General features: G+C 49.3%; 228 protein-coding genes and 4 tRNA genes (2 of these 232 cut by a window edge). 117 read left to right on the top strand and 115 right to left on the bottom strand.

Going from position 1 to position 230,686, the window contains the following annotated elements:
- Positions 1 to 998, top strand: partial view of a Na/Pi cotransporter family protein gene (locus tag H6624_16415; protein ID MCB9085931.1) — the 3' portion only. Its footprint begins 685 nt before the window's first position; 998 of the gene's 1,683 nt are visible here — the last part of the coding sequence; its start codon lies off the left edge, out of view; it ends in the stop codon at positions 996 to 998.
- 45 nt (positions 999 to 1,043) lie between these two features.
- On the opposite strand, the gene H6624_16410 is transcribed toward H6624_16415, so the two are convergent.
- Both H6624_16410 and H6624_16405 read right to left on the bottom strand, forming a co-directional pair.
- Entirely contained in the window at positions 1,044 to 2,165 is a 1,122-nt protein-coding gene (locus tag H6624_16410; protein MCB9085930.1) for a DUF2817 domain-containing protein, read from the bottom strand.
- Between the two features lie 29 nt (positions 2,166 to 2,194).
- A complete protein-coding gene (locus H6624_16405; protein MCB9085929.1) occupies positions 2,195 to 3,796 on the bottom strand; it encodes an ABC transporter substrate-binding protein in 1,602 nt (533 codons plus the stop codon).
- A 305-nt stretch (positions 3,797 to 4,101) separates the two neighbouring features.
- Between H6624_16405 and H6624_16400 the strand changes: the two genes are divergently transcribed.
- Positions 4,102 to 4,533, top strand: a complete 432-nt coding sequence (locus H6624_16400) for a hypothetical protein (protein MCB9085928.1) — start codon at positions 4,102 to 4,104, stop codon at positions 4,531 to 4,533.
- A 241-nt stretch (positions 4,534 to 4,774) separates the two neighbouring features.
- Positions 4,775 to 5,149: a hypothetical protein gene (locus H6624_16395; GenBank protein MCB9085927.1), complete on the top strand. Its 375-nt coding sequence runs from the start codon at positions 4,775 to 4,777 to the stop codon at positions 5,147 to 5,149.
- Between the two features lie 89 nt (positions 5,150 to 5,238).
- On the opposite strand, the gene H6624_16390 is transcribed toward H6624_16395, so the two are convergent.
- A complete protein-coding gene (locus H6624_16390; GenBank protein ID MCB9085926.1) occupies positions 5,239 to 6,078 on the bottom strand; it encodes a DUF4423 domain-containing protein in 840 nt (279 codons plus the stop codon).
- Between the two features lie 142 nt (positions 6,079 to 6,220).
- On the opposite strand from H6624_16390, the gene H6624_16385 reads away from it, so the two are divergent.
- Together H6624_16385 and H6624_16380 are read left to right on the top strand one after the other, a co-directional pair.
- Positions 6,221 to 7,024, top strand: a complete 804-nt coding sequence (locus tag H6624_16385) for a hypothetical protein (GenBank protein ID MCB9085925.1) — start codon at positions 6,221 to 6,223, stop codon at positions 7,022 to 7,024.
- Positions 7,009 to 7,506 carry a hypothetical protein gene (locus H6624_16380; GenBank protein MCB9085924.1) on the top strand — a complete coding sequence of 166 codons (498 nt, stop codon included), beginning with the start codon at positions 7,009 to 7,011 and terminating at the stop codon, positions 7,504 to 7,506. Before H6624_16385 ends, H6624_16380 begins: the two co-directional genes overlap by 16 nt.
- Before the next feature lie 28 nt (positions 7,507 to 7,534).
- Here the strand turns inward: H6624_16380 and H6624_16375 are convergent, their stop codons facing one another.
- Positions 7,535 to 8,389 carry a hypothetical protein gene (locus tag H6624_16375; protein ID MCB9085923.1) on the bottom strand — a complete coding sequence of 285 codons (855 nt, stop codon included), beginning with the start codon at positions 8,387 to 8,389 and terminating at the stop codon, positions 7,535 to 7,537.
- A gap of 206 nt (positions 8,390 to 8,595) precedes the next feature.
- Between H6624_16375 and H6624_16370 the strand changes: the two genes are divergently transcribed.
- The 4 genes from H6624_16370 (at position 8,596) to H6624_16355 (ending at position 13,453) form a co-directional block, all read left to right on the top strand.
- The gene (locus H6624_16370) at positions 8,596 to 9,465 is read left to right on the top strand and encodes a class I SAM-dependent methyltransferase (protein MCB9085922.1); all 870 of its coding nucleotides are present in this window, start codon (positions 8,596 to 8,598) and stop codon (positions 9,463 to 9,465) included.
- Positions 9,466 to 9,584: 119 nt separating this feature from the next.
- Positions 9,585 to 11,471: a hypothetical protein gene (locus tag H6624_16365; protein MCB9085921.1), complete on the top strand. Its 1,887-nt coding sequence runs from the start codon at positions 9,585 to 9,587 to the stop codon at positions 11,469 to 11,471.
- Positions 11,472 to 11,529: 58 nt separating this feature from the next.
- Complete coding sequence (locus H6624_16360) at positions 11,530 to 12,066, top strand: hypothetical protein (protein ID MCB9085920.1); 537 nt, start codon at positions 11,530 to 11,532, stop codon at positions 12,064 to 12,066.
- Positions 12,067 to 12,133: 67 nt separating this feature from the next.
- Positions 12,134 to 13,453, top strand: coding sequence for a DUF1501 domain-containing protein (locus H6624_16355; protein ID MCB9085919.1), 1,320 nt, complete (start codon positions 12,134 to 12,136; stop codon positions 13,451 to 13,453).
- Positions 13,454 to 13,498: 45 nt separating this feature from the next.
- Here the strand turns inward: H6624_16355 and H6624_16350 are convergent, their stop codons facing one another.
- From H6624_16350 to H6624_16325, 6 genes are all read right to left on the bottom strand, one after another.
- The gene (locus H6624_16350) at positions 13,499 to 13,993 is read right to left on the bottom strand and encodes a hypothetical protein (GenBank protein MCB9085918.1); all 495 of its coding nucleotides are present in this window, start codon (positions 13,991 to 13,993) and stop codon (positions 13,499 to 13,501) included.
- A 263-nt stretch (positions 13,994 to 14,256) separates the two neighbouring features.
- Positions 14,257 to 14,332: transfer RNA gene (locus tag H6624_16345), tRNA-Glu, on the bottom strand.
- A 38-nt stretch (positions 14,333 to 14,370) separates the two neighbouring features.
- A tRNA-Lys gene (locus tag H6624_16340) sits at positions 14,371 to 14,446 on the bottom strand.
- A gap of 228 nt (positions 14,447 to 14,674) precedes the next feature.
- On the bottom strand, positions 14,675 to 15,970 hold the full coding sequence (locus tag H6624_16335; protein MCB9085917.1) for an adenylosuccinate synthase: 1,296 nt from the start codon (positions 15,968 to 15,970) through the stop codon (positions 14,675 to 14,677).
- A gap of 141 nt (positions 15,971 to 16,111) precedes the next feature.
- The gene (locus H6624_16330) at positions 16,112 to 17,083 is read right to left on the bottom strand and encodes a phosphoglycerate dehydrogenase (GenBank protein ID MCB9085916.1); all 972 of its coding nucleotides are present in this window, start codon (positions 17,081 to 17,083) and stop codon (positions 16,112 to 16,114) included.
- An 11-nt stretch (positions 17,084 to 17,094) separates the two neighbouring features.
- Positions 17,095 to 18,273 carry an alanine--glyoxylate aminotransferase family protein gene (locus tag H6624_16325; GenBank protein ID MCB9085915.1) on the bottom strand — a complete coding sequence of 393 codons (1,179 nt, stop codon included), beginning with the start codon at positions 18,271 to 18,273 and terminating at the stop codon, positions 17,095 to 17,097.
- A gap of 102 nt (positions 18,274 to 18,375) precedes the next feature.
- On the opposite strand from H6624_16325, the gene H6624_16320 reads away from it, so the two are divergent.
- From H6624_16320 to H6624_16310, 3 genes are all read left to right on the top strand, one after another.
- Positions 18,376 to 18,963, top strand: a complete 588-nt coding sequence (locus tag H6624_16320) for a hypothetical protein (GenBank protein ID MCB9085914.1) — start codon at positions 18,376 to 18,378, stop codon at positions 18,961 to 18,963.
- Positions 18,963 to 19,973, top strand: a complete 1,011-nt coding sequence (gene holA, locus H6624_16315) for a DNA polymerase III subunit delta (protein ID MCB9085913.1) — start codon at positions 18,963 to 18,965, stop codon at positions 19,971 to 19,973. Before H6624_16320 ends, holA begins: the two co-directional genes overlap by 1 nt.
- 142 nt (positions 19,974 to 20,115) lie before the next feature.
- Complete coding sequence (locus H6624_16310) at positions 20,116 to 20,490, top strand: PilZ domain-containing protein (protein ID MCB9085912.1); 375 nt, start codon at positions 20,116 to 20,118, stop codon at positions 20,488 to 20,490.
- 15 nt (positions 20,491 to 20,505) lie between these two features.
- Here H6624_16310 and rpsT read toward each other — a convergent pair whose 3' ends face one another.
- On the bottom strand, positions 20,506 to 20,778 hold the full coding sequence (rpsT, locus tag H6624_16305; protein ID MCB9085911.1) for a 30S ribosomal protein S20: 273 nt from the start codon (positions 20,776 to 20,778) through the stop codon (positions 20,506 to 20,508).
- A 121-nt stretch (positions 20,779 to 20,899) separates the two neighbouring features.
- On the opposite strand from rpsT, the gene murJ reads away from it, so the two are divergent.
- Positions 20,900 to 22,519 (top strand): murein biosynthesis integral membrane protein MurJ, encoded by a 1,620-nt coding sequence (murJ, locus tag H6624_16300; GenBank protein MCB9085910.1) that lies wholly within the window; start codon positions 20,900 to 20,902, stop codon positions 22,517 to 22,519.
- Positions 22,520 to 22,616: 97 nt separating this feature from the next.
- Positions 22,617 to 23,036 carry a hypothetical protein gene (locus H6624_16295; GenBank protein ID MCB9085909.1) on the top strand — a complete coding sequence of 140 codons (420 nt, stop codon included), beginning with the start codon at positions 22,617 to 22,619 and terminating at the stop codon, positions 23,034 to 23,036.
- Between the two features lie 51 nt (positions 23,037 to 23,087).
- Here the strand turns inward: H6624_16295 and H6624_16290 are convergent, their stop codons facing one another.
- Entirely contained in the window at positions 23,088 to 23,456 is a 369-nt protein-coding gene (locus H6624_16290; protein ID MCB9085908.1) for a hypothetical protein, read from the bottom strand.
- A 204-nt stretch (positions 23,457 to 23,660) separates the two neighbouring features.
- Complete coding sequence (gene mazG, locus H6624_16285; protein ID MCB9085907.1) at positions 23,661 to 24,470, bottom strand: nucleoside triphosphate pyrophosphohydrolase; 810 nt, start codon at positions 24,468 to 24,470, stop codon at positions 23,661 to 23,663.
- A gap of 139 nt (positions 24,471 to 24,609) precedes the next feature.
- On the opposite strand from mazG, the gene H6624_16280 reads away from it, so the two are divergent.
- The 7 genes from H6624_16280 to H6624_16250 all read left to right on the top strand — a co-directional run bounded on the left by H6624_16280 (position 24,610) and on the right by H6624_16250 (position 33,314).
- Entirely contained in the window at positions 24,610 to 27,042 is a 2,433-nt protein-coding gene (locus H6624_16280; protein ID MCB9085906.1) for an HDIG domain-containing protein, read from the top strand.
- Positions 27,039 to 27,482, top strand: coding sequence for an rRNA maturation RNase YbeY (gene ybeY, locus H6624_16275; protein MCB9085905.1), 444 nt, complete (start codon positions 27,039 to 27,041; stop codon positions 27,480 to 27,482). The genes H6624_16280 and ybeY overlap by 4 nt, the downstream gene beginning before the upstream one ends.
- 145 nt (positions 27,483 to 27,627) lie before the next feature.
- A complete protein-coding gene (prfB, locus tag H6624_16270; protein MCB9085904.1) occupies positions 27,628 to 28,680 on the top strand; it encodes a peptide chain release factor 2 in 1,053 nt (350 codons plus the stop codon).
- Positions 28,680 to 29,906 carry an ABC transporter permease gene (locus H6624_16265; protein MCB9085903.1) on the top strand — a complete coding sequence of 409 codons (1,227 nt, stop codon included), beginning with the start codon at positions 28,680 to 28,682 and terminating at the stop codon, positions 29,904 to 29,906. Before prfB ends, H6624_16265 begins: the two co-directional genes overlap by 1 nt.
- Positions 29,899 to 30,579 carry an ABC transporter ATP-binding protein gene (locus H6624_16260; protein MCB9085902.1) on the top strand — a complete coding sequence of 227 codons (681 nt, stop codon included), beginning with the start codon at positions 29,899 to 29,901 and terminating at the stop codon, positions 30,577 to 30,579. The genes H6624_16265 and H6624_16260 overlap by 8 nt, the downstream gene beginning before the upstream one ends.
- A 126-nt stretch (positions 30,580 to 30,705) precedes the next feature.
- Entirely contained in the window at positions 30,706 to 31,119 is a 414-nt protein-coding gene (locus H6624_16255; GenBank protein ID MCB9085901.1) for a hypothetical protein, read from the top strand.
- Complete coding sequence (locus H6624_16250; protein ID MCB9085900.1) at positions 31,116 to 33,314, top strand: hypothetical protein; 2,199 nt, start codon at positions 31,116 to 31,118, stop codon at positions 33,312 to 33,314. Before H6624_16255 ends, H6624_16250 begins: the two co-directional genes overlap by 4 nt.
- Positions 33,315 to 33,322: 8 nt before the next feature.
- On the opposite strand, the gene H6624_16245 is transcribed toward H6624_16250, so the two are convergent.
- Positions 33,323 to 34,024 carry a hypothetical protein gene (locus H6624_16245; GenBank protein ID MCB9085899.1) on the bottom strand — a complete coding sequence of 234 codons (702 nt, stop codon included), beginning with the start codon at positions 34,022 to 34,024 and terminating at the stop codon, positions 33,323 to 33,325.
- A 237-nt stretch (positions 34,025 to 34,261) separates the two neighbouring features.
- Here H6624_16245 and bamA point away from each other — a divergent pair, with 237 nt between their 5' ends.
- The 11 genes from bamA (at position 34,262) to H6624_16190 (ending at position 46,005) form a co-directional block, all read left to right on the top strand.
- The gene (bamA, locus tag H6624_16240; GenBank protein MCB9085898.1) at positions 34,262 to 36,631 is read left to right on the top strand and encodes an outer membrane protein assembly factor BamA; all 2,370 of its coding nucleotides are present in this window, start codon (positions 34,262 to 34,264) and stop codon (positions 36,629 to 36,631) included.
- 62 nt (positions 36,632 to 36,693) lie between these two features.
- A complete protein-coding gene (locus H6624_16235; GenBank protein MCB9085897.1) occupies positions 36,694 to 37,218 on the top strand; it encodes an OmpH family outer membrane protein in 525 nt (174 codons plus the stop codon).
- Positions 37,219 to 37,279: 61 nt separating this feature from the next.
- Complete coding sequence (fabZ, locus tag H6624_16230; protein ID MCB9085896.1) at positions 37,280 to 37,741, top strand: 3-hydroxyacyl-ACP dehydratase FabZ; 462 nt, start codon at positions 37,280 to 37,282, stop codon at positions 37,739 to 37,741.
- A gap of 19 nt (positions 37,742 to 37,760) precedes the next feature.
- Entirely contained in the window at positions 37,761 to 38,543 is a 783-nt protein-coding gene (lpxA, locus tag H6624_16225; protein ID MCB9085895.1) for an acyl-ACP--UDP-N-acetylglucosamine O-acyltransferase, read from the top strand.
- On the top strand, positions 38,540 to 39,502 hold the full coding sequence (locus H6624_16220; protein MCB9085894.1) for a Gfo/Idh/MocA family oxidoreductase: 963 nt from the start codon (positions 38,540 to 38,542) through the stop codon (positions 39,500 to 39,502). The genes lpxA and H6624_16220 overlap by 4 nt, the downstream gene beginning before the upstream one ends.
- Positions 39,499 to 40,647 (top strand): lipid-A-disaccharide synthase, encoded by a 1,149-nt coding sequence (lpxB, locus tag H6624_16215; GenBank protein ID MCB9085893.1) that lies wholly within the window; start codon positions 39,499 to 39,501, stop codon positions 40,645 to 40,647. The genes H6624_16220 and lpxB overlap by 4 nt, the downstream gene beginning before the upstream one ends.
- A 12-nt stretch (positions 40,648 to 40,659) precedes the next feature.
- The gene (lpxK, locus tag H6624_16210; protein MCB9085892.1) at positions 40,660 to 41,664 is read left to right on the top strand and encodes a tetraacyldisaccharide 4'-kinase; all 1,005 of its coding nucleotides are present in this window, start codon (positions 40,660 to 40,662) and stop codon (positions 41,662 to 41,664) included.
- The gene (locus H6624_16205) at positions 41,639 to 42,511 is read left to right on the top strand and encodes a lysophospholipid acyltransferase family protein (GenBank protein MCB9085891.1); all 873 of its coding nucleotides are present in this window, start codon (positions 41,639 to 41,641) and stop codon (positions 42,509 to 42,511) included. Before lpxK ends, H6624_16205 begins: the two co-directional genes overlap by 26 nt.
- A gap of 83 nt (positions 42,512 to 42,594) precedes the next feature.
- Positions 42,595 to 43,719, top strand: a complete 1,125-nt coding sequence (locus H6624_16200) for a DUF3108 domain-containing protein (GenBank protein ID MCB9085890.1) — start codon at positions 42,595 to 42,597, stop codon at positions 43,717 to 43,719.
- Between the two features lie 181 nt (positions 43,720 to 43,900).
- Positions 43,901 to 44,962 (top strand): glycosyltransferase family 9 protein, encoded by a 1,062-nt coding sequence (locus tag H6624_16195; protein MCB9085889.1) that lies wholly within the window; start codon positions 43,901 to 43,903, stop codon positions 44,960 to 44,962.
- Complete coding sequence (locus H6624_16190) at positions 44,896 to 46,005, top strand: glycosyltransferase family 9 protein (GenBank protein MCB9085888.1); 1,110 nt, start codon at positions 44,896 to 44,898, stop codon at positions 46,003 to 46,005. The genes H6624_16195 and H6624_16190 overlap by 67 nt, the downstream gene beginning before the upstream one ends.
- Before the next feature lie 78 nt (positions 46,006 to 46,083).
- Here H6624_16190 and H6624_16185 read toward each other — a convergent pair whose 3' ends face one another.
- From H6624_16185 to H6624_16175, 3 genes are all read right to left on the bottom strand, one after another.
- A complete protein-coding gene (locus H6624_16185) occupies positions 46,084 to 46,917 on the bottom strand; it encodes a flagellin FliC (GenBank protein MCB9085887.1) in 834 nt (277 codons plus the stop codon).
- A gap of 316 nt (positions 46,918 to 47,233) precedes the next feature.
- The gene (locus H6624_16180; GenBank protein MCB9085886.1) at positions 47,234 to 48,646 is read right to left on the bottom strand and encodes a sigma-54-dependent Fis family transcriptional regulator; all 1,413 of its coding nucleotides are present in this window, start codon (positions 48,644 to 48,646) and stop codon (positions 47,234 to 47,236) included.
- Positions 48,646 to 50,559 (bottom strand): CHASE2 domain-containing protein, encoded by a 1,914-nt coding sequence (locus H6624_16175; protein ID MCB9085885.1) that lies wholly within the window; start codon positions 50,557 to 50,559, stop codon positions 48,646 to 48,648. The genes H6624_16180 and H6624_16175 overlap by 1 nt, the downstream gene beginning before the upstream one ends.
- Before the next feature lie 72 nt (positions 50,560 to 50,631).
- Between H6624_16175 and H6624_16170 the strand changes: the two genes are divergently transcribed.
- The 7 genes from H6624_16170 (at position 50,632) to H6624_16140 (ending at position 59,789) form a co-directional block, all read left to right on the top strand.
- On the top strand, positions 50,632 to 51,603 hold the full coding sequence (locus H6624_16170) for a bifunctional riboflavin kinase/FAD synthetase (protein MCB9085884.1): 972 nt from the start codon (positions 50,632 to 50,634) through the stop codon (positions 51,601 to 51,603).
- Entirely contained in the window at positions 51,558 to 52,448 is an 891-nt protein-coding gene (locus tag H6624_16165; protein ID MCB9085883.1) for a hypothetical protein, read from the top strand. The genes H6624_16170 and H6624_16165 overlap by 46 nt, the downstream gene beginning before the upstream one ends.
- A 104-nt stretch (positions 52,449 to 52,552) precedes the next feature.
- Positions 52,553 to 54,268, top strand: a complete 1,716-nt coding sequence (gene pilB / locus H6624_16160; protein ID MCB9085882.1) for a type IV-A pilus assembly ATPase PilB — start codon at positions 52,553 to 52,555, stop codon at positions 54,266 to 54,268.
- Positions 54,265 to 55,332, top strand: a complete 1,068-nt coding sequence (locus H6624_16155; GenBank protein ID MCB9085881.1) for a type IV pilus twitching motility protein PilT — start codon at positions 54,265 to 54,267, stop codon at positions 55,330 to 55,332. Before pilB ends, H6624_16155 begins: the two co-directional genes overlap by 4 nt.
- Before the next feature lie 32 nt (positions 55,333 to 55,364).
- Complete coding sequence (locus H6624_16150) at positions 55,365 to 56,582, top strand: type II secretion system F family protein (GenBank protein ID MCB9085880.1); 1,218 nt, start codon at positions 55,365 to 55,367, stop codon at positions 56,580 to 56,582.
- Position 56,583: 1 nt separating this feature from the next.
- Positions 56,584 to 58,269, top strand: a complete 1,686-nt coding sequence (locus H6624_16145) for a PAS domain-containing protein (protein MCB9085879.1) — start codon at positions 56,584 to 56,586, stop codon at positions 58,267 to 58,269.
- A 107-nt stretch (positions 58,270 to 58,376) separates the two neighbouring features.
- A complete protein-coding gene (locus H6624_16140; GenBank protein MCB9085878.1) occupies positions 58,377 to 59,789 on the top strand; it encodes a sigma-54-dependent Fis family transcriptional regulator in 1,413 nt (470 codons plus the stop codon).
- A 93-nt stretch (positions 59,790 to 59,882) separates the two neighbouring features.
- Here H6624_16140 and H6624_16135 read toward each other — a convergent pair whose 3' ends face one another.
- A complete protein-coding gene (locus tag H6624_16135; protein MCB9085877.1) occupies positions 59,883 to 60,689 on the bottom strand; it encodes a hypothetical protein in 807 nt (268 codons plus the stop codon).
- A gap of 232 nt (positions 60,690 to 60,921) precedes the next feature.
- Here H6624_16135 and H6624_16130 point away from each other — a divergent pair.
- Positions 60,922 to 60,998, top strand: a tRNA-Arg gene (locus tag H6624_16130).
- A 127-nt stretch (positions 60,999 to 61,125) separates the two neighbouring features.
- Here H6624_16130 and H6624_16125 read toward each other — a convergent pair.
- The 9 genes from H6624_16125 to H6624_16085 all read right to left on the bottom strand — a co-directional run bounded on the left by H6624_16125 (position 61,126) and on the right by H6624_16085 (position 75,693).
- The gene (locus H6624_16125; protein MCB9085876.1) at positions 61,126 to 61,623 is read right to left on the bottom strand and encodes a hypothetical protein; all 498 of its coding nucleotides are present in this window, start codon (positions 61,621 to 61,623) and stop codon (positions 61,126 to 61,128) included.
- A 38-nt stretch (positions 61,624 to 61,661) separates the two neighbouring features.
- Entirely contained in the window at positions 61,662 to 62,186 is a 525-nt protein-coding gene (locus tag H6624_16120) for a thioredoxin family protein (protein ID MCB9085875.1), read from the bottom strand.
- 116 nt (positions 62,187 to 62,302) lie between these two features.
- Positions 62,303 to 63,373, bottom strand: coding sequence for a hypothetical protein (locus tag H6624_16115; protein ID MCB9085874.1), 1,071 nt, complete (start codon positions 63,371 to 63,373; stop codon positions 62,303 to 62,305).
- Between the two features lie 55 nt (positions 63,374 to 63,428).
- A complete protein-coding gene (locus tag H6624_16110; protein MCB9085873.1) occupies positions 63,429 to 65,483 on the bottom strand; it encodes a cation:proton antiporter in 2,055 nt (684 codons plus the stop codon).
- Positions 65,484 to 65,606: 123 nt separating this feature from the next.
- The gene (locus H6624_16105) at positions 65,607 to 67,910 is read right to left on the bottom strand and encodes a hypothetical protein (GenBank protein ID MCB9085872.1); all 2,304 of its coding nucleotides are present in this window, start codon (positions 67,908 to 67,910) and stop codon (positions 65,607 to 65,609) included.
- Positions 67,846 to 72,762 (bottom strand): hypothetical protein, encoded by a 4,917-nt coding sequence (locus H6624_16100; GenBank protein ID MCB9085871.1) that lies wholly within the window; start codon positions 72,760 to 72,762, stop codon positions 67,846 to 67,848. The genes H6624_16105 and H6624_16100 overlap by 65 nt, the downstream gene beginning before the upstream one ends.
- Positions 72,762 to 74,153: a hypothetical protein gene (locus tag H6624_16095; protein MCB9085870.1), complete on the bottom strand. Its 1,392-nt coding sequence runs from the start codon at positions 74,151 to 74,153 to the stop codon at positions 72,762 to 72,764. Before H6624_16095 ends, H6624_16100 begins: the two co-directional genes overlap by 1 nt.
- Positions 74,150 to 74,773 (bottom strand): DUF1175 family protein, encoded by a 624-nt coding sequence (locus tag H6624_16090; GenBank protein MCB9085869.1) that lies wholly within the window; start codon positions 74,771 to 74,773, stop codon positions 74,150 to 74,152. The genes H6624_16095 and H6624_16090 overlap by 4 nt, the downstream gene beginning before the upstream one ends.
- Positions 74,770 to 75,693 carry a DUF2135 domain-containing protein gene (locus H6624_16085; protein ID MCB9085868.1) on the bottom strand — a complete coding sequence of 308 codons (924 nt, stop codon included), beginning with the start codon at positions 75,691 to 75,693 and terminating at the stop codon, positions 74,770 to 74,772. Before H6624_16085 ends, H6624_16090 begins: the two co-directional genes overlap by 4 nt.
- A 161-nt stretch (positions 75,694 to 75,854) precedes the next feature.
- Between H6624_16085 and H6624_16080 the strand changes: the two genes are divergently transcribed.
- Both H6624_16080 and H6624_16075 read left to right on the top strand, forming a co-directional pair.
- Positions 75,855 to 76,694: a class II glutamine amidotransferase gene (locus H6624_16080; protein MCB9085867.1), complete on the top strand. Its 840-nt coding sequence runs from the start codon at positions 75,855 to 75,857 to the stop codon at positions 76,692 to 76,694.
- An 89-nt stretch (positions 76,695 to 76,783) separates the two neighbouring features.
- On the top strand, positions 76,784 to 78,568 hold the full coding sequence (locus H6624_16075) for a hypothetical protein (GenBank protein MCB9085866.1): 1,785 nt from the start codon (positions 76,784 to 76,786) through the stop codon (positions 78,566 to 78,568).
- 58 nt (positions 78,569 to 78,626) lie between these two features.
- Here H6624_16075 and H6624_16070 read toward each other — a convergent pair whose 3' ends face one another.
- The 3 genes from H6624_16070 to H6624_16060 are packed head-to-tail and all read right to left on the bottom strand — an operon-like array spanning position 78,627 to position 82,934.
- Positions 78,627 to 79,193 (bottom strand): hypothetical protein, encoded by a 567-nt coding sequence (locus H6624_16070; protein ID MCB9085865.1) that lies wholly within the window; start codon positions 79,191 to 79,193, stop codon positions 78,627 to 78,629.
- Complete coding sequence (locus tag H6624_16065) at positions 79,190 to 82,114, bottom strand: PD40 domain-containing protein (protein MCB9085864.1); 2,925 nt, start codon at positions 82,112 to 82,114, stop codon at positions 79,190 to 79,192. The genes H6624_16070 and H6624_16065 overlap by 4 nt, the downstream gene beginning before the upstream one ends.
- 46 nt (positions 82,115 to 82,160) lie before the next feature.
- Positions 82,161 to 82,934: an acyltransferase family protein gene (locus tag H6624_16060; protein ID MCB9085863.1), complete on the bottom strand. Its 774-nt coding sequence runs from the start codon at positions 82,932 to 82,934 to the stop codon at positions 82,161 to 82,163.
- A gap of 184 nt (positions 82,935 to 83,118) precedes the next feature.
- On the opposite strand from H6624_16060, the gene H6624_16055 reads away from it, so the two are divergent.
- From H6624_16055 to H6624_16020, 8 genes are all read left to right on the top strand, one after another.
- Positions 83,119 to 83,673, top strand: a complete 555-nt coding sequence (locus H6624_16055) for an RNA polymerase sigma factor (protein MCB9085862.1) — start codon at positions 83,119 to 83,121, stop codon at positions 83,671 to 83,673.
- Positions 83,670 to 84,026: a hypothetical protein gene (locus H6624_16050; protein MCB9085861.1), complete on the top strand. Its 357-nt coding sequence runs from the start codon at positions 83,670 to 83,672 to the stop codon at positions 84,024 to 84,026. Before H6624_16055 ends, H6624_16050 begins: the two co-directional genes overlap by 4 nt.
- Positions 84,026 to 84,190: a hypothetical protein gene (locus H6624_16045; GenBank protein ID MCB9085860.1), complete on the top strand. Its 165-nt coding sequence runs from the start codon at positions 84,026 to 84,028 to the stop codon at positions 84,188 to 84,190. Before H6624_16050 ends, H6624_16045 begins: the two co-directional genes overlap by 1 nt.
- The gene (locus tag H6624_16040) at positions 84,177 to 84,653 is read left to right on the top strand and encodes a DUF3106 domain-containing protein (GenBank protein MCB9085859.1); all 477 of its coding nucleotides are present in this window, start codon (positions 84,177 to 84,179) and stop codon (positions 84,651 to 84,653) included. The genes H6624_16045 and H6624_16040 overlap by 14 nt, the downstream gene beginning before the upstream one ends.
- Entirely contained in the window at positions 84,650 to 85,576 is a 927-nt protein-coding gene (locus H6624_16035) for a hypothetical protein (GenBank protein ID MCB9085858.1), read from the top strand. The genes H6624_16040 and H6624_16035 overlap by 4 nt, the downstream gene beginning before the upstream one ends.
- 110 nt (positions 85,577 to 85,686) lie before the next feature.
- Positions 85,687 to 86,025, top strand: coding sequence for a hypothetical protein (locus tag H6624_16030; protein MCB9085857.1), 339 nt, complete (start codon positions 85,687 to 85,689; stop codon positions 86,023 to 86,025).
- 366 nt (positions 86,026 to 86,391) lie between these two features.
- On the top strand, positions 86,392 to 89,058 hold the full coding sequence (locus H6624_16025; protein MCB9085856.1) for a hypothetical protein: 2,667 nt from the start codon (positions 86,392 to 86,394) through the stop codon (positions 89,056 to 89,058).
- A gap of 2 nt (positions 89,059 to 89,060) precedes the next feature.
- Positions 89,061 to 89,522 carry a hypothetical protein gene (locus tag H6624_16020; GenBank protein ID MCB9085855.1) on the top strand — a complete coding sequence of 154 codons (462 nt, stop codon included), beginning with the start codon at positions 89,061 to 89,063 and terminating at the stop codon, positions 89,520 to 89,522.
- Positions 89,523 to 89,536: 14 nt separating this feature from the next.
- Here the strand turns inward: H6624_16020 and H6624_16015 are convergent, their stop codons facing one another.
- Positions 89,537 to 89,782 carry a hypothetical protein gene (locus tag H6624_16015; protein ID MCB9085854.1) on the bottom strand — a complete coding sequence of 82 codons (246 nt, stop codon included), beginning with the start codon at positions 89,780 to 89,782 and terminating at the stop codon, positions 89,537 to 89,539.
- Positions 89,783 to 90,025: 243 nt separating this feature from the next.
- Between H6624_16015 and H6624_16010 the strand changes: the two genes are divergently transcribed.
- Positions 90,026 to 92,092: a hypothetical protein gene (locus tag H6624_16010; GenBank protein MCB9085853.1), complete on the top strand. Its 2,067-nt coding sequence runs from the start codon at positions 90,026 to 90,028 to the stop codon at positions 92,090 to 92,092.
- Positions 92,093 to 92,168: 76 nt separating this feature from the next.
- Here H6624_16010 and H6624_16005 read toward each other — a convergent pair whose 3' ends face one another.
- A complete protein-coding gene (locus H6624_16005; GenBank protein MCB9085852.1) occupies positions 92,169 to 92,441 on the bottom strand; it encodes a hypothetical protein in 273 nt (90 codons plus the stop codon).
- Positions 92,442 to 92,548: 107 nt separating this feature from the next.
- Here H6624_16005 and H6624_16000 point away from each other — a divergent pair, with 107 nt between their 5' ends.
- The 10 genes from H6624_16000 (at position 92,549) to H6624_15955 (ending at position 102,945) form a co-directional block, all read left to right on the top strand.
- Entirely contained in the window at positions 92,549 to 93,841 is a 1,293-nt protein-coding gene (locus H6624_16000) for a DUF814 domain-containing protein (GenBank protein MCB9085851.1), read from the top strand.
- A gap of 108 nt (positions 93,842 to 93,949) precedes the next feature.
- The gene (locus H6624_15995; GenBank protein MCB9085850.1) at positions 93,950 to 94,897 is read left to right on the top strand and encodes an ATP-binding cassette domain-containing protein; all 948 of its coding nucleotides are present in this window, start codon (positions 93,950 to 93,952) and stop codon (positions 94,895 to 94,897) included.
- Positions 94,894 to 95,655, top strand: coding sequence for an ABC transporter permease subunit (locus tag H6624_15990; GenBank protein MCB9085849.1), 762 nt, complete (start codon positions 94,894 to 94,896; stop codon positions 95,653 to 95,655). Before H6624_15995 ends, H6624_15990 begins: the two co-directional genes overlap by 4 nt.
- A 5-nt stretch (positions 95,656 to 95,660) precedes the next feature.
- Positions 95,661 to 97,244 carry a GldG family protein gene (locus H6624_15985; protein MCB9085848.1) on the top strand — a complete coding sequence of 528 codons (1,584 nt, stop codon included), beginning with the start codon at positions 95,661 to 95,663 and terminating at the stop codon, positions 97,242 to 97,244.
- Positions 97,241 to 98,692 (top strand): DUF4340 domain-containing protein, encoded by a 1,452-nt coding sequence (locus H6624_15980; GenBank protein ID MCB9085847.1) that lies wholly within the window; start codon positions 97,241 to 97,243, stop codon positions 98,690 to 98,692. The genes H6624_15985 and H6624_15980 overlap by 4 nt, the downstream gene beginning before the upstream one ends.
- Entirely contained in the window at positions 98,689 to 99,675 is a 987-nt protein-coding gene (locus tag H6624_15975) for a galactokinase (GenBank protein ID MCB9085846.1), read from the top strand. The genes H6624_15980 and H6624_15975 overlap by 4 nt, the downstream gene beginning before the upstream one ends.
- 95 nt (positions 99,676 to 99,770) lie before the next feature.
- On the top strand, positions 99,771 to 100,583 hold the full coding sequence (locus H6624_15970) for a DUF429 domain-containing protein (protein ID MCB9085845.1): 813 nt from the start codon (positions 99,771 to 99,773) through the stop codon (positions 100,581 to 100,583).
- A 62-nt stretch (positions 100,584 to 100,645) separates the two neighbouring features.
- On the top strand, positions 100,646 to 101,599 hold the full coding sequence (locus H6624_15965) for a hypothetical protein (protein ID MCB9085844.1): 954 nt from the start codon (positions 100,646 to 100,648) through the stop codon (positions 101,597 to 101,599).
- 22 nt (positions 101,600 to 101,621) lie between these two features.
- Complete coding sequence (locus H6624_15960) at positions 101,622 to 102,380, top strand: hypothetical protein (GenBank protein ID MCB9085843.1); 759 nt, start codon at positions 101,622 to 101,624, stop codon at positions 102,378 to 102,380.
- Complete coding sequence (locus tag H6624_15955; protein MCB9085842.1) at positions 102,361 to 102,945, top strand: hypothetical protein; 585 nt, start codon at positions 102,361 to 102,363, stop codon at positions 102,943 to 102,945. Before H6624_15960 ends, H6624_15955 begins: the two co-directional genes overlap by 20 nt.
- Positions 102,946 to 103,260: 315 nt before the next feature.
- On the opposite strand, the gene H6624_15950 is transcribed toward H6624_15955, so the two are convergent.
- From H6624_15950 to H6624_15935, 4 genes are read right to left on the bottom strand one after another with little or no spacing between them, the layout of a single operon-like run.
- Positions 103,261 to 104,550: a DUF1704 domain-containing protein gene (locus H6624_15950; GenBank protein MCB9085841.1), complete on the bottom strand. Its 1,290-nt coding sequence runs from the start codon at positions 104,548 to 104,550 to the stop codon at positions 103,261 to 103,263.
- A gap of 47 nt (positions 104,551 to 104,597) precedes the next feature.
- Positions 104,598 to 105,392: a DUF4097 family beta strand repeat protein gene (locus tag H6624_15945; GenBank protein MCB9085840.1), complete on the bottom strand. Its 795-nt coding sequence runs from the start codon at positions 105,390 to 105,392 to the stop codon at positions 104,598 to 104,600.
- Positions 105,389 to 106,570, bottom strand: a complete 1,182-nt coding sequence (locus tag H6624_15940; GenBank protein ID MCB9085839.1) for a radical SAM protein — start codon at positions 106,568 to 106,570, stop codon at positions 105,389 to 105,391. The genes H6624_15945 and H6624_15940 overlap by 4 nt, the downstream gene beginning before the upstream one ends.
- Positions 106,558 to 107,370 (bottom strand): hypothetical protein, encoded by an 813-nt coding sequence (locus H6624_15935; GenBank protein ID MCB9085838.1) that lies wholly within the window; start codon positions 107,368 to 107,370, stop codon positions 106,558 to 106,560. The genes H6624_15940 and H6624_15935 overlap by 13 nt, the downstream gene beginning before the upstream one ends.
- A gap of 67 nt (positions 107,371 to 107,437) precedes the next feature.
- Between H6624_15935 and H6624_15930 the strand changes: the two genes are divergently transcribed.
- A complete protein-coding gene (locus H6624_15930; GenBank protein MCB9085837.1) occupies positions 107,438 to 108,520 on the top strand; it encodes a hypothetical protein in 1,083 nt (360 codons plus the stop codon).
- Between the two features lie 5 nt (positions 108,521 to 108,525).
- Here H6624_15930 and H6624_15925 read toward each other — a convergent pair whose 3' ends face one another.
- The 3 genes from H6624_15925 to H6624_15915 form a co-directional block, all read right to left on the bottom strand.
- On the bottom strand, positions 108,526 to 109,443 hold the full coding sequence (locus H6624_15925) for an AgmX/PglI C-terminal domain-containing protein (protein ID MCB9085836.1): 918 nt from the start codon (positions 109,441 to 109,443) through the stop codon (positions 108,526 to 108,528).
- A 65-nt stretch (positions 109,444 to 109,508) separates the two neighbouring features.
- Positions 109,509 to 109,880: a preprotein translocase subunit SecG gene (gene secG / locus H6624_15920; protein ID MCB9085835.1), complete on the bottom strand. Its 372-nt coding sequence runs from the start codon at positions 109,878 to 109,880 to the stop codon at positions 109,509 to 109,511.
- 86 nt (positions 109,881 to 109,966) lie between these two features.
- Entirely contained in the window at positions 109,967 to 110,926 is a 960-nt protein-coding gene (locus tag H6624_15915; protein ID MCB9085834.1) for a response regulator, read from the bottom strand.
- Between the two features lie 148 nt (positions 110,927 to 111,074).
- Here H6624_15915 and tmk point away from each other — a divergent pair, with 148 nt between their 5' ends.
- From tmk to H6624_15885, 6 genes are all read left to right on the top strand, one after another.
- Positions 111,075 to 111,722 carry a dTMP kinase gene (gene tmk, locus H6624_15910; GenBank protein MCB9085833.1) on the top strand — a complete coding sequence of 216 codons (648 nt, stop codon included), beginning with the start codon at positions 111,075 to 111,077 and terminating at the stop codon, positions 111,720 to 111,722.
- Entirely contained in the window at positions 111,698 to 112,663 is a 966-nt protein-coding gene (locus H6624_15905) for an AAA family ATPase (GenBank protein MCB9085832.1), read from the top strand. Before tmk ends, H6624_15905 begins: the two co-directional genes overlap by 25 nt.
- Positions 112,664 to 112,675: 12 nt before the next feature.
- Positions 112,676 to 113,452 carry a TatD family hydrolase gene (locus tag H6624_15900; GenBank protein ID MCB9085831.1) on the top strand — a complete coding sequence of 259 codons (777 nt, stop codon included), beginning with the start codon at positions 112,676 to 112,678 and terminating at the stop codon, positions 113,450 to 113,452.
- Positions 113,453 to 113,544: 92 nt separating this feature from the next.
- Positions 113,545 to 114,576 (top strand): type I glyceraldehyde-3-phosphate dehydrogenase, encoded by a 1,032-nt coding sequence (gene gap / locus H6624_15895; GenBank protein MCB9085830.1) that lies wholly within the window; start codon positions 113,545 to 113,547, stop codon positions 114,574 to 114,576.
- 17 nt (positions 114,577 to 114,593) lie between these two features.
- Entirely contained in the window at positions 114,594 to 115,796 is a 1,203-nt protein-coding gene (locus tag H6624_15890; protein MCB9085829.1) for a phosphoglycerate kinase, read from the top strand.
- 29 nt (positions 115,797 to 115,825) lie between these two features.
- Complete coding sequence (locus H6624_15885; protein MCB9085828.1) at positions 115,826 to 116,590, top strand: triose-phosphate isomerase; 765 nt, start codon at positions 115,826 to 115,828, stop codon at positions 116,588 to 116,590.
- Positions 116,591 to 116,614: 24 nt separating this feature from the next.
- On the opposite strand, the gene H6624_15880 is transcribed toward H6624_15885, so the two are convergent.
- The gene (locus H6624_15880) at positions 116,615 to 117,607 is read right to left on the bottom strand and encodes a sterol desaturase family protein (protein MCB9085827.1); all 993 of its coding nucleotides are present in this window, start codon (positions 117,605 to 117,607) and stop codon (positions 116,615 to 116,617) included.
- A 261-nt stretch (positions 117,608 to 117,868) separates the two neighbouring features.
- Between H6624_15880 and H6624_15875 the strand changes: the two genes are divergently transcribed.
- From H6624_15875 to H6624_15860, 4 genes are all read left to right on the top strand, one after another.
- Entirely contained in the window at positions 117,869 to 119,521 is a 1,653-nt protein-coding gene (locus tag H6624_15875) for a hypothetical protein (protein MCB9085826.1), read from the top strand.
- A 106-nt stretch (positions 119,522 to 119,627) separates the two neighbouring features.
- Entirely contained in the window at positions 119,628 to 120,176 is a 549-nt protein-coding gene (locus H6624_15870; GenBank protein ID MCB9085825.1) for a hypothetical protein, read from the top strand.
- 161 nt (positions 120,177 to 120,337) lie between these two features.
- Positions 120,338 to 120,577 carry a hypothetical protein gene (locus H6624_15865; GenBank protein ID MCB9085824.1) on the top strand — a complete coding sequence of 80 codons (240 nt, stop codon included), beginning with the start codon at positions 120,338 to 120,340 and terminating at the stop codon, positions 120,575 to 120,577.
- A 122-nt stretch (positions 120,578 to 120,699) separates the two neighbouring features.
- Positions 120,700 to 121,743 (top strand): Fic family protein, encoded by a 1,044-nt coding sequence (locus H6624_15860; GenBank protein ID MCB9085823.1) that lies wholly within the window; start codon positions 120,700 to 120,702, stop codon positions 121,741 to 121,743.
- Positions 121,744 to 121,746: 3 nt separating this feature from the next.
- Here H6624_15860 and H6624_15855 read toward each other — a convergent pair whose 3' ends face one another.
- Complete coding sequence (locus H6624_15855; GenBank protein ID MCB9085822.1) at positions 121,747 to 122,604, bottom strand: hypothetical protein; 858 nt, start codon at positions 122,602 to 122,604, stop codon at positions 121,747 to 121,749.
- Between the two features lie 436 nt (positions 122,605 to 123,040).
- Here H6624_15855 and H6624_15850 point away from each other — a divergent pair, with 436 nt between their 5' ends.
- Genes H6624_15850 through H6624_15835 form a run of 4 tightly spaced genes read left to right on the top strand, consistent with a single transcriptional unit; the run spans position 123,041 to position 125,831 of the window.
- Positions 123,041 to 123,268: a hypothetical protein gene (locus H6624_15850; protein MCB9085821.1), complete on the top strand. Its 228-nt coding sequence runs from the start codon at positions 123,041 to 123,043 to the stop codon at positions 123,266 to 123,268.
- 6 nt (positions 123,269 to 123,274) lie between these two features.
- Positions 123,275 to 124,066 (top strand): hypothetical protein, encoded by a 792-nt coding sequence (locus H6624_15845; protein MCB9085820.1) that lies wholly within the window; start codon positions 123,275 to 123,277, stop codon positions 124,064 to 124,066.
- Positions 124,063 to 124,590: a hypothetical protein gene (locus tag H6624_15840; protein ID MCB9085819.1), complete on the top strand. Its 528-nt coding sequence runs from the start codon at positions 124,063 to 124,065 to the stop codon at positions 124,588 to 124,590. Before H6624_15845 ends, H6624_15840 begins: the two co-directional genes overlap by 4 nt.
- A 38-nt stretch (positions 124,591 to 124,628) precedes the next feature.
- The gene (locus H6624_15835) at positions 124,629 to 125,831 is read left to right on the top strand and encodes a threonine ammonia-lyase (protein MCB9085818.1); all 1,203 of its coding nucleotides are present in this window, start codon (positions 124,629 to 124,631) and stop codon (positions 125,829 to 125,831) included.
- Here the strand turns inward: H6624_15835 and H6624_15830 are convergent.
- Genes H6624_15830 through H6624_15815 form a run of 4 tightly spaced genes read right to left on the bottom strand, consistent with a single transcriptional unit; the run spans position 125,828 to position 130,471 of the window.
- Complete coding sequence (locus H6624_15830; GenBank protein MCB9085817.1) at positions 125,828 to 127,156, bottom strand: hypothetical protein; 1,329 nt, start codon at positions 127,154 to 127,156, stop codon at positions 125,828 to 125,830. The genes H6624_15835 and H6624_15830 overlap by 4 nt on opposite strands.
- Positions 127,157 to 127,159: 3 nt before the next feature.
- Positions 127,160 to 127,543, bottom strand: coding sequence for a hypothetical protein (locus H6624_15825; protein MCB9085816.1), 384 nt, complete (start codon positions 127,541 to 127,543; stop codon positions 127,160 to 127,162).
- A gap of 41 nt (positions 127,544 to 127,584) precedes the next feature.
- Positions 127,585 to 129,072, bottom strand: coding sequence for a hydantoinase B/oxoprolinase family protein (locus tag H6624_15820; protein ID MCB9085815.1), 1,488 nt, complete (start codon positions 129,070 to 129,072; stop codon positions 127,585 to 127,587).
- 1 nt (position 129,073) lies between these two features.
- On the bottom strand, positions 129,074 to 130,471 hold the full coding sequence (locus tag H6624_15815; GenBank protein MCB9085814.1) for a hypothetical protein: 1,398 nt from the start codon (positions 130,469 to 130,471) through the stop codon (positions 129,074 to 129,076).
- A 67-nt stretch (positions 130,472 to 130,538) separates the two neighbouring features.
- On the opposite strand from H6624_15815, the gene H6624_15810 reads away from it, so the two are divergent.
- The 9 genes from H6624_15810 (at position 130,539) to H6624_15770 (ending at position 138,689) form a co-directional block, all read left to right on the top strand.
- Positions 130,539 to 131,675 carry a histidinol-phosphate transaminase gene (locus tag H6624_15810; GenBank protein ID MCB9085813.1) on the top strand — a complete coding sequence of 379 codons (1,137 nt, stop codon included), beginning with the start codon at positions 130,539 to 130,541 and terminating at the stop codon, positions 131,673 to 131,675.
- Positions 131,676 to 131,707: 32 nt separating this feature from the next.
- Positions 131,708 to 132,394 carry a (d)CMP kinase gene (gene cmk, locus H6624_15805; GenBank protein MCB9085812.1) on the top strand — a complete coding sequence of 229 codons (687 nt, stop codon included), beginning with the start codon at positions 131,708 to 131,710 and terminating at the stop codon, positions 132,392 to 132,394.
- A 223-nt stretch (positions 132,395 to 132,617) separates the two neighbouring features.
- Positions 132,618 to 134,462 carry a 30S ribosomal protein S1 gene (locus tag H6624_15800; protein MCB9085811.1) on the top strand — a complete coding sequence of 615 codons (1,845 nt, stop codon included), beginning with the start codon at positions 132,618 to 132,620 and terminating at the stop codon, positions 134,460 to 134,462.
- Between the two features lie 151 nt (positions 134,463 to 134,613).
- Positions 134,614 to 135,531: a signal peptide peptidase SppA gene (gene sppA, locus H6624_15795; GenBank protein ID MCB9085810.1), complete on the top strand. Its 918-nt coding sequence runs from the start codon at positions 134,614 to 134,616 to the stop codon at positions 135,529 to 135,531.
- A gap of 12 nt (positions 135,532 to 135,543) precedes the next feature.
- Positions 135,544 to 136,143 (top strand): HIT domain-containing protein, encoded by a 600-nt coding sequence (locus H6624_15790; protein MCB9085809.1) that lies wholly within the window; start codon positions 135,544 to 135,546, stop codon positions 136,141 to 136,143.
- Between the two features lie 4 nt (positions 136,144 to 136,147).
- Positions 136,148 to 136,564 carry a methylmalonyl-CoA epimerase gene (gene mce, locus H6624_15785; GenBank protein MCB9085808.1) on the top strand — a complete coding sequence of 139 codons (417 nt, stop codon included), beginning with the start codon at positions 136,148 to 136,150 and terminating at the stop codon, positions 136,562 to 136,564.
- Positions 136,565 to 136,587: 23 nt separating this feature from the next.
- Complete coding sequence (locus H6624_15780) at positions 136,588 to 137,349, top strand: rhomboid family intramembrane serine protease (protein MCB9085807.1); 762 nt, start codon at positions 136,588 to 136,590, stop codon at positions 137,347 to 137,349.
- 38 nt (positions 137,350 to 137,387) lie between these two features.
- Positions 137,388 to 137,633 carry a hypothetical protein gene (locus H6624_15775; GenBank protein MCB9085806.1) on the top strand — a complete coding sequence of 82 codons (246 nt, stop codon included), beginning with the start codon at positions 137,388 to 137,390 and terminating at the stop codon, positions 137,631 to 137,633.
- A gap of 6 nt (positions 137,634 to 137,639) precedes the next feature.
- On the top strand, positions 137,640 to 138,689 hold the full coding sequence (locus tag H6624_15770; GenBank protein MCB9085805.1) for an SGNH/GDSL hydrolase family protein: 1,050 nt from the start codon (positions 137,640 to 137,642) through the stop codon (positions 138,687 to 138,689).
- Between the two features lie 42 nt (positions 138,690 to 138,731).
- On the opposite strand, the gene H6624_15765 is transcribed toward H6624_15770, so the two are convergent.
- On the bottom strand, positions 138,732 to 139,961 hold the full coding sequence (locus H6624_15765) for a hypothetical protein (protein ID MCB9085804.1): 1,230 nt from the start codon (positions 139,959 to 139,961) through the stop codon (positions 138,732 to 138,734).
- A 157-nt stretch (positions 139,962 to 140,118) separates the two neighbouring features.
- The gene (locus H6624_15760) at positions 140,119 to 141,195 is read right to left on the bottom strand and encodes a L,D-transpeptidase family protein (protein ID MCB9085803.1); all 1,077 of its coding nucleotides are present in this window, start codon (positions 141,193 to 141,195) and stop codon (positions 140,119 to 140,121) included.
- 212 nt (positions 141,196 to 141,407) lie between these two features.
- On the opposite strand from H6624_15760, the gene H6624_15755 reads away from it, so the two are divergent.
- From H6624_15755 to H6624_15745, 3 genes are all read left to right on the top strand, one after another.
- Positions 141,408 to 141,908, top strand: coding sequence for a flagellar basal body-associated FliL family protein (locus H6624_15755; GenBank protein MCB9085802.1), 501 nt, complete (start codon positions 141,408 to 141,410; stop codon positions 141,906 to 141,908).
- A 100-nt stretch (positions 141,909 to 142,008) separates the two neighbouring features.
- Positions 142,009 to 143,379: an insulinase family protein gene (locus H6624_15750; protein ID MCB9085801.1), complete on the top strand. Its 1,371-nt coding sequence runs from the start codon at positions 142,009 to 142,011 to the stop codon at positions 143,377 to 143,379.
- Positions 143,380 to 143,381: 2 nt separating this feature from the next.
- Positions 143,382 to 144,770, top strand: coding sequence for an insulinase family protein (locus H6624_15745; GenBank protein ID MCB9085800.1), 1,389 nt, complete (start codon positions 143,382 to 143,384; stop codon positions 144,768 to 144,770).
- Positions 144,771 to 144,774: 4 nt separating this feature from the next.
- Here the strand turns inward: H6624_15745 and H6624_15740 are convergent, their stop codons facing one another.
- Complete coding sequence (locus H6624_15740) at positions 144,775 to 145,104, bottom strand: hypothetical protein (protein MCB9085799.1); 330 nt, start codon at positions 145,102 to 145,104, stop codon at positions 144,775 to 144,777.
- A 191-nt stretch (positions 145,105 to 145,295) separates the two neighbouring features.
- On the opposite strand from H6624_15740, the gene H6624_15735 reads away from it, so the two are divergent.
- Positions 145,296 to 145,847: a hypothetical protein gene (locus tag H6624_15735; GenBank protein ID MCB9085798.1), complete on the top strand. Its 552-nt coding sequence runs from the start codon at positions 145,296 to 145,298 to the stop codon at positions 145,845 to 145,847.
- Positions 145,848 to 145,855: 8 nt separating this feature from the next.
- On the opposite strand, the gene H6624_15730 is transcribed toward H6624_15735, so the two are convergent.
- The 3 genes from H6624_15730 to H6624_15720 all read right to left on the bottom strand — a co-directional run bounded on the left by H6624_15730 (position 145,856) and on the right by H6624_15720 (position 149,351).
- Entirely contained in the window at positions 145,856 to 146,605 is a 750-nt protein-coding gene (locus H6624_15730; protein ID MCB9085797.1) for a hypothetical protein, read from the bottom strand.
- 20 nt (positions 146,606 to 146,625) lie between these two features.
- On the bottom strand, positions 146,626 to 147,360 hold the full coding sequence (locus tag H6624_15725) for an LPXTG cell wall anchor domain-containing protein (GenBank protein MCB9085796.1): 735 nt from the start codon (positions 147,358 to 147,360) through the stop codon (positions 146,626 to 146,628).
- Between the two features lie 218 nt (positions 147,361 to 147,578).
- On the bottom strand, positions 147,579 to 149,351 hold the full coding sequence (locus H6624_15720) for a S8 family serine peptidase (protein ID MCB9085795.1): 1,773 nt from the start codon (positions 149,349 to 149,351) through the stop codon (positions 147,579 to 147,581).
- A 369-nt stretch (positions 149,352 to 149,720) separates the two neighbouring features.
- On the opposite strand from H6624_15720, the gene H6624_15715 reads away from it, so the two are divergent.
- Both H6624_15715 and H6624_15710 read left to right on the top strand, forming a co-directional pair.
- Entirely contained in the window at positions 149,721 to 150,623 is a 903-nt protein-coding gene (locus H6624_15715; protein MCB9085794.1) for a LysR family transcriptional regulator, read from the top strand.
- 23 nt (positions 150,624 to 150,646) lie between these two features.
- Positions 150,647 to 151,267: an L-threonylcarbamoyladenylate synthase gene (locus tag H6624_15710; protein MCB9085793.1), complete on the top strand. Its 621-nt coding sequence runs from the start codon at positions 150,647 to 150,649 to the stop codon at positions 151,265 to 151,267.
- 159 nt (positions 151,268 to 151,426) lie between these two features.
- On the opposite strand, the gene H6624_15705 is transcribed toward H6624_15710, so the two are convergent.
- The 5 genes from H6624_15705 to nrdR are packed head-to-tail and all read right to left on the bottom strand — an operon-like array spanning position 151,427 to position 154,350.
- Entirely contained in the window at positions 151,427 to 152,272 is an 846-nt protein-coding gene (locus H6624_15705) for a kinase/pyrophosphorylase (GenBank protein MCB9085792.1), read from the bottom strand.
- Entirely contained in the window at positions 152,269 to 152,928 is a 660-nt protein-coding gene (locus H6624_15700) for a hypothetical protein (protein MCB9085791.1), read from the bottom strand. Before H6624_15700 ends, H6624_15705 begins: the two co-directional genes overlap by 4 nt.
- Before the next feature lie 45 nt (positions 152,929 to 152,973).
- Positions 152,974 to 153,447, bottom strand: a complete 474-nt coding sequence (locus tag H6624_15695) for a hypothetical protein (protein ID MCB9085790.1) — start codon at positions 153,445 to 153,447, stop codon at positions 152,974 to 152,976.
- A 31-nt stretch (positions 153,448 to 153,478) separates the two neighbouring features.
- Positions 153,479 to 153,898: a transcription antitermination factor NusB gene (nusB, locus tag H6624_15690; protein MCB9085789.1), complete on the bottom strand. Its 420-nt coding sequence runs from the start codon at positions 153,896 to 153,898 to the stop codon at positions 153,479 to 153,481.
- Complete coding sequence (gene nrdR, locus H6624_15685; GenBank protein MCB9085788.1) at positions 153,895 to 154,350, bottom strand: transcriptional repressor NrdR; 456 nt, start codon at positions 154,348 to 154,350, stop codon at positions 153,895 to 153,897. The genes nusB and nrdR overlap by 4 nt, the downstream gene beginning before the upstream one ends.
- Before the next feature lie 162 nt (positions 154,351 to 154,512).
- Here nrdR and H6624_15680 point away from each other — a divergent pair, with 162 nt between their 5' ends.
- The 3 genes from H6624_15680 (at position 154,513) to H6624_15670 (ending at position 157,617) form a co-directional block, all read left to right on the top strand.
- On the top strand, positions 154,513 to 155,193 hold the full coding sequence (locus H6624_15680; protein ID MCB9085787.1) for a hypothetical protein: 681 nt from the start codon (positions 154,513 to 154,515) through the stop codon (positions 155,191 to 155,193).
- A 9-nt stretch (positions 155,194 to 155,202) separates the two neighbouring features.
- Positions 155,203 to 156,435, top strand: a complete 1,233-nt coding sequence (locus tag H6624_15675; GenBank protein MCB9085786.1) for an RsmB/NOP family class I SAM-dependent RNA methyltransferase — start codon at positions 155,203 to 155,205, stop codon at positions 156,433 to 156,435.
- 567 nt (positions 156,436 to 157,002) lie between these two features.
- Positions 157,003 to 157,617, top strand: coding sequence for a hypothetical protein (locus tag H6624_15670; GenBank protein MCB9085785.1), 615 nt, complete (start codon positions 157,003 to 157,005; stop codon positions 157,615 to 157,617).
- A gap of 21 nt (positions 157,618 to 157,638) precedes the next feature.
- On the opposite strand, the gene H6624_15665 is transcribed toward H6624_15670, so the two are convergent.
- On the bottom strand, positions 157,639 to 158,994 hold the full coding sequence (locus H6624_15665) for a dihydroorotase (protein MCB9085784.1): 1,356 nt from the start codon (positions 158,992 to 158,994) through the stop codon (positions 157,639 to 157,641).
- Between the two features lie 148 nt (positions 158,995 to 159,142).
- On the opposite strand from H6624_15665, the gene H6624_15660 reads away from it, so the two are divergent.
- Both H6624_15660 and H6624_15655 read left to right on the top strand, forming a co-directional pair.
- Positions 159,143 to 160,402 (top strand): hypothetical protein, encoded by a 1,260-nt coding sequence (locus H6624_15660; GenBank protein MCB9085783.1) that lies wholly within the window; start codon positions 159,143 to 159,145, stop codon positions 160,400 to 160,402.
- 64 nt (positions 160,403 to 160,466) lie between these two features.
- Complete coding sequence (locus H6624_15655; GenBank protein MCB9085782.1) at positions 160,467 to 161,252, top strand: HEAT repeat domain-containing protein; 786 nt, start codon at positions 160,467 to 160,469, stop codon at positions 161,250 to 161,252.
- A 1-nt stretch (position 161,253) separates the two neighbouring features.
- Here the strand turns inward: H6624_15655 and H6624_15650 are convergent, their stop codons facing one another.
- Both H6624_15650 and H6624_15645 read right to left on the bottom strand, forming a co-directional pair.
- Positions 161,254 to 161,694 carry a hypothetical protein gene (locus tag H6624_15650; protein ID MCB9085781.1) on the bottom strand — a complete coding sequence of 147 codons (441 nt, stop codon included), beginning with the start codon at positions 161,692 to 161,694 and terminating at the stop codon, positions 161,254 to 161,256.
- Between the two features lie 40 nt (positions 161,695 to 161,734).
- Positions 161,735 to 163,342: a hypothetical protein gene (locus H6624_15645; GenBank protein ID MCB9085780.1), complete on the bottom strand. Its 1,608-nt coding sequence runs from the start codon at positions 163,340 to 163,342 to the stop codon at positions 161,735 to 161,737.
- A gap of 308 nt (positions 163,343 to 163,650) precedes the next feature.
- On the opposite strand from H6624_15645, the gene H6624_15640 reads away from it, so the two are divergent.
- Positions 163,651 to 163,727: transfer RNA gene (locus H6624_15640), tRNA-Met, on the top strand.
- On the opposite strand, the gene H6624_15635 is transcribed toward H6624_15640, so the two are convergent.
- The 30 genes from H6624_15635 to H6624_15490 form a co-directional block, all read right to left on the bottom strand.
- Positions 163,706 to 165,445: a recombinase family protein gene (locus H6624_15635; protein ID MCB9085779.1), complete on the bottom strand. Its 1,740-nt coding sequence runs from the start codon at positions 165,443 to 165,445 to the stop codon at positions 163,706 to 163,708. The genes H6624_15640 and H6624_15635 overlap by 22 nt on opposite strands.
- Entirely contained in the window at positions 165,438 to 165,668 is a 231-nt protein-coding gene (locus H6624_15630) for a hypothetical protein (GenBank protein ID MCB9085778.1), read from the bottom strand. The genes H6624_15635 and H6624_15630 overlap by 8 nt, the downstream gene beginning before the upstream one ends.
- Complete coding sequence (locus H6624_15625) at positions 165,652 to 166,065, bottom strand: hypothetical protein (GenBank protein ID MCB9085777.1); 414 nt, start codon at positions 166,063 to 166,065, stop codon at positions 165,652 to 165,654. Before H6624_15625 ends, H6624_15630 begins: the two co-directional genes overlap by 17 nt.
- Before the next feature lie 88 nt (positions 166,066 to 166,153).
- A complete protein-coding gene (locus tag H6624_15620; protein MCB9085776.1) occupies positions 166,154 to 166,516 on the bottom strand; it encodes a hypothetical protein in 363 nt (120 codons plus the stop codon).
- Positions 166,509 to 166,901, bottom strand: a complete 393-nt coding sequence (locus tag H6624_15615) for a hypothetical protein (protein ID MCB9085775.1) — start codon at positions 166,899 to 166,901, stop codon at positions 166,509 to 166,511. The genes H6624_15620 and H6624_15615 overlap by 8 nt, the downstream gene beginning before the upstream one ends.
- A 190-nt stretch (positions 166,902 to 167,091) precedes the next feature.
- On the bottom strand, positions 167,092 to 167,838 hold the full coding sequence (locus H6624_15610; GenBank protein MCB9085774.1) for a replication-relaxation family protein: 747 nt from the start codon (positions 167,836 to 167,838) through the stop codon (positions 167,092 to 167,094).
- 4 nt (positions 167,839 to 167,842) lie between these two features.
- Positions 167,843 to 169,345: a hypothetical protein gene (locus tag H6624_15605; protein ID MCB9085773.1), complete on the bottom strand. Its 1,503-nt coding sequence runs from the start codon at positions 169,343 to 169,345 to the stop codon at positions 167,843 to 167,845.
- Positions 169,342 to 170,277 (bottom strand): TrbI/VirB10 family protein, encoded by a 936-nt coding sequence (locus H6624_15600; GenBank protein MCB9085772.1) that lies wholly within the window; start codon positions 170,275 to 170,277, stop codon positions 169,342 to 169,344. The genes H6624_15605 and H6624_15600 overlap by 4 nt, the downstream gene beginning before the upstream one ends.
- Positions 170,277 to 171,026: a hypothetical protein gene (locus H6624_15595; GenBank protein ID MCB9085771.1), complete on the bottom strand. Its 750-nt coding sequence runs from the start codon at positions 171,024 to 171,026 to the stop codon at positions 170,277 to 170,279. Before H6624_15595 ends, H6624_15600 begins: the two co-directional genes overlap by 1 nt.
- Positions 171,013 to 171,609 carry a hypothetical protein gene (locus H6624_15590; protein MCB9085770.1) on the bottom strand — a complete coding sequence of 199 codons (597 nt, stop codon included), beginning with the start codon at positions 171,607 to 171,609 and terminating at the stop codon, positions 171,013 to 171,015. Before H6624_15590 ends, H6624_15595 begins: the two co-directional genes overlap by 14 nt.
- A complete protein-coding gene (locus tag H6624_15585; protein ID MCB9085769.1) occupies positions 171,581 to 172,573 on the bottom strand; it encodes a hypothetical protein in 993 nt (330 codons plus the stop codon). Before H6624_15585 ends, H6624_15590 begins: the two co-directional genes overlap by 29 nt.
- Positions 172,573 to 173,259: a hypothetical protein gene (locus H6624_15580; GenBank protein MCB9085768.1), complete on the bottom strand. Its 687-nt coding sequence runs from the start codon at positions 173,257 to 173,259 to the stop codon at positions 172,573 to 172,575. Before H6624_15580 ends, H6624_15585 begins: the two co-directional genes overlap by 1 nt.
- Before the next feature lie 14 nt (positions 173,260 to 173,273).
- Positions 173,274 to 175,706, bottom strand: coding sequence for a TraC family protein (locus H6624_15575; protein ID MCB9085767.1), 2,433 nt, complete (start codon positions 175,704 to 175,706; stop codon positions 173,274 to 173,276).
- A complete protein-coding gene (locus H6624_15570) occupies positions 175,693 to 176,001 on the bottom strand; it encodes a hypothetical protein (GenBank protein ID MCB9085766.1) in 309 nt (102 codons plus the stop codon). The genes H6624_15575 and H6624_15570 overlap by 14 nt, the downstream gene beginning before the upstream one ends.
- A gap of 1 nt (position 176,002) precedes the next feature.
- Positions 176,003 to 176,332, bottom strand: a complete 330-nt coding sequence (locus tag H6624_15565) for a hypothetical protein (protein MCB9085765.1) — start codon at positions 176,330 to 176,332, stop codon at positions 176,003 to 176,005.
- Positions 176,333 to 176,339: 7 nt separating this feature from the next.
- A complete protein-coding gene (locus H6624_15560; GenBank protein MCB9085764.1) occupies positions 176,340 to 176,681 on the bottom strand; it encodes a hypothetical protein in 342 nt (113 codons plus the stop codon).
- A 64-nt stretch (positions 176,682 to 176,745) separates the two neighbouring features.
- Positions 176,746 to 177,060, bottom strand: a complete 315-nt coding sequence (locus tag H6624_15555) for a hypothetical protein (protein ID MCB9085763.1) — start codon at positions 177,058 to 177,060, stop codon at positions 176,746 to 176,748.
- A gap of 35 nt (positions 177,061 to 177,095) precedes the next feature.
- The gene (locus H6624_15550; protein ID MCB9085762.1) at positions 177,096 to 177,239 is read right to left on the bottom strand and encodes a hypothetical protein; all 144 of its coding nucleotides are present in this window, start codon (positions 177,237 to 177,239) and stop codon (positions 177,096 to 177,098) included.
- A gap of 1 nt (position 177,240) precedes the next feature.
- Entirely contained in the window at positions 177,241 to 177,474 is a 234-nt protein-coding gene (locus H6624_15545) for a hypothetical protein (protein ID MCB9085761.1), read from the bottom strand.
- A gap of 226 nt (positions 177,475 to 177,700) precedes the next feature.
- Positions 177,701 to 179,329, bottom strand: coding sequence for a hypothetical protein (locus H6624_15540; protein MCB9085760.1), 1,629 nt, complete (start codon positions 179,327 to 179,329; stop codon positions 177,701 to 177,703).
- Positions 179,330 to 179,332: 3 nt separating this feature from the next.
- Complete coding sequence (locus H6624_15535; GenBank protein ID MCB9085759.1) at positions 179,333 to 180,289, bottom strand: YcaO-like family protein; 957 nt, start codon at positions 180,287 to 180,289, stop codon at positions 179,333 to 179,335.
- Positions 180,268 to 181,812: a hypothetical protein gene (locus tag H6624_15530; GenBank protein MCB9085758.1), complete on the bottom strand. Its 1,545-nt coding sequence runs from the start codon at positions 181,810 to 181,812 to the stop codon at positions 180,268 to 180,270. Before H6624_15530 ends, H6624_15535 begins: the two co-directional genes overlap by 22 nt.
- A complete protein-coding gene (locus H6624_15525) occupies positions 181,800 to 182,072 on the bottom strand; it encodes a hypothetical protein (protein MCB9085757.1) in 273 nt (90 codons plus the stop codon). The genes H6624_15530 and H6624_15525 overlap by 13 nt, the downstream gene beginning before the upstream one ends.
- Positions 182,065 to 182,217 carry a hypothetical protein gene (locus H6624_15520; protein MCB9085756.1) on the bottom strand — a complete coding sequence of 51 codons (153 nt, stop codon included), beginning with the start codon at positions 182,215 to 182,217 and terminating at the stop codon, positions 182,065 to 182,067. Before H6624_15520 ends, H6624_15525 begins: the two co-directional genes overlap by 8 nt.
- A gap of 104 nt (positions 182,218 to 182,321) precedes the next feature.
- Positions 182,322 to 183,884: an IS66 family transposase gene (locus H6624_15515; GenBank protein MCB9085755.1), complete on the bottom strand. Its 1,563-nt coding sequence runs from the start codon at positions 183,882 to 183,884 to the stop codon at positions 182,322 to 182,324.
- Positions 183,856 to 184,293: an IS66 family insertion sequence element accessory protein TnpB gene (gene tnpB / locus H6624_15510; protein ID MCB9085754.1), complete on the bottom strand. Its 438-nt coding sequence runs from the start codon at positions 184,291 to 184,293 to the stop codon at positions 183,856 to 183,858. Before tnpB ends, H6624_15515 begins: the two co-directional genes overlap by 29 nt.
- On the bottom strand, positions 184,283 to 184,756 hold the full coding sequence (locus H6624_15505; GenBank protein MCB9085753.1) for a hypothetical protein: 474 nt from the start codon (positions 184,754 to 184,756) through the stop codon (positions 184,283 to 184,285). Before H6624_15505 ends, tnpB begins: the two co-directional genes overlap by 11 nt.
- 44 nt (positions 184,757 to 184,800) lie before the next feature.
- Positions 184,801 to 186,063, bottom strand: a complete 1,263-nt coding sequence (locus H6624_15500; protein MCB9085752.1) for a sigma-54-dependent Fis family transcriptional regulator — start codon at positions 186,061 to 186,063, stop codon at positions 184,801 to 184,803.
- 384 nt (positions 186,064 to 186,447) lie between these two features.
- The gene (locus tag H6624_15495) at positions 186,448 to 186,705 is read right to left on the bottom strand and encodes a helix-turn-helix transcriptional regulator (GenBank protein MCB9085751.1); all 258 of its coding nucleotides are present in this window, start codon (positions 186,703 to 186,705) and stop codon (positions 186,448 to 186,450) included.
- 33 nt (positions 186,706 to 186,738) lie between these two features.
- A complete protein-coding gene (locus H6624_15490) occupies positions 186,739 to 187,185 on the bottom strand; it encodes a hypothetical protein (protein MCB9085750.1) in 447 nt (148 codons plus the stop codon).
- A 372-nt stretch (positions 187,186 to 187,557) separates the two neighbouring features.
- On the opposite strand from H6624_15490, the gene H6624_15485 reads away from it, so the two are divergent.
- The 4 genes from H6624_15485 (at position 187,558) to H6624_15470 (ending at position 191,795) form a co-directional block, all read left to right on the top strand.
- The gene (locus H6624_15485) at positions 187,558 to 189,294 is read left to right on the top strand and encodes a hypothetical protein (GenBank protein ID MCB9085749.1); all 1,737 of its coding nucleotides are present in this window, start codon (positions 187,558 to 187,560) and stop codon (positions 189,292 to 189,294) included.
- Between the two features lie 472 nt (positions 189,295 to 189,766).
- Positions 189,767 to 190,441, top strand: a complete 675-nt coding sequence (locus H6624_15480) for a helix-turn-helix domain-containing protein (GenBank protein MCB9085748.1) — start codon at positions 189,767 to 189,769, stop codon at positions 190,439 to 190,441.
- Positions 190,442 to 190,819, top strand: a complete 378-nt coding sequence (locus tag H6624_15475) for a four helix bundle protein (protein ID MCB9085747.1) — start codon at positions 190,442 to 190,444, stop codon at positions 190,817 to 190,819.
- A complete protein-coding gene (locus H6624_15470) occupies positions 190,770 to 191,795 on the top strand; it encodes a hypothetical protein (protein ID MCB9085746.1) in 1,026 nt (341 codons plus the stop codon). The genes H6624_15475 and H6624_15470 overlap by 50 nt, the downstream gene beginning before the upstream one ends.
- A gap of 313 nt (positions 191,796 to 192,108) precedes the next feature.
- On the opposite strand, the gene H6624_15465 is transcribed toward H6624_15470, so the two are convergent.
- From H6624_15465 to H6624_15440, 6 genes are all read right to left on the bottom strand, one after another.
- The gene (locus tag H6624_15465; protein ID MCB9085745.1) at positions 192,109 to 192,420 is read right to left on the bottom strand and encodes a helix-turn-helix transcriptional regulator; all 312 of its coding nucleotides are present in this window, start codon (positions 192,418 to 192,420) and stop codon (positions 192,109 to 192,111) included.
- A gap of 32 nt (positions 192,421 to 192,452) precedes the next feature.
- Positions 192,453 to 192,755, bottom strand: a complete 303-nt coding sequence (locus tag H6624_15460) for an XRE family transcriptional regulator (GenBank protein ID MCB9085744.1) — start codon at positions 192,753 to 192,755, stop codon at positions 192,453 to 192,455.
- A 3-nt stretch (positions 192,756 to 192,758) separates the two neighbouring features.
- The gene (locus H6624_15455) at positions 192,759 to 193,049 is read right to left on the bottom strand and encodes a hypothetical protein (protein MCB9085743.1); all 291 of its coding nucleotides are present in this window, start codon (positions 193,047 to 193,049) and stop codon (positions 192,759 to 192,761) included.
- Positions 193,050 to 193,175: 126 nt separating this feature from the next.
- Entirely contained in the window at positions 193,176 to 193,373 is a 198-nt protein-coding gene (locus tag H6624_15450) for a hypothetical protein (protein ID MCB9085742.1), read from the bottom strand.
- 331 nt (positions 193,374 to 193,704) lie between these two features.
- Complete coding sequence (locus tag H6624_15445) at positions 193,705 to 194,883, bottom strand: transposase (GenBank protein MCB9085741.1); 1,179 nt, start codon at positions 194,881 to 194,883, stop codon at positions 193,705 to 193,707.
- 182 nt (positions 194,884 to 195,065) lie between these two features.
- Entirely contained in the window at positions 195,066 to 195,617 is a 552-nt protein-coding gene (locus H6624_15440) for a hypothetical protein (protein ID MCB9085740.1), read from the bottom strand.
- A gap of 202 nt (positions 195,618 to 195,819) precedes the next feature.
- On the opposite strand from H6624_15440, the gene H6624_15435 reads away from it, so the two are divergent.
- Both H6624_15435 and H6624_15430 read left to right on the top strand, forming a co-directional pair.
- Complete coding sequence (locus tag H6624_15435) at positions 195,820 to 196,122, top strand: helix-turn-helix transcriptional regulator (GenBank protein ID MCB9085739.1); 303 nt, start codon at positions 195,820 to 195,822, stop codon at positions 196,120 to 196,122.
- Between the two features lie 59 nt (positions 196,123 to 196,181).
- Positions 196,182 to 196,784 carry a hypothetical protein gene (locus H6624_15430; GenBank protein ID MCB9085738.1) on the top strand — a complete coding sequence of 201 codons (603 nt, stop codon included), beginning with the start codon at positions 196,182 to 196,184 and terminating at the stop codon, positions 196,782 to 196,784.
- Between the two features lie 244 nt (positions 196,785 to 197,028).
- On the opposite strand, the gene H6624_15425 is transcribed toward H6624_15430, so the two are convergent.
- Positions 197,029 to 197,886: a hypothetical protein gene (locus H6624_15425; protein ID MCB9085737.1), complete on the bottom strand. Its 858-nt coding sequence runs from the start codon at positions 197,884 to 197,886 to the stop codon at positions 197,029 to 197,031.
- Between the two features lie 446 nt (positions 197,887 to 198,332).
- On the opposite strand from H6624_15425, the gene H6624_15420 reads away from it, so the two are divergent.
- Positions 198,333 to 198,920 (top strand): hypothetical protein, encoded by a 588-nt coding sequence (locus H6624_15420; protein ID MCB9085736.1) that lies wholly within the window; start codon positions 198,333 to 198,335, stop codon positions 198,918 to 198,920.
- A 2-nt stretch (positions 198,921 to 198,922) separates the two neighbouring features.
- Here H6624_15420 and H6624_15415 read toward each other — a convergent pair whose 3' ends face one another.
- The 7 genes from H6624_15415 to H6624_15385 all read right to left on the bottom strand — a co-directional run bounded on the left by H6624_15415 (position 198,923) and on the right by H6624_15385 (position 205,719).
- Positions 198,923 to 199,657, bottom strand: coding sequence for a hypothetical protein (locus H6624_15415; protein ID MCB9085735.1), 735 nt, complete (start codon positions 199,655 to 199,657; stop codon positions 198,923 to 198,925).
- A 186-nt stretch (positions 199,658 to 199,843) separates the two neighbouring features.
- Entirely contained in the window at positions 199,844 to 200,938 is a 1,095-nt protein-coding gene (locus H6624_15410) for a metallophosphoesterase (protein ID MCB9085734.1), read from the bottom strand.
- A gap of 410 nt (positions 200,939 to 201,348) precedes the next feature.
- Positions 201,349 to 202,737, bottom strand: a complete 1,389-nt coding sequence (locus tag H6624_15405) for an alkaline phosphatase family protein (GenBank protein MCB9085733.1) — start codon at positions 202,735 to 202,737, stop codon at positions 201,349 to 201,351.
- A gap of 82 nt (positions 202,738 to 202,819) precedes the next feature.
- A complete protein-coding gene (locus H6624_15400) occupies positions 202,820 to 203,251 on the bottom strand; it encodes a hypothetical protein (protein ID MCB9085732.1) in 432 nt (143 codons plus the stop codon).
- Positions 203,252 to 203,398: 147 nt separating this feature from the next.
- Positions 203,399 to 203,842, bottom strand: a complete 444-nt coding sequence (locus H6624_15395) for a hypothetical protein (GenBank protein ID MCB9085731.1) — start codon at positions 203,840 to 203,842, stop codon at positions 203,399 to 203,401.
- A gap of 48 nt (positions 203,843 to 203,890) precedes the next feature.
- Entirely contained in the window at positions 203,891 to 204,784 is an 894-nt protein-coding gene (locus H6624_15390) for a hypothetical protein (protein ID MCB9085730.1), read from the bottom strand.
- Entirely contained in the window at positions 204,784 to 205,719 is a 936-nt protein-coding gene (locus tag H6624_15385; protein ID MCB9085729.1) for a DUF2608 domain-containing protein, read from the bottom strand. The genes H6624_15390 and H6624_15385 overlap by 1 nt, the downstream gene beginning before the upstream one ends.
- Positions 205,720 to 205,994: 275 nt before the next feature.
- Here H6624_15385 and H6624_15380 point away from each other — a divergent pair, with 275 nt between their 5' ends.
- Complete coding sequence (locus tag H6624_15380) at positions 205,995 to 206,387, top strand: ribonucleotide reductase subunit alpha (GenBank protein ID MCB9085728.1); 393 nt, start codon at positions 205,995 to 205,997, stop codon at positions 206,385 to 206,387.
- Here the strand turns inward: H6624_15380 and H6624_15375 are convergent, their stop codons facing one another.
- Positions 206,388 to 206,840 (bottom strand): hypothetical protein, encoded by a 453-nt coding sequence (locus tag H6624_15375; protein ID MCB9085727.1) that lies wholly within the window; start codon positions 206,838 to 206,840, stop codon positions 206,388 to 206,390. It abuts the gene before it with no gap.
- Positions 206,841 to 206,892: 52 nt separating this feature from the next.
- Entirely contained in the window at positions 206,893 to 207,279 is a 387-nt protein-coding gene (locus H6624_15370) for a hypothetical protein (GenBank protein ID MCB9085726.1), read from the bottom strand.
- Between the two features lie 125 nt (positions 207,280 to 207,404).
- On the opposite strand from H6624_15370, the gene H6624_15365 reads away from it, so the two are divergent.
- The 4 genes from H6624_15365 to H6624_15350 all read left to right on the top strand — a co-directional run bounded on the left by H6624_15365 (position 207,405) and on the right by H6624_15350 (position 211,848).
- The gene (locus tag H6624_15365) at positions 207,405 to 208,199 is read left to right on the top strand and encodes a M48 family metallopeptidase (protein ID MCB9085725.1); all 795 of its coding nucleotides are present in this window, start codon (positions 207,405 to 207,407) and stop codon (positions 208,197 to 208,199) included.
- A 151-nt stretch (positions 208,200 to 208,350) separates the two neighbouring features.
- Positions 208,351 to 208,968 carry a hypothetical protein gene (locus H6624_15360; protein MCB9085724.1) on the top strand — a complete coding sequence of 206 codons (618 nt, stop codon included), beginning with the start codon at positions 208,351 to 208,353 and terminating at the stop codon, positions 208,966 to 208,968.
- A 133-nt stretch (positions 208,969 to 209,101) separates the two neighbouring features.
- Positions 209,102 to 211,087: a bifunctional aldolase/short-chain dehydrogenase gene (locus H6624_15355; GenBank protein ID MCB9085723.1), complete on the top strand. Its 1,986-nt coding sequence runs from the start codon at positions 209,102 to 209,104 to the stop codon at positions 211,085 to 211,087.
- A gap of 164 nt (positions 211,088 to 211,251) precedes the next feature.
- Positions 211,252 to 211,848 (top strand): hypothetical protein, encoded by a 597-nt coding sequence (locus H6624_15350; protein MCB9085722.1) that lies wholly within the window; start codon positions 211,252 to 211,254, stop codon positions 211,846 to 211,848.
- Here the strand turns inward: H6624_15350 and H6624_15345 are convergent.
- The gene (locus H6624_15345; GenBank protein MCB9085721.1) at positions 211,845 to 212,189 is read right to left on the bottom strand and encodes a hypothetical protein; all 345 of its coding nucleotides are present in this window, start codon (positions 212,187 to 212,189) and stop codon (positions 211,845 to 211,847) included. The genes H6624_15350 and H6624_15345 overlap by 4 nt on opposite strands.
- Before the next feature lie 118 nt (positions 212,190 to 212,307).
- Between H6624_15345 and H6624_15340 the strand changes: the two genes are divergently transcribed.
- Entirely contained in the window at positions 212,308 to 213,627 is a 1,320-nt protein-coding gene (locus H6624_15340; protein MCB9085720.1) for an Hsp70 family protein, read from the top strand.
- Here the strand turns inward: H6624_15340 and H6624_15335 are convergent.
- The 5 genes from H6624_15335 to H6624_15315 form a co-directional block, all read right to left on the bottom strand.
- Complete coding sequence (locus H6624_15335) at positions 213,590 to 214,174, bottom strand: hypothetical protein (GenBank protein ID MCB9085719.1); 585 nt, start codon at positions 214,172 to 214,174, stop codon at positions 213,590 to 213,592. The two genes, H6624_15340 and H6624_15335, sit on opposite strands and share 38 nt — an antisense overlap.
- An 8-nt stretch (positions 214,175 to 214,182) precedes the next feature.
- On the bottom strand, positions 214,183 to 215,037 hold the full coding sequence (locus tag H6624_15330) for an NHL repeat-containing protein (GenBank protein MCB9085718.1): 855 nt from the start codon (positions 215,035 to 215,037) through the stop codon (positions 214,183 to 214,185).
- Between the two features lie 12 nt (positions 215,038 to 215,049).
- A complete protein-coding gene (locus H6624_15325; GenBank protein ID MCB9085717.1) occupies positions 215,050 to 215,628 on the bottom strand; it encodes a hypothetical protein in 579 nt (192 codons plus the stop codon).
- A complete protein-coding gene (locus H6624_15320; protein MCB9085716.1) occupies positions 215,625 to 217,286 on the bottom strand; it encodes a fibronectin type III domain-containing protein in 1,662 nt (553 codons plus the stop codon). The genes H6624_15325 and H6624_15320 overlap by 4 nt, the downstream gene beginning before the upstream one ends.
- A gap of 78 nt (positions 217,287 to 217,364) precedes the next feature.
- On the bottom strand, positions 217,365 to 218,009 hold the full coding sequence (locus H6624_15315; GenBank protein MCB9085715.1) for a histidine phosphatase family protein: 645 nt from the start codon (positions 218,007 to 218,009) through the stop codon (positions 217,365 to 217,367).
- Between the two features lie 119 nt (positions 218,010 to 218,128).
- Between H6624_15315 and H6624_15310 the strand changes: the two genes are divergently transcribed.
- Genes H6624_15310 through H6624_15300 form a run of 3 tightly spaced genes read left to right on the top strand, consistent with a single transcriptional unit; the run spans position 218,129 to position 220,651 of the window.
- Positions 218,129 to 219,547, top strand: a complete 1,419-nt coding sequence (locus tag H6624_15310; protein ID MCB9085714.1) for a hypothetical protein — start codon at positions 218,129 to 218,131, stop codon at positions 219,545 to 219,547.
- A 58-nt stretch (positions 219,548 to 219,605) separates the two neighbouring features.
- On the top strand, positions 219,606 to 219,989 hold the full coding sequence (locus tag H6624_15305; GenBank protein MCB9085713.1) for a hypothetical protein: 384 nt from the start codon (positions 219,606 to 219,608) through the stop codon (positions 219,987 to 219,989).
- Positions 219,986 to 220,651 (top strand): hypothetical protein, encoded by a 666-nt coding sequence (locus H6624_15300; GenBank protein ID MCB9085712.1) that lies wholly within the window; start codon positions 219,986 to 219,988, stop codon positions 220,649 to 220,651. Before H6624_15305 ends, H6624_15300 begins: the two co-directional genes overlap by 4 nt.
- Here the strand turns inward: H6624_15300 and H6624_15295 are convergent.
- Complete coding sequence (locus H6624_15295) at positions 220,581 to 222,164, bottom strand: radical SAM protein (GenBank protein ID MCB9085711.1); 1,584 nt, start codon at positions 222,162 to 222,164, stop codon at positions 220,581 to 220,583. The genes H6624_15300 and H6624_15295 overlap by 71 nt on opposite strands.
- Entirely contained in the window at positions 222,161 to 223,732 is a 1,572-nt protein-coding gene (locus tag H6624_15290) for a radical SAM protein (GenBank protein MCB9085710.1), read from the bottom strand. The genes H6624_15295 and H6624_15290 overlap by 4 nt, the downstream gene beginning before the upstream one ends.
- A 128-nt stretch (positions 223,733 to 223,860) precedes the next feature.
- Here H6624_15290 and H6624_15285 point away from each other — a divergent pair, with 128 nt between their 5' ends.
- The 4 genes from H6624_15285 to H6624_15270 all read left to right on the top strand — a co-directional run bounded on the left by H6624_15285 (position 223,861) and on the right by H6624_15270 (position 228,545).
- Complete coding sequence (locus tag H6624_15285) at positions 223,861 to 225,129, top strand: hypothetical protein (protein MCB9085709.1); 1,269 nt, start codon at positions 223,861 to 223,863, stop codon at positions 225,127 to 225,129.
- Between the two features lie 43 nt (positions 225,130 to 225,172).
- Positions 225,173 to 226,138: a cation transporter gene (locus H6624_15280; GenBank protein MCB9085708.1), complete on the top strand. Its 966-nt coding sequence runs from the start codon at positions 225,173 to 225,175 to the stop codon at positions 226,136 to 226,138.
- Between the two features lie 152 nt (positions 226,139 to 226,290).
- Positions 226,291 to 227,223 (top strand): hypothetical protein, encoded by a 933-nt coding sequence (locus H6624_15275; protein ID MCB9085707.1) that lies wholly within the window; start codon positions 226,291 to 226,293, stop codon positions 227,221 to 227,223.
- 182 nt (positions 227,224 to 227,405) lie between these two features.
- Positions 227,406 to 228,545 carry a hypothetical protein gene (locus H6624_15270; protein MCB9085706.1) on the top strand — a complete coding sequence of 380 codons (1,140 nt, stop codon included), beginning with the start codon at positions 227,406 to 227,408 and terminating at the stop codon, positions 228,543 to 228,545.
- A gap of 25 nt (positions 228,546 to 228,570) precedes the next feature.
- On the opposite strand, the gene H6624_15265 is transcribed toward H6624_15270, so the two are convergent.
- Together H6624_15265 and H6624_15260 are read right to left on the bottom strand one after the other, a co-directional pair.
- Entirely contained in the window at positions 228,571 to 230,016 is a 1,446-nt protein-coding gene (locus tag H6624_15265) for a radical SAM protein (protein ID MCB9085705.1), read from the bottom strand.
- Positions 230,017 to 230,024: 8 nt separating this feature from the next.
- A protein-coding gene (locus tag H6624_15260) for a radical SAM protein (GenBank protein MCB9085704.1) crosses the window boundary here: on the bottom strand, positions 230,025 to 230,686 show its 3' portion. Its footprint extends 292 nt past the window's final position; 662 of the gene's 954 nt are visible here — the last part of the coding sequence; the start codon falls outside the window, past its right edge; it ends in the stop codon at positions 230,025 to 230,027.

Genomic DNA, 230,686 nt, shown 5'->3' with positions numbered 1-230,686 from the left:
TTACGGCTCTCCTCGCTAGTATTGGGGCCAACACCAACGCTCGCAGAGCTGGAGCTGCCCATGCCGTGTTTAATCTGTTGGGTGTCTTGATCTTGACCTCGGTGTTTTGGATCTACAAGGACTTCATTGAGATGATCATCGGTGGGGTTGCTGATTTTACCGATGCTGAAGGGCAAAAGCCCTATGTGGCTGCTCACATCGCGGCCGGCCATACGGTATTTAACGTAGCTAACGTTATATTGTTTTTACCTTTGATGAAGTATTTGGAGCTGGTGGTGAGAAAGCTGGTTCCAGACAAAGCCTACAAGGAGCAGAAGAAGCTGGAGTTTTTTGGTGATGCGTCCACCACGTCTCCGGCCCTGGCGATTGGCCTTGCGCGCGCGGAATTGATTAAGATGGCGGAGTTGGTGACAAAGCTCTTTGATATCACCAAGACCTTTTTAAACTCTCCCCAGGAGTTGACGGAGCTGATTCAGAAAATTAACAAGTTTGAGCATATCACTGACAAGATGCATATGGAGATCACCGTCTTCATGGGAAAGGTGATGGAATCACAAATGACCGGTGAGGAGAGTAATCGGGTAAAGGCAATTCTTAGGATGGCTGAGGAGCTAGAGAGTATTGCTGACTACTGCCAGTCGATAATGAAATATGCCCAACGCTCCTTTCGACAGGGATTTGTCTTTGATCAACCAACCAAGGACGAAATCGAGGCCCTTTCCAATAAGGCCTCCGAGCTTTACCAACACGTTGCGGATCGCATTGTTCGCTATGAGCATGTCAATATTGATAGGCTCCGGCCTGAATGGAATGAATTCAACGAATTAGTGGAAAAGATCAAAGAGACCCATGTGGAGAGGGTGGCTGAGGGTAAGTTCCTGCCAGTGGCCTCTCTCACTCTTAGCGATATTGTGGTTTCATTTCGTCGGATCAAAAACCATACAGTCAATCTGGCCGAGGCCTACCAGGGCGGCAAGCAGTTGACGCCCACAGTTTGATGAGTGGAGGTCTAATGGCGCCGACACTTGTGCAGCAATCGTCCCCTATTCCTCTTGCTTGACGGCAGGAAGCCCTTCAGTGACCAATTGTTTGTACATGCAATTCAATAGATTTCTGGATCGGATCAATAGGCTGTCCTGCCAGGGTGGGTCGTTGGGATAGAAGAATTCCAAGAGTTGAGCCTTGATATTGCGTTTTGTTTCATCGTCACTATTTGGATTCCGTCTCAGCCAGGCATCGAGCATAAGGGCGTTGGAGATGGACTTGTTGTCTTTGGTTCCCATTTCGATGACGAATCCCATTCTTCGGCAGTGAGCGAGCCACCTATCGAGCTGAGCTAGGAGGAGGCCTTCGTAGCGGGGAATCTGACCACCGATAAAGCCCTTGGCCGTCTGCTCCAATTTGCCATCAAGCAGGTTGTTAACCAGTTGGTACCTGGGCGAATCCACCTCGTGCAGGCAAACGTAAAAGTCGTAGCCGTACTCTCCGAGTCCAGTGTGCCAGTCGATGTAAAGGACGTCCTCACAGCGACCAAGCTCCTTTTTCACAATAGTCTCAAGAGTTTCCGCTGACCATTCTCGGTGATGTCCCCCGTACATCACTCCGACGGGATCCTTGTATTGGCCCTTCATAAATCCATCGACCAGAACCTGCCAGGTGATGTCTTTGGCCTTGTCCTCCAATTTCGCTGTCATCACTTCCATTTTCAGCTCATCCAGTCCATCAGGGCACAGGAGTGGGCGAAGATCATCGTAGATCGGGTTTTTGGGGAGTGGCCCCGAGAATTCCCGGAAGTTGCGGTTGAGATCCACGTTGTTCTCAGTTGTGCGGCTTAAATGAGCAAAGCCATAGGGGTTAATGGCATGAACGAAGTAAAGACCAGTATCTGGGGCCAGCGATTTGAAATCAAACTGATCCAGCCAATTGATAAAGGCGGTTCGGCCGGCTGGGCATTCCAATCCATGGGTGCCGGAGATACAAAACAGAGCCTTTTTTGGGTGAATGGGACCGAAGCGAACTAGATCAGTGAATAGGTCTTCCCCGGTTGGGCCCTTAGCATTAGGGTTAAGAAAGCTCTGAACAATCCCGCCCCTTTTCAGGCAAAAATCGACAAAGCTCCTGCGAGCATCCCCGTAGTTGGTGCTAAAAAGTAATTCGGAATTCATGAATACTACCCCGGTTCATACGTAAAAAATCAGAACTCGATCCTGGCGTCGTCAAAGATGTCATAGCCATAGCTCGAAAACTTGTAGCCTTTCAATTTTTGGCTAATCACCCGAGTGTAGTTGCCATGGGCGATCGGAATCCAAGGGGCCTGGTCAATAAATATCCCAATGGCCTCTTGATACATCTTCTGTCGCTCAGCTTGATCATTGGTAGATCTGGCTTTTTCCAGTAGTGCCTGAAAACTCTTGTCACACCATTGAGAGACATTAAATCGGGTGTTACAGGAAAGATTGTTGCCTAACATGATATCGGGATCACCCAAATCTGACATCCATCCAAGCATAACCATGTGATGCTCACCTTTTTCGGACTTCTCCAAGTAGGTCCCCCAATCGTAGCTGACAAGGCGAACGCTGATGTTCAGCTTGGCAAGATCAGCCTGAATCATTTCTCCTAGCTTTTTCCCGTTTGGGATGTAAGGGCGATCAATGGGCAGAGTCCACAGTTCGGTACTGAAGCCATTGGGAAAACCGGCCTCTTTGAGAAGCTGTTTAGCCTTGGCCAAATCATAGCTGTAGCGATTGTCATAGACTTTGTGAGCCCAAGAAACCGCCGACAAAGGTGTGTCAGCAAGCTTCGCATTGTCGTGATAAATGGCTTTGATGTAGGCTTCACGATTAAGGGCATAGTTGAGAGCCTGCCTGACTTTAACATTATCAAAAGGACGCTTTTTTATGTTGAGTCCAACATAGCCCACATTCACGCCGGGACGTTTGACAACTTGTAGCTGGGGTTCGTCCTTTAAATATTTCAATGTTTCCACCGGCGGATTAAAGGCAATGTGGCATGAGCCCACACGCATCATTTGCATCCGCACGTTGCCTTCAGGAACGATTTCAAAGACGAACTGGTCAAATTTAGGCTTGCCCAAAAAGTACTGTGGATTGGCGGTCAGACGAATCCGTTGGTCGGGGACGTAGGACTTAAAGATCATGGGGCCTGTGCCGACGGGCTTTTGATCATAATCCACTTTTTTGTCCGCGGCGGCCAGGTGATCAGCGTACTCCTTGGACGTGATTCCCATGGGGATTGCGCTGAGCAAGGGAAGTAGTGGTGCAAAGGGCTTGTTAAGAATGAACTTTACTTCTAAGTCACTGACCTTAACCACATCCTCGATCACCTTATCCAGACCATTGCTCTGAAACATCAGGTATTTGCCATCTCCGACCAAGTGGAAGGGGTGATCTTTTTTAAGTTGGCGCAAAAAAGAAAATACGACATCGTCAGCATTTAACTTGCGCGTCGGCTTAAAATATTCAGTGGTGTGAAAGCTCACGTTCTTCCGCAACCTAAACTGAATGACCTTGCCATCATCCGACACCGTCCAGGACTCCGCCAAGTCAGGTTCGACCTTTCCATCATCGACGGAGAGGCGAACAAGCCTGTTGTAAATGTCTTTGTTAAGGTGGTGAGTCGTGGCATCGATGGATAAGGCGGGGTTGAAGGTCTGAGGTGATCCTTCGGCACAGTAGACGATTGTTGAGGCCTTTCCTGCCCAGGCATACCTGCCGCCTAAGGCTGAGGCAACCAACAGAACAATAGAAAAGAGCCTAAATACACATTGAGCCAAAAGACACCCCCATATTTTGGTTTGCAATCAACCATACCGGGGGGGGTGCGGGGCTGCAAACCTTTAGGTGGCTGGTGCATGGCGCAGGTGTATTTTTGTCACTTCCTATGAGCCTCTTAACGGATTCTTTTCAGTGAAGTTTTCAAAGTGGCGGGAATGTTAAGTCAGGAATCAGAATAGTATTAGAAATACGATGGTCGTAAGTTGATGGATGGTGATCAAAACAACTAATTTGGCTGAAGTTGATCGAAAAGTTAAAAGGGCCTCGCCCATTCAGGGGCCCACATCGAGCAAAGGGGAACAAAATGAAAGCACTCATTCTAGTTATGTCCATATTGGCTGGACTATCGGTTGCACAGGCCAATATTGACTGCAGCAATGCCGACCAGAGCATTCAGTATGAAATGGTTGGTTACAATCGCGGCATTCCGCCACGTCACGGTGATACCTTATCAACCGAGAGAATCTTTTTGGACGGTACTTTGATTTCTGAAAACATCCAATATGAAGGATTGAATCCACAGCGTGGACCGGTTGTCGCTGAGTTCGACTACAATTCAAAGGTGGAGCTTGAAAATAGCAGCTCCCGTATGGGTTTTAGGCAGGTGTATGTCATTAAGCTGACTCTTTCGAATCGTGATTACAGTACAGGCCTGGTAGGCGACGACGCAGGAACTCTTGCTGCTGATATCACGGATTATGTATTGTGCAGGGATATCTTTCTTGCGGTTCCTTGATCTCAGCGTGTGATTTCCACGAGGGGTTTTAGGAGTTTTTACAAATTACGAATTCAACCCATAAAGGGAGGCGCTTAGTTCGAAGCGCCTTTTTTTTGTGATTGCCGGAACCTGTATCGCTTTTCGAATTCTGGGTGAGAAATCTGCGATTTTTGTAATTTGAAATTAATTGCTGAACTGCGATGGAGGCGGATAGGACGATTTCACGTCAATTCACTCATTTTTAATTAGGAGAAGGACGATGAAATCATTGGTACTTGTTTTGGCGATTGCCATTTGCACACTTTCTGTCATCGAACAAGCTCAGGCTCGTGGCGGAGACGGCAGTGCTATTATTGAACTCACTCGCGAGCTTCAGCGTTGTTATGCCGAGAATGCGGAGCTGCAGGTTGCCGTTTCCCGCTGTGATTCCACACCCACTCCCCCTCCTGCTGTTGAGGTTTGGACTTGCAAGCTAGTGCGCAATTCCTTTGGTACCACCTACTATGGCGACACTCGGCGCACAGAGGGTGAAGCCCGGCGCTCTGCCTATGACAAGTGTGTGCGCAGTGAATCTTTTGAGAGCAGCTGCAGTGAAAGAGAGTCTAAGACAACCTGTACCCGAGATTACCGTTAATTCCTTAAGACCCTATAATGCCTCATCTCTCCGATGCTCACGTTGCGGGCAGGCGGCCTTTAGATTGGGAAGGCTCCTGCCCAATTTTCTTAGCTCCAAGGGAAAAGGTCGACCGAGAGCTGGTGGATATTCTCCTGGCCGTCGTCCTCGATGACGATAGATTCGGACAATTTGAGAAAATCAACCAGGGCGAGACGAATCTTTTCGATTGATTTATTGGAGCAAGTGAAGACGTAGGTCAGGGAGTTCTTTTCACTTGGTTTGAGGCGGCGAATTCTCTGTTGGGCATTGGATTTTGCCAATTCGTGGTAAACTTCCCAAATTAATGAATCCTTTTTTAGAACCAGATGTTCCGATTTGGAGATAATCATTTTGTCTTTAAGTTCAATGAGTCGGGCTTCCAGAAGAAATGTGATCAGGCCATTCCACTTGTCCTCGCTAATGGCAAGGGCCTGACGAACCTGGTCCGGCTGAATTTGGAACCTGGGAATAGTGAAGTACATGTGGGTGAGTTGGGCAAAAGGGTCGAGAAAGTACTGCAACAGAGCATTTGGCTCTTTGGTATCGACTTCTGAAATTGGGGTTCTCAACTGGTCTTCGGCCCTTAGGGCCTTTTGGCGGATCTTTTCTAATTGTAGCTTGAGCTCCTGCTTTCGTTCTTTCAAATGGGAGCGCTGATAGGCGTGGAGAGTCCGAAGATACTCAGATTCAAGGTTTTGAAAATTGAGAAAACGCAGAGCCAGATAGAGTTGGTCCTCATTGAGGTCTGCATCGCCGCGAAAGACTTTTGAGAGATAAGGACCTTGAACCTGGATGCCGGCAGAGAGCGCATTGAGGTTGTAGGTCTTTCCCAGGCTGCGCTTGAGAAACTGTTGGCGAGCCTTGAGGGCTTCGCGATAGTCTTTGTAGGCGAAATATGGCTTTTCCAATAGTATGGCTATCTATTTAATTATTCGTGTCTTTATCGGAAATTATAATCAAAAATTAAGAAAAAAGTGTGATTTAATTAATATTTAATTGCCCATATTGACGCAATGAGCAATAAGGTACAAAGAATCTTGGAGAATTCAAGTGTTGGTTCAAATCAAAAACCTAGCATGGGCAACGGGACTTGCCCTGGGGCTAACCAGCCCAGCTTGGGCGGGGTCTCGGACGATCAAGGTCGTGGACGATGTTCCATCTCAGCTCACCACAGCAAAGTTGCAGCAGCTTCAAGGCGGTTGGAGTGGGGGGGGAGGCGGAACCAGTGTTCGCTGGAACGGGCGACGTCTGTTCTTGGACCTTCTCATGTTCAATCAGAGAGGACTTCGTTATAAGTCCTTTCTTCCTGACTATGGCGGTGATCCTTACAATCTCGCGAACCTTGTTTTGAATGAGTGGACTCAGACGGAGTTCAGTGTGGGGAGCATCCAGGCCCAGGCTGCTTTCTCCAGTGTAGAATGGTACTACACCAACGAGCTTCCTAGAGAAGTTACGGAAGGCTACGACAAATACTATATTCCGGACACTTTGCGGGTTGAGGAGTTGGATCCCAAGTTGGTTGCCTACTACAGGGGTAAGCCGCATAAATTTCAGGTTCACATTGTTGAACAAGACTTTTTGTCTTTGGATCTCATCAGCCAGGTGGCCCTGGTTCTCCATGAGACACTTCGTCATGTGCAAATCGGATTCGGGGTGGAAAAGGAAGATTATTTCACTGAGATGAACTTACAAAAGGCCACGGCCATTTATTTATTTTGCCGTCCATCCATTCGTTGGGGAAGTTACCTATTATTCTTGATGTCTCCAAAAGCCCATCTGCTTGAACAATTTCACGGACCCGAGCAAGCCTTTTTTGAAAAACATTGTCAGGAGCCAAAATGGTTCGCCAATTGATTTTTGTTTTTATTCTATTTGGTTTGTCCTTTCCAGTTCAGGCAGGACCTCCCAGTGATGAAGCCGTCAACCAGTGGGTGCTCTTGGCTTTAAATGCCAGTGTGGAAGCCCTTAGCCAAAGGGACGGGGTTCACTTCTGCACTCATGATATTACCGGAACTGGAGCTGAGCCCACGGCCTGGGGAAAGAGCAAAGACTTAGCCCATGGTCGTCTCGTCGCCCTATGTATTAAACGTCGTTGTGGACAGATTCAGGGCGAGGTCAACAGTCGTATCGATCAAATGCGCACGTCCGATCCGGACTCAGTGCGGGAGCTCCTAGAGTCTCTGGGAACCCCACCTGATCAGGTGGAAGCACTTATGCAAGTACTCGCTGGCGGAAGCTATGGTCCCCAGAAATCCAACTGCGAAATGAGCCAACTGGCCCGCATCCTGGCCTATGACAGCTGCGCGCTCAAACTCCATGCCTGCGGAAAAGAGTGAGGGTGTCTGAAAATACAAAAGGCTGTCCCTACTGGCGCCGTCTTCGTTGAATTCGCTTTTCAATGAGTACAAACTGCAGGCCAAAGCTGGCCCAGGCACCTGGTGCCTGATACCAGCGAAAGACATCCTTATAGATCTGTTGGCGGTCAAACTTTCCAGCAAAGGGGCGGGTGACAATTTCAGCATGAAGGCAAAACATACGAAAGAAGTTGGTCAGCTCTTCTGGGTTCTTGGTTTGAATTCTCAAGGCTTGAGAGTCCAACAATTTGTAGCCAAATACGGAAGCTCTCTTTTGAATTCTCTCGGCTCCGTTGCGCAAGCCTCCGGACCTCTTTTGTAGCTCGGCCAATCGTTGGTACATGTCTCGCAGGTGGGGGACGCTGGGGTTGAATTCCAGCATTTCATCACGGGCATCGATGACTAAGATCCTTCCTCGGTCTTCCAGGTGATCCAGCAATCCCTCCAGGAGAACACCGTGATGGCGGACGTGTTGGGCGACAAGATTAAGGCGAATGAGATTAAATTTTTTATTGCCCACAACTGACGCGATGTCGCGTAGGTACTGTTTGGCCTTAGTTTTTCCCTGAAACAAATAGCTAAGAGAGAGACCCACCTCTTCTCCTTCATAGCCCGGGAAATCACTGTGGTGAGAAACTATGGGTTTACCAAATCCCCAAGAAACATCGAGAAACTGGCCTTTGGATTGGGACAGCTTGGAGTGGTTGAAGACATTGATTTCATGGGGAAAGGAGATGGCATCCTGTACTTGAAGGTTTCTCGTCCAAATGGCTTCGTTGCTGAAGGCCGCAAGCATAGTCATCAACTGACTTGGCGAAAGTTCGGAATCAATCTGCAGATAGTTAGGTTGTGGAGAATGACTCATGTGGAGAGCTTAGTGAATGGGCCCAATCTTGTCACTGTGACACTTTTTTTCTGCCCTAGAAATAGTTGAAGCTTCAGTGAGGGAACCGTGATCGGCCTGTAAATAGTTGAAATAAATTGATAAAACCGATCTTTTTCAAATTTCTCTACAGAAATTTGAAGTCCACTGACCATTTGAACCTCCTGTGCCCAAATCGGAGGTTTCAAATGAGTCCAATTTCTAATCACCCCTTAGCCAAGAAAACAGTCATTCACCCACCATTTTCTCTCTACTCGGGAATTCAAGCCCACTTTGAATCTCAGAGGACCACCCGCATTTGGGACGAACTGCTTGGAATTCAAGCAGAAGTCACCAAAAACGAGGATCTCAAGTTCTTTTTCAACTCTCAGGCCTTCAAGTCTGCAAAGAAAGTCTTAGATTTTGGCTGTGGGCCCGGTGATCTCATTCGCACCTTGCTCGCCTATTTCCCTGATAAACAATACACTGGAGTGGATCTCTCTTCGGATTATATTGAGTTTGCTGCGCAGAGATTTTCAGAAGCAGAAAATGTCGAGTTTATCTGTGACGACATCTTTAGTTACTCTAAGGGATCCTATGATGTCGTGATTCTTCGACTTGTCGTTCAACACATTAAAGACAACAGAAAGCTCCTAGATAAACTAAAGAGGATACTCAATCCCGGGGGAAGCGTCGTTGTTATCGACACTATGGATTCCATGAAGTGCTTCTCGCACCCTGTCTTGGAACTGTCGAAGATGTACAAGGCTCTTCAGAGTAAGCAAAAGGGCGAGCGAGGTAGCCGCAATGCCATTTGTGAGATTGAGAGCTATTGCGGTGAGTTGGGCTATCGACTGCGATCCTCCTATGAGATGCCGGTGACAGCGATCAGCGAGGAGGAAATCAAGCGGATGTCTAAAATGTTCATGTTTGCGAGCGAAATTGTTAGTCGCAAGTTTGCCGTGAACGTCAATCAATTTGAATTGTTTCGTCAGCTTGCCCACTGGCAGCAACAACCTGGAGCCTATGCCCAGATTGGCATGAAATACTTGGAGCTGACATTTTTAAGAACATCATGAGAGCGGCTCCAGCCTGAACTAAAGCCTAGAGACAAAAAGGTTTGCTCTGAAAGGTACCCAATGGCCCCGGTTTACCTTAGGATTTCATGAAGTCTAGAGTCCGGGGGTAGGGAGTTCACTTGGCAATTGGCATAAGGGCCTGTCTGGGTTGGATGGCCATCTTTTCGCTTGTTTCTGTTTCTGCCTACGGGAGTGACAATAGACTGAGTCGAACGGCCTGGGTGGAGAAGGTATATCGGACCCTCTTGGGAGGTGAAGAGATCCGCCCGGGTGATGAGCTGGAAAAGCTGAGTCAGAAGTCAGAAGACCAGATCATTGAGTATTTGATGAAGGATCCGCGCTTCGTAGAGACAGTCCTGGATTTTAATCTGTACTTTCTCGGCCTGAAATCAGACCCAGTCGTCAGTCAATACAGAGGTAAGGGTAAGGAACGTACTGTAACGTATTCCCCCCATATTTATTATTCCTCACAGGCTATACAGTCAGTTCGCAATCTCATGAAAAATGGCGACTATCTCGCCCTATTCGACTACGACGTCCCCTATTATGTGGGGCCGATGAAAAAGATAGCGGAAAGACCGACCAAGGATGGTTCCACGGAGAAAGTACCTCCCGAGGAAGTTAAGGATTATAGAAGGAGAGTGAAGGCAAATTTAGTTGCGCAACTTGACGGCATCATCGCGGAGATCAAAGAGAAGGGCGATGATATTGATAAAGTGAAAGTCTGCCAGGAGCTGATTCACCTCAAGGATCTTCAGGTTCTAACGTTAGGCATCCCATCTTACTTATCACATGCTCTTCCATTGTTTGGCTTTGATACCTGTTATCAAAACCACAAGGCGGAGCACATTCTGGGAATTGCCAAGATGTACAGGTATAAGGCTGAACTGATCTATGATCAGCTGGACGCCCTCGATGAGGATAGCTACCAGGTTAGGACACTCTTGGATCTCAAAGCCTTCGATTTCGGAAAATTCAGGGACGCTAAGGGGCCGCTTACAGCCCCGATGTGGAGGAATCTTCCGGTTTCAGTTACTAACATGAGCTGGGGTCGTAGCGCCTATTTTCTCTCAACCTATTACTGTGATGATCTAGTCCCGGTTGAAGTCACCATCAAGGATTGGGACAAAGACAATAGGCACGGTTTCCTGCAAAAGTGTATGAATTGTCATTACAAGCTGAATCCGATTTCGGGTTTTTTTCGCTACTACGGCAAATTTGGTGTGAAGGCTCCCTATAGCACCAAGCATGTGACTCCATTTAAGTCTAATAAGGAAGAGTACTATGAAAATGTGATCGTATTTGACGACCGAGCGAGAAAGCCCCTGAGAAATCAGGAAGCAATATGGACGAGGAGCGACGGTTCTCTGAATGTTGGAGTCGCTCGCTCGCATCTATACCCCAAAATAAACGACAAAGGCGAAAGCCTCGAAGATCTTTTTAGGATCATGAAGCAATCTCCTGAGGTTCGTAATTGCCTAGTTAAAAAGATGGCCAAGTACTTTGTTGGTTCAGAACAGCAGTTTGATCAAGGGTACCTGACTGACCTAAGAGTGAGGTTTGATCAACAGGCGAAAACAAATTCATCCGAGGCCTTCAGGAGCACAGTAAAGGCTCTTTTGAAGTCCAATACGTTTCGGCAAGGTCAACTCGATTCCAACACATGCTATGATTTGGCCTCTGGAGAAATGAGGGGAGATCGCCCTCCTTGCGAAGTCGCCGAGATTCTTGAGCAGAACTGTGCGCAATGTCACTCTTCAACAAAGAGTCAGCAAAAGTTGGATATTACCAAATGGATCAAAATAGGAGATGGATTTGGGTTCCCTCATCTTGACCAAGCGGGAAATCAACTCAGTCACTATGATTCAATGAAGAGGTTTGAAAAGGAGATGTTCACTCTGAGACCAAATTATCAGTTGATGCATCGGGAAGAGTATTTGTCCTCTTACGATAGGGAAAAGGTGTTTGTGTGGGTGCAAAATTCTCTAGCCAAGGCCGCGCATTAGTTTTTTTAGCGCTGAGTTTAGTGTTTATCATACCGATGGTCTGTGGCCCGGTGGCCCGGTGGCCAGGGCAGCCACTCCGTCAGGAGAATTCATTGGCTACGAGGCCTACGCAAACCGGATTCAGAGTCGAATTTGGAATCCCGATGGGCCGCAGTTTACAGTTGCGCTGCTCATTGGGAAGCTTGAGTATCTGTTCGGGGGATATCAGGGATTTGGCGTTCAGAACTCCTACCGAAATGGTAAACCAAGTCCTCAGTCGTTTTTGGTTTACCATCTGGCTGCGAGAAAGATAGCCAACAAGGTTTCCTCTACCTGCCTAAAAAAGACGGACGGCTCCAGTTCTAGTGATTTTCGTGTCGAGTTTGCCGCTTTAGTTCAGACGTTTTGTCGCGATGCGATTGGGGGCAATCAGTTAAATGAAAAATTAAGATCTTACTGGGACTTTTTTATGGACTCGGCAGCTGGTGATGAGGAATTTGCAAGGTGGGCGGCCCACATTAGTTCCATAAGAAAAGATGGACGACCATCGATTCAAATTGTTGAAGATATGACATTCACTGTTTTAATGAATTCACACTTTCTATTGAGGCGATAATACTGTGGGACACGATGAATCTCGGCGAAGATTTGTAAAGCATTTGGGGCTTCTAGGCGGCGCATGGGTGTTTCCGATCTTTTCCTGGCCCGGGCAGGCCTATGGAAAAAACAAGGAGTTTAAGTCTCACTTTTTTCTGCAAGTTTTCTTTGAGGGTGGCTGGGATTCATCTTACTTATTTGACGCCCGATCACTCAAAATGACTCAGGAAAATTTGATTCAGAACTATGTGAATGAAGAGCCGTTTGTCTGGGAGGCGGCTGGTGGTCGGCGGACCCTGGCCTCACCCTTGGTTCGCCCGTTAAAAAAATTTCGCCGTGATTTGACCATCATCAAGGGAGTTAACACTTTGCCAAATTTTGATGGTCATCCTCACAATCTCAGATACTACTTCTCTGGTAAGCCCTTGAGCTCTGGATGCTTCTTGGAGGGTCTTGGTAAAAGGGTTCAAGGTTATCCCTTGGATTATGTGCAAATCGGAAAACCGGTGGGAGTTGCCAGCCTTGGGAATAAGGGGTTGAATGTCGACCCCTCGGAGATTGGAGTGTTGCACGATGCGGTCGGCTTGGTGCCTGAGAGTCTGGATGGCCCCAGCGCCCAATATCTAAGAAATCAATATGCTGCCAACGCTGGGGAGGCCAGTGAATTCCAAAGGGGACAGCGGGATCTGTTGGCGGCTCTTGACGGGCAGGAGAGCTTGGTAAGAGCCATGAAAAAAGTGAACTTGGCTGCCGACAATATTGACATTAGGCAGAGAGGACTGGGTGTGGTTAAGAGCTATTTTCAGGCTGGAGTCTGCCAGGGAGCAATCATCATTTATGGCAGAGACAGGTTTGATCTTGACTCCCACTCAGATGTGCTAGCAAAGGGTCAGCCCGCACAATACAAGAAGCTGGTCGCAGAGATCGATGAGATTCTGAGTTACTTGAAGAGAACGGCCTTTGACAATAGAAAAAGCATGTTGGACGTGACCACGGTTTCTTTTGGATCTGAATTTGGCCGGAGCATGAAGGTCAGTGGAGCGCGGGTCGACTCATCTGGGACAAATCACAATACCTTTAACAACATGATCTTGCTAGCCGGTCGCGGGATTAAAGGGGGTCAGATCGTTGGCGAAACTGACTATCATTCGGGGAGTGAGGTGTTATCTCCAGCCCATCTTGGCAGGGACCCCGATAAGGTGAAGGTCATGGGAAAGCCTTACGACTTTACTGCCCAAAGAGTGATTGACCGACCTCTAGAGGTCTATAAGAGTGGTGACTACATCACCATGGCCTCCATTCTTAATACCATCTACCATCTGCTGGATGTCGATAAAAAACGATATTGGGCACTTCCCGACGACCGTAAGGCCATTGCACCGATTTTAAAATCAGTGCTCAGTTAAGACTGGAGTACCAACTCTCAGGCTTGAAAGTCTTAGGTCCCCTAATTACTCGTCAATCTCAGCCACCCAGCCGGACCTGTAGCAATTGGAGTTAATGCAAAAGGTTTCAGAGATCTTGCCTCGCCAAAAACTGATGCCACCGAATTGGTGACAGTCACTGTTTTTGCAAATCACTTCGCCGCCCGGGCCATAGGAGGCTGCGATATCCCAGCCATGGGTCAGGCAGCTATCACTTTTGCAGGTGACGATATCGATCAGCACCATTCCATTGTCGTTTTGGACGGACTTCCAGCCCTTCGTAAAACAACCGCCCACTTTACACTCAACTGAAAAAGTGGAATTGCGATTGTCTGCGCTCTCCCAGCCAACATTCATGCAGTCACCATCGGTACAAGTGCAGGTGAGCTGGTAGTCGGTGCTGGGCTCAGTCGTCATCCAGCCAAACCTGAAGCAGTCGTTTTTTATGCATCGGGTTTCCAATGTTTTGGCAAAGACAGAGCCAGCAGAAAGAACAACGGCAAAAAGGATGAGAACTTTCACAATACCCCCTAGGAATTTGAGTCCAGGTTGATCATTGCAATTGGTCTGTGCTCGAGGCAAGCGTCTGGAGAAAATTGCTGGCGTCTTTTTGAAGCTCAGCGCAACAAGTACGTGAAATCTCCTCGGGCATTGAGCCCTCGTCGATTGGCAAACTGAGCCTAAGCGCCTTTGGCGCTCTCAGTTTGCTGGGAGTCTCACCCTACGGGTTCTCCTCCCTCCGGGAACGCCAAATAAAAAAACCACCTTGCGGTGGTGTTTTTATTTGGCGTTCCCTACGGGAGTCGAACCCGTGTCTTGTCCGTGAAAGGGACATGTCCTAGGCCTCTAGACGAAGGGAACCCTAGAATTGGCTGCTCATGCGAAATCAGTGTCAAAAGTGGTGACCCGCGATGGACTCGAACCATCGACCCTCTCATTAAAAGTGAGATGCTCTACCGACTGAGCTAGCGGATCACATAACAGTTCTTTTCGAACAGTTACACTTACTTACTCAAGTGCCTGAGGGTCCACATATTTCAGGGTTTTAGGCCTTCATGTCAACACGCTTTTTTAAGATTTTCCCCTGTCCAGGGCCGTAAGCAGCGAAAATTGCTCAAATCTTCAGCGAAGCCCCACCAGGAAGGGACTTTGCCTGAGCAGATTTTCCATATTGGATTGATCGGTCAATTTGGCTGACCCCTGTCATTGAAACAGGGGCTTAATCCAAAGAGTCTGGTCTCGTCCCGGGCCTATTGAGACGACATCGATTGGGGTTGCCAGCTCATTCGTAATGAAGTCCACGTAGGCTTGAGCGTTGCGGGGCAGATCACGCATAAACTTAACAGCCGTGATTTCTTCTTTCCACCCGGAAAGTTCCTCATAGATGGGATTACAGCGAGCCAAATCACCTGGAGTCACTGGGAATTCAGTGATTTTCTCCCCATCCAGCTCATAGGCCGTGCAGACTTGGATTTTGTCAAAGCCGCTCAGTACGTCGATCTTCATTAAGGCAATATTGGTGATCCCGTTGATGCGGATGGCATAGCGAAGGGCAACGAGATCGAGCCATCCACAGCGGCGCTTGCGGCCCGTGGTGGCGCCAAACTCCCGGCCCTTTTCCCTCATCCGTTCGCCCACTTCGTCATCACACTCGGTTGGGAAGGGACCGCTACCCACGCGAGTGGTGTAACCTTTGGTAATCCCTACGACTTTACTGACCAGGCCGGGGCCAATGCCCGAGCCCACGCAGGCCGATCCGGCCAGGGTTGAGGAGCTAGTCACAAAGGGGTAGGTCCCATGATGCAGATCCAACAAGGTTCCCTGTGCGCCCTCGAATAAGACCTTCTTGCCGGACTTAAGAGCCTTGTGAATAACCAAGGAGGTGTCCCGACAACGATAGGGCTCCAATTCCTTGGCCAGTTGGCTGATCTCAGCAATCAAATCGTCCAAGTTTATGGGGGCGACACCGTAGAACTTCTCAAGCAGAAAATTCTTTTCCTTGAGTGCGGTTTCCAGTTTGGCCTTCAGTGTGTCCGGCTGAAAAAGGTCCCCAAACAACAAGGCCTTACGGCCGGCGCGATCCTCATAGGCTGGGCCAATCCCTTTACCAGTGGTACCAATTTTTTCATGGCCTGCGGCGACCTCGCGAGCGGCGTCCAGCTGTCGGTGGTAGGTCATGAGGACAGTGGCCGAGTCCGAGATCATCAGTTGACTTGAATCCTGCAAGAGACCGTTTGCCTTCAAAGCGCAGATTTCTTCCCACAAGGTGGCAACATCAAGCACCACACCTGAGGCAATGATGCATTTGGTTTTAGTGTGTAGAACTCCAGAGGGAACGAGGTGAAGAACTGTCTTTTGTCCGTCAACAATGAGGGTGTGGCCAGCATTGGCTCCACCTTGGTAGCGCACGACAAAATCCGCTTCAGCGGAAAAAACGTCCACAACTTTGCCTTTACCCTCGTCACCCCACTGAGAACCCACAACTATGATGCCTGCCATCTTGTCTCCTTATCGCCAATTCCAGGTCGTTTCAGGCCAACGCAGGATCATACCGGGCTAGGTCCATTTATCAATCATAAAGACCGGGAGGTGGGTCAATACGGCTATAAATGCGTCGCGCAAAAAGGGTGGGGAGGGAAGTCAACGGGGTAGTGGCTGATACCAGGGAAAGGGGGGTGGTAAGGAGTCTGAAAATTCACCTGTGGAGTGAAAATCAATCACCTTTTTTACAGCCACAGCCGAGGCTCGCTGGAATGCCTGCTCCGTGTAGGCACCGACATGGCAACTCATAACCACATTGGCCATATTGAGCATTTTTGAAGTATGAACGACGGGTTCTCTCTCAAACACATCCAGGCAGGCTCCACGCAGTTGCTTTAACTCCAAGGCTTCGACCAACTCTGTTTCGGCGACCACAGGCCCCCGCGAGGTGTTGACCAGGATGGCGTCGGGATTCATGTGGGGAAGGGTTTGGTGGTTGATGAGGTAGTGGGTTTCTTTGGTGTAGGGCACATGAAGGGTGAGAACGTCAGAGGAGGTCAGGATCTCCATCAGGCCCATGCGCTCAACCCCCAGTCTGGAGAATGTCTCATCGCTAACGTATGGATCAAGAGCAGCTACCTCCATACCAAAAGCCTTAGCCACTTGCGCGACCCGGGAACCAATGCGTCCGAGCCCAACGATCCCGAGGTGCTGACCACAAAGTTCTTCGCCCCAACTGAGATCGTCCTTCCACTTGGCGGATTTGATTGCGGGTTTCATTTCGTTCAGTCGACGAAATAGAGTCAGTATGAGACCAAACGTTAACTCCACTACGCTGGTGACATTGGCCTCAGGCGTAAACAACACTCGGATGTCACGAGTCTCACATGCCGACAGATCAATATGGTCAAAGCCGCTTGTGGCTGTCACTATGAGGCGCAGACGAGGGGCCTGGGCAATCAACTCAGGTGTGATTTTTGTTCGGCTGCGGATCAAGAGATACTCAGTTTCCGCCAACTGCTCCGCCAAGGGACTAAAGGTCGAAGTTACTTCTACCTGGCCTGGAAATGCAGCTCGTAAGGCTGCCAAGGCATTGCCAGTAAATGTGTCGGCGACTAAAACCTTTGCCATCGTTAAGACCCCTATCTCGTTTCCTGAAGAAGTCGACGGGTGAGATCAACTGCTGCCGTAATATTGGCGTCAGTCGCCTTCTTCCATCCGCACTCCTGAAGGGCCAAACCCAGGGCCTGAGCAAGAAACAATTGGTCCCCGTCCGTGATGTGACCCAAGTGCCCAATACGGAAGATCTTTCCCTTTAGGTGATCTTGGCCGCCACCAATAAACAAGTTGTACTTGTTGAGCAAAACCTTGTTGAGTCCCTTGTCTTGAATGGCCGCAGGAATATTAATGGCCGTGACGGATGAGGATGGGGCTTTGGCGTAAACTTCCATGCCGTAGCACTTGGTGCAGATTTCCCGGGTGGCGTGGGCTAGAGTTTCACAGCGCCGAATCTTTTTGATTCTTTCATCCTCGGCAAAATTTTCTTTGAGGGCGGAATGAAGGCCACGGATCAGGCTCACGGCTGAGCTAAAGCGGGTTTCATTTTTGCTATTGGCTTCCAATTCAGCGGCCAAATCAAAATAAAACTTTGGTGTTGTGCATTTATTGGCGGCCTTCCACGCGCGCTCAGAAAGCGCAATAAAGGAGAGGCCGGCTGGCAGCATAAAGGCCTTTTGCGATCCCGACACAACCACGTCCAAATCCCATTCGTCCATAGGCAAGGGCATAGCTCCCATAGCAGTCATGGCATCAATCACAAACAGGCAGTCGTGAGCATATTGCCGAATGGTGCCGGCCATCTCCTGGATGGGATGGGCCACAGCCGTGCTGGTCTCGCAGGCCTGACAAAAGACCGCCTTTACCCGAGGGTGTTTTTTGAGTTCTCCCTCAAGCTGGCTGAGTGAAACCGCTTCACCCCATGGGACTTCGAGTACATAGCACTTGACGCCATAAGCCTGCCCCATCTTCCACCATCGCTCGCCAAACTTTCCCGACACCACGAACAGGGCTTCATCGGCTGGAGAAAGGATGTTCACCAGCGCCGCCTCCATGGCTCCGCTGCCGGCGGCACTCAACATCATGACCGGCTGACGAGTTTGAAACACGTGCTGAAGAAGATCCAAGGACTCACGTAAAATTATCCGAAAAGCCTCACTGCGGTGGTGAATCATGGTTTCGGACAATGCTTGCCGGACGCCTTCTGAAAGGGGAACTGGGCCGGGGGCAAAGAGCCGGTAGGGATGTTCAGGGTGGTTGGCCATCTGATTGGAATCCTTGTGAAAATTTGCTCAGAAATAACGCATTCGACCGCTGTTCGCAATAGGCATTTGATTCTTGAATTGGGGCTCCAGACTGGTTACCTTGTGGCTGTGAATCTCTCTAAACGCCTGGTTTTTCTCAGCTTGGCCTTCATTTTCGCCCTGATTGGTTCAGGTTGTGGCTATCATTTGGGATTCCGACCGCGAAAGTTACCTGGTGGCTATGATCAGGTGTCGATTCCAGTATTTAAAAATCAAACCTCTGAAGTGGGAATTGAAAGCTATTTTACCAATGAAATGATCCGCCAGTTGGCCCGCAGCGGGGTGGCTCGAGTGGTGGGTAAGAATGAATCTCCGGTCACCCTTGAGGGCATTGTTGAAGACATTGTCTTTGAGCGAAGTGCCAAGGCTACGCAAAATGAAATCATTCACTTGCCTTTGGGGGCGGTTTTGACCACTGAGTATCGTGTTTTGGTGACCACTCGTGTTCGCCTGCGGCGGAATTCGGATAACAAGGTCTTGTGGGAAAGTGTTTTTCAAAACGAGAGAGCCTATTTTGCACCCCAGTTGGGTTCAGCAGGCTTGAATTCAGCAAATGCGCTTTACAATCAGAGCGCCCGTCATCAAAATATTGCAAAAATGGCAGTGGACATGATGGTCGAGGCTCATGACCGATTAACCGAGAGTTTTTAATGGCAGCAAGTGTGGCGTGGGACTTAAGAAAACTGCAGAAGTACTTGGACAAAAAGGTTCCAGGACCTTTGTATTTGGTATTTGGTGATGAGCCCTATTTGGTGGATGAGGCAGTCAAATTACTGAAGACCAAGGCTTTACCTGATGGCGTGGACGACTTCAGTTCCGATCAGTTTCATTACCCGGAAACATCGCCTTCGCATGTTAAAGATGCTGTTGAAACTTTGACTATGATGAGCCCCCGTCGGGTTGTGGTTTACAAGATTGGCAAGGGCCTCAAGGACAAGGAATGGGAAGAGCTTGTTCCGGTGATGGAAGATCCAGTCCCCACGACCACCTTTATTTTGGTCGCAGAAAAGGCCGACAAGCGCAAAAAGTATTTTCGCAAGATCAAGGATGCCGGTGTCATTGTAGAGCTCAAGAGGCCCTTTGATAACCAGGTTGCCTCGTGGATTGAGTACATTGCTTACCGCCATGAGGTTGAGCTTGGCCGTGGAGTGGCTGCCCTGTTGCAGCAGTTTGTGGGCAGTAATCTTGGAGAAATCAACAACGAGATGCTCAAGCTCCGCCAGTACCTGGGTGATGAAAACCGGCCGGTGAGTGAAGAGGATGTGATGCGACTGGTGAGTCGCTCGCGAATCGATAGTATCTTTGATTTGGCTAATGCCATTGGTCGCCGCGACCGGGCTCATGCTCTGGTGTGTTTGGCCAATTTGCTGGAACACGGACAAAATGAAGTGGGGGCATTGAGCTTAATCACTCGCCATATTCGCATTCTCCATACCATTCGTGAGGGCATGGCGGCAGGATTGGCGGGTGCACGCCTTAGCAGCCAGGCAGGAGTCCCCCAGTTCTTTCTGCAGGAGTACGTCAACCAATCGCGGGCTTGGTCGCCTGATAAGATCAACCGCGCCTTACAGGCTTTGCACGAGACAGATAGGGCTCTCAAGTCATCTCCCATCTCAAGCCACATCTGGTTGGAGAATTTCATTATTCGCACCTGCTCTTAGGGTAATCGCCACCGACGGAAGTCGAGTCTAAGAAATCGCTGTCCCAAAACGTTTCACTCGCTCATGTCTTGGCTTTTATTTGCCGATCCAGAGAAGGGTCTTTTCTAGGTGTAGTGGACTAGATTGAAGTCGAGGTTAATCCATGGCTGACCAGGCCGGAAAAACAAATGAAGAGCTTTCTGGGATTCGCCGCCGGCGGGTTCCTCGCCGGGTATTTGAAGCTCGTATCGGCCTATTGATTGGGGGCAGGTATTCCATTGGCCGTAGCTTTGAGATCGGCGAGGGGGGCATGCTCATCACTTGTGAGCACAAGCTTTCGGCCGAGCAGAGGTTGGTCATCACCTTTCGCATTCCAGGTGCGGGACAAACCGTAGTGCGCGGAATTGTTCGCTACTGCCAGCCCAACGGGACTCGCTATGGTGTTGAGTTTTTAAATTTGGATTTCAATATGAAGAGGGCGATTAGGACATTTGTGGCTTCTAAGACAGCCGACGAGGCTATCTTAAAAGCCGTCTAATCATCGTCAGGTGAATTACTTTCCAGCAACCAACTGGTGAACGTTCTTGGACAAGCGGCTGATCTTGCGAGAAGCGGCCTTTGCTTTCAAGATTCCTTTTTGAGCAGCTTTTCCTGCCTTAGAGGTGTAGGCCACCAGCAGTTTTTGAGCGGCATCAGCATCCTTGGCGCTCAGAGCTTTTCTTAGGTTCTTTTCAAAAGTACGAACCGCGGACTTTGCGCGGGAATTCACAGCCGTTTTTTTCTTGGCTTGGCGAGCACGTTTTGCTGCCGACTTATGGTTTGCCAACTTGTAACCTCCAATGATTAACTCAAAGTATCGGAATGACCGAAGGACCGGGAATACCATAAGCCGGGGCGGAGCGCAAGTCTTACGCAGGTGGGGGAGAATCTCGGGGTAGGCTCAGTAATTGGAAAAAACGCAGCAAAAACAATCAGTTGTAAGATCAGCCGCAGCCATGTCCTTGGGAACCCTCTCGAGCCGGGTGCTAGGGGTTGTCCGTGATGTCCTCCTGGCGGCTTTTTTTTCGCGTACGGTGACTGACGCCTTTGTGGTGGCCTTTCGCCTGCCCAACATGTTCCGGCGACTATTGGGCGAAGGTTCCCTCTCGGTCAGTTTTATTCCCATTTATATCGAAAGGCGCACTCCTCAACAGGGGCAGGGGGAAGAGGCTGCCCTCAAGTCCGCCCAGGATCTGGCCAGTGGAATTCTCACTCTTTTAGTTATTGTAGCGGGAGTTCTGTCGGCGTTAGGTGTGATTTTCATGAAGGAGCTTATGGCTCTTTTGGTAGGAGGTGATGGTTTTCTGGCCGTGGACGGAAAGCTGGAAATCACCATCTATTTGGGGCGGATCATGTTTGGCTATCTGTTCCTGGTAACTCTTTATGCCTATTACATGGCTATTGCCAATGCCTGGAAGAAGTTCCTCGTTCCGGCGATGGCTCCGGCCTTGTTTAATTTGGTGTTTATTCTCTTCGCTTTGGTTCCCGATGGACTGTTGGGTTTTGAGCCGGGTGAGTATCTTGCTTGGGGTGTTTTGGTTGGTGGTGTGGTGCAAATGGCCCTAGTTGGACACCTGCTCTGGAAGATGGGGATTTTGCCCAGGCTGCGTTGGCGCCCTTGGTCCGTAGGTGGGGTGAAAAGAGTTTTGGTCAATATGGTACCTGGAGTTGTCGGCCTGGGGGTGCTGCAACTCATGAGCCTGGTAAATGTCAATCTGGCCAGTCGCCTGCCGGAAGGCTCCCACTCCTACATTTACTGGGGTGATCGCATATTGGAATTGCCCCAATCGCTGATTGCGGTCAGTTTGGGTGCCGCCCTTTTGCCCACCCTCTCCCAATTGCATGCAGAAAAAAAGCTAGACGAAATGCTAAACACGGCTCGGGAACACCTCCAGCTCTTGTTGTTTTTAACTTTGCCTAGTGCGGTTGGCTTGTTCTTGATTGCCCAGACCTTGTCCGAGGCTTTGTTCATGAGAGGTCAGTTTTTGCGTTCAGACGCGGTGATCACGGCAAATATCATTCAAATCTACGCTTTGTTGCTCATGGCTTCGAGCTTTAGCCGTGTTTTAGTTCCCAGCTTTTACGCGCGCAAGAATACCTGGCTCCCGGCAACAGTGTCGGCCGTCACTTTGGTTTTTCATGTATTCGTGGCCCTTTGGAGTACGGACCGCTATGGGCTGTTGGGTTTGGTCGGGGCGACAACTCTGTCAGGTTTTTTCAATGTGATGGTCTTGTCCCTTTGCTACCGCGCGATGATAGGACCGCTGGGTGTTAAAGATATCATAAGTGTGGGTTGGCGATGGCTTCCCGGTCTTGCCGCTATGGCTGTTTGGGTGTGGGTGGTGCAGGACTTGTTGTTGGCCGTCTGGCCAGAGGGGCGAAGTTTGACTCGTGCAGTGATCCTGATCGCAACTGTTCTGCCAGCAGTGTTTTTGTATTTGGGCATTAGCGCCAAAATGAAAGTGTCGGAAGCCGAAAAAGTCATTGGCCTTCTGCGGCGCAGATTTCGGCGACCAACACAACCTTAACAGTGCCTGCCAGGTAACAATTTCAAATATCGTTTTCTTTTGTCCAAATGGAGTCTAGCCGTTAGGTCTTCCCCTGTTTTCAGCAAAGGGGGAGATTATGAAAACAGTTGTAGCCGCTATGGCTCTCGTTCTTTCAGCCAGCGCAATGGCATTTAGTCATTCAGTTACAGATACCAACCGTGAATACGTCATGAAACAAGTGACGGCCCAGGGAGTTCAGGGAGTAAACCTGACCCTCGAAGTTGAAGTATTGGTCGATGACTGTAACCAGCGCTCGATGGATGCGGATTTCACATTTGTCGGGGGCAACGGTAACGGCTGGTACGATAAGTATTTTGCCGATGGATACGTGATGACGACGGAGATGTTCTGTCCGATTCCAAATCCCTACAAAGCGGTTGTGAGCTCCAAGCCATTTTTTGTAAAGGCCTTTAGCAACCGTAACCTTGATCGGGAAGTGAACATTACTGTGGTCATCCCAAAAGGTTATGTCTTAAAGTCGACTGTTGTGAAGTAAGTGCTAAGATCGTTTTGGGTCTGGTCATGGCCAGACCCAAATATCTGAGAATCACTGGGTGCCGGGAGTGCCACCAGTAGGTAGGTAGCCAGGTGAAAGGCGACCATTGCCGCCACCACCGCCGCCAGGGGTGCCTCCGCCGGGAGGAAAAACCGGTACGGGTACGGCAAAAATATTGGTTCCTTCATTTGCCATCACATCGCCGCTGCCGTCGCCAGTACTGCCAGGTGACTGGTTGTAGCGTTCGGCGTAGTTAGAAATGGAACCACTGCCTTTTTTCTTCTTCTTTTTTCCATCAGTAGAGACGAACTCAGTACGTTGTCCGGACTGTTGGCTGTAAGCTTCCAGTGAACAGACGACGAGGCTCATACAGGAAATTACAAGGACACCAAAAATCAGGTGGTCAAATGCTCTTTTCATATCCCCCTCCGCACAAGAACTAAAAGAGCAAGGACTAGGCCAATTAAGGGAATGTGTCAAAAAGGTGAAAATCTCACTTTGATACGTCTAATACCTAGAAAAACGGCTAAAATCCTCAATAAATCCGCGAGTCTCAAAACTGTATACCAACTTGAATCAAAAAGTTATGGTGACCAGACTCTTGACATCTGAACAAGTGCGCTCTCAGTCAGGTTCGTCGGCCTTGAGATGCTCTTTTGCCCTGATCCAGTACTCTTCCATCTGTTCGCTATCGAGCTGCGCGAAGTCCTTTCCATCTTGCCGACAGAACTCCTGCATTTGAACAAATCGTTTTTCAAAGCGGGCGTTCGTGGTTCTAAGCACTTGCTCACTCTCGGTGTTGAGGTGACGGCTCAGTTGAGCAAGGCTAAAAAACAAATCTCCCAATTCATGTTCGATTTCAGCGGAGTTCCGAGTTGCCAAGGCCTCTTTAAGTTCTGCAATTTCCTCTTCTACCTTGGCGAGAACATCCTCCGGCCGGTCCCAATCGAAATGCCACTTCTTGGTTTTTTCACCAATCTTGTGAGCTCCGATCAAGGCGGGTAGGCCAGCAGGTAGATTAAAGCGAATGAAGTCATCCTCATTCCCTTTTTCTTTTGCTTTAATCTTGCCCCAATTATCCAATACCTCGTCGCTATCCTTTACTTTGACATCAGCAAAAACGTGGGGGTGGCGGCGGACCATCTTCTCACCAATACCGGCAATGACATCGGCCATGTCAAATCGACCCTCTTGGCGGGCTATTTCCGCATGGAGGACAACTTGCAGGAGTAGGTCACCCAACTCCTCGCAAATCTCCTGGTTGTCGTCCCGGTCTATGGCCTCGGCCAGCTCATGGGCCTCTTCAATGGCGAAGCGGGTCAGGGATTTGTGGGTTTGCTCCTTGTCCCAGGGGCAACCATCTGGACCGCGCAGAGCAGTGACAATGCTCACCAGTGAACTGAATTCACGATAATTTTCAGGTGCTTGTGGCATTCCTCTTCCTCCCATCGACATTCCCTGCAAATTGTCCTATCTTTTGGTCGGGTTTTGCCAGGAAGGGTGTGAGATTCTTCCTTTTTACCCGCAAAATGCCGAAAAATATTTAGGAGATTTACTAAGGAAATCGAAGACATTGGTCAAGGATAAGCGTAAAAACGGCATTCACTCCCGCACGAAATACATCGACCATTCACGTCGGTTTTTGGAGTGGGTAAATAATCTCGGATTTGAGCAGACTAATCTTGGAAGAATCATTCACTTTTTGGATGAGAAATTTCAGGTTCGCCGGCTTTCCGTTTTATTTTTGTTCATGCTCTTCCTCAGTTTTTTGTTGTTTTGGGATATTGATTTTCCCTACTTTGTCCAGGTTGGTGATATTGCCAGCTCAGACATTAAATCTCCAATTAGCTTTCAGATTGTCGATGAGGTGGCCACCGAAACAAAGCGTCGTGAGGCGGAACAAAGCGTGCCTCCGGTCTTTGATTTTGATCCCAATGTCTATGAAAACCTGACCCACAATGTCTACAAATCCTGGCGAAAAATGCGCCAGATGGTGAAGCAGGCGCCCTGGCCGGAGGCTGAGGGAAAACACGCAGAAGCGGTAATTGATTTTATGCAGCACAAAAAGGTCTTTGAGCAGGAGCTTGGGACTCCAGTAACTGACTCGGTCTTTAAGTGGCTCATTGAAAAAAGATTTAGTGCCAGGCTGGAGAATATTTTGATCGAGGCCATTGCCAAGTGGTCCTCGTTCAGAATTTTTGATGGGTCAGGCAACCTGCTTCCTGGCGTGGACTCCCCCCTGATCGTGAGGGTGATTGATCGCGGCAGTGGGGAGGAAGAGTACACAGCCGTGCGTGGGGAACTTAAATCTCTGCGAGAGCGCAAGAATTTCACATTTGAAGGCGTGCCTGGCGAAGGAAAGCTATCGCCAACAGATCGGAAGCAGCTAGGCGCATTTGCGAAGCAACTTCGAGGCCCGAACCTGACGTTTAACCGTCAGGAAACTGCTGACCGCAAAGACAAAGCTCGATTGGCAGTTTTACCGGTTCAGTTGTCGATTGCAAAGAATCAGACTGTTGTGGCCTCTGGGGCGATTGTCCAGCCGATTCATGTGACCCTATTGGAGGAAATTCGCAATCTTAAGTCAGACCGACGTTCTGACTTCGTATCCCTGGTTTCTGCCCTCCTATTCATGACCTTGATGTTGGTTTTTTTCTCCTATACACGGCGGTTCACACTTAACCGGGTGCGGGTCGAGAATAAGGATTTGGCGGTCATGGGTCTGGTGACGGTCTTGGTGATTTTGATTACCAAGATTTTTCTGTTTATGACTGATGCGGCCTTCGTGGTGAAGTATGGAAACCTCATACCAGCAACTGTGTTTTTGTTCGCGGCCCCGATTGCGGCTGGCCCAATGTTGGTCGGTCTGTTGATTAACTCTGGTGAGGTCGTGTGGCTGTTTACAGCCTTCCTGGCTACGGCAGGGGCCGTTATGGTGGATTTCAACTTTGGCTTTCTGTTGGTTTCGATGATTGGAGGAATTGCTGCGGCCAGAGGAGTTTATTCATGTAAGAAACGAAACGACATTTACTTTGCCGGAGTCCGCACTGGCGCCGTCAATTCTCTGGTCATTTGTTTGGTGACGGTCATGCAGGGAATGGGAACTCCCGACCTGTGGAACGATCTCATATGGAACGTGCCAGCAGGCTTTTTGGGAGGTTTATTGTCATCTATGGTAGCAATGATGTTGGTGCCTCTACTGGAGAGTGCTTTTAATTATGTGACTGATGTGAAGCTGTTGGAGCTCAGCAACCTCAATCACCCCCTGATGCAGGAAATGATTGTCAAAGCTCCAGGAACTTATCATCACTCCCTGGTTGTTGGCAGCATGGTCGAGGCAGCAGCCAATGAGATTGGTGCCAATGCTCTTCTGGCGAAGGTCATGGCTTATTATCATGACATAGGTAAGGTTCCGCATGCCCAGTATTTTATTGAAAATCAAAGACCAGGGCATAATCCCCACGATCACATTTCACCCTATATGTCGAAAACCATTTTGATAGCTCACGTTAAGGATGGGGTGGAAATGGGATTACGCCATAAGCTGGGTAAGCCGATCATCGATGGGGTCCTTCAGCACCATGGGACAACCTTGATTTCCTTCTTCTACAATAAGGCCCTCGATGAGGCCGATCAGGATATTGACCAAGTGATTGAGGATGACTTCAGGTACCCCGGGCCAAAGCCACAGTTTCGTGAGGCAGCCTTAGTCATGTTGGCTGATAGCATTGAGGCCGCCGCCCGCTCTCTGGATGAACCAACCACAGCCCGATTACAAAACATTGTCAAAAATATCATTCAGGCCAAATTTTTGGATGGTCAGCTGAACGAGTGTAATTTAACTTTGGCAGACCTATCAGTGATCGAGTTGGCATTCCGTAGGATTCTGTTGGGTATTTATCACCAGCGGATCGATTACCCTCACCTCAACATGAGCCAGTCCAATCCTTATAAGTTGCGAGATGGAAAACAAAAGGGGGACAAGAAGGGCATGACTTCGGCATGACCGTTCTCGTCCTTAATCAGGGTAAAAGTCCCGTCCCGCGAAAGTTTGTAGAGTCCAGCCTAACGTCATTTGCGAGAAGCCTAAAGCGAAGAAAAGTTGGTCTCGGTGGCGAGTCCCGAGAGCTTGTTGTGGTTTTCGCCGACGAGAGGCAGGCCAGGGCCCTGAATTTTCAGTATCGAAAAAAGGACTACGCCACTGACGTTTTGAGTTTTGAAAGCCTAGACTCCGACTCCTTTGGTGAGTTGGTCCTGTGCCTTGATGTGGTTCGTCGACAGGCCAAAGAACATGGCCTGACAGTTCGCGAGGAGCTATCCTATCTCCTTCTCCACGGGTTCCTCCACCTATTGGGCTATGATCACGAAGGCAATGAAACGGAAGCCCAAAGGATGTTTGACCTCCAGGATTCGATATGGAAATCCTATTGGGCTCGGAGAGGTTAGTCGAAATGATTGCCTGACCTGCCCTGGTTTGCTAACGTAGGCTCCAGCGTATTGAAGGAGCCGGTCATGTCGATGGAGACCCAGTTAGCTGAAGTAAAATCCCAATTAAAAGACCTCAAGGGTAAAACCCTCGACCTTCGGGGGTATCTTTGACATCCTCAGCAAACGAAAACGGCTTGAGGAATTAGAGCAGCAGGCTCAAAACCCGGACGTCTGGAACAATCACAGCGAAATGCAGAAAATCAACAAGGAGAGAGTTCTCCTGGAGAAGTCCGTTCAGGATTGGGAGGTTCTCAACCAAAAGGTAGAGGACAGTGAAGTCCTCCTCGAAATGGCTGTCGAGGAAAAGGACGAGGCTTCCTTTCAAGAGGTCACGAAAGAGGTCTCCACTATGGAGGCGATCGTTGGCGAACTGGAGCTAAAGGTTTTACTCAGTGGCGAAACCGATGCCAATAGCTCCTATCTGTCCATCAATTCAGGTGCGGGTGGAACTGAGGCCTGTGATTGGGCTGGTATTTTGCTGCGTATGTATACCCGCTACTCAGAAAAGCAGGACTACAAGGTCGAAGTTTTGGAAATGACCGAAGGTGAAGAGGCGGGAATAAAATCAGTGACCCTTTTGATCGAAGGTCCCTATGCCTATGGACATTTGAAGGCTGAATCGGGAGTGCATCGGCTGGTACGCATAAGCCCCTTTGACTCCAATGCCCGACGCCATACCAGCTTTGCCTCGGTTTTTGCATGGCCAGAGGTGGATGACGAAATTGAGATTGAAATCAAGTCCGAAGATCTCCGTATCGACACCTATCGAGCTAGTGGGGCGGGTGGACAGCACGTCAACCGGACGGATTCAGCAGTTCGGATGACTCACTTACCAACTGGTGTGGTTGTTCAGTGCCAGAGTGAGCGTAGCCAGATTTCCAACAGGGACAAAGCCTATAAAATGATGCGGGCGGCTCTTTATGAAAGGGAGATGGAAAAACGCCGAGAGGAAAAGCAGGCTCTGGAAGGTACAAAGATGGACAACGAGTGGGGCAGTCAAATTCGCTCCTATGTTCTGCATCCCTACAAAATGGTGAAAGACCTTAGAACAGAAACCGAATCGGGCAATCCCGACCGAGTTCTCGACGGGGATTTGGATCAGTTTATTGAATCCTATCTAAAGCAACAGGCCCAGCAGGCAGCAGGTGGTTCTTAGTGTATCAGGTTTGGCTGGTGTGGAGATTCTTGCGTTCGGGACAGAGATTTCTGAACCTCACCACTTCATTAAGTATATTCGGAATGGTTATCGGCGTGGCATCCTTGGTCGTGGCCATGGCGGTGGTGAGTGGTTTTGAAACCACTTTAAAAAACTCGGTTATTGATTCGGTGGGACATGTTTTGGTGATGAAAAGAGGGGGCCCACTGACGGATGACGAAACTTTCCTAAAGGAAGTTAGAGACCAGGTTCCAGCAATCATTGCTGAGACGCCATTTGTTTATCTGGAAGCTGTTGTTGCCCACAACAAGAAATTGTCCGGAGTCGTTGTTCAAGGTGTAGATCCTGACACTTATGAGCGTGTCTTGCGACTGAAACAGCGGCTGCGGGAAGGTGAGTTTGCGTTCGGGCCGAGGGAGGATGGAATTCAAGCTGGCTTGGTTGGCAAGGGGCTGGCCAAGAAGTTTGGTCTTAAGATAGGGGATGTCTTCAAGGCCGTTATGCCAGTGGCCAAGGAGTATGACAATGCGAGCTTCAGACCTCGCCTAAAAAAGTTTTATGTCCGTGGTATTTTGGATTTGGGTCGTCATGATTGGAATCAGCGTTTTGTATTGACCCACATCCGGGCGGCCCAGGATTTTGCCCAGATTGGTGATCAGGTCATGGGTTACCGCCTGCGGCTGGACAAAGATGAAAAGGCCAAAGAGGCTGCTTTTGTTTTGAGTCAGCGTCTCGGTCATGCGTTTTGGACTAGGGATTGGGAGGATGTTAATCGTAACCTTTTTGAGGCGGTCAAACTGGAAAAGGTTGTAATCTTTTTTGTTTTGCTGATTATGGTGATTGCAGCCTGCTTTAATATATCCAGCACTTTGTTTGTGAGTGTGCTTAGGCGTTTTGGAGACATTAGTATTTTAAAAACACTGGGAGCCAATCGGGGATTTGTAGTTAAACTATTCACCGCCCAGGGGTTATTGATTGGGTTTATTGGTTCATTGATTGGCGTGGTCCTGGGCGTGGCTCTTTGTTACGGCTTTGTCTATGCCGAACAGAAGTGGGGGCTTCTTCCCGGTGAGGTGTATAAGTTAGAGCGGGTGGACGTTGAATTTCGTTGGACGGATATCTCGGCTATTTTTGCTGCATCCTTGTTTATTTGTTTTCTAGCCACCCTGGCTCCGGCCAGAAGGGGAGCCAAGTTAGCACCAGTGGAGGGGCTTCGTTATGAATAGTCAGTTACCCTTGTTATCAGCCCGCGGTGTTTACAAGTCATTTCCCATGGGTGGCTCGCGTTTGGAAATCCTCAAGGGTTTGGATCTCAATATTGATAAGGGTGAGGCGGTTTGCATTGTTGGCGCCAGTGGGGCGGGAAAGAGCACCCTGTTGCACATAATGGGGACTTTGGATCGTCCAACTCTTGGTACAGTTCTTTATCAGGGGAAGGATCTGTTTCGCCAATCGGATGATCAGTTGGCGAAGTTTCGGAATGAAAAACTGGGCTTTGTCTTTCAGTTTCACCACTTAATGAGTGAGTTTACCGCTCTGGAAAATGTCACCATGCCCGCCCGCATTGGTGGTATGAATCCGCGAATGGCCCGGGAGAGGGCTGAGGAACTATTGGCAGGAATGGGACTGATTGATCGGAAAAGTCACTATCCTTCTGAGTTGAGTGGTGGAGAGCAACAGCGAGTCGCCATCGCTAGAGCCCTGTTGAATGAGCCTGAAATTCTTCTCGCAGATGAGCCGACCGGAAATCTGGATACCAAAAACAGTGGTCGTATTCAGGACTTGTTTTTTGAGCTTAAAGACCGCATGGGCCTCACTTTGGTCGTGGTTTCCCACGATCAGGAGTTCGCCAAGCGCTTCCCTCGGGTCTGTCGCATGAAGGATGGGCTTTGGATCTAGCTGACCTCATGCAAAACCAGGTGAAAGGCTCGTCTGGTTTAAGAGGGCGTGTCTCCTAATTCCAGTCGATTCCAGATAACATTATGCAATAAGCTTTTGCTTTTCTATGAGTGAGAGAGGTTGCTCGTGAAGCCTGTGTTGGTGTTCATTTTATTGGGGTTCGTGCTGACTTGGAGTGCGCAAGCCTACAATCGTTACAAGCCAAAAAAATATAAGGTGTCGGCGGCCCAGACGGAAAAGATAAAGGTCAAAGTCTGGCAAAAGAAAGTCTATCCAGGCTTGATCGGGGGCGTTTGTGAGCAAGAAGGCTACTTTCAAACCTGTTTCAAGGTCGTTGTTAGGGAGTGTGAAAAGGAGGCCAAAGAGCAACTCAGTATATGTCGGGCCAATATGAGGATGCCGAAAACCTTTAGATCCGATCATGAAGCCGTCTACTGGAGCCAAAAAGTAGGAGAATGCTTGGGTGGGCGCCTTGAAAAAAAATGGTCGACTCGAAAGTCTGATAAATCTCAGTGCCGTCAGGTGGGGGCTTGGTTGTGATGCCATTTTTGAGGATTCTGATTCTGGCTTCATTCGTGTTTGGGCAGGCCCATTTGATTAATGCAGCCGGGCCTGAGTACGCTCAGGGGAACGACCGCTGGTGCCAGGATGCAGAGAATTTTCCGGAATATAAAAAAATGGTGACGGAGCTGAACAACCAGCTGTCCTGTCAGCTTTTGGAGCCATCGGATTGCATGATGATCACTGGAACCCTGGGCATGGGAACGCTTTATGGAGGCGCAAAAGGTGTTCAGGCCCATCGAGACGCTCATGGGCCCAAACCAGCCATCACTTGTCAGGCAAGACATCCAAGTCAGAGTGAGAGGGGTTATCTTCATGCCTTTCTGGACGTCCTCGATCCGGAGGTAATTGTCGATCTGATTTTTCCCCGTTCTCATGCTTTAAATGGCTGTCATATGTCCAATGCCTCGCGAATGAGGATGGAGAATATGGCGAAGACAGGAGCTAACTTCCACCAGGCGGAGTTTGTCAAAGCCAACAGTGAGTTGAAGGCGATTGAGGGGGAACTCAAGGGTGTGCAACAGGTGGTCGATGATGAATTGCGGGCGGTGAAGGCCTCGATTGGAGACAGCAGCGCCAACAACCTGGGATTGGGAAAGATCGAGCAGCATCTGGCCACGGATCGCAAGGCCCTAGCCGATGGTTGGAATCAGTTTCTCAAAGACCGAGCCACCCGGTTGAGAGCCGAGTACGTGGCCGCTCTTGGTTCCAGTGATGAATCGGCGGCGCGGATTGCAGCCATGGAGATCCGTGAATTCATAGGCACTAATTTTACGGAAGAGGTTCAGCGAGGCATCAAACACACTACATCAGCACAAGAGATTGCCAATTATAAAAAAGGTCCCCAGTTGGTAACCAAACAACTGGATGTTCTAATTGGCCAGGCTCCAGAGAGTTTCGGCCAGTCGGCGGACGAGTTATGGAAATTGTGCCAATCGCGAAAAGTCGAATGTAGCTCCAGAATGCGAGATGCTCTCAATAAAATTCCCGGCTTGCAGAGCCGCCTGAGTGTTGCCAGCCGAACAACAAATATCGCTGCCTCCAAGCATCGCTTACTAAGTGGCGTGGCTAAGACAGTCGCTCAGCGCGGGGCCATCATCAATGGCGCTCAGGCGCGGGAGCTGATGTTGACTATGACAGAGAACTTGGATCGACGGTTTTTTATTTTCGGTGATTTCAGAGCTCTGGCTGGTGAAATGGGATTTGCCACTGAACAGCTGGGACGTCTGAGTCTTAATACTGAGGGCGCCAGATACATGGCTTTAAAGGGGGGGCAGACGGTGGAGCAGGTATTTGCTCGTCGGGGAATTGCCCGCGGCCTGGTGGGGCTCGGCGGTCGGGCACTGGCCGGGTTGGGAGTCATGGCGGCCGGAACAGCAACTGTTTTGGCATCCGCGCCGGTTGCGGCGGCCTCAATGATTCTCATGCCAGACAACATGACGGGTGTTTGTAATGGATCTGTGCCGACCTCAATGTACGCCAACGTGGACGAATATTGCCGGACCCAGGTGGCTTACAATGAAAAGACTTTGGCCTTTGTCACCATGCCTATTGAGGAGCAAATCCATGAGATGGAGCGATTCCCGGAGATGTGTTCGGTGATTCGCAAATCCTATGATGGAGTTAAACCCACCCGTTGGCAGGCCAAGTGTGAAAAGGGGGCTGATGGGAAATCAGGAGTTTTGACTGCAAAGCTTAGAGGCACAGATGAGGTGTTTCAGGAAGCCCGCTGGGGGAATGATGGGGAGCTGAGATTCTTCCGGATGTACAGCCCCAAGGGTGAAGGTGGGATCATTCGTGGTGGATTCGGTATGAATTTGGACAAGGGATTGCCCGCAGAAGTCAGATTTCGGGACGATATGGGAGTGACGGGCTCAGGAGATTTTCATCGTGCTCGTTTAGAGGCTCTGAAGTTCGAAGATCCTAAGCTCTACAAATCCTATAATCCGTCTGCTTTCAAAGATGAATCCGGTCACTTTGACTGGGAAAATCTCTCCGGGATTGAAAAGGATGTCGCTCATGCAGCCTCTCAGTTTGCCGGGAATCGAATGGCTTTGACTGAAATGGCCGCCTGCTGCCAGGGTGGGCATGCCTCCGATCGCTGCGCGCTTTATGGAATCAACACTCCGCAGAATCAGAGCGCTGGCGGCCCGGGAACGACCGGCACCCACTAATTCAAGTATCAGTTTCCTCTAATTCCATGAACTGTGAAGGCCAAGCTCGAATCCCATGGAATCATGGTGCAGGGAGTGGACTTGGCGATCGAGTTCCATTCGTGGCAAGCGGGATCAGTTGCGTAGGGGACCATCACCTTTGCCGATTCATTGTAGTTAAATAATGCCACAAACCAAGATGTGAAATACTCAATGCTCGGATCATCTTCATTTTTGAGGTGAGCCGAGAGAATTTGTGAAACCCAGTATTTTCCTTCGCGCAGATGAACCTGGCGATCCATTGCAAAATAGAGAGCTTCCACTGGAAAACCAAAACTTCGCATTGTAATCTGAAATTCGGGGACAAGGCTGCGCTGTTGATGGATGATGTCGCCCGGCTGCCCATCCTGATCGCGAAAGAGGGTGATGAGCACCTCTTCTCCACGAAACTTCTCAGAGTCGCCATCCAAGTATCCGGTAGTATAGAAAGTCAGGCCGCGCACATCCCAAATTTCCCCTTTAGGCACATCGAAATCGTCAGCAAGATACTGCTCCTGTTCGCTTGGCGAGGGAAGGTCAGTGGGTTTCAAAGACTGCAGGCCGAAGACCACTGTGTGGGGGTCCTGGTGAAAGAGGAGGGGGCCTTGATCCTCGGGAACCCATGCGAGGGCGGTGATGCCACTAATTGCCGTAATAATCAGACACAGGGTTGTTTTGACTGCGTTTGCCACGCTTGCCTCCGGGGTTCATGTAAAATCACGAGTCTTGCCCTCGAATTTTAGGTGGTCAAGAGGGAGAAACCCCTTGATGTCCATAGTGCATCAAGCACCTGATTATCTGTATGCTGCACTATGGACAGAAAAAGGTGAGTGACCTCTAGGGGAAATTTTGACAAAACCTCGTCTTCAGGCTAGGCTCCGGGCTTGGTGTTGAGTTTAAGTGTTTAAAACTACTAGGAAATTTACAACTTGGCGAGATTGATAGTTGGACTTCTCATAGCACTAGTGATTCCCTGGAGTTCTGTCCAGGCTCAGGAGACACCCGGCGATCGTGAACCGGCTGCCCGCAGCCAGAAGGTGAAGAAGGCGAATCCATCTTCGCCGTTGGTGCGAAAGATTGTCGTCAAAGGTATGCGCAAAATTGAAGAGGATGCTGTACGTTCACGACTAACCAGTAGGGTGGGCGAACCCTTTGATATTGAAAATGTTCGTCAGGATGTGCGCGATCTTTTTAAAACCGGTTATTTCTATGACGTCACTGTTGACCGGGAAGACAGAAATAACGGGGTGGAGCTGACCTATCTGCTGATGGAAAAACCATCTATTGTGTCGATTGATTACAGAGGTAACACCGAGCTGGACGATTCTGAGCTTCGTGAAGCTTCGGGCATGAAAGTCTATCAGATTCTGGATTACCCAAAAATTCAGGAAGCCATCGAGAAAATGGAAAAGCTCTATGAAGACAAGGGCTTCTTTTTGGCGAAGGTCAAATATGACATCGACGCCGTCAAAGAAGGGGAAAGTGTCGCTCTCAAATTTGTCGTTGAAGAGAATGACATGGTCAGAGTTAAGCGTGTGAGCTTTATTGGCAACAATCAACTGAGTGCCGGTAAGCTCAAGTCCGTCATGGCCACTCAGGAGGGTGGGTTTTTCAGCTTTATGAGTGGTTCCGGGGCCTATAAGCAGGATGCCTTTGACCGCGATTTGCAGATATTAAACTACCTTTACTTTAACGAGGGATTTGTTCAGGTCAAGATTGATCGCCCCCAGGTTTACGTTACGCCTGACAAAAAGGGCATTTATATTACCATTCGCATTGATGAAGGTCAGAAGTTCGATATCGGTTCAGTGGATTTTACTGGCGATCTGCTTTTTTCTCATGACGAGCTAGCAAAAGACGTCGCGGTCAAAGAAGGCGAACAGTTTGTATACGAAACTCTTCAGAAAGATTTGCGTACCCTGCAGGCAAAATACGGCGATTTAGGCTATGCCTTCGCCAACATTATCCCCCGCACCTCTATTCGCGAAAAGGATCGTCGGGTGGATATCACTTTTGAGGTGGATAAGGGGAACAAGGTCTATATTGGACGGATCAATATGTTGGGTAATACCAAGACCCGTGACAAGGTGATTCGTCGTGAGCTCGAGATTCGCGAAGGCGAGCTTTATAATGAGACTCGAAAACGCAACTCCATTGATGGGGTTCGCCGGCTAGGATTTTTTGAAGAAGTGAACTTCAACACCAAAACTCCTAAGGGCGATAACGACAGAATGGACATCGATATTGTCGTTAAGGAGCGAAACACCGGAACCATCCAAGTCGGTGCGGGCTACAGTAGTTTTGCCGGCTTTGTCTTTAATGGTCAGGTCAATCAGACCAACCTTTTTGGTAAGGGACAAAAACTCGGTGTATCCATCGATATTAGCAAGAAGCAGTCATTGTTTAATGTGAACTTCACGGAGCCCTATTTCATGGACTCCGAATGGTCGGTGGGTTTTGATGCGTATCAGAGTAAGCGGATTCTATCGGAGTACGAGGAGACCAAAAAGGGTGGTGCCGTACGTGTTGGTCACCCATTGGCTCCTTACTTGCGTGGGTTTGTTCGCTACAAGCTAGATGACACCGAGATTAAGTTAGCCGAGGAGGGAGACCCGGCAATTTTCCCTGTGGAGACCGTGAATGGTGTGACCAGCTCCGTCACCCTGACGCTGGAGTATGACCGTCGTAATGATCGCTTTGCTCCATCTGATGGAATTTTTTCCAGTGCCAGTGTTGAGTACGCGGGCTTGGGGGGAGACCTCCGCTACACCAAAGGCTTTGCAACCTTTCGCTACTACAAGAAGGTTTTTTGGGATGTGGTCTGGCGGAACAACCTGACTTATGGATTTCTCAGCTCCAATGATCCAGACAAGGATCCACCTTTTAACGAATTGTTCCTGCTTGGTGGAGCCAACAGTCTGCGGGGTTTCGACTGGTTTAGCGTCGGAAAGCGTAAGTATAGTGCCAAGGCCTACGGAGAGGCGATTTCCGCCGGAGATCCCCTAGCTGAGTACTCGGCTCTGCGGCCATTTGGTGGTACGCAGCAATTCTACTACAACCTGGAATTCCAGTTCCCTCTGATCGACGAGGCTGGAATCAAAGGGGTGGTTTTCTACGATATTGGTAACGCTGATGATTCACTGTTACTCAGTGAGTTCCGCAGTGACGTGGGTTTTGGGTTTAGATGGTTTTCTCCCATCGGACCTCTGCGCTTTGAATGGGGCTTCCCCTTTGAGCGCAAAGAGGAGTTCCGAGAGGATTCTGTAAACTTTCAATTTGCCATTGGTTCTCCCTTCTAACCTGTGTTTTAATGGGCGGAGAATAGTGGCCGATGCCGCAATGCATAAGGAAGGATGAAGTCATGAAGTTTGTTGGATTGCAAACAGCGCTTTTGAGTTTGGTTTTTGTTGGATTTACGGCTGGGGCTATGGCCGAGGCGGATTTCAAAATTGGCTACGTGGATATGCAAAAGGCAATTCAGTCCACGACTGCTGGTAAGACAGCAAAGAAAAATTTGGAAACTGAATTCAATAAGCGGAAAAAGGAACTGGAAAAGAAGGAAGGTGACATCAAGAAGATGAATGAAGACTTCGAGAAGAAGAAGCTCGTTCTTTCTGATGAGGTAAAGCAACAAAAGGCCAATGAGATTCGCACGGAAATGATGAAGTACCAGGAGCTGGTTGGAAAGAGTCAGCTTGAGATCCAGAAGAAGGAGCGCGACCTCACTATGCCCATCGTCAAGAAGTTGCGGGAAATTCTGGAAGGCATCGCCAAGAATGAAAACTACACCATGATTCTTGAAAAGTCAGAGCAGAGCGTACTCTATGCCAAAAAGGAAATTGACCTGACAGATCGATTGATCAAGGACTTCGAAAAGGCTAAGTAAGTTTTATTTTTTTCATGAGAGAGGGTAGAGGTATCCAATGGGAGTGCCGCTAGAGCCGGGCATGCGAGCCGATCAAATCCAAAAGATTCTTCCCCATCGCTATCCATTTTGTTTTGTTGATAGATTGTTGGAGAGAGAGTTGGGGCCAGATCCTAAATCACGGGAAGGCTCCAAGATTGTAGCACTTAAAAACGTCACCATTAATGAACACTTTTTCACTGGCCACTTTCCTCATCGGCCAGTGGTTCCAGGGGTGATTTTGATTGAGGCCATGGCCCAAGCTGGTGCTTTGGCGGCATATCGGTCTGAAGATCCTCAGATGGACGTTTCAATTGCCTTTATCAAGGGAGCTAAATTTCGGGCCCCCGTTCAGCCTGGAGATGCAATGATCATTAAGGCTGAAATTGTGAGGGACCGTAAACGCATGATCTTGATGGACTGCTACGTTGAAGTTGATGATGTGCGAGTCGCCGAGGCCGAAATCATGGCCTACGTGACTCCTATTGATCAGTTTTTGAATTGATGAGTATCAGGAGAAAGAGTTGTCCATTCATCCTACCGCGATATTGTCCGATAAAACTGAAGTTGCAGATGGTGTTAAGATCGGCCCCTATGTGGTCACAAGGGGTCGAGTTAAGATTGGAAAGGGCACCGTCATTGATAACCACGTCACCATTGGAACTGACAGCGGTATTGTGGAAATTGGCGAAAATAACCACTTTCTTGCTGGTGCCGTGGTTGGGAGCCCCCCTCAGGACCTCACCTATAGAGGCGAAGCAACCAAGTTAATTTTAGGCGATAGGAACACGGTTCGGGAATACTGCACGCTCAATTTGGGAACGGCAAAAGGTGGAGGGGTCACTCGCATCGGGGACGACTGTTTGCTTATGGCCTATGTTCACGTCGCCCATGATTGCCACATAAAGAACAAGGTTGTCATTGCCAACAGCGCCCAATTTGCTGGTCATGTGACGGTTGAAGATCATGTTAAAATTGGTGGAGGTTGTCTGTTCAGTCAATTTATCACCTTGGGTGAATACTGCTACATAGCAGGTGATACGGCAGTAAATAAGGACATCATTCCTTACTGTATTGCCTACGGAAATTTTGCCACCATTCGCGCGACCAATAAGATTGGCCTTGAGCGGGCAGGGTTTTCCAAAGATGAGGTCGAAAACATTCACCGTGCCATAAGACTGGTGATCAAAGGCGGTCACACGTTGGGTGAGGCCCTGGTAAAAATTGAAGAGACTTGTACACCCTCTGACCACATTAAGAGAATTCTTGATTTTATTCATAAATCCGAAAGAGGTATTGCCCGATGAGTTTCAGCCCTCTTCGATGTGCGGTTGTGGGTGTCGGGTACCTTGGTAGATTTCATGCACAGAAATACAAAGCCCTGCCTGAAGCCGAGTTGATTGGAGTTTGTGATCTGCGTGAGGAACAAGGGCGGCAAGTGGCAAATGAACTTGGTGTTGAGTGGTTTGCAAGCTACCAGGACTTGAAGGGGCAGGTTGACGCCGTCACTGTGGCCTCGACCACCTCCTCTCACTACGAAATAGCCAGATATTTGCTAAGCAATGGCATTCACGTTCACGTGGAAAAGCCAATGACCAGTACCAGTATCGAAGGGCAGGAATTGTGTCAGCTGGCTGACAGCCATGGCCTTAAGCTTCAGGTCGGACACATAGAAAGGTTTAATCCAGCGTTTGTGGCAGCCCGTGAAAAGCTGCAGAGACCTTTGTTTATTGAGTGCCACCGACTTGCTCCGTTCAAGCCGAGGGGATTCGACGTTTCTGTGGTGTTGGATCTCATGATTCACGATTTGGACGTGATTCTGTCTCTGGTCAACAGTGAGCCCGTGGACGTGTCAGCGATTGGCACCCCGGTGTTGACGGGAGATATTGATATTGCCAATGCGCGTGTTGAATTCGCCAGTGGAACGGTGGCTAACATTACGGCCTCCAGAGTCTCTCAGAAGTCTGAACGGAAGTTTAGAGTCTTCCAAGGGAGTCAGTACCTTTCCATGGATTTTGGAGCTGGAGAAGTACGCCTTTTGACTAAAACTGGTGAATGGGGGGGCGACAGTCTTCCTTTGAGCCAGGATGTATGGAGTCTTGAAAAGGGTGATGCTCTACTGGCTGAAACCGCGGCCTTCGTCAGAAGTGTTCGTGAAAATCAACCCTGTGTCGTGACCGGTCAGGATGGCTTGATGGCCCTGAAGTTGGCTGAACAGATTGAGGCCGATATTCGCGGACGATTGGGACGAATCGGAAATTCATGAAACCGAAAATTCTTATTGTAGCAGCCGAAGCTTCGAGCGCTCTCTACGCCAAACGACTTCTGGAGCTTTGGAAGAGTCAAGGCAAGGAAGTGGAGGCCTTTGGTGTTGGCACGCGGGCTATGGAGGAAATGGGTTTTGAGTGTCTGGGCCGCTCTGAGGAAATGGCCGTAGTTGGCTTTCAGGAAGTGATTTCTCACTGGGGTCTGATCTCGGGGGTCTTTCATCAGCTATTAGATGAGGCGGACAAACGTAAACCTCAAGTGGCTCTGTTACTCGACTATCCCGATTTCAATTTAAGGCTAGCTGCTAAACTGAAGAAGAAGGGTATTCCCGTCGTCTATTACATTTCGCCTCAGGTTTGGGCCTGGCGACAGGGGCGGGTCAAAAAAATCAAAGCATGCGTCGATCGCATGTTGGTGGTTTTTCCTTTTGAAAAGGACTTTTACGATCAGCATAAGGTGAGCTGTTCCTTTGTTGGTCACCCCTTGTTGGATGAGTTGTCAGACTCCCTATTTGATCGGGCAGAACTGGACAAGGAAAGATCTAAGTATGGGATAGGTCCCGAGGAGGTTTTGGTCGCTCTCATGCCGGGCAGTCGTAACTCAGAAATCAACCACCATTTGGCGACCCAATTGGCCGCTGCAGAACGGCTGAGATTACAACACAAGGATGTGAAGGTGGCCCTGTTGGTTGCCCCCACTCTGGACAAGGATCAGCTGCAAGCCAAGCTCGGGGAGCTGAAGTTCCCATTGATTCTCATGCAGAAAGATCCCATGGAGATGGTGAAATTGGCTGATGTGGTTTTGGCGGCGAGTGGGACAGCGACACTGTTGGTTGGGCTATTGGAAAAACCTATGGTCATTATGTACAAGATGAATGCCTTGACGGCTTACCTGGCCCGTAAATTTGTGCGTAACACACCATTTTTTGGCATGATTAACTTAGTCTTGGGCCGGGAGGTCTGCCGGGAGTTTTTTCAGGAGCAGGCGACCGCGGAAAATTTGGCAGATGCCCTGGGTGAACTGGTTGCCTCCAAGTCGAAGCGAGTTCAGGTGAGTGAAGACCTGAAGGGGGCAAAGACCCATCTGGGCGAAAAAGGGGCAACAAGTCGAGTGGCCCATGAGCTGGAAGATTTTATTGCCTGAGGAGCTATATAGGTGCTGACTCCCTTGTCATGGATTTATACGGCCGGAATGAAGGTTCGTAACTGGGGTTTTGAACAGGGCTTGGTCCGCAGTGAAAGGCTGTCGGTTCCAGTTGTCAGTGTTGGTAATCTGACAGCTGGAGGTACAGGAAAAACCCCCATTGTCTCAGACTTGGTCGATTGGTCCATCGGCCAAGATATTTCCGTTGGAGTCGTCAGTCGCGGGTATAAAGGACAGTTTACTGAAGTCACCCGAGTCCCCAGTGATCCCAAGAAAAATGTTTATTGTGGGGATGAGCCTACCATGCTGGCCCGGCGTTATCCGGATGTGCCTGTATACGTTCATCCTGACCGAGTGAGTGCAGGGAAGACTCTGTTGGAAGAAAACCAGGTCCGCTGGATTCTTGCCGATGATGCTTTTCAGCACCGTCGTTTGCGTCGAGACTTAAACCTCGTGGTCTTTGATGCCACAGCCCCCTTGTGGCACCTTCGCCCTCTTCCTGCGGGAAGAGCAAGGGAGCCATTGAGTGGTCTGGGGAGGGCCGACTTCATTATTCTGACAAAGACGAATCTGGCGGATGAGGGACTCCTTGATCAATGGCGGACTGTGCTGGATCCTTACTTGCGGGGCCGTGAACTTGTGGAGTGTGAGTACCGCCTGTCAGATTTAGTCTGCCCCATGGACTCGACTAAAATCCAGAGCGGAGCCAGGGTTTGGCTGGTATCAGGAATCGGCAACCCGCGAGCGTTTGAGGAACTTGTGCGAAGAGCAGGAGTTGAGGTTGCAGGCCATACGGTTTTTCAGGACCACCATGCCTACACCCCAAAGGATGTGATAGACTTGCGGTCTAGTTTGCGGCAGTCGGGCACGACATATCTTGTTTCGACATCCAAAGATGTCACGAAGCTGCAGACCTTTGAGGAACTCGGTCCCATGTTGGTTGAGGCAAGGTTGGGGCTAAAGTGGAATACTCAGCGAGAGAGTTTGATTAATGAGATTGATCGCCTGGTTCGCTAGAGCCGTTTCTTTCATCGTAATTTGTTTCCCGCGACGTTGGCAGCTGTGGTTGGGAGACATTATTGGCATCATTTGGTTTGATGTGCTGCGAATTCGTCGGGATCTGGTGATAGCCAATATTGGCCGGGCCTTTCCACAAATGACCTTGTCTGAAAAGGTTAAATTGGGAAGGCGCTCCCTTTGTCATCAGGGGAGAACTCTCATAGAGTTCTGTCACTTTCCATTTTTTGAAAAACAGGATGTTGATCATCATTTTGATCTTGTCGGGGTCGATCATGTTCATAAGGCCCTGGAGCAAGGTAAAGGCGTATGTTTGATGACTTGCCATGTGGGCAGCGGTGATTTTGCCACGGCGGCTTTGTCCTTAAAAGGGTTGCCAATTTACCTGATTTCTAAAGAATTTAAACTGAAGTGGCTCAACGATTACTGGTTTGGTCTTCGTGGACGAATGGGAACTAAATTTATTAAGCCACGCAATTCGAGCTATGAAATTTTAAAGGCGTTGAAAGACAACGGTGTGGTGATTTTTGTTCAGGACCAGTTCATGGGGCCACCAGTTGGAGCGAAGACCACGTTCTTTGGTATTGAAACGGGTAGTGCCTTAGGGCTATCGGTAATCGCCCGTAAGACCAAATCTCCGATTTTGCCGATTTACACCTATCGCCGTGATGACGGCCATCAGGTAGTGGCAATTGAAGAGGAAATCCCCTGGGAAGAAAAGGGGAACAAAGAAGCAACTCTTGTTCATATGACACAGGTATTTAATGATCGCATTGAAGAAATGGTTCGTTTGCATCCAGACCAGTGGATGTGGTTGCACAGGAGATGGAAGCGGTTTAAGCATTAGCTTGAAGGTGCTTGTTGAGTGAGATGTGACGGCTAGGCAGCTGATGTTATGTCGTCTTCAGTCCAAGGATGGGGTTTTTGACCATGAGTGATGGAGTAAGTTTGGATCGAAAATCTTGGGTGACCCGAGTCCTGGTGGCATTTGGCTTAATGGCCGTTCTGGGTTGTGCGTCGGGAGTACTTCAATACGAAGAGGTTGAAAAACTGGAGATAAACGAAGAGTACGACAAGATGATCAAGGTGAAGGAGATTGCACCAGCTGCGGCCTCGGCAGATGGATTGAAACCGGGTCCAGAGGAGGCGAAGCCACCGGAAAAGAAGAAAAAAAGCAAGGTGGTGAAAAAGGTACCTAAGACCAAGAAAGAAAAGGAACCTGTGAAGGTAGACAAGGAACAACAGAAAAAGCCCGAGGAAAAGGTGGAAGAGAAACCCGTTATTGAAGTAAAAAAGAAACAGCCAGAATTGGAAGATGGGGAGGGGTTTGATGGGCGTCGTCCTGAAAACGACCCTTTTGGGGTTGGCGAGCGAATTGTCCTTAGTGTTAAGTACTTCGCCATGTCAGCTGGCGAGTTGACCCTTGAGAGCCGTTCAGTGGTTGAGGTAAATGGGCGCCTTTCTTATCATTTTGCGATTGGAGTTAAAACCCACAGTTTTTTTTCTCGGGTCTACGAAGTTGATGATTGGGCCGAAACCTATATGGACTACCAGGACATGGTTCCCTACAATCTTGCGGTTCACGTTAAAGAGAGCAAACAGCTGAAGGAAAGTCGTTCGGTCTATGACTTTAATACGGGAAAGGCAAACTATTGGGAGAAGAAAGTTACTAAAGACAAAGGGGAGAAAAACCGCAAAGTTTCGTGGGACATCTTGCCCTTTTCCCAAAATGTGATTAGTGCCATTTTCTATCTTCGCACTTTTACGCTGCGTACGGGTAAAAAAATTGCTTTTCGGGTAGCCGATGCCGGCAAAAACATTATCTTTCGAGCCGAGGTTTTGCGGGAAGAGCGGCTGGAAACTGACAAAGCGGAAATGAACACCCATGTTTTGAGGCTTGAATTTGAACAGGATGGGGTATTCAAGAAGACGGGTGATGTTTTCGTTTGGCTGACCAAAGACAAAAGAAAGTTTCCCGTTCGGGTGGAGTCCAAAATCAAAATTGGGACCTTGGTCGGGACTCTAAAGGAGCTCGTTCCCGGTCGTCAGCCCTAAGCTTCCGACTAAAGGCAAAATCTAAGGAGATTTCCCTCCCTTGCCACCTTAACTTCCGGATATCCGATATAATCAGGGCATGGCGCGTCCGGAATGCCTTTATTTTACTGGTTACAAGCCTTGTGGGAGGTCGGTTCAATGCGACTACTCCTGCCAGGAGTTTCAACCTCGTGGCGCTACGATATTGGTTGTCCACCTGGAGGCACTGGGGGCGGTGGTCAGAGCCACCTCGATCTTGCCATCCATAAAGAGAAAGTGTCCACAAAGTCAGATCACATGGGTGACTCAGGCGCCCGCTCATCACCTGCTGGCAAACAACCCCTACGTGGACAGGATACTCACCACCTCGGCATCAGACCTTTTGGCCCTGTCGGCCCTTCACTTCGATTTTGCCTTTGTCGTTGATAAGTCCTTAAAGGCCGGTGGTGTGCTTCATCGGGTTACCTACGACCACCTGTTTGGGTTTCAGGTGGATCGGGAAACTGGCGTGATCATGCCGGCAAGTGAGGCTGCCCGGGAACTATGGGAATTGGGTCTTGATGACCATCGAAAGTTTTTTGTAAACAAAAAGCCCGAAACTCAATTGATGATCGAGGCTCTCGAGCTGGGACCTTACCGCCGAGACCCCTACGTGATTCGACTGAGCGATGTCGAAACCCGAGAAGTCAGCTTTAGGCGTGCGGCCTGGGCACCACAAGGAGAAATTCTTGTTGGCATTAATACTGGCTGCAGTCCGACTATTCCTTACAAGAAATTGAGCATTGAGAGACAGAGAGAGTTGGTGGCTAACCTTATCAAGGTTTCAGGGATTCGCGTAGTTTTGCTTGGTGGACCTGAGGACGATGAACGAAATAGACTAATTGGCGTGGGATATCCGGTAATTCAATCTCCGACCGGAGCGGGTTTAAGAGATGGTCTTGTCAGTACGGCAGCATGTGACATTGTGGTCTCTGGGGACAGTTTGGGAATGCATATGGCGATCGCTTTGGGAAAGTGGGTGGTGGCCTGGTTTGGTCCGACCTGTGCCCATGAAATTGATCTTTACGATAGAGGGGTGATTGTTCATACCGGGGTCCGCTGTGGCCCTTGTTGGAAGCGCAGTTGTAACCGTTCAGAAATGTGTTACGATCGGGTCGCCTTGAATGATTTGCTCTCCGGCGTGCGGAAAGGAATTGAGTGGCGAACCTCATCTACCAGACAGCCTTCATCGGCGACCTGCTCTTATCCATTCCCCTTATTTTGAGGATTCAGCAAAAGTTTCCTGGAGAACAGTTGCACCTGGTTTGTCGGCAGGGATTTGGTGATTTTTTCGAAAGATCGGGCCTTGTCGACAAGTCCTTTGAAGTCAAAAAGGGGGAGGGCCGGTCTCCTTACAAGACTCTGGTTTCAGAGCTCCGGGAAGTTGAATATGAAAAAGTATGGTGTTCTCACCAGTCGGTGAGGACGGCGCTCATCATGCGCCAGATTCGAGCCAAAGAGCGAGTGGGCTTTGCCAATTCGTGGAACGTTTGGGCTTTTGAAAAGCGGGTGAGACGCGAAATGTCCTGGCCCGATGCTATTCGACAACTCTCTCTCCTGTCTCATCATGATTTGGCTTTGGCCGAGGATTTGTCTCAGCTTACGGGATTTGAAAACCCCAATCGCCAGGATGTTTGGCAGGCAATGGAATCAGGATCAATTCCTGAGTGGTGCTCCATGAGTTTGATCGGTGAGGGGAGACTCAGTAAAAAGGCTCAGGCGGATCTGGAGAGGACCAAGCAAGAGGTCCTTTCGTTGGTCGGGAGTGAGAAAGATAGGGAAATTGCGATTCTGGCTCCCGGGAGCGTTTGGCCTACGAAACGATGGACGACCGAAGGCTATGCGGAAATCGCTAGAACATTAGTTGAAAATGGCTGGCGGGTAGTGGTGACCGGAACTCCCAGTGAAATGGAGATTTGTGCTAGGATTGCAGGCAGTTCCCCTGGAATTGTGGACTTGGCGGGTAAGACGTCTTTATGGGAAACTTTTGCTCTTATGACCGCAGCCCGGGTATTGATCAGTAATGACAGTGGCGCGGCCCACTTGGCTAGCTGTGCAGAACTACCGACCATCTCCGTGTTTGGACCAACAACTCTCGACCTCGGATATCGTCCCTGGCAGGATCGGGTCGTTGTGATGCAGAGGGAACTTCCTTGTCGTCCTTGTGGTAAGCATGGGTCCCTCGAATGTCCGATTGGAACTCATGAGTGTATGACGACTATTTTGGCTGACGAAGTATTGGCCTATCTGCGCCTGCTTACCCTTTAAATTCCGGAGCGGGAGTCGCCTTCCCGCCCCGGAGGGCTTTTTGTCTATAAGGAATCAAAACTCAATTCAAATCCTGGTTTAGGACAACAGTCTTAGTGCCGCAGAGGGAGTTTGATTGGCTTGAGCCAGAACTCCAATTGAAGCATTTAGCAGAATACTGTTACGAGTCAGCTCTGCAGAAGACTGGGCCATGTCTGTGTCGCGAATCCGGCTGTTAGCAGCGGAGAAGTTCTCAACCGCGACACCCAAGTTTTCTGACGTCGAAACCAGACGATTCTGGATAGCACCAAGGTTGGCACGCATTCCGTTTACATTTTTCTGAGCCTCTTCGAGAGTGGCCAGAGCATCCCGTGCGTCCATTTTGTCGGAAAAGTCAAAACCTTCAACGCCTAGTGCATCGAGAGTAGCGTTCTGTTCTGATGAGTCGAAAGCGATCCGGTCCTGAAAGTCGTCGTTATTGATGTCAATTTGAAAGGCATACTCGGCCCCTGATCCATCTAGGAGTTTCGCGCTCCCATACCTAGTGGATTCGGCGATACGTTGAATCTCAGACTTAAGTTGCTGGACTTCTTTATTCACAAATGCCCGCTCATCATCTCCGACTGTGTCCGAGGCCGCCTGTACGCCCAATTCTCGCAGACGAGTCAAAATATTGGAAATTTCGCCCAATCCGCCTTCAGCCACCTGAATCATTGAAATTCCATCATTGGAGTTGCGTTGAGCCTGCTGGTATCCGCGAATGGTTGATTTTAAAGTCTCGCTGATAGACAAGCCGGCAGCATCGTCGGCAGCCTTGGTAATTCGACTACCACTACTTAATTGTGCGTAGCTGGTGTTGATGTGTCTTTGGCTGGAAGCCATTGTTCGTTGTGCGTTGATAGCAGCGATATTGGTGGCGACTCTGATACCCATGGTATCCTCCCTATAGAAAGTAGTTGTGTAAAAAGCCCCACAAGGTCCAGTGATCCAGTCTAGTCTGGCCCTTGTGACAACCACTCTTTCGGCGAGTCGAGTACAAGCTGAAGTCGAGTCGAGAATATCCGGAACAAGGTCGAGGGGTTTCTGTAAGAAAGTCGGGTAAACCTCGACCTTTGAAGGAAGGTTTTCAAGACTCAGGTCAAGTCTTAATACCAGAGTCTTAGGACTATGGGAGATAAGACTATTGTAGATAAGGTTGAAAGCCTGGTCCAGGGGGCCAGGCTAGTCCAATCCAATCCAATCCAATCGGCTACTCGCGGTTGAGCTCTTTGACGTTAATACCATACTTCTTAATCTTGCGAAGTAGGGTGTTCTTAGGAATATTTGCTTCGGCAACAGTCTTATTGATGCGTCCCTGATTGGCCGACAAGGCTGCAGTAATAAACTCCTTCTCGGACTCTTCCTTAAAACGATCGTAATCCATGGGGCCAGAGTAGTAGCTAGGCAAATTTAAATGTTGATCGCCTTCTTCACTAGCTTCAAGTACTGTCTCAGGAAGATTTTCCTTGGTGATGGTGGTACCAGATTCGATGATAAATGCTCGCTCAATCACGTTTTCCAACTCCCGGATATTTCCCGGCCAGCGGTAGGACTTGAGAACGGACATGGCTTCGTCACTGACGCCGAGGATTTTTCGGCCATGAATGCGGTTAAACCGACGTACAAAGTACTCGACCAAACCAAGCAGGTCATCCAGACGCTCACGCAGGGGAGGCAAAAACAAAGGCATGACATTCAGGCGGTAAAACAAGTCTTCACGAAACTTGCCTTCTTCAATCATTTTCTCCAGATTTCGGTTTGTGGCAGCAATGATTCTTGCGTTGGTCTTAATTTCCCGGTTTCCACCAACTGGTACAAACTTTCTTTCCTGGAGTACCCGCAACAGCTTTACCTGCATGTCCGGGCGAAGCTCGCCAATTTCATCGAGAAAAATAGTTCCCTTATTTGCTAATTGGAACTTCCCGATCTTACGTTCAACAGCTCCAGTAAAGGAGCCCTTCTCGTGACCGAAAAGTTCGGACTCCATAAGATCCTCAGGAATTGCACCGCAGTTAATCGCAACAAAGTCGCCATGCTTACGGGGGGAGTTGAAGTGAATGGCCCGGGCAACCAGCTCCTTACCAGTCCCGTTCTCACCGCGCACCAAAACGGTGGTGTCCACCTGGCTTAAGCGGGAAATAAGATCAAACAATTCGCGCATTTTTTCAGAAGAGCCGACAAACTCGCTATCCACATCGTCGTCAAGAATGGGATTTGAGAGTGCGAGACTTGAAACCAGCTCACGGGCATCCAGAGCCTTTTGCACTAGCTCCTTAAGTTTTTCGGGTTGGACGGGCTTCTCAAGGTAGTCATAGGCACCACACTTGATCGCCTCGACGGCGTCTTTCAAGTTACTATGGGCAGTCATGATCACAACAAATGTGCGAGGGTCCTGCTCTTTGATGAGTTTGAGGGCGGTCAGCCCGTCCATTTCAGGCATGCGCACGTCCATCAGGACAATGTCGTATTCCTGTTTTTTGACCTCTTCGAGAGCCTTTGCGCCATTTTCAGCTTCAGTGATGGCGAAAGAAACATCCTGAAAACTACTTTCCAAAATGGCGGCCACTGTTTTGCGCAGTTCGCTTTCATCGTCCACTATTAGGGCTTTTAACTGGTCAATCATTAGACCTCTCCTGGAATCAATTGGCCTCCAAGGCCGATTATCTCATTTTCCTCATCGCTCGTATCGACTGGTAGAGAGAACTCAAATCGAGTTCCTTTGCCCAATTCACTTTCCATTTTGACCTGGCCTCCGTGTAGCTCGATGAAGTATTTGACCAGATAGAGTCCTAGGCCGGTTCCTTTGGTGTTTAGGCTGTGCTGTTGACCGCGGACAAACTTATCAAAAACACGGGTTTGTTCATCAGGAGAGATTCCCACTCCAGTGTCCTGAATCACCACCTTCACCATATCATCCTCTTCTCTTGAGAGGATCAATACCGTGCCTCCGTCAGGAGTGTATTTGATCGCATTTTCAATGAGATTGAGTATCACCTCGCGAATCAAAATACTATCCATTTCAATTAAAAACATGGGTTCTAATTTGGTATCAAGCTGTATGTCTTTCGCAGCTGCCAAAGGGCGAAGTTGATCGATGACATTCACCACCAGCTCATTGATGTCAGAAGCCTCCTTGTTGAGCTTAAACTCTTTGGATTCAACTCTTGTGATCTGGAGGATCTTTTGGATGTATTTGTGTAACTCCGTGCTCTCATGACGAAGGGCGGCGAGGTCCCTTCTTAAGGGATCCTCTCTGTGTTGAGTGAGCAGGCGGTCACAAATGGCCTGGATTTTTGCAATAGGTGTTTTCAGATCGTGACTGAAAAGCGAGACGAAGTTGTTCTTCATCTCTTCAACTTCCGTTAGATATTTCTTCTCTTGCTCCAATCTCCAGTTGAGATTTTCGTTCACGGTTAGGTGGTAACTCAGGAACATGATATAGGTGGCGAAAAGTTGAACCACGACGGCTTGAATGGGGATCCACAAATAAAAGGTGTCGAACACCCAGAGAGACAGTGCCGTTGCGGCCGTTCCCAGCCAAAAGGTAAATACGAAGGCAATGGATTGAGGGTAGGCAAACTGAATCCAAATGGAGATCACCAGCAACAGGAACAGGTAAAGGACCATCCACCCTTTGGCTGGGCGTTTGATCCATCTGTTTCGAGAGAGGTTATCGGTAATGTGGGCCATCACTTCAGCTCGGCTTAACTCGCCCACAGGTGTTCGGTAGCGGTGACCCTGGGTATCCCGGCTGCCAATAATCACAGTCTTTCCGACAAAAAAGTTTTCAGGATAACGTCCATCAAGAAATTCCCTAAATCCAACGCGTGAATAGGAACTCTTCTTTCCCTGAAAGTTCACCAGGTAGTTCTCGCCGGAAACAAATTGAACTTCATTTCCTTGGGACTTTGCCAGGGTGGACGCCAACCGCTGCGTCAGGTGGGGGACTTGCACCAAGGAGCTTGAAAAGTGACGAAGGACACCATCTTCATCTGCGCGAAGCTCATTGAGACCCGTTCCCAGTGAGTAGTTGCGGGTAAACGGGGGAAATAGGGCTCGTCCCTCACTGTCCTGACTTGCTGACCAGACGATCCTCTCATCGGAAAACACTTTCGGGTAAGCAGACAGATTGGATCTTCTTCTTAGGTTCCGCCCAAAGAAGTAGCTGATCCCAACCTGCTCGGGCGCCTCTTCCATTAGCTGTTCAAGCAAAATCCGCCAGGTTCTTTCGTTCCAGAAAAAACTGTCCGTTAGGGATGTGATTTCCTTCAGTGGCCGGATGAGATTGCGACTGCGTCCATGAAAATCAATCCACTCGTTCTGCTCGATCTCCAGGAGAACAATATTTCGATTGGGAGTCTGTTGTCCGCGGATTTGAAATCGCAAATCGTAATTGGTGCTTTCGTCGAGAAAAACCAGCACCACCCCGATCACCAAGGCTAATAGAGCGCGAAGCCAAATGGCTTTCCTTCTCCAGATGTAGCGAATCCATAAGAGGAGACTCGCCTTTACATTTCTTATCCAGGGGTTTTTCATGTTAACGCCATGTATCAATTTTGCTAAAAAAAATCAATGGGTTAGAAGAAAAAAGTTGGTATTTTCTCAGCCATGAAACTCGTAAAAGGCCTCAGCTCCAGTCTAATCCCTCCTGCCCGCGGATCAGCCCTCACAATTGGCAGTTTTGATGGCCTTCACCTGGGGCATCGTGCCTTGGTTGGGGAGATTTTACGGGAGGCCGAGTGCCAGGGGTTGGTGTCGGTGGTGCTGACCTTCGACCCTCATCCCATCCAGTTTTTGCAGCCGGATCAGCGTTTGAGACGTCTATTTCCCATAGAGGATTTGTTTCATCAGGCCGAAATCATGGGGCTCGATTGGCTGGTGGTGGAGGCGTTTAACCAGGACCTGGCAACCATGGACCCAGAGGAATTTTGGCTAGCGAAAGTTCAACCCAAGCTGAATCCCAAGGTTTTGGTTGTTGGCCATGATTTTAACTTTGGTGCCGGCCGAAAAGGGAATTTGGATTTTCTCGACCGGCTCGCAAAGCAACAGGGGTTTGAGTTGCGAGTTCTTCCTCCCATTCGACAGGGTGGTGAAATAGTATCGAGTTCGCGGATTCGCAATTTGGTTCAGCAAGGGCGCATGGCGCAGATTCCCCCATTACTTTGTCGGCCATTTGCCGTTAAAGGGCAGGTGTCAAAAGGTCAGCAAAAGGGCCGGGGGTTGGGATTTCCGACGGCCAACATTGAGAACTTGGAGACTTTGGTACCGGCCTCGGGGGTGTACATCACTGAGGTCCTGATCCCTTCGGGCCAATCCGTTCCCGCGGTAACAAATGTTGGCGTGGCCCCGACCCTCAGGCCAGAGGATTCTGGACTGAGGGTGGAGACTCATTTACTAGCAGAGGGAGACTGGTCCCTTTATAATAAAGAGATCACCGTGATTTTTCATCTTCGGCTGAGGGAAGAAAAGAAGTTCGCCACCGTCGAGGAACTGAAAAAACAGATTCAGAGTGACGTGAAGGAGGCTCTGGAGTTTTGGCGAAACCAAAAGAAGAAAGATTATGGACCGAAATCTCCGTAAGTCCCCAGCATGATCGCTGGCAGATGCTTTCGAATATTTTAACCGAACAGGGCGTGAGCAATCGATACGAGCCCTCCGAAACCACCATCGACAATTTTTCTGAGACTCTTCACGCTGCTACCGAAAAATGTGCGGCCATTAGAATTGGTAGTCCCTTTGGTGAGTCGATCACTCGGCATTTTTCCCATGAACCGGCCTTGATGATGAGTTTGGGTTCCGCCGACTGTTTAGTCCCTGCCCACGGTAAATGGTGGACCCGCTCGGCCCTTTACTCAGCCTTCCACCATATGCTTCGCGAGTTTGGTGACCATCTCAATACCACTCAGACTGCGTTGATTGTGGGGGCCGGCGCTGCGGCCCGGATTGCCATTGCCAGCTTGGTCAAGATTGGCTTTAAGCATATCAAAATCACCAATCAATTTCATGATCAGGGAATCGACATGATTGCCGAGCTAAAGAAAACCTACTTCGGCGTTCGCTTTGAGTTTATTCCCGTCAATCAACTCATTATGTTGCCTGGAACTAACAGCATCATGATCAACACAACCCCCTATATTCCGGAAAACGAGCTGGTCAAGGAGCTGTTGTATTTCAACTTTCTCGAGCCAGGTGGCGAGGTCTGGGATATGACGATGACTCCGGTTGAAACCGCCCTGGTTCGGGAAGCTGAGGAAATTGGCACCCGGGTGGTGAGAGGATTTGAAATCGCCAGTTGGGTGGACGTGGTCTGGGCGGAATGGGCCTTTGGCCACGAAATCAACAGAAATAGCTACCTTAAATCACTGGAAAAATTGCTGCGAGAAAATTGTCCCTCCTCTACGAATCAATCTGAAACAGGACCGTAAAATATCTCTTCTCATCCACCGATAAATGAGTCGGCAGAAAGAGCAATTTCTGTCCAAATGCACAGACTTATGTCCAGACTTGGGTTGTTTGGAAAGGTTGGAAGATGGCAGCAAAAAGAAAAGGTTTGGGTGAGCTCCTTGTCAAAGAAAACCTGATTGACTACGAGCAGTTGGAACAAGCTCGAAAGGAGCAAAAGTCAGGTGGAGGGCGCCTTACGGCGGCTCTGGTCCGCATGGGCTACGTGCGAGAAAAGGACTTGGCCGAGTTCTTGGGTCAGCAGTTTAATGTCCCGACCATCGACCTCACCTCATTTGAAATCGATGATGAAGCCACCAAGCTGGTTTCACGCCAGGTATGCGAAAAGCATATGGTGATCCCGGTCACTTTGGCAGGAAAAAACCTGGTGGTGGCCTTTGCTGATCCGAGTAACATCTTCGTCAAAGATGACTTGGCGCTATTGACCCGCTGTAAAATTGAAGTGGTGGTAGCATCAGAAGCCGCCATTGCCCAGGCGATTGAGAAGTACTACGGTGCCACCTCTGCGCGATTTGATTCAATCATGTCAGAAATCGTCGAGGCCGATGAATCTTTCACCGGTGGCAAGTCCAGCGCTGAGCTTGTAGATGCAGAAATGGCGGCAGATGCCGGCCCCATTATTCGCTTTGTGAATGCCATGTTGGCAGAAGCGATCAAACTAAAAGCCTCAGATATTCACGTTGAACCTTATGAGAAGCGCTTTCGCATTCGTTTTCGAATTGACGGTACTCTTCATGAGAAGACTCAGCCGCCTCCCGGTACTGCGGCTTCGGTGGTGAGCCGAATCAAGATTTTGAGCAAGATGGACATTGCTGAAAGGCGCCGTCCTCAGGACGGTCGTTTGAAGGTTCGTCTAAAAAACGGTCGCGAGGTGGATTTTCGTGTGAACAGCGTCCCCACAATGTTTGGTGAAAAAATCGTGTTGCGTATTTTGGACAAATCCAACCTCAACGTGGATATGACCAAATTGGGAATGGATGAGGCTCAGCTCAAATTGTTTAAAGAAGCCATCTACCTGCCTCAGGGCATGGTGTTGGTAACTGGACCAACGGGCAGTGGTAAGACGACCACTTTGTATTCAGCCCTTTCCGAGTTGAATCAGCCCAGTCGCAACATTTCAACGGCCGAGGATCCTATCGAGTTTAACCTTGATGGTATCAATCAGGTTCAGGCAGCTCCCGATTATGGAGTGAGTTTTGCTGACATCCTCCGAGCCTTCCTGCGTCAAGACCCTGAAATCATTATGCTTGGTGAGATTCGAGATTTGGATACAGCGAATATTGCCTATAAGGCGGCCTCCACTGGTCACATGGTGTTGAGCACCCTACACACCAATGACGCGCCTGCCTCAGTCACTCGTCTACTCGATATGGGGGTCCCCGGATTTATGGTCGGCGAATCCACTAGTTTGATTGTGGCCCAGCGACTGATGAGAAAGATCTGTAATAGTTGTGCCACTGACCATCGTGTGCTTCCGGAAGCCCTGATTGAATTAGGAGTGAGAGAGGAAGACCTTGATAAATTTAAAGATTTGAAAAAAGGCGAAGGTTGTGGAGAATGTAATGGTACGGGTCTTCGCGGCCGGATCGCGATCTATGAAATGATGAAGATGACGACCGGGATCAAAGAGATCGTACTAAAGGGTGGGACACCACAGGATATTAAGCGCCTGGCGATTGCTGAGGGGATGATGAGTTTGCGGCAAAGCGCTCTACAGAAGTTACGGCATGGACTTTCAACAGTCCAAGAAGTGATGAATTCGTCGGTTGGAGACTATGTATGATTACACTCCACCAGCTGCTGAAGGCAGCGGTGAAGCAAGGGGCATCGGACCTACACATTGTGGCGGGCTCTCCACCTGTACTCAGGATCGACGGAAGAATTGTACGAGTAAAAACCAGAGATCTATCGGCAGACGATGCGCGCAAACTCTGCTACTCCATTTTGACAGATTCGCAGAAAAGTCGCTTTGAGGAGCGCAAGGAAATCGACTTCAGCTTTGGCATCAAGAACATGGCTCGCTTTCGCGCCAATTTGTTCTTTCAAAGGGGAGCTGTGTCTGGGGTATTCCGTCGTATTCCTCTGGATATACCGGATTTGCGGATGTTGTCTCTTCCGAACTCAGTCGAAAAGGTGACTAACTTCCCCTCTGGATTGGTTTTGGTGACCGGCCCCACTGGGTCAGGTAAGTCGACGACCATCGCTGCTTTGATCGACAAAATTAACCGGGAACGACGTGGTCACATTATCACTCTTGAAGATCCGATTGAGTATGTGCATGGCCATAAAAACTGTATTGTTAACCAGCGTGAAATGGGTTCAGATACCCTGGGTTACAGTTCGGCACTTAAGGCAGTGTTGCGCCAAGATCCAGACATCTGTTTGATGGGTGAGCTTCGTGACCTGGAAACCATTGAGGCCGCCCTAGTGATTGCCGAGACAGGTCATTTGGTTTTCGGCACCCTTCATACCAACTCGGCTGTGCAAACCATTAATCGTATTGTGTCGGTTTTCAACGCCGAACAACAGGCGCGTATTCGTGTTCAGCTGAGTTTTACCCTTAACGCCGTCATCAGTCAGCGGCTGATTCCTGGTACCAAGGGTGGCGTGATTCCTGCTGTTGAATTCCTATTGATGAACACGACAATTCGTAACCTGATCAGGGAGAACAAGCTTCATCAGGTTTATGGTATGATGCAGGTTGGACAGGATAAGACTGGGATGATTACTTTGAATCAATCTCTTCTTAATCTAATTCTAAAACGTAAGGTTGATATTCGTAGTGCTTTTTCTGTTACACCAGATCCGGAAGAGCTGGATAAATTGCTGAAGCAAGCCGGAATTTGATAGTCCAGGTTTGTTATTTTCAACTTTGAACTATGCCAGTTTATAACTTTCAGGCGAAAGCCACTGATGGGAAATTTGTTAAGGGTGAGGTTGACGCCGCCAACGAGGCCGAGGCTCGCGTTAAGATCCGCGCCCAAAAAATGATTCCCATCAAGGTTGCAGCTAGGGGTTCTGAGGAGACCAAAGGTAAGGGGATTAAACTTCTTGGCGATAAGGTAAATCCTAAAGATCTGCAGGTGTTTACCCGCCAGTTTGCAGTTTTGATCGGGGCTGGTGTGCCGGTCGTGCAAAGCCTTGAAGCACTTATTCAGGGAGCAAGAAGTCCGGCCATGGGTCGTGCACTGGAAAAAATTGTCGATGACGTGGAGAAGGGCAAGCAACTGGCTCAGTCTATGGCCAATCAGCCCCACGTGTTTGATCGCATGTATGTGAATCTGATCACTGCCGGTGAAGAGGGTGGTGTGCTCGATGGCGTTTTGAACCGTCTTGCTGAGTACATTGAAAAATCAGTGAAGATGAAGGGCAAGATTCTGGGAGCCCTCTGGTATCCTGCTGCGATCGTTGTCGTTGCCTTTGCCGTCATCACGGGGATTTTGGTTTTTGTGATTCCCCAGTTTGTGGATATGTTTGAAGGCTTGGGGCAGGAATTGCCCATGCTAACTCAATGGGTGATCAATGCCAGCGAATTTGTTCAGACATACTGGTACATTGTGTTGGGTATTGTGATAGGGGTGCCCATTGCTTTTAAGGTCTATTATGGTACCCCGGACGGCAGAAAGGTATTAGATGCAGTGTTTTTGGAAATCCCCATTTTTGGGGATTTGATTCTAAAGGGTGCCATTGCTCGATTTACGCGAACCCTTTCCACACTGCTGCAAGCCGGTGTGCGAATCATGGACTCGCTGGAAATCGCCGCCAACACCGCAGGCAATTGGGTGATTGAGAATGCCATCCTAAAAGCCAAGGATTCGGTGTCCAAAGGTAAGACTCTCGCTGAGCCCCTCAAAGCTGAAAAGCATATGCCCAACATGGTAGTGCAAATGATTTCGGTTGGGGAGCAAACTGGTAACTTGGACACCATGTTGGGAAAGATCGCTGACTTTTACGAAGATGAAGTGGAGCAGGCAGCAGAAACTCTGACGAGTATGATTGAACCCCTTTTGATGGTTTTCCTAGGCGGCATTATCGCAATTCTAGTTGTCGCTATGTATCTGCCGATTTTCAATCTGGCCAGCGTGGTGTCAGACTAAAATGGCTACTCTTAATTTGGTCACTGACATTGAGCCTGTCGAGTCCATGGGACTTGGTACGGAAAAGCGACGGCTGTTGGTCATTGAAGCCAGTCGAGTCCTTTTTTTGATTGCCATTCTTGTAGTGGCTCTGGCCTTTCAAGCCAGTCAGGGCCCATTTATCAGTCTGGATGTGTGGCTGCCCTTCTATGTCCTTCTCATGACTTCCTTTGTACTGAATTCCATTTACCTGTTTCTTTTTGATGAAATGGAAGGGTGGCATGGTTGGATCAATTCGACCTTGTTTGCCTACGACGCTTTGTTCGTCACATTTTTGATTTATTACACGGGAACCAGCCAATCGATCTTTTTGTTCCTGTATCTGGTAAATATCATCTTGTGCGGACTGGTTTTTCAAAAGCGTGGATCTTTGTTGTTGGCTTTGTGGACATCTATTTTATTCAGCTTTTTGATGATCGTGGGGCCTTCAGCGCAAGGGCAGAATCTCTATTTTGCAGTGGGTCTTAACAACATTGCCTTTTTTGCCGTGGCCTACCTTGGAGGCCTTTTGAGTGAGCAGCTGAACTTCATGGGTTCAGAACTCGTAGAGAGGCAAAAGGATATTGAAGCCCTCAGAGATCTGAATCAAATGATTGTTGATAATATGGCAACCGGCCTGTTAACCATGGGCCTAGATGGAGTGATTACCCAAGTGAATCAGGCGGCTAATACCATTTTGGAAGATAGTCGTCTCCTGGGGCGACCTCTTGGCGAGCTTTTTCCCGGGATATATGAATCAGTAGATCTCGCACCCATCGCCCGAGGAGATATCCCCAGTACTCGGTTGGAACTTCTCTATCGCAATTTTCGCAATGAGAAGGCCATTATTGAGCTGACCCTGGGGCCGCTGCGGGATAGTTCCAAAGAAGCCGTGGGATATGTCATGACCTTTCAGGATATGACCCAGGTAAAAAAACTGGAGTATGCCATGCGCCAGCAGGAGAAGCTGGCGGCTGTGGGTCAACTGGCTGCGGGTATTGCCCATGAAATTCGCAATCCATTGGCGTCTATTAGTGGTAGCATTCAACTTTTGTCCAGCTCAGATGCCTATGGTGCAGAGGACAAAAAGCTGATGAATATTGTCCTGCGTGAAATCGATCGACTTAATCATTTGATTTCGGAGTTTCTGGATTATGTTCGACCACAGACTCGAATTGAGGACCCGATCAATTTGAACAACCTCGTTCAGGATATTATGGAATTCGTCAAAAATAGCACCACCTTACCCCAAGGGGTTGAGCAGGATATCAGTCTCAAAGCAGCGCGATTGATTGTTGGAAACAAAGACAAATTGAAACAGGCCCTGCTCAATATTGTGATGAATGCCTACCAGGCCATGGATAAAAGTGAGAGTAAGTTGATTAGGGTTTCCACGGTAGATTTGGACTTAGCTAGCAAGGTCCAGCTGCGCATTGAAGACAGTGGTTGTGGCATGGACGTCGCGAACAAAGACCGAATCTTCGAGCCTTTTCATACAACCAAAACCAATGGAACCGGGTTGGGTTTGGCCATATCCCATAAGATTTTGGAAAGTCATGGCGCCAGTGTCGTGGTGGAAAGTGAAATTGGCAAAGGTACGACCTTTGTTATTGAATTTCCCAGTCCCGATGGTGAAAAGACTCTCCCTCCCAAGCGTCACATCGCTTAAGCGGCTAGTCTTCCGTCGAGCTACAGGGACCTGTTCTGACTGGTTATGGGTTGTAAATCCTTGAGATACATTGGAAAATGGAAAGTGAACGTAAGAGGGGTCAACGGATGAAACCAAGAATTCTGGTAGTCGACGACGAAGAGTCTATTCGCGAATTTCTAGACATCATGTTGCGCAAAGAAGGGTACGAAGTCACCTGCGCGGAAGATGGCCAAAAGGCACTGGATATTCTCAAAAAGAAATCCGTCGATATGGTCATTTCTGATTTGCAGATGCCAAACATGACAGGTATTGAGCTGCTTCGCCACGTGAAGGATCAGTTCCCTGACATGCTGTTCATGATGATCACGGCATTTGGTTCTACAGAAACCGCTGTGGAGGCCATGAAGCTTGGTGCTTACGACTACCTCACCAAGCCCTTCAAGATCGACGAAGTCCGGATCAACATTGCCAATGCCCTTCGCAGTCAGAGCTTGGAAGTTGAAAACCGATCTTTAAAGAAAGAACTAACTAGGGAATACAGTTTCCAAAACCTCGTTGGAAACTCTGAGGCCATGCATCGGATTTTCGAAATGATTCGCCGAGTTTCTCAAACTCCAACCAATGTGTTGGTCACCGGTGAAAGTGGTACGGGTAAGGAGATGGTGGCCAAAGCGATTCATTATAATGGCCCTCTCAAGGACAAGCCTTTTGTTACCGTCAACTGTGGAGCCATTCCTGAAACTCTGATGGAATCGGAGATGTTCGGTCACAAGAAGGGCTCGTTTACGGGTGCTGTTGCCGATAAGGCCGGTCTCTTCGAGGTGGCCGACGGAGGAACCCTGTTTTTGGATGAGGTGGGTGAGCTTGCTCCCACTATTCAGGTGAAGCTTCTTCGCGCCATTCAGGAGAGGGTGATCCGTCGTGTGGGTGCCACAGATGACACTAAAGTGGAAGTTCGCATTATCGCGGCCACCAACAGGGACCTGGAGGACATGGTTTCCAAAGGAGAGTTCCGGCAAGATCTCTTTTATCGTCTTAACGTAATCAACATTCGTATGCCCGCCCTGAGGGAGAGAACCGACGACATTCCTCTGCTCACACAGCACTTTCTCGCCAAATATAATGATAGATTAGGGAAGGCCATTGGAAGTATCAGCGCAGAGGCTATGGATATGATGCGCAAATATCATTACCCTGGTAACGTGCGCGAGCTGGAAAATATCATTGAGCGCACCGTGGCCCTTGAAGGTGGAGCGACGATCCTACCCGAAAGTTTGCCCCCATTTGTAAATACCCCTAGCGGCAGAAAATTGGCATCAAGCCATGAGATTGAAATCACAGATGATGGAATCGATCTCGACAAAGTCATGGGCCAGATTGAAAAGGAGCTTTTGGTTAAAGCCATTCATGCTGCGGGTGGCGTGAAAAAGAAGGCGGCGAAGCTCCTCAGCATCACCTTTCGCTCCATGCGCTACCGGGTTGAAAAGTATAACTTGGGCTCTATTAGCGACGATGAGATGGACGAGGATTCGGCCTGATCTTTAGCACTGGAATTTGGGTAAATTGGAAAAGCCAGCCTTTCAAGGCTGGCTTTTTTTATTTTGGCCCAAATGGAGCCAATTCAGAAGAGATTAACGAGCTACACATTGCTTCAGCTTGAAGCTGATTTCAGCGCGGCCGGGGTAAGTCTGAGGAGGATAAGCATATCCTTCTTCATTGGCAGCCAACTCTGGGGAGTAGACTTCGATGGCGATGGAGTCAGCTTTGTAGACGCGGCCATTATCATAGACACCCTTGGTTTGCACACTCTTGGAGGTGAATCCAGAGTTGGTGGGCTCGTGGAACTCACGGGAAGACTTGCGGCAAGATGACAGCAGGCCATCATTGTGAGCAAATGTGCACTTCAGATTAGATGCCAATACGACTGAAGAATTCTCAGGAGGAGCTCCCCAGCCAGGAGTGGCAACATTGTAGATCACGTTGTAGCGGCCATTGGCTTGCTTCACCAACTGAACCTGAGTCAAGGCTCCGTCAACGGGCCGCATGTCATTGGTGCACTCAAGGGCGATTTGGCTCAAAGGTGTGGAGAATTCCTTAACCAGGGCAATGGGGCCATCCATTGTATTGATAGTGAATTCCTTGGTCACAGGAGTGGGCATAGCCAAGCAAACAGCGCCAGGGTTGATCAAAAGCTTCACTTCGACTTTGATTTCGCGAATTCCCAAGTCATTCTGCTCACCAGGAGTTTGAACGATACGCAGAAACTGGTCGCCGCAGCCTTGCATAAAGGTCACGTATCCAGTGGCGCGTGGGAACATGTGGTTTTGGGACAAGGAAACAATTTCAGCGTTTCCTTCATAGGGCTCAGGAATAATGGAACGGGCAGTGGCATTGCCGGCAATCACACAGCCAGCAAGAAAGAGTACGAGTTTTTTCATGTCATTTCCCCTCGAAATGGTGTTTTGTGGATGGGACGATTGGAGTCGTCAGCGGGGCCCAACCTACCGAAAAGGGCAGGGAAGCGAAAATGATTCCCTTTGAAGTGAAGACATTAGAGAAATTGATGCCCGGCGTGGTGTGAAATGACTCAAAAATATAGAAAATATTGCCCTTTAGACCTCAAAAAGCCCTTGTCTTATCAGGGTCTTAACCTTAGTTCTAAGGGTATGGGACCACGTAGCTCAGTTGGATAGAGCAACAGTTTCCTAAACTGTAGGTCGGAGGTTCAATCCCCCCCGTGGTCGCCATTTATCTATGTGGGAATTCCAGCAAAGCTAGAAGTTTTTTGTCGGGACGAGCCTAGCTCCTCGGCTGTGCCTGCGGGGCTCTCATCCCGACTCCCCCCCGTGGTCGCCATTTTTTGATGTGTATTGACTACTTTACCTTTTCAAAAATATTAATCGTGAAGGCAGGAGGGGTGCACCGACCGTGTCCATTAAAGCCTGGGGAACTTAGGATCAATTGAATTCCATTGGTACTGATAACAGCCGCAGGAAGCTGCAAAAGATAGGCTTCCATCGACTCTTTAGTCATAGAGGAATTTTCTGGAAATGATATCGAAACAACCTCTATATACCTAAGCACCCCGCCCGGATCTAAGCTATATCGAGCGACATACTCTCCTGATGTTTCGGGTGATTTTTCATTGGCCATAGCAACGCGAACTTGATTCTTATCAAGAAACTCCATCGAGAACTGAATATCTTTTCTTGTTGAAGTGAGAACATCTGTATCTCCAGTATAAACAGTTCCATCAGAGCATAACTCGCTGACCCCTTTGTACAAGCCTTTTGAAATCTGCGCCTGTCCGAGAGCTGAAAAACCAAATGCCATAACTGGGGATAGAACTAGGCTTTGAAGCAATCGTAACATATGGGAACTCCTTTTTCGTCAGGGATGTATTCCGTTCATTATCTAATACTCTCTATGCCATTGAGGAGAGCACGACTGACCTTATTGCGGTCATGGCCCTTAGAGGTTGCGGTATTGAGTTCCAGTTCACCCGTGTTTTGAAAAAACACCTTTTGGTTTTTGGGATTATAAAGAGCCAAAAACGGGACGCCATTGACCTGAACCTGCTGTCCCGAAAGAGCGATGATATCTTCGAGGACCTTTATTCCAGATGGAATCTTGTCTGCCGACTTAGGGTGGTATACGCCAATCTCAACAACTTCTAGCTGGGAGGATAAAGGAGCTATGAATTCGGGATCGGTAAAGATCTTGTGCAAGGACCGACACCAGGGGCACCAATCAGCTCCAAATTTGACAAGAAGTATTTTATCAGATGCGTTCGCACGTTCGAGCGCGCCAGTAAATATCTCCTGTTGATCTGAACATATCTTGTAGATCAGGCCCGAATCATTGCAAGGCTCATTGCCAAAACTTGGCAATGCAGTAGCGAAAAGGAGCACTAGAGCACATGCAAATTTAGTCACTTTAACCTCTTATCGCTAGGGTGAGACTATTAATGAGCAAGAATTCACCTTTAATGCATGGATGGTGCCAGGCCGGACGGAGGGTTGGTCAGTTTTTATTCAGAGGTCGGTTGACATCATTTGGAAGGATGACCAACCTTCCGGGTGATGGCCTCTGCAAGGAGAGCGTTGAGTTTTCCCGAGGGGTGTCGATCCCAGGGGATAAAGTATTCTGACTGTAAGTCTTGTTGCTCCCTCGTGAGTTCAATTCGAAAGATTTCAATCCCGTGGTCGGTATAAAGACCGTCATTGATTCTTGAGTGAAATGGGTAGGGAACAAGTAGGAAATTCGATTTGGGAAAACGGGAAAAAAGCCCTTTTTTGAACTCGGCGATACGACGGGCAACATTCTTTTCGTGTTGTCCCGACTCAAATCGCCAAAGGCGAAGAGGCTCTAAAATGGGCTTCCACAGGAGGGCCATTTGCGAGCTGGCCAATCCTGCCGAATGGAGGAATTGGAGCGTTGAGGTCTGTCGGGGAAATGCCTGAGCCAACTCCTCAATTTTAAAGTCTCCACTTTTGGTCATGGAAATTACAGGGAACTTGGACTTTTTTTCGGGCGAAGACAAAAATGTGGAGTATGTCATTATGGCTCGGTCGATATGAAAATCTGGGTACAAGTATATAAAAGTCGTCGGCACTCGGGGACTGATACGATTGAAAATTGGGTTGTTGTTGTAAAAGAGCTCAAAAAGGTGGTTGATGGACCACCCACCTTTAGAAATGGAAATAGTCTTTACGGTAGATTGTTGTTCTGTTGAATTAAAACTCAATTGAGTCAAGCGCTGCAGAGTCTGATCGTCGTTGAGACCATCCCCTTGAACAAAAGAGCAGCCCAGAAGTACAACTTGGTGCTGCGGCTGGGTTGGGTAAAGGCCGGTATCGGGATCAATCCTCAGCCAATAGTCGGCAAATCGCCCCTCCGTTTTGGTCGTCCTAAAGATGGTTTTCTCTCCATCAGAAGTGTCGATATGAAGGCTTTCATTTACCATCCGGGTTTCTGTGGAACTAGAATCCTGGATAATCTCATGAGTGTAGTTGTCCTCAGCTATTGGATTCTGACTCTCCAGGTATCGATTTGTGACCCATAGAATACCAGCAATCAGTACCAATTGACAGAGAGCAAGTGGAAGTCCCTTTTGTAGCATGCCATCCTAATTCCCCGGTTTTTCAACCCGATCTTTAGGGGGGCTGGGGCTGAAGTCAAGACTGAGGATGAATTAAAGCTTCGGTCCTGCGAATCGAGTCGGATGTACCCAAGAGATAGAGGGTATCATTGGCTTCAAATGTGAAGTCTGGACCCGGAACTGTCGTTCCCATTCCCTCTCGGGACACAGACACGATTGTTGCTCCCGTTTGTTTACGCAAATCCAGCTGAATCAAGTTTTGCCCGATGGCTGGGCTTGCGGCTATGATTTTCATAGGAAAAAGGCTGGCAAACATCTGCCAGTCGGGCAAATTGAGGCTGATGCGATGGGATCGGGCCAGGCCCATAGATGTTTTCTGTAAGCGTTCATGAGCATCAAGAGTGAATTGGTGAATCTGGTGATCTTCGGCACCATAGGCCTTAAGGGTGCGGGCCAAGATCTCCAAACTGGTTTCAAACTCGGAAACAATAGGCTCCACATTCTGGCTGGCTTTCAATTGGTTCAGATCTCTCAGGTATTGGAGGCGGGCGAGAACTTCGATTTCAGGACGCATCTTATGGACGGTTCTCAGGACGGCCGTCGTGATATCAAGGCTATTGACCACCAGAATAACCAGGTGTGCTCGCTCGAGGCCAGCTTGCTCTAGGATTTCGTGTTTGGTGGCGTCGCCGTAAATTATGGGATCTCCTCTCTTTTTTGCCGCCTTAACTGTATCTGGATTCATCTCAATAACCTGGTAGGGAAGATCCAAAGCCTTTAGGGCCGAGGCAACCTCTTGGCCGGCGATACCAAAACCAATGATAATGGTGTGTCCCGCCAATTCACCAGCGCCGTGCTTGACCGAGTCTACAGAAACCTTGGTTACCCACTGATCTCGAAGTTGATGGGCCACTTCGCTGATGGATCTGGGAATCAGAGAGCGCAAGTTGGATTGAAAACTCAGTTTAGGTGCCAATCGATAGAGTACTGGAGTGAGGGCAAGAGAGATAATCGCCACACTTAGAAAGAACTGGTACTGCTTGTCGGTCATCATGCCCAGTCCTCGTCCCTGGTCAGCTAATATGAGAGAGAATTCTCCAATTTGAAACAGAGTGAGGGCTGTGACCATGCCTACAGTGGAAGTAATGCCAAACATCCACAGTACGGCGAAGATGCAAAAGAACTTGATGAGTAAAATTCCAGAAGAAAGGGCTATGACCTGGAGCCAGTGCTCCTGGACAAACTGAAGACTCAAAAGCATGCCAATGGAGACGAAAAACAGACCTAAGAAGTTATCCCTTAAAGGAGTAAACTCGGCCATGGTCTGTTTTCCATAGGGGGAGCTGGCAATCATCAGGCCAGCAAAAAAAGCTCCCAAGGACAATGACAGACCCACGAACTCAATTAGAAAAGCTGTGCCGGCGCAGATAAAAAGGATGGAAAAAAAGAAGATCTCACTACTGCGGGTCTTGGCCACCCGATCCAAAATCCAGGGAACCACCCATCGAGAACCAACGAGGACAAAAAGAATAAGCCCACCCGATGTCAAAACAAAGGTACCTATCGTCTCTAGTGAAAGAGGAGACGCGGTGGCTTGGGCGGCTTTGGCTCCGGCCAAGAGGGGAAGAATGAGAAGCAGGGGAATGACGGCAATGTCTTGAAAGAGCAGTATTGACAGACTTGTTTGTCCGAGTGGGCTGTCTAGATTTCGGCTATCTTTCAGAAGTTTCAGCACCACAGCCGTTGAACTCAATGCCACAATAGAGGAAAAGAAAACCGACCGCGGCCAACCAAAGCCAAATCCAAAGTGAAAGATCAGGGCAGAGAGCCCCATGGTCAACGCCATCTGCCCTAGTCCCAGGCCGAACAAGACCTTCTTCATCGCCAGGAGTTGTCGCAGAGAAATCTCCAGGCCTATGGTGAACATGAGTAATACGCCAGCGATCTCGGTCAGTACTTCCACACTGGGCAGGGTCTTTACTAATCCCAGTCCATTGGGGCCGGCGAGAATGCCGGCAAATAAAAAACCCACCACCGGAGGGAGGTGGATTGAATAAAAAATGGTGGCCACCAGTGTGGCGGAGCCAAGAATGACAATGAGGTCGATAAGTAGCTGATGGCCGGCATTCATAGTGAATATCTAACCTTGTTGTTCACTGGAGAACCTGAGTTCATCCCCAAATCATACAGTATGGAAGTCATCTATACATATGTTTCAATTGAATTCTGCGCTGTATACAGAAATGGATGCGGACTAGGGGAGAAGCTCGGGAAACAACTTCCCCGCCCGAGCCGCTAAGTCGGCTTCAATCAGAGAGAGCCCTTTACCATGTCCTTGGCCGTGACCGGAAAACGCCCAGTAGCCTGGCTCTTTTTCAACAGAATCTGGACAACTGAGAAGCCGGAGTTGATTGCGTAGATCTTCGCACTTCAACCTGAGGTGTTGTCCCTCTTTTGTGGAAACCAGCCATTTGTGAAGACCAGGCTTGATTTCGTTGATGTCTCCATTAAGAGCCAATTCCTTACCGATAAACTTCGGTGAAATCTTTTTCCTCCATGGTTTCAAGCCACCCAGAGAGAAAAAGAACCATTCCTTTTCAAACTTGATGTTTTGACGCCGATTGAGGACATCTTCGACAGAATCCCGAATTCTCGCTTCAAGGTGATGAGCAATGCCATGCTGATGGGCAAACACCTGGCAATGAGTTGTGTCGCAAACAGGCCGATCCGGGTGGGGACTGTGATGAAGATTGTGAAGGACGCCAAAGGCCAGAGCCTTAAGAGTCTCTCCGTGCCCCCTGGGGAACTCCGAGGCAAGGACTTGTTCAGCGTAATGCCCTTCGCTGGTGATCAAGGTGACGGCTGAGCCCCGGCGGGCCCGAAACCGTCGTCCGTCCGTTGGCAATGGGGAGGACGGAATCTGTTCCAGCACATCCTCTGACTCCACTCTCAGGCGTCCGTAGTAGGAGCGGGTGAGTAAAGTCCCTTTGCGACTCTTAAAATGCAGTTGACCGGGAGTGCCCAAACACATCCACTCTGTGTTTTTACCCATAGGGATAGGGTTCCTAGGCTGACGCACTAATGTCCATCGTTGACCGATTGGGCGCTTCAGCCCCAGTCCCCCATTTGGGCAAGAAAAGCGGAGGTCAGTAAGGGGTACCAACCCCAATACTTGCACTTTGGCGGCATTTGATTGCTGCCACAATCTGCGCGCCAAAAGACGTCGCAACTCGGGTAACAAATGAGTCGTTGCCCGACCCTCCCCATGTATCACCGCACGAAAGGAGCTCACTCCCTCCTGATTGCGTGGGCCGAGGGCTACGATCCAGGAGTGAATGGGTTCTCCAGTACTGGACCTGACAGATCCAGTCTTAAGAGCAATTTGATTACGTACAAACCACTGAGCATCGGGTGCGCGGGCGATTGTACCTGAGAGAGGTGTGTCCCGTAGTACGTCAATGATATCGGGTGAGGTCAAGTCCAGCCACTGGTAGACGGCGAGTACCTTCTCTAAGCTCAGCTCAAAGCCAGGAAAAAGACCAATAGCCTGGCCCATGGAGTTTGCCCTTATTGGCATATCCCAAAACTGCCAAAAGGAGCGCCAGGTCCTCCATTGCTTTTGCGGAATGGGATGATCGAGGAAAAAACCATTGCAGGAAGTCACTAGGGCCTGCTTCCAACTCCACTGTCGGGTCCGTAGTGGACGAGATGGGCAATGCCAAGTGAGATCGTCGCGAGAGGGAAGACTACCTCGCAGAGCGGGTAGGAGTTGAATCGTCAAGGGCTTGAGAATTGATCCAATGGGGAACGGCTGATGTGTGGGTTTGTGGGCGGAAAGTGTGACGCCACTGAGGCCGTCCTGTAAAAGATAGTGGATGCGCCCTAGTTTTTGTTGATGATCGACATTGGCGATCAAATTCCAAAACTCATCACGCATTTTCTCGGCGGATCGACATTGAGGCACAAGGGTTTTGAAAAAAAGAGCCCACTGGGCTTTGGCGTCATCGATAGTCATCAGGCGAGCGAGTGCAAGTTGATCCAACTGAGCACTCTGGTGGTCCAAAGGGCGACCCTTGAGACGCAATAGTCTTTCCCGGGCCTGGCTGATGAAGGCGATATCGTGGTTGGCCATCATCAGGCGATGGCTGTCGTCCGAAACCCATAGTGCGAAGGCTTCGTGAATGATCTCATCCTGGGTCTTGGTTGGGCCGCAGTGGCTGAGCCAAAGTTGATGGGCTAATTCATGACCAAAGACAGAAGGCCAATCGGTTGCCGACAACAGGGGGCTGAGAGCGATCTTTCCTGGCAGAGATCTTCCGCCATGAGTGAGTGCTGGACGATCCGTCAGCGGCAGAATTTGGATGGTCTCGGCAGGAAGAGTCTCGAAGGAAAGTGCCTGCCACTTGGAGGCGAGAAGGGTCAGGGCCTTGCGACCCTGAACTTCATGATCTGCCGAAAACTTGCCATCCCAGGAAAGTGTGAATCCCAGTGCTTCAGCGCTGATAAGGAGCCACGCGCAGACGGCTACCGGCAGTCTGAGCAAAGCTGTTCTCGTCATAAAAATCCTCTACTCTGGCAACGCCTGAAGAAAAGATCCCACCGTAGTTGGCCCTTAGGAAATACCCAACCTTGCGGGTCTTACTCATCCAGCGGTCATCGTAACGAAAATACCAATATATCCGATCTTGCTCAATGCGACGGATTCTCAGGCCTTTTGACTTGTCCGGATCGTACCAAGCAAATCCGGAAAACTCCTTGTCCTCCTCAAGGGCTAAAAATCCTGCCGGTACATCATCGTGGAGAATGAAGTGACTAGGACTGTACATTTGGCGCCAGCCCTGGCCATCCATCCGATGACCAAAATCCAGTTCGACAAAGAGTAAATCACCAACCCGAACGCCCTCTTTTGTGGGATCAAACGGGCGACGGAGGTGCCCGCCATTTTCAATCTTGTAATAGGATTTTTTAAGTTCCCATCCCTGACTCTGTTGGGCAGATTGTTCGATGGGAAGCATACGCACTAGGCGCAAATCAGCCGAGAGGTACTTGTCCCGATCGGCCTCAAAGGTGTGATCACCGGCTGTCAATAGAGAGCCGTCCACTTCCAGTTCCCATCCGCTGAGGCTACTCAAAGTTCTAATCTTGTCTCCAACAATGGCTTGGCCATCAATGCGCACAGTGGGTGGGCGATCAGATGCCTTTCGATTCATGTCCTCCTGTAACAACCAACTGCTATGGAGCAAAACCATTGAGGTCTCGTAGGTGGACCCAAAGTGAGAGCCATTAAACTGGCGCAGGAGCATGGTGATGTAAGAGGACTTGTTGTTATTGTCGAGAGCAGCGAAACTGTGCAGGGCACGAACGGCAATAGCCACATCCGACAGGAAGTTTCCGGGGTATCCCTGCCATGAGGCTCGGAGTGGGCGCCACAACTGTGGAGTCCCTCCGTTATTAAAGAACTCAGTCACTCCACCTTGTAGATTGGCGATGAGTAGTTGCTGAGTGGCCTTCGCGTCAGCGGTATCGCGAAGGCCAAAACTGTCCAATGCCAAGAGGGTCAAAGCCTGGAGGCCCAAGCCTAAATCCTTGGCACGAGCGCCAATCTGATTTATTCGTGATACGGCATCAGAGCGTCCGGACTGAACGGTTCCGGCCTTGTGTAGGCGAGCCTGAATGTAGGTGAGGATTATTCCTCTCTCCGAATTGCGATCTATATATTGTTGGTTGATCCAGGACCAGGACTTTTCCAAATCCAATCCGTCCGACTTATAGAAGGGTTTTTCGTGACTCATAAGCATCATCATAACGGTCAGGGTCATATCCAAATCGCCTTCGCCTTCCCCGGCAAACCAGGAAAAGGCCCCATTACGGTTTTGATAGAGAGCCAACTTCTTTAGACCGGCGGATGCAAACTCCTGGGCGTCGCCAACGAGTTTGGAAAATGTGCGATGGATTTTGATTTGAATCGTTTCTCTTTGGAAGAGACCCCTAAACCAGCTCATGAACCGCATCCACAGTCCCTTAAACCAGTTCCAGGCTTTGGCAATAAAACCAGCATCTGTGGGTAGGGCAACAGCGCCCACTGTGGACGCAACCGATGACTTGTTGGTGTCGATGCCTTCAAACAGATCTTTCATCACCAAACTGGGAATGGTGCGGCTCAATGACTGCTCCACGCACCCATGGGGATAGGCAATGAGCCAGCGCATTGAGGGCATCAAAGTACCCATAATTCCCTGGGTCACCACATATCGTACCGATTGAATGGGTGATTGTTCGGACTGACTCAGTTTCCATCCGGATTCGGTTTCGGGTGGGGATTCATAAGACGGAATTCGCGAATCCATTGTTCGCAGACTATGCTCAAACTTCAGGCTATTCTGGGCAAACTGCATCTGGCTGGTCAGGCTGATGGATTTACCTTCGGCAGGAAGTTGAGCGAGCAATGCATTGCCGACCAGATCTACGCTTTTTCCCGGCGTCAGTTTGTCCGCAGCCTTCATCGGTGTCTCTACCTTCAGTTCTGTTGGAGTGTCGAGTTGATAACTCACCTCATAGGTTTGCCCCGAGTCCTTAGTGTTGCTAATGGAAATTCGTGGTTCCATGGAATCGCCCCGACGCAAAAATGCGGGCATGGCTAAAATGAGGGATACGGGCATTTGCGAGCGGAACTCATCTTTAGATTCACCAAAACGCCCGTTTTTGTCGACGGCAATGGCCGTCACTTCCCAAATGGTTTGGTTGGCTGGCATGCGGAAGGTCGTTGAGGCGGCACCTTGATCATCGGTGATTAGGTTGGCCACCCAGTGGGCGGTGTCATCTTCACGCAACTTCTCTTGTTCTGATTTGGCTGCTGAGTACCAGTAGTTGGGTTTGAACAGAGTCGCCAGGGGCTCACCGTAGCCATAGGATTGGAACTGGCTGGAAAAGAAGCTGGTGAGGTTCAACTTTGCTTGAGGATAAAAGAAATCCATCAGCTGAGGACGAAACTCAGGCTGCAGAGCAAGGACGGCGGTGTCAACCACAGACAAGGACACTTCAGAGTGAACGGGCCTACCACCATCGTCCACGACTGTCAGGTTCACGGTTTGTTCCTGTCCGGGCATGACATTGCCCTGGGCAAAGGCCATTTTCACCCTAAGCTGCTTGTCCTTTTGCGGAATGCGGTAAGAGAATTTTCTCTCCACCCAACCTCGGGTGGGATCGGCATAGGCGACAATTATGTAAACCCCGGTGCCAAACTCAGGTTGAATCTTTTCTTCGATCCATGTTGCCAGCCCGTCCACGGCCTGCACCCGGTGGGAAAAAATCTTTTCTCCGGCGACGGTGATGTAAAGAGTGCCTTTGTTACCCCCATGATGACCCCAGCCTTCGGGGAGCATGACCAGGCCTTTGGAGGTTTCCCCGGGAAAGAAATAATCCCTACGACTGAGCAGGGTCATATCCTGAACACGCACCACGCCCTGGCGAATATCGGGATTGAGCACCAACATCTCCACGTCGGCCCGACTAGGAGCATCGTTTTTATCCCACACGTATACCCGTGCCTGAATGGCTCCGGGATTCTCGGTGGGAACCGGCATTTCAAAACGACCGTTCTCATCCGTTTTAAAGACTCGATCGTCTAATTTTTTACTTGAACCATCATAACTGGTCACCGTCCATTGAACTTGTCCGCGGGCGTTCGCATAGGCCTTGCCTGATGGATATACGGAGCGAACCTTCAGGCTGGCGGGAAATCCCTGCCCGGCAAAGGAAGCGGTCATTCGTGCCTGGGCAATCAGCTCGCTCTTCATATCCAAAAAGGTTTTGGACACTCCCGCCTGATTTCCGTCGGCATCCTCGGCGCTGATTTTAAGCATGTACTTATAGTCAAAGTTACTTTGCACAGGGGTGTCGGAGGGAACAGCAAGAGTCAAGACACCTATACCGTTGCGGTTGAGTTTCAGTTCATCTTTGGTCGTCAATAAAGTCAGTGGATTGTATTGATTGGGTGTTTGATCCCAAAAGTATGTCACTTCAGATCCGGATTCCCCCATTCCAGCATCTTCCACCCATTGGGGGGTGTCGGCCTTGGCGCGAAAGAGCTGGGCGCGATAGACCACGTCGGGTGGAGCTCCGCCCGCATAGCGTTCAGCCTTAATGGTGGCTGTCAGTTGAGAGCCAGGTTTTAAAGTTTCCTGACTGGTGTCAATTTTAACAAAGAAGACAGGTTTGACGTAATCCTTTACCCGAAACTCACCAATGTGGGCTTTGTCATCGACCGATGCTTCCAGTCGGTAGACTCCCGAGGCCTGGTCATCATTGAGAGTGAACTCACCGTGAAAGGTTCCAAAGTCACTAATGGTGACGGGGACCTCACCAAGAGTTTGCCCATCGTCAATATCGACTATCCGCACTCGTGCTGCCGTCTGGCCCATGAGTTGACTCACACCACTGTGTTGTTCGCGAAGAACACCTCTGTATCTGACTTTTTCCCCTGACTTGAACATCGGGCGATCCGTATAGAGGTAAAGATCGGGACTGATTGCCGTTGAGGCAAAAAAGTCTGTATCGATAATGGCGGTTCCTGTTTTTTCGATGGTTGCAATGAGTTGAGGGCTGTCAGTCTTAAAGCGGGCGGTTCCACCTTTATCCGTGGTTTCCTCGCCAACCCACTGCCCTTGGATATTGCGCAGCCGAACTTTGGCTCCCGCCAGAGGCTCACCGTCCCGAGTGGTGGCGGACACAAGTGCTTCATGGGAGGTTTGTTCCAGTCGCCCAACGATGTCGTTGATGGCCAACACCACCTGCCCTTCAAGTGCCTGCTGAATCACCTGAAGAACATAAAATCCAGGATCCAGTTTAGGCAGATGGACGACTCGGGTTTTGAGGGCGCTCTCTCGGTGAGGATTCCACCAGTTAAAACCAGGGACATCAAAGGGTTTTCCCTCGTCCTGGGATTCCGGGACGGAAGTGAACTCTTGGACAACAGTAAAGCCATCAGGAGTGGCAATAAACTGCTTAGGTCCTAAGGCGAGAGGGCTTGGCGTGGAGCGAAAAGTTCCACCGCCAAAATTTGGCTTGAGACTGACCTTAAGATCCTGATTGAGTCCACCCCGTACCCATCCCGTGTCCATCTTCAATTTGTTAAAGCCCTGAATCAGGTAGCGAGCCGAATTGACTTCTGTCTTAGGTTGCTTCCAGGCTCGGCGCAAATCGATTTGACTGGCGATAAAACCCGCCATGTCTTTGGGCTTCAACAGCCTAAAGGTGACAGGTGCATCAGACTTGTAGTTGATTTCCACTTCCGGGGTTTCCTTGGGGCCAAAATCCCGGCGAATAGTCATATAGAGATCTTTCCCCCAGGATGTCTGGGTAAGACTCAATACAAACAGGAGAAGGCAAAGCTGAATTTTTGAGCGAGTCATTAGCGAACCTCTTTCATGACCAGGGAGCTGTTGTCCACATCACCTGCAAAAAAGTAATAAGGAAGATCACCAAGAATGGCCTGTGCCTCTTTAACTTCAGGTGATGATTCCTTTCCTTCATCAAGACTCTTGAGGCCCATTCGGTAGGTGCCATGAAGGAACTCGCTGAAATTTACCAACATCGCAGCCGAACTGTTTTGTCCGTGAATCTTTTGAACGGCGGACTGAGAAAGATGCAAAAGATTGGGCACGGTGCCGGCGCAGGCGCGATTGAGCTCTTCAACAGCCGCTGCCGATGCCGCAACTCCGACAAACTGTTTGCATACCCGCGCAAAATGAACTTCGTAGAGAGAAGAGTCATTGTACAGTTCACGAAAGCCCTCCAATTCCTCGGGCTTGGCCTCTTTGCCGATGAGGACTGCGGTCTCCAACTTTTCATCCAGCCAAAACGCGACTAATCCAAGTGTTAGAGCCTCGCGCTGTTGACGTTGGGAGGGCGGTTCCGACAGATAGGTCTTTACGGCTTCGGGAGTAAAACCACCCGGATCTGGAATCTGGGCTGCAAGCACCAGGACAGATGACGCAGGTAGGGCGCTAAAAAAACCACTAGGTATTGCTCCTTTTTTAAACTGATGGTTACTGATCACGGGCATTTCAACTTGCATGGGTTTAAAATTTGAAGAGGAGTTCTCCCAGGCCATTTGCACAGCTAAATTTCCTTCGCTGGAGAAAAAGCGCTTGTAGACGCCCGAGATCGCCGGCAGCAGTTGCAACATATTGATGTCAATCACAGCATCGGCCTTCATCTCGGAACAGGAGCTTGTCAGGTAGGCGGCCACATAGGGATCTCGGCTGAGGCCCAGACATCCCTTGTCTAAACCTTTGGCAAATTTTTGTCCGTGAACATTTAGACTTTGAACCTGTTGCTCCTGACTGGCCGAAAGCGGAACGGTGTGGGTTCCGCCGGCAAAAGGGGACAATAAGCTCTCAAAGAGCTTTTGTTCCACGTCTCCCAGGCCAGCTACCGCTGAGCCAAAAGGGGAATTGAGATTTCTTTGGGGGAAATAAGCCAAAGTCAAAGGGCGACCTGACATTGTCTTCTCGTAAACGTAGTCTAAGAGCCGACCTTCCCAGGTGGCCGAGTACTCACTCCCTAAAAGACCAAATACTGGATGGAGGCGGTAAAACAATCCGCGATAAAGGTTGGACGACAAGAACTTCTTGGCTCCCGAATTTTGATGAAAGAACTGGTGCAGGTGATGAGCATCGCGAAAGCGCACTGACACTTGAGGTAGGACCTTGTGACGAGGTGCGGGCAGCCTGTCTGCTTCGGCCGCTAGGCAAATAGACAAAGCTGTGATTCCGATAAAGCCTATGAGTAATCGCTTCATGGTGCGTCCTTATTATTAAGATTAGAGATCTCTAATTTTAGGGTCTTTGGTTGGGACCAGCCCCTCCAGCGGTAAACGCCCTGGAAAATGGGATTGCTGGGAGTGGGTTGCCAAAGAGAGGTTTGATCGAACAAATTGGACCAACGAACTTTGCGGACCGCCGCCTTAGGTCCCCGGTCACCATTGTGGTAAACCACAAGCGCCTGGTTAGATCCTTTGTCGGGTGCCTTAACAATCATCATCAGATGCCAGGCTTCGGTTGGAGGTTTCGTGGGATTGTAGTAGACGAGAACATCCCCCGTGACTAACTCTGATTGGGTAGGCTGACGAGTGGCAATGCTGAAATTGGCACTGATCAATTCGGCGGCCCCGACATAATCCGTCCATTCGCCATTGAGGTTTTTCCAAATATCAGAAGGAAGGTGGAGGCCAGTGCGATAGACAAAGCGAATGAATCCGGCGCAATCTCGTTGCCCAGGATCCCAGTTCCCCGTAATGGATTCAGCGAGCAGCAAAGCCGCACGAGCCAATTTCTGCTCTTGGTAAGGGCTTGGGCCCATGGTGTCCGCCTGGGCCAAGAGTTGAAAGAGGATAAAGAAGATGAGGACAAAGGCTCTCAATACTCTTCTCCGTCGTCATAGTCGGAGCCCGAGCTCTTTTGCCGTGGATTGAAGTCGAGCACCCATTGCGGCCAAATCGAGGTGCCCTTTGGTTTGGGGTCAGCGGTCGGGGCATAGATGTAGCCGATTTGGTTTTTGTCCACGCGAACAAAAGCCATGGTCACGGTTTCGCCGGGCATCACCAGAGGGTTGCGAATTGTTTTGCGCACTTCTTTGGACGTGCCACCAAACAATACCACGTTGAGGGTAGCGACCACATGAGCTTTGTCCCCGCTGGGCCAATAGTTGGCATCAACACGATAAACACCAAGGGGAGGCGACTTGTGAGTGTAGAGGTAAGGACCATAGCCGGGCTGATCGTAACTTCCGGCCTGTTCATTGAGGTAAAAATTGCCCCCAGTCTTGGACTGGGTGTGGGCCCAAAAAATGTGTTCGTGTTGGTCTTTACTTTGCGTGACCGGATCTGTCAGGTCAGCACCGGGCTCATAGATATGCAAATCGGTGTAGACGTTGTCGGTGTCACTGGTCAAAACAGCCAATAAAGGAACCGGGTTGACCTTGGCATAAAATGTCTTGGCCGTCTTAAACGTGCCAGCCTGGTTGGCCGCCTGTACGGACAAGACATTCTTGCCAGCAGTGACCGGAAACTTTCTACGAAACTCGCCACCGGTGGTGCGAATCAGATAGCGGTCGCCATTAATACTAATGGTGATGGGATTGACGGAGGTGTCACTGACCGCCCCTTCCACTTTCACCATGCGATCGACAGTCCACCCACCTTTGGGCGAGGTGATGGTGATAGTCACCGGCTCTTTGCCTTGGCCAACTACAGCCCCGGAAGCTCCACCGCGACCGGCTATACTCTCCTGGGAGACAAGGAGGAGAACGAATGCGAGGATGGTAGGGAAAAGTATTCTCATGAAGGACCTCAAGTATTGCGAAGTTTTTCGATCGTGAGCAGTAGAGAGTTTAGGGCGTGGCAAATGATCCTATCAATTGAAAACTATGCGCGTTGTCCGTCTTCGTCGCTTGTGTTAACTTTATGTATCAGCCCACCGATAAGGATTTAAGGAGAGTTTACATGTGCCGCCTGTTTGGCTTTCGATCCGTCATTCAGAGCCAGGTTCACCGCAGTCTGATTGGAGCGGATAATGCACTGGCTAACCAGAGTTCATCCCATCCGGATGGTTGGGGAGTGGCCTACTACGTCTCAGATTCTCCTCACCTGATTCGATCGGCTCAGGCAGCTTTTGAAGACAATCTATTTAGCCGCGTGTCAGGGGTGGTCTCATCAGAAACAGTGATGGCTCATATTCGCCGTGCTACCAATGGAAATATTAATCCTCTTAACACTCATCCCTTTCAGTACGGTCGCTGGGTTTTTGCCCACAATGGGAACATCAAGAATTTTCCCCAGCATAGGAACCGGCTTCTGTCGGCTGTGGCCCCTAGACTGAGAAGGTTTATTCTTGGGGAGACAGACAGCGAAGTATTCTTTTATTTGATTCTCAGTAAGCTGTCGGCCCGGGTGGATTTGAGCCGCAAGGGCTGCCCTGTTCAGGATTTGGCGGAGGCTGCTCGAGCGGCTGTTGCTGAAGTGGTGTCCCTGGCTGGTGAAGTTCACGCTAAGGATGATGGCCCATCGGGCGAGACGTATCTAACCTTTCTCCTAACAGATGGAGAAGCCATGCTCGCCCACCAGGGTGGTAAGAATCTCTATTACAGCACCTACAAGAACCGCTGTGGAGAAAGAGACACTTGCCCGAGCTTTTCCTTTGAATGTGAAAATGCCACCAAGACGGGGTACATCAACCACCTCATTTTTTCCAGTGAACCCCTCAGTGGCGAGAATGTATGGATTCCACTTAAGTTCGGGGAAATGATTGGCGTGGATTGGGGCATGAAAATGACCCACTTTTAACCATGATCAGCTGGGCCCGTCTGTAATCTCCATATCCTTTAGGTCTTATCTTTGCATTCTTGGGGACTGTCTAAACACTGGTGACTGAAATGGCCCCTATTGTTCGTAGAACATTGCAGATTTCAATATTACTGACCATTTTCGTCAGTGGTGTCACTGCTATGGCGGCCGGAACCTGTCGGCCGGATGTCCGGCAGAGTGCGGTGGTCGATGCTCAGCCCTGGAGTGCAGAATTAATCATCAGGATTGTTCGCTTTTTGGATTCTAAGGGAGTTGACGTTACCGCCACAGGAATGGCCAATGACAAGAGTGCGGAAACTGCCAAGTTGATCTATCGGATTTCAGGACGGAGGGTGAAGGCATCCTCTCTTCTCGTCATCGCCAAAAATTATTTTACCGGTGGTTGGGTCAAAGTTCTGGAGCAGTCCCGGGTTCGTGTGGGAGCTCAAGACAGGAGAACCCTAAAAACAGGTTTTTGGAATCCGAAAGTCATCATCGAGATTCTGCAGTGGTTGGACTCCAAAGGGGTCGACCTGGAGCAGTCCCCACTTCTCGATAACAGCCTGGAATCACTTGCGGGCGAAATGCAAGGTCGGTTTGGCAAGGTCTTCAATGGCAGCGCCATTGTCCAAGCGGCTAAGAAAAAGCCGCCCCACGGATTTGGTTCTCTTGGTAGGGCCCGAAAGGCAGCTGGTCTACAAAGGCACACAACGCGGATTCAGTGGAGCGAAGATCTCGTTCTTATCTCGATTCGAGCCTATTTCGAGGCGGGCATTAGCCTTCAGGCGGCCCACTTTCAGAAAAAAAAATCTGAAAACCTGAAGTCATGGTTGCTTGAAGAGCATGGTATACCGGCCACTCCTGCTGCCGTGTACAAGGCAGCCGTCCGTCGCTTCACGGCAGAGAATGGCCTATCCGCCTGGGAAGTGGCGCTGTTAAAGACTGGGATTAACCCATTGCGACTGCGTCGGCAGAATTCGCGACCGTGGACCGAAAACGAAGTGCTGGATGGGATTCGTGCCCTGCATGAGGACGGGCGTTCTCTCTATCGGGAGGATGTGGAAACCATGAATCGCGCCAGCTCCATGATGTTCTTCTTTCGCAAGGTGGGGCATGGGGCCTCTGCTATGAGTCTTGTAGGATACGCCACGAGCTTCTTTGGCTCTTGGTACGAGGCTGTCCGCGCGGCGGGAATTGACCCGGCTCCCTACCAAGTCAGAGATCGCTACTGGTCTCGTGAGCTGGTGGTGAGAGTGATTCAGGAGTTGGCCCGATTGGAGTACCCCTTGAATGCCTTCCATTTGATGAAGGACAATAGCTTGTTTCTTCAAGATGTCCTTTTTCGCATCACGGGTCGACGAATTGTGGGCAGAAATCTGATCTCGGCTGCCAACACCCACTTCTTGCCTGATCGGGTAGTTCGTGCCGGTCGCTTGGTACTCAGCAGTTGGGATGCCGCACTGACCTTAGCCGGGCAAGATCCAGTGGAGGTTAGAAAAAAGCAGCACCACCGGCAGAGCCTCTTCGACCTAGACACACATACTGATAGAATTCAAACCGATGATGGCGGTATTCAGTACGTCACCTTTCTTGGTAAGGCCCAGGCAACTCCAGAGGAAATCATGTTGGAGAGGGAAAGGGAGGTAGACCATGAGCGCCTGGGTTCTAAACAGGTTCTCGATCAAATGAGAGATCGTCTTGAGGTGAGTGATCGCCAGAAGGTGGAAGACCTTCTCGACTACCTGAGTCTGCATGAGTCTCTGGATAGTCTTGTCTCGGTCAACGAGTGGATGGGGCTCAACAAAGGCTGGCAGTTTAAGTCTCAGCAAGAATTTATGGATCTTCTTGAGCGGTTGCGGGAGTCGGAAACCTGATAGTTTGTAGAATTCACTGCGGCGCTTGTTGATGTGACAGGGTCTGGAATTTCAGGGTTTATTCAAAGCGATAGCTGAGGGTAAAGGCTGGGTAGATGATCGACCGGGAGTTACTCACTAAAGTAAATGTAGTCGAACCCGACAGCTGCTCAGAGAATGAGGCCGAATAATAAATCAAATGCATACCGGCCAGAAGGTTCTCAGTGAGCTCCGGGCGGTAACCAATCTCAGCCTTGAGGCTGCTGCCTCGCCACTCCACTTCGGTGCTCCCTTGTTTGTAGTCGGCCGTCGCCTGCAGATTATAGGTGAGAAAGATACCCCAGTTTCTTTCTTTGTCGATGAAGTAGCCAAATCGCGGTCCCATCTCCGTCAAACCAAAGGTGGTTTCCGTTCCACCGGCTTCATCGCCAATGCTGATAATTGAGTACCCCCAGCCAATGGTGAAATCGCCCTTTTTGGATAGATCCAAATTGACGGACACATCCAAAAACATTTTTGTCGCCGTGGTGTCTGATGTCACGCTTAGGGCATCAGAGAGATAAAACAAATTGGTGTCGATGGAAAAGGCCGATGCTGACCATGTACTGAATAGTAAAATCACACTCGTAACAATTTTAGTCATCATAACTGCGATCCCTTTTTGATGTCACTGATACCGCCGATGCCGATTCCCAGAAAGGGGTGAAATCCCCCTTGCATTTCCTGATCAAATCCGTAGTAGGCACCGATGATATAGGTGACCGGGAATTGGTAGGCCATGGTGGTGCGCAGTTTGAATTCAAGGCCGGCGGAAAAGAATTGCTTGTCCAGTTCGACTCTCTTGTAGCCACCAACCTCGGGATCAAAGGCTCCCCCATCGACCGCCACGGCATCGGCAAAGACGGTGGCAGAAATGTCTTTGAAAAATATGGGCAAAAGATCTCTCCCTCTAAATATGTCCGCCAAGGGAAAGCGATATTCAAGGTTAGCGTTGAGTATCTTGCGGCCAACAAAAGCGGTGGACGGATAGCCCCGCATTAAAAACGAGCTGGTCACCAGACTAGCAATGTAGTTGCCACCAACAGTTTTATCTCCAAGGGTGACCACATAGCCTAAGTCCATTTCTGGCGCGAATGCACCTCTCAATTGTGTGACAAAGCTGTGGCGGGCAGGAAGCCACTTGGTAATGACCTGGTGCCAGGAAAAGCTGGTGCGACCATAATCCAGGAGTTCTTCACCCTCTTGGTACTGAGTGTGCCCAATTGATACTTGTGTGTTGTAGTCATCCAGTTGGTCTTCATCGCTTGGTTCGTCATCTTCCCCATCCCCCTCCTCGCCACTGATAAAGGTAGAATAGGAGAATAAGGCAGATGGGCCTTGCCGTTTGAACTTGGCCGACACGGTTTCTGTCTCCACATAGACATAGCCCAGTCCGCCTCGCCAGCGATCGCTCAATTTGGGGAGATAAAATCCAGCGTTGGTTCCGGTGGCTCTATTGGTGAGTGTCACATCAAAGCCGGCAAGATAGTCCTGGGTTTCGGTGTAAAACAAGTTCCAGTCAATGGAGGTTTGGCCATTTAAATAGGACACCCCATAGCTAGGTTTTTTGGTGACCGTATCATAGGAGGCATCCATGGCATAACTGTGTTTGCCCAAAGGATCCCCGGCCGAGGTGGTTCCTTGAAACAAAATCCCACCCTCCACCGGATAGATAAAAGGAATCCAGTAGCGGGGATACAGGTAAGGCCAGGATGAAAAATCCTCATCCTTCATTTTGACTTCAGAAAGCTTGGGGCCCGCAGGAGGGTTTTTCCAGCGGCCCTCAATAAAGGGATCCAGGGTGGGAGGATTGGCAGTGTTCACGTTTTTGGAAAAATAGAGATGAGCACCATCCGCGGAGCTCTGGCTATAGATCAACTCTTTGGTGGCCCGGTCGGCCTCGGCATTGACGATCTGGGTTTTGGTGTTGGTCAGTGGACGGGCGCCAGTCAGGGATTTGTTGGCAATGTAAAGGTTTGGAACTCCGGTCTTGTCGGATACAAATAGTAAACCAAAGGGTGTCATGCGTGGCTGTCTTGCGGGGCGAAACTCAGAAATCATGGCAATCGGTTTGGGGTTGTTGAGACTTATGCGGTAAAGGCCTTCCTGTCCGCGTAAGTTGCGTGCAGAGAAGATGACTTCGTTGGCTGTCACAAACTCGGGATTCGAGATGCGCATTTGCAGCTTTGGCGGTTTAAACAAAGGGATAATTTTCTCTTTTTCAATATCATAGACGGCCAGGGTGGTTGTCGCGGCCGCCTGTTGAACAAAAACAATTTTGTTGCCGTCGGGACTGACTGAGGGTTCAGTTGCGCGGGCCCCATGGGTCAGGCGCACTGTCGTTTTATTGTTGAGATTGTGAAGGTAAAGATCCCGGTATCGGTAGTAGCGTTTGTAGGTTTTCATTTGATCAAAGACAAAACCTGAGGAGTCTGGCAGCCAGCTTACTCGGGAAGTGCCTGAGATTTTTCGCGCCACTCTGTAGGGAAGTGTGGAAAAGCTAACGTCTGAGTCTTCGGGTCTTTCTACTAAGCGCAGCTCACCGGCTTGCCGAGGGATGTAGGCTAAATAGGCCAGATAGCGTCCGTTAGGACTGATTACGGGACTGTGTTGTCCTGTTCCCGGGTGGCTTAGTCGAGTTTCATCCTTAAGCTTAGATTGTTCAATCCGCGTGAGCTGCTCTCGGGCTCTTTCTTCAACCTGACCGTAGAGTTCAGCCAATACCTGTTGGTAGGTTTTGCCGGTTTTCTCTTGCAGTGGAGCGTTGAGGAAAAAGGGAAACCGGCGGGAGTATCGGGACAGGAGGTTGGGGGCGATTTCCTGAGCTTCTTCGGATTCGGTGATCAATTTGTTCCAGATGAGAGATCCAAACATATAGGGGCGCTGACCAAAGGGCCACGAGGGGATGTCGCCCTCATTGATGCGGTCAAGAGTTTCCTTACGCAGGCTTTCATTCATTACACTATTTCTCAGATTGACGCCATAGCCCGGCGAGCGCAGTCGTCCTTTCGTTGTAAATCGGGTTTCCATTTCAACAGCAAGACCCTCTTGCCACCAGGAGGGGAGAAGGCCAGTAGGGTGAATCAGAGACCCGAAAACGTAGCGAAGAGGTGTGTAAAAACCGGCCGTCGGCTCAAAGGTCAGGATGTGGGTGTACTCATGGATCATCAGCTCTGCCGCCCAATTGTCATAATAGGAAACAGAATCGAGAGTGCTGGGCATGACAGGGAACACTGTAATCAGCGGCAGAGGTAAAAACCCAGCATAGCCGTTGGCGAAGTCGCTGGTGTCAGTGATAATAACATGGGTAAGATCCGGAGCCTCTTTGAAAATGGGCTTGAGAAAGGCATAGGCTCTCTCCGCCTGCCAGGCATAGAGACGAGCAACTGTTCGCATTTTCTGATCGTAAATGACCTTAAAGTGCGGCGTGCGAATGACTTTCCAATCGATAGCCGGGTCCACCGAGGCGGCGATGGCGGGAAGATTTAGGCAGAGAATCAGTAGAAGCAAAGCAAGATGTCGTCTCATATCTACATCATTACATCATTGACGACTAGGCTTCGTCACTTGCGATTTATTTTTTAAGACGACTCAACCAATTCTCTTCCATGCCAGAGAGAACGCTACTGTCCTTTGGTTGGTTATTTTCAATCAGGACTTCAAGCGCCTGCCGAGTTTTCTCCACTAAAGTTGTTGGTGTGTCTTTTGGGTCATAAGGAATCGGTTTGCCAATGTGGGAGACCAGTTTAACAGGAAAAGGTAAGGCGCCGACACCAAGAATAGGGACCAAGGGCCAGCGAGTTTTTTCGTAGAGATTCTGAATGAAGTCCGTCCCGGCAAATGGAGCGCGATAAAGCCCTTCCACATTTCGTGTAAAACCGGGGACGATGGGAACCTGGGCTTCAAGAGCGACCCGGGCAAACCCCTGTCGTTGTCCCCACATCAGTTTGTAGTCGTTGTCGGCCCCAGAAATGGCCTCGCGGACTCCACCAGGAGAAACACCAACGACATTGCCTTCTTTGAGGAGCTTCACTGCCAAATCGGGATCGCCCGGTACGCCACCTAATGCCGAAACCAACCAGCCTAGGCCAGGGACCTTGAATAGAAAATTATCGCCGAGAGCCCTAGCCTTGCGGCCAGTCTCCAGATAGTAAAGGAGGCCACAATACCAGAGATCAAGAGGGACGAGCCCATGATAAAACACCACGAGAGCCGGCCCCTTGGTGGGAATATTCTCCAGGCCCTCAACTTCATAGTCGTTATAGACCTTCCCAAACCAGGTCACGGCCCGGGCCACCGGGTCCAGGACATCTTCATTGACTTGGTAATCGCTCAGCCTTCGCCTCACACTCGTCTCCTTTTGAGAAGAAGCCATTCATACTGGACTTTTGGGCTCTCGCCAAGACCTGTTAGGACCAACGTAAGTATTTGTTTTTACTTATAAAAATTTTATACTAAGGAAACGCAACTTTTAAACTTCGTTGGTGTTTCTCCAGTGAACCTCTGGGTCAGCGAAGCAGCAAGGTAGAGGCATGAGTCATTTGACTGACGATGAGCTGATGAAACGGCTGGCCCAAGGGGATCAGCGGGCGTTTGCGGAATTGTTTGAACGTCACGCGGGAAAGATCCTGGGCTATGCCTGTCGCCTTATGGGTGACAAAGCAAAGGCAGAAGATGTCTCCCAGGATGTGTGGCTCAAAGTGGTGAAAGCCGCTCCAAGTTACACTGGGAGCGGGCATTTTATCGCCTGGGCCTACACTCTGACCCGCAATCGGGCACTCAACGTGATTCGCAACTCCAAGCGCCTGGATGAGGCCATTTCGGTGGGGGGAGGCGACGAAGGAGTCGATGTCCCTGACCGGGAGGAGCTGGAAGAAAAGGTGATGAACTTAGCAGAGGTGGAAAGAGTGAAACAGGAAATCGACAAATTGCCAGATGCTCAGCGGGTGGCGCTGGTAACCTGGCTCACAGAGGATATGACCTATGATGAGCTGGCGGCTCACATGGACACTTCTGTATCAGCAGTGAAGAGCCTCCTGTTTCGCGCACGACGAAGTCTTGAAGAAGCACTGGGAGTGAGATCGTGAAAAAATGGGATTCACTCATAGAGGAAAAACCCAGCCGGGAGCACCAGAGTCAGGTTTTCAAAACCGTCCTGCCTGAGCTTCAGGATTTAGCTCGGCAAAAGCGAAGAGCCTGGTGGTGGCAAAGCCTGGTGACGGGGAGTGTGTGGTCTTCGGCAGCGGCAGTCGTGTTGGGAGTTGTTTTGGTTCCCAAGATATTAAAAAGGCAGGAACTGTTGCCAAAGGAAGATGGCGGTAGTCAATTGGCCACCAATTTTGAAATTCTCGACGATATGGAATTATTAGAAGAACTGGATTTAATTGATGAGTTGGACTTCCTGGAAGCTGCATCTGAACTTGATGAGGTGGAAGGCTAATGGAAAAAGCGCATGCAGAAAACCCTAAGCCTCAACAGGATGTGGACACTGAAATGTTGAATAATCTGGAGATGCTTCTCGATATGGACATGTTCGAAGAAGAGGACGATATGTCCATGGTGGAGGAGATGGAAGAAGGGGAGATGAACGATGAATCGGCGTGAGTTTTTTAAACAAAGCATTTTGAGCTTGGCCGTTTTACCAACCCTAACTAAGACATTAGGTGCCTTGGCTCAAGAGGATTCGTCTCCCTCGACAAAGCGCATGGCGCAGATTCGTGAAAGATGGAACACCCTTTCACCTGAGCAACGCGAGCAAGTGAAGCAGAGGTGGGCAAGGTTTAAAAGTCTGCCACCAAATAAACGCAAGCGCATCATCAGGGCCTGGAAAAGATTTAAGAATCTTCCTCCGGCCCGCCGACAAGAAGTACGAAGAAAGTGGCAGCGCTTCCAGCAGTTGCCTCCACAGAGGCGACGTATGCTTCGTCAGAGGTTTATAAAGTGGAAGAGCCTTCCGCCGGAGAAACGTCAGGAGCTACGAAGAAAGTACCTACAAAACCGCCGCCGCAATGCCTATCTATTGCGGCGTATGCAGATGCAAAAAATGAGACAGCAACAAGGAAAATGATGGGTTCTAGAAAGTCGGTGTGGCAGGTGGTAAAGCCTCCTCTTGTCATTTTCTTTTCCATTCTGACCTTTTCCACTAGTGCATCCAGTGAGGAGGGTGGGGAACTTCTTCTTCCCTTTGAGCAAATGATGCAGTCCATGCCCAATCTCATTCAAGTGATGGTGGGTTTTGACTCTGAGAGAAGCCAAACATTCTCTGCTGATGCCGATCTTCGCCTACCCAACGAATACCGCTTGCTCATTGGCGTAGGCTCCAATACCAGTGATTTGGACGGCGATGAGTTGAAGACCGGGACTTTCCGTCTGGGAGTTTCATCTGACCCCATCAATGAGTACCAGGGGACTCTTAGTTTCGAGGACTGGGGAGTCAAGGGGGAGATAAAAAGGCAAAGGTGGGCAGCAACAGTGGCTCGTTGGGGACAGAACTGGAACCTTCAGGGCACAACGACCTATCGACAGATTCACCTAATCACTGATCATCCCAGTGTCCAGGGGGTGGATGTGGAGGTGCATAGCCCGGCGGCCGGATTTTCAATTCAATACGGCGGCTGGGGGAAATGGAACATTCGCCTTTCGGGGGAGAAATATTGGTACAGCGTGGATACAGCGGTACTGTTGGACTCCCGGATCAATCAGTTTTTTTCTGCTGAGACACTGACTCTGTCATCAAGCTTCCTGAAGTACAATGGGGCTGCCGAGATTGGCTACCAGTTTAAGAAGCTTTACTTTGGTGTCGAGGGCAGTCAAAACAAGTCGGCCATTGACGATACTAGGTCAGTGACCGGTACCTTACTGTTTTCGATCGACCTCCCCAAGGGAATTGGCCTCCAGCTTCAGGGCGGACGGACGGTTTTTCCGGACACTCCGGACAGTAGTGATGTGACCTTTGCCCAAGCGGGATTTTCCTTCTCTTGGTCCCAATAATCTGTCTCAAATTTCGACAAAGTTTTTGTGCAACTTCATTCCTCCTGTCGTGTTTCCATCACATAGGGCGATTTGCAAGGCCCTTTTTATTTTCGGAAGAGGAGTAAAAAATGAAGAACGTTATACTAGTCGTCGCATTGACCTTCGGATTTTCACTGGTTTCCCTGTCGGCATCAGCCGGCCCCCGGGGGAAGATCCAGCGCACTCAAAAAAGACAGATGGCCCGCATTGGTCAGGGTGTTCGCAGTGGTGAGCTCAATGGTCCCGAAACGAGACGCTTGGTGCGGCAGCAGGCCCGGATTGGACATATGCGCAAGAAGGCTAACGAAGATGGTCAACTCACAGTTGGAGAAGTGGCGCGCATTCGCAACCAACAGCGAAAGGCCAATCGTCGCATCTATCGTCAAAAGCATGATGGACAAAAGAGAGAAAACAACTCTCAAGAGTAAGATGATCTTGGATTTTGACCGCCAGATGTTGGTAAGTCCGTGCTCATCTGGCGTTCACCACCCCCGAATACACGTTCGGGGGTTTTTTGTTGATAGGCGGTGGTGCAATCTCGACTGTTGTCCAGGTGACACCTTTCGGGGTTGTCGACAGGCGGACAATCCTTGGCCAGATAGGGCTCAAACTGGCCTCCCTTTGTTTAGGTAAGCTTCCGAAAAGACTAGTGAAATATTGTAATCTCAGGTTTTTGCTGAGGCCGGGTTTGGCTTCGCCTTTGCAAAAATTGGCCTGAAGTGTTTGGCGGAGAGGAAATCTTGTTGGGAAACAACAACCATAGAGCATCACGGGTTCGTCCGGTCAGGTGGTGGATGTTGGGGTTGTGTATCCTGCTCTCCTATTCAGCTGTGGTCATGATCTCCTTGGAATCGGCTTTCGCCGGATATGAAATCGAAAATTGTGATCCGCCCTGTGAAAACATGGGTGCCTTGACCGTGACGACCCGAGGACTGGCCCGCCTGACCCAGGCAGTGGTCAACTTTCAGTCTGAATCCATCGAGTCGGTGATCAAAAAGGCGAGCATTAATCCCATTACCTACGAGACACCTTGTACTAGTGCTGAGATCAATGCCATTGGCGATGCTTTGGGACGTATTGATGCCCTGGGTGAAGACCAGACCAATAGTGCCGCGGCAAAGGCTGAGGTGGCCAAGATCAATCGCGTGCTGGCCGGGATCAAAAAACGCAAAGGTAGTGCCCTGCCTTCAGAGTTTGCTCAGTATTCAGGTGGTGGCACGGCCGAACTCTACAAAAAGTGCCCGGGTGTTCCCCGAGCTCTGTTATCGAACAAGCTGCGCGAGATGTTTGCCAGCGGGGCCACCCGTCCTGAACCAATGAAGTTCAAACTTCAAGATCTCAAGTTTGAAGACGTGGATCTGGAGATCTCAAAGGTCAAACCCATTAGTGCTACAGAATTTGAGGTTGAAGTATCGGTAAAGGAACTCTCAATGAGTACCTGTGCAAATGTTCAACTCACTGAAAAGAAACGGGAGTACTTCAACGCCTGTGGACTAATGGCCCGCATGGATACCACCAACAAGGAGACTCCCAAGCTCATATATCGGGCCAAGGTTCACCCGGAAAAGGGCACACTAGAGGATTTATTTCGCGTGGACTCTGACAAGACTCGCCTAAAAATCCCGCCCGGAGCCTTTCAGGTGGGACTCAAGCCCTTAACCAAACGGGCTGAGGAAGATCTCCTCAATCGAGTTGCGGCCAAGCAGTATATGCCGACTTTCAATATCATAAAAAAGTTTGATCAGAAACCCTATGTGCAAAGAGAACTCAATGGCTACATGGCGGAACAACTTAAGTGGGTGTCAAAATCAGAGTTGCCGGCGGCGCGCAAGAAGCTGCTGGCGCAGATGAAGGAGCAAGGGCTCACCTACGAAGTGCTTCAGCATGCCTCTCTCCCTTTTAGCCGAGATTTACCTGATAGCCAGAAGGCCGAGTGGGTACGTGAGCTATGGAAGAAGTACCCACAGCTCATGGCTTTGCCATCCTTCCAAGGGATCTATGAAGACCTTGGCAAAGAAATGGCGGCCGAATACGAATTTAATTCAGAAGAGAGTTTCGGTTGGTTCATGATGGGCAGCAGTTTTGCCAATGGACTCTTTAATAATGAAGTTCTCACCGGAAAGGTTGAGGAACTCATTTCCAGCCACATTGGTAAGGTCGATGGTCAGGTCAACAACACCCTTGGCAACATCCGGATGTTTCTCGGTGAGTACCATCGGGCCCCTCTGTTGGTGGGCCAAGACGTAGCTGATATGCCGGTATTGCGCCAGAGAATGGACGCCCGAGCAGAAAGACTGAAAGCCTACAAGTTTCAGTTGGCCCGGGCGATTCAGTCGGGGGATTTTTCCTGGATCAAACAGAATTCCCTCAAGAGTGAATTGGGGGCTCAGCAGCTGGGGCGTGATTTGGCCCAATACGATCGCACGGTTTCCCGAAGCATGATCCGCACGATTGAGCCAGTGGACAAAGAGATGGCCCAAATTTACGCGCTCTACTCCGACTATCTCGAAAGTTCCGGTCCGATCAAAAATGATGCGGCGGCGGTGGTGGCTGAGGAGGCCAACGTTCTTAATCGTGCCTTTGGTGATTTGGATCGGACGCGCATGGGGATTTACCTCCGGCAAAGGGACACCAAGGTCGACCCCAGCCAGGGAAAGCCCGGGGCACCCTGCGAGGGGAACAACTGCCTGTACTCCATTCCTGTTGAACCCATTATCAGTGATATCAATCGCATTAACAATGGCGTTGGCGAGTCCTTGCGGGTGGGGCTCTACTCCTCGGCACTCCCTTGCCCTCCGAAGACTAAGTTGAGCCAAGGGAAGATCCCCCGAGATGGTGTCCTAGCAGGGACCGACAACGAATTCGACATAGCCTCCGAAGTCTCGGTCGCCAGCATTAACGATTGGCTGCGGATTTCTTATGAGAGAAACCTGCTTAAAGAGATCTGCATGGCTGATGACAAGACTTACACCTGTAATGAGAAACGGGTGAGGGATATCAAGTTGTCCCAGCCGCCGCGAATCGAATGGGATGGGTCCGGCTATCGACTGGTGCTGGCGGACCTTGATGTCCACGATCGGTCGGCAACGGAAATGATGAAGAAAAAACTCGGTGGCTTTTTTGGAGGAATCGTCAGTGCCATCACTCAGCCTAAAGATGGCAAGGTGTCACTGTCGGTTAAGGTCGACCCGCGCCCCTGTACGAATGGCAATATTTGTTTTGATGTGACTGATCCCCAGGGCAAAGCCCGTCAGCTTTGGGAAATGGGTGGCTTCCATGAAAAACTGCAAATGGCAGTGGCAGAAGGATCTAAGGAGTTAAAGCAAAATGGCATTCGTTTTTTGCCTGAGCTAAGGGCTCAGGGCGTGAGGCGATCCGCAGATCGCATCACAGTGTATTGGGGAGTTGAACAGACGGCCCGGAACCAAATTTTAGCTGGTCGGGTCTACGGGCCGAGATAACCATGGTGGTATTAGTCTTGCAAAACAATCGACATATGGGCAACAAAACCGCAATGGCATTGAAATTGTTCTCTTCGGCTATGGCCTTCCTATTGGCATGGAGCGTGTCAGCAAGTAATGTCAAAGACAATCTGCTGCTTTTGGATTGTGATCTGCCAGATGGGACAGAGGCCTCTGGCGAAAACTCGGTTACCAAAGTCCTTTTTCCCCGCTACATTCCTCAGTCCCTCATCCAGGTGTATTATTTTGGAGTCGTGACCCCGGAAACTTTTATCTATGATTCAGCTGAGCTGGATAAGGACGGGGTCTTAAGTGTCTATGCCCGCATAATTGTGGCCAAACAGGGCGCGGTGTGGGTGGAAGAGATTCAAATGATTGTGGACCCAGACGGGAGCGCTAAGTTCTATCGTCAGAGGAACCATCCCATTGATATGCAGTGTCGGGTCATACTAAAGGGAAGATAGCTGGTGCTTCTGGGTCAATAGCCGACTGCGGGGGATTGGGGCAGTCGTTCTTCGCTGTGAGTGCCGTTCATCAAGCCCAAATCTTCAGGGTTTTGGCTTGTATCTTGGCGAGCCGAGGTTGAAATCCGTGAAATCAAGTTCGATTGGAAAAGGCTGCCCACAAAGAGCACCATCAATAGACCGAGAATCCACAGTTCAGCCGAACCATGGCGTTGTCTTTGGTATTGAATCTGAAATTGATCAATTACAGGCTCTTTCATCAGCCCCTTAAGATTCAAAATCCTAGCCACAATTTGGACAGTGGGAATTGGGTTGAGGTGTGGTTTTGGGTGACGGATTTTGTCCCTGATCCCCCATAATTGTCGTAAACCGTCGCTTTCGGGGCTGAAATCCCGGGGAAATTATTTCCTGGCCCAATGAGCCGTTGGCACCCCCCTTGCTCTCAAGGGCACTGATGGAGAATATCATCGGGCAGGAGCCCATGAGGATGACGAGGAGATCTTATGACGCCGAAGATGTCTAATATATTGAAGTCAGTCATCGTTGCAGCTTCGGTTGCATCCTTGATGGTTGCCTGCGGAAATCACAACCGAGGATTTCGCCCCAAAAAACGCAATACTGGTATTGAAGGTCTTGGTAAGGGTACTCCCCAGGAGTTGGCCCGCGGAGCCCAGGACCAGTTGACACGTCAACTGGTGGCCAAAGCCCTGATGGGACGATCAGATGCAGATATTCAAAATGCAGCCTTGCTCAGTCAAATTCTGCCCGAGTCTGCTGCTGGCGTGATCTTGGGAACCAAGGCAAGTATCGCTCGGGTTCAGGCGTCTCCGAGTCTTGCCACTGCCAATATGATGGTGACCACACCTTCCGAGACTGGCTCAGGAACTGCCATTCAAGCCACTATCTCCTCTGTTGTCGGCAGTGCCGCCGCGGCCAAGTCCCTTGAAGTGACAGGCCAGTTTGAGCCGGGCAGCAGCTATATGGATCAAAGTGCCGGCGGTGTTCAGTTTAAGGCTGCCTGTTATGAAAATTGTAAAAGTCTTTTGGTGTTGGTCACAGCCAACGAAGCCAACGCCGCCTATATGTTTAGTATCAATCAGACCACTGGGGTGGGAACCATTATCGGCTCCTCTCTTGGTTCGCGTTTGAAATCCTATGATGAAGCCATGCGCTTGGCCAATGTGGAAACAGCTCCGAACGTGGCACCTTACGCTCCGGATGGCAGCACTCTGACTGTTGGTCAAACGATTGCGGTACCTGTCGATGCAGCGGCTCAGCCCGTGGCGGTCGATCCTTTGGCTTCCGGTGAAGTGAAGACTGGAGTTGAAGAGCAGCCCGCTCCCGTTGCCACCGGTGAAGTGAAGACGGGTGTTGAAGAGCAACCCGCCCCCGTTGCCACCGGTGAAGTGAAGACGGATGTTGAAGAGCAGCCCGCTCCCGTTGCCACTGGTGAAGTGAAAACGGGTGTTGAAGAGCAGCCGGCACCCGCCGCGGCCGTGGAATCAGGAGACGGTGAGTTTGAAGTCGTTAATGGCGTTAAAATTCGCAAACCACAAATGGGTGGTGACCTTGAAACCAATGCTGCGCTTTTGGCTCAGTTTCAAGTTGGCCCTGGCGCGACGGTGAGTGCAGAAATGCTGGATAAGGCGCGGGCAGCGGCAAAGTCTAATCTGAATGATCATTTTGCCGCCTTGTTGCCGGTATTCGGTTTGATTTTTAGAACTCAGGATGAGGCGACAGAGATCCGCCCTTTCTTTATTCTCAAGACCTTTGGGGGCAACCTCATTTCCGAAGATGGAGAAGGCCCTGCTGAAGAGCAATCTCTTGATTTGAACAAGGATATTCTTGGTGGAAAAGTAGCCGGTGCTGGGGTTTTCAATATACCTGGAGAAGGCACGAACACAATTCTTGATCTTAGTTTCATTTGCCATGACTCCTGTCGGTCTATCGATATCCTGTTGGGCGTGATTGCTGGAGAGATCGTCTCAGGTCCTGGTGGCAAACCTCAGATTAAGGGACGTGCCGTTGGACACGCCGTCTATCGTTTCAAGGCCGTCCAAGATTCTGAGATTATGAACCTGGAATACACTTCGGCTGGACTGGTTCTTCCTCCGTCTGCCATGGCAGATTTTAGTGCAGGTAAAGCAGTCGTTCGCCAATGTATGGAGTCGGCTCGAGCCCTTGATGAGAGACTTCCCTGCGTGCAGGCTGCTGGTCAAGATGAGGTCAAAGTGGACGCTTGTTTGGCCAAGAAGGGTGCTGAAAAAGAAGAAGCAGAGTGTATTATCTCCGGCATGAAGGCCATGCAGGAGTTGGTACGGCCGGTGAACGAAGCGGCCTTTGGAACCGAGCTTGTAGCCAAGCAGAGCGAGCTTGTCGAGCAAGGCTTTGCCCGAATGAGAGCCCAGGCAAAGGAGTTGGCGGAAATGAAACCTCGGCTAACTACAGCTGAGCAGCCTGCCCCAGTCGCCACCGGCGAAGTAAAGACAGGTGATGTGGAACAGCCGGCACCCGTAACTACGAATGAGTTTCGCGATCTTTCCAAGGAAAGAGGCACCACCGCCAAGTAATTTGAATTTGATCTTTCGATGAGTAGAGATGAGTTTGTTGAGGCCGCCGATTCATTTATGGATCGGCGGTTTTATTTTAGGCGGACTGATTGCCCATAGCCCGTCGATAGTGGCCAATGTCCCAATGGCCATAGATCTTCTTCTGGAGCATTTCTACAATTTCCTCTTCCAGTTCCTGGTGGATTTCCTGAAGGTACTGGGTGGGAATATGTCCCTGTTGAAGAACAATGCTGGCAAACTCTTCGATTACGCGAAGGGTGAATTCCTCGACACACTCGTCCTCGTCCACATAGTGGTGGAGGTGTTTTTCAAAGCAAATGTAGAGAAGGTCCTGTTCCTGCTGATGCATGAAGTTTTACCTACCTTATTTGGTTTACCTATTACTTGTCGGATGGGGCCCTGGCTCACTTCACAAGTGGTTGTAAATTCAATACTTTGGAGAGTAGGATCAGGACTATGAGACCGATCAATTTGGGCGAAATTGAATCAATTGTGGCCACTCTCAGGCCTTTGGCCGGGGCCCGCCTGCAGAGAGTCTATTGCGGAGATCAGGACTTGGTGATGGAGCTTTACGGCCCGGGAGGGGAGTTCTGGTTGTGGTGGGATTTGTCTCCCCGGTGTCCCATGGTGGTTGTGCTCAATCAAAAGCCCCGGTTCTTGCCCAAAAAACAGAAGCCCCTGGGTTTGTTTTTGCGCTCCCACGGAGTCAATCGTCACCTGGTGAAAATTGAAAGGCCAGAAGGAATGGGACGCGTTCTCAGGTTGCGCTTCGGTTCTCTGGATGCCAATGACGATGCCAATTGCATTGTTGAGGCTCGACTGTTCCCCCATGGACAAAACCTTGGGGTTCAAGAGGGAGGCAAAGAGATTTGGTGGAAAAAGCCCCAAGAGCTTGCGGCCAGCCAAGACGAATCCCAGGGTTCAACTGAAGACCGATCTGTGGAGGAGCTGGCCAAGCAATGGCTCGCAACAAGGTTTGCTAAAGTGGGAAGCAAGGAGAGGGGGCAGGCCTCCGAGGCCGGTGACAAGGAACTCAAACGCGAACTGGGCCGCAAACAGAGGGCGATTGAGAAGATCGAATCTGACTTGAAAAAGAATCGGGACCTCGTTTGGCGTCGGGTCGCCGACTGGTTGAATCAGAATCAAACCTTACAGGTGCCTGATGAATGGGCAGACTTTGTGGATCAAGGTCAGAGTTTCTCCTGGAATCTGGAGCGTTGTTACCAAAAAGCCAAGGACTTCCTTGCCAAAAAGGAAGGGACTCGGCAGCGGCTTGAGTCACTTCGCCAGGAAGTGGAGAGTTTGAGGGCCGGAGAGACGAGTTCTTCCCCGCAGCAAAAAAAGGCTGGGAAACCTTCTCGGGGGCCAGGTACGGGAGGGTCAGTAAAGGCACGCAAGTTGGAGATGGGGGATCGTTTTGTGGCCTACGTGGGAAAGTCGGCTAAGGACAATCTTCAACTTCTTCGCCAGGCTCGGGCCTGGGATCTATGGCTTCACCTACGCGACTATCCAGGGAGTCACTGCATCATTCACCGTAACAAAGGGGAGCAGGTACCTGATCAGGTGCTGCAGGAGGCCGCACAGTGGGTGGCCAAGGCCACCTTTGGGCGCAAGGCCGAGCAGAAATCAGGGGAAAAGTTGACAGTGCTGTTTGCAGAATGTCGTCATGTGCGCCCCATTAAGGGCGACAAAATGGGGCGAGTGACCTTTCGCAATGAAACCACATTGACCATTGAATTCACTCCCTAGGGGCTTGGTGGTTTTTTCAGGCCGCGTTGCACCAATCGCCTATCTTGACTGGGAAAATCAGAGCATTAGGATTTTAAGTGCAACCTGTTTGATGAGGAGTAAGGGCCCATGATTGAAGTGCGAGATCTGACGAAAAACTATGGCGATCGCACGGCGATTGACCGTCTGAATTTTTCAGTCGCTAAAGGTGAGGTAATTGGCTTTCTCGGCCCTAACGGGGCCGGCAAATCCACTACTATGAAAATCATTACCGGCTATATGGCACCCACCTCCGGGGTTGTCACAGTAGCCGGGTTTGATGTTTTCGAATCGCCCATTGAGGTGAAAAAGCGCATTGGTTATTTGCCGGAGACGCCGCCGGTGTACATGGATATGTTTGTTCAGGACTATTTAAAGTATGTCGCCCGATTAAGAGGCGTCCCCACTGCCAACCTCAATTCCATGGTGGATGCGGCTCTTGAGAAGACGAATCTTCAGGATGTGCGCAAAAGATTGATCCACAACCTCTCCAAAGGATTTCGTCAGCGAGTTGGTTTGGCCCAGGCCCTGGTGTCTGACCCAGAAATTCTGATTCTTGACGAGCCCACCGTAGGATTGGACCCGAAGCAAGTGGCTGAGATGCGCAAATTGATCCACAGCTTGAAGGGTCAGCACACCATTGTTTTGTCCACTCACATTCTTCCGGAAGTGCAGGCCAACTGTGAGCGCATTATTATCATCAATCGTGGTCAGATTGTGGCTGAGGATTCCTTGGCAGGTTTGTCCAAGCGCATGTCCGGGGGACAGAAGCTGGTGATCCGAGTGCGCAGACCATCGGGACGGCTAGAAACAGGTCTTTCTGACGTCGCCGGTGTGCAGGGGGTTCGCTCAGAAGGAAACATTTTTCAAATTGATTCAGATGGTAACGAAGACACGACGGAAGCCGTCGCTAATCTGGTGGTGGCCGAAGGGGCAGGACTCTTAGAGATGAAATCCATGAATATGGATCTGGAAGATATTTTTATTCAGCTAACAGCAGATCGCGATCAAGTTGACACTCAGGGAGGTGCGCTGTGATTCGAGGGGTACTCACCGTCGCTTGGAAGGATTTTCGTGTTCTCGTCACTAGTCCGATGTTCCTTATGGTGGCTGGACTTTGCGCCTGTATTTGGAGCTACAACTATCTGCCCCAGATATTTCAGTTTGAGAGGATATCTGCCCGCGCCTTTCAGCAGGGGGGGATTAATATCCATCAAACCTTGTTTGCTTCCCATATTGCCCGGGCCAACATTATTTTGATTTTTGCTATTCCGGCCCTGACCATGAGGCTTTTGGCAGAAGAAAAAAAACTCCGCACCTATGACCTGCTTTTGACCGTGCCGATCACGGCGGCACAAATTGCCGTGGGCAAGTTCTTGGCCGCTTTTGGTACTGGCCTCGTGTTGCTGGGAATTTCCGCACTTTATCCCTTGGGGACGGCCATTTTTACAGACTACTCCATGGGGCCTTTGATTTCATCCTACTTGGGAATGGCCATGGTGACGGGAATTTATGTCGCTGTTGGACTGTTTGCCTCGTCGGTCACGGAATCAGTGGTACTGGCGGTGGTGATGGCTTTGATACTCAACCTGGCTCTGTGGTTTCTTGGGCAGGCGGCAGAGATGAGCGACCAACCGTTGATAACCGCTATTATGGAGCACATTTCGGTGCCCCAACAGTTCGTCGCCTTTCTTAAGGGTAGTTTAAAATTGAGTTCAGTGGTCTTCTTTGCCAGTACCATGGCTTTTTTCGTGTTCCTCACTGAACGTGTTGTTGAATCTTCTCGCTGGAGGTAATCACCATGAGTCGTTGGGCAAAAATCTCCTGGCTCCTTTGTGGATTGTCGGTTCTTATTTTGGTCGCAGTTCGTTTTATCTTAGGTGGATGGGCGAACTTCTTGTTTATTCCCCTGGGTGTTTTTCTCGCCAGTTTAATCTTGGCTATAGTGCTCGACTTCAAGTTTTATTTGGAGTTCTTTGCCTTGCGGACCACCAAGCATGGAATGAACATGGGAGTTTTGATTCTCCTGGTGATTGCCCTGTTAACGGGCATCAATATGCTCAGCGTCCGCTTTGACAACTCTTATGATCTCACCTCTGAAAAGCTGAATTCTTTGGCTGAACAGACTGAAAAGGTACTTGAGGAACTCAAGGACGAAGTCAAGATACTGGTGTTTTATCGCGGGCAAAAGGATCAGGATGCCAAGCTGCAGATTAAGGATCAGTTGAGTATGTTTGAGGAGGCTTCGAGCAAGGTGAAGGTTCGCTTCGTCGATTCCTACAGAGAGCATGCGGTGGCTCAGAAGTACCTGAAAGATGTCAAAGGGGAGCCCGGACTGGTTCTATTTGTGGAATACCAGGGTCAGAAAATTCGTGCTCAGCAGCCATTGCGAGAAGAGCAGCTCACCACAGCCCTGATTAAGGCCACGCGCACGGAAAAGAAAAAGATCTACTTTTTGACCGGTCATGGAGAAAAAGCCGTCGATGGTGATGAAGGTAACGACCAGGGTCTGTCAATGCTCAAGCAGGGCTTGGAAGACTCGTCTTTTGTTGTCGACACTATTTCCCTTCTAGAAAAGCCGGATCTTCCGGCTGACGCAGCCATCCTTGCCATCGTTGGTCCCACTTCTCAGTTTCAGGACCGCGAGTTGGAGATCCTGCGTGAATTTGCCCGTAAGGGTGGTCGCTTCTTTGTGGCCGCCGACCCTGGTGAGCGGACCAATGTGGCCCAACTGGTGAAAACCTTTGGCGTGGAGTTTGCCAACAATTTTCTGGTCAATGAGTTTAACTTTTTAGCTCAGCGGGACGCGGGAGAAGCCCTGGGCGTGAACTTTGACCGCACCAGCGATATCACTCGGGCCTTTCGCTCAGGCCAAAACTTCACAGCCTTCCCATTGGCCAGTCAGGTAAAGAAGGCTCCGGATGCGCCCGGAAGTCTTAAGATTTTCGAACTCGTAAAGACCAATGAGGCGAGCTATTCTGTTTCAGATATCAGCAAAGCGAACAAACCCGAATCATCCCGTCAGCCTTTTAGTTTGGCAGTGTCCACCGAGGGCAGGCTTCCTGGCCGAACCATCGAAAACCCTGATGGCACGAGTAAAGCAGAGGAGTCCAGTGAGAATTTTGCGGCCGTGGTTTTTGGTGACAGTGACTTTGTCACCAATGCCTGGATTGTACAGGGGATCAACCGCGATTTGGTTCTGAATGCCATGTCTTACTTGGCGAAGGAGGCTGACCTTATCAGCATTCGTCCCAAGAAGGCGGAGGGTACCCAGCTCACCATGTCGGCCACCACAAGGGTGATTGTGGTGATTGCAGGTCTGCTACTTCCTCTTGCTCTTTTGATTTCCAGTGGCGTCGTATGGTTTAGAAGGAGGGGGGCATGAAGTCCTTTCGCTCGACTCTGGTTTTTGCCCTGGTGGTGGCTGCGGTTGTTGGCTATGCCGTCTTTGAGATGAAGAGAGGGGAGAAGAACGAGGCGGCTGAGGCCAAGGAAGACCGGTTGTTTTCCTGGGAGGAAAAGGACATCCAGGAAATCTCCCTTCGGCATGATGATGGAGGGCTGGTTATTGTGCGGGAAGGCGATAACTGGCGCCTGAAGGAGCCGGTTTCTGATCGTACTGATGATTTTATGGTTACCAGTTTCTTGTCCTCGATTCTCTCTCAGGTGGCCAAGGTCGTTGAGGAAAACAATCAGAGTTGGGCAGATTACGGCCTGGAAAATTCGACCACAAAAGTGGAGCTCGTAGGCCCAGGTGGGGAGCGTAAAGCCATTGAGGTCAGCCAGGAAAAGGCCTACGATGATTCTCACTTTATTCGTCAAGGGGACCGCCTGCTGGTGGGTTCAAGTGATTGGGCCAAGCTCGGCAAGAAGAAAGCCAATGAAGTTCGCGAAAAGAAGTTTTTCCATTCCGATAAAAAGATCGTGGCCTTTCGTATCCAGGTGCCAAAGGAGAAGATCGACATAACCTTAGAAAGTAAGGGAGATGAGTGGAAATCCTCCCAGTATCCTGATGTCGTGATTGCAAAATCCGAGGTCGATAAATTCACCTTGGATTCTTCGACTTTTAAGTCCCTGGATTTTGTTGCCGAGGAGACGGAACCCAAAATCCTTGCCCATTTTGGTTTGGATAAGCCCGACTTGATTATTAGCTATTGGCTGGAAGGGGCAGAAGGCGAGGGTCCTCATTGGTGGATGAAAGTAAAACGAGCGGCCAGTGGGACAGAGGGCTTTGCCTACCATTCCGAGCGACAGACCATCTACAAGGTTCACGAAGACACGGTCAAGCGCTACGCCAAGAGTTTAGGGGACTTCAGGGACAAAAAACTGCCCTTTAAATTTCAGCCCGACGCCGTCCAGGAGTTGACTCTGAAAACCAGACTCACAGATTTAAAGCTCGACAAGAAAGATGGCCGTTGGATAGTTGCCAATCCTCCAGCCGGGAAAGAAGTGGATCAGGAGAAAGTAAAAGGCCTGATTGATCGGCTGAGCGAGCTTGAAGCCAAGTATTTTCTTGGCGCCAAAAAGGGTAAGGGGCTTAAGCCGCCGGTCAATTCTGTTGTCCTTCGTAACCAAGAAGGGGAAGAGTTGTTGTCCATGAGCTGGGGTACCAGCTTTAAGGCCAAACAGGAATTGGCCACCGATTCGGATGAGGAGCTTTACTATGTTAAAACCAGTCGGGTGGCCGACACGCTTGGGGTGGTGGTTAGTAAGCTGGATGAGCTCCCGGGCCAAACTTTGTTGAAGGATATTCCCAAGGAAGAACCAAAAAAGCCAGAAGGTGGGGCCGCAATGAGTAGGCCCATGACGCCTGAACCAGAGGGCTCTCAGTGACAATAAATGTGAAGAGTCCAACGCGGATTGATTTGGCTGGTGGTACCTTGGATTGCTGGCCACTGTTCCCATTGGTTGCCCCCCGATGCACAACAGTGAATTTTTCCATTGGCATTTGCAGCGAGGTGGAGCTGACTCCAGGTGAGAGTTCGACAATTGAGGTGGCTGTTGAGGACTTGAAATATCAAAAGTCTTTTGTTGACCTAGCGACACTTCTGGAGTGTCAGGATAAAGAATTAAGTCTAATTCGCGTTGTTTGCGAGTATTTTCAACCTCACATTGGTTTCAAGATTAGATCCCGGTCCGACTCTCCAGTTGGGGCGGGACTTGGAGGAAGCTCCAGCCTAACCATTAGTTTTTTAAAGGCCTTCGGTCAGTGGTCAGGGTGTGAATGGTCAGCCCACCAAATTGTCGAGGTGGCTCATAATTTGGAAGCCAAGTTGATTCATGCTCCAACTGGAACTCAGGACTACTACCCCGCCTTCCAAGCGGGTCTTCATTTTATTCACTACACATCGGACGGTGTAGGTCTTGAGACTCAGGAGGTCCCAAGAGAAGTGTTTAACAAACACCTGACTTTGGTCTACACCGGGGTCCCCCACCACAGCGGGATCAACAACTGGCAGGTCATCAAGGCGGTGGTTGAAGGCGACTTGAACGTCTTATCAGCCCTGCGCGAAATAAACAAAATTGCCGAGAACATGCAAAAAGCGGTGCTGTCATCTAAGTGGGGTGAAATCCCACAGCTTTTCAATGAAGAATACAGATTTCGCGTGCAATTGACCCCTCATTTTTCCAGTCCTCGAATCGAAGAGCTCAAAGATGTGGTTTTGTCCGCAGGTGCCGATGCTGTTAAGATATGTGGAGCAGGAGGCGGTGGCTGTGTGGCCATTTGGTCGCCAGCAGAAAGCAAGATCGAGGTTGAGCGCGCATGTCAGGCATCGGGTTTCCAGATTCTCCCCCTATCTCTGGAGAAGATTTAGTTCAAGTCTCCAGTAGCAGTGAGGTGCTCGCCCGAAGCTTAAGGGAAATGCGTGAAACCGCTAGGGCTCACTTGTTTTCTGGCAAAAAAGGCAAAATGAAGGTCAAACTTTTTGCCGGTCTGGCCTTGGGCGGGGGAAAAACGGATAAGACCTGTTTGGCCTTGCTTGAGTACTATCCTCAATATCACAAGATTTTTTTGAGTCAGCTTTTTCCTCGGATTAAAACTGAAGAGGAGCTTTCGGCCGATCAAATAGTCTGCCAGCTACTTGATGGTTTGGGAAAGATCGAGACCGTTGGTTTTGACACTCCACTTAAGCTGCCTAAATGTCTCAGGTGCCGCCTCAAATGCCCTGGTTACGAGGACTGTGTCGAACCTGAAATCAAGTGGATGTGGAAATTCTATAGGGAGAGAAATAGGAAGAAGCGCCCCAAAAAGCTGTTCACTCCTTACACAGAGAGGTGTGCCGAACTCTATGTTTCTTCAGAGTTGGAAGAGGTTTTCCATCCCCCTCATGCCATGGGTTCTAATATTGCACCACTTACTGCCAGAGCACTATTCCTTCAAAGACGTATTGATGCGCCGGCTATTGAAGTGTACCCAAAGCTGTCCCTTTGGCGAATCGGCCGCGCACTGGGTGTAACCAAGTCCCACCTTCGCTTCCATAAGCACTCGGTCGGGGGGGATGAAAGCCGCGAAGCCATTCTTGAAAAGCTGGTGCAAAAAGACATAGCCTTTATCTACGAACAGGACGCCCGGACCATGATCGAGTTCGCGCCTGCATTTGAGGCCTTTATCTGCGCAATGACCGCAGTGTTAAAGTTTACCGGCCAAACAGAGCCTCGGCCAAAGGGTTTTCCCCGCTCCGAATCGTGGATTGAATTCCCTCGCGAAAACATTCGCTGGTAGAAGGTCCTGAGCAAGTCCTGAACACCTGTGCCTTGGGCAGTTCCAAATGTACAATGGATTTTATGGGTTTAAGACTTCTGATTGCCTTGAGTTGCATGTTTTTCATGGGAAAATCCTGGGCCGAAAATTCCGGACCGGTTGAGCATCCACTATTACGTCGCATCACTGTCTTTCCGTTGCAAGCCGATAACAGTCTGACCAAAGCGACCGAAGAAGCCTGGTGGCAGGTGAGAGAATCCCTAACAGAGAACCGGCGCTTTCTCGTTGCCAGTAAAAACTTCCTCATCCAAAAGGATGTTTATCAACCCCGGGGAGAGTTGAGCCCTGCCGATGCCATTATCCTGGGCAAACTTCTTGATGCTCATGCTCTGGTCGTGACCTACCTAAAGGCAAAAACACTCTACATGAAAGTCTACGAAGGGGATTATGGTAGGCTCTTGTGGCACCACGAGTTTCGCCTGCAGCCGTCCATTCCCGTGGCCCGGCAAATCCCTGGGGCGGCAAAAAAGCTGATTCTTGATTTTATTGCTTCAATTCCTTATCAAGGCTTTGTGGTAGTGGACAGTCTTATCGGAAAGCCCGTGTACTCGGAAAAGGACAAGTACCTGGTCAAGATCGATGTTGGAGAGAATTCGTTAATCGAAACCGGTGATCAAGTTCAGCTGGTAAGGGTATTTAGTGACAACTTGCGGCCGCTGTTTATCGACGGGGCTACTAGCGAGATTTTTGCTGAAGGACGGGTGGTAGCGGCCAATCGCAATGTTGTGACGGTTGAGGTTTTACGGGCCACCAAATTGGCAGAGATCAAGGAGATGTCCTTAGTTCGCCTCCCGCGTGAGCTGAAACGTTTGCGGCAGAGTTATGCTCTTAGGCAGAGTACCAGAACCGGTTTTGATCCGGAGATCATGGCTCCGGGCATGACATCTGTCGATAAGGAAATCGCTGAGAAAAAGCCCCTTGTCACTTCCATTAGCTTTATTGTGAATTTAGCGGCCTGGCTCATCTTGGCATTTTGATTGATCTCGAGGAGTTGCAGCCATGATTCAAAATCCCCTTAAGGTTGCGGTGGTTTTGGTTTTCCTGTTGTCCGGACTGGGCTCTGAAGCCGCCATGCCTAAGTGGCTCCAGGATATGCAGCAGTACCAGAAAAAGAAGGAGTCCACTCGTTGGACCATAGAGGATTGGCTGGCTCAGAAACAAAAAGTTCGTCTCATGGATTATTGGCTGGCTCTTAACACCGCACCGGTGAACTTTGAAGCGGCCCTTGGTGGTCTGTCTTACAAGTATGATGCCGAGTCATCATTGGCTCCAGGAGTAAATCAGGAAGAAGGCCTGAGCCGGGGTTGGTTGCATCTTTACTATAGGATTTTGGGTCTGTCGGCTGAATATGACAAATTGGATGGGGACGACAGTTCCATTTCCTATATGTTTAATTTCCGGCTGCTTGGGCCAACACTTCAGTCCACTCAGCTGACGCTTCACTACGGATTGAGTGAGCTGGATTCGACAGTGATATCCAGTCGGCGGGAGAATCAGTTCGCTGCCGCCACCATGACCTTATACCTTTTGCATTTTCTTGGTCTAGAGGGCCACTATCGCCGGTATTTTGCAAGCACCAATGACGCCAACATTGATGCCGAAGGCACTCGCCTGACTTACGGTGTATTTTTGGAATTCGGCTTTTTGCGTCTGTTTGGGAACCTGGCCCATGACAAGTGGACTTACACTCCACCGGCGAATCCAAGTTATGATATTGAGTACAAGGGGATGGAAGTTGGTGCACAGCTGTTTTTCTGACTTTCTTAGGGGAAAGTCTAACAGCATCTCTGGTTTTTTCCTCGTCGTTGTACTTTTGGCTGTCCCACCCCTATCTCATGGTCAAGAGGGCGTCGCCTATTCTGATGAGCAGTCGCTTTTTTTTGGCGCCAACGTGGGTACTTTGCTTCCCTTCGGAATCACAGGAGTGCGCGACAACTACGGTGGCTGGGGGCTGTGGTTTAGTCATCCCTCTGAGATTTCCCAGGTGGAGTATGGTTTTGTTCATGCCAGCGGAAAGGGTGTGGACTGGTACAATTTGCACATTGGTTTTCGTATTGACTACGATGTTCTCAAAGCTGTGCGTGGTTACTTTTCCATGGGGGCTAATGGGTATTATTACCAACGAAAACGCACCACTCTTCGGGAGTTCGACTTTGCGCCTTCCGGTGGTATTCACCTCGGCTTTGGCGTGATGCAAGAAGTATCAAAGGGGATCTTCGCCCGGGCCGACAGCAAGTTTGGCTTTGGCCCCGGCAAGACGCTTTATTTTGGTGTCGGCATGATGTGGGAGTTTGCCGGTGGTGGTGAAGGGCAGACGCCCTGAAAACAGGCCTCTGATTTTTTGAACCCCGAAATCCTTTGTCAGTGAACCCGGTCCTTTGCCGACCATTCTCCGCAAATCCTCACGCACCTTTTCGGCCGCAGGCTCGTCTTCGGGTCGCGTCAGGTTTCCTGCCGCGCCTTGTTCGGCTGAGCCTATTCCCTTCGGTCACTCAGCCTCCTGCCCTGCGCGACGGTGAGGATTCGGATTTACGGAAATGGTTCGGCAATCGGACCTTTTTCCGGACAAAGACAGCACATGGTTTCGTAGTTTAAAAAAATAAGAGGGCCAGTCTTTTGATTGTATTTCACTTGAAGACTAGATGTGTTGGGCGAAGAGTTTGTTATAGTGGTTTTGGACGCTTTTGAGGTCCACTTTGTTGAAGAAGGAAGAGAAGCTCATCCATACTGCGATTCCGTTGATGTCTGCGAACTGTTGAGGCAGATAAGTCGGGGGCAGAACCAGTCCTTCCTTGTAACCACGATAAATCAAAGGAACATCATCGACGTGGACCTTTCCGGCAAATAGAAAGGGGATCAGAAAGGGCTTGTTAGCTCGAATTGCCGTACGCATGAAATTGTAGTTTTCGACAAAGCCTTTGCAGTAGGAGATGTCCTTGGTAAACGGACAGCCACCGGTGAAATCACCTCCACGGAAGACGCGAAAGGAATTTTTGATGCAGTCTTCTTCGCTGTATCCTTCAGTGCGGAAGTACTCAAAGACCTGAACCAGGTCGGCTCCATCTTCAGCCTTGGCAACCGCAATAATGCGATCATTGATAATCTGGGCGCGCATGACAGACGTGCGAAAGGTAAAAATCTCCATAAGAACAGCAAGGCCTTCTTGAGTGGAGGTGCACCGGGGTGGGCCAATCGACAGCCACTTGGCCACGTTCTGCAGCCGTCCATTAATGGTGGTTCCGACGTGAACCCAGCCCTCATGGACTTCAAAGATGTCCAAATCCCTTTTGGAAAACATGGCATCTTTACGTAACTTGATTTTGTCCCCTCCCGCAGCCGCATCAGAGATGATGCCATCTGAAATGACAGCCTCGATGCGCAGATCCCCGTAGGTGCTGAGAAATCGATTGTTCAGATCTTCCATCGCCTGGTCTGCAGTCAGAATTTTGTCATTATTGGGAATTGTAAGAGTATTTTTGATGCCCGTTAGGATTTTATAAAGCAAAAGAGACATTTGCAGAACAGTATTCTTGTCAGACACCAGGTGATCACTGGTTGACCCATAAAGCTTTTTGGAGATTTCTGAAAAGCGTTTTGTTCCTCTGTTTTGCAGCATTTCGAGAATTAAGATGTATTGGTCGGCGATTTCCGTCAAAAGATAGCCAAAATCATCCGTCGGTTTGAGCTCCAGTCTAATTTTGGCCTTGATATCCTGAAGCTCAGAGATTTTTTTGCCGCAATCTAGGTCGCTCGATGAGGAGTAGTCCTCCGGTCGAATTTTGGGGATGTCTTTGAAACTGGATTGACGGAACTGCTCAACGACTTCAGGTTTTGGCCGGATGGAATTGAGAATGCGAATGGGTTCCTGGGCTGTGACCAAGGCAGACGATAGAAATTTAAGCTTTTCCTTATAAGTCTGCCAAGCCATACAAGTGTCTTATCGGTAAAGGTAGGCCTGCACCTTTAACTGACCTTTTATCGAGCCGTCTTGATTAACAAGTCTCCCGATCCAGCTTTGGCCGTAATCTTGAGATTGGCTTTTCGAGAATTAGGAAAGTCATTTTTGATCCGTCCACTCCCAGAGATCAACTCGCTTAAAATGCTGGACCCTTTGGGAAGAGTCACATCCACATCACCACTGCCAGTACGAATGTCCAGAAGCCCGTGTGGCTTGGCTCCGTATGCTATTTTGATGTCACCGCTACCGCTGTGGACAAATAGCTCGCCTTTGCTGGTCGGGGAGAGTCTTAGGCGAATATCCCCACTGCCAGTTTTGACTCGCGCTTGGTTGGTCAGAATTTGGTCCACATCGACCTTACCGCTACCTGATACAACTTGAAGTTGAGTGACTTCTGCGCGAACTTCTACATCCCCACTGCCGGATTTAATATCAACTGCCCCTTTGGTTCCCACGATTTCAATGCTCCCTGATCCCGAATACAAATTTTGGTTTACCTGTTCTGGAAGGCTGACAATGAAGTCAACCTCGCATTTGTTCTCCAGAACCCAGGACTCATCTTCGACCTCAACAATCAACTGGCCGGTGGCTTCAGTGTGGGTCACCTTCATGGTGCATTTTGGTCCCCACTTCTTTTTCTCGGCGACCACAGCAGCCTTTGCGGATTTAGTAGCGGCCACTTCAATTTTCCCCGAAGTGTTTCGGATCTGAAAATCCTTGATTTGGTCTGCAGGGAATTCCTTGATTTCTGTTTTCGCCCAGGAACTGTTTGCGCCAACCGCAAATAAAATCGTGAGAATTACCAATTTCATCGTGTCGTTCTCCCCTCTAGAAGGTCACTTTGTTGTCGATGCTGGCGGAATGCCCGCAAGGCTCGATGGTCAAAATACTCGTCAAGTCCGGGAACTGATTTGGGCATTCCCGTCATTGCCCCCATCCAGCTTTCCCGGGTCTCCATACACAAAAACAAGTTCCAGCCTTCTCCCTGGCGACGGAATTCGTTTAAGACAAAATCGAACATGGTTCGCCGCATATCCAAATCGTAGCGGAACTTGCCATCGTGACTCCTAAACATCTCAGCCTGAGTAACATAAGATTTCAAGCCAAATCTTTCCCTCATGATGTGGCGCTGTTCTGGTTGAAAGCGCAGAGCGCCTAGAGAGATGGTGAGCACCTCATTTGGAGTGAACCACTTGGTAATTTCCTCAACTAAACCCTTGTAGTTTTCCTGCCAGCCCGGATGAAAAATCAAAGGGTCCAGGTGAAAGGTCAAAAGGTACCCCTTGTCCCGGCATTTGCGGGCGGCCTGAAGCCTCTTCTGTAACGAGGCGGTGTCAAATTCCTCCTGATCAATAACGTGTTGGGGGTTCAAGGACCAGCTGACGATGACGTTGCCGGCGTGATCCATGTCGAGAAACTGATCCACCTTTGAGGACTTGGTTTTCAACTCCAATCGCCAATGGGGAGCCCGGCGAAAAAAAGCGATGAGCTCCCGCGAGTACAAGGTCAGGTCGTCCAAGCTCAAACTATCAACTGTTTCGCCTGTACCAATGCGCAAATTCATGTCCGGTTGTTCATCGAGGAATTCAGCCATCTCTCTGAGAGCCTGCTCCATATTTGTGTAGATGGTCAGCAGCGGAGTGTTGAGAAAGCTCTGCAAATAACAATAGGTGCAGTTCATATCGCACTGGAGTCCCAGATTTAGGACAAAATAATTGCAGCAGGCCAGGCCCGGCCGTGCCCCTGGGCAGCGTTTAAAAAAACGCCCTTTGTATTCAGTCAGGTAAAGGAGGCGCTTGCTGCGATTAAACTCATCAGCCGACAGATGATCGCCTGGTTCCGAAAGGGGAGTGTGATCGACTTGCTCAACCTTATCGGCGGCGAAGATTTTCCTAGCCCGTCTGGCAACCGGGGAGTTCCAACTATCGCGGTGTATGAAGACTTTGTCGAACTGGGTTTCTAGCCTTGGACTCCAGCCTATTTGTTCCAAAGCAGACCATCCTTAGCTAAAGCCTTTTCCACTTTTGCCAGCCCCTCAAGTTTGTTGTGGAAGTCCTCCAGGGAATCCGCGTGAAAGCGCACATCCAAAAGGCCCTTATCCCCTTGGCGAATCCATTGGCCTTGGGTCCGTGATGGCCAGGGCAGGCGACTCATCTGTATCTGTTTTTCACAGTCGCGGGATTGAGTGTGAGGAAAGCGAAGGGCTTTTAATCTTTCCAGCCATTGGTTGTCAGACTCTCCAGGCATAGGCGCAAGTTCCGACCACCTGGAGTCCATCAATAACAAATCAACAGCCCATTCCAGCGCCTGAACTCCCTGGGACTTGGACAGGCGCGACTTCGCCAAACACTCCCATAGTCCGTTTTCCAATTTGGGCTGAGGCAGGGCACGTACCGGGGCTAAATCCCGAGGACTTAGTTGCTTTTCTGAACACCAGTTTTGAAAAGACATGGGTAGAGTCACCAGGTAGTGACAGGTTTTTTCCAGCTCGTCATTCCATCTGTAGCCATAGCGGCGGAAAAGGGCCTCGATGCTGTGGCCCCAGCGAGGGTCATTCTTTACCAGAGACCAAAGACGAGCCAGCTCCGCTAAACTCAAAACTGGATAGCAGAGTTGGAAGACCTCAAGCGGCGAATTGCCCTCCGATAGGTCCACGGCATTGCCTTCGCTCTGATCAAACCCGGTTAAAACTTCCTCTTCCCAGCAATAGGGGGGTAGTCGCTTAGGCCAGAGTTTGAGTGGGGTAAAATCCCAGTTTTTTTTGCATTGCACAAGGGGACGGCTTTTCATGGGCTGGGAGTTATCATAAATTCTGCAAGTAGTCGACTGTCCATTCAGAATGGGATATCAAGGACTTATGGCAGATTGGAGAATGAGAGCGGAGATTTCCGCAGATGTGGCCTTTTTCCCCTATGTCACTCGAGAGGTGGAGAGGCGCGCCCGTGAGGTTTACGTTTGGGACTTGGATAAAACCTATTTGGACACTCGGTTTGAAACCCTTGGTGGTCTGTGGCGCACGGTTGTGGAAAAGGCCTTTCAAAAAAAGAATGTTCCCGGTACGGGTGCCCTGGCGAGGGCCCTAAAAAAAAATTGGGAAGAAAATCACCTGGAGGCGGCCAACGAATTTGCCATTTATTTTATCACCGCTTCGCCGCCTCAGCTTGAGCGCAAGATCTATGAAAAGCTGGTTTTTGACGGCATCTATCCCTTTGGGATTTATTTTAAGGATAATTTGCAGAACCTGCAGCCCAAGCGCTGGTGGCGCTTGACCCAGCAGGTAGGCTACAAGCTTCAGGCTTTGTTGTCCTTGCGGCTGAGGCTCGACAGTGATGTGAAGTTAGTCATGTGGGGAGATGACAGTGAGTCGGATGCAGTGATTTACTCACTGTTCTCTGACATCTGTACTCGACGCCTGGAAACTGAAGAGTTGCGTGAAGTGATGAAGGCCCTGCATGTGGTGGGTTCACAAATGGACGTGATCTTCGAGCTCCAGGAGCAGATTCCTTCCATTGACCCAGTCGACAAAGTTTACATTAATTTGGCCGAAGATACAGATGCCGACTACTACGTGAAGTTTGGTCGCCGGACTCTTCCTACTTATTGCAGTTTTCAAACGGCCCTTGATTTGTTTCAAGATAAGAGACTGGATGGTGACCTGGTGGTGCGGGTGGCCCAGGATTTGGTCACGAATTTTGGCTATACCTACGATGAGCTGGAACGGTATTTGGACGATATGATTCGTCGCCAACGAATCGGTGAAGAGGCTCTGGCAGAGCTGCTGCCCATACTCCAAAGTCACGGCATGATCCATGCCAAATGGGAGCCGTCGATTGCTCCCAAACCCATCGCTGACCAGGTCGATGGTCGAGTGTTGGCCCTAGAAGGTAGTTACGAGCCTTGGGTCCCAGAGCGTATCGATTATCTTCACGACTATCGTTAACACGTTTATTCGAAGCTGAGAGGATAGGAGCGCACAATAGGTGAGCCAGTGAATTCTTGAAAGCGACAGGTCTGAAACACGCTGACGAGGCAATCCATCAACTGCTTGTTTTCAATGGAAGTCTGGAGAACCTTGGCGTCCTCGATCTTGCCCCGAGGTTGAATGGTAAATCCAACCAGCACTTGTCCCTTTACTTGACCCATTTCACGAATGGCATTGGCCTGGCACCGCTGGAAATTTTTCTTCTGGAGACCTATGACTTCCTCGATATATTTATTTGTTAATGTTTCTGCCAGACCTTTGGAATCCCCTGACTGGGACAGAGTTCCTCCCTCTTCTGTCCCCCCCCCAGAGTCGGATGGTGGTATTGGAGTGGAGTCATTGTTATCCACCCGGGCGAGGCCTAACTCAGAACTGTGCAACCTTAGCGTAAAAGGTGGTTTTTTTGGTCGATGACCAGGGCTAAACAGCTGCCGATCTTGAATGACAAAGAGCTTTCCCCGTTTGCCTCTCTTCAAGACTTTGATGTCGCCAATTAGCACAGTTAAATAAACAGGAGAGTTGGAGTCGGCCGGGTTCCAGTACTCAATCACTGCTTTGGTTTTCTCTTCCAAGCGGAGTTCATCTCCCGAGGGAAAACGTACGTCCAGGTGGGACCGACGCTCCACGGTGAGTAAGTCCTGATGATGGAGAGTCCCGGACCTTCTCAGGCGCGAATCCTTGGTTCGCCCGTGATGCCGGCGCCAGACACGGCCATTGACCAAGATGTATTTAGCCACCTCCGGTTTGAGATGACGTCTTTGTTTGGGCAAAAAGTATTGGGCTGTAAACTGACTGAGATCCGGCGTAAAGGAAAACACTGTCAGGCCAACAACCAGAGTGGAAAATACGACTAACAAAACCGGGTTTTTCACCATAGGCAAAGCATATCACTCCACCGTGAGGCTTCAAACCGCAATATCGGCGATATTGGGTGAGTATTTGGGAACTATTCCGCGGGAGGGGTGGCCTCAGGAGCAGATTCTTGTGGCTGTTCCGCTGGAGAGGTAGCTTTCTCTACAGGTGCCGCAGCAGGCGCGGTTTCGGTAGCGGCAGGAGGAACATATTCGTCCATCAAGCTCGATTGAGGCCGACTGGTCCAATATGCTAATAGCAAGCAAGTAACGGCAAAACCAATGGCCGTGTAGCGAGTCATCTTGGTCAGAAAATCGGCTCCGCCGGTTGCGCCAAACAAAGTGTTAGATCCACCGCCGCCGCCAAACACACCAGCTGCACCGCCTCCCTTAGAATCCTGCAGAAGCACGAAGACAATCAAAATCAAAGCGATAAACAGGTGAATAACTGTGACAAAAGTGAGCATGTTTGACGCACCTCCGAAGCCACGCAGTATAGGGGAGAGGGCGGGGGTCGTCACCTTTTTTTTCGTCGAATTTTGCCTCCAGGGAATCAGGCAGCGGGAGCCCAAAAATCTCCAATTTTATAAGAATTTTGGGTACTTAGGACTAGGCTGAGGCAGTGGCCGACAATTTCCACGAAGCGGATTTCATTGTCGGTGAGGCTTTTCTTCTCCGCCGGAAGGCGCAGAGACAGAACTCCAAACATCTTCTGGGAGCGGGAAATGGGGCACACGATGATGGAGTTGAACATAATGCTCTTGAGGTTCGACTTTATGGCTTTTAACTCGGCACTGGTGTCCAAATTCTCAATCGCCACCATCAGGCCCGTGTTGTAGACATGAACGATTTCCGGGTATTTGTTGAGATCCAGTTCGATTCCGGCCGCATTCCGGTCATCGTGGGAAGTCACCACAACTCCGCGCTCATGGTCCACCACCTGGACAACGGAGCAACGAACGCCGCCCAATTTAAGAGCCACCATGCGGGTCAGGTTAAAGGCGATTTCCGGGATGGGATCAGAGGCAATCGAGGCCCGCAACACCAAATCAGTCAGGTGGAGAAGCAAGGTTCCCTCGTCGACATTCTTGTCCTTGAGTGAGGAAATGTCTTTGACGATGCGGTTCTTGCGACAGTGGAAAACCAGGCGCTGGAGCATATCTTCATAGCGAAAGGGTTTGACCACATAGTCGGTGGCTCCCAATTCCAGGGACATCCGCACATTTGAGCGCACGTTGTGACCCGAGAGAACAATGACCTCGGTAAAAGAACTGTTGCGTCCCTTCTGTCCGCCCTTTACGTGATCCAAAAGATCGTAGGCGTTGCCCTCGGGAAGCATAAGATCAGCAAGAACAAATCGGGGTCGCCAATCGGAGATGAGAGACTTGGCTTCACGGCCATTGTGTACGGTTTTGACCTCGAATCCGCTTTCGATCAAAAAGTCGGACAGCCGCCTTGCCAATTGGCGGTCGTCATCGGCAACCAGAACTCGGATTTTAGTCAGCGTAGCCATACCTGCTCTTATCGGGGGTCCAGACGGGAAAATTGACGATTCCTCTGCTATCTCAAGGGTTTCTAAACCGAAGGCGAGCTGGTGTGGAGCGGCGCTCTGGTCGGGAAAAGGGAGTGACTTTTGGAGGGCAAGCAGAGAGAAAGATCACATGGCATTTCTTGTTTTTGAAGGTCTGGACGGGGCCGGAAAATCCACCTTGATTTCAGGTGTCGAAAACCATCTCAAGGCTTTGGGCCAGAAGGTCCACTTGACCCGGGAACCGGGTGGAACACCTCTTGGCGAAGAAATCCGCCAGCAACTTTTGCGGGTTGAAGGTGACACTCCTGTACCGCGTGCAGAGATGCTTCTCTATGAGGCCGCCCGGGCCCAACACGTGGATAGGGTGATTCGTCCTGGTTTGGCCGAGGGCAAGTGGATCTTATGTGACCGCTTTGCCCCTAGTACAGTGGCTTTTCAGGTGGGTGGTCGTGGATTGGACCGCACCGCCATTGATTATCTCAATAGTTATGCCACTGACGGACTGTTGCCGGATTTAGTGGTTCTTGTTGATCTACCGGTTGAGGAGTCCCTGGCGCGAATGGCAAAAAGGGAAGAGAAAACCGGTCAGGAGAAGGACCGTTTTGAGCGTGAGGAGCGTCGTTTTCACGAGGGCGTGCGGGCCAGTTATTTGCAGCAGGCCAAAGAAGATGAGCAGCGTTGGTTGGTCTTGGACGGCATGAAAAACCCTGAGGACTTATTGCAGGCTTTGTTGATGGAAATGGAGAAGCGCGGATGGCTCGCCTCTTTGACCAAGTAGTTGGCCACTCGAAACCCATCGAGCAACTGATTGCCGCCGTAGAGAGTGGTCGCCTGTCTCATACCTTGTTGTTGGTGGGACCTTCGGGGATTGGCAAAGCCCTGGTGGCGCGGGGGCTGGCTCAGGCTTTGGTGTGTGAAACAAGTCATCGTGCTTGTGGGGCTTGTCCTTCCTGTATCCGCATGGGTAAAGGGGAGAGTGAAGCTCTTTTGCATGTTGCCCCTGACGGCAGTCAAATCAAGAGGGAACAGGCTCAGGAGGTTTTGCGCTTTCTCAACCTTCAGGCATGGGGCAAAGCTCGTGTGGTAATTATTGAGGAGGCCCACCTATTAAACGTGCAGGCCGCCAATGCACTTCTTAAGTCTCTTGAAGAACCACCGGAAAAAACTTTTTTTATTCTCACGGCGGTGAACGCCTATGGAGTATTGCCTACGATCCGCTCGCGTTCACAGGTGACTCGGCTGGCTCCATTAGGGCGCGAAGAAGTGCGCGGCATGGGCGGTGTTGAAGATTGGATGGTGGAGTCCTGTATGGGGCGGCTCGATGTGTTGTCGCAACTTCGGGAACCCGAGGTCATGGAGCGCAGGCAAGAGGCCTTGCGCCTGTGGGCGGGATTAGGAGAGAGACGGCCAATGGAACTGGCCAAAGCCTCTATTGAACAGGCGGGAGACAAAGAGGGTTCCATGCAGCTGATCCAGTGGTGGCGCCAGATGTTGCGGGATGCGCGCTTTTGTCAGGACGACCTGGAGCCTTTGATCCATTCAGATTTTCGTCAACCCATTGAGCGTTTCAGCCAACTGGCGCCCGATGTCCTTCATTGGTTGCACCAGGAGCTGATGGAGTTGGAGGCGGGAATGAAAGGGAACTGGGACCGACAACTGGCCTTTGAGACTTTCTTTTTGCGTGCCGATGAGCTGGTCAGAGCTCAGGCAAATCCTTAGGAGTGATTGGCAGTGACCCGCTGGATTGATGTGCACACACATTTGAACATGTTGGAAGTCTCCCCTCAGGAGGCACTTGCCCGCGCTAAGGCGGCTGGGGTTGAGAGGCTGATCACTATCGGCACCCAACCCGAGGATCACCAACTGGTTCAGGATATCGCCAAAGACTTGGGTGCCGAGGTCTATTGCACTTTGGGTGTCCACCCCCACGATGCCAGCAAATACAGCGATGAAGTGGGAGAATCGATAAGACAGTCCTTGAGCAACCCTCAGGTGGTTGCGGTGGCAGAGATCGGTTTGGATTATTACTACGATATGTCCCCCCGCGAGGTGCAGAAAGAGGCCTTCGAAAGGCAGCTGCAGATAGCCCTCGACACACAAATGCCCGTGGAGATTCACACCCGGGACGCCGAAGAAGACACGGTGGCCATTTTGAAGAACTTCTCTGGCAAGATCAAAGGGCTCATGCATTGCTTTACGGGCACCCAGTGGTTGGCGGATGAGTGCCTAAAACTTGGGCTGAACATCAGCTTCAGTGGTGTGGTGACATTTCGCAATGCGGATCCCCTGCGTGAGGTGTGTCGGAGTGTACCTTTGGACCGTCTGCATGTGGAAACCGATGCTCCATTTTTGGCTCCAGTTCCCCAGCGGGGCAAAAAGAACGAGCCGGCCTTCGTGGTTCACACGGCGGAGTTAGTCTCCCAACTCAAAGGAGTTTCGCCGTCGGAATTGGCTGATCAAACCCGGGCCAATGCCCTTCGTCTTTTCCCACGCATTGATTGGGAATAAATTTCCCGCGCAAGATAACTTAAACACTGCGTTTTTCGCGAATATCTTGGTTTTCTCCACGACTTGTAATAGAAAACGCAAGTTTTCTTAGGATGATTTTTTTAGCAAAGGAGTCACTTGTGAGCCGCCTACGCGTTGGTATTAATGGTTTTGGTCGTATTGGTCGTATTTTGTTCCGTGCTGGATTTGAGCGCTTGGAAATTGTAGGAATTAACGATCTTGGTGGAGCAAAAGGAGCCGCTCACCTGTTGAAGTACGACAGCGCCCACGGCAAGTATGCTCATGATGTGAAGGCTGGCGAAAACGAACTCATTGTCAACGGCAAAGCCATCCCCATGTCGGCTGAGCGCGACCCGGCCAACATTCCCTGGGACAAGTGGGGAGTGGATGTGGTTCTGGAGTGTACGGGTGTTTTCAAAAAAAGAGAAGACTTTGCCAAGCACCTAACTGCAGGAGCCAAGCGAGTACTGGTGTCTGCGCCTGCTGAAGGTGCTGACCTGACCATCGTTTACGGTATCAACCAGGAGCTCTATGATCCCAGCAAACACCAGATTTTGAGTAATGCTTCTTGCACCACCAACTGTTTGGCGCCGATGGCAAAAGTTCTTCAAGATGCCTTTGGCATTGAGAAGGGTTTTATGACCACCATTCACTCCTACACCAATGATCAAATGGTGTTAGATGGTTTTCACAAGGATCTTCGTCGGGCTCGCTCTGCAGCCATTTCCATGATTCCCACTACCACTGGTGCGGCAAAAGCTGTGGGCCAGGTATTGCCAGAGCTGGCAGGTAAAGTCGATGGCGTTGCCATTCGTGTTCCCACACCAGACGCCAGTTTGGTGGACCTGGTGTTTGAATCCAAGAATGAAGTGAGCGTTGAAGCCATCAACAAGGCACTCAAGGCAGCTGCTGACGGTCCTCTCAAAGGTGTATTGCGCTGTGAAGATGCGCCCCTGGTGAGCTGTGACTTTATCGGTGAATCAGCCAGTTCGGTGATCGACACCCAAAGCACAATGGTATTGGGCAAGAACTTTGCCAAGGTGTTCTCTTGGTACGACAACGAAATGGGCTTCTCTCACCGCATGGTGGATATGGCTCTTTATATGGCCGACCGCGGTCTATAAGAAAGAGGTAAACTCAAATGGTGTCCAAGACCCTCCAGGGAATCAAGTCTATCGAAGAGCTGGATCTGAAAGAAAAGAATGTTTTTATCCGCGTGGACTTCAATGTCCCAATGGATGGTGACAAGATCACGGATGACAATCGTATCCAGGCGGCTCTTCCGACCATTCGCTATGCTCTAGACAAGGGAGCGAGAATTATGCTCGCCTCCCACCTGGGCCGACCCAAGGGCAAAGTTAACATGGAGTATTCCTTAGAGCCGGTGGGCGCCCACTTGAGTGACTTGTTGAATTTGGATGTGGTGCTGATTGATGAACTGCGCAGTGACGCCCCGAAGGCCTTGTTTAAGGGCTGGAAGGATGGACAGATCTTGTTGCTGCAAAATCTTCGCTTTGATCCAGACGAAGAGAAAAACGGACATGATCTGGCCCAAGCCATCTCTGAATATACCGATGTGTACATCAACGATGCTTTTGGTGCCAGCCACCGGGCTCACTCCAGTATTGTGGCGCTACCTCAGGAAATCAAAGAGCGAGGAGTGGGATTTCTGATGAAAAAGGAAATCGAATTTCTCGACAAGATCCTCTACGACCATGAGACTCCCTTTATGACCATTCTTGGAGGAGCCAAAGTGAGCGACAAGATTGGTGTCATTGAAAACCTGATCGACAAAGTGGATGTCTTTTTGGTGGGTGGAGCCATGGCCTATACCTTTCAGGCAGCTCAAGGTTTGCCTGTGGGTGATTCGCTGGTGGAAAAAGACAAAATCAAATTCGCCGGTGAGCTGATTGAAAGGGTGAAGGCCCGGAACAAAAAGATTCTTCTGCCCGTGGATCACATTGTGGTCCCAGCCTTTGACAAAGTCGATGAGGCCAAGCCAACCGAGGGGGTCGCTATCCCTGAAGGATGGATGGGTGTGGACATTGGGCCCAAGACCCAGGCGATTTATCGTGAGGAAATCAAGCGCGCCAAAACGGTTTTTTGGAATGGACCCATGGGCGTGTTTGAAAAAGAGCCTCTGGCCAAAGGAACCTTCACTGTGGCTCAAGCCTTGGCTGACAACCAAGATGCCATGACCATTGTTGGTGGTGGGGATTCAGCTGCGGCGGCTAAGGCCTCTGGTTTGGCTGATAAGATGAAACATATCTCCACCGGTGGCGGGGCGAGCCTTGAGTATTTGCAGGGAGATAAACTTCCTGGAATTGAAGCAGTGAGAAGTTAATTAGACCTGGAGACGGAAAGGTGACTTCCATGGGACAAAAAGAAATCATTTGTGCGGCCAACTGGAAAATGAACAAGAACCCCCAGGAAACAGAAAAGTACCTGAAGGAATTGGTTCAATTGGCACCATCAGGAAGTCAGGCCAGCTTTGCGATTTTTCCCCCTGCCCTTTGTTTGGCCACAGCTGCTCAGGCTCTAAAGGGTTCGCAGATCGGTTGGGGAGCACAGAACACCCATTTTGAAAACAGCGGGGCTTTCACAGGTGAAAATTCGGCCGAAGTGGTAAAAGGCCTGGGTGCGACCCATTGTTTGGTGGGACATAGCGAACGACGAAGTCTGTTTGGCGAAACCAATGAGGACTGCGCTAAGAAGGTGGCAGCCATTCAAAGCCAAGGAATGATCCCGGTTCTGTGTTTGGGTGAAAGCCTCGAACAAAGAGAGAGCGGAGAAACCAATCAGGTTATTCTCAAACAGCTCCGTGAAGGTTTAAAGTCTGTCGATTGGAGCAAAGCCCTGTGGTTGGCCTACGAGCCCGTTTGGGCCATTGGTACCGGCAAGGTGGCTACACCCGATCAGGCGAACGAGGCGCAGGCAGTTTTGCGCAAAGAACTTGTTGCTATGGTGGGCGCCGAAAAAGCGGCGGCCATTCCTATTCTTTACGGTGGCAGCGTGAAGCCCGACAATGCTCGTGAGTTGGCCCAGCAGCCGGAAGTAGACGGATTCTTGATCGGTGGGGCAGGCTTGGTCTTGGAAAGTCTAATGAAGATCTACACCGCGGCGAACAACAAATCCTGAGAAAGATCGAGAGCGCCAATCACCTTAGGCGGATCTCTTACTTCTAAACTTCTGAAAGCGGTTATGGATGTCGACAAAGGGTGTCCAGTAGCAACCCCAAACGGAGTCGTAGCCCTTTTCCAGGTTCTCTCCCAAGCCATACTCTAGGTGCTCATCGGTTTTTGGAATGTAAAGAGTTTTAAACATCCAATCCCAAATTGCCAGGCCGACGCCGATGTTGGTGTCGCAGTGATAGCGCACCCAGCCTGCCACTTGAGGGCGTTGGATATCTTTGTTCACCTTGAGGTAGCTATGGTGGACATGGTGTTGTAGAGGACTCATCAGAATGTAACTGAGCGGGCGGGGGAAGTTCCAGCGAATATGGCTGTGCCTGAGGGTGTGAAAAAATTGAAAAAAGATGAACAAAAAGGCATTCATGCCGAACAGGCGAATCATGTTCACTTCCACGACCAGGTACTGAAAGCTGCCGTAGAGAATGCCGAGAAAGATCGCCGGGAAAAACTTGAATAAAAACATATCCACCGGGTGGGCTCGTGCCCGAGTCACCACATTGAGGACTTTTGCTGTATGGTGAGTTTTGTGAAACTCCCAAAGGCCGGGAACCCGATGTAAAAGGTAATGTCCCAAAAAGCCGCCAAAATCAGTGGCCACCCAAAACAATAGAGAAAAGGTCAGATCCACACCAAAACCACCTTCAATACTCTTGGTGGTAAAATGTCCCTCCAAAAACTGAACCGTCCAACCTTTAGTAACGGTCACGGCGAGAAAGAGATGAACCAAAAAAAATGTGGTGAGAGGAAGTAGAGTCAGGTAGAGCTTATAATCCACAATAGACGAAGGATGGAGCCAAACCTTCTTGTCAAAAATGTAGCCGAAAATCTCGCCCCAGGTGGAGGCCGGCCGACGCAGCTTGAGAACAACCAGGCTGATCATAAGGGCGATAAATACCGCACTCCAGAACTGCCAATTAAAGGGGTGAAAGTAATCAAAAGTCGGTGTTGATCCCGCTTTTGTCATTCCCGATTTTAAAAAATCCCACATGTCTTCTAGTGTACATGAGGGATCAAAGGCTGCAACTAGAGGCCCGTCGCGTCTGGACTACAAGGGGCAGAGACGGGTGTTTGTTTCATTTTGAGATCATCCCCTCGGGCGACAATTTGCTTGCCCAATAGACAATCCTCCATAGATCAGACGTACCACAAGTTTGGATTCCACCTAGATTGCTTGTGAGTTGGACTCCAAATTGAAAGGTCAGTTGTCTCTGGTATTGGGTGGTTCATGACAGATTTTAATAAATATGGAGTCTCAAGGCTTCAATCGATAATCTTTGCTTTCTCGTTGGGGTTGGCCTTATCCCTGCTTGTGGGTTGTGGTGAGTTCGAGGCACAACAAACTCAGTCCTTAGATGGGGCCACAGTGACCGGCAATGGTTCTGAGTTGGGATCTCCACTTGGACCAGGGCAGCCATTGACTCCCGAAGTAGGGGCTCCTGAAGTTCCTCCGGCTTCACCTCCGCCCCAACCATCGGCGGCGGAGAAAAAGACCGCGGCCCTGGAGGCGGAGTGGGCCAAGGCAAAACCCGAGATGAAAGAGTACATCAATGCCTGGGGGAGCAAGGCCTACACTCTTTACAACGCTCAAATCTACATAGCCAGCTTTGTTCAGGAGGCAGTGACGAGAAACCGTCATGATTGGCTGCTGGACTTGATGGAAGTGTATATGACGGCTCAGCCCAAACTGACCCGTGTGAACAAGTATCTTTATTACTTTCCTAACACTCCCTCAGCCAGTCCTCGTCAAGGGGAGAGGTCTCTCGGTCGCACTATGAGTCTTTGGCTGGATCCACCGACTTCGGGGTTTACGGTGGGACAGGAGAGTTTTTTAGTCAGTACCCAGTTTCTCTATCCGGTGACACTTCTGATTGCGGCCGCTGCCCGTGATCCGAAACTGGCCTCAGACACCAGGGCAAAGAACTTTGTGAATGCATTTTTGTCGGTGGCTCTTCACGATCACTATCGAAGGTGGATCTTCAATCGGGATGCTCCCATGGGAGTGTTTCAAGTTCAGGGCTGGGGATGCAACAGTGGGCACTTCAGTCATGCGCAACGCGTGGCTCATTTGTACAGCCGCCGGTTTGGCACCAGCTACTTTAGTCCTTATCGCAACCTGGGCTACTGCAATTCCCTATGGGATGTGGATTTATGGATTATTGCTGGAGTCACCCATTTGCTTTACGCGCGAGAACTCAGACCAGATTGGTTTTCGTCTTTAAGTGCCTCTGAGGCCAATGCCTTGCGCACTCACGTGGCCAATGGCGTGGAGCTCTTTGCCAGTCGACTGTCGGTGGGGACAAGGAAAAACCGCCAAGGGCAAAACCGCGAGGTCGTCTACTACGAGATAGGTGGAATGAGGGGGCACCCTGACTATGCCTATTCTGGCGATACCAACCCCAGTTTTCCCGGGTGGACCCGACAGGGCAGTCCGGCCCAACGGCCTCCCAAGGAAGATCCCAATGCCAGTAATGACCTGAGCCATTCCCGACGGGTTGTTCGCTTTCTTTTCTCCTTGGACAAGTTTGGTATTCCTCTGGGAATCGTCAATCCCGCGTGGTTGATTCGTGTCCATCAGGGCATGGCCAATCAATTGGCCTACGGCGTATTCAACGGTAGTTTCAGTAATCCCCTTTTCACCAACTTCTTAAATGGAACTAACGGTTGGTATCGGGTGAATTACTCTAATCGGGAGAACTTTGGCTATGAGCCTTGGTCATGGTCTCAAGGTCGGTCGACACTTACGGGGGGCTATTACTCATGGTCTCGTTACAACGCTGATTTGGTTCCGATTGCCATCGCGGCAGCAAAAAAGGAAACCTACCCCTCGGTGTTTGACCGCCTGCAAATTTATTCTGCCCTACCCAGCGATTTCTGGTAGCTGAGGCCGTCTTCGGGAATCCCCTATTGACAAGCTCTTGGTGGTTCGAGATGACCGAAGGCAAATGGCTTTTGAGTTCTCGGACTATCGGAATTTGGGGTTTGGCTTGTATCATTTACGGATCGCCTTTCTAGTGGCGTTTTTCACATGGGTGTCTTTGGCCCTGGCCAGTGATATGGACCCCCTTGAGAATCAAAACATCAACGGCGTGTGGGATCTCAAGTCCATGGACTGCGAAACCGGACGGCTCACGGATTCTGGACAAAAGGTATTTCGCGCTGTCAAAGACGGCAGCGTGGAGGCCGTCGCTCGGTTCAAAAATTCTCTGGCGGTTGTCGACAGCCGCTCATGGGGCAATCCGGACAAAAAAGGTGGCTTTTGCCGCTCGATCAGCCAACAGCGATGGAATTTGGTGGGCAGTGGCTCTTTGACTTCGGATCAAATCATCGTGGATCGCAGTGGTTCCAACTGCGGTGGCGGCCGGTCTAAACACAAGGAGCAGACGGTGTCGAACTTCATTGTTCTCGGCGACACCCTAAAGCTCTACCTGCAAGAAGCCGTGGATTTTCGCACTGGAATTCTCCGTAAGAGCGGTCATACCTGCACAACAGGGCCCGTGACCCTGACCTTCGAGAGGTCTTCTCTCGCCGAGTAGGGCGGCCTGTTTGACAAAAACCCCTCGGTTTTGTCAAAAACCCTAGTCATTTTGACAACTTTCGCCAGAATCCGTCATCGACACAAAGCGACAATAACGCGATAAGTCAGTATCCTTGTATTCAATTGAGACGCCGAAAGGCGAAAACAAGGAGTGACCAGATGAAACGTATCGACCCCTTCCACACTTTCCTCTACGCGATGGCTTTAATCGTAGTTGCCATGATGGTTTCAAAGGCCTCAGCCCTAGATTTTGACAAAGAAATCCAAAAGCAGGAGACCATGACCGTGACCCTGCTGGAGGACTTGAATGACAAAAAAGATAATAATATTAAAGATTTAAAGGGGCAAAACAAAGGGGATCGCACGGGCCTTAAGGTCATGTTGATCTCCAAGAAGTAAGATCCCTAAACCCTATCGTCCATCTCCTCGGTATCCGCCAGCCAAATATGGCGGAAAAGTGGCGGAATCATTATGTGGTTCCGCCACTTGTTTTTGGCGGAAAATTGGCGGAAAATAGAAGGATGGGTAAGTATAAAGCCTTCGAAAAACACCGCATTCCTTATGAGTTCGAGTACACCGAGAGGCTTGTCCACTTCCTGATGATGATCGCGGAGACCAAGCCATACATTGAGGAGAATTTGGCCAAGCCCTTGGAAGTACAGCTCCTTCGTCAGGCCAAAATCCGCGCCATTACATTTTCCAATCAGATTGAGGGCAACCCTTTGGGTGAAAGGGGAGTGACTCAGGCATTGGAGGGTAAGCACGAACATGAGGGAGATAACGCGGTTAAAGAAGTGCGCAACTATGGGGACGCACTCGACTATGCCATTCGCATTGCCAAGGCCAAGCGTCGTCTGACCACGAAAGATCTGTGTGATATTCAAAAACTCATCACTTCGGGAGTGCTGTCAGACAAGCACGTGGGAGTGATCCGCAATATTTCAGTCTCCATTGGCGATGCCTCCACAGGGGTGCAGTTAGACAGTTGTCCCGAGCCCAAGTATTTGGAAGACCTCCTCGAAGACTTGTGGGAGTGGGTGGAAGACCATCACGACGCCAATGCCTTCGCTTTGGCATTTGCCTTTCACTACTTGTTTATTGCAATTCACCCCTTTGCCGACGGCAACGGGCGAACCGTGCGTATCATGCAGCACTTGTTGCTCTTGAGATCCGGTGAATCCATCGCTCAGTTTGTGCCAAGTGAATCTGTCATTATGGCCACCCGAAGCGAATACTACTCAACCATCAGGCAATGCAAGATTCTCGGCACTCTCAATCCCTTTTTGGAATACCTGGCCGAGTGTTTTGCTCTGGCCGCTGAAAACGTGGTCTACGAAAGAAAGACTTTGCTTCTGCAAAGTGCTCACCGCAAGCCCGAGGCCCGCCGGGAAAAAATTGTCAGCATAGGTATGCAAAGAAAGGCCTTTACCATTCAGGACGTAATCGAAGCCTTGCCTGATATCCCTCGCCGCACTTTAGAGAGAGATCTGGAGTACCTGGTCAAAGAAGGAAAACTCCAAGCCAAAGGCGAAACCCGGGCGCGGGTGTATACGAATGTTGAGTGACCGTCACTCAAAACCGATCAAGTCAAACCCAGCCATAAAGATCTGATACCGTTTAGAGAGGACTTTGACGGTGAAGGTGAGCTCGGTGAAAGAGCGGGGCGGATTTCTCAACTCGGCTCCGTGAGTTCCGCGCAAGATGAACGAAGCTCGTCCACCAAAGCTACCCATCGAGGTTTGCCGGGGCCATTCCTCATAACCAACAAGGGGCCCAATGCGAAACCAGGGGCCCAAACACCACATGAGGCGAAACTCGGGAGCCAGAGTGACGACATAATCATTTTCTTCACCTTCAAGCCAACCAATCACTGCTGCTGATTCGACGAGCAGGCGATCCAAAAATAAGGCGGGCCAGCGGTAGGTCATATCCAGGGCGGTGAAGTGGCTGATGTCGGTATCGGTGCGCACTCCATAGTAGTGGCCGTAAATCTGAAACCGACTGCCACCGTAATCGATGTAGTTTTTGAGCTCTCCACTTTCGCGGTAGTGTTTCCAAATCGCTGACTTCCAACCCTTGCGGTAAAGGCCTTCTGATTCCAATTTGCGATTGGGGAAAAAAGACTTGTAGGTGCCATCGAGGTCGCCCCCTCGGAAATGGCTTTCCTCGGCAAGGATACCATCGAGGTAGTAAGTTCGCCAGCGCCCTTCCTTTTGACTAAAAAGAAAGTGGCCTTCCTGCAGGAGCTTTCCTTCGGGTGAGGTTTTGATAAAGGGTCCGTTTTTTTCATTGGGTGAGGTTTCACACCAGTTCTCGGTTTCACCTTTGCCCACAGTGGTCTGACTGAGCTTGCTTCCCTTTGGACAACTAAGTCCGTGAGCACCAGTCGAGAACACAAGAAGAACAAAAGCAAAAATCCATTTCACAGTGCACAGGATGCCCGCTGCAAGACTAGAGGGCAAGTGAGAGAAAGAGAGGATTGTGTCTCAATGTGGTTCTCTGTGGCGTTATTCATCGAATGAAAGAGGCCTTAATTCGGCGGCGCATTTGTGTCCCATTTGGCGAATTTCAAGGTCTCAGTGCTCTGCGTGGCAATTGACTGGGCACAGAAAGTCCTTGAGACTTCAGGAAAGATTTATCACGCGTCAAGTCATTATCCATGTTTCATTAATGAATACCAATATTTACTATTCTTTTTACTCTTGCTGGACCTGGGTCGAGTTTGCTATCATGGATGAACAGCAAGACGGAGGTCTTGTTGGGAGGCCGAGTGGTTTTAGTTGCCCAAGAGGGGCAAACACTCAAACCAAACGTGGGCTCGGCGCTCTGATCAACCAACATCCTTTACGGGAGCAAGGATTGATGCAGAAGCCAGTTCATTATCGCCGCTGCCACGTGTGCGGCACACTCAACCAACAAAAAGAGCGCAAGGTCGAGAATTGTTCCCAATGTGGAAAACACCTTTGTCAGTTCTTTTATTTTGATGATCGTCTGACCAGTGTTCCTTGTGACACAGCATTGAGACCGATGCAATTTGCCGGCGAGTTTTACCCGATTCAGGGATTAACGGTTTATTGGGAGGCCTTTTAGGTTTCCTTGATTATCGAAGGGCGTCACTTGTATTTGCCATACCTCCCGGTGTTTTTCTTTTTAACAGTCTTGTTTTCGGGTCTCGTTAGGCCGACCGTGGGCTATGCTAAAGATCGACTATCGTCGGCACCGGCAACGTCTCCCACTCCCATTGCAAAGCCCGAAGATTTTGAGCGCAAGGTAAAGATCGAGGTCTGCCAACTGAGGTCTAAAGGTCTCCTCGCCCAAGTCCAAGAGCTCTGCGATCAAATGGAAAAAGGAGCCTTGATGTTGATGACCAGGAAATTCAATCAGAAGTGTCAGGCCTTCATTGATGAAAACGGTCAACTGGGTGAGTGGGGGGTGCAACTCCTTCAGACAATCAGTAGGGTCGACAATGATTGTTTTTTCCAACAGCTGGATGTGACCGGTCTCTGTCCCCGCTTTCCCCAAATGAATCGAATTGAAAAATCCAAATTCTGGGTATGGGTCTTTGCCTCTATCGCGCAGAAGGAGTCTAGCTGCAACCCAAGTGCTCAGACCAGAGGGTTTTACGGCGAGGCTGATGGGCTATTTCAGTTGGAGCACTCCTATGCACTCAGGCGGGGCTCAGGTCGAGATCCTGACTTGTGTCGCACAAGGGGACCAACGGATTCCCAGGATGTGACTTTTCAATTTGAGTGTGCAGTCAGTATTTTTCGCGATGTCCATTGCAAACAGAATCGGCCAATTGAGTATAAGGGCGGCTACTGGGAAAAAATGCGCGGAACCAGAAGAGGTATCTCGGCCCTGATTAAACAGTTCCCGGGGTGTAAATGAAAAAATTGAAGTGCCAGCCAAGAATTCAATACGGGTCCTTTTTGCGACTCTTGATATTTTGCAGTTACCTGGCCGGTTCTATGGGGATTCATTCACAACCAAAGGATCAGGCGGGAAAAAAACCAATAGCAGCTGTTGGCGGGAGTGGTCTGATCGTTGGGGAGTATGAAGCCGACGGCGAGCAGAGTGAGAAGTGTCTGGAGGGTCAGCTGAAGTGGATTAAGAGCAATGAATCTCAGACTCTGATGATCGGCGCTCGCGGTCTTCTTTTTGGCCTGGGAGCCGAGAAGCCTGAAAAATCTCAAGATGGTGAATGTCAGTTGGAGTTTTGGTCCAAGCAGGAAGCCAATGTGATTTCCGGGTGGCAGGAAGAGAAGTGTAAAAAGTCTCCCCTGCGCCGCTATGAAACCGAAATTACCCCAGTGAAGGACGGCTTGATTTACAAAAGGCGAGTCCTGACCGACAAAAAGGAGTCAGAATCTCTCACTTGCCGCCTTAAGCTCGTTAAAAATGCAACGCATTAGTCAGTGACCTTGTTCCCCAAAAGACTGTCAATAGAGGCATGACAGTCACCATTAAAGACATCGAAGAAGCCCGCTCTAATCTGTTGGAAACCATTCAACCGACGCAGACACTCTTTTCGCGGAGTACTTCTGATTGGTTGGGTACCGACGTCTATTTGAAGTACGAAAACGAGCAAATGACGGGCTCTTTTAAAATGCGTGGTGCCTACAACAAGATTTCCAGTCTGACTCCAGAAGAGAAAGCTAAAGGCATTGTGGCGTCAAGTGCTGGGAATCATGCCCAGGGCGTGGCCTTGTCCGCCACTCGCCTGGGAACCAAGGCTCATATCGTGATGCCGGTGAATTCCCCCCTGATCAAAATTTCAGCTACGCAGAGTTATGGAGCCGAAGTCATTCTCCACGGTGAGTTTTATGATGAGGCCTACGAGCTGGCACGCAACCTGGAACGTGACCGGGGCTATGTCTTTGTTCACCCCTTTGAAGATGCCAAGATTATTGCCGGACAGGGGACGATAGGGCTGGAGCTCTTAGATAAGGTTCCTGATTTGGATTCAGTCGTCGTACCCATTGGTGGCGGCGGGTTGATTAGTGGCATCGCTACGGCAATTAAGGCCAAGCGTCCCCAGTGCAAGATCTATGGAGTCATTAGTGAAAACACTCCTGGGATGTTTCATATGTTCAAAGGTGGACAAGCAGTTCAGTTCACCAACCGGCCGACGATTGCGGACGGAACTGCGGTCAAAAAACCCAGTGAGGCCATGTTTAAGAATTACATATCCAGACTGGTGGATGATGTGGTTCGGGTCAAAGACGATGAGATTGCCGAGGCTATGGTGTTTCTTTTGGAGAGGGCAAAGACAGTCGTTGAGGGAGCGGGGGCTATGGCCCTGGCGGCGGCGGCCAAAAAGTCATTTAAATTGGGCAAAAAAACCGCCTTAGTCCTGTCTGGCGGAAATGTAGATCTCAATGCTTTGGCCAATATCATAGAGCGCGGACTGGGCCGTCGCGGGCGATTGGCACGTCTTAAGGTTATTGTCAGTGATATGCCAGGAACCATGCACCGGTTAACCGCCGTGATTGCTGAAAAGCGCGCCAATATCTTGGAAGTCTACCATGACAGACTGGGGATGGGCCTGGACATCAGCGAGACCTCCATCGAATTCCTGCTTGAAACTCGCAGCAAAGAGCATGTGGAAGAAATCAAAAAGGCTTTGGCCGAAGCCGGCTCCCGGGTGGTTTAGGCGGTTCCTTCTTTGAGCCGTTTTTTAAATTCTTCGGCCCTTTCCGGGAACTTTTCCATTCCTTCAAACAAGGTGATTTCAAACCCTCTTAAGTCGCCTGACTCCTTTTGCCCATCGGCCACGCAAAAATAGAGCTCAGGGCTGCTGACTCCGGTTTTAATTTTCTCCCTGGCCTTGCGGACAAAGATTTCCAGGGGTTCTGTCTGCGAGAGCACAAATAAGTCTAGAATTTGGTAGTCATTGCTGTCCCGTTTTTCCATTGGGTAAAGGCGTAAAGTGTTGGCGGCCCCTCCGGCCATTTTGTGATCTAGCAAAAAGGTGACTGATTTTTCAATCAGATCGAGATCGTGTCCAGAGGTGACAATGGCGTCGCGAAAGGCTTTGAGGGCGCTTTCTTCCATCCCCTTTTGCACTAAAAACTTACCACACACATAGAGGGCGGCCTGGACGGTTTTTACCAGGTCCTCCGGGCGATGCTCCAGCTTCTTGAATTGATCAAAGTACCTTTGCACATCAGCAAAGTTGTGGGTAAAAACCGCCAGCTGCATGATTTTACCCAGTCGTTCCGCGTTCATCGGGAAATGGGTGATCAGTTTTTGAGCAGCCCCATAGGCCTCATCCAGTTTTTTCTGTTTCTCCAGCAATTGAAAGCGGGCCAGTAGGCATCGATAGTGAACAGAATTGGCGTTGAGCCCCTGGCCGTAGAGATCAGCTGCCTTGTCCCAGTTTTCGCGGGCTTCCTGAACCTGGCCCAAAAAAAAGAAGGCCAGAGCAGGCTCATCCGCAATCTTACGAGCTTCCTCAAAGCTCCTCTCAGCATCGTCCAGCATTCCTTGCTTGAGATAGACCTTTCCCTTCTCAAGATGGGTCAGGTAATCCGAGGGATGAAGCTTGGGATAGATCACCTTGAGCAGGTATTCACGAAAAAATAGCCGGGAAAAGGGTTTCAGGACAAAGGCATCCACGTCCCCTTCAGCGGCTTCGGCCACCGCGGTTTCAGAGGCGTTGTTGGTGATAATGACAAAAAGCTTTTCCAAATGAGAAGACATGTAGGAGCTGACAACGGGCAAAAACTCCATAGCCGAGTGTTCGCCAAAAGCAAAATCCGTCATCACCACATGGGGTTGTTCTTCTTCGATGTACTTGAGAGCCTCATCAAACCGACTGCATGTCCTGATCTGGCCGTCTTTGGCACCAAAATCAAGAACCACCCCTTTGGCTCCTTCGCGACAGGCTGGGGAACGGTCGACGATTAAGACCTTCTTGTTGGTGAAAAAGGTTCGCGCGCATTCTTCCAATTGTTCTTGGGTGAGCTTCTCGCTCATCTTCTACTCCTTTATCCGCCGAAACAGATCAATGAGTTCAAGCTGCAGCTTGGCAAAGGTCTCGTGAACTTCCTGCCAATGATTGTCGTCCTTTTGAAAGATGGCCAGCTCGGCAAAGCATTCCTTAGGATGCTCAGGATCCTGTCGCACACTCACCACTTCACCCTTAATTGGGATAGCCACTTTAATAAAGTCTTTCTTAAGTTCCAGTTCAACGTGTACCCGTTTACCGACTTCGGCCAGTGATCTAGGAAGAGTCACCAGAAGGTGGTTCTCTTCGAATCCCACCACGGGGAATCCACCCTCAGCATTTTTGGATTCCATTCGGGCTCCGGTGGAAAGGTCGCGTACAAACACGACACGCAGGAGTTCATCGGTCTTCATCATCGAGCCTTTCAGTTATTAGTCAAATAAGGGAAAGCATGGCCTTATCCGCCAAAGCCTCCGCCACCGGAGGAGTGCATAATAACAGTGTCACCCGGTTTCATATTAAATTCGCCCCGAGCCGGCATTTTTTCCCGTTCTTTCTCGCCCACCTTTTGGATGTAGAGTTCGGCAGAGCTTGCCGCCTTGCCCCCCTCTTCCCCTTCCGGCTTTTGCGAGGCCTGAGTGATCATCCAGCGCAAGGTGCAGTTGGCCTTTACGGTTATGGCCTTGGTGACGCCATTGCCACCTTCAAAGTTTCCGCTGCCTCCTGACTTCTGTCTGATCGAACAGGATTTCACAACTAGGGGGTAACGACGTTCAATTTCCTCAATCGAAGGTTCCAGATGACTGCGCTGCCAGGGATTAAGAGCATCGATCCCGCGACCAAAGCTGGACGCTGCCATTCCGGGCTCCAGGGTGTCAAAAAAGTGAAGGTTATTATTAAACTCAATATCGAAAGAACAGAGTGAGGGCCCAGCCTGTGCCAGACGGTGTTGAGGATCAACATCACTCAGGCATTTGAGAATAAAATTGGCCAACAGCCCCGCCCCATCCGTCATCCCCTGATAAACAGGTGCCGGGTATTTGGCATTCACCAGTGAACCCTCCGGGGCACGCACTTCGAAGCCTTCAAAGATGCCGGCATTTAGAGGCAAATCGGTATTGAGAACGGAAATAATCGCCCCCACGCAGGCGCCAAGAGTAGCTCCATAAGTGAGATGAAGGTGAGCGGAAGGGCCACTTCCGGAGAAATCAAATTTCACTTTGCCTTCCTCAAGCGATAGGCCCAATTTTAATTTTTCACCGGATTCAAGAGTCATTTCCCTCTCGACCGAACCAGTGGCCAAATGCTCCAGCTCCTTTGAGAATTGACGCGCCGAACCCTTAAACAATTGACGTAAACAGGCTTTGCTCCAGTCAAGATTGGCGCTCTTACTGTCGAGCTTCATTTGTTGTGCCGTGCGGTCCATTGCCGCCATCACATTTTCAATGGCCGACAAAAAATTACTCGGGCACTGGGGGTGCTCACTAATCACCTTAAGCAACTCTTTGTTGGTCTGACCACCTTGGCGGATGGGAGTGGGCGGGATCCGCACCCCTTCGTCCTCAATGGTGTCCGTCATTTGTAAGTGGGGCTTCAGATTGACGCGAACACAAAGCAAAAACTCCGCTGCAGACCCCGGCTTTCCGTGCTTGGAGTTGTCTAAATTGATCCCCATCATGAGGGTCATAGCAGTCAGTGTTGAACCACCGCTATAGGGATCGTTGGTTAACACCACATCACCTTCACCCACCTGCAGGTAACGTCCGACTGTTTCCGCTACACCCGGAAGAGTCCCAATGTCGGGCAGATTTTGATATTTGATATACACGGACTGATTGTCATTGCTGATGAGGGCAGCGGCGCGAAAGGGTTCAAACCAATGATCAAACTGTGACTTAAGTTGGGTGTAATAAAAGGCAGAGTTCATTTTTTTTGGTCTGGCCATTCTACACGTCCCCATCTGCGAGAAGGTGTTCGCACAAGGGGCGATTCTCAACACAAAGGGGACTGAGTTCGATCTCAGTTAGTAAAGGTGTCAAAAGAGGCGTGAGCACCGGACTTAGTGGACCTGCCACCCGGACTCTTTGGCTGCGACTGTGTGCTCTAATCTCAGAGGCCAAGGTGTGCAGAGCCATTTCCTCAAGCCAATGGCAAATATCCTCGGCTGAAAAATCACTTTCACTGGAAGCCTCGCGAGCATAGGCACTCAGAGTCTCTTTGATTCGCCCATCCATTTTGTCGGTCACGTGGTCTCCGAGAACCTCCACGTGGGACAATCGGCTATTGAGATAAAGCACATCAAGAAGAAGCGGCTTGACCCCACGGCCAAAGCACATAGGGCCAGGTTCAAAGCCCGCCACCTCGTGACTCAGGTTTGGGCAGCCAAAGGAGCTTTTGGCAATCAATGTGGTGGGCTGCAGGTGAAGCTCTTTGGTCTCCGGATGAGGGAGATGAACGCGACCGAAATCACTTATCCAATCGAGCTGGTCCTCGGCCTGACCAGGAAGAAGAAAAAACTCTTCCAACCCCAAATACAAGAGGGCTTCACCCTTGTCTTTGCGGCGGGAATTAAGAAGATGGGCCGAGCCAAACAAGGAGCCAAGTGGTCTTTCCCAATTGGCGGTGTTGGCGGCTGAGTCTCCGGTGGTCAGGGCAATAGACGGATCGCCATTCTGATGCTCGGAGAATCCCTTTTGAATGCGGCCAAGAACATCTTTAAACGCCGGCTCTAGATATGCGTTCAATACCGAATGCCACCACCTGGGTTTTTCGGCGGTTGCTCCGGAGACTGAGTATGAAGGAAAAACCTGAAAGCCGCGCTCCCGCAAATAGGTCTCAGCCATTCTCTCGTGTTCCGGGTTCATGGTCGAGTGCATGAGACCAAGTACCAAGTGATCCACCTTGTTCATTTGCAGTTTGCTGACCAAAAACTCCAGATCATCTTCTACTAGGGCCTTTTCCACATCCCCCTGGGCATTAATTCTCTCAGTCAGGCCAAACACCAAATGAGACGATAAAGGAGGTGCTGCTCTTTTAGGCAAAATGGTGAAGCGGCTGTCCTGAATGGGAAGGTTCATTTCTGGCCAGTCCTCAAATCCAGCGGTGACCAGAATAGCGGGCACCTGCCCCAATCGGCGCAGAATCATTTGCCGTCCAAGACGCGTAGCCACGCGCACCAACGTCACTGAATCCAGTTTATTTTCAACTAGGTAATTCTGGATGCCCCTTTCAAGGGACATTTGCGGTAAAAACCACCGCTTGGAGGGGATAGTACTTCCCTCTCCCTTCTTTGCGGCAATTTCCGCAAAGGATTCACCAACGTAAAGCCCAATTGTCCATGACATCTTGAATCCTATATTCGGAGTTGCTAAGTATACTTCAAGCCAAAAATCAAAAAAAGGTGAGAATAATATGAAGGTCTCAAAGGAAATCAGCCAAATTATTCCCTATTCACCCGGTAAGCCGATCTCGGAAACCAAGCGGGAGTTGGGCTTGAGCGTGGTTCACAAATTGGCCAGCAACGAGTGCCCCAACGGACCTAGTCCAAAGGCGGTAACTGCAATGACGCAAGCTCTAAGTGAACTTCACCGCTATCCCGATCCCAACTGTTTCGATCTGCGGGGTGCCATGGCCCATTATCTGGAGGTGGCTCCCGAATGGCTGGCCTTCGGCAATGGGTCCAATGAGCTGATTGACCTACTGGTGCGCACATACTGCGAACAAGGTGAAGCCATTCTCACTTCAGTTGCTGCCTTTTTAGCTTACCCCCTGTGTGCGCAGGCGGCACGGGTCAGGACCATCGAGGTGCCGCTGACGGAAGATCTTCGCTTTGACCTACCAGCCCTTGCCGGCGAACTGCAAAAGGACACGGCAAACCAGATTCGCATCGTGTTTATTGCCAATCCCAACAATCCTACCGGCACCTATGTGACCCGTCAGGAATTTGAAAAGTTCATGAGTGTGGCCGGCAGCAAGGAAAATCTTCTAGTCGTGGTTGATGAGGCCTATTTTGAGTTTGTTCGCGCCAAAGATAGCTTTTCCACTCGGACCTATTTGGAGAAGTACGAAAATTTGTTATTCCTGCGCACGATGAGCAAGGTCTTCGGTTTGGCCGGTTTGCGTTTGGGTGTTTTGGTCGGTCGGCCCGAACACTTGGACTACATCAATCGGGTGCGCAATCCCTTTAACGTCAACTCCATTGCCCAAGCCGGTGCTTTGGCGGCACTGGGAGATAAAGATCATCTCGAAAAGGTTCGTCAAACGACCTGGAGTGGCTTGGACTACTTTTATGGAGAATTAAACCGTCTTGGCCTCAAGTACTGGCCATCTGAGGGTAACTTTGTTCTTTTCGACACCCATCGCGATGCCAAGGCGGTGTTTCAGGCTTTGCTTCGGCATGGAGTCATCATGCGGCCGGTGGTCAACTATGGATTCCCCAGCCTTTTGCGCCTAAGTGTTGGCCTGGAGAAGGAAAATCGGGCAGCAATGGATGCGTTAGAGAAAGTTTTAATTGAGATACCGGCTGACCCTGTGGCATCTAATTCCTAGTCAAAAGACACCAGCAAAATCGCGGAGATGAAATGACCACGGCTCAACCTGAAGGTGCCCGACTTGTAACGATCGATGGCCCCGCCGCCAGCGGCAAGACTTCCGTCAGTCGCGAAGTGGCCCGTCGCCTTGGCTGGCGATGGGTTTCAACCGGGGCTTTCTATCGGGGTCTGGCCTATGTGGCGAGACAGCTGCACGCGGATTTGAGCCAGGAGGACGCCGTCGTCAAGGTCGCCGAATCAACCGAGTGGGAAGTGCGCCTGCATCCTGAAAGAACCTTGGTGTTCTTAAATGACGAGGATGTCACTGACGAAATTTATCGCGAGGAAATGGGTGAGTATGCTAGTCAGATCAGCCAGTATCCCAAAGTCCGGGCCAGCCTGCTTGAAGCCCAGAGGCGTTGCCACAAGGGCGGTGACACGGGATTGGTTGCCGAGGGACGTGACTGTGGAACCGTTGTCTTCCCCAATGCTCCGGTGAAGGTCTATTTGGAGGCGGCGAGTGGCAGCCGGGCCGAGCGTCGAGCCCTGGAGCAAGGTGCATCCGTAGAAGAAACCAAGGCCTCCCAAGCCCGCCGGGACCGGCAGGACAGCACCCGAAAAACGGCCCCTTTACAGGTCCCGAAAGAAGCCCATCGGGTGGACACCAGCAACTTGAGTTTGGAGGAGGTGGTAGACCTGGTGGAAAGCCTGATTCGTAAGGACCTCAAGATCTCCTAAATCGATGCAATTCCATATACATAGATTGGGGCTATGTGCCCCCTAGTTGAGGTCGCCCAATTCCGTCACTTCGTCTATGGAACAAAGTGTAAAAATCCCTTTGACATTCATAACATAGACCTTATAACGAGAAGCTCATCTCAATCAGCCTAGTCTGTGAGAAATTTAATAAGGGCGAAGTACCCGTGACCAGGGCTTTTCCCGCAGGAGGTAATTTTTGGAAATGGTAGACAATAAGAAACCTAACAAATCAAAGGCACAGATCGCGCGTGAACAAGTTCTCGCAGCTCTTGATGCTGCAGACAAAGATGTGCCTGATAACCCCAATTCCTATCAGGAAGTGGGCAAAAACGGCGAAAGCTTTGAATCCATGTTCGAACAGTCTCTCGGTGAACGGGACTTCAAAGTTGGCGACGTAGTCAATGGCCGGGTAGTTGAAGTGCAGGAAGATTATGTTCTTGTCGATATCAACTACAAGAGTGAGGGAATGATCCCGATTTCTGAATTCCGCATGGTCGAAGGTCATCGCAATGTGGAAACCGGAACTGAAGTTGAAGTCTTTATTGATCGTATTGAAAATGAAAACGGCATGGTGGTTCTGTCTAAAGACAAAGCCGATATGCTGCGTGCCTGGAACGACATTTCCCGTGCTGCTGAAAATGAGGAAGTCATCGAGGGAACAATCATCGCCAAAGTTAAGGGCGGTTTGAGTGTTGATATCGGTGTGAAGGCTTTCTTGCCTGGTAGCCAGATTGATCTGCGTCCGGTTCGCAACATGGATGCCTACATTGGTAAAACCTATAAATTTAAGGTCATCAAGTTCAACAAACGTCGTGGAAACATTGTTCTTTCCCGCCGTGCCCTTCTTGAGGAAGAGCGCGAAAATCTGCGCAGCCAGACTTTGGATGCCATGAAAGAGGGATCGATCGTTAAGGGAATGGTGAAGAACATCACTGATTATGGTGCCTTCATCGATCTTGGCGGCATGGACGGTCTCCTCCACATCACAGACATGAGCTGGGGACGGGTGAAACATCCTTCTGAGCTGGTCAATGTTGGTGACGAGGTTGAAGTTGTTGTACTGAAGTTTGATAACGAAAAAGAGCGTGTCAGCTTGGGCATGAAGCAGCTTAAGGATGATCCTTGGGCCGCTGTTGCCGACCGCTTCCCTGTTGGACAAAAGCTGTCCGGTAAAGTGGTGAGCTTGGCTGATTACGGTGCTTTTGTTGAGTTGGAAGAAGGCATTGAAGGCCTGATCCACGTCAGTGAAATGAGCTGGACCAAGCGCGTGAAGCACCCCTCACAAGTTGTGAAGGTTGGTGACGAAGTGAATGTTCAGGTTCTTGAAGTGGATCGTGAAAACCGTCGCATCAGCTTGGGCATGAAGCAGCTTGAGCCCAATCCTTGGGTTGAGCTCAAAGAGAGCTATGCTCCTGGTACCATTATCGAAGGCGAAGTGAAGTCAGTGACTGACTTTGGTGTTTTCGTCGGTATCGAAGAGGGCATTGACGGTCTGGTTCACATTTCTGACTTCTCCTGGACCAAGAGAATCAACCATCCTTCTGAAGTCTACAAGAAGGGTGACAAGGTTCGCGCAGTGGTTCTGGGTGTCGATATTGAGAACGAGCGTTTTAGCTTGGGTATTAAGCAGCTTGAAGGCGATCCTTGGGCGAACATCGAAGACAAGTACCCCATCGGATCTCAGCGTGACGTCAAAGTCGTCAAGTTGGCTGACTTTGGTGTGTTTGTTGAGCTTGAGTCCGACATCGAAGGTCTGATTCACATCAGCGAGCTGAGCACCAAGCGAGTGGAGAAGCCTGAAGAAGTTGTTGCCGTTGGCGACAGCATTAAGGCGGAGATCATCTCTATCGATAAGGAAGCGCGTAAGATCGGACTTTCAGCCAAATTGGTGAAGTTGCGTGAACAGAAGGCCGACGTGGATGACTATGTGAAGAAGGTCACGGCCACTTCCAAGACCAGCTTGGGAGATTTGTTTGGCGACGCTCTTAAGGCTGCTCAAAACACCGAAACTTCGACATCAGAGGATTCCCCCAGCGATTCTGAGTAATCTCTGAGGAGGAAATAATGCAGGACAAAAAGAGCCACTGGACAGTGGCTCTTTTTTTTTGCCAATTGCAAAAATCCTCCTGGACCGGGACCTGGACCTTCTTTCCCTATGGGCCGACAAGAGTTAGACTGATGGGAGTCTCAAGGAGGGGATGATGGGGAGAGTTTATCAGGGTACCTTGGCGGTCATTTCACTGGCCTTCCTCGGTCTGTTTTTTGTTTCAGTTTTGGTTTTGGTCGCGATGTGGAACCCGCTTTCTCCTGAGGTGGATGAGCCCTCCTTGTTGTCGATGAAGCTGGATGGGGTGATTCTGGATTCCAGTGAATTCGTCTCGACCCTGAGAACCTATCGCGATGATCCCAACATTAAAGGAGTGATCATCCAGGTCAATTCACCTGGAGGCCTGGTCGGGACCAGTCAGGAGTTGTACACCGAAATCAAGCGGGTGCGTGAGGAAGCGCGCAAGCCCGTGGTGGTTTCCGGCGGCAGTGTGGTGGCCAGCGGAGCCTACTACGCGGCGGCTGGAGCGGATCGCATTGTCGCGAACCCCGGAACTTTGATGGGTTCAATTGGAGTTATAATGGAGTTCGCTAATCTCAAGGGTCTGTTTGATTTAGCCAAAGTGGATCGTTACGTGTTGAAGACTGGGGATTTCAAGGATGCTGGCTCCGACCTCAGACGCATGAAGCCTGAGGAGCAAGACCTCTTTCAAGGTATCCTGGAAGAGGTTCACGACCAATTTAAGCTTGCCGTGCAAACCAGTCGCCGGCTTTCACCCGACATCGTCAACAAGTACGGGGATGGGCGGATTTTTACGGGCGAAACGGCAGTGAGGCTGGGGTTTGCTGATCAGGTGGGTACCTATGAGGACGCCCTTCGCGTGGCGGGGAACCTGGCGGGATTAGGGCCTAACCCCAAGGTGTTTAACCCTAATAACAAGACCATGGAGTGGTTGAGTAAAATCCAAACCACCACTTCAGCCGAGAGAAAGTTGGAGGCCATCGCCGACAAATATCTCCATGTTCATTTGGTGGGTAAGCCCCTTTACCTGATGCCGGGAATCCTTTAAGGTCGTTTGACAATGGCGAAAAAAGCACGGACCAAGAAAGCCGCTAAAAAGGTGGCAAAAAAGAAGCCTTCAAAATCATCCAAGACCTCCCTCGCAGGAGTTGATCTCCAGGATGTATGGCCCCAGGAGAGGGACTTCATGGAGAGGCCCGATCGCTATCGTTACGTGCGCAAGATTATTCGTCCCGACGGTTGCGTCTTTTGTCAGGCCCGCGATCAAGGGGTAAAATTGGAGAGTCTGGTCCTCTATCGGGAGAAGCACGCATTGGTGGTGCTCAACAAGTTTCCCTACAACAATGGGCATACCCTGGTGATTCCCACCCGCCACTGTGGGGATTTGACAGAACTCAGCCAGGAGGAGTATGTGGCCCTCTCCCATCTCCTGCGGCGGACTATTGATGCTCTGCAAAAATCCTACGGTTGTCCGGGAATGAATATTGGTCTAAATCATGGGGCAGTCGCCGGTGCCGGTATCCCAGATCATCTTCACTGGCATGTGATCCCCCGCTGGCGGGGAGATACCAACTTCTTTCCGCTGATTGCGGAAACCAAGGTGTTGGCGGAAACGGTTGAACAGACTTACAATCGACTCCGCCCTTATTTTGAGGAATAGATCAATGAATTTACCTTTTTCCTACAAGCTTGATCATATCGGAATCGCTGTCCCCAGTTTAGCTGAAGGTGGAAAACTCTATGAAGCTCTCGGTTTTAGCGAAGTCCATGTCGAGGATGTGGTGGGCGAAGGGGTTAAGGTCGGGACCTATGAATTGGCCAATGACTCGCGCATTGAGCTGTTAGAGCCCCTTGGGGAAAACAGCCCGGTGGCGAAATTTTTGGAAAAACGCGGGCCCGGGGTCCACCATATTTGCTTGGCGGTCACGGGATTGGCGCAAATTCTGAAGGATTTGAAAGCTGCAGGCGTCCGCCTGGTCTATGACGAGCCTCGACCAGGGGCCCACAACTGCATGATTTCGTTTATCCATCCAGCTTCGGCAGGTGGCGTGTTGATCGAATTGAGTGAGAAGAAGCCCTAGGGAGCATCATGAGTCGCTACTCAATGGGCGGCGGGGCCATGCCTCTGACCCCCATGGCAAAAAAACTCATCATCATTAATGTGGCCATTTGGTTGGGTGCCATATTGATTGTACAGAAGTTCTTCATGGACGAGCCCAGTTTGTTTCTGTGGTTTGGCCTAATCCCTGAGCGGATGGTGAATGGTTTCTGGATCTGGCAGCCCTTTACCTATATGTTCCTCCATTCCTATTCGGTCTTCCATATTGTGTTCAATATGCTTTTGCTGTGGTGGCTGGGGGCCGATCTTGAGCAGCGCTGGGGCTCACGCTTTTTCCTGACCTACTACCTCGTCTGTGGAGTGGGGGCCGGCCTTATTTACGTTCTGGGAATGACCATTTACTATCTGGCCTCCGGTAATTTTGGTCTGATGACCATCCCGGTGATTGGCGCCTCGGGAGCGGTGTTTGGGCTCATGCTGGCCTATGGCCTGCTGTTCGGGGAGAGAATGGTCTACTTCATGATGATCTTCCCCATGAAGGCCAAGTATTTTGTCCTCCTTCTGGGTGCGATCGAGATTGTCTCCCTGCTCAATACCGGTGGCCGAGACGGAGTGGCCAACCTGGCCCACCTGGGAGGCTTGGTCATGGGCTTTCTCTTCCTGCGATTCTGGGGCAAATGGAGCCAACAGCTGATGCAGGGTTCGAAGCGCAAGAAGCGTAAGGGCCCCAAGCTCAGATTAGTAGTGGACAATGAGCGTAAATTTGAGGATAAGGAAGACTCTGAAGGCCCCAAATACTGGAACTAAGGGGCTAATTGGATTTTTACGGTGTTTTTGGAGGAAAGATGGGAAGCCTGCGTAAAGGTTTGGAGCAGCTAAAGTTTGATTCACGCATGACAGAGTGGAACGAATCCCAAGGTATCATGACAAGAGAAGAATACCAAAAGCACCTGGACAGCCTGCCTGATCTTTCTGGTCGGGCCGTGCCCCTGACTTTGGAAGACGAGACCAATGGCAGCGATATTTTGTCCAGCGGAATGGACACCTCGGGTGGACATTCGGATGGGGGAATGGATCCTTCAACTCACTAAGGTCCCTTGCAGCTAAAGATAATCATCACAAATCTTGTAGTTTTTCTGATTCTCCTGGCAGGACTTGAGGGTGGGGCCTATTGGGTTTTGCAGAAGCAAAGTTCTCGGCTGGCTCAATCAGGAAACCAAATTGCCCCTCAGTTTAATTTCTATCCTACCCTAGATCCCTTGTTGGGGTGGACAATCGGCAAAAAGCAGGCGGAGGCGTTGGGACTCGTCTATGTCGAGGGCTACATCGTCTATGGCTCTGAGCACATGGATAACCCACAAGCCCCAAGGGTGGCGGTATTTGGTGGTTCCACGTCAGATACGGTTTTCAGCCAAAATACGTGGGTAAAGACCTTCCATCAGAAACTTCAGGAGGCCTGGGGGCCGACAGTCGTATTAAATGGAGCGGTCGGTGGCTACAACTCTCATCAAGAGTTGCTCAAAGTTATTCGCGATATTGAGTTTCTGCAGCCCAACCTTATTGTTACTTACGACGGCGCAAATGAAATGCAGGGGGCACAGCTCCCTGAGCAACCATTGGTGACGACCTATGAATATCAGATATTCGAGAGAATGATTGAGTCCTCGCGAGTGGGCTTTCCCTATCTCATTTCCTTGGTGAGGGCGATGAAGGCTCCCCAATTTTCTCGGGATATGGAAGGTCAGGCGACGGGTCCTGCCAACCCAGGTACAGCTCATGAGCTTTGGCTCAAGAACATTACTCTCATTAGGGCAACGGCTGATCTTTTTGGAGCTCGTTTTCACGGCTTCTTGCAGCCGGTGTTGGGCATAGGCGATTACCGCTTATCTGAGCGGGAAGAGAAAATTCGCACCACTGATGCTATTGCGCAACGAAATCCCAGCTTCTATGCTCCAGCGATAGATTCCGTGAAGGCCCGGTCCTACTTGTCGGATCTCACCGAAGCTTTGAATTCTATGAGTGATGTCTATATCGATGATTGTCACCTCAATCCTGAGGGGGATACATTGATGGGTGAGAAGGTGAGTGAGGTGATTCTCAAGCTGTACCCACAGGCTCCTCGAATTCGCCCGTCAGCAATCAAGTAGTCCAGTTTGCGATAAATCAATAGCTTATCGTTCAAAGTATTTTTATTTCAGCACTAAGCCCCATGTACTGCCCAAGCCACTCATGTAAACGGCAGAGCTTTCGGCTCCAGCGGATGAAAACTTGCTAATCACTCCGCTGTCGCTGACGGTATAGAGGTTTTGATCCGGGTGCTCGATTACGCCAGTAGGGTAATTGGTGGTGGATTGATTCCAAATCATGGTCATGGTGGTTCCGGACAGGGAGTATTTGTAGAGCTTCTTTGAGTTGAAAAAGCTGATCACGTAGCTACCATCACGAGTTTGGGTGATGTCTGAGGCCCAGCCACTGGCAGCCGATGCAGACAGAGTGATGGCAACTTCATTGGACAAGGCTCCGCTGTTTTCATCAAAGTCAACGCGGCTGAGGTAGCGACCACTGTGAGAAGTGAAAAATAGTTTTCCAGATCCATAGTGAAAGCCCATCGGGCTGTAGGCAGGGCTGTGAGTGCCGACCACAGTGAGGTCAGATTTATTCAATACATAGATGGTGGTCTCTTTGCTCACTATGACGTAGTTGCCGGCCACGGCGACTGGTCCCACTTTGTTGGCGAGAAGTGTAGGCGAAGTGGCCAAAAGAGTTCCAGAGTTACTGTACTTGCGGGCGGCATTGTAGGTGTTCACAAAAATATTGCATTCTGAGTCTAAGTCGATGGATCGCCGTTGTGAGGAATCAGAAATCACTGTGACGGCAGAAGGTGCAGCACCTAGGCTGACTTTGGTGGAGCCGGTTGCATGAACGGGAATGAAAACATCACCGCACGCAAGGGCCGCAATTGTGGATACTGATTGAGGGGGGTAGAGAGACTGGTTCCCTGCGCTATCACGAACCACAACTGCAAAATAATAGGTCGTTGAAGCACTTAGGCCCGTCACGTTTTTAGCCAGCGCGTTTTGCCAATCCATCATGACGTCAGGATCGCTGTAAGCCATGGCAGCCACTTCGGCCGCCGTATCGATATCGGTAGGGTCGACGGCGACCACTAACCTATATTGAAGACTACTGGCAGAGGTCAGGTTGTCGCTGGAGGCTCCCCAGGAAACGGTAAGGGTGTTGGCTTGAACGGAAGCGAACTGAAGGCTTGATCCCAAGGTGGGACTTTGGCTATCCCAGGACGAACCTCCTCCTGGCTGGCTGATGATGTCTTCCAGGTCTTCTTTAGGTTGAGAAAGACAGCCACTCAGGACAGCAATCACACATAGGATTCTCAGTATCGAACAAACGTGCCACCACATGGAATACCTACCCTTTATCTACCTAAGGCTTCTCGGTCAGATTTTTAGTCCTTAAAAGGGGTGGGATGGCTTGTGATTAAAGGTTAAAAAAATCTGAACCCTATATGGGATGTTGGTGATTCACTGTGAGAGGGCTAACTAAAGCTTAACGGTTCGATTACAGATTGGAGTCTTTGGATTCGGTGAGCCTAATGGCAGCCAGGTTCTTCTTGGAAACTGACTTCCATTGTTCTCCGAGAATGCGGTATTGACCACTGCCGTCCTTGCGTAAGTACAGAGTCTTTTCACCCACATCCTCTTTGAAATCCGACTGATAGGCCTGAATAAAACGAACCACAGCCTCATCGTCATGAACCACGATCAATGGTTCGCTGATCCGGACGGATATGGATTTGTATTTGGAATTTAGATTTTCCTTATACTCTCGCCACTGGCCCCGATCCATGCCAAGGGATTTAAACTGGTCACCATAGTAGGCGATGTAAGAGTTGATATCCTTGGCCTCCCAGCTTTTGCGCCAACCATCGATCCAGCGATTAAGACTCTGGCGACGGCCCTTTAAATCATCAGGTGTGATGTAGGTCACTTTTTCTTGGATCACAATTGGGGTCTTTTTGAGGGTAATGAAGTCCGTGATCTTTTGGATAACCTCATCACGTACAACTACACAACCACGGGAGCCTCGTAGAAGGGACTTGGTTTCAGGGATTGCGTGAAGCCAAATACCGCTGCCGGTTTTATTTTCCATGAGATCAAAAAAATTGGGGTAATCCATGGTGAATGCCCGAGAACCGTATTCGTTAAAATCCAACTGACCGCCTTCATAACGGGACTGGAAAAAGTAAATCCCTTCTGGAGTTTTCAGATCACCGAGCACGGTCTTATCACCTGGCTTTCGGCCCATGTCGGACGGGTAGACGGCAACTGGGGTTAGATTTCCAGCCTCATACTTCCAAATCGTCAGTGTGCGAGTGGATTTGTCGACGATAAATGCGTAGGGGGAGAAGGCATCGGTTTCACCCAGATTAACCAGGGTAGTTGGGAATTTGCCTGACGGGGGGGCAATGCCCTGGGGATCTGGCATCCCTTTGGTCGCGTCTTCGCTGTCTTCTTTGTCCGCCTGGGCGTCTGAAACCACGTTGGTGGCACTTTCCACTTGGGTGGGCTGACTTTGGGCATAGGAGCACAACAAACCAGCCGCCAGCAATAGAACTGTCAATTTGAGACGAATCATCAGTTACGCAACCTGTAAAAATGCCCACATCCATTAGAGGGGGTGACTAGTCGAAAGTCAAGAATAGGGCGTCGGGTCAGATTCGAAGACAAAGAGAGCCTGTTTGGCATCTCGGGGTGAGACACACTGGACTTTCGCCTTGACCTGGACCGTAAGAAGGTCCTTAAGACCCGAGTCCTGCTGCCGATAAGAGTTTGGGAGGGTCACGGACCATGGCAGAGGAAGAAGGAAGCAAAAAGCCTAAGAAGGACATGGGTAAGATTCTCACTCTTGCCTTCATGGTGGTAAACCTTGGCGTCCTGGGTGGTGGGGCCTTTTTGGTATATTCCTCGACCTTGGGTCACAAACCCGCCGTGTCGACAGAGGAAGAACTTAACAAAGAGCTGGTAGAGTTTCGCAAGTCCCTCCAACAAAATCCTGTGATGTACACCATGGAAACCTTCAATACCAATTTGGACGGGGTGCCTCGTCGATTGATCCGCATGGAGCTGAGTCTAGAAATGTTGGATGAAGAGGGCTTTGAGGAAGTGATCTCACTGGGGGCCGAAGCTCGAGACGCTATCGTGCGCATTCTCAATACCACTGTGTACACTGAGGTTGAAACTGTGCAGGGAAAGCTCCACCTTAAGAACCGCATCATCTCCCAGCTCAATGGTTTCCTCGACAAAGGTGTCGTTCGCAATGTTTACTTCTCGGATTTCGTAGTTCAGTAAACTCACTAATCATTCCGGCCAGTTCGAGTTCCTCACATTGACACTATCGAGGTCAGTGGAGAAAATAGTGGGGTTCATTCATCTTGTGGAGGACCCTCCTATGTTTCGTTGGCTTTTCCTGTCTGTATTGATTTCTTTTTCTGCCCAGGCCGAACTTCCAACCCAGGTGAGCATCGCTGATCAGATCCGATTTCCGGTGGAAAAGTATCAGCTCTCCAATGGGCTGACCGTGCTCCTTCACGAAGACCACTCGGCACCCATTATCAGTATCCACCAATGGTTTCGGGTTGGATCGGCGAACGAGCATCCCGGACGCACGGGGATTGCCCACTTTTTTGAACACCTGATGTTTAAGGGAACACCAAAATACCCAAATCGTGAGTTGGACCGGCAGATTCAGGCCAATGGAGGAACCAATAATGCCTTCACCACTCGCGATTATACTGGCTACTATGAGAATATGCCGAGCGGGAAGTTAGAACTGATCCTCGACATCGAATCAGACCGTATGCGCAATCTTGGTTTTGATGAAAAAGAAATCAAGAATGAAAGAGAGGTAGTTAAGGAAGAGCGGCGTTATCGTGTGGAAAACAACGTCTACGGATACTTGCATGAAAACGTATTTGAAACAGTTTTTCGGGTGCATCCTTATCGTTGGCCCGTTATTGGTTATATGCGCGATCTCAACGCCACTTCGATCGACGATTTGAAAGAGTTTTATCGGGTTTTCTATGCTCCCAACAATGCGGTTCTGGTGATCACTGGAGATTTTAAATCCAGTCAGGCCAAATCACTGATTGAAAAGTACTACGCTAAAATCCCCTCTCAATCCATCCCTGAACTAAAGTTTGATCCGGAGCCTGAGCAAAAGGCACAGCGTAATTCTCAGTTGGTGAAGGATGTCCAGAACCCAACATTTTCCGTGGCCTACCAGGCGCCTCCTGCTGGACAGGACGAGGCTTATGCCTTCGACCTGCTGTCAAATATCTTAGGTAATGGCAGTTCCAGTCGATTGCACAAGAAGTTGGTGTACTCCCAACAGATTGCCAATTCAGTTTCCTCCTGGGCTTATACTCCACTTCGCGCAGGCCTCTTTCAGGTGATTTGCAGCGTAAAACCTGGAGCAGACATGGAGAAAGCCATTAATACGGTCTACACCGAACTCTGGAAGTTCCGCAATGAGCTGGTTAAGCCAGAAGAACTGCAAAAGGCCAAAACTCAGGTCATGATTGACTACGTGGACTCGCTCAAAACAGTGTCGGGAAAGGCAAGAGCTATCGCGCTCAATGAGGTCCTTTTCAATGACTACTCCATCATGTTTAAGGATTTGGACCGCTACAATGCCGTCACAGCTGAGCAAATCAAAGAGGTGGCTGAGAAATATCTGAAGCCGGCACAAAGATCTATCATTCGTGTTAAACCAAAAACTTCAGCGGCAACATCAACCTCCAGATCTGGTGAGGGAGCTTAAATATGAAAATTCGAATTCTGACTTTGGTATCCCTGGTTCTCCTTATTGCTGGTTGTGCCACCCTCCCGGGAGGAGGTGGTTTTAAGCTGAGATCCTATAAAGAGGCGACATTGAAGAACGGCATGAAAGTGCTGATGGTTGAGGACAAGTCACTTCCTTATTTTAGTCTTGCGATGTTGGTTCGTGCGGGAAGCAGTGAGGACCCACAGGCAGCATCAGGCACGGCATCAATGGTGGGTGAGTTGTTAGACAAGGGAACAGCCAAGCGCAAAGCCCTGGAGTTGGCCGATGCCATGGGGCAGATCGGATCTGAGCTGTCGGTCAGTGTGGGGCAGGACTACACTCTGATTTCGGCCAGTACTTTGGCGCAACATCAAGGGGAACTTTTAAAGAACTTTTCAGAGATGGTGACGGAGCCCTCTTTCTCGGGCAGCGAGGTCAATCGGGTCAAAAAACAGGTTCTCTCCCAACTGCAGAGGACGGTGGATGATCCTGGTCATTTTGCCGGCCTGATGTTTGATTCCTACCTATATGGATCACACCCCTACGCACGGAGGGTGTTGGGGCGTAAACGGGACGTCACCAAGTTACGCAAAAAGGATATTATTAAGTATTACCTCAAGCACTATCGTCCCAATAATGCCCAATTGGCGGTGGTCGGGCACTTTAACCCAACAATCGTGGAGGACTTGGAGAAGGCTTTTGCCGAATGGTCATCCCGCAAACAGACCGATTTCACCTATCCTGAGGTTCCAGCCATTACGGGATTACAAATCCAAATCATCGATAAAACAGATCTCAAGCAATCTGAGATTCGTTTGGGTCATCCGGGTATTAAGCGTACCAACCCAGATTTCCTCAAGCTTCGGGTGGCTAATACGATTTTGGGAGGAGCTTTTCATAGCCGCTTGGTCGACGAGATTCGTGACCGCCGTGGATTGACCTACTCCATTCGTTCGGAGTTTGATGCCCGTAAGGATACGGGTCCATTTACTGTAGCCACATTTACCCGCCACGAAAAGGTGGGTGAGACTGTTTCTGAAACTCTAAAGGTCATTCAGGACTTTCAAAACAAGGGCGTGACGGACAAAGAGGTGGCGGATGCTAAGGCCCTGTTATTGGGCGTCTTCCCGCGGGCCCTTGAGACGGCAGAGCGCCTCGCGGAAACCATGTTGGTCTTGCGCTTCTATCAGGTTCCCGACACCTATTTGACCAACTACTTACGCGACATTAGTAAGATCAAGACTTCAGAAGTGAATGACGTGATCAAGAAGTATCTTCAACCCGACAATATGAAGGTTTTGGTGTTTTCCCCAAAGGACAAGGTCATTTCTCAATTGCGCCCAATCGGCATCGTGCAGGTGAAGAACTACACCGAGTACATTCAGTAGGTACCTAATGGGAAATGTCGAAGGTCTTTTTCTCAGGCCTCTTTTTGAGGGGCTTTTTAAGGATGAAATCATCCATCTCTTCGGACTTCATGGAATCGCCCATGCGCATGGCTAATAGGGCGTCGATCTTTTGCTCCATGATATTCAATGTGTGTTTCATGGTCGCGAGGTCCCGACGAAGGCTGGAAGTTTTTGACAGCCAGGACATGAACTCACGGAGACTGAAAACAAAAGCGATGAGGACAACCGCCGAAAAAAACAAAAGCATATTCGGCGTGATATTGTAGTACTTGAGAAAATCTCCAAGATTCACAAGCCAGTCGCCCGAAGCCATTCACATCCCCCTGTACGATCCCAAAACAAACGATGACCAGTATAGTCGTGGTCAATCTTCAGGCCAAGTCCAGGCAATGGCTTGTAAAAGGTACCGGGTTCCCATGGGTGCGGCATTGCACAAAACTTCACCCTTGTTGTGCATTGCCGCACCCATGGGAACCCGGTACCTTTTGAGGAGGGAGGTGAGGAATGAGGGGTATCAACTTGGTGGTTTCGGTAGGGTTCGTATCCCTATTGGGTTTGATGGGGCAAAGAGCGGCCGAGGCCAGTTGTGCAGGTCTCAAGGGACGCAGCCTAGTGGACTGTAAGCGGGCGGAGCGGGAGATGATCCAGCACCGCCTTAAGGGTGTGCGAGAAGTCCCACTGGTGAGGATCTTGAGTCCTACCGATATCACCCCTCAGCATATAAATGTTCCGGTGCGCAATGATTTCACTCAGGACGTGCTGGTTGAAGCCGACTGTGACGGTTTTGCAGTTTTAGAAGTACGGCAGGGAGATCAATGGAAGCGTTTGAGTTCTGCTCCCAACAAGGAGCAACACTGTCCCCGAAAGCTGATTGCCATTGGCTTTGAACAACAGCAGTGGATCAAGATCGAGCACAGGAACATCTACTCCAGATCCCAACCGCCTCTTGTTGAGGGAACATATCGCCTTGCCTTAAGATATCTGACCCGTTTGGTTCGCAAGGGTCGGGAAAGCCAAGCAGTCTGGGTCTATTCCGAGCCTTTCCAGCTCAATTAGGATTTGGTCTATTTCTTAAAGGCGTAAACAAACAAACCGACGACGGCAAGGGCGGCGAGCAGCATCAGCGTGTAGTTGGGTGTCTCTTTGGCCGGCATTGGCGTGACTCCCGCCTGTGGACTGATCTGGGCACCCCCGGCCGGGAGTTGTCCCTGGGTCTGTGGAGTCTGTCCCAGCGTATAGGGCTGTTGTAGCACCGTTTGATTGTCTGTGAGCACCAGAGAGTTCACTATTGTGGCAAAATCCTTTTCGAACATTTTCCACCGGCTTTGCGCAGCCGAAAGAGTGATGAGTACGGATAGTTTTTCTTTTACCGTAGCCAAGTAACGGGTGAAGTACCCCTGGATTTCACTATTGAGGTGGGCGCCATCAGCCCAGGCCTGCTTGTTGATTTGAATCAGGCGGACATATTGAACCCGCGACACCTGAGGGGTACTGCCCATGACATTGAGTGTTCGGGGGACGTTTAGGTACTTCTGAAAAGAGGCAAAGGTATCCTCTGGCCCGGCTTCCTTGGCAGAGATGATAATGATCGCATCCTGGACTTTTTTTCTGGCGTTGGGCCGGCAGGAATAGGCAAATGCGTCTTCGCGACGGCAGTCCCAGGCATCTGGGATGTTGAAGCTCAAATAGGCGGTCTTCATCACCTTTGCCTGGGCCGATGGGTGAGCAAGGGCAATGCCCAATGCGACTAGGGCCAAAAGGAAGGGGAGGCGTTCAAGCCACCACTTGAGTGAGCGATGCTGATATGGAGACAAGGATACCCCTGATCTCACGCTTAGAGACCACCCTTCTTTTTCTTCTTTCGCATAAACAAGAACCAATAGCCTCCCGCTAATAGGAGAACAATGAGGCCGATTGCCGTCGACCCCATCTTGCCGCTACCGGAAGACTCAGGCGGAAGTTCTTCGCCCATATTGGTAGGAAGGACCTGGCCGATGGGAGCGCCAAAAGTTTCACCAGAGCCACGAGGGGTGGTGAGAGGCTTGTTGGCTAGCATTGTTTTAGTTGCCACAACTCGCAAGGATTGAATGGCCTTTAAGAAGTCGGCGCTGTACTTGGTGTAATGTGCTTTGTGGGCACTGAAAGTCACCAAGATGGCAATATTTTGCTTCACCGAGGCCAGGTAGCGTGTGTAGTAGGAGGTGACTTCACTTCCCATGTGCATTCCATCCACCCACATATGGTTGTTGATGGTACGGGTTTTAACTCCGATGAGCTTGGAGGGGATCGGTTTTCCCACTGCATCCGGAATTGTGCGTGGAGTTTTTAGGTGGGCCAAATAGGCCTGGAGAGTGTCTGCAGGTCCCACCTCTTTGGCCGTCAAAATGATAATGGCTTCTCTGGACTTCTCATTAAACTTACTGACGCAAACCCACTCAGTGCCCTCTAAGCGGCAATCCCAATTTGGTGGCAGCTCAAAGCTGACATAGGCATTGCGAAACAGTTTTGCCTCTGCTGGAAGAGACAAAAGGAAAAAAAGGCAAAGTGATATGATGTATGCAGGCCTCATGCGGCGATTCCCCATCCTTCGCTCCTCAAGCTAGATAGGGATAATTATAGGGAAAAACCACCAACACGGCGAGCAAATAAGGGTCAACTGTGTCTCAAACCCGGACAGAGGCCTAGACCATCAGGGGTGTCTCACAATGAAACATAAAAAACGGGTTCACCTTTGCAGGTGAACCCTCCCCCTCTTGGCAATTTCCCATCCCCGTGCCACTTTAGACTTTACTGAATGCTTCCCACTGCCAAAGGAAGCATTGCTTTTGCAGCTTGCACTGCAGCCAGGGCGTCCACATTACGACCTGACTTAATAAACTTATCCAATCCTTGCACCTGAGGACCACTGGTCATCAGGATCTTTTTCACATCCGAAGCCTTGAGAGTGGGGTTGGCGCTCAGCATGAGAGCTGCAACTCCGCTCACAATTGGCGTGGCCATGGAAGTTCCGGACATTCCGATAAAGGCCACATCGTCAGGGTTGTCCAGGAAGCTGGAGACGATGACATCGTCTGGTGCATTACCACCTGGAGCCGCCACATCGACAGTTTGAATTCCGTAGTTTGAGTAAGGGGCCAACATGTTCTTCGTGTCCTTAGCGGCTATCGCCACGATGTTGTCGTGAGGCAGGGCTGAAGGAAAGTTAGCCACCTTGTCAGTATCCAATCCAGTCCCCAGGGTCGGATGTCCATTGCCCGCAGCGGCCAATATCACCACGTCTTTGGCTTCGGCGTAGTCCATCACCTGAACCATGGCCGGGTGTGGAGGGCCGTAGTTACCGAAGGACATATTCAGGACTTTGGCACCATTATCAACAGCGTAGTAGATGCCACCCACGATACTGGCGATGTCACCACCGGCAGGGCCTAAACCTTTGATGGCCATGATTTGCGCCTTGGGCGCCAATCCGAAGAAGGAGGACGCGGCCAATCCAGCGACGTGGCTACCGTGGCCCTGGTCATCATAAGGAGAGCCATCGTTATTCACGAAGTCGTAGCCGGTGATATCGTCGATTTGGCCATTGCCATCATCATCGATATTGTTTCCAGGAATTTCCTTCTTGTTGGTCCAAATGTTCTTTACCAGTGCGGCGTGATTGTAGTTCACGCCGGTATCGATCACGGCAATTAAAACCCCTTGCCCTTTGGCTTCTGTTTGAGCTTCATCAGCATGAACTTCAGGGAGGTGAGTAAATGTCTTGCGGTCGAATTGCTTAAGAATGTCGTCGACATTGACGTCGTTACCAACAAAGTCCTTGTTACCGGTTACGATCACTTCAAAAGAGGCGCCGGCGCAAACTTTACGACTGTCCTGCACCACCATCAAAATGTTGTACATTCCATAGGCATCAGGTTGGTATTTAATGGACTGAGCAAAAAAGATCTCTCGCCCTTTTTTGGAGCCCTGAGGAGCCATCACCAACCAGCCGACCTTTAAATCAGAAGGATGGTCTGGGTGGGCTGTGCTCTTGCCGCTGGAAAGAGTGAAATCGCCTCCTAAATCCATGACTTGATCGCTGATGTCCTCAGAGGACTGCGTGACTTCAATTTCTGGAGTGGGCGATTTGAGATCTTCCACACACTGCTCAAGTTTGTCTCCGCCCGTATTGACGGTTTCAGCGAGCATCATCATACGCTCTTCCATAGATGGAAGGACCTTGTTTTCAAAAGTTTGGAAAAAGCGATTGCGCACAATTTGAGCTTCAGGCCATTCGGCGCGAAGGGTGGAAGGTTCAAGATTAAAGATCTCATAGATGCCGTGCTTACTGTTGATCACCCGGGCCTGAGCCTCTGGGTTTTGATCCAACATCTGGGCCACATCCTCGTCCGCAACACCCTGAACCATCACGCCCACATCTTGGGAGTTTTGTGGTGCATGTTTGCGAATCTGACGATGAGAGCGCAGATCGGATTTTCCGCATGAAGTTAGGGCCAGAGCCAGCGCGGCTCCCAGCATGATTGGTACAGAATTTCTTGTTGCCTTCTTGATACAGAAGTTCATCGGTCCCCCCCTTGTTCCCGGGGACCATAGTTCCTCGATCTGCTGAGAGTTTTCAATTCAAGTAATTTTGACCGTCTCCATAAGCTCGACTTATGTCCATAGGAAAAAACCCATGATTACAGGCAGTTAAAAATTCCAAAGGAGTTCCATAACGGCACCTTGGTGTAATTATTTCCTGCTCGTTGCTTAGTCAGGGTGCGCGATACAAGGGGCCTAAGTGGTTGAAATCGTATTAATTTCACTAACTCGTCGCATTATTTAGATTTGGTTTATGTAGAAAAGTAAAGGGCACACTCCACAGACGCATAATGATCGCTTATATTAGGGGCGTTAAACTCCGTAGGCACTCAAAGTTAGGTGGAGGCATCGATGAACCTGCAACAACTCACCACGTTTTGTACCGTTCTCAGTGAAGGCAGCATGACGGCAGCAGCCGACAAATTGTTTCTCACTCAACCGGCTGTCAGTCAGCAGATTCGCAATTTGGAGGAGGAGTTGGCAGTGGACCTATTGGTACGGGGAGTGCGCCAGGTCAAGCCAACACTGCAAGGGCAGATGCTCTACGATTATGCCAAAAGAATTTTGTTTCTCACCCAACAGGCTGAAGTGGCGATTAAAACCATGTCCCAGGAGATGTCGGGATACCTGAAGATTGGAACTCTCAACTCGCTAGGCTTGTATATGATCAGCCCGATTGTCGGGATGTTCCTGAAGCACAATTCGCGACTACAGATCAAGCTCGTCTATGGATCGGGTGAGAAGATCATCAGTGAGATGAGAAACAAAAACGTCAACATCGCCATCTTACCTGACCTCAAAAAAGAGTATGGCATCGAGTTCGAGCACTTCGACAAGAGATTCTTGTTTAAAGATGAGATGTGGCTGGTGGGTTCTGGTCGTGATACTTCCATTCCCAATCACATTGAAGTCAAAGACTTTGCCACTCGGCCGATTATTTCCTTTTCCGAAAAGTACCCCTCATTTCGCATGATGGTGGAAAAGAAGCTGCAAGAGGCGGGCGTGAACCCAGTCACCGTGTTTGAATCCGACAATGTGGGCACTCTTAAGCGGGTCATTGAATCTGGCTTAGGCTGGGGCTTTTTGCCTGCCCATAGTATTCGCAAGCAGGTGAAGACCAATCGCATGACTCAGATCGAAATCGAGGAAGTCAAATACATGGTGAATGTGAATCTCTACTCGCAAAAGGGCTCAGAGATCGAACCGATGGTCGACGTCTTTTATCGAGCCCTCCAGCAACAGGGAATCAAGTAGGATTCAAAAAGTAGGGCTTAGTCTTGATTGAATATGTGATTGCCCAAAACCCGGACACGAGGATTTTGCAGAAGGCCTCGAATGCCCTAAAAGAGGGGCAATTGGTGTGTCTGCCGACGGACACCAATTGGGTTTTGGTCTGCGATCCTTTTCATAAAATTGGAGTGGAAAAACTCTATCAAATGCGCAAAGCCGATGCGGAAAAGCACTTTAGTTTGCTTTGCGATGCCGTTTCGAGGGCCTCCCATCTGGCGCGCATCTCGACAGAAGTATTTCGTCTCATCAAGAACAAGATTCCCGGGCATTACACTTTTATCTTTGAAGCCGAAAAGACAATTACTAAACACCTTAAGGCCTCAAAAAAGGATCATGAAATCGGTATTCGCTTTCCTCCCAATCGCTTGGTACAGGAGCTGATTCGCGTGCACGACAATGCCTTGCTTTCTTCCAACGTCACCCTTGAAATGCTGGGGATCAGTGATGACTCCATCGAGATCTACGGATACTTGATTGAAGAGAGCATTGGCCATCAGTTGGCCATGATTCTCGACCCCAGCGATTACGAATTCGCCGGGCCCAGCACCATCGTCAGCTTTATTAATGGCGAGCCGGAAGTGCTGAGGGAAGGGGCGGGGGAGTTTTAAACTCGGATATCGGATATCAGATATCAGATATCCGATATCGGAGATGGAAAAAAGGTTCCAGGTCCTCAAGTGATATGCGCAGTCCCAATCTCGGTCTCAAGAATGAAATTGGGACTGCGCATATCACTTGAGGACCTGGAACCTTTTTATAGAACCTTTTTACAGCATTTGGTCGTAGGGGAGATCCATGCGGGAGGCGACGATGCGGATGATTTCAGCGGCGGTTTCTTCCATGGCGCGGTCGGTGACGTTAAGGACAGGCCATTTGCGATTTTTTTTGAAAAGTTCCTGGGCGTATTCCATTTCCTTTTCAATGTATTTGAGGCTGGCATATTCGCCCCCCGGGTCCTGGCCAAACTTTTCCAAACGTTTACGGCGGATGCGCAACAGGCTGTCATGATCAATCATCAGGCCGACGATTTTGCGTTGGTCGATCTTAAATAATTCTTCTGGCAGGGGAGTGCCCACGACCAAGGGAATGTTGGCCACCTTCCAGCCCTTGTGGCTCATAAAAATTGACAGCGGGGTTTTGCTGGTACGGCTGATGCCGACCAAAACGATATCGGCCTGGTCTAAATCCGTCAGTAGTTTGCCATCGTCATGCTTAACCGTGTACTCGATGGCCTCGATGCGTTTGAAGTACCTTTCGTCCACCGTCCGCAGCAGACCCACCTTGGCGTCCTGACCCTGGGTGCCGCCAAAATAGTCGTCGAGAAGATTCATCATGGGGCCGAGTAGATCAATGGCGGGGATGCCCTTTTCCGAAGCAGATTCCAAAATCTTTTTGCGCATGGAATTGCTCACTACCGTATGGGCGACCAGGCCTTTCTTGTCGAACACCTCGCCCATGAGATTTTCAATTTGCTCTTCAGTGCGCACGTTCTTACAGCGAACAATATTGATTTCTTTGTCGTGGAAATGAACCAAGGCCGCCCGCACCATGGTGGCCGCAGTTTCGCCCGTGCCGTCAGAAATAATATAGATCGTCCCTTGCACCCGACTCATTTTAGAGGTTCCTCTTTGGTTTCCTGATAACCATCGAAGGCATTATTGATGAGTCTTTGGGCCTGCCTTAGATGATCCTGGCGCCAGGGTCCGGCAATTGAAGAAATCAGAACAAAGTAAACTCTGGGGAGTGGTTGAAGCAAAAAGGCCTCTGCATCCGAATCGACTTGAAGAAAAGAAAATCCACTTTGAGTTAACCATTTGCCGGCAGCCATACTCTTTATCAGCGAGGGTCCCGGCTGGGGAAGTGGGCGGCTGTATGCTATGCCCTCTTTGGGAAGTGGAAAAACCACTCCACGAAAAAAGAATTGTTCCAGGTTTGGCTTTTGCCCTCCTCGGGACTTCAACAAGAATCCCGCATCGAAAAAGGGCACCAAGTTTTCCAGCACCAGAGATGGAACGTCCCGACCACTTAAACTCAAATCAGGAACGAGGGCCTTCACCAATGAGAGATTTTGATCGACCTGAAAGGAATGCATTTGCTGAAGGGTTTCCTTCGCCTGCTGCTGTTGTTCCTCGCTGTCTTTTTCCAGCCAGGCACCGAGTTTTTCCTCGACAGTTTGAAAGTGTTGAAACAACTGACGCAGGCGAGGAGTGGTCCAGTTGCTGGCCGACCGAGAGCTGAGGCGACGTTTTGGAATTTCTCGTTCGAGCATAGAGGTCACTCCAGGAAAACAGCGGGTTCCACAAGATCCCGTCTGTTAATTATTTCCCGAAACAACCTCGCTGACCAGGGTTATATCCACTGAGGTTTGTGGTTCGGGCCAGGCCTGAATGAATTCGTCCATAGACAGTCCTGGTGGCAAAAACACCCTGAGATTAGGGCGTTTGAGTTGATCCCAATTGCGATGCACAATTTCAACCCAGCCTTTAGCCTCGTCCTTATAGGGAACTTCCATGGTCATTTCGTTGGGCAGGTGAGAGTGACTGGCGACAAGCAATGGTCGATTTTGCTCCTCCCTTGCGTACTTAACAAAGGTGAGTTCATTTTCGACGAGGATTTCATTGAGTTCGGTATTTGGTTTGCGGGGCGTGTGGCTCTTGGCCCGAGAGATCTGAAAGTTCAAATACCAGTCAATTTTTCGCGCCCACTGAGAGACTTCAACCTGGGGTAAGACCCACAGGTCAGATCCCGCCCCAAATGCTCCAGCCTGTGAAAGTTTTTGAATGGCCATAAATCTATCACATTCGGTTTTGGCAGTCGGGTCAAGCTTCGGATTGGGCCACTTGATCCAAAATGCCGTTTACAAATTTTGCGGATTCGTTGGTGCCGTATTTCTTCGTCAATTCAACGGCTTCATTGATGGCAATGGCTGGAGGAATCTTCTCTTCCGCCAGGCGTATCTCAAACACGGCAATGCGCATGAGGTTGAGATCCACCAAGGCCATGCGCGCCACTGTCCAGTTGCTGGCGTGGGATTCAATCATCTGGTCGATATGTTCGCGCTGATCACTAATGCCTTTGAGCAAGACCTCGGCGTATTCCCAGACTTCTACGGGTGCTGTAAAGCTACTCTTAAAGCTCTCCAGTCCGGCGTGAAAATCCAGCCCAGGAGCGAACTCCTGCTGAAACAAAACCTGGAGGACCAATTCACGGGACTGGCGACGGGAGGGCGCAGGCTTCATACCTCGGCCTGCGTTTCGCGCTCAAGGCTATCAACAAATTCCTGGATATCCTGAAAGGTGCGGTAGACACTGGCAAATCGGACATAGGCCACATGATCCAGGGTGCGTAATTCGCGTACGACCTGTTGACCAACAAACTCCGCTGGCACTTCCTTGTCGCTCGCCTCCATTACGGCCTTGGCGATTTTGTCCACCACGTGTTCGATCTGAGACAGACTGATGGGTCTCTTTTGGCAGGCGCGCTGAATGCCGCGTTGGAGCTTCTCTTTGGAGAATTGCTCGCGCCGGCCGTCTTTCTTTACGATCATGGGGTAGGTGGAGAGGATGGCTTCCGAGGTGGTGAAGCGGTACTTGCACTGCAGGCATTCCCTTCGCCGACGGATGTCCCCTTCCTTTTGGATGCGCGTATCGAGAACCCGGCTTTCCGGGTGATCACACTGTGGGCAGTTCATTGATGCATTCCTTCCCCTAAATAGGCGGTCAGGATTAAATCAGTTTGCCCCCCGGGTCAAGGCGCCTGTCCTCGTGATTTCCGATGGTTGTCGCTCTTGGCAAAGATTGCCACGGGGCAAAATCTCATTGAACCCAAAAGGGATTTTACAGACAATGGGGCTATGAAGCGATCGGCCCACCTCTGTTGTTTGTCTTTCTGTCTTATGCTGCTGGTAGGCATTGGCTATGGGCACCGGGCTCAGGGTGGCGAACGGCAAACAGGCAAGAAAGCTGCCAGTAAGTACTTTGCTGACCGCAAAAAGGTGAATCCCCAACCCGTGATTGAAGTGGATGATCGGGGTTCAGGTCGATCTCCTGCCCAAGCAGGGGGACCTCGTGTTCTGGCTCTCCACGTCGGTACATATTTGGACGACGACGTCTATAAGTGGGGAAGTAGGGACAATAAAGATGCAGGTAAGTTGACGGCGGGTGTGACCTACCGAATTGGCGAGTGGGTCAACTCCATGGATTTGTATCTGAGGGTGGATTTCAACACATACAAACTTAAAGAGGGGAAGCCCCTCAAGATGAGCCTCATGCCGGTGGTGACTTTTCCCGATGCCAACAGCGGATTTCCTCTTTATTTTGGCGCTGGCGCGGGACTGGGAATCTATTTTAAACAGATCGATGATGAGGGCTCTATTTCCTTTGATTATCAATTGATCACTGGGGTGAGGTTTTTTGAGTTACTTGGCAGTGCTGGTTTGACAGTGGAAGCCGGTCTAAAAAATCACATTCACCTGCTCAGTGATGGCCAGTACAACGGCGTTTTTGCCGCCGTGGGTACGGTGTTTAATTTCTAAAGGCCACAAATGAATTCCCCCCAACCACGACTGCACCGGCCCTGGCTCTACGGGCTCATCAAAGTTCTCAACGACACTTTTAATGGCGGTTACTACGCGGACAAAGTGCTGGAGAGGCACTTTAAAGAAAACAAGAAAATGGGCGGTAGGGATCGACGGTTTTTTGCCGAGACCTTCTATGAAACCGTTCGCTGGTGGCGGAGGCTCAGGTGGGCTGCCGGTCTCCCGGAGGTCCACATTCAGGGGCAGGTTTCCGAGGAGGAATTTCGACAGGTCCTGGTGGCCTGGTTTTCCATTCATGGATTCGACCTGACTCCTTTTCACGACGAAGGTTGGTCGGCCGATGCGGGTAGAGTCATTGAGTTGTGGGAGACAGCGCCCGCCGGGGCGACACGGGAGTCCTATCCTGATTGGTTGTGGGAAAAGGGCACGGAAGAGCTGGGTGAACATTGGTCTGAGGTGGCCCATTTGTCCAACTCCCAGGCGCCCATTTTTTTGCGCACCAACAGACTCAAAACCAGTCCTGAAAAATTAAAAAAGGACCTGCAGACGGAAAACATCAGTTGTTCTTTGGTTGCCGAGTTTCCCGATGCCCTGATGCTTGATCAGCGAGCCAATGTGTTTGTCACCCAAGCTTTTAAAAACGGTTGGTTTGAGGTTCAGGATGTGGGTTCACAAACCGTGGCGCCCTTTCTACAGGTGGAGCCAGGGCATCGCGTGGTGGACGCCTGTGCGGGGGCCGGAGGGAAGTCCCTTCATCTGGCGGCACTGATGAACAACAAGGGAAAGATCATGTCCCTGGATATTCATGAGTGGAAACTCAAGGAGCTGCGCAAGCGGGCTTCAAGAGCCGGCGCGGATACCATTGAGGTGAAGGAGATCTCGTCCACCAAAGTGATCAAGAGGCTGCAGGGGCAAATGGATCGGGTGTTGTTGGATGTTCCTTGCTCAGGATCTGGAGTGATTCGCCGCAATCCCGACACCAAGTGGAAGCTGAGTCAGGAAGAGTGCGATCGTTTGCTGCAGACCCAGAAGGAGATATTTTCCGGATACGCCAAGATGGTGAAGTCGGGTGGAAAGCTGGTCTATGCCACCTGTTCGTTGTTTCCCTCGGAAAATCGCCAGCAGGTGGAGGCCTTTTTAGCGGCCCATTCCGAGTGGGTCTTAGAGGACGAGGAGGTCCTCTTGCCCCGTCAGGGCCTCAACGATGGTTTTTATGCTGCCCGCCTCAAGCGCGGGTGAAGGTTCATTTAGCCGTTAAATATGACGGACACCAGGTGGGCTCCGAGAGCCACAGCCGTCAATCCGGCAGCAAATCCTTCTAGTGAGAACCAGTACGCCATTTCATATTCCTCCGCACTTCTCAATCACTACAATCCCAGTGCCAGAGCGTGAGCAAGCCGCCATCTTTTCTCTGCCCTAAGTGAGCGAAATCTAACCATTAATCTGCATTGTGGCAGGTTATTATATGGATAAGTCAGACTGATGGTTGTTTTGTTCAATGTTGGGACGATTTCCGTCAGTTTATCGGTGGCGGAATTTAGGAGCCTCTGTCCGATGATGAGACAGTCTTAAGATTGGGTTCACGGTTCGTGGGAAACCCCCTGTAGACTGGTTATATGGAACTTTTGGCAACTTTTCTATTTTGTGGCATCGGCCTCGTCGTGTTGGCCAGTTGCACCCGTAACACGCAAATGGAATATGTGCGTGTTCTGAAGAACAAGAAGTTGCCGGTCCGTCGCGCTCCGCGCTGATGGAACGGTTAAAGAGATCGGGTTCGAACTGTAGAACGTAAACGAAGGACCAAAGATGAACCGGAAAGATATCCGAGTCGTCCTGATAGCCTTATCAGGTGCGCTTATTCTCTCCCAGTATCAGAACTGCTCACCAGCAGGGTCACACACCAGTGCACCCGCAGAGGGCGATACCGTTCGTGTGATTGAGGACTGGATCGAAGCCAAGGTGACCTTTGTGGAGCCTTCACTCGACTTGCAGTCTGAGGTCAATGAAACCAGCTTGGACGGTCTTTGTGCCCGCAAAGGGAGTAAGCTCCTTTTTTGGCAATTGGATGACGGCCAGGGTGAATCTCTCACCGGCGGTGAAGCCCAGTGTGTGGGTGGCGGCTTTAATCTAATCGTGGATCAACTTCAGTATCTTAATTGTGATGCGGATTATTGGTTGTGGGTGACAACGCCAGAAGGGGAGGGCTCGGCCCTCAGAGTACGCAAGCGCTGTCCCGCCGTTCTTGCTGAGCCACTTGAAACCGCAGCCGGTGGCCGTGAATCCTGTTTTATGGAATTGGTCGAGCGGGAAGACGGCATGAGCTGCCAAAAAGTTTGTTATATGGAAGGTCGGGTCTACTACCAGAACAATGAGGACCTAGGGTCCTGTCGCCATATTCAGGCCAATGCTGGTGGTATTTAGGAAAGGTTGTACGTTGGTGGTTTAAAGTTGGAAATCCAGCGGCCGACCCGCTGGTGCTCCAACGATTTCTTTGTCCCGCATGGCCACTTGGCCATTAAGAAGGGTGGCGATCGGCCACCCTTTTACTTTGTAGCCGTCAAATGGGGACCACCCTGATTTGCTGGCAATCCACCCATTAGTGATCTCTTCTTCACGATTTATATCAATGACCGTCAAATCAGCCCGAGCCCCCACTTTGATCTCGCCTCGCCCTTCCAGCCCCCAGATGCGGGATGGGTTATAAGCCAGGAGTTCCACCAGGCGCCCGAGGCTCAAACGCCCTTGGCTCACATGATTGAGCATCAAAGGTACAATCGTCTGCACTCCCGTCATGCCCGAAGGGCTTTTGGGATACTCTTGACGTTTTTCATCCCGGGTGTGAGGAGCATGGTCAGAGCCAAGAACATCCACCACTCCGTCGGTGACGGCCTTCCAAAGACCTTGCCGGTGGCGCTCGTCTCGGATGGGAGGATTCATTTGCGCCAGCGTCCCGAGCCTTTCATAACATTCGGGTGCCGTCAGGGTCAGGTGCTGAGGTGTACACTCGACTGTGCAGATATCTTTTTGATCCTTGAGGAACTCCATTTCTTCAGCGGTGGTTACGTGAAGAATGTGCAGCGGGTGACCAGTCTCGCGTCCCAATTGAACGATGCGCTTGGTGGCCCGCAATGCCGTTTCCACGTCCCGCCATTCAGGGTGGAGTTCCACCCGACCAGGAGAGTTCTCCACCAAAGAGAATCGCTCCTTCAAGCGGAACTCATCCTCACAGTGCACCGCAACCCGCCTTTTGCCCACGCTTAAAACCTGCCGAAGCTGCTCATCTTCAGCAACCAACAGACTGCCGGTGGAGCTACCCATAAAAATCTTTACTCCGCAACAGCCGGGGAGGACTTCCAACTCAGCCAACTTGTGAATGTTTTCCGTTGAAGCTCCCAGGTAAAAGGCATAGTGAGTCCACGCACGATTTTTTGCCCTGGTCATCTTGTCAGCCAAATCCAAAGCCGACACCGTGTTGGGTTTAGTGTTGGGCATCTCAAATACTGCGGTGATGCCACCCAATAGAGCCCCTCGCGTTCCCGAGGCCAGGTCTTCTTTGTGCTCCAATCCAGGTTCGCGAAAATGAACTTGGGTATCGATCAGTCCAGGAAGAATTTGTAGTCCTTTGGCTTGAAAAACAGTCTTGGCCTGCTCGGGCTTGAGCGAACCAAGGACCTGAATGCGTCCCGAAGAGATCCCCAGATCCACGGACTCAAGCTTCCAACTGCCATCGGATTGTCGGAGAAGACACTCACCACCTTGAATAAGGAGCTCAAATTGTTGAGTATTGTGGGAGTTCATAGACTAAGGTCTAACATAAATCCCATTTGAGGGACAGAATTCTTTAGGCGAGCTTAACAGATCACGGTCTTTGGTGCCGGCCTTGTATCTAAACCGATGGTTTTCTTGACGATTTCTTCCACAGCCAGCGAGAATAATAGAAACAAGCATGGATGCGTTCTTAAATTTCTTTATCTCCAATCTCGCTGTCATTATCCAATGGCTAATTGCGGTAATTCTCCTGTTGGTTGGTGCGTGGTTTGTGTTGCTTATCTTTGGCAAAGGAAAGAACAAATCGGGCGAGGCCTTGGATATTTCTGATTTGGGCTCTCTTGAAGCCACACTCAAAGAGATCGCACAAAAAGGAATTGCGACTGGATCTTCTCCTGGTACTGGGGCAAACCCAGCTGCGGTTTCGTCCGGAGGTGAGTTGTCAGACGCTGGAGCAGAGCTAGCTGGTGCGGGTAGTGCTTCCATGGAAAAGATCATGCAAGAGCTGGCACAAAAGGAAGCTGAAATCCAAATGCTTAAGGCCAGCAGTCCGCCAGAGGGTGCCCCTGAAGTTGATGTCTCGTCCTATCTGGAAAAAATCCGCGACTTAGAAGGCAAGCTGGCCGAGTACGAGATCATCGAAGACGACATTGCCGATCTCTCGCTCTACAAAGAGGAAAACGCCCGCCTTAAGCGTCAACTGGAGGAGATGGGCGATGCGGTTGGCGCCACTAGCGGTAAGGTCGAAGAGCCTGTCGCCGATGAAGGCAAAGAGGAAGAGGAGGTAGCCGCCACTGGTGAAAAGGGCGAGGATCTGGTGAAGGAGTTTGCCCAGGCCGTGGAAGTGGGTGGAACTGCAGCCAAGCCTGACGAAACAACGAACGAGATTGACTCCAACGAAGTTCCCAGTGGTGATTTAACCAGCGATCTTGATGTTCTCAATGAAGCCATAGCCGAGGTGGAAGCTGCCGCCAGTAGCGAATCTGCGGAGGATGAACTGACTGGTGAAGGGGACGTCCCGGTTCCCGAGTTAGCTGACGAGGCTCCGGCAGCAGTGGAGGAGGAAGCCCCTCCGGTGGTTGCGGCTGCATCCGCCGAGCCTCAAAATGAGGAGGAAGTGGAAGTTCCTGAGGATAGCGGGGGCGATGACATATTGGCCGAGTTCACCCGAACCCTTACGGATTCCATTCCTGAATTAAATGAAAAGAAGAGGGCCAAAGAAGCCGCAGCCAAGTCGAAAGATGTCGAGACAGATAGTACCGCCTTTGTTGAAGAAATGGCCGACACCGGTTCGGTCGATACCAACAAAATGCTGGCGGAAATGGCCGAGCTGGAAGCTGTTGGTGAGGCCGATGACAATGGCGAATCGGCATTGGAAGGCGAAGTCGACACCGACCAGCTGGCTGCTGAAGCCAGTAAGTTAATTTCAGGCGAGTGAGAATCAACCCAGAGTTCAGCTTAGTAACGGGTCAAGTGGGGGACCCAACAACAGGAGATATAAATTGCCGGCCAAGGAATTTGTCTTAAGCCTAATTGTTCTATGTTCCATCTCAATTTCGGCTCAGGCGGCGCCCAATCGCGGTCAAACAGAAGGCTTAAAGCCTTCATCGATCTTGGCAGGGCCCTACCGTGATCGCACTGTTCGCGCTCTTCGCCAGCCCTTGAAGGAAAGATTACTAATGATTAAGACCTTGGGTAAAGGCGGTGTTGCGGCTCTTCAGGAGTTAGCCTTTGATCCCCAGGAACCCCTGCAGACCAGATGGCGGGCAACCACCGCTTTGGGACAGGCGTGGCCCAAGCTGGCTGAGCCGACTCTGGAGAAAGCCCTCCAGAGTGACGAGTGGTTTATGCGCAATGCTGCCCTCATCGCTTTAACTCATGGTTCGCGCAAAAAGGTATTGGAGTGGTCTGAGAAACTATTGGACGACAAAGCTTTGGTGGTTCGCACAGCCGCCGTTCAAGCTATCGATCGGGTAAGTGGTAAGGAGCTTTCTGAAAAGTTGTGGTCTCGACTGAATGCCAAGGAGAATTTCCGCAATCAGCAGAGTCTGTGGATTCGTAAGCACATTGTTCGTGCCCTCAGCAAGTTTGGCCGTCCTTCAGACACTTCTCGATTTATTTCGGCACTGAGAGATGGGGACAAGGATCTTCATCCTTATGCCATAAAAGGTCTGGAAAGATCCACTGGTCAAGTTCTTGGCAGCAAAAAGACCACAACCTATTGGAAAAAGGAAAAGTGGTTGGCCTGGTGGAAAGACAACACCAAACAAGCCTCCTCTGCCAACTGATCTAGGAGCGATTCATTTTCTTTTGCGCCTTTTGCAGGGCTTTGTCGATCAACAGCTCACGCTTGATCCGGTAGAGAATGGAGCGCTCCTCCAAACCATCGCTGGGTAGCTTTTTGCTGGAGGCAAAAAAGTCTTTTTTCATTTCCGTGTCCTTCATGACCGTTACGCGTACGGAAGATCGGCCATCGACCACACCTTTAACCACTCGTACATTGAGCTTGTAGGATAAGCCACCAGAGGCGCTCTTGCGATGAGGAGGCATCCACACTTTGTAGCCCTTGATATTGTCGGTTTCCAAGACTCCCAAGTCCATGTTGTTTACACGAATGGGATATTTTTGAAGAGCCAACTGAGTGGCCCTCCAGACTTGATCGAAACTGGCAAAGTAAATTTGTTCTCGGGGACCAAAGGTGGCAGGGGGCTCGCGGTTATCCGCAAACAATGAGCCGCACCCGCTCACCAGTGAGAACAATAGAATCAGACTAGAAGTCAGCCGCGTTGCGGGTGACGTGAGTAATTCCCTCAAGTAAATCAACTCCTGTCCCAGGGCTATTGCCAGCGCCAGAGGCGTCTGCTGAGCGGCCCAAATACATCACTTCCCAACGATACTTGCGGTTAGGCAAGCGGTTCAAAGTGAAGCTCGGTAAGCGAACAGCATCCACCCAATTGGAAGTGAAAACCTCCCATAGGCGCGTTCTTCTCTCAGATTTTACCTTGCCTGATGCAAGCTCCTCAACCTCTGACAGGACTAAATATGTGGCCACAGGCAAAATTCCCGCAGGAGCCTGTGGTGCCTGCATTTTGACAACATTTGGCTCAATTTGTGGTGGAGCAATCATGTCCAAGAAAACCGGCGCAGCCGAATCCTGGGCACTCTGGAGAACAAAACTGAGCTGATTAAACACAGCACCAGGGGCCAGGCTACCGCCAGCCAAGATGCGAATGCCTTCATCGCCGGAAGCAATTTCTGCTTCAGCATCCATCGGAGTCATCAGATCAGCACTCATGACGGCCATGCGCGGGGATTCCCCGGCTAGGTTCTGACTGTTGGTCAATACATGAAGGACATGAGCGGCGGCAGCAGCACTGGAGGTTTTTAGATTCAATGATTGATTGGGCAACAGTCGTTTTAGGTCTGTGGGCACCAACATCCCGTCGATCTCAGCCATTGCCAAAGACAACAGTGACTTGTCCGCAGGATATTGAGGGGCTTTGACAGCAATTGAGGAGTTAAATCCCACAGGTGCAACCGACATGTCAGCCCGGCCACCTGATTTATTCACGCCGACTTCAGTCATTCCACCGCTTAAGAATTCAAAGTGATTCACCACCTCAAACACGCTCTTGCCACCACGGACATCGTCGATCACCTTTTTGAAGGGGAACTTTCCATGGAGAGCAAAGAACTTGTGCTGCCCTTCCTGACGAACGTAAGTGCGGTAGCGAGGCTTATTCAGTTTAATGGGAATAATGTAGCTCTCGGTTTGGCTCGGCAAAGTCAGGTTGGAAGGAATTTCCAACTTTTGGCCGGCAACACGAATAGTGTCCACCGAAGGACTGACAACCGCAGAAATATCAAAGTGCAAAAGCTTTTTCTGCGTAAAGCCCGGGATCACCAAACCAAAATCCACCATGCCATCGCGGGGCAGGTTGCCGAAGTCAGTGGTGTTTCCTTTTACCTCTAAATTGCCCTCACCTTCAGCTGCGGAGACCTGAAGAGTGGTGGTCGTGGGCGGGACACTGTCATAAGTCGTGCGAACATTGCCTGCTGATACCACTGTCACGGGAAGGGCGGCTTTCCAATCGCTGGGAATGTTGACCAGCCCAGAAGTATCCGTCACCAGTTCATTGCCATTGAATGGATCATTGGCATCATAGCCAATAAGAATTTTTGCCCCAACTAGCGGCTGACGGCCTTCATCCAAAAACTGAATGGTGTTGGTCTCAGGGGCTGTCGAGTTCACCGCAATAAATGCCGGATCTCCGCCACTTCCCTGATTCGTGATCGCACTTTGATTGTCCTTCTTGGTACAAGCTGACGACAATAGAACAGTCGCAGCCGTCGTCCAAATGAGACGAGACAGCTTCATACATCCCCCTCTAATGTTTGATCTTATGGAGTCCCCCATCCCCCGAAGGACTTCCCATCTCTAACTTCCTCACTTTTGTCCGGCTTTACCTTCAGGGTCAAGGTGGCCCAGCAATGGTAAACTTTTCCATGCTCGATAACGCGACACATAAACGACATTTTGCCAATCTGGTGGGGGTTTCTCCTCTCATTGACAGGTGAGGGCCCCTTTAGGTAGAACTGACGCCTTCTAGCCTCAACTCTTCCATGACACCGAAAGGCATCAAGCCCCGGCATATTGGGTGGGTCTGCTATCTATAATTTGTATGTGGCGGGGTAGCTCAGTTGGTTAGAGCAGCGGAATCATAATCCGCGTGTCGGGGGTTCAAGTCCCTCCCTCGCTACCATTTGTCAAGCTTTTCGAACACCGCACACTAGAAAAATTCAAAGAAAAGTCAGAGGCGGCAGGGCACGAATCCTGGCCGCCTTTTTTATTGGGAAATTCAAGAACTTTGCCGGATTTCTGACATAAAAAAAAGCGAGAGCCCAAATCTAGGGGCTCTCGCAGGAGACTCGGCTTATCGGCTTTATAGCTGATTGTAACGCTTTCTTTGCCAACTTCAATTCTATGAATCAGTCTTTTAATAATCTTGGCTTTGATGGCCTGGTCATCCCCTCTAAGCAAATCTTTTAGAGAGGCTAGAAACTTCCGATATTCGCTCAGTTCAATCGGAGGCTCTGCTTGTCTACCGCTATCCGTACCCCGCAGCCTCTCTATCTTACCGCTTGTTTCCGCCTTTAGGGCCTCTATTCGCTCCATTTGTTTAAAGATGGGCTTAGCGGAAACTGATTTAGGCAGTTGTGAAAGCCGCTCGGCCAAAGCATCTAATTGACTGTTGTAGCTGTAGAGCTTGGCCTTTAGACTCTCCAACTCCTTGGTGCTGGAGCTTTGCTTATGCACAAGCTGCGCTTGTAGTAACAGCTTTCTAACCAATGGTGCATTTGTGACTAACTTTTCAACCTCGGCTAAAACAATTTTTTCCAGTTTGTCGGCTAAAAAACGTCGATGATTTCCGCAATCAAAACTTTTCTGGGTAAGGGTAGAGCCCCTTTTTGTGCGCCATGAATGTTCATAGTAAGGGATTTTTCTCTTTTTTCCATGGGCGGACTTTCCCGACAAATGATCTCCACAGATTTCACAAAAGGTGATTCCTGAAAGCAAGTAAGGGTGACGTTTGGGATAACTGGTTTTCCTGCGCGATTTATTTTGGGTTAACATCTTTTGCACGCGGTCAAATAAATCCCTCTCGACAATGGCTGGCCACACGGCATCGACTTCAATTTCGTCGTCCTTATCCTTGTAGGTTCTTACTCCCACATAGACTTTATTGCGTAATATATGATGAAGGTTTTCCACAGTGAAAAAATCAAGTCTAAATTTACCACCACCACTGGTAAAACGCTCCATTTTATAACCATTTTCATTAAGCCACTTTGCTGTTTTCGATAGGGATTCTTCTTTTAAAAACACCTGAAAAGCCCGCTGGACAATCTTGCTTTGATTTTTGTCTACATCTAAGTACCCAGGTTTATCAGCAATCAGTTTGTAACCAAAAGGCACTACACCACCGTTATAAAGTCCACGTTTAGCTCTGGCGTTCATGTTTAGAGCGACTCTTTCAGAGACCTGCCTTCTTTCAAACTGGGCCAAATTCGCCATCGAAAAGAGCACTAATTCCCCTGCCGCCGTGGTCGTATCAAAATTTTCTCGTAAACTTTGAAATCCACATCCATGCGACTGCATGAGGTCCCAGATTTCCGCAAAATCTTTAATAGAGCGTGAAATTCGTGACAATTCTGTGGCCATTACAAAATTGATCTCTCCTTGTCTGATAGCTTCCAAGAGTTTTTGCAGCTCTGGGCGATTGGTGTCCTTCCCTGACCTGGCACGATCAATAAAGACTTCCTTAATTTCACCAAAGTGCCCGTGAGAGTTTTTAAACTCCACATGGGACTTAAGACGCTCTTCCTGATTTCTAATGGAACCTTCAATATTCTGAGCCTGTTCCTCGGTTGAGACTCTGATATAAAATCCAATTTTAAATGCTTGCTTCTTTTTACCCATTGCTAACTGTCCTTCCTACGACTCTATCTGTCGTACAAATTTCAGTAACAGTGGATTGATTTGAATTTTGATGGGGCTGGCGAAGGAAATCATAGATAAATTCTGCGAGTTCCGCAACTAAAAATGTATATTCCTCCTCAGAAACCGCTTTTGGCATGAGTTTTACTTCTGGACTCCAGAGAGTATTTTGCCTTTTTGCCCCTGTTTTAGCTTGATTTGACATTAGATTTTGCATCCGCTTGGTCAATTAGGGCCTCAAAAAGCTTTAAGGTCCTAAGTTCCTTGTGCAAACTTTCACCCCTTAGAATGTCCAGGGATTTTAAAACTGCAATAAAATTTTTTGTATCCAATATTTCATAAATGTCATTAAAGTGAATACCACCCTCGCCATTCCAAATATCAATGGCAATGTTGATTAATACCTGTTCGCCGGAACTAAATGATTGGGCGAACTTTTTTAGCGACTTCGCATCCGCTCTTAGCTCTGGTTTTTCTTTATTAAACAGAAATAAAAGAAAGCCTGGAAAGCTGGCAAGTAGGGCCTTTATTGCTAGAAGCCGTCTTTTATCGCCTGCGCTACAAACCTTCCAATCGATATCTATTGACTGAGTATCATTCAAAATCTCTTTCTCCTAAAAGTTAATTTCAATAAAACAAAAAAGGGGGAATCCATGAGGACTCCCCCAGTTTCCTCTCACTCAAGTTGCCTCACAGCTCGCTTTTGAGTGAATCCGAACTATCATTTTCTTTTTTCTTATTGGTTTTACGGCCTCGACGCCCCTTGGAATTACGCAAAAACTGTCCGAGGCTTTGCTGCAATTCCTCATCAGAGTTAGACTGTTTAAGTAGCTGTTCCAAGTAGGACTTTTTGTCGAAAAATTCCTTTTCAAGCAGCGAGCGGTCTTTTTCGAGATAGATTTTAAAAAATCTTTTAATAATCACGGCGGCAAGCTTAGACTCGTTTACTTTAAAGTGAGTACCAGATGACTTGATTCTATTCACTTCAGTTTCAAGCTGGCAAAAAATTGCCTCAGAAACAGCAATCCGTCTGACAGTCTTATTTTTATTCACCCTGCCTACCTTTTTTAATCCACTTCAGGTCATCAGTGATTATCAATAATTTTTTACCATTAAGATGTGTGCCCTCGTTGTTATCAAAAGTCCCTTCCATTCCAGATACTCCAAATTTTTCGAGGTTAAACAGTGTTTCCTTGCGCACCCGTGCGTCTCTTTCTTCTAGACCTTTGTGCACGAGGTTTCCGGCGATAGCTCCGACAAAAGCCATAACAGCGGCACTCATTGCTACATTTCTTCCTTTGTCTTTTTGACTTAATGCGGCTCCAGCAATTGCACCCGTTGCTGCTCCTGTACCCATTCCCATCAACACAGACTTAGTGGATGTGGCACATCCACTAAGAACCGAACCAATAAGTATTAACGTTAAAATTCGCTTCATAAATAAACTCCTTTTCTCATAAAATGACTTGGCCAAAACAACTTCTCGCAAAGCTCTGGCCAAATGGTTTCATCAAATAAATTCTCGTGAAAAACTCCGACTGCCCTTAAAATTTTAAGATCGAGGGCATGTGATTTCAGGGGCTTATAGAAAAAAGAGGGTTGAATCGTTAACCCTCGTTTTACCCCTTTCACTTCAGATAAAACGTGTCACCCTGATATGACTGAAATTCCACAGCCGCTTTGTTGGCATGGAAGTTTTCTTCAAGACAGGTATAAACCTTAGACTCAAACTTTTTGCCCAACTCACCATCCGCTTGGAAAATCAGCTCCCTGATTCTGGCATTGCCACAAATGTATAAAACCGCAGGAATCGCAGTTGCCAGGTAATAATCCAAAAGCTTTGCGGTATATCTGCTGGCCGATTTGTCACTGATCTCATACTCTATAGCCAGTAAGAATTTTCCCTTTGGAGAATCAACTTCGACTACTCCATCAGAGTGAAGACTCCTTGCTACACGCATAACCTTGTTGTCCACAAGCTCTTCACAGGTCTGAATCATATTTTCAGAAGAAATACTTTCCACCATTTGACAAGCTTCAAGGCGGCCCCATAAATCTCCTAAGCCAAGATCATGAGCCGGGGAATCACTTTTTAAGATTGGTCTATGAATAGTGTACGGGAACCGAGGGGTGAGAGAGCGGAATCCTTTTTCCAATAAGCTATAAACAACTTGAAGCCGTTTCTTGAATACAACGCCACTTTTTTTCAAATACCCTGCCAAGCATAAATTTTCTAAGCGCTTATAGGTTGCCGACTTAGTTCTTCTGATAAAAAATTTCTGGCGAATCTGTTCGAGGCTGGCTACCTTTCGTTTGTAGAGAAACTTAAAAATTTCAAGGTCTCGTTCAGTGACAAATAAGCTTTTTTTTGGCAACTCTTTAACCGCCCTCTGGCGTAGCAAACGCCTTTTTGAATGTTTGGGTCTCTTTGGTATTGGTGCTACTTATTTGAATTAATGGCTGAAAGTTCCAATTTTTGTCCTCTTTGATCCTTCCTGCAAGTACGGCACATTCCTCCCTTAGTTCTTCTGGTGAGATGTAAGGCGTTTGCACTTCAATATAGTCATTGCCACCTCTCCATATTCCTCGTCCTTTGATGTCCGGCAATTCATAAGCCCGCTTGTTTCCCAATGCCGTATTGGAGCCGGGAATGGAGGACATTTTAAAAATCATTCGCCCAGGAAGATTTTCAAGAGAGCTGGTGTCTAGAGACTCGCTGACAGGTTTTTGGGTTGCAATAATGACATGGATTCCCGAAGCTCGTGCGAGTTTCGTAAGATCATGGGTTAACTCTCTGGCCGTGGCAACAAGGTCCGCTTTTGCTTTACTCACCTTGGTTTTTCCATAAAGGACGCTGGCCTCATCAATAGCGACCACTATTAAGTCACGGTTGTGCTTGGTGGGCTCAAGGTGGTTCACACCTAATTTTTCCATGTAGGCATAGCGCCGGTTCATCTCATCCTTTAAAGCCTGCAAGACTTGCACGGCCTCTAATTCGTCTTTGACAATTTTTACGTTGGGAAAAGGTTCAAACTCTTTTGTTTCCACCCTTTTTAGGTCCACCAAGTACACCTGGGTCCGTTTTGACTTTAATAGACTAAAGAGTGTTTGCTTAAAAAATACGGACTTTCCGTAGCCTGTCACCCCGGCAATGAGCAAATGTGGCAGATCACGAATGCATTTTACAATGTGGCCGTTGGCAGATTCTCCGACTGGAAAGTTGTATGGCTTGGTCACTTTGTCCGCCAGTTCTGTGTAGGGAAGCATTTTTGTCAGCTCCTGCTTGCAAAGTAGGATTTCAACCAACCTTCGGTCCTTAGATGGTCTGATGGATTCCACCTTGCTTTCAAAAACTGACTCAAGGTCCCCTTTTTTGGCTTCAAAACGATCTACTCCCACGCCTTTGGCTCGAATGGACAGCCTTAATTTTCCGTTATCCAAGTGTGCAAGAGAGATAAGCTTTGGGACTAGGCCCTTGGCACTTTTTAGACCCACTTCCTCCAAATCCTTTTGCAGCCTGCGACGCTCCAAAAACGTCTTAAACCCGAGTGCGACGAGAACAATAAAGCCACCGATCAAGAAAAGAGCCACAAAGTGAGAAAACTGTGAAAACCTCATTAAGGCCACAAGGACTTTTTCCGTGAATAAGTCCTCCCAAACAACATGAAGGGCTCGGAGATGGGCATAGTTATTGTACGCCAGATAAAATGCCATCATCAGGCCCGTTGGTGCGAGAAATATGAATTCCGCAGACTTTACTTTAATTCTTTTTAGTCCGTGCCAGGCGATGAGGGAAAGAAAGCCAATACAGATCCCGATCCCTATAACAAACCGCTCTAGGTTTTCTTTTTTTTGGTTGTTTTCGTTGGTTTGGTTTTTCATAACTCTTTAAGTGCTCCAGTTAGTGATACGATAACGTCCGATCCAGCCTCGACGGTGACATATTCTGGTGTAGCAGCAAGTCGCTCTGCCTGCCGCTGTGATTCCATGTCTGCCACCTTGGCCGCGCCATTAAAAAATCCATTTTTTAATGTAGCTTTTGGCGTGGCGGTATAACCTTGCCCCAAAGCCTCTTTTTCAACTAACACCTCTGACATTCCGCTGACCATCGATAGGCCAAGAACGGCTGCTATCCGGCTTCCGGTATTGCCGTGAAATTCTCCGATAATTCCGGGCGAGTAATCTTTGCTGCTTAGTGCTTGAGCCTCTAGTGAAAATTCCTCGCCACTAGGCAAGACGCCTCGGTCAAATTTGAGATAAACTCTGTCGCCTTGCCCCGGATAGCTCACCTTTCCTAACAAAACAGTATTCTTAGCAATATGGCTTCCTCCACCTTTGCTACTCCCACCATAGGGAAGAATAACTTTAACAGCGTGGGGAGTTCTAGTGTCGATCTTGGTCAAAGTTTTTCCGACAAAACTTGCTCCCGTTGGAATGCTGGAGACCTCACCTGTGCCCTGTCCACGTACAAAAACCTGCTTCGCCTTATAGCGGATAGTTTTAGGAGGACGCTGCTGCTGTCTATGCCTATTTGAATCCGAGCGATTGCCCTCAGCTTGAATGCCGCCAACGGTCATGTTAGTAGATGACTCGACCGACTTTGACTCGGTTGATTGACTGGCAGCAATTGGTTTACTTGAATGCTGAATTTCACTGGTGTCGGTTGGATTAAGCAATGAGGGGAGAATGCTTCCAGCAAGGCCAAGGCCAAATACTAAACCTCCCGTTAAAGCCGCATGCTTTTGGTGGATTATCTTTTTACCACCTTCTTCTTTGAAGAAAAATCTAGCCAAATAGGATTTTAATTTTCCCACTACAAGTATCTCCGAGAAACAATACGACTAACTTCCCTATCATTTATTTTTACATGAAGAGTGAAGCCTCTACTTTGAGCTAACTTTAAAAAAACCCTTGCTAGCGTTGATTCTTTAGGCGCAAGCTTTTCGTCCTTTGCCACGAATTCTTGGGGCAAAAGTTTCTTTTTTCTCCTCGTGGCAACGATTTCTATATCAGCAAGTCCAATTTCCTCATCTGAAAGATTTTTGATATCTAGGTCTAATATATAAAAATCTTTACCTTTTAACCTCTGGATTTCACGAATGTCCACTTGAAGGGTATTAGAGATTGCAAATGTCGTATGGGGCTTGGAAACAGATTGAAAAGAGGGAGTATTAAGCACCACTTTTGCGCTAATTGCTTTAGGCTTTTCTTGCTTTTTCCAACTGACCTGAACTAGATCGTCGTAGTGTCCACTCGTTACCGTGGAAAGAAGGAACCCGTAGGTGTACTTTTCACTGTAAACAAATAAGTTGGTTCCAACCGTACCTTGAGGTTGAAGAGCAAGGTCATTTTCAATAAACTCCGCTGAATAGTAATTGCCGTTTCCCAACACAATTTTTTTTGGCTTTTCGGGAAACCTCAAAACCGTTGATTGACCCATACGCAAACGGATGTGCGCCATACGGCTTCCATCCACTTCAATTGAGCGAACAGTTCCCGCCGGTAGACTTAGAGGAAATAACAATGCGAATCCCAACACAAAAAGGAATTTACTGACCTTCATGAACTGTTGTCGCATTTATGTAGAGTCCCATAGGATTCCAGCGAGTTGTGCTACCTTTAACCAAAGTAAAAGATACCTGAGTTGGAATGATTAGAGGAAGCCCCTCGACTCTTAGAATACGATCAAAGCTGGCTGTTGTCGCACTATCAGTAACTTCAACTTTTACGCTGGATATTCCCTGTTTGGCCGCTTTGCCTTGAATTTGCTTTTCTTTAAGGTTAAGCAAAAACGCAAAGGTTTTTTGCTTAAAACCGTCTGTTACGAGAGGGGATGTATTTAGGGCAATTTGTCTTGGGTCAAGAGTGTCCCACTCGTAACGTAGCCGAATATATTCTTCCACAAGCGTTTTGATGTTGGCCTTTGTTACTTGAACAGGCCTTCTGTGACCAGTGAAGTAGACTTGCTCATCAGCGTTCTTAAGCACTACCACGGGGTCAGCCATAGCGAGCATAAATGCCATTATCCCAAGGATAAGGCAGAGGAGTGCGAGCACTCCTCCTACCAATTTATAGACAAATAAGATTTTATTTAAAGCCAACCATTGATTGATGGGCTTACCGTTTTCGGTGGTTGTTTTTAGCAAATTTTTTACTCCTTTCACTTTTAATGATTTTTTTTGCCTCTTCCGGGAGACCAAATTCCGAATACTCCTTTTTAAACCTATTAATTCGAGGTCGAAGCCTATGGGCCATAACCTTGGCTCTGCCCGAAATTGGATTGATTAGAGGCTTAGTTACAAACCCAGCATGACCTGCTCCTTGCTTAGCCACTTGTCTAGCCCACTTTTTTGAGGCAAGGGTAATGGCCTTTGAAGCCATTAGCCCAGGTGCAGCGGCTAATGCTGAAGAAGCTGCCTGCAAACCGTCCCCAATAAGGGATTTGGTAAAAAATGGAATGAGCAGCATCGAAAGACCTATCAATAGATTCATTACCATAGATAAAAAATAATCTTCAATTCCGACCACCTTTGGGTCCATAGCAAGTTTTAAGAGAAGTGAGCCGAGCAGTGACCACAAAATTTTCCAGGTGGCCACACTAATCAATCCGCGATAAAGGTTTCCTACAATGGGGGCCGTTACACGTGAAACATAGCAGAGCAAGAGAAGGGGAGCGCAGACATACAAAACCGCCCAGACAAAATTGACTAGAGCCACAGAGGCAAAAAAGCCAATATAAGCAATGAGATAGGCACCAATTGCAAAAAAATAGATGATATGCTCGCGTATATCAAAAAGGCTGTCTGATTCTCCTTGCGAATTAGGCCCAAGGTTTTTTACTGCGTCCCAGACATTTTCACTTCCACTGATTTTTTCGGTAATTCCATCACTAAGCATAGCGACCGTGTTTACAACGGTTCCAAATGACAAGAGGAGAAGAATTGAAATGACGGCGCGCTTTAGAATGTCCGCAACATTTGGAGCATCTCCCGGACCCTTTAACACTTCAAAGACAATGAGCAAAACCACGATGGCGGGAAGCATGATCCAGTAGACCTCACTCATTTCGGCGTGGAGAACCTTTGCGTGCAAATGCAAATTTTCAAACATTAGAATCGAGCGAGATTCATTTCAGGCTTAAAATTCTTAAAGCCTGATCCAAGATCGTTGTTAATCCTCTGATAACCGGCGACATTGTCCTTGCCGAGTTTATTTTGAAGCGCAAGTTGCTCGCTTTGAAGTTTGAGCATTTGAGTGTTGAGGCGAATGAGCTGTGACAGGCTATTTAAAATTTGAGCACTGGCTTCGGCCTGCATTCGCGCTGCCCCTTTGGGTGAAGCCTCTCTACTTTGAATGGCAATCTTTATGGAATTCTCCTCCTGTTTTTCAGAGTAACTCTTAAAAGAATTGGCCATCCGAATAGATTCAGCTACCGTTTGGTCATGCAACAAGTGTAGAGCGGCTTCTTTGCTCTTTGGTATTTTTCCATAAACGTCCAAAATGGCCTCATAGGACTGCTTAAAACTCTTTAGTTCTGCTAAAACACGTTCATCTTTAACAGGCAGAGAGTTAAGTAGTCCAATCGAATTTTCTAGGCCAGAGTGAATGAGCCGCAAATATTGCTCCTGCCCCTTGGCCTGGTCAATCATCAAACGCAGTTGTTGATAACGTCTGATGTTCTCAGTTAGTATTTTTGCCAAGTAAGCAGCATTGGCCCATCCGGCACCACCGTCAAAAAAAGCAAATGTTTTGACGGGAAGTAGGATGGACCCAATGACTGACGAGATTACAACCAATTTTTGTACCTTTTCTATGCGACCTCCTCATTGTTAAAGGCGAGTTGCTTTAAAATTTCAATTTTCTTTAAGCCTGGGTTTTTTTCTTCTAACTCCTTTATGCGGGCTTTGTCAGAGGCATCACTAGTACATATCCAATAGCTTAAGGGCTCCGGAACCAAGCGCAAAACAGTTTGGTTTTCATCCTGCATGAAAAACATTTCGCTGTATTCTCCTTTAACGACTTCAAGGCTTTTTATCGCGGCTACTTGAGCCTCGTTAAAATCAAAGGTTTCTTGAAAATGCGTCCAGTCAATTTTTCTTTGGCGCAGTATTGCAATGCTTGTTGAGTTGGGCATCAAAGCGTCCCGCACTTCTGGGTCCGCCAAAAAGTCCCTGTAGTTTTGTGAAATACACCAAATACCAGCATTGTACTTTCGCCATGTTCGATAGCAGGTAATTACAAACTGTTTGGCGAGTTCTGCTTTAAATAACCGTTCACTTTCGTCAACCACCAGCATATAGGGTCTAGAAATATCAGCCGCGGCCATGTCCTGAATATAAGACGTTAATAGCAATAAAAAAATGTCTTTTAACTCGGGATGGTTTGTGAGCCCCTGCACTTCAATAGTTACTAAGTCCTTGGTGAGGTCAATATTGGTTGGACCATCTAATAGTTGACCATAGGCCGCGTCTTCCACCCAGCTTCCAAGAATCTGCCCAAACTTTTGCATTTCAATGTCTGGGTGTTTATCCAGCAGTTTCTTTAAATCTGAAAGGTAAGGGAGTCGGTTAGTAATAATACGATAACATTCTAGAACAGCCTCTTCCAACATGGCTCTGGTTCTTTTACCCAGGCCTTTTTGTTCGGGCTCCTTTAATATCGCTTCTAGAACTGCAAGTATTAACTTAAGTCTTGCTGCGTCTGGTTTTTTCTCCCCCTTTGGAAGATCAAAGACGTTAATGCAAATGCCGCTATTTAGATTTAGGTCAACAAATTCCCCGTCCAGAACTTCCAACAAACGCTCAGAACTCGCTCCATTATCAATCCAAAAAATTCTTGGTGGTGGATTCTGACCGTAAAACATGAGCATGAGTTGAGACACGGTAAAAGATTTGCCCCCTCCACTTTGACCAAAAATCAAGCCATTCCAATTTGGAAGCTCTTTTGCAAAGGGGTCAAAGGAAAACAAAGCATTTTCCCGATTTGGAATAAGACACACAGGCCGCTGATTGCCTGTCCAACTGCCGTAAAGAGAAAGAAGGTGAGCGGCATTACTGCTTTTCATTTTCTTGTACCTGACTCCGTTACACACTCCCGGCAGTGCTTCCATAAAAATATCAAAACCAGGGAGTGTTTCAACAATGCCTTCGGCCTGATTCATGTTGCGAAAAGCTTTCAGCAATTCATCACTACGTTCATTCAGTCCATCAATAGATTTTGACCAGAGTACAACGGTGAAATCCATTGACACTAGTCGTTCGCTACCATCTAGAAGGTCTCGAAGTAAGCCTTCCACATGACCAAGTTTACTTTCTGCTTCCAAGTCACTTACATTTTCTGAGCCTGCGGCCATTGCGTGAGCAATCCGCCTTTTCACTTCCAGAGATTTTTGCTCGGAAGTTTGGTCTAAAATCTTTATGCTCTGACTTATCCAGCAGTGAAAGGAAAGTGCCGACATTTGCTCTGCCATTGCACTGTAGGTGCACCCCTCGGGTAAGGTTTTTAAGGTCACAGTCCGAAAAAAATACTCCCCAATTTTAAGATAATCCGAATGTATTGCAATGTCCGTCAAGCAAAGTTGTTCAGATAGGGGTGCAGAAAAATATTCGTTTTGTTCTCTAAGTTTTGGAGTTCCCAACTTTTCAGAGCGTGCGAGGTTTAAGTGTCCAAATGCGAGAGCAAACCAGTCGTTGCGAGTGAGCCGATTGGGGGCCAACCCCACACTGACCAAAGAAGATTTCACCTGCTTAACCGCTCGGACAAATCTTTTTTTATGAGCCTCATAGTCATCTCGAGTGGTGGGTTCAAATCTTTTTGGTGCCTCCCAAAACTTTCTCTTTTTGTAGGCAATGGGCTTACTTCTTACAAAAAGGTAGATTTCAGGAACAAAATAGGATTTCTTCTTTTCGTTTTCCCGCAAGTAGTTAAGCCTTGCCTGGGCCACAGGTTTGTAGATGCCTGGTGCGTGTTCTGAAATTTCTGAGTGCCGGTCCAAGAGGTGCTTGATATTCGAGCTGAGTTGATAAAAAAACTGAAATCTTAGCCCTTCCTCGGCTGAGACAATCAAATTTTCAAGTTGACGAGTAAGATTATTTATTTCTTCATCGGTTTTGCAACTAATATCAAGGCTATCCAGTATAAATCCGGCCCCTAAAGAACCGTCAGCATAGACCATTAAATCATCTACATCGGAGTCGAAATGCCAGAATGGAAGCCGACTAACCAGGGCTTTAGCATTTTTCATAGATTTTGCCTTTCATGAGTTCTAACTCAAATGGCGTGGCTCCTACAGAGTAGTGGCCGGGTGTTAATAAATACCGAATCAAATGTGCTAAAAAACCTTCCGGCTTATTGCGCTTCCCAAGGTAGAGGACGAGAAGTAAAGCTGCCGGAAGTGCAATTACCACTAACCCGGGAAGGCCAAAAAGATTCAGTAAAGCCGCTAATATTAATGTGACAATCAAGTCGAGAGCTTCAAAGCTCCCGACCTTCATGCGCACATCAAGTCCCCGATGAACTGAAGACCTATTTAATTCCAACCTAGAACCCGCCACTTCCTGTTGCACCCTGGAACCAGTGGATTACAAGAGGAGCCAGAAAACCTACAACAGAGGCAATTATAATCAGGATCATTCTGGGCTTGGCCGACTGGTCGCCCGCTGCGGCCATGATTGCCGCATAGACAAGACCCAGGATGCTTACCGCAGGTAAGATCACGGTAATAATCTTGTTCGTCAGGCCACTGACCCTGTTAGCAAGATCCCCGGCTCCGATACCCCCCACTTGGGCCAATGCGGAGTCAGGTAAAATTAAAAATACCACAAATGAGCACACTAAAAGTGTCACCGACCATAAGGTCGTTTTGTTCATTTATTATTTATGCAGCCTCTTCAGGAATCAAAACCAGGCGTTGGGGAAGGTAGCGCCCAATTTTCATAAAAATTTGTCCGTTGGTCCCCTCGTCGCAGTAGCCGCTGCCGACTTGTACCCGCCCCACATATCTTCCATTTTTCTCAATGGGTGCGCAAATAGCGTAATCGATGCGGTCATTTTCTGAGCTTTTGGGCTTAAGGTATAAAACCGTCCGGGGAGCATCAAGTATCATGCGATACTCACCAAAGCGGTTTTCAAAGAAAGCAACACCAGCATGATATTTCTCACCCGTTTGGGGGTCCATCCATAATAGATTTTCTTTTTCCATTTTTTTATTTTGCTTCAAAATTGTTCTCCAGAATTTTAATCGAAATGCATTTACCGCTATCCACCAATCAAATACCTTTCTTTTATGCTGCGGCTGTCAGCTCCTTGGTAAAATGATATTTATTTTCAAAATAGGCTAATTCTTTACTAAGTAGAGTTAAGACTTTGTTGATGATCTTCTCAATCTTCTTTTTTTGTAAACCGAGAGTGTGGGCAATTTCCAAGACCGTTTTTTCTTCCCAATAAAGAAGATAAATGACCATTCTTTCGATGTGGGGCAGATTCGCCAAGCGATCTCTAATCAAGGCAAATTCCCTTTGTGAAAGTCCCTGGCCTGTTGCATGTTCCAATTCCTGGAATCTTTTGTAACTTTGCTTATCGCACTCTTTCTCTAGCATTTTCCACTCCCAGTATTCAGTCTCAACTCCTTTGCCTACATCCACCTGTGGTACCCAAGAGAGGCCCACATGGCCCTGTCCTTTGCTTCTTCCAACAGAGCCTCATTAATTTGTGTTTTAAAGAGTAGGTGATTGATTCTTTCTGCACACCGCTTGTAAATAGCTTTTATTCTTTTCATTTTATGCCCCCTTTGGAAATTTGATGACATTTCCCGTTCCAGATTTGCTAGGCATTTCTCGCTTGGAAAGTTTTCTTACATTTTCAATACTTGTAACTTGTGCTTTTTGTGCTTCTAACTCATAGTCTTCAACGTAAAGACAATTCACACAGTGGCCGTAAGTTTTTAATCGTTCAAAACTGCCCTCTTGACACCGAGGACACCATTCAAAATAGGGTACTTTGTCTGCATTCATAAAAATTTTCCTCCATTAGTGAGTGGAAAAGGTTCATTCCCTTCCCCCTTTATGAATTGCGATGAAAGTGCCAACGGGCGAATTTTTATAAGTTGTTGATTTAATTTGGCTATATGGGCTGACGAAAACTCGGCAAATCACTTGATTTGACGGGCTATCGGCACAAACTGTGGAACTTATTGAATTAACAGGTTTTGTTTATATGCCGGGCGTGCGACATTTTAGACTATATGGATAATGGAAAATTTGAGATCACTGGCTTGGGGATGATTTGAAGCCCGCTTTTAGCCACTTGCTCTTGGACAAGTGGATCGTCATAACGATTACTTACCAAGTAAATTCTTTGCATTAACTTACATTGTTGAGAAATGGAAATGCCGTTTTCTAGTGGATCACCCAAGTCATAGTCAATGAGTAGAACGACTGGTGTAGAAAGTTCTGTTCCTCTAAGCCATTTTTTAAACTCGTCTATTGTAGTAAATTTCCTAATTCGCACAACGCGGTTTTTAATTCCTGAAAAGACGGCATTATAAGTTTTGTCTAGATCACTAGGGTCATCGTCCAAAATGACAATTTCCTTGGCGTCAGCTAAGTCGAGAAATTGCGTAGTCCATGGCAAGTTGTCTGGTCGTGGTAGTTCTATTGTAATAGTTGTTTCCAGACAAGGGGTGGATACTATTGTAAGTGTGCCCCCGGTACGTTCGACTTTTTTCCTAGCAGATGATATCCCACGTCCCTCTCCATTCGTCTTTGTAGAAAATCTATTTTTTCCAATTAGGGAGAGCTGTTCTTTGGTGATACCTATTCCGTTATCCTGAACTTTTAAAACGATACAATCAGTTCCAAGACTTAAAAAGACGTGAATTTTTCCGAGGAAATCTTTCTGGTCTTGGCAAGCTCTCTCATCAATGGCTTCCAGTGAGTTTTTTAGCAGATTGCCTACGATTCGTTTAAAATCGATACTTGAAAAGCGCAAATAAGCTCCAAAGGCTTCGCTTTGAATTGTAAGGTCAATTTGCTTACAGTGAGAGAGCCTTGAGCTAATTCGTTTTTCACGGACGACTTGATCGAGGTCGGTTCCGGGATGAATGTAGACGGGTGCCTTTTGAGTCGATGAAGTATTTTGATCGAGGACATTTTCATCGTCTGGCAGATCACTAAGAAGTCCATCCATACGATTAATTCCTAAAAGTAAAGTTTCCCGTTCATCAATCGCAAGTCCTTCAGAGGTTTCAGCTACGGCGAGTATTCCTTGCTTGACTGACTTCCAGTCATGTCGAACTTGACCGGCGATGTCCTTAACTTTGACCTTTTCGGAAACAGCTTTAAGCTTTTCTAGAATGAAAGCTTTTAGCCGCACCTTCCCTGGCCTATAAAAGAGAAAATAAGAAATGAATAACAGGAAAGCAATACCTATCCATGTTGGTAGAGTGCTATAAACAAAGACAATCTTACCTGCAACCTCGGAGGGGTTTTCTTCAGAGAAATAAAAGGGCCTCTCGATAGTTATATATAGTAGACTGTTCCATAATCCATCCTGCCGGAAAAACTCTGGGTTTAAATCAGCAGGCAGATGAAAATATCTTTTGCCGTGTTGGTCGTAGAGGGCGACGGCCTCAAACGAATTTTGTGCGTTCGCCGCTGCAAGCATGAGTAGTGCTTCTTTTTGATTGTTTCTCGCACGGCCTTCAATCATATTTCCAATTAGGTCGGCAGAGGATAACTGTTTTGAATAGTCGTAATAAAAAAATCCTAATACAGTGGCCAATATAGTTATAATGGAAGCACATAAGATTCTCCGATCAAATTTTTTCAAGCCCGCTTGGATGTCTTCTTCTAACTCGATATAATTCATAAATTACCCAACTGGATGTGGAAAAAGGTTAAGTTGGTCGACATTCAACTTCTTTGCTATCAAAATTTGATTTAGATTTGAGTCTTCTTCGAGTCTTTCCGGTGTTATTGCCATTGAATGAGTTGCGCGAAAGATTCTAACGGGAGCTGATCGAAGACAGGGGGTTTTAATTTGAAGCTCACTTGTCAAACACTCTTGCGAACTAGGCCAATTGGATTGGGTGAAATTCAATTCATCACTTTCTTTAAGCCAAAACTCGCTAGCACTAATGGCATCTTGGTGTGTGAACAAGCGTATTCTGTCTAGTGGGACGTTGAGCCTACTATTATTAAATTCAGAAATTGAGATTGCGGTGGGCAGAGTGCCTTCAATAAACGAAAGAGTGTTTTTTAAGCATTCCCCAAGAGCCTTGGTAGTTGAGCTATTTTCATCTTTACTACAGCCAAGGCCAAAGATAAAAGGCTCTTTTGGCCCTTTACCATGACATAAATAGAGAACTATAATCTTGTCGTCGGCACAGGTTAACTTGTAGAGCTTTAAAGCTAAAGAGTGTTTGGCCAATTTTTGAGACAATTCACAATGTTGAGGCTGTAAAGGAAGCCGCTCACCTGGAACTTTTAGCAGATAGTGACGCAAAAAAGTATCGCGTTCAATCAACTCATCTATAGCATTAGATCGGGCCTTGTGTGAGTCCGTATGGCAGGCAACGCCATTACTTCTGATTCCATAAGAATTGCAAACGGCCCGTTCAATGGCTTCAGAAATAGCCTTTTCCACAGCAAGCCTTGGATCTTCGGCAAATCCGCTTCCAAAAAAGAGTTTTCCATTTACTTTCATTTGTACACGAAAATCAAAATAGCCTGGAAGCCACTCCTCAGTTGCTTTAAAACGAGTGATTACCAACTCGAGTGCGTCCTTATTACTGATGGCCCAAGAAGTTATTGGAGATTCAAAAGCCATAGATGATTACTCGCATAAAGCTGGGTAAAATTAATTTTCCATGGTGGCCGCGCAAGTGAAACGTATGGAGCAGACAGCAAAGGAACCATAAAGCCTTGCATTAGTGTTTCTTTGTGCAGCGACTTCAGCTTTTCCAGGCGTTCACCCTTTCCGGAAATCTTCATATAATCATGTAGCCATTTAGAAGCATCTCCTTCTTTGGACCGAAGAAGGCCAGCCTCCAACGAATAGGTCAGCAGACCAATGTCCTCTTTAAAAGCTGTGTCAGGGCCACAAATGAACATATCTGGCATGTCGTTCTCGGAGGGATAATCCAAAAAGGCCGGAGCATTTTTTTCTTCTCTAATTTGAATGCCGGGAAGCTCTTCTTTGATCTTTTGTTCAATTGTACTGTATTCACCAAAGCGTACAAAGGATAGGGTGAGACCTTTTCCACTTTTTGATTTTGTAGTTGATTCAAATAGTTTTTTTAGTCCGACTACATCTGACTTTGATAAACTACCGTCTCCAAAAGAGGGAAAGAACTGCTCTGAAATTTCGTACCCTGGACGATTGGAAAAATGTTTTACCATAATGCTTTTAAGCGTTTTTCCAATGGCAATGCGTTGACCTTTATTGATGTGTTTAGTTCCCTTTTTTGTAAATACAAGGACAAATGTTCTAATGTTTACTGTTTGGTGGAGATTGGCTTTAGCAGTGGACGCGAAACTAATGATTTCATCGGGCCTGGTTGAATCTGCCGCAGAAATGTAGTCGATTTTGTTTTGCTGGAACAGTTTAATTGCGGTTTCCCCACCAGAGTTTGTCTTTACCAATGAAACTTCCTGCGGCATGTTCTGATGGTAAAGAAAATGATTCTTGTTTGGCTTTAGTACGGGTTGGCCACTTTTATCTTTATCAACATAAAATGGTCCGCTGGTGTTTCGGTAGTCGATTATTTTAAGAGTTTTGGGGTCAACGGATACCTGGGGAATTATCGCAAAGTCCATTTCTGTTAACATTGGAACCAAGAAGTAAGCATCCTTCGTAGCGGGCTTTAAAATAAGAGTATTCCCTATGGCTTCAATGCCGTTACAATGATCTTCGGTAGATCGTAAATTTTTGTCACCACACACCAGAGAGGCGAAGTCACTGTGAGTGCCGCCCTTAAGTATAAGGTATCTTTTTAATGAAAATGCTGCGTCTTGTGCTGTGATCTTATGGCCATCTACTGTGGACAGATCATCTCTAATTTCAAAGTGAAGTTGATTCTCCTTCCAAAAGTATCTTTTCGCTATGGCGGCCTCTGGCTCTCCTTTTTCTGGCGAGTTGAGTACCAAACGACTATACAGATTTTCCAATAAAGCGTACTGGGGTGCTAAGTGAATTTTAAGAGGATCGAGGTTATAAACTTCTTCGACGAGAGGAAAGCCCATACGCAAATTTTTATTTTGGTCGTTCATACTTTTTCCTAAGTGGTTCACCATACCAGCAGCCAATAAGAGAGCGGCAAGTAAAAGAATAACATATCTTAAATACACCATGTATCACTTGCCGTTCTCATTTCTCTTAGGACGCCTTCTTTTCGAAGAAGGTCTAAAAACTCATCAATCTCATTGTTAGAGTTAATGAAACATTGATTTTTTTCGTTACAGCTAATGAGACCGTGGTGGGCTAAAGTTTCAAGCGCCTGTACGACTTCAGGACTTATTTCGGCTTCTACTTCTACATCGGGCTCTGGCGTTCTTGCCGAAACGGCTGTCGAAGCCAGTAGCGAAAGAAAAATTAGTGTTATTTTATTCATAGACCATCCCTCCTTTTAATCCCGCTAATGCAATTTTGCGAAATAGCGAGCGTTTTTCTGTTTTAGGTAACTTGTTAATGCCACTTCTTTCCAGTAGATCAATCATAGTTGTTCTTTTAATACCAATAAGCTTAGCTGCGGCCACTTGATTGCCGTTCGTTCTATCAAGTGCCTTCGATACAAGCCCCAGCTTTTCTCGCTCATGAATAGCCAGAAGCTCGTTCCAATGTAACCGCTGCGTAACTCGCGTTATTGACGGGTCTGGCGGGCATACTCCAGTGGCGTCGGTGGAGTCTCGCCCTTGGCGATCATCTTCAGCGCCATCAGCAAAAAGGTGCGTGGATCGAGCTCATTTTTCTTGCAGGTCTCGATAATCGTAAACAGCGTAGCTGCTGTCCTGGCCCCCGAGTGGGTGGCTGCGCCATAGTAGTTCTTGCGACCCATCACTGCGTGGCGGATTGTTCTCTCTGCTTCGTTGTTGGACAGGGGCAGGCGAGGCTCCGCTAAAAACAGGGTGAAGCCATCCCATCTTTTCAGCAGATATTCAATGCCCTTTCTCTTTTGACTCCCTGGCCGACTATGTGGGTATTCGTCAAGAAGCCTCTGTTTGAGTCTTTCCGTGATCGGGCGACTTAAAGACTGCCTCAACTCTATCAGCTCGGTAAAGTCCCTTGCCTTTCTCTCGACTGCAAAAAGCTCGTCGATGTCATCCAGGATTGGCTTAACTGATTCATCATGCTTTTCCAAGTCGATGAAGTTTCGCCTGGCGTGAACCCAACAGTAGCCCTGAGTGATTTTAAGATCAGGATCATCTAGGGCACTATAGCCACTGAAGCCATCTGTCAGAACTGGTCCCTCGTAATCTGCCAGGGTTTCCCTGATCACTCGGCCGCTTCGGCTCTCGTTGAACTCATAGTAGCTTGCCAGACGACTTGAGACCACCCACATAAAGCCATCCTTTTGATCCTTGTTCTGGATCTTCCAGGGGGTTTCATCAAGGTGAAGAGCGGTGTCACCGTTCTTGAGTTCCACTAATATCTGGCCTTGCATGGGCTCAAGGCTTGCCGCCGCCAGGGCACAATGACGACTGAGTGTGCTCGTTTTAATCCCCTTAAGACCTAGGGAGGCCATTCGCCGCGTTTGTCTCTCTAGTGGCAAATGACTGATATACTTATCGGCCACAACACTGGCCACGAACTCCGTTGTGTAGTTCATCCCGGGGAGCAAGCCCTCTGGCCCTCGGGCTGTGACAATAACTTCCTTGTCAGAGTGAGGATTAAATTCCCGCTTTAGCTTGTATTTGCACTTCAGATGTTTCTGGATCTCATAGCGGGTTTCGATAATGCCGATTTTAATGACCTTATCGTGGACTCCCTCAAGCTCCTCCCACTGGTCCGCACTGGGAGACTCCACCCCGCGGACTCTGGCTTCCTCTAAGAGTTCCTCGTCCGTCGCCTTGTGGTAAATGACCTTCTCATCTAGTAGGGACTTTAAGGGATTCGTGCTCTGTCGACTCAACTCCGGGCAAGGGAATGCCGACTGAGAAAATAGCAACACATCATTCTGACTCTTGTCCCTGAGCCTGTCGCTGGCATCAAGACGGATCTCTTTAGACCGGCCAAAGAGCTTTCTCCTCAAGTATTTTACCTGCTCTTCGATATTGAGGGAGCACTGGGACTGCTTTGCTCGAACCCGTTCTTGTTCTTGAACGGCTGCTCGCAGACTCTCGTTCTCTGAACGAAGGTTGTCGATCAGGGCCAGAAGTATTTCTGGTTCTTGTTTCTCAAGGAGTTGGCGGGTTCGCAGATCCATAAGAGGAAGTCTGTGTAAACCCCTGTGGCAAAGCAACTGACTCCCTTTGCGTCATTAAACTTTTTCCGATCCCCACACCACTGCGCTCAACCATCGGGCTTCTGATCACGCTACCGTGGAGGATCAACTCCAACTCCTTGTGGCTGATCTCACTGCGGCCCAGAAGCTCTGAGAGGCTCATAAATGAGCCCTTCTCCATGCGCTTGGTGGCCAGCAATAGACCTGTGCCATCAAACCATAGGATTTTCAGCCTCCTGCGGTTACGGCCAAAAAATACATAAAGATGACCCTGATCCATTCGGGCCTTTAACTCCTGTACGCATAGGCTATGGAGTCTTTCAAAGCCATATCTCATGTCGATTTCTTCTCGATAAACAAATACACGCAGTCCTTTGCGGTCATAAAGCATTGATGCCCCTCATCTTTTGCATAAATTCAACGGCCTGGTCCAGACTGGAAAACTCCAGACGAAAACCCTCTGGTGTCGTCATGACGATCAGATTTCCAACACTTGTATCTCCAACGGTTTTACCTCTAACCGTCATACCTCTAACGGTTGGAGGTATGACGGTTAGAGGACCACCTTTTTTGGCCCTAGGCTTCTCAACCCGAACAGGCAGGCGGTGAAATTTCTCAGGCTGAGCCTTTTTCTCTACAAAAAGACCGGCATCCTTGCGCCAATTAAGAATTGTCTGATAGGAGATTCCGGTAATCTCCACAAGGCGCCTTTGCCTGACTCCCAGTCTTGAAAGTTCAAGAATCCGGGTCTTAAGGGCATTGGGCCACGGCTTCCTGCGGTGTCCGACCTCTGCCTGGTACTGCCTGAGAATTGATCGGATCTCTTCTTCTAAAACTCTTTTTTGATTGTCCATGCCGAGGAGTGTGGCACAGATTCCGAATCACGCAAGAATGCGAGTTACGCAGCGGTTACGTTCCAATTCATGGATTCATCGTCAATGTAAGGGAATACGTCAGTTTTTTGAACTGAGACCGGCAGATGCTTAGGGAGTACAATTTCAGAGTCTACAGTTAGATACATATTTTTGAGAACTCGGTGTAGTTCGCGAGCATTTCCTCTCCATGAATATTTACGCAGTAATTCAAGGCATGATTTGTGGAACTCTTTTTTGAACCCCAAGGATTTCTCAATTCCCCGTTTAATAAACTTTGTTATTGGGATAATGTCTTCTTGTCTCTCCCTAAGCGGAGCTAAATCAATTTCAAGTGCTGCGACTCGATTAAATAGGTCTGGTAATAGGCAATCGTTGGTAGTTCTACCGGCACAAATTATTCTTGTGTCCACTTTAAATTCTCGTGAGTGGCCAACGGGCTTTACGGTTTTATCTTGAGTGAATCTTAAAAGTTTGGCTTGCTGGCTTTTGGGAAGATGGTGAATTTCATCGAGAAAAAGGGTGCCGCCGTGGGCGGTTCTTGCTGCGCCCAACTGATCGGAAGTGGCTCCCGTAAAAGCTCCTCTTATGTGACCAAAGATTTCACTTTCAAAAAGGGCTTCGGGAATGGCGGCACAGTTAATCGCAACGAATGGCCCGCGCGATCTTTTTGAGCTAGTATGGATGGCCTTTGCAATCAATTCTTTCCCTGTGCCCGTTTCCCCGTCAATGAATACAGACTCTTCAACGCTTGCACAAATTAAAGCTTTTTTGATTGCTGTTTTGATGTTATCAGAAACCCCCGCGATACCAAAATCCATTTGAATCTTGCGCAGTTTTGTGTCGGTTAACCAAAGGTTCATATTTTCAGCCTCAGTCCCTTCACTTGTTTCGGGCGCTGTCGACTCAATAGCATGCAGGATAAGGGCTTTTACTTGTTCGGCGGTCACAGGTTTATAAAGAAACTTAAGTTTTTCTTTTTGCCAGTCATTCAGTGCGCCTGTGGAGTAGTTGCCAGATACGACATAAACGGGTAAGCAAGGGTTTTTAAGCCGGATGTTTTTGGCTGTGAGGTGGCCTTCGGCCACTTCCCCTTCCTCTGAATGTTTGTACTGGTAGTCGACAAAGGCAATCGAGAAACCAAACGGGTCGTTAGAGAAAAACTTCCACCCCTCTTCACAGGTTTGGGCGGTGATAAGCTCCGTATTTGGTATGGTCTTAATTGCTGCTCTAAATGGTGCAAAGGCAACGGAATCATCGTCAATGACAAGAACTTTTGTGACTTTCAAACCCCAACTCCTTTGTATTTTTTTCAAGTTCAGTTTCTTGGGTAGCCCCTCGTTACTTTTGCAGGTCATGTGCCAAAAGTTGAAATCAAGAAATGCCGGGTACTTAGGCTTTTTTGTAGGGTAAATAGGTTATATTTAATCCAGTATTGGAGATTGATTTTGCGGTCTATACTGCCGAGTTCCCGACAGAATTTTTTCTAAAAGCTCCTAAGCTATGAAAAACTTTAGGTGATCTTAAGAAAATCTGCATTTGTCGGATTTTCGTCAGCTTCAAGTGATCGAGCAAAATGACACCAGCAATATCAACCAGATTGTAGAACTTATAAGGTTTAAAGGGGTAGAAACCTTAGTTAATGTCGTTTTAATCAAGATGCCGGGCTTTCGTCACTTGCTCAAAATCTGCTTTAAATCCTCTTGATAGCTTCCGGTCATCATCTTTATTAATTCTTTTTTAGGAATACCAAGTATCTTAGCAAGGCTTGAAAGTTTTTCGATAGGAGGGTCACAAAGCAGTCGCTCCCAATTGGATACTATTTGAGGGGAGCTATATCCAAGAAGTTCAGCAACCTGGGATTGTGTCAATCCCTTTTGGATGCGTTTGGATTTAAAAAATTCACCAATGTGTTTTTTCTTTACGGTCACAGCTTTTACCTCGGGTTACGAGATACTCAAGATTTACTTGGCAACAACTGACATACGTTTTGGACTATTGGACTCATTCGGATCGTTTACTTTTAAACCACTGACTTCATAGTAGAGTGTACCAAAGGCGAGAGCCATGTCTGAGGCCAGTTTTGAAACAATTTGCGGGTCGGTGGCCTTTTTTTCGTCTATTTTTATTTGCACCCCCCGGCTGGCTTTAAAGACACGCAGAAGTTGAACATCGCCTGAGTCATCGGGACTGACTTTTCCGTTTGGAGAGTAGCCACACATAAAACCAGTCTCGAATTCCTCTTTGACTTCCTTGAATTCTTGCTTATTGATTTGGCTATTAAAGTCGGTGTAGCGTGTGAGTCTTTTCCAGTTATCCAGAGCAATTTCTTGCTGGGCGGTGTTCATCTCTTTTGCTGATTTAAAGGGAAGCCCTTTTAATTTTTCCTTTGTTTGCTTTGCCGAACTCATCAAGCCCTCCTATAATTATTAAAATAAAGGGCCAGCCAGTGAGCAAAAATTAGCCCCATTCAAGCTCCCTTAAACTCCATAATACTTCTAAAAACTTCCATATTTAAGTGAAAAATATAGAAATCTGCGCTCAAGGTTGGAGAGTTTTGAGTCGAATAGTGGTTTGCAATGAGACGGTCAAAAAAATTTTTGCCGCCAAATCCAAATAAACTGGTTTAGAGGCTAATTCTCACAATAGGACAACATGCAGCGCACAATCTTTAGTAGAATTTTAATAATAACGATGTTTTCCCGATCAAGGAACGTGAAAGAGAGGAGGGGGAATTGAAGGGGAGCTTAAGAGGCCAAAACAAACATGGGTCCACTGGACTTATGTCGACATTATCATGGCTTTTTCCGAATCGCTTAGGAGTTATCCTAGGCATTTGTCTGCTTTCACTTTTCCTATCGTCTTGTAAAATCAATAATCAAATTCGCGGAACATTGGGCAATGGTGACTCACCGAGTGTTTCAGCTCCAAAGGTGACTTTTCAAAGTATTACTCCTTCTGTGGCTCTGGGCAATTCTTCTACAAACTTTGAATTTCAGTTGAGCTATGAAAATGCCAATTCCGTGGATCTTCAAAATAGCTATTTAGTAATGAGTTATACAGGTGGTGTAACTTGCTCTCCTTTGGCGATTAACAACGGCACCAGTATGAATCCAACCCTAACCTTGTCTGGTTGTACAGGGGATGGAACGGCAAAGATTCTACTTAACCCAGGCTCCAGCGAAGATGACAGTGGCAATACAGATGACGGGGCGGTTAGCGGTGTGGTGACAGTGGATAACACGGCACCCACGGTGAGTGTCGGCTCACCGTCACCGGCTAGTGGAGACTCTACAGCCACATTTAGTTTTCCAGTAACTTACTCGGGGGCTGACACAATTAATTTAACTTCTGGAAGTATTACAGTAAATGCCACAGGCCCAAGCTGTGATGCGCCTATAGTGAATAATGGCACAACGGCGACGCCAACGGTGACAATCACCAATTGCACGGGCAATGGCACTGTGGGCATCACAGTGGCCGCCAGCACCTCCAGCGACGAAGCGAGCAATCAAAACCTGGTTTCCAGTGCATCAGCGACCGTGACGGTTTCTAACAGTATTTCTTGCCCGACAGGCTATATCCCAGTAACCGCCGATGGGACTTATACAACTTCAGATTTTTGTGTGATGAAGTACGAAGCTAAACTCCTATTTGACACCGATGGCGATGGTGACTTCAGTAATGCGACTATTGAAGCCGATGGGAATGCCGACAACAATGCAACTCACAATTATGACACCGAGTATGGCACTAATGAGCACAAATTCAAAGCGGTGAGTGTTATCAATGGTCGCCCTTGGACTTACATTAAGAGGGGGGAAAATGGAGCTTCGACAGGGCAAGGTGCTCTAGAGGCTTGTCAGTACCTCAACACTCAAGAGGGCGTGAGTAACAAATACGATATTATCTCCAACGACGAGTGGCAAACAATAGCCCGAGACATTGCAGCTCAACAATCTGGCCCGACCAATAACTGGGCTGCGGACTCTTTTGGAGACACAGTTTTAAATCACGGCCATGCAGATAACTCTCCTTCGCAAAGTTGCGATGCTAGCAATGAGTATGTGCAAACCGATTGTGCGGACAGCGGTTCTGAATCCAAGTTTCAAGAAAAACGTACTCACAATTTATCAAATGGTGAAGTGATCTGGGATCTGGCAGGAAACGTATGGGAGTGGGTTAAAGATAATAATACCACCACCGTTTATACGGGGTCATTTACTTGGGATTACTGGACAGACTGGACAGATACGACTCCTAACGATGGCATCAGTGATAGCTATTCTGCCACTCAAGCATTGTTTGGCCCTCTTGATTTAACTCCGGCCATTTGTACAAACCCCAACGCAAACAATTATTGTGGCTTGGGTTACCTTTATGACCACAACGCCGGTGCGGTTTTCCGTGGGGGCTACTGGTACTTTAACGCGTACTCGGGCGTGTTCTCGTCGGCCCTGACCGGCGGCCCGTCGGGCTCGTACGGCAGCATCGGGTTTCGTTGCGTGTTTCACCCTTGATGCGCCAAGCAATATGATTGAGTAACTCCAAAGTATCGTAGAAAGTGGCTGGCAGCTAGCCCTTGAATTATTGGACCATTGGCTCTTGGAGTTTTGCCCTTCAAGGGCAAAACCAATTCCTTGCGCGCGAAGCGCGCAACTATTGTATTTTGTGACGCAAAGTAGCCTATTGAGGAAATATGCGGAAATTTCACTTCCGCATATTTCCGCACGGCCCCTTTGTCTCTAGAAATTTGCGGTAATTTCCGTAAAACATTTCCGTGAGTTTCCTCAGATTTCCGCATGAGGAGCTTGACTTCCGTATAGACAAAAGCCACTTTACGGTCAGTTTAATGAATATTCTTCTATATTCTTCCTTTAACTCCCTACAATTTCCATTTTCTCTAATGTATGAATTGACAACTTCGGTAGAAAATTTCAAATGTATATAAATAAAATTTGTAGAAGTTTTTGGTTTAAGAGGGGATTTATATTGGATGCTGTCGAGATCAATGTCAAAAATGCGGCTTTGAGGCTTGGTTTGACTGAACGCCAGGTAAGAAATCACATCAAAGCTAGAAATATTCAAGCGATTAAAGTGGGTAAGGAATGGTTTGTAGACTCGGCTTCGGTGGAAGCTTTTCGTAGGCGCCACCGCATACCGAAAGTCGAAAACAAGCCATTACCAGTGCCAAAGACAACTTCAGAGGAGACCAAGGCAAAGCTTGAGGTTAATAAAGAAAAACCAGCCAACGAAAAAGAGCCTAGCCCTTTCGTTGTTACCGAAGCGGCTGATGATGAAGACAAGAACAAAAACTCTTCGGAAAATAGTAACAAAAACCCAGGACAACAAATTTTCAAGCTCAACTGCTACAAGCTGTGTGTCGAAGCCTTTTCGACTTGGACGCCTCACAGTTCAGAGCCTGAAATACTTCTTGAGCTTAAGTTTGCAGCCCTTAGAAATCTTGGTGCTGGGTACTACTCATTTGATTTTCAAACCAAGTGTGATTTTTACCGGAAATCAAGAGCCAGTATAGGCTCTTTGTTGGCCATAGTTTTTAGTCGGGAGGAGTGGAAAAGCGCTCATCAAAAGGAGGTAGCCTTTCTGGAACAAAAGGTTCTACCGGCTCTGTCAGCACTCATTAGAAAAATGGAGAAAAAATCTTAAGTGAAAAATACTAAGCTATTTAGTGACTGCTATCAGCTCACTTTATCACTGTTTCACAGAACGAAAAACTACCCGAAGCAAATGAGGCCAACGGTGGGTAGAAGGCTTGAGGAATCGGCAGTAAGTTTACTGTTGTCTGTCAAACAGGCCAGCGTTTACAAGGGCAATTCCCGTGTGCAAAAGCTTAAAACGGCCTCTCATTCATTGGACGAAATTCGATTACTCGTGCAGTTGTCAAAAGACACAAAAATACTGTCAACGGGCTCCTTTGGTGAGCTGAGTGAATTGACTTCAGAAATTGGCAGAGAGATTGGAGGATTTCTCAAACATGAAACAGGCAAACTCTACAAGTCTAATAGAACAAGTGGCAAGCTTTGATAATTTGGTCAGCGCTTTCCATGAGTGCAGTCGTGGGAAGAAGGCCACAAAGGGCTATCAAGAGGCCTTATTCTGCATTGGAGAAAAACTTAAAGTGATAGAAGAGCAATTGCGATCAAATCAATTTATATGGCAGGGCTACAGGAGCTTTTATGTGCACGACCCCAAAATGCGTCTCATTATGTGTGCCCCGTTTATGGATAGAATCGTTCATCACGCCATCCATAGGTTAGTAGAGCCAGTGATTGACCCGCTTATGTCTGACAGCGTTTATGCTTGTCGAAAGAAAAGGGGGAATCGCAGAGCAGCCTTGAGTCTTTGGGAGGTTTTGAAAAAATTTGGTGGGCGTCGGTTTACCGTCAAATTAGATGTTGCCAGCTATTTTCAAAGCATTAACCACAAAATTCTTTTGAACAAGTTTATGGCCTGTCTGTCAGATTCCACGTTAGAGCCGCTCATCGATAGACTTTTAAATTCCCATCCTGATTTTTCAAGGCTTGGAGCGGGAATTCCCATTGGCAATTTAACCAGCCAGCTTTTTGCGAATTTTTATCTGATATCGGCGGACCGACTAGCTACTGGGGAGCTCGAATTAAATTACTATTGGCAACGAGAAAAAGTTAAAATTACAGAGGTATTTTATATTCGCTATATGGATGATCTGGTTCTTTGTGGAAAAGATAAATCCAGGGTGTTGGACGCGGCGGAAGCTGTGGTCTCACATATTGAGAGTGACCTCAAACTGTCAATGCCGATCCGAAAAAGGGTTCCCTTGGGCAATGCGCCTGTCCCCTTTTTGGGTTATTTGTTGGATCATCAAGGTTATAAAATATTAAGCCGCAACAAACATAGATTTAAGAAGAAAGTAGCTCGGCTTGAGAAGCAAAAAGTGAGAGAAAGTTATTTGGCTATGGTGAAGACATCTTATTTGTCATGGCAAGATTTAGAACAGGGTCGGGACTCCCTAAATGCCTAAAGGCTTTTTTCGTGCCGCCGGTGCGGTTATCCGTGGGGGCAACTGGAACAATAACACGAACTCGGGCGTGTTCTCGTCGAACCTGAACAACGGCCCGTCGAACTCGAACAACAACATCGGGTTTCGTTGCGTGTTTGGCGCTTGAGGCTGGCAGACTTGGGGTAAAGTTAAAAGTGTGAGGGATGTCGCTTCGTCTTCGGATGAGCGGCCACACGATGTGAACTTAATACCAAAGGTTTAAGTTCCAACCCAAGGCACTACGGAGTCCTGACCTGGGCTGACTGGGAGGCTTTTTAGCCTCCTGGGGTCCGAATTATATAGCTTTTTTAAAGCTAAACCCAAACTCAAAGGATGCGTTACAAGCGGATGCAATTCGAGCCAGAAGTGACAAAGAGGTAGTTCTAGAATCGGAGCCTGACTCCAGGCGCGCGATAACGCTTTGGCTTGTACCTACCTTTTCAGCAAGCTCCGCTTGAGTAAGCTCTGCTTTTATTCTGGCCGCTTTTACGACCATTGCAATTTCACTTTTGACCCGCTCTTCTTCGTATTTAATACGGACTTCAGGGTTTTTTAAAAGCTTGTCAAAAAAAGGTTTGGCTGGTTTATAGGGTTTCTTTTTATTCATAGCACGTCCTTCATTCTTTTTTCAGTCCAGTGCTAGGACACCTTCAACTCAGTTGTGGGATCGAGTTTTTGTAAATACTCAATCAACTTGTCAGTGGATATTTTCTCAATACGATGATGAAGTATTTTGCTAACAATGGCTTCATCAATACCAAGTTGTTTCGCGACATCCCTTTGTTTCATGTTGTGATCTTGCTTAAAAGCCAAAATCTTTTGGCAAATTTGATAGCGAAATTTTTCAAGAGGCGTAGCACTTTCATTAAGGTGAATAGAACCTTCAGCTTTTTCAAGTTTTTCACGCATTTTTTTTAATTTATGTTTGCTTGGGAAAGGCATTTCTTATCTCCTGTAGGCGTTTACGACACCAACATAAATTTCATCGTCTTCCAGAAGCCATATTAATTTATAAAGCTTCCCGTCCAGATCAATTTTATCTTCGACGAAGTATTCAAATTCTCCATCTCTATCAACCGACTGAAATCTACGTTCATTAAGTGTGGCAACCAACCTCAAGATGATCTCATCGCTAATAGAGTCACTGTGTTTCAACTCAAAATGGTCATCAATAATGACTTTTGTAATTAGTCTGTTGTTTACCCTTAGCTGCTGTTTATACTCTCGTCGACTCATTTATTACCTATAGCAAAACTTGACATATATTTCAAGTTTTTTAGTAAAGGTCACGCTTTTTATTTTGTTTCTATTAAAAATCTATAGTCATAGATGAGAGCCGGGCATTTTTTCGTGGAATTGAATTCAGTAATCCAGCTTCCCACCGGTCATACGCTGGGCCATCGGCTCCAGTCGGCCCAAGCCTTGAGCCGCCTTTTCAAGGGCTAAATACTGAACTTTGTCGTGAATAGCCTTTGCCGAATATCCGGCACCAAAGATGATTCCAGCGTAAGCGGTCAAGTAAAACACCATCGTCATAATTGAGCTGATAGCTGCGTTCATGGCATCCTCCTATTATTGTCAAAATTTTAGGGTCGCTTTGATTTTTTAACAATCTCAACCCAGGGCTTTTGCCCTTTTCTGGCGGCCACCCTTTGGTAGCAAATTTCCTTTCGTATGGTCTCCGGGGCTCGGCTATAATGTTTGCCGAGCTTTTCCAGGGACCAACTTTGAATCCAATATTTGTTTGCCAACTCCATCAGATCCAAATTAGGCAATTTCCACTGTACTGGCACCCCCTGTTTTACCACAATGGGGTGTTCGACTAGCTTGGGATAGGGGCTACCATTCTTCAGAGGTCCATACCGGACACATAGGTTACAGATTGTTCCGATCACATAGGTAACACATTTGCTTCAAACGGGTTTTTTCCGGGTTCGACCCGTGCAGCTTCCTCATCAAAGTACCCTAAATCGTAGTTCATAAAACTCACTAGCCATATCCTATCATCAACCTGTCTCACGCCCACGTCCTGACCGGCAAAGACCCTACTAAAATTAATCTTTCGTCTGTCCACACAGATCCGTCCGCAGTGTGTGACCGTGACTGTTTTGTCGTGCATTGGGTATTCCACCTCCGATATCCCCTCGTAAGGCCTCATGGACGGTTTATAGACCTCTCCTGGGTATTTCATATCCAGAGCTTCATGGGGACGGTCGTGGTTGTACTCGCTTGTGAAGCGATCAAATTTCTCTTGCTGTTGCAGGAGGTTTTGGCCGGAGGGTTTGGTGGCCTCTTTTTTCAGCGTCAGGTGCATTCGCTCGTGTCTGCCATTTTGTTGGGGACAGCCTGGGGCTGTACGCTCGATCTGGATTCCTAGTCTCAGCCACCATACAGACAGGCGACTAAGGCCAAACATGGCTTGTACATTGGAGAAGGGGATTCCATTGTCGGTTCTGATGGCCTTAGGTAGACCATATTCTTTGAAGGTTCTTTCGAATACAGTGAAGGCATAGCGCTCTTTGGTACTCTCCAAGGCCTCGCAGGTGAGCAAGTACCGGGTGCTGAAGTCAGTGATGGTCAAAGGATAACAGTAGCTCTTGTTACCCAGGAGGAACTCGCCCTTGTAATCGGCACACCACAGGGCATTGGGTTCAGAGGTGTAAGACAACTTCGTGCCTTCAGCCTTGTAACGTCGTCGTTTTCTAGCATTAACGAGGCCATGCCGATCTAAAACAGCATGCACGGTACTATTGGCCGGAAGTTTAATGCCCGGATGCTTTCGTCTCAGTCGCTCTCTAATCTTACGGGCTCCCCAATTGGGTTTGTCCTTCTTGATCTGTACGATGAGACTTTCAATTTGGAAGGGCAGTTGGTTGGCTTGTTTATAGGGCCTGCGAGACTGGGAAGGCAGACCTTCCAGTCCACAATCTTTATACCGGTCCCAAATCTTGTACCCAGTCTTCCTTGAAATCCCGAACTCCCTGCACAAGCTTGCCATTTTCTCGCCGTCAATTAACCTTGCGATAAACCTCAGCTTTTCATCCATGACGCTACACTCCTTCCAAGGCATAAGACTTTCCTCCTATGCCGAAAAGTGTAACCTATGTGTCCGGTACAAAGTGTTACCCATGTGCCGGGTTACTCAAGATAAACCTCGTCATCCATCGTTGCCTTTGGCCTTCGCTCACTCCAACGTACATCTGTGTACGCCTGCGTTCTCTCAGGCCAAGGCGCCTCGCCTGACTCCAACGTCTAGAACCCAAGGAAAAAACCAATGGTGGGTCCCGAACGGCCTTTGCCAAGATCCGAGTCGCCAATACCCACGATGTAGCTGTAGCCAAAGCTGAGTGCTAAGGCGCGACCGAAAAATACGGTGAGTCCAGCTGATGTGATGGATGCAGTTCCATCCAGGCTCACATAGGTGGGGCCAGAGGTAGGCTCAGGGTCGATGGGGTTTCTTACATCCAAATATCCCACTTCTTCGCGGGCATGAAAGACGAGCCAGTCATCGAGGACTTGGGCATAGCCGACGAACAAGCCCCCGCCAATGGCCCGATCGTCATCGGGGCGCTCACCAAATGAATAGTGCCCAGTGGCTCCCGCTTTCCAAGCGCTGCCTGTACAGCAGCCGATGTCGACGCCCAAGTTAAATGCGGTGCCTTGCTGGGAGTTAACTCCAATCGAACCGTGGGGAATAACAAACCAGCCTTCACGTGGGTTCTTAACGGCACCAGCAGCAGAGGCCGATGCGAAGGGAAGAGTGTCGACGACTATTATCAGTATGAGAAAAGCGACAATGCGCACACAATATCTCCGTTGTATAGGACCCATCGGCAAACTGACTCCAGAGTGCATGACAATCGCCGGGGAATCAAGGGTCCGGGGTATTGGGTGGGCGACTTAGGCGCGGGCGATCCGGGGTCCAGCATCAATCCCAATTCTATACATGTGTTATTGTATCGTTGACAGATATATCGGTTAACGATATAAAAGGTGTATGAATTCTATGAATAGAGGTACATTCCTGGTTCTAATGGCCCTGTTGGACGGGGCAAAGCATGGGTATGAAATATCCAAGTACATAGAAGAACGATCTCGTGGTTTTTTTAGAATGCCATTTGGGACACTGTACCCAATTTTGCATCGGCTTGAAAAAGAGGGGAACGTTAAGGTCAAGATAGATGACTTTTCAGGTGCCAAATCCAAGAAGGTTTATACCCTCACCAGCAGTGGCAAAAAGTTGGCTAAAGAAGAAGTAAGTGAGTTTGATCTACTGTCCAAAGCCATCAAATGGATGGTGCCGGTGTGAACGACTCCTGGAAAAACCAAATTGAGAAATTAGAACTCCCTTACCCAGCAAGATTTCAATTGACCGATGAAATTGAAGAGCACCTTAGGTATTTTCCAGAGGAGAAGAATAACCTGTTTGCTGAAGAGTCATTAAATGATTTTTACCAGATTCATAATACCAGTTTGAAAAAGGCTTTGGACGGCTTTGGGCCTCGGGTCAGTCGGTTTGTTCAAAATGCATTGGTTTTGTTTCCACTATCAGGACTAATCCTATTTTTAGGGAAGGAGAGATTTATGATTGATTTTATCAGGCAAGGTGGAGCTGGCATGATTGCTATTTTACTTGTTGGGCTGGGACTGATTTTTAGAGAGCTCAATCTTTTTGTTAGGACCATTTTGATTAAGGATCACTCAAGGAAGAATCTCCAGATCGACTCTATCTCAGTTGTCTTAGGCAGCCTTGCATTGGTTTTACTAGGGGTGGGTGTCACATGTCTTGGCGCATACGTAACCGTGACCGGTGTTGTTGAAAATAAAATGGGGTACGATATTTTGGCAATTGGACTAAAAGAATCAATAACTGCCGTGATCGTTAGCACGAGCTTTGCTTCTCTTATTCTGCTCCTTCATTTTTCGACTCGTCGGTTTTTGGTTTCTTGGAAGGCTCCATTAGTGGAATAAATATTTTCAAACTTTCGGGAATATGGGCCCCTCAATGACCGGGAGAAGGTTGTTCTCGCCAGTTACCGGGTGAAGGCCAAGGCATCCTTAAAACCAGAGACCTCTAGAACCCAAGGAAGAAACCAACGGTTGAGCCCGATCGTCATCGGGGCGTTCACCAAAGGAATAGTGTCCGGTGGCTCCCGCCTTCCGGACACTTCCTGTACAGCATCCGCCTTAATTTGATTTGGATGCCCTCATACCATCAGAACGCATTAACGATTGTATTCACCGAAAATGTTGTGGTGTCCAGATTGGGGTCCTCTGGATACATAGCAATGACGGGATTTACATAGATCTTCTCGGTTGCTGCAATCCCCACTCCCAGTTCTGCCAGTATGGTATCACTTTCAATTTTGTCACGCAGGCGATAGTGGGAACCACCGGTAACGACAACCACAGTCGCCGTGAAGCCGTCTTTGATCATGTACTCAGCAAAGGGAGAAAGGCCCCAACCCCAATCCAAATCATCGGTATCGGAAACAGTGAAGGTAGAACCACCAATGCCAACATCGGCACCAATGGTTAGGCGGCTGTCGCCGACTTTTTTGGCAAAGTAGTGACTGAGAGTTAAGTGCATATCGCGGCCGGAGTCACGAGTTCGCCCGGTATAGTAGCTGTATTTTGCGGAAGAGTTATGCTCCATCCCGTACTTGGAAAATGAATGAGAATAAGTCAGATAAGGAGTCGCCATTTCTGATTGTTCGAGGTTCTTTTCGGGTTCGACAAAGGTGATGCCCGTTCCGGCGGCCAATGTCGTGGATTTATCAATCCGGTAGACGCCGCTCACCGAACCTTGAAGTTCTGTTTTGGGAATCACCAGGCTGTTATCGGGATTGGGGCGATTGCTCTTGCCCGGATCTTTGATGCTAGATCCCAAATATTTGAGATTCATCTTAAATGAATAACGAGACTCGGAGCCGGCCATCGCCTTCATTTTGGAATTGGTTATGCCGCCGCCGTCATCATCAGCGGTAACAATCTTGGCCCCGTCATTTTCTTGAGCGAGACTTACTTCACTTACAAAGGTCAATGCCAATAGTACACAGATCAGTATTTTCAACAGATTCCCCCCTGTTTACAATTCAGTTTTTTGATCGCGACATTTTTGTCGAGGCCCAGGGCTCTGTCAAAGCAAGATTCCAAAAGAGTACTAAATCCAAATTGACTCCACATGCCGGGGGGACGACCCACCTCAGTGACATCAGAGGTGAGGGGATGGCTTCTTGAAATCGAAAGGATTTGGGGCCCAAGACGTCAATTGGCGAGGGTGGCGCGTCAGAGGGTGCGTGAAACAGGTGAATTTCAACTCACAACGGCAATTTTTCAAAGAAGTTTCAGGATTTTGTGCAGACTTCGCCTTGTTTGCGATTTGGCTCACATCCCAATTTGGGTCGGTTTTAAATTTTGCCGCAATTCCTGGGTACCTAGTGAACTAACTCAAACCTCTGGTCTTCGCCCGATCCGGGCCACTCTTTGCAATCACTATGGCTGTAAGGGGTATCAGTCATGAAAACTAAAATTACGACCGCAATTCTATTGTTAATTGTCTACACTTCCTGCAGTGAGGTGAGATTTCAGGATGGTGGGGTTATTGACCCTCAGCAATCTGTGTCGGATATTGACGATCCGGACTACAATCCGCCGGAATCTCCCGTCAATCCGACACCTGAAGGGCCTCAGCCGCCGCCTCCACCACCGGAGGAACCGCCTCCTGTCGTGGTTGAACCACCACCGCCTCCACCTCCGCCACCGGTGGAACCACCTCCAGTTGGGCCTCCGCCTCCCAGTGGTAAGAGCTACTGCGAAACGGAGTTGTTTAAGGGATGGGGCCCCCATTGGGACGTTTGCGAACGGCAGATTCAATGCCACATCGAGAAAGTCATCGGAACGACGGTGGACTCGATGGACATCTTTCACGATCCTGACGGTAGGTCCGATACCGATGCATGGGTGAAGACTCCGCTGTGCAGCGGTTACTTTGTCTTTGATATGACTTCGTCCGAGCTCAATTGTGACATTGTTCACTACGGTAGAGTAACCAATTATATCTTCCGTGTGTGGGCAACAGGCAATTGTCGCCCACACCTGAAGTGAACTTATCTTTTCTTGTAATCGAAGCCAGCCTTAAGCGGGAGCCCCCCGCTTGAGGCCTGTATGTCCAGCTGGACGGCACCCATGACAGGTACCGAAGGATGTAGTCGGGCGCGGATCACGAGGTTGTCCACACTGGCATTCATGGTACCAGTGGTCGCAGCAGCCGTATCCGCCATCAGGGATTCGGCAAGGCCAATCACACTGGGACCTTGAGCCAAGGCCCCTTGTTGGACATCGTAGATTTCCACCACGTCGCATTTGTCATAGCTCTGACCGTCAAGAGTGTTGGCATCTTCGATTCCTAAGTGGCGAATTTTAAATGAGGTCAGGTCCATTTGCTTTTTTTGTCTCAATTCATCCATTAAGGCATCGGTGAAAAAGTAAGCTGGCGTGTCGATGTTTTGTTGGCCGGTTTGACCACCAACGTAAGTGACATCGATATCGTAGTCCAAACTGATCACATAGAAGGCATTGGCACCCGAGCCCCCCTGATTGACCACTTTTGCTGTTGCTGACCCGCGATTCACCAGGGGGGAGGTTCTCCGCGAGTTTTTGTCCAGTTCATAGTCGGCCATCTCGCCCATGCGGATGGGCCGCCACTGGCTTTGGTTGCCGGGAGGATTGTTGTTGTTGTTGTTCTTTGCCGCCACCTCATCGGCGGAATCACTGGGCTTTTTTTGACAGGAAAAAAGAGAAATGGTCATTAGGGCAATCATTGCCATGGTGAGTGTACGCATCCTGGTACTCCTAAGTGGATATTATTCGAATTTACGATTGAATTGAGCAAGGCCTGGGCCGAACTCCCGAGGGCTTGAGTGGCCAAAATCATCACAAATCGTTGGACCAATCAAAACTGACAAGGGTTTCAACGGGGAATCTGCTCTTAAGGGGAGTAGCGTTAAACCCCCTTTGGTAGATCAAGATTACTCGCACTCTTTTAGCTCGTCCTTGGTCACCCACACGTCATTCATGTCAGACATTTCCGTGGGGAAATAAATAGAGGTGGGGCGCGCTTTCTTCACCGCAGACGGAGATCGCAGGGGTTTGCCAAATGTGTTGTTCTCGCTCACCACTGAAAACTGATCGATCACTTTATTGCTGATGGTTTTAAGGTGGCACTCGGCCAAGTTTTCCTGTCCGCCCAAATTAAAGGTGCAAAATAATACGGCAGGTTCAGCCCCCTGATCTGTGGTGTAGATGGAAGCCCAGTGGGGGCAGTCCCCCTTGCCGCGGCAAAGATGTTGTCCGCGGAGTTTTTCCCCTCCCAGCCCCTGGGTAAAGGTAAAGCTCATGCCAGGTCCAACCCGTAGTTGATTGGAGCGGTTGAGAATGGAATGAGAGCTAAAGCTAGTGATGGTGTGGGTGCGAGAGTAGGAATGCTCATGTCCCTGGGCGATGATCGCTCCATTTTCGCGACAAACGCGGTAGTAATCCCATGGCACCTCACTCTTCTTTTGTCCCATTTGGTAACTGGCCTGTTGTTTGTGCCAGGAGCAAATTTTCCACACAAAGGGATCTGATTGTTTGAGGACGCCCTGAAGATAGGGGAGAGTGCCGCGACCAATGGAACCGACCCCTGAAGTAATAAAAAGCATTCCCTTATAGACGCAGACGCCGTTGACTCCGTGGTCACCCGAGCAGGCCATCCCCTGAACGCGGCGCGAACGCTTTTCCAGACGGTCCCGATAGCCATTGCTGCCAAACCAGTCTTTGGCGTCATGGTTGCCGGCTGAAGCAATATAGGGAAAGTCATGGCCCAAAACTGAATCCACCAGATGTTCCCAGGCCGCCGGATTATCCCGGTAGTCGAAGTCCCCTTGGTGGAGCACCAGTTGGGCTCCGTCGGCTTTGATTAACTGCAGGATCTTTTTGGAAGCCGAACTGATTCCCAAGTCACCGATAAATGCGACTTTGAAATTTTCAGGAGTTGGTTCTGCCAAAACAGATAAGGCAAAAAACGATGTCAGGCAGAAAAGCGTGAGTCGGATCAGGCGTGGCGAGCGGCTTGCTCTCTTCATGAATCCCTCCCGGATCGTGAGACCTGCTAGGGAGAGAATATTGGATGCAACCAGGGAGTCAACCGATGGACTGGCAGGTTATGGTCGGAATCGAAATGACGGACCGCAGATCCTGGAGGCGAACTGCGATCACATCAGCCTCAGCCCAAGTAGTTGTGAACCACCATGGCAATGCTGGCAAGGATGGCGATCGTCAATGCAATGTAAGGTTGTTCTCGGGTGGGTTTGTCGGCTGGCCGCATGAGATTGATTGGTGGTTTCATCCAACTCCTCCTATGAACTGGAATTTGCTCTCAAGTAAAGCAAGCTCCGCGCCCCCTCTAGACGCCACAGTTTCGAGTAGAACTGTCTCAATAGGGAACACCCTGGTCAGGTGTCAGATATTTAACCGCTCTGGGAAATCGCCTAACTTAGCGATTGACCACCAGTTTTTTGCTAAACAGGGCCTTGTTTTGCTTCATGCCTAGGGACTGAACATGGTTGACCCAACCCTCGGCACCCAGCTGAGTTTCGATAAGCAAATAGTTGTGGTCCTTGGCCCCGGCAATTCGCCGCGGATTGTCCCACAGTTCTGGCTCACCAGGTTTGTTACGAAAAATATAGGAGTGAAGTGGGCTGGAGGTCAGCTCAAAGGTTTTGTAGCCAATTTGGTTGGCTTCAATTTCCAAAAGCTCTGAAAAATGAATGTCTCCTGAGGCAAATAGGACGGGAGCCTTCACTGACTTCAGGTCGTTCATCAGCTGGCGAAAGTGAACAGGATGATCTGCCATAAAGGTTTCATTGATCTGGCGCTTCTTGCCATCGCGGCCATCAATCAAAATCGCAGGAGCAAAAAACTGTCCGCCATTGATAAGCCAAGCCGGTCGGTCATTGGCCTTGAGGTGATTGATCAGCCAGGAGTGTTGTTCGCGCCCCCAATGGGCGAAGGCGTTCTTAGAACCACGCGCTTCGCGGAAATAGCGGTTATCGAGAAGAAAGAATCTTTGACCCGCAACTTGAAAGAGCTTGTAGACCCCTCCCTTGCCGTTTTCATGCACGTTGGCAATATCGGGGCTGCCAAAAAAAGCCTGAAAGGCCTGGCGGGCGAACCCCTTTCCCGCAAATGTCTTGTCAGAGTCATTGGTCCCATAGTCGTGATCGTCCCAAGTCGCCAAAATTGGAACCAACTTTTCCCGATGAAAAAGAGGAATCACCTCAATACTGTGCAGGTAGCGCTGCCAAATATCCGTCTCTGTGGCCTTGTCACGAGGAACAAAATCATAAGAATCCACATAGACCACATCCCCGTTCAGGACGATGAAGTCAGGATTCTGAGCCAGCATATGATCCCAAATCTTGTCCTGGATGTGCTTAAAGGAAAAGTCTTCGGACATACAAGAGCCCAGGGCAAAACGCAGGGGCCTTTCCCACTTGTCCTTAAAGGTGGAAAACAATCGACTATCCACCACTTCATTGTTGTTGGCGAGTTGGGCCAGGAGCCGATATTGAGTGCCAGGGTTGAGCTCCGAAATTCGCAGGTTAATAACCTGCCAGTGCAGGGGAGAGGGAGTCGTTTTTCCCAGGACCTCTACTTTGCCAACCGCTTGGCCATTTTGTTCAATGGCAAACTTGTACTCCCGGTTCCGGGGGGCCATGACATTAATAAAGGTCTCGTGGCTGGAAGTCGCAACCTGGATGAAGCCCAATTTGCCCGGGCCCTTAAAGGTGTCCCCGTAATCGGTCACCATAGTTTTGATTTTTGCCGGACTCTGGCAGCCCAATATCACCAAGCCAATAAGTATTGTGGCTAGAAATCGCATGGCCCCTCCCTTAGTTTCCAGATTCTTTTTGCGGGGAAAAGGCCCCCATGCAAGTCTTGTTGCCTTGTCCCTTCAGATTTCCCTAAAACAGGGCGTTCTCCGCCATAGGAATGGAGTTGGTGGCGCATGGAGTCTGGGATTTGTCATAGACCACATGGCGCTTGCCTTGGTCGTACCAGCGCACTTCGATCAATTCGCCGGAGCGAAAATCAGTGAAAAAGGCCACATCGCCAAACATCTCACCTTGAGGAGTGGGAAGATAATCAAAAGAGGTGATGGTCACCAACTTAGAGGCAACCGATGAATAAATGGTGCCACTAAGGTCATCGACAAAATTTTTAGGTTCTGAAGTAAACCACTTTTCCACTTTGCCAGCGATGGTTCTGAAATCACCCGTCGGGTGGATCACCCAGCCAGCCTGCAAAAGGGCTGGGTCTGATGGGCACTTGTTGCCCGCTGCCCAGGCCGATGAACAAAGGACGATGCTCGAAACCAAAAACGCAATCTTACCCATAATACCCCCGTTGATGAGTTTAGACTCATCATTGGCACTTGGGGATGAGTGGAGGCAAGAACAATTGGCAATTGAAAGGAAAACGAGAAGAGGTGGCGCAGCAGCCCATAAGGATGAGATGCCGCGCACCACAGATCTTAAGACGGATTAAAGATCGCACTTGTCCATGGAGTAATCTTTAACAAAAAGTTTCGCTGAGCAGGAAGTGCTGCTCGAGTTGGTAATCACATCCACGCGATAGTCCAGAGCAATGGTCTTTTTGTCCGTAACACGTGGCCTACTTAGGATTTTGCCAGCCCACTTGATGCAGTCGCCGCGCTCATTGGTTTCATTTTCCAAACACTCAGCAATAGCGCGCTTGGAAACGATCATGTCATTGGCTTCGTCATGGCAAAGCCAGTCGACAGTAATAAAATGACCGTTAATCTGCACCATGGGGTAGGCCCCTTTAACGGCAAGACTTTTATCGATTTCTTCCCAAGTGGAATTCTCATCGATGTTTTTTGAAGCGCCGCAGGGCCAGCGAATTGCAGCGTCGGCTTGGGAAACGGTGATAAATATGGCTGCAAGAGCCAGTAGTAGTGACTTCATAGATCCCCCCTTATGGGTAAAAGGCGGGCCCCGGTTCCCGTACTGTTGTTACATGTTGGCTAACAACCGCAACTGATACTCGGTTTGATCTTCTGGGTAAAGGTTGAAGTCCCTAAAATAGGGTTGGCTCACAATATTCTGACGAATAGACGCTTGCAGCCACAAGTGTTTGTTGGCCAACCACTCGACTCCCGTTTCTATTTCCAACATTTCCTTGAATGCATCGCTGTGAGCACCCCGATGGCGCCACTCGGTTTGCAGACCCAGTAATTGAAACACTTTAAGGTTTTGCGTGGCAATGTAGCGGGCTTTAAGCTCTTGCAGATACAAGAAGCCGGGAAGGCCGTGAACTTCAGTTTCGCCACTGTCATTTACTTTAGTGGTGCGCCAACGCTTGTGGTGAGAGTAGCGGGGATTGGCGTGATACTCCAGTTCCCAATGCTTGGACAGGGGTTTGTTGAGCCAAGCAAAACCAAAGACTTCTGTTGTTCCATTCTCTCGCCACTCTTCGGTCACCGGAACATACAGTTGGGCCATTGCGCTAACCGTAACATCGCCAAAAATCTTGGCCATGCCAAACTTATTCACTTCAATATAAGGGTTGGCGGTTTCGTGATTGGACTGGCCTTTCTCATCCCAGGCCAGAGTGCTGGCGTACCACAGTCCCCAGGTGGTGTTACTTTCAGTCTTGTAGGTCAGGCCAAAGTTTTGAATGGAAAATGAATCATCTGGGTTTCCGCGATTAAAGGCTTCGCCGTTCATAAAGAACCAGCCAAAGTAAGAACCGCCAAAGCGATTGGGCTTTAGGCCCAGCCAAGAGGTCGGAGTGGTGAACACCGATTTGGTGGTCATTTCCTTTTCCGATGAGGCGGAGGCCGTCGCCGAAACCACTAACAAACTGAGGGTCGCAATCAAACCTACAAAAGGAGAAACTATCTTCATTATTGAACTCCTGCCGCTTGCGGCTCAGCTGGTAGGGCTTTCTGCCCGAATATACTCTTCACTGTGTTACGCAGATTTTCCCAATCAAAAACGGAACGCGACTTTTCCGGTGAATCGGGAAGTTCGAAATCCTGCACCTCGCGATCAATGCGCGAATAGCGAAAGCCATAGAGATCAATGGGCTTAAGAGCCAGAGCCTGGCCCATGCGATCCACGTGTTTTGTTTGGTCGTCGACAAAGATCACGGCTTTTGGTTTGAGGCTGAGCAGATGCAAAATCGCCAACATCATGGCCCCTTTGTGTTGGCCGCCACTAAAAAACACACCGTCGGTGAAGTTCACCGGGCGGGCGGGCTTGTCCAGCTTAAGACTTTTGATAATCTGTGGATCCAGGTCAGCCGGAAGGCCAATGGAAGACAGGTCTTGATTGTTGTAAGGCAAAAAGGCGTGGCTGGACTTGCCACTATAGCCAAAGCTTGAAAACTCAAATCCATTTCTCATGTGTTTCATGGTGGCGTCGCGGAACTCCATTCCTCTCGAAGTCAGAGCAATCACCGCAAAGCCCTTCGCCTTGAGTTGGCTGAGTATTGCTGGGGCATCGGATTGGGTGCTCTCCATAGGGCTGAGATAAAACAACACACCTTGCACATCGAGGAGTTCAGAAAAGTCCTTGGCCACCTTGCTCGGGATTTCCTTGTTGTTGAGAACCGCATCCTCTTGCCAGCGAAACCACTGATCAGAGCCCAGGGACTGGGATTGCTTCAAGAGTGTGTTGTCTAGATCAAAAACCACCAACACATTTTGGCTGCCCCCATATTGTGGGGCGATTTCCACGGCTTTGGCATGAACGTCAGCCAAGTCGCTGGTTTCAAAAACTTGGGCCGCAAAGGCCGAACAGGCAATAACTAGTGAAAACAAAAGACTCAAGACTTGCATGGATCCCCCTCCAAACATCTTTGGCCGCGCAACACCGCTCTTTAATAATGATGTAGCGTCCGTAACATAGGGGTCGGGCTTTTCCCACTAGATCTGGGAAAAGGCGGCAATTTAACCCGATTACAAATGCCCCATCTCATCGCCATTAGAACTGATTGGCGCCAGGAGTCAAAATACCCCAACTCGGCCCTATTTGCCGACAAGGGGTTTGAGTTCCTCCATCAGAGAAGGTAGATAAGCGGATATGAGTTTGCGTCATACGAAAGGGATCGGATATGGCCATTGCCAATTTTCAAGACTTAATTAAGACAGCCCAGAGTCAGCCGGAGCCTCAGAGACTCTTATTTCTCTTTGCTCAAGCCAATGCAGAGACGACCAGCGACTCGGGTCAACAGCGTGGGACCATTACACCCATGATCTGTGTGGATATGCTTCCCAATGAAGTGGGTGACTTCAAAGCTCTGGTAAAAGAAGCCGACGGCATCAACAAGAACTGGAATTTTGTTTTCATTGCCGCTCTTTCTGGAGTGAACGGAATTGAGCCCTCCTCCGAAGAGGCGGGCCACTTTTTGGAAAGAATGACCACAACCATTTCAAGTGGAATGGATGTGGACAAGTACCTGGTTTTTGACCGGGACGAGAACCCGGTCACTCTGACTCCAGGCTGATCAGAAACAGCGAGCTTTGCCGCCCAGTTGTTGGCCGGCAAAGACCACATTGATCTGGCCGCCTGACCCGTCGTAATCGTAGGCGGCCTCAAACTCCTCAAATCCTAGAGCGTTAGCATGCCCTTCGAGAGGTCGAATTCGGTGGTGGATTCGGCCATTGCTGTCCTCGTGAAAGACTTCAATCGGGATCGGGCCAGTGGGCTGATTGTTAGTGTCGCGGCAGTAAAGAGTGGATTCTTTCAGTACAATGCCGCCATCGCGCAATTTGTAATTGCACTTCAAAAACCGCCCCGGAACTTTGCCGCCCTGAAAAGCCAAAACAACATCGATGTTGATGGCACTGATATAAGCGCCGTCAAATCCTTGGCGGAACTCACAGGTCATGGATGGATCGGCTTTGGCTACTGGCAATAGAAACAGACAGGCGAACAGCCCAGATAGAAGCAACTTCATGATACCCCCAAAAAGTTGTGTACAAAATTAGTTAGCTGAAACTCTACAATGTCTATTCAACAATCGCGATGCGACTCAATCGCCGCCAGTTCTGTCGGGAACAGTGCTCGTAGTTAAAGGGAGCAGCATCTAGGTTGTAGCAGTACCTGAGCCCGGAGTTTCTCACCGTGGCGGCGACCCGTCGCCAACGGTCGTTCATGCAGTTCTCGTAGCCAAAGGGGTTGTACTCGACTCCGTAGCAGTCCTGAAGAATCAATCCGATGGTTTCGCCGACCACGCGGAGGTTGCGATTCATGCAGCTTTCAAATCCAAAGGGATTGTTTTCGGCGCCGAAGCAATCCCGCACATTGATGCGCTCAATCCACTCTTCGGCAAGGGTGGCACTGGACAAACAACTCAGAAGGACAAAGGCGATCAGGGCAAATAGAATTTTTCTCATGCCCCAATGCTTGAACATTCCCTCAAGGGTGTCGAGTTTTTTTGATGGCGCATTTTGCCATTTACAAGTTCTTTAGCTGGAAAAGCCTGGTTGATGAATTGCGGGCTGTGTTAGTCTGGGCGCCTATGAAACATTTGATCTTTATCTCAGCCTCACTCGTCTTGATCTTCAGCTGTGCCACCTCACCCACTGGACGCCGCCAATTTCTCTTGGTTTCGGATTCTGAGATGAACTCCATGGGGTCTCAGGCCTTTGATGAAATGAAGAGTAAGGTTCCGCGTGAATACAATTCAGCCATCAATTCCTATGTTAAATGTGTGGCCAATGCCATTACCGATGTGGCTGTGGATCACACGGGTGTGGCCAGCTGGGAAGTGGTGGTGTTTCGCGATAACTCGGCCAATGCCTTTGCCCTTCCTGGTGGAAAAATTGGTGTGCATACAGGAATGCTCAAGGTGGCCACTTCAGCGGATCAATTGGCAGCTGTTCTCGGTCACGAGGTGGGACACGTGATTGCCCGTCATGGTGCCGAGAGAGTTTCCCAGGCTATGGCGGCTCAGGCGGGCTTGATGGTGACGGATCTCTTACTGGAAACCAACCGCAATCGCGGCACCATCATGGCGGCTCTTGGTTTGGGCGCTCAGTTCGGGGTGATCCTTCCCCATGGCCGCAAACAGGAGTCTGAGTCCGATGATATCGGTCAGCAGCTCATGGCCATGGCTGGGTTTGATCCTCGCGAGAGCGTTCAGCTGTGGAGGAATATGCAAAAGGCTAGTGGTGGTGGGCCCCCTGAATGGCTGTCCACCCATCCCTCCAACAGTCGCCGCATCGGTGATCTGGAGTCCAATATGCCGGCCGCCATGCAGCTCTATCAGCAGGCCCAGGCTCAAGGAAAGCAGCCCCGCTGTATCCGTCCCTAGATCGGAAGTCCTTGAAATCTGTAATTGTTTTGTCCCTGACTTGAAATGTCTTCAGTCGTGTCGATCATCTATGGCCCGCAGCATCAAATGATGTTAGGCCCGGGCTTCCCGTAAGTGTTTGGTGTCACGAAATCATAGAATGGAGAAAATCATGAGAAGCCTAAAGCTGATTCTTTGCTGTTTACCGTTATTTTTGGCTGCCTGTAAGGATGAACAGGGAAACCTGCGCATGACCCTGGCCAGTGACCAGATGGTCTTTGAAACCATCACCGGAGACAAAACTCCAGTGAACGTCAAAGGCTACTTTTTTATGGACATGAAGAAGGGCCAGACTTGTGTCAAAGGTGAGGACGTAGACAAGGCCAATCTGGAGGATTTCTGGATTCAACAATACACCGACGAGACCGGAAAGCCTGGCCGTTTTAAGGTGGAGATTGTGGATAAGGGAAACACCTATTTTATGGTGTGGGCGAAAGTGAAGTTTCATCTTCCTCTTACATGGTGGAAGGGAAATGACATGAAGGGTGAGATCACTTGTATTCTGCCGGCCATGAAGCAGGTTCAGGTGGAGCGTCCCTCAGATCTTCAGTTGCTGGATGGCAAGTCCATTCCCACGACTCCTGATGGCCAAGCTATTTTCAACAAGTGCTACCTGGAAACCTCCCGTGGCAGCTCCATGGCCAACACCATGGTGATGTCCCTGGATGGGTTTTTGGTGCCTGACCAGTTGGGAACCGGCTCCTTCACCAAAAAGATCTGCCGCGATTAAGATTTGTTCGTGGCCTCCTGCATAAGTCCACTTGTTTCTTGTGGCCTGGTGAATTGATCTGATAGCAATTTTAGATTGCATGAGATCATCACTGGGCCAGGGAATGCTGGTTCTTTTTGTGTAGGGGGCATTGATGAACAATCTTTGGAATGATCAGGATCCAGCAAGTCGCTCAAGCCAACCACTGGAACTGAGAACTTACACTTCAAATTTGATTGGCCAGTCAGATGATTTGGTTCTTCATGGTGGTGGCAACACCTCGGTGAAGGTAAAGGAAAAGAACTTCTTCGGTGACGAGGAAGAGATCCTCTATGTGAAAGGCAGTGGCTGGGATCTAGCCAGCATCAAACCTGAAGGTTTTGCGCCGGTTAAATTGAGCGTTCTTAAGCGTTTGGCGACCCTAACCAAATTGAGTGATACCGACATGGTCCGTGAGCAAAAGGCGGCCATGACCAATCCGACAGCACCGGCGCCCTCGGTTGAGGCCATTCTTCATGCTTTGATTCCTTATCAGTATGTGGACCATACCCATGCCGATGCCGTGGTGACTTTGACTAATGGTTTGCGTAACGAGAGTGAACTTAAAAAAATCTTTGGCGACCGGGTGCTATTTGTCCCCTATGTGATGCCTGGATTTATTCTCGCCCGCACTGTTTTTGAAATGACCCAGGATATTCAATGGCAGAACTACGATGCTATGATCCTCATGCACCATGGGATCTTCACCTTTTCTGATTCGGCCAAAACCAGTTATGACCTGATGATCGAGTATGTGAGTCGGGCCGAGCAGTACTTGCACGAGTCCGGCGCTCCAGCGAAGGTGGCCACCTCTCAAGGCAATGGCTTTGGTTTGAACGAGTGTTTGCGACTGGCCTCCTTGAGGAAGGAGATTTCAGTTGTGGCAGGAAAGCCCATGTTGGTGCGTTTGGATCAGTCGGCTGAGGCCATTGGCTTTTCTCAGCACGCAGATGTGGCGGGCAAGATCAGTCACGGCCCTTTGACTCCTGACCATGTGATTCACACCAAGCAGCTGCCTTTCTTGGTTCAGGGTGAGAATATGAACTCCTTGGTAAGTGACTATGCCGACCGCTATGAAAAATACTTTAGCGATAACAAGACAGATGGTCTTTCATGCCTGGATCGGGCGCCCCGCTGGGGTGTATGGCCCGGCCAGGGGCTGTTGGCTGTTGGACAGAACGCCAAATTCTTGCGGGTGATTGGCGATATCTCTCAGCACACGACCAAGGCCATTCAATGGGCTGACGCCTTTGGCGGTTGGTGGGCACTTCCGACCAAAGACATCTTTGAAGTGGAATATTGGGAGTTGGAGCAAGCCAAACTTAAAAAGGCCGGGTCGGCTCCTGAGTTTGAAGGCCGGGTAGCCCTCGTCAGTGGTGCGGCCAGTGGGATTGGCCGAGCTTGCGTGGAAGACCTGATTGCCTGTGGCGCCCAGGTCATGGCTTTGGATATCAATCCTGAAATCACCGAGATGATCAAGTCCCCTCAATACATGGGGATGGTCTGTGATGTGACCCAAACAGCCCAGCTGCGTGAGTGTCTCATAAAGGGCATTCGCCACTTTGGTGGTTTGGACATGGTGGTCAGTAACGCTGGCATTTTCCCCAGCAGTTGTCGCATCGAGGACATGGGCGATGAGTATTGGGAAAAGTCCATGGCGGTGAATCTCACCAGTCACGAAAAACTTCTTCATGTTACCATTCCATTTCTTAAGCATGGATGGGAGCCCGCAGTGGTCATTGTTGGCTCAAAAAATGTTCCCGCCCCGGGACCGGGAGCGGCGGCCTATTCAGTGGCCAAGGCCGGATTGACTCAATTGGCGCGAGTGGCGGCTCTTGAGTTGGGGGCTGATGGCATTCGTGTGAATGTGGTTCACCCCAATGCGGTTTTCGATACCGGCATCTGGACAGATGAAGTGCTCACTAAGCGCGCCCAAAGTTACGGTCTGAGCGTGGACGAATACAAGCGCAACAACGTGATGAAAGTGGAAGTGACATCGAAAGACGTAGCCCGTCTGGTCTCCACCATGGCAGGAGCAACGTTTGCGAAGACCACAGCCGCGCAAATTCCCATCGATGGTGGCAACGACCGGGTCATTTGATCAGTGCCCAGATTGGGCCTCAGCACATCAATTTTGACAGTTTTAGAGGGCGGGGCACGGTTATCCTCGTTCTGAGGGCCTCTTGGGAGGAGCGGGGATGGCACCTTCCCTGCACTCATACCCGTGTTCAATATGATTGAGATCGAATGTCCCGGAGGACCCCAATGGTGAATCTTTTTGTTCTGATTTTATTGTGCTTTGGCTTGTCCCTCACAGCCCGGGCGGCTGATCCGGCTTGCGATGCCAAGTGTTTGCAGGCCCGATTTGTGAGCATGGTTGATAATCAGTCCCAAGAAGCCCTGGCATCCAGGCAGAAGGAATTGGCGAGCAAGATTCGAGAGTCAGTGAGATCGAGTCTTTTTGTCGGCGCCAAGACGAGCTATTCGATATTGGAACTGAGTGAGGTGGAAATCATCCCTCAGGCGAGCACTCCAGTCAGTGGGGCAGGATACATTTTTGGCGGCGGAGCCTTCTCATTTCAGGAAGCCTTCTTTTTTGTTCGCCTACAAGACCAGGGATCTTACCTTTGTCGACTGAAACCCACTCTGGTTGCTAACCGCAACCTGGATTACGGAGAAAGGCGTCCCGAATTTCGGAATGTTGTGGCCGAAGTGAATTGTGTCCTGGATAAAACCAAGGCATTTGTCCCGGAAGCGAAGCCACAGATTAATAGCCAGATCAATTTTGGTGAGGAAGACAGAGCGAAGCATGTTGAAACAACAGCCTGGCTATTCCACTCTTGGTTGAAGAAAGATCGCTAATTCTTAAGGGCGTGGGTGGTGAAAGTCGTGGAATGGACCACACAGTCGGGCATTTCTGTCATCACCACCATCAAAGCCCCATCGGCTTCGTCGGAAATCTCGACAGAATAGGCGTGAAGGCGTAGGCCACCCAGTCTGCGGTTGGCGAGTCCCAAATAATTGGTTCCCAAAATCATGTAATCCAGTCGTGGTGGGTCACCCAGGTGGGCCTTGAGGGCGGCCTTTTCCACAATTTCCGCACATCTCTTAATGTCCCTGGGATCAGCTTGATGTTTGGGTGTGGAAGAACATCCCGAGAGAAGGAGAAGAGCAGGGATTAAATGTTTGGGATTAAAAAGCACGAATTTCTCACATTCTTTAGGGCTACCCGATTTTGCGCAAAAAAAACTAGCTTGTAAAGATTTTTTTGTTGTGGAGAATGGGGTCAGAGGCCATTCAAAAAAATTAAAAGGAGACTATATGTCGGAACGTGTTTCACGCTCTGAAGGGGTTGTTTACGCCATTGATTACGGCACATCCAACTCTCTCTTAGGATATGTAACGAAGGATCGTGTTTTCGATCCCATTCCCTTGGACGAGGAGGCCGAGGACCCTACTGTCTTTCGCAGTGTCTTGTATTTTCCCCACCAGGATATGTGCTTTTACGGGCAAAAGGCAGTGACCGAGTACGCGCAAAACTACGGCGAGGGGAGACTGATCCGTTCGGTAAAAAAGTACCTGCCGTCCACCCGTTTTGTGGGTTCTTACATCGAAGACCGGGTGGTCAGGCTTGAGGACTTGATCGGACTTTTTCTTCTGGAAATGCGCAAAAGGGCCAATGAAAGATTGGACCTGGATGTGACCAGTGTGGTTCTCGGTCGTCCGGCAAAGTTTTCCTTTGATCCAACGGAAGACAAAATGGCCGAGTACCGCCTTAAGAAGGCGGCTGAGTTTGCGGGTTTTAAACATGTGGAGTTTCTGGCTGAGCCCATTGCGGCCGCCTTTGACATGAAGAAGACTCTGACTGAAGTCAAGAATGTGTTGGTTGTTGATTTAGGCGGTGGAACTTCTGATTTCACCGTCATTCGCATTGGTCCTGATGAGTTTCGCCAGGAAGATCTATTGGCTCTTGGCGGAGTGTCCATTGCCGGTGACCTGATCGATGGTAGATTCGTCGAAGAAGAGGTGTCCCCATACTTTGGAGCAAACGTTCGCTATCGATACCCTGGTAGCAACAATATTCTTAAAATGCCGCCCGTGCTGAAGGACTGCCTGTGTTCACCGGCTGATATCGTGCAGATGCGCAAAGGTGATCACTACGAGTTCTTTCGCCAGATTCGCCACATGGCTCTGTCGGAGGAGGACCAACGCCACCTCAACAATCTCATGGTATTGTCTGAGGACCAGTTGGGGTTTGAACTTTATGAGTCCGTGGACCGCTGCAAGCGGGGACTCTCGGACTCCACCGCCAGTGAGTTTTCGTTTGTCTATCCAGAAGTCGACGTAATGTTCACCGAAGGGAGATCGCGCTTCAATCAGGTGATCGACGCCAAGATTCAGCAAATCACCGATTGCCTAGAGGAGACCATGAAACAATCAGGCCTCAAATCTGAGGACATTGATCTGGTCTACTGCACCGGGGGAACTTCCAAGCTTTTCTGCATTCAGGAACATTTAAAATCCCAGTTTGGTGAAGAAAAGGTCGTCGCCTCTGGCTTCTTTCACTCCGTAGTCTCCGGCCTCTGCCAATACGCCCAAGGTCTTATTGAAAGTGGCGGCACCAGTAGTTGGGGGCAATGATTCGGCGGGCGTCGCCCACTCCGAGGCGCATTGAGTTGGGGCGCGCCACGAAGCGCAGGCTTTGATTGCGGGACGAGCCGGGTGAGATAAAGCGGATTTGTCCAAAGCCATCCCGATCTGTGGTGACCAGACCTTCAAACAATCCCACTTTCCACTCCAGACGGGTGGATGACAGAGGCGAAAGACTGGCCATAGACACGGACTCCACAGTGCCTTCACTGTCCCGACACTGAAAGCGAAAGTGAAGCACGGCGAAATATAAATTCTCACAGTTGTACTTGTCCGAATAGCCGGATCCAACTTTGCAGGTATTAAATCTCTTTTCCTCGAATCCCAAATTGTCAAAGGAGCGACCCATGCGCAGAGCCTCCTGCAGGCTGTCCATGTTAACTCGGCGCTTTTTTGGGATAGCGCGGACGGCATCGCCACCAATTCTGTCGGGGCGGTATGGGTCTTCTGGAGGAGGGGGTTGTGCGGGTTCAGGGGTGACGCAACCAAATAGGGCAAATACAAGGAGGCAAAGCAGAGTTTTCAAAGTAGTTTTCATTTTAACTCCTAGTATTGAGTGAAGGCCAGGTACTGAGGGTCGATAACCCCCGTCGCCCACTCCCAAAGTTGGCCGGCGATATCAATGAGCACCACGCGGGCGTTCCCCTGTTCGACGGCATAGATGTTGCCGACCGGATCAACGGCGATCCCCGAGGGAGCACTGAGTCCTTCTGCCACAACGGTGGCACCGCTTTCGCCCCTTTGGTGAAAACGGTAGATCCGCGAATTGGAAACTGTGTTTTCTGAAACATAGATGCGTCCAGTGGCATCGGTGCTGATGTTGGTCGGCGTATTGATATTGGCTTGTGTGCCGGACTTGACCCACTGAACGTAGTCACTGGCGCTTCCGGTGTTGTCCACCCCCACCACCATCAGGTCCTCCACGCCAAAGGCCAATGATGTGGGAAGATAAGGGGACGAGAAAGAGGTGATGACTTTGGTGCTCCCGTCGCCACTGATGCGCAAGACATTGCGGGCAGTGCCATGTTGGACAACAAAGACCTCGCCAAAGCTATCAACTGCCACCACGCTGGGGCTATCAAGGCCGGTCGCAAAAACAGAGTAGGCGCCGGAGGCGGCATCCACTTTCAGTAGTCGGTTGTTGCCTTCTTCCACCACGTAAAGGTTGTTGGCTCTGTCAGTGGCAATTCCCAGCGGATTATTGAGGCCGCTCACCAGCACGCTTCGCTGCCCATCGCGGTCAAACTTCAAAACCCGTCCGTTAGCACCCTCACTGAGATAGAGAGGAAAATCAAACACCGGAGTCTGTCCCTGGCGCAATAACTTGGACGCGCTTCGTCCGCACCCCAGTGGGAGAAGTAGGGAGAGAGTGAATGCTAACAACAAAAAGCGTGTGACCAAATCAATGACCCTTTAAAACCGATAGCCAATTCCCGCCAGCGGATAGCCGTCTGTTTGCGTGATGGGATCGCTCAGGGCAATGCCATCTTGCTTTTTCACGTTCTGAGTTCGGTATTTGTAACTTCCTTGAAAGAAAAATCCGCCCCCAGACCCTTTGCCAAGGGAAAATCTCACACCGGCGCCAGCGTAAAAGCCATCGCCGGTTTGCTCGGCAATGGAGCGATCCACAAAGGACCGGTTCATGATCACCATATACCCAAACTCCACGTAGAAAATGTTCCAGTGAGCCTCCAGTTTGGGGCCAACCGCCGTGTCTTTCTCCACCTTGCCCTGCTGGTCAAATTGAGCAAACAGTCCGGCCCCCCACCAGGAGCCGTGATAGTTGTACTCAAGCTGACTAAGAATCGTGGAGCCTTCGGGGCCCTGTCCTCCCTGGCGAGTGGAGGAAGCCAACAGCATGAGACCACCGGAAATACTATGTCCTGATTGCCCCCCTTTTTTCGCCTTACCTGCCGCCCAGGCGGAGAAACTCAGTCCGGTGGTGAGGACCAGAAAAACTGAGATGAGGTTAATTCGTATCACCATCATCATCGCAGAGTCCTAAACACCAACATATTGCTGGTTGTGGGGTTTCCGTTTTGATCAGCGGTGTAGATTTCATAAAAGTAAAACTTGTAAGGCTGGAGTCCCGTCAGCTCCACCCGGTGGTAAATCCGGGGAGTGGCATCGTAAGTGCTTGTTTGGGAGATCGAACCAATGCCGTAGCCAATCTGTGTATCCGCCCCTTCGTTGGTGAGCCAATGCACCACAGCTGTGGTGGAAGTGATCTCCGTCGCCTGGGCGGAGATGATTTCCGGTGGATCGGTGTCGCCCGGATCAGGAGGAGCCACTGGTCCGTCTTGTAGAGGAGAATCGGGGTCATTGGGAACGACACAGGTTTCGGTGAAGTAAGTACCCTGCAGGTTCAACTCGGGTCCACTCACGGGTGAGCCAAATGTGCGGTTGACGGTGGCATTGGAGGCCTCGACACGCTTAAGGCCACCCGCAACTGCCACGTTGAATTTGCCCTGGGCCAGCAAGTCGCGCACCACACTGGCGCCCAGCAGTTGCACCAAATCAATGGTGACGGCGGTCGGAGTGCTGTCAGTGGGAATGGGGGCAAGAATGGAATTCCAGTAGTTCACATAGCTGGTCCCTGTTTCCCATCGTTCGACGGCCGAAGTCGCGTTGCTGGTGTTAAAGCCAGCCTCGCCAACTGCCACACCGTTGATGGCGATGGCCGAGGCACCAGCGGTGCGCTGTACATTCAAAGTCATCGTGGCCGTGGTGACAGCAATATTGTTCGTGTTCACCAAGGGGAGTTGGGTGTCGAAGTAGTACTCCACTGTATCAGCAAGGCCACTCGACCAGGAGGTGAAAGGGTCCTCCACGGTGCCGGAGAAAAAGGCCTGGCCAATGGAGTTGCCATCATTGTGCAGATAATGATTTTCAAAGGTAGCCGTGGGGGAGGTGGCGCAACTCAGTGAGGACTTCGATATGGTGTAGCCATTGATCACCAGGTAGGCTTGATAAATGGGCGAGTCATCGCCCGTCACCACAGGAAGAAAGCCATCCTGCAGGATATCCAGGATTGAAAGAGGGGATGGGGTGAGGAGTTGCTCCAGATCCAGATCGAAAGTGTTAATGGTGTTCTGCTTATAGTGGGTGAGGGAGTAATCCATGTAGTAGCTGTTTACAGGATTGCCACCAGGATTTCCCACCCAATGGGCGTGAAGCACTCGCGGGCTGAAGTCATTTATGAAGGTTGCGGGCGGTCGCCCGGTGAGAACCGAGTCCACAAAAATGCCCTCTGTGTCCGACCCGTCGCGGGCGGTGTCTATAACCAGATGGGCATTGGCGATCTTGAAGTTGTTGGGCGGATAGGAGAATGAAAAGTAAAAGGGAGTTTGGGTGTCTTGAAAGGGAGCTTCATTAATGTCAATGAGAGGGCGGCTAAAAGGGTAATCATTAGCCGCATTATCCACGGGTGTGGTGCCCGGAAAGTTCCAAGTGGGAATCGATGCGGAGCCAGTGACGGGAATGACCATCTTAACTGAATAAATGGCACCGGGACTTTCCCCGCCGACAGCTGATCCTAAGCTATTGCCACGATGAAGAGGTAAGGCTTCGCCACACGAAAGTGCCAACAGGGGCAATAGCAGAACCACCGTCATCAAACGACAAATGTAAAAACCAAAACCCAACCTCATTGTTTTATTCTATATTATGACTCGAAAACGAACAGCTGAGCGAAGGCCGAGTCCAGCTGTGGGCAAGGGTTTTAGGGCCTATTGTGGGTTCCCAGAAGAGGGAGTGACCAAATTTGCACCAAAGTCGTGAAGCTTTTTAAAATCAAAATCAGGAAGACCCAAGTCCAGGTAGTCCAGGCAATTCATCTTTTGCCACATGCCAAAGGCAAACAAAGAGCGGTTGGTCTTTTGTGCATAGAGTGAGATGACGGTGCCGTGAGAAATCACCAAAACATTTTCAGGTTTACCCAGGAGAATTAAATTGATGCCAAATTCAAACCGGTCCAGAGCTTCCTCCGCAGACTCCTCGCCCACCACTTTTTCATGGCGGCGGACAAAGAGCTCCCGGTTGTATTCAACGTGTTCTTCTCGCGACATGATGGGCATGGCTCGGCGATCAATTTCATTTAACTCCGCAAGGGGCCTGGTTGGCACCTGAAGCACTTTGGCAACAATTTGGGCTGTCTCAAGGGCTTTTGGTTCTTCGCTCGAATAAACCACATCAAACCAGTAGTGGTCTTTAAAGTGATTTCCGAGTTGCTCGGCGCCAGCCCGGCCCTCTGGGCCGAGGACCCATTCCTTGGGTGGCTTGGAGGCATCGAGAATAGGCATGGCGTGTTTAACAAGTACAAGGCTTCCCATGGGAAAAAGTGTACCAAGCTGAGACGGGTCCGACCAAATCATCTCAAGTTAATCCACCGCGTAACCGATAGTTTTGAGTGTCCTGTGGCAACAAATTTATCTCAGCATTATTAACGGTTTGTCTAACCCTGGCGCCGGCTTTGGCGGCCAGTTGGCAACCCATGGAAACCGTTCCTTGTTCCAGCAACATTGGTGGACCTGGATCTGACATGGGAAGCGTTTGCCCGCAAACTGAAGACGGACTTTATCAGCGTCTGAAACAACTCAAACCAAATGCGAGTAATGGCGACTACTGTAACACCAACGCCAAGGCTGCGATTCAATGTTGTCTGAATCCGGATCAGGATCTGTGTAAGCTTATTCAATTTGATTATGCTCCACCTCAGGCTGGCTCCGGAATTGAGGGAAGTTTTGACAGTCAGATCGAACAATATGTCCGGGCCTACAACGATGCCAATAGACGGGCCTACTTGTGCAATCACTACATTGAGACGGGCTGCAAGAGCAATTGCAAACAGTACATAGAGGGAAAACGACAAGAGCTGTTTAAAGCTCAGGAAGCCGCTACCAGTATGGCTGATCTCACTCTACAGGATATGCTGAGTGCGGAGATCCAATCGAGTGAGGCGGTCTACAAGGAGATTTGCACAGAGAACCTAGGCGAGGTTCATGCCTGTCTGGGGAATCAGGCTCAGGACTACCGAGCTGCGGCCGGCAAGACTCTGGATTGCCGACGGCAGGCGGTGACTAACAGCGCGCCCAGGCACCAGATTGTCTGCTATGCCGATACAGAGGGGCTTGAGCAATGTCAGTACAATGCCTCGGATAATCCAGCTTACAGGGACTTGGCGGACATTGGACCTCCATCTGAGGTGGATCAAGCCTATGGGTTTATGCAAACTCAAGACGCAAAAGGGAATTTTGACGGTACTTGTTCTGGAACAGCCTTTGGCGACGGTTCTCAGGCAATTACAGCAGCCCATTGTTTTGATCCCAACGGAGGCAAAGCCAGTCTGTGGTTTCAAGATGCAGACGGAAAGATGCAACAGACGACGGCGACCTGTATGGGCAATGATCGCTACAGTCCCCAGGGCTACAACCCTACCCATCATGATACGGTTTTGTGCAACCTGGACAACCCGGCTCACGTTAAGACTAATTATTTTGTGGCCACTAGAGACACCAGTGTGAGGCAGGGATGCATTCCAGAAGATTACTTCTTGCGCTGTTCTCCTAAGGTGTTCGAATCAGTGGATGGTCAGGACGTGCAGGTGGTTCACTATCCGGCGAGCCAAGCGCGTGACGGTTACTATCGACCCATTTGGAGCAATGGGAAGCTGCGCTACGACCGCTCGACAGGCCACTTTTACACCGACTCGTTTGGCGACGGTGGCTCGTCTGGAGCTGGTTATGTGACGACACTTGAAGGCTATCCGGTGATTATCTCGAATGACTCGGCTAAGTACGCAGGCTCTCATCACCGTCGAACGCCAGTCATTGAGTGGAGAGACGTATCTCAGATGAGAGCTGATTTGAGCCGGGACAAAATTGAGGGTACGGATTCGATTTTTTATCCGTAAGTGGGGCGAACGCACGGGTGGCGTTCAATAGTGTGGAAACTGGGCAAGGGTTGACAGGGTGCGGACATCAAGACAACTTGAAATTGGAATTCTCGTCGTGGTGATTCTCGCCATCGGCTACATTTACTTTCCACATCTTCAAAACCTATACCACCAGTCCGTGAGTACCGCCTCGGCGAGTAAAGGTCGTGGCCCTACATCGACCCACTGGCTGGTGACGACGGATCGCAAGGATGCCTACAATCAAATGAGTCCTGCTGATCAGGTGCGAGTGCGCCGTGCTGTCCAGTACTTTTGTGCCATCAACTGGGATACAGACTCTTGCCTTCATCACATGATCACATGCGGAAAGAAGTGCATGAGCTATTTAAGTCCCCCTACTCAGGAAAAGGTCAGGGCTCACTATTTTCAGCGCCGGGATCAATTGAGGAAAAGGAAATGAAAACGTCAAGGCGATCGACAATAGTTTGTATTACGATTTTAAGTTTCCTGATTGCTCAACAGGCATTTGCGATCCGCCTTTTGAGTCCCCAGGAACGCAAAGGAGAGCTGCGCGGACATTTGGATAAAAACCCACCCATCCCGATCTATGGGCCAGACTCGATTATCCTGAGTTATGTGGACAAGGGAAGGATAGAAACTGTGACCGATCAATCCGGAGCTCTGACCCTCGCTGTTTCTGTTGATGCCGTGGAGTCAGTATTGAAGTCTGGTCGCTCGGAAATTGTAAAGACCAAGTACCAAGGGAATCAGCCACAGACCATTGAGAAATCCCTGGAAATGCTCAAGGTCAAGTTTGGCAAGGGGAGTGCACACCCCAAGGCTGAGGAAATCCAGGCGAGAATTGAAAAGGCCAGCCTTGTTTTGGAGCAGAAGGGAGCTCTTTCCGGTGAGTTTGTCCAAAGCAGTCGGGAGGTTTTGGATTTGGTTGGCTATGAGGAGGAGTACCAAGAGGGTAAAGCCTCACCCCAAGGGGCTGTTCCATTTTACTCTAAGATTCGTGGTCAGGGATTTGAGTCCAAGCCCGAGCTTTTTATTTATGACCTACAGCCTGCTCAAGGGACGTCGCGTCCGTCTGGCAATCAACAATCAACTTCTCAATAACAGGAAGCTTATCCTGTAAAGGGTCCTCTAAATTAAACCCGAGATCCAACACCTGTTGGCGCAACTGTGCATGACGTTTCACCCTGAGTTCAATGGTGTTTTCCTGGTAACGCCAAAGTTTGAACTCATTGTAGAACTCGGTTTGACCAAATCGCGGATCCTTTTCGATAAAGACTTCTTGATTTGAAAGCGTATTCTTTAGGCGCGAGTTGCGCAGAACTGAAGCTGTATGGCCAATATTCAGGTGGGATATAGTATCCCGGTAGGGCTGCAGTTGGCCAATGAGGTCTAGGGTCTGATCAAAATCTGGGTCCTCCTCGAAAGGATGACCGACAAAAAACATCAAACGACAGGTCAAGTTGTTCTGCTTCAACTGTTTGAGGGTAAAGAGGAGGTCCTCATTGGAAAACCGCTTGCCCATGTGTCGGCGCACATCCGGGCTTCCCGATTCAATGCCAAAGTGGAGGCGGTGGCATCCCGCTGCCCTTAACTTCTTAAAGTAATTTGTATCCACCTGACTATTTCCGCGAACGACAAAGAAGCCTTCCCACATAAATGGATCAACTCCATACCGATCATAGAGCTGAATGAGGTGGTCGCAGAATTGGTCCAGGTGTTTGAGATTGGCGTTGAGAAGATTGTCGGCAAAGACAAACTTTTTGATTCCATGTCTTTGGTATTGGGCGAACAATTCACCTGCTAATTCGTCAGCCGGACGTTGGCGAAAGCTTCCCTTTGTTACCCGTACATGGCAAAAATCACAGTGCCAAATGCAACTTCGTGATCCTTGAACAAACAGATACTCCAACCCCAGCTGACCGCCGTGAATCTTGCTGACCATGATGTTTTCGCGGGGGTCAGGCGATGGATTGGGATAGCTTTGAAGAGGGAAATCGGAGTAATCAGAGACAGGCACGAGGTCCAAACGTGCCTCGCCAAACTTAGCAAGAGTCAGTCCAAGAACCGGGGGGTGTCCGTTTATTAAGGCTAACAGAGCTTCTTCCGCTTCACCCACAAGGTAATCATCAATTAGACCTTCCTTGAACATCGGGGCTCCGCAGTATTGGACCTGACTGCCGCCGACAATTATTTTTTGTTCAGGACAAGTTTTTCGAATGGCACGGCAAAACTCTTTGGTAAGTCTTTCCGTGCGTTTGTCGTGAACGGAAAAACCAACCCACTTGGCTTGCGCATCAATGAATGTCTTAGCCCAATAGTTTACAAAGTCCTCAATGTGGTGCTGTTTAGAAAACTCGGCGTACAATTGGTCGCTCATCATCGGATGGGGCTCAAGAGAAAATAGGCTGGAGTCGCGTTCAAGGTAGTGCCAAAGCTCAAGGTTCAAGTCCACGCAATGGGCCTTTTTATTCGCACGAGCTAGAAAGGATTTGAGTAAGGCAGGAGCCATAAGGGGACCAGTGGCCAAACTGTAGAGCATGGGTGAAATGACAAGCAGGACATCCTGGCCTTTGGGAAGATCGGCACTGACTCGGGTTGTTTCAGGTTTCTTCATCCAGACCCCCTGCTCATGGAGGGAGTCCTCACTTGAGGAGTTGCATGTCCATTCAGTATTTGTTGTTTGTAATGGTTGACGGCAACTCCCTTGCGCTGACTCACCTGGCGAATAAACTCAACGTCGGAAATCGACTTGTTGTAAATTTCATGGTGACTAAAGCCAAGAGACCGAATGCGCGAGTACCCGTGATAGTCAGCGAAGCGCTTTTTTTGGCGAAATCTGGACGAGGCGTAGAGTCGTCTGACATACTCGACCGTGTTGGTGCGGGTAAAGATGTCACTTTCCCAGCCATCCGGGGTCATAGTAAATCCATATTTTCTCGGATGGAGAGAGTATTCAGAAAAACTCTGGAAGCTCGTCCACTTTTGGTCGTATTTGCGGATGCTCAAGGGTGAAACTATGACAGAATCTATTGGGGCATCTGGATCGAGAAAAAAGTCGATGGTTTCGTCGATGCTCTCCCAGGAATCGTCGGGGAGACCAACTATGAGGCCGGTACCCATGACGACTCGATCTTTCCAGGTTTCGCGCAAAAACTGTAGGGTGCGAATCAGTTTTTCGGGAGCAAGCCCTTTGCCAATGGCCTTCAGTGCCTTGGGATTAAGAGTTTCAATACCAAACTGTGCTGATCGCAACCCTGAGCCTAGGAGGAGATCGCGCATTTCGGGATATTTATGAATAAGGTCGAGCCGCAAAAAACCCGACCACTCGATCTCAAAGGGTAGTCGACTGATCATTTCACACAGGTCGCGCAGTTTTGCCACGGAATCATTCACCATATGATCGACAAAAAGGTATCCCTTTATCGAATACATCTCATAGTTACGCAGAAACTCGTCGCGTAGCGAGTCCATGTTCCGCAAAATTTGGCCGTTTCCGGTGAGGCTGTAATTACAAAATCGACAGCGGAAGCTGCACCCGCGGGCGATTTCGACTGGTAAAAACTCATTGGACTGGAGGTGATCACTTCCGTCCCACAACATACCGAAGTTGGGAAACTCTTGGATACAGGGGTAATCATGGTTTCCATTGAGGATCTGTCCGCTTTTGGCCGGGCTGGTCTTAAGAGATGTATTGGTCCCGACCAAAGAAGCCGTTAAGGCCAGGGCCGCGCCCTCCCCATCGCCAACGACCCAATAGTCAACTCCGGGAAAGTCCTGAGTGTAGCCTGCCTTAAAACCACCCACGACTATCCGACAATTGGGATTTCGTCGGCGAATTTCTGCAAAGACCTCTTCCATGAATTGATCATCGAAGGGGAAGTATTTGCACTCCCTGGAGAACTCAAAGACTCGGGTGTTGGCTTTTGACTCAAGTTCCAACAGCCTTTCTGCGGGCATAGCTTGGGCAAAGTGTGTGGTGGAAAATCCGACCCACAGAGTTTCTGTTGTCACATACAAATCTAAAACGGTCTGTAGTTCGCTAAACGTGAAATCCGAGAAATAATCGACCACCTGGCATTTGTAACCACTTGCCCTCAGGACGCTGGCAATCTTGACAGCACCGGCCTCCCGGCCAAATCCGTGGACATTTGTCACATCCCCAAAGATCAAAATCTGCGCCACAGCGACACCTTCCCCCCTGTTATCAGAATAGAGACTATCAGCAAAAATGGGTAGGTCAGGGTTTGACTTTTGTCAGGACTGATTCAAAATGCAATGGGTCAACAGACAAGTCACCCCCGGGGGTAAGAGTGAAAAGCGAACCAAGGCCAGTCGGTGAGAACGAAGCCTTTGCGAATGGGCAAGTGAAGTTCGTCAGAATGGCCCTGTTCGTTTTTGTATCGGCCTTTCTTTATTTGTCGCCGGTTTGGGCGGAAGAGTGGCGACCCGATCTATTGTCCTGGAACGAGGTGGAGGGTGAAGGGCTTGATGTCGCAACCTATTGGGATACAGAATACGTATCGGATCATCTGACTTATAGTCTCCCCTTGGCCATGGATCAGGAGTGGAATCTGATCCAACAGGGTTACCGTATGGCTTTGGGGAGTCTCAGTAGCAAAAGGTTCCTCAATTATCATCAGGTAAAGTTGGTCACGGACTTGAATGAAAGCGTGAAATTTCGCTTTTCTCTAATTGAGCAATCGGATTTTGATCATCAGTTTTCTTCTTACTTTCTGGAATTGGCATTTCGACTCAACGAGTATTGGTCCTGGTCTTTGTTCGGTTCTCCATCCAGTCACAAGTCGGAAGATGATGTTGGCGTGGCCCTTGATTTTTCTCCGGTGGGTCCATTTAAGGCCAGAATCTTTTATCAGGCTGTGGACTTTTCCCGCAATCAGCGGAACGAGAAGGCAGATCGATTTGTTCGCCAACCGGCCGCCTATGGGGTATTGGCTGAACAGGACCTGGGTAGCGGATGGTTGGTCAAGGGGGCTTGGCGGCAGGAGAAACCTATGCGCTGGAAGATTCCTGAGGAAGATCGGCTTTATGATTTCTCCCGAAGTCATTGGCAGCTAAAGCTGGAGAGGTTGGGTCATGAATACATGGACATTTTTATGCATGCCCATTTGACCAAGAAATACGAGAGTCAGGGATCACTTTCAGCCTATCAGATTTCCGAGCAAGCCTGGACAGATCGCGGCGGAGTACGATGGGAAGGTCAATTTCATGCCTACCGGTTGCATTTGGGTTTCAGTTATGAAGATCGACGACTAAAGACCTCGACGGGAGAGGTGAAGGCTCGTGACCACTCTCCCTATGTTTGGACCTATTTGCCGATCAATAACCAGCATTGGCTGTGGGCGGGATACGAGGTGACCTATCATAAAGGAGAGGGGCCCAAAGCCTTAAGGTCATCTCTTGATCAGAACGAAGCCTATGAACATCGATTGAATTGGGTTTGGGAGTGGAAACCCCGCCGGTCTCTCTATTTGCGTCTATTGGCAACATTTGATCTCGACCACTTTTCCAAGTCTGATGCCTGGGAGGGCGGAGCTGGTCAATTTATGGCAGAGTTTTAAGCGGTGATTGACCCCAACTCCAAAGCCCCTTACAAGAGGATTTATGACTTCTGAATGTGGCCACGACCATCAGCATTCTCACGACCATGGACATGGGTCCGGCTTTGGACATCACCACCATCACCATCACGACCTGCACGGCCGTCAGTTGGTGTGGGCAGTTGTTATCAATGTGGTGTTGACCCTAGTTCAATTAGTCGGTGGTTTGATGTCCGGGTCATTGGCACTGGTCGCAGATGCGGTTCACAATTTCAGCGATGCCGGATCCTTGGCGATCGCAGCGTTTGCCCGCAAGGTGGCTGGGCTCCCTGCTTCCGAGCGTATGACCTACGGTTATGGTAGAGCAGAAATCTTGGGTGCACTGGTAAATAGCACGACGCTGGTTATCGTCGGACTTTATCTGCTGTACGAGTCCGTTGATCGTTTTCTGCACCCCCAGCCCATTGACGGATGGGTGGTCATTGCTGTGGCGGGAGTGGCTCTGGTGGTCGATGTCATCACAGCGCTTTTGACCTTTAAAGGGGCCAAGGACAGCGTCAACATACGGGCAGCTTTTGTGCATAATGTGTCAGATGCCCTGGCGTCAGTGGTGGTGATCATTTCTGGTTCAATAATCTTGCTGATGAATTGGTATTGGGTGGATCTGGTAGCAACGGTTTTGATATCGGTCTACATCCTGTATCAATCATATTTCCTGATTCGCGAGTGTCTCTCTGTTCTCATGCAAGGGGTGCCGCCTGACATTGACGTGAACCAAGTTCGTGCGGAGTTGGAAATGGTGGGGCCTATCGTCGATGTTCATCATATTCATATTTGGCAGCTTCATGAAGCTTTTCGCTCCATCGAGGCACATCTCGTTCTCAATGCTGAAAGTCTGGATCAACTGGAGCAAATCAAGGTCGCGGCAAAAAAGGTCTTGCGCGAGAAGTTTCGCATCACCCATTCCACCCTCGAAATTGAATTGGGCCCAGAGTCCAATTGTGAATCTTGTTCGACCGGTCGGAGCTAATCAGCCTTGACTGATCCTCGCTAAATAAACACAAATCCGCATTGATTTTGGTAATTCCGGGGAAAATGTGTTACATAATCTTTGGTTCATTTTGTCTGGCAGGTGGGATCTACACATTCAGTTGATGGACCAAGATCAATTGGTGGATGAGTATGTTTGGAATCTCGACATTTAAACTTGCCCTAGGTCTAGGGCTGTTTTTGGCAGGGCCTATCCGTGCGCAGTCGAGTTCCTGCTGTGGGGGGGCAACGAACTTCCCCGCTGTGATCACCACCGATTCCAAGGCTCAATTTTCTGTCGGGATGAGGGGGCAGTGGACAGTTGCCGATGCCAACAGAGAAGGTGAGATTCGCACCCGCGGTTCGCAGGAGAGGGACAATATTCGGACCTATAGCCTCACCAGTGCTTTTAAGGTCTCCGAAGCATTTCAGGCCTCAATGAGTGTTCCGGTTCTCAGCCGGGAAGTTGTGGCCGGAGCGGAGCAAGGCTGGCAGACGGATTTAGGGGATGTCTCTGTGCTGTCCAGCTATGAGTTTTTACCCGAGACCACCTATTCCCCATGGCAACCGCGTGGGTTTGCTTACCTTAGAATTTCAGCTCCTACAGGTAAATCTATTTATGAAGCTCATGATCCACTTTTATCCTCAATTAGTGGACAGGGCTTTTATGGTTTGGGTTTAGGAGCGGCATTCGTCAAGGTGATGGGGCTTTGGGATTTGCATGGAAATGCTGAGTGGAAATACTTGTGGGCCCGGCGCTTTAGCCTACGAGGTGAATCTGTTCTGATCTCGCCAGGGCCTCAGGCTTTGGGTTCTATAGGATTAGGCTACAGTCCATTGGGGACGAAGTGGAGAATGGGTCTCAGCCTCGGTCCACTTGTAACGGGGCGAGTGAGCTTTTCGAATGAAACATCGGATTCAGAGGCACGGTGGGTTTGGGATTCTACGTTCTCGGCCAGTTATTTGCTGGGTGAAGAATGGATGGCCGCCATCAGCTACCGAGACCAAACCCTGTGGGGACCAGCGAGAAATTCTCCTCTCGTTCGAGAGGTGGGTTTCTTATTGCAACACCGAGTGTCTCAATAGGACAAATTCACCTAATCTTTGCCCCTCAAATTGAGATTTTGAACCAGTTTGAAATACTGGACCCGGAGGAGATGAGAAACCCTTGCTCTTCGGGTTAAAATGAATAAACGTCTGTATGTAGATACTTAGCGACACAAATTTATGGGCCTGATGGCCCTGAAACCCTCATGGAGGTAGGTCCTATGCGCTATTTAGTCGCATTCATCCTAAGTTTTGGTTTGGCCGCTCATTCTTGGGCAGAAGCAAACCTGCCAACTGTTGGCACAATTGCCACGTACTCCTGCAGTGGCGGGCGCTCCAAAGTTCGCTTTGTTAATGCCTGGACAGGATCTTCCTCGATGATCACGGTACATGAAGATTGGAAGGGCGATGAGGTGAGTCAGGATTATCAACTTTGGCAGTACCTGGCTCAGGCGCCTGGTGAAATCACTATGGACCAGATTCTTGGTCAAATGAGTGGGGTCAAAGGGAATCTAGCCTCCATGTCCACTTTGAAGCCTGGGGTTTACAAGGGGGAGGCTCAATATTGGGACCGAATTGAAAAGCTGGCATTGACGATTGAGAGCACAGTCGGTGAAGGCAAAACAGAAAAAGGAGCCTTGGGCTCCGTAAAGTTGGTACCCATTACGACAGTCGTGAAAGCAGGAGGGAAAACCATAGCCTCCTCAACCGTCAAGTACAGCCCGGCTTTTAAGGTCAATGTCAGTGAAGAGCGGTCGGGAAAGTTTGGTGCCTATAAATGTAACGTGACAAAAGTCACGAGTTCTCCCGAAGCCTCTGAGGCTGCCATGGTTAAACTGGAATTCCTGGAGAAGGGTGGCAAGCTGAGTTATAATTGCAAAGGTGATCGCAAATCTGCCGATTACGTCGTCAATGAAAACCAGGGTTCTACTCTAATTGTCAACTCCACCCTAGATAAGAAGATCAAGTCTGTGATTACCTCCAACGAGCAGATGGTCTACGCGGGCTTAGCAAACCAGATTCAGGCGGGTGGGCAGTCTGCAGTTCAATTTCAAATTTCAGGAGACAATTTTTTTAGGGGAACTAGCGGGATCAAAGAAGGCGTTTATCATGGAACGGCAACCGGACCCAAGGGCAAAGACGTTGTCCGAGTGGAGGTTCGGCCACCATTTAAATTCCGATCACCAACTATGGGCAACATCGACGTGATCCCTATTTTGTCGGTTAGGCAGGACGATTCGACATTGATTCGACGACGTTATTTCTACTCTCCGAAGCACAAAGCTGCCGTCTATATCGGGTTCTCAGACAAAGCTAAAAAGCAAAAATGGATGTGTGATCTGGCTAAAGCTGGGAAGTAGAATCGAGTTGTAGTTTTTTTGAAGGTTAGGAAAGACTGGTGCCGGAGGTGCCAGTCTTTTTGTTTGTCATGTGGGCAAGATTTCTTCCGGTGTCGCTGCGATCAAATTTGGGGTGCCGGTACACGGCAGTTCTTTCCTTGTCCTGAGATTCACGAATCCTAAAACCAAAGTGTTTGGCGTGAGATCTCATGATTTCCGTCAATTCGGCCCGCCTTTTTCTGGTATTCGGGCCCAAGAACCACTCTCCACCAGCGTCATGGCCTATTCCCAATTTTTCCCTCTGTCGCCACAGTGGGGTTCCGGCCACGATATCCGTGGGGGCCACTCGAATATGGGCGATGACGCCAGATTGGGAGTAGGGGGCGAGGCGTTCGAGAAGATCGAGACTTTGTTGGAAGTCATCTGCCGATTCAGTAGGATACCCCGTCATAAATAACAAGTCTGCGGCGACTCCCACACGGCCCAATTGATTTAGGGTGTACACGAGAGCCCTCTCGTCAAATTTTTTTCCCATGTGCTGTCGAACCTCCGGACTGCCGGATTCAACCCCAATCTTGACCAGGTGGGCGCCCGACTGGGAAAGCAGATCAAAATCCTCAGGGGTCATCTGCTTTTCGTTAGGCACTGTCAAAAACCCTTCCCATGTTATGTCAAGGTCACTCCTAGACAGTTCTTGGAGGAGATCGCGAAAGTAACCCATATCTCCATTGAGCAAGCTATCCGTAAAATAAAACAGTTTAAGGTGGGGGTATTTACCGGCCAGGGTACGGAGTTCATCCATCACTTGGCCGACGGGACGCAGGCGGAAGGGGCCGAACCGCTTAAAGACCTCGCAAAAGCGGCAGTGATGGGGACAGCTGCGAGAGGCGCTTAGATAAAGCCCGTAGTAGCGATTCATATTCAAATCCGTATAATCAGGAATCGGTACCAGACTCAAGTCGTTTAGAAATGGGATTTTAATGACTTTTCGGGGATCAGTAAATCCTCCCATGAGGAGCTCAGGCAGGATTTGCTCACCTTCGCCGATGATCGCATAATCAGCAAGGTTCAGTTGAACAAAACGGTCGGCCACATACTCACAGTGAGCTCCGCCGATAATTATTTTCGCATATGGGACATGGGTTCTCAGGCTTTGCAGAAAATCCTCAGCGATCCATTCACTGCGGTCAGTGAAAATACTCACCCCGACACTCCTGGGTTGAAGCGCAGCAATCCGTTGGGCCCACTCCTTGCACAGTTGCTGGATCTGGGGTCGAATTCGACTGTAAGAGGGGTGCATGAGGAGTAAGGGTTCAAGGTCCTCCCAACTGAGATTGGGAAACAGATCACCAAGGCGTCGTCCCATCTCCTGATTCAGATCCAAAACCTGGCTGGAGAACCCATGGGCCGCCAAGGCGGCCTTTAGGATTGCAGGTCCCTGTAATGGGCTGGTGAGCGCATATTTGGGAAGAGAGCAGAGAACACAATCCATTTGATTTCCTAAACTCCACTGCGATCAACAGCCAGTTCATAACTTTCGAATACCGGCTCAATTTTAAAATCTGAATTCAGTCTTCCTTTGCGCCAACAGATTCCCTGGCCGGTAAAACACTCCAGGATGTTCACCTCAAGACGGGAATGAGGTTGAAAGTGAAAACAGCAACTTTTCCCCTTGCAGCGGGGGTCTGGGGAGTAGGATCGCCCTTCAAGGTGACCGCTGAGTTTAACCGCTCTCAAGAACTGCGCGGGAGAAACATAAGGTTTGAGCAGGTCAATAATCTCGGAGGTCCGATAAGGGGAAGACTCATCAACAAATCGGCCATTGTGCCCCTGTGCGCGAAACTTTACGATGCGCACAATGCGTTTGTAGGTATCGGCGAGGGCGAAGACGTCAGCGACTGCTGATTCATTGAGGCCCCGGATGAGAACGCAGGCGAGGAGCACCTTTCCCACCCTGAACTCCTGTAGGTGTTCAAGAGCGCGAACCTTCATTTCTGAGGTGTCCTGGCCGTGGATGCTTTGGCATAGGTCTGGGTTGAGACCTCCACTGATGTCCAAGTGGACTCGGCTATTCCCCCGATGAGCAACCTTGGCAAATTCGGCAACAAAATGAGAATCTTTGGCAAAGCGAATGCCGTTGGTGGTGACGAAGGCTTGATGGC

This window comes from Pseudobdellovibrionaceae bacterium (genome assembly GCA_020635075.1).
In the GTDB taxonomy this organism is placed as follows: domain Bacteria; phylum Bdellovibrionota; class Bdellovibrionia; order Bdellovibrionales; family UBA1609; genus JADZEO01.
The sequence above is the reverse complement of the archived record's forward strand: the minus strand, read 5'-3'. Positions and strand labels throughout refer to the sequence as shown.

Excerpts from the sequence above, each read along its gene's own strand:
- H6624_15680 (MCB9085787.1), top strand. The coding sequence starts at position 154,513 with ATGAAGCGATCGGCCCACCTCTGTTGTTTGTCTTTCTGTCTTATGCTG.
- H6624_16025 (MCB9085856.1), top strand. The coding sequence starts at position 86,392 with ATGTTGGGGTTGTGTATCCTGCTCTCCTATTCAGCTGTGGTCATGATC.
- H6624_15725 (MCB9085796.1), bottom strand. The coding sequence starts at position 147,360 with ATGAGGCCTGCATACATCATATCACTTTGCCTTTTTTTCCTTTTGTCT.
- H6624_15280 (MCB9085708.1), top strand. The coding sequence starts at position 225,173 with ATGACTTCTGAATGTGGCCACGACCATCAGCATTCTCACGACCATGGA.
- H6624_16035 (MCB9085858.1), top strand. The coding sequence starts at position 84,650 with ATGATGGGTTCTAGAAAGTCGGTGTGGCAGGTGGTAAAGCCTCCTCTT.
- H6624_16100 (MCB9085871.1), bottom strand. The coding sequence starts at position 72,762 with ATGACTCGCTCAAAAATTCAGCTTTGCCTTCTCCTGTTTGTATTGAGT.
- H6624_15565 (MCB9085765.1), bottom strand. The coding sequence starts at position 176,332 with ATGAACAAAACGACCTTATGGTCGGTGACACTTTTAGTGTGCTCATTT.
- H6624_15435 (MCB9085739.1), top strand. The coding sequence starts at position 195,820 with ATGAATAGAGGTACATTCCTGGTTCTAATGGCCCTGTTGGACGGGGCA.
- H6624_15270 (MCB9085706.1), top strand. The coding sequence starts at position 227,406 with ATGCGCTATTTAGTCGCATTCATCCTAAGTTTTGGTTTGGCCGCTCAT.
- H6624_15450 (MCB9085742.1), bottom strand. The coding sequence starts at position 193,373 with ATGAACGCAGCTATCAGCTCAATTATGACGATGGTGTTTTACTTGACC.
- H6624_15890 (MCB9085829.1), top strand. The coding sequence starts at position 114,594 with ATGGTGTCCAAGACCCTCCAGGGAATCAAGTCTATCGAAGAGCTGGAT.
- H6624_16080 (MCB9085867.1), top strand. The coding sequence starts at position 75,855 with ATGTGCCGCCTGTTTGGCTTTCGATCCGTCATTCAGAGCCAGGTTCAC.
- H6624_16330 (MCB9085916.1), bottom strand. The coding sequence starts at position 17,083 with ATGGCAAAGGTTTTAGTCGCCGACACATTTACTGGCAATGCCTTGGCA.
- H6624_16400 (MCB9085928.1), top strand. The coding sequence starts at position 4,102 with ATGAAAGCACTCATTCTAGTTATGTCCATATTGGCTGGACTATCGGTT.
- H6624_15860 (MCB9085823.1), top strand. The coding sequence starts at position 120,700 with ATGGGTAAGTATAAAGCCTTCGAAAAACACCGCATTCCTTATGAGTTC.
- sppA (MCB9085810.1), top strand. The coding sequence starts at position 134,614 with ATGATGGGGAGAGTTTATCAGGGTACCTTGGCGGTCATTTCACTGGCC.
- H6624_16235 (MCB9085897.1), top strand. The coding sequence starts at position 36,694 with ATGAAGTTTGTTGGATTGCAAACAGCGCTTTTGAGTTTGGTTTTTGTT.
- H6624_16295 (MCB9085909.1), top strand. The coding sequence starts at position 22,617 with ATGAAAACAGTTGTAGCCGCTATGGCTCTCGTTCTTTCAGCCAGCGCA.
- H6624_15355 (MCB9085723.1), top strand. The coding sequence starts at position 209,102 with ATGAACAATCTTTGGAATGATCAGGATCCAGCAAGTCGCTCAAGCCAA.
- H6624_15735 (MCB9085798.1), top strand. The coding sequence starts at position 145,296 with ATGAGGGGTATCAACTTGGTGGTTTCGGTAGGGTTCGTATCCCTATTG.
- H6624_15985 (MCB9085848.1), top strand. The coding sequence starts at position 95,661 with ATGAGTCGTTGGGCAAAAATCTCCTGGCTCCTTTGTGGATTGTCGGTT.
- H6624_16220 (MCB9085894.1), top strand. The coding sequence starts at position 38,540 with ATGAGTTTCAGCCCTCTTCGATGTGCGGTTGTGGGTGTCGGGTACCTT.
- H6624_16335 (MCB9085917.1), bottom strand. The coding sequence starts at position 15,970 with ATGGCAGGCATCATAGTTGTGGGTTCTCAGTGGGGTGACGAGGGTAAA.
- H6624_15525 (MCB9085757.1), bottom strand. The coding sequence starts at position 182,072 with ATGAATAAAATAACACTAATTTTTCTTTCGCTACTGGCTTCGACAGCC.
- gap (MCB9085830.1), top strand. The coding sequence starts at position 113,545 with ATGATTTTTTTAGCAAAGGAGTCACTTGTGAGCCGCCTACGCGTTGGT.
- H6624_15485 (MCB9085749.1), top strand. The coding sequence starts at position 187,558 with ATGTCGACATTATCATGGCTTTTTCCGAATCGCTTAGGAGTTATCCTA.
- H6624_16045 (MCB9085860.1), top strand. The coding sequence starts at position 84,026 with ATGGAAAAAGCGCATGCAGAAAACCCTAAGCCTCAACAGGATGTGGAC.
- H6624_16175 (MCB9085885.1), bottom strand. The coding sequence starts at position 50,559 with ATGAAAAACCCCTGGATAAGAAATGTAAAGGCGAGTCTCCTCTTATGG.
- H6624_15720 (MCB9085795.1), bottom strand. The coding sequence starts at position 149,351 with ATGAACTTCTGTATCAAGAAGGCAACAAGAAATTCTGTACCAATCATG.
- H6624_15660 (MCB9085783.1), top strand. The coding sequence starts at position 159,143 with ATGGATGCGTTCTTAAATTTCTTTATCTCCAATCTCGCTGTCATTATC.
- H6624_15275 (MCB9085707.1), top strand. The coding sequence starts at position 226,291 with ATGTTTGGAATCTCGACATTTAAACTTGCCCTAGGTCTAGGGCTGTTT.
- H6624_15400 (MCB9085732.1), bottom strand. The coding sequence starts at position 203,251 with ATGGGTAAGATTGCGTTTTTGGTTTCGAGCATCGTCCTTTGTTCATCG.
- H6624_15325 (MCB9085717.1), bottom strand. The coding sequence starts at position 215,628 with ATGATGATGGTGATACGAATTAACCTCATCTCAGTTTTTCTGGTCCTC.
- H6624_15755 (MCB9085802.1), top strand. The coding sequence starts at position 141,408 with ATGGCAGAGGAAGAAGGAAGCAAAAAGCCTAAGAAGGACATGGGTAAG.
- H6624_15340 (MCB9085720.1), top strand. The coding sequence starts at position 212,308 with ATGTCGGAACGTGTTTCACGCTCTGAAGGGGTTGTTTACGCCATTGAT.
- lpxB (MCB9085893.1), top strand. The coding sequence starts at position 39,499 with ATGAAACCGAAAATTCTTATTGTAGCAGCCGAAGCTTCGAGCGCTCTC.
- H6624_15380 (MCB9085728.1), top strand. The coding sequence starts at position 205,995 with ATGGCCATTGCCAATTTTCAAGACTTAATTAAGACAGCCCAGAGTCAG.
- H6624_16065 (MCB9085864.1), bottom strand. The coding sequence starts at position 82,114 with ATGAGACGACATCTTGCTTTGCTTCTACTGATTCTCTGCCTAAATCTT.
- H6624_15605 (MCB9085773.1), bottom strand. The coding sequence starts at position 169,345 with ATGAAAAACCAAACCAACGAAAACAACCAAAAAAAAGAAAACCTAGAG.
- H6624_16325 (MCB9085915.1), bottom strand. The coding sequence starts at position 18,273 with ATGGCCAACCACCCTGAACATCCCTACCGGCTCTTTGCCCCCGGCCCA.
- H6624_16180 (MCB9085886.1), bottom strand. The coding sequence starts at position 48,646 with ATGATTGACCAGTTAAAAGCCCTAATAGTGGACGATGAAAGCGAACTG.
- H6624_15385 (MCB9085729.1), bottom strand. The coding sequence starts at position 205,719 with ATGCAAGTCTTGAGTCTTTTGTTTTCACTAGTTATTGCCTGTTCGGCC.
- H6624_15585 (MCB9085769.1), bottom strand. The coding sequence starts at position 172,573 with ATGTTTGAAAATTTGCATTTGCACGCAAAGGTTCTCCACGCCGAAATG.
- H6624_15595 (MCB9085771.1), bottom strand. The coding sequence starts at position 171,026 with ATGAAGGTCAGTAAATTCCTTTTTGTGTTGGGATTCGCATTGTTATTT.
- H6624_16200 (MCB9085890.1), top strand. The coding sequence starts at position 42,595 with ATGAGTGATGGAGTAAGTTTGGATCGAAAATCTTGGGTGACCCGAGTC.
- H6624_16005 (MCB9085852.1), bottom strand. The coding sequence starts at position 92,441 with ATGCATCAGCAGGAACAGGACCTTCTCTACATTTGCTTTGAAAAACAC.
- H6624_16260 (MCB9085902.1), top strand. The coding sequence starts at position 29,899 with ATGAATAGTCAGTTACCCTTGTTATCAGCCCGCGGTGTTTACAAGTCA.
- H6624_16170 (MCB9085884.1), top strand. The coding sequence starts at position 50,632 with ATGAAACTCGTAAAAGGCCTCAGCTCCAGTCTAATCCCTCCTGCCCGC.
- H6624_15505 (MCB9085753.1), bottom strand. The coding sequence starts at position 184,756 with ATGGACAATCAAAAAAGAGTTTTAGAAGAAGAGATCCGATCAATTCTC.
- H6624_15665 (MCB9085784.1), bottom strand. The coding sequence starts at position 158,994 with ATGAACTCCCACAATACTCAACAATTTGAGCTCCTTATTCAAGGTGGT.
- H6624_15405 (MCB9085733.1), bottom strand. The coding sequence starts at position 202,737 with ATGCGATTTCTAGCCACAATACTTATTGGCTTGGTGATATTGGGCTGC.
- H6624_15765 (MCB9085804.1), bottom strand. The coding sequence starts at position 139,961 with ATGTGGTGGCACGTTTGTTCGATACTGAGAATCCTATGTGTGATTGCT.
- H6624_15515 (MCB9085755.1), bottom strand. The coding sequence starts at position 183,884 with ATGGATCTGCGAACCCGCCAACTCCTTGAGAAACAAGAACCAGAAATA.
- H6624_16110 (MCB9085873.1), bottom strand. The coding sequence starts at position 65,483 with ATGAATGCCGGCCATCAGCTACTTATCGACCTCATTGTCATTCTTGGC.
- H6624_15415 (MCB9085735.1), bottom strand. The coding sequence starts at position 199,657 with ATGCGTACACTCACCATGGCAATGATTGCCCTAATGACCATTTCTCTT.
- cmk (MCB9085812.1), top strand. The coding sequence starts at position 131,708 with ATGACCACGGCTCAACCTGAAGGTGCCCGACTTGTAACGATCGATGGC.
- H6624_16380 (MCB9085924.1), top strand. The coding sequence starts at position 7,009 with ATGGTTCGCCAATTGATTTTTGTTTTTATTCTATTTGGTTTGTCCTTT.
- H6624_15675 (MCB9085786.1), top strand. The coding sequence starts at position 155,203 with ATGAATTCCCCCCAACCACGACTGCACCGGCCCTGGCTCTACGGGCTC.
- H6624_15575 (MCB9085767.1), bottom strand. The coding sequence starts at position 175,706 with ATGAAAAATGCTAAAGCCCTGGTTAGTCGGCTTCCATTCTGGCATTTC.
- H6624_15460 (MCB9085744.1), bottom strand. The coding sequence starts at position 192,755 with ATGCCTTTCCCAAGCAAACATAAATTAAAAAAAATGCGTGAAAAACTT.
- H6624_16055 (MCB9085862.1), top strand. The coding sequence starts at position 83,119 with ATGAGTCATTTGACTGACGATGAGCTGATGAAACGGCTGGCCCAAGGG.
- H6624_15350 (MCB9085722.1), top strand. The coding sequence starts at position 211,252 with ATGGTGAATCTTTTTGTTCTGATTTTATTGTGCTTTGGCTTGTCCCTC.
- H6624_15715 (MCB9085794.1), top strand. The coding sequence starts at position 149,721 with ATGAACCTGCAACAACTCACCACGTTTTGTACCGTTCTCAGTGAAGGC.
- mazG (MCB9085907.1), bottom strand. The coding sequence starts at position 24,470 with ATGCCACAAGCACCTGAAAATTATCGTGAATTCAGTTCACTGGTGAGC.
- H6624_15885 (MCB9085828.1), top strand. The coding sequence starts at position 115,826 with ATGGGACAAAAAGAAATCATTTGTGCGGCCAACTGGAAAATGAACAAG.
- H6624_16375 (MCB9085923.1), bottom strand. The coding sequence starts at position 8,389 with ATGAGTCATTCTCCACAACCTAACTATCTGCAGATTGATTCCGAACTT.
- H6624_15880 (MCB9085827.1), bottom strand. The coding sequence starts at position 117,607 with ATGACAAAAGCGGGATCAACACCGACTTTTGATTACTTTCACCCCTTT.
- H6624_15915 (MCB9085834.1), bottom strand. The coding sequence starts at position 110,926 with ATGGCTACGCTGACTAAAATCCGAGTTCTGGTTGCCGATGACGACCGC.
- H6624_16155 (MCB9085881.1), top strand. The coding sequence starts at position 54,265 with ATGATTACACTCCACCAGCTGCTGAAGGCAGCGGTGAAGCAAGGGGCA.
- nusB (MCB9085789.1), bottom strand. The coding sequence starts at position 153,898 with ATGAAGCCTGCGCCCTCCCGTCGCCAGTCCCGTGAATTGGTCCTCCAG.
- H6624_15455 (MCB9085743.1), bottom strand. The coding sequence starts at position 193,049 with ATGAGTCGACGAGAGTATAAACAGCAGCTAAGGGTAAACAACAGACTA.
- H6624_15995 (MCB9085850.1), top strand. The coding sequence starts at position 93,950 with ATGATTGAAGTGCGAGATCTGACGAAAAACTATGGCGATCGCACGGCG.
- H6624_15850 (MCB9085821.1), top strand. The coding sequence starts at position 123,041 with ATGCAGAAGCCAGTTCATTATCGCCGCTGCCACGTGTGCGGCACACTC.
- H6624_16140 (MCB9085878.1), top strand. The coding sequence starts at position 58,377 with ATGAAACCAAGAATTCTGGTAGTCGACGACGAAGAGTCTATTCGCGAA.
- H6624_15750 (MCB9085801.1), top strand. The coding sequence starts at position 142,009 with ATGTTTCGTTGGCTTTTCCTGTCTGTATTGATTTCTTTTTCTGCCCAG.
- H6624_15390 (MCB9085730.1), bottom strand. The coding sequence starts at position 204,784 with ATGAAGATAGTTTCTCCTTTTGTAGGTTTGATTGCGACCCTCAGTTTG.
- H6624_15530 (MCB9085758.1), bottom strand. The coding sequence starts at position 181,812 with ATGGTGTATTTAAGATATGTTATTCTTTTACTTGCCGCTCTCTTATTG.
- H6624_15420 (MCB9085736.1), top strand. The coding sequence starts at position 198,333 with ATGAAAACTAAAATTACGACCGCAATTCTATTGTTAATTGTCTACACT.
- H6624_15370 (MCB9085726.1), bottom strand. The coding sequence starts at position 207,279 with ATGAGAAAAATTCTATTTGCCCTGATCGCCTTTGTCCTTCTGAGTTGT.
- H6624_15265 (MCB9085705.1), bottom strand. The coding sequence starts at position 230,016 with ATGGATTGTGTTCTCTGCTCTCTTCCCAAATATGCGCTCACCAGCCCA.
- H6624_15780 (MCB9085807.1), top strand. The coding sequence starts at position 136,588 with ATGGGCGGCGGGGCCATGCCTCTGACCCCCATGGCAAAAAAACTCATC.
- H6624_16115 (MCB9085874.1), bottom strand. The coding sequence starts at position 63,373 with ATGCTACAAAAGGGACTTCCACTTGCTCTCTGTCAATTGGTACTGATT.
- H6624_15490 (MCB9085750.1), bottom strand. The coding sequence starts at position 187,185 with ATGAGTTCGGCAAAGCAAACAAAGGAAAAATTAAAAGGGCTTCCCTTT.
- H6624_15695 (MCB9085790.1), bottom strand. The coding sequence starts at position 153,447 with ATGGCCATTCAAAAACTTTCACAGGCTGGAGCATTTGGGGCGGGATCT.
- H6624_15820 (MCB9085815.1), bottom strand. The coding sequence starts at position 129,072 with ATGGCCAGACCAAAAAAAATGAACTCTGCCTTTTATTACACCCAACTT.
- H6624_16085 (MCB9085868.1), bottom strand. The coding sequence starts at position 75,693 with ATGAGAATACTTTTCCCTACCATCCTCGCATTCGTTCTCCTCCTTGTC.
- H6624_15550 (MCB9085762.1), bottom strand. The coding sequence starts at position 177,239 with ATGAAAAGAATAAAAGCTATTTACAAGCGGTGTGCAGAAAGAATCAAT.
- H6624_15645 (MCB9085780.1), bottom strand. The coding sequence starts at position 163,342 with ATGAAGCTGTCTCGTCTCATTTGGACGACGGCTGCGACTGTTCTATTG.
- H6624_15705 (MCB9085792.1), bottom strand. The coding sequence starts at position 152,272 with ATGAGTCGGGTGCAAGGGACGATCTATATTATTTCTGACGGCACGGGC.
- H6624_15745 (MCB9085800.1), top strand. The coding sequence starts at position 143,382 with ATGAAAATTCGAATTCTGACTTTGGTATCCCTGGTTCTCCTTATTGCT.
- H6624_16205 (MCB9085891.1), top strand. The coding sequence starts at position 41,639 with ATGAGATTGATCGCCTGGTTCGCTAGAGCCGTTTCTTTCATCGTAATT.
- H6624_15615 (MCB9085775.1), bottom strand. The coding sequence starts at position 166,901 with ATGAAGCGAATTTTAACGTTAATACTTATTGGTTCGGTTCTTAGTGGA.
- H6624_15310 (MCB9085714.1), top strand. The coding sequence starts at position 218,129 with ATGGAAACCGTTCCTTGTTCCAGCAACATTGGTGGACCTGGATCTGAC.
- H6624_15775 (MCB9085806.1), top strand. The coding sequence starts at position 137,388 with ATGGGAAGCCTGCGTAAAGGTTTGGAGCAGCTAAAGTTTGATTCACGC.
- H6624_16150 (MCB9085880.1), top strand. The coding sequence starts at position 55,365 with ATGCCAGTTTATAACTTTCAGGCGAAAGCCACTGATGGGAAATTTGTT.
- H6624_15410 (MCB9085734.1), bottom strand. The coding sequence starts at position 200,938 with ATGAAGAGAGCAAGCCGCTCGCCACGCCTGATCCGACTCACGCTTTTC.
- H6624_16145 (MCB9085879.1), top strand. The coding sequence starts at position 56,584 with ATGGCTACTCTTAATTTGGTCACTGACATTGAGCCTGTCGAGTCCATG.
- H6624_15465 (MCB9085745.1), bottom strand. The coding sequence starts at position 192,420 with ATGAATAAAAAGAAACCCTATAAACCAGCCAAACCTTTTTTTGACAAG.
- H6624_15790 (MCB9085809.1), top strand. The coding sequence starts at position 135,544 with ATGGCGAAAAAAGCACGGACCAAGAAAGCCGCTAAAAAGGTGGCAAAA.
- H6624_16105 (MCB9085872.1), bottom strand. The coding sequence starts at position 67,910 with ATGACGAGAACAGCTTTGCTCAGACTGCCGGTAGCCGTCTGCGCGTGG.
- H6624_16095 (MCB9085870.1), bottom strand. The coding sequence starts at position 74,153 with ATGAAGCGATTACTCATAGGCTTTATCGGAATCACAGCTTTGTCTATT.
- H6624_15295 (MCB9085711.1), bottom strand. The coding sequence starts at position 222,164 with ATGAAGAAACCTGAAACAACCCGAGTCAGTGCCGATCTTCCCAAAGGC.
- H6624_15965 (MCB9085844.1), top strand. The coding sequence starts at position 100,646 with ATGGGTTTAAGACTTCTGATTGCCTTGAGTTGCATGTTTTTCATGGGA.
- holA (MCB9085913.1), top strand. The coding sequence starts at position 18,963 with ATGGCAGCAAGTGTGGCGTGGGACTTAAGAAAACTGCAGAAGTACTTG.
- H6624_16370 (MCB9085922.1), top strand. The coding sequence starts at position 8,596 with ATGAGTCCAATTTCTAATCACCCCTTAGCCAAGAAAACAGTCATTCAC.
- H6624_15980 (MCB9085847.1), top strand. The coding sequence starts at position 97,241 with ATGAAGTCCTTTCGCTCGACTCTGGTTTTTGCCCTGGTGGTGGCTGCG.
- H6624_15935 (MCB9085838.1), bottom strand. The coding sequence starts at position 107,370 with ATGAAAAGCCGTCCCCTTGTGCAATGCAAAAAAAACTGGGATTTTACC.
- H6624_16125 (MCB9085876.1), bottom strand. The coding sequence starts at position 61,623 with ATGTTACGATTGCTTCAAAGCCTAGTTCTATCCCCAGTTATGGCATTT.
- H6624_15830 (MCB9085817.1), bottom strand. The coding sequence starts at position 127,156 with ATGAGCGAGAAGCTCACCCAAGAACAATTGGAAGAATGCGCGCGAACC.
- H6624_16290 (MCB9085908.1), bottom strand. The coding sequence starts at position 23,456 with ATGAAAAGAGCATTTGACCACCTGATTTTTGGTGTCCTTGTAATTTCC.
- H6624_15630 (MCB9085778.1), bottom strand. The coding sequence starts at position 165,668 with ATGTCAAATCAAGCTAAAACAGGGGCAAAAAGGCAAAATACTCTCTGG.
- H6624_16135 (MCB9085877.1), bottom strand. The coding sequence starts at position 60,689 with ATGAAAAAACTCGTACTCTTTCTTGCTGGCTGTGTGATTGCCGGCAAT.
- H6624_16015 (MCB9085854.1), bottom strand. The coding sequence starts at position 89,782 with ATGAAAGAGCCTGTAATTGATCAATTTCAGATTCAATACCAAAGACAA.
- H6624_15635 (MCB9085779.1), bottom strand. The coding sequence starts at position 165,445 with ATGGGTAAAAAGAAGCAAGCATTTAAAATTGGATTTTATATCAGAGTC.
- H6624_15825 (MCB9085816.1), bottom strand. The coding sequence starts at position 127,543 with ATGATGAAGACCGATGAACTCCTGCGTGTCGTGTTTGTACGCGACCTT.
- H6624_16010 (MCB9085853.1), top strand. The coding sequence starts at position 90,026 with ATGACGCCGAAGATGTCTAATATATTGAAGTCAGTCATCGTTGCAGCT.
- H6624_15865 (MCB9085824.1), top strand. The coding sequence starts at position 120,338 with ATGAAACGTATCGACCCCTTCCACACTTTCCTCTACGCGATGGCTTTA.
- H6624_15950 (MCB9085841.1), bottom strand. The coding sequence starts at position 104,550 with ATGGCTTGGCAGACTTATAAGGAAAAGCTTAAATTTCTATCGTCTGCC.
- H6624_15740 (MCB9085799.1), bottom strand. The coding sequence starts at position 145,104 with ATGGCTTCGGGCGACTGGCTTGTGAATCTTGGAGATTTTCTCAAGTAC.
- secG (MCB9085835.1), bottom strand. The coding sequence starts at position 109,880 with ATGCTCACTTTTGTCACAGTTATTCACCTGTTTATCGCTTTGATTTTG.
- H6624_16030 (MCB9085857.1), top strand. The coding sequence starts at position 85,687 with ATGAAGAACGTTATACTAGTCGTCGCATTGACCTTCGGATTTTCACTG.
- H6624_15930 (MCB9085837.1), top strand. The coding sequence starts at position 107,438 with ATGGCAGATTGGAGAATGAGAGCGGAGATTTCCGCAGATGTGGCCTTT.
- H6624_15300 (MCB9085712.1), top strand. The coding sequence starts at position 219,986 with ATGAAAACGTCAAGGCGATCGACAATAGTTTGTATTACGATTTTAAGT.
- H6624_15545 (MCB9085761.1), bottom strand. The coding sequence starts at position 177,474 with ATGAATGCAGACAAAGTACCCTATTTTGAATGGTGTCCTCGGTGTCAA.
- H6624_15445 (MCB9085741.1), bottom strand. The coding sequence starts at position 194,883 with ATGCCTTGGAAGGAGTGTAGCGTCATGGATGAAAAGCTGAGGTTTATC.
- ybeY (MCB9085905.1), top strand. The coding sequence starts at position 27,039 with ATGACCGTTCTCGTCCTTAATCAGGGTAAAAGTCCCGTCCCGCGAAAG.
- H6624_15320 (MCB9085716.1), bottom strand. The coding sequence starts at position 217,286 with ATGAGGTTGGGTTTTGGTTTTTACATTTGTCGTTTGATGACGGTGGTT.
- H6624_15815 (MCB9085814.1), bottom strand. The coding sequence starts at position 130,471 with ATGTCATGGACAATTGGGCTTTACGTTGGTGAATCCTTTGCGGAAATT.
- H6624_15535 (MCB9085759.1), bottom strand. The coding sequence starts at position 180,289 with ATGGCTTTTGAATCTCCAATAACTTCTTGGGCCATCAGTAATAAGGAC.
- H6624_16020 (MCB9085855.1), top strand. The coding sequence starts at position 89,061 with ATGGTGGTATTAGTCTTGCAAAACAATCGACATATGGGCAACAAAACC.
- H6624_15375 (MCB9085727.1), bottom strand. The coding sequence starts at position 206,840 with ATGAAGTTGCTTCTATCTGGGCTGTTCGCCTGTCTGTTTCTATTGCCA.
- pilB (MCB9085882.1), top strand. The coding sequence starts at position 52,553 with ATGGCAGCAAAAAGAAAAGGTTTGGGTGAGCTCCTTGTCAAAGAAAAC.
- fabZ (MCB9085896.1), top strand. The coding sequence starts at position 37,280 with ATGCGAGCCGATCAAATCCAAAAGATTCTTCCCCATCGCTATCCATTT.
- H6624_15970 (MCB9085845.1), top strand. The coding sequence starts at position 99,771 with ATGAAGGTCAAACTTTTTGCCGGTCTGGCCTTGGGCGGGGGAAAAACG.
- H6624_15540 (MCB9085760.1), bottom strand. The coding sequence starts at position 179,329 with ATGAATTATATCGAGTTAGAAGAAGACATCCAAGCGGGCTTGAAAAAA.
- H6624_16410 (MCB9085930.1), bottom strand. The coding sequence starts at position 2,165 with ATGAATTCCGAATTACTTTTTAGCACCAACTACGGGGATGCTCGCAGG.
- H6624_15315 (MCB9085715.1), bottom strand. The coding sequence starts at position 218,009 with ATGATTTGGTCGGACCCGTCTCAGCTTGGTACACTTTTTCCCATGGGA.
- H6624_16070 (MCB9085865.1), bottom strand. The coding sequence starts at position 79,193 with ATGATGACTAAAATTGTTACGAGTGTGATTTTACTATTCAGTACATGG.
- H6624_15905 (MCB9085832.1), top strand. The coding sequence starts at position 111,698 with ATGGCTCGCCTCTTTGACCAAGTAGTTGGCCACTCGAAACCCATCGAG.
- H6624_16395 (MCB9085927.1), top strand. The coding sequence starts at position 4,775 with ATGAAATCATTGGTACTTGTTTTGGCGATTGCCATTTGCACACTTTCT.
- mce (MCB9085808.1), top strand. The coding sequence starts at position 136,148 with ATGAATTTACCTTTTTCCTACAAGCTTGATCATATCGGAATCGCTGTC.
- H6624_15760 (MCB9085803.1), bottom strand. The coding sequence starts at position 141,195 with ATGATTCGTCTCAAATTGACAGTTCTATTGCTGGCGGCTGGTTTGTTG.
- H6624_15810 (MCB9085813.1), top strand. The coding sequence starts at position 130,539 with ATGAAGGTCTCAAAGGAAATCAGCCAAATTATTCCCTATTCACCCGGT.
- H6624_15470 (MCB9085746.1), top strand. The coding sequence starts at position 190,770 with ATGAAACAGGCAAACTCTACAAGTCTAATAGAACAAGTGGCAAGCTTT.
- H6624_15670 (MCB9085785.1), top strand. The coding sequence starts at position 157,003 with ATGAACCGGAAAGATATCCGAGTCGTCCTGATAGCCTTATCAGGTGCG.
- tnpB (MCB9085754.1), bottom strand. The coding sequence starts at position 184,293 with ATGCTTTATGACCGCAAAGGACTGCGTGTATTTGTTTATCGAGAAGAA.
- H6624_15360 (MCB9085724.1), top strand. The coding sequence starts at position 208,351 with ATGAGAAGCCTAAAGCTGATTCTTTGCTGTTTACCGTTATTTTTGGCT.
- H6624_15335 (MCB9085719.1), bottom strand. The coding sequence starts at position 214,174 with ATGAAAACTACTTTGAAAACTCTGCTTTGCCTCCTTGTATTTGCCCTA.
- H6624_15945 (MCB9085840.1), bottom strand. The coding sequence starts at position 105,392 with ATGAAATTGGTAATTCTCACGATTTTATTTGCGGTTGGCGCAAACAGT.
- H6624_15555 (MCB9085763.1), bottom strand. The coding sequence starts at position 177,060 with ATGCTAGAGAAAGAGTGCGATAAGCAAAGTTACAAAAGATTCCAGGAA.
- tmk (MCB9085833.1), top strand. The coding sequence starts at position 111,075 with ATGGCATTTCTTGTTTTTGAAGGTCTGGACGGGGCCGGAAAATCCACC.
- H6624_16075 (MCB9085866.1), top strand. The coding sequence starts at position 76,784 with ATGGCCCCTATTGTTCGTAGAACATTGCAGATTTCAATATTACTGACC.
- H6624_15700 (MCB9085791.1), bottom strand. The coding sequence starts at position 152,928 with ATGCTCGAACGAGAAATTCCAAAACGTCGCCTCAGCTCTCGGTCGGCC.
- H6624_15840 (MCB9085819.1), top strand. The coding sequence starts at position 124,063 with ATGAAAAAATTGAAGTGCCAGCCAAGAATTCAATACGGGTCCTTTTTG.
- H6624_15800 (MCB9085811.1), top strand. The coding sequence starts at position 132,618 with ATGGTAGACAATAAGAAACCTAACAAATCAAAGGCACAGATCGCGCGT.
- H6624_15365 (MCB9085725.1), top strand. The coding sequence starts at position 207,405 with ATGAAACATTTGATCTTTATCTCAGCCTCACTCGTCTTGATCTTCAGC.
- H6624_16040 (MCB9085859.1), top strand. The coding sequence starts at position 84,177 with ATGAATCGGCGTGAGTTTTTTAAACAAAGCATTTTGAGCTTGGCCGTT.
- nrdR (MCB9085788.1), bottom strand. The coding sequence starts at position 154,350 with ATGAACTGCCCACAGTGTGATCACCCGGAAAGCCGGGTTCTCGATACG.
- H6624_16000 (MCB9085851.1), top strand. The coding sequence starts at position 92,549 with ATGAGACCGATCAATTTGGGCGAAATTGAATCAATTGTGGCCACTCTC.
- H6624_15395 (MCB9085731.1), bottom strand. The coding sequence starts at position 203,842 with ATGAAGTCACTACTACTGGCTCTTGCAGCCATATTTATCACCGTTTCC.
- H6624_16185 (MCB9085887.1), bottom strand. The coding sequence starts at position 46,917 with ATGGGTATCAGAGTCGCCACCAATATCGCTGCTATCAACGCACAACGA.
- H6624_15875 (MCB9085826.1), top strand. The coding sequence starts at position 117,869 with ATGACAGATTTTAATAAATATGGAGTCTCAAGGCTTCAATCGATAATC.
- H6624_16310 (MCB9085912.1), top strand. The coding sequence starts at position 20,116 with ATGGCTGACCAGGCCGGAAAAACAAATGAAGAGCTTTCTGGGATTCGC.
- H6624_15960 (MCB9085843.1), top strand. The coding sequence starts at position 101,622 with ATGATTCAAAATCCCCTTAAGGTTGCGGTGGTTTTGGTTTTCCTGTTG.
- H6624_15835 (MCB9085818.1), top strand. The coding sequence starts at position 124,629 with ATGACAGTCACCATTAAAGACATCGAAGAAGCCCGCTCTAATCTGTTG.